General features: G+C 52.6%; 175 protein-coding genes, 1 pseudogene and 1 other annotated feature. Of the genes and pseudogenes, 62 read left to right on the top strand and 114 right to left on the bottom strand.

From position 1 onward, the window contains the following. Both ABE504_RS18400 and ABE504_RS18405 read right to left on the bottom strand, forming a co-directional pair. A partial coding sequence (locus ABE504_RS18400) for a DEAD/DEAH box helicase (protein ID WP_430091384.1) occupies positions 1–1,357 on the bottom strand: 1,357 nt, incomplete at its 3' end. An 80-nt stretch (positions 1,358–1,437) separates the two neighbouring features. After that, positions 1,438–2,013 (bottom strand): RNA polymerase sigma factor, encoded by a 576-nt coding sequence (locus ABE504_RS18405; RefSeq protein ID WP_430091386.1) that lies wholly within the window; start codon positions 2,011–2,013, stop codon positions 1,438–1,440. Positions 2,014–2,258: 245 nt separating this feature from the next. Between ABE504_RS18405 and ABE504_RS18410 the strand changes: the two genes are divergently transcribed. Beyond that, on the top strand, positions 2,259–2,516 hold the full coding sequence (locus ABE504_RS18410) for a DUF2573 family protein (protein ID WP_430091387.1): 258 nt from the start codon (positions 2,259–2,261) through the stop codon (positions 2,514–2,516). A gap of 67 nt (positions 2,517–2,583) precedes the next feature. Here ABE504_RS18410 and ABE504_RS18415 read toward each other — a convergent pair whose 3' ends face one another. Then, entirely contained in the window at positions 2,584–3,360 is a 777-nt protein-coding gene (locus tag ABE504_RS18415; RefSeq protein ID WP_430091389.1) for an SDR family NAD(P)-dependent oxidoreductase, read from the bottom strand. A 78-nt stretch (positions 3,361–3,438) separates the two neighbouring features. After that, positions 3,439–3,897, bottom strand: a complete 459-nt coding sequence (locus tag ABE504_RS18420) for a chemotaxis protein CheX (protein ID WP_126144853.1) — start codon at positions 3,895–3,897, stop codon at positions 3,439–3,441. A 283-nt stretch (positions 3,898–4,180) separates the two neighbouring features. Here ABE504_RS18420 and ABE504_RS18425 point away from each other — a divergent pair, with 283 nt between their 5' ends. Continuing rightward, positions 4,181–5,860 (top strand): PAS domain-containing sensor histidine kinase, encoded by a 1,680-nt coding sequence (locus tag ABE504_RS18425; protein WP_430091391.1) that lies wholly within the window; start codon positions 4,181–4,183, stop codon positions 5,858–5,860. A gap of 22 nt (positions 5,861–5,882) precedes the next feature. Further along, entirely contained in the window at positions 5,883–6,674 is a 792-nt protein-coding gene (locus ABE504_RS18430; protein WP_430091393.1) for a TIGR01457 family HAD-type hydrolase, read from the top strand. Between the two features lie 277 nt (positions 6,675–6,951). Here ABE504_RS18430 and ABE504_RS18435 read toward each other — a convergent pair whose 3' ends face one another. Both ABE504_RS18435 and ABE504_RS18440 read right to left on the bottom strand, forming a co-directional pair. After that, positions 6,952–7,533 carry a PadR family transcriptional regulator gene (locus ABE504_RS18435; RefSeq protein ID WP_430091395.1) on the bottom strand — a complete coding sequence of 194 codons (582 nt, stop codon included), beginning with the start codon at positions 7,531–7,533 and terminating at the stop codon, positions 6,952–6,954. A 12-nt stretch (positions 7,534–7,545) separates the two neighbouring features. Next, positions 7,546–9,072, bottom strand: coding sequence for an MDR family MFS transporter (locus ABE504_RS18440; protein ID WP_430091396.1), 1,527 nt, complete (start codon positions 9,070–9,072; stop codon positions 7,546–7,548). Positions 9,073–9,333: 261 nt separating this feature from the next. On the opposite strand from ABE504_RS18440, the gene ABE504_RS18445 reads away from it, so the two are divergent. Together ABE504_RS18445 and ABE504_RS18450 are read left to right on the top strand one after the other, a co-directional pair. Further along, positions 9,334–10,236 carry a LysR family transcriptional regulator gene (locus ABE504_RS18445; protein WP_126141392.1) on the top strand — a complete coding sequence of 301 codons (903 nt, stop codon included), beginning with the start codon at positions 9,334–9,336 and terminating at the stop codon, positions 10,234–10,236. 65 nt (positions 10,237–10,301) lie between these two features. Continuing rightward, on the top strand, positions 10,302–11,108 hold the full coding sequence (locus ABE504_RS18450) for a histidinol-phosphatase (RefSeq protein ID WP_430091398.1): 807 nt from the start codon (positions 10,302–10,304) through the stop codon (positions 11,106–11,108). Between the two features lie 70 nt (positions 11,109–11,178). Here the strand turns inward: ABE504_RS18450 and ABE504_RS18455 are convergent, their stop codons facing one another. Next, complete coding sequence (locus ABE504_RS18455; RefSeq protein ID WP_430091400.1) at positions 11,179–13,494, bottom strand: putative bifunctional diguanylate cyclase/phosphodiesterase; 2,316 nt, start codon at positions 13,492–13,494, stop codon at positions 11,179–11,181. Between the two features lie 164 nt (positions 13,495–13,658). On the opposite strand from ABE504_RS18455, the gene ABE504_RS18460 reads away from it, so the two are divergent. The 4 genes from ABE504_RS18460 (at position 13,659) to ABE504_RS18475 (ending at position 18,008) form a co-directional block, all read left to right on the top strand. Next, positions 13,659–14,861 carry a ParB/RepB/Spo0J family partition protein gene (locus ABE504_RS18460; protein ID WP_430091401.1) on the top strand — a complete coding sequence of 401 codons (1,203 nt, stop codon included), beginning with the start codon at positions 13,659–13,661 and terminating at the stop codon, positions 14,859–14,861. Between the two features lie 504 nt (positions 14,862–15,365). Continuing rightward, positions 15,366–16,043 carry a GntR family transcriptional regulator gene (locus ABE504_RS18465; RefSeq protein WP_430091403.1) on the top strand — a complete coding sequence of 226 codons (678 nt, stop codon included), beginning with the start codon at positions 15,366–15,368 and terminating at the stop codon, positions 16,041–16,043. A gap of 19 nt (positions 16,044–16,062) precedes the next feature. Then, the gene (uxuA, locus tag ABE504_RS18470; protein WP_430091405.1) at positions 16,063–17,157 is read left to right on the top strand and encodes a mannonate dehydratase; all 1,095 of its coding nucleotides are present in this window, start codon (positions 16,063–16,065) and stop codon (positions 17,155–17,157) included. Further along, positions 17,154–18,008 carry an SDR family oxidoreductase gene (locus ABE504_RS18475; RefSeq protein WP_430091407.1) on the top strand — a complete coding sequence of 285 codons (855 nt, stop codon included), beginning with the start codon at positions 17,154–17,156 and terminating at the stop codon, positions 18,006–18,008. The genes uxuA and ABE504_RS18475 overlap by 4 nt, the downstream gene beginning before the upstream one ends. Positions 18,009–18,107: 99 nt before the next feature. Here the strand turns inward: ABE504_RS18475 and ABE504_RS18480 are convergent, their stop codons facing one another. The 6 genes and pseudogenes from ABE504_RS18480 to ABE504_RS18505 form a co-directional block, all read right to left on the bottom strand. Next, positions 18,108–21,386, bottom strand: coding sequence for a response regulator (locus ABE504_RS18480; RefSeq protein ID WP_430091409.1), 3,279 nt, complete (start codon positions 21,384–21,386; stop codon positions 18,108–18,110). Between the two features lie 40 nt (positions 21,387–21,426). Beyond that, positions 21,427–21,864, bottom strand: coding sequence for a hypothetical protein (locus ABE504_RS18485; RefSeq protein ID WP_430091410.1), 438 nt, complete (start codon positions 21,862–21,864; stop codon positions 21,427–21,429). 209 nt (positions 21,865–22,073) lie between these two features. Further along, positions 22,074–22,343: a YiaA/YiaB family inner membrane protein gene (locus ABE504_RS18490; RefSeq protein WP_430091670.1), complete on the bottom strand. Its 270-nt coding sequence runs from the start codon at positions 22,341–22,343 to the stop codon at positions 22,074–22,076. A 30-nt stretch (positions 22,344–22,373) separates the two neighbouring features. Continuing rightward, a pseudogene (locus tag ABE504_RS18495) lies at positions 22,374–22,556 on the bottom strand (YiaA/YiaB family inner membrane protein); the annotation flags it as partial. 99 nt (positions 22,557–22,655) lie between these two features. Further along, positions 22,656–23,147, bottom strand: coding sequence for a CYTH domain-containing protein (locus tag ABE504_RS18500; RefSeq protein ID WP_430091412.1), 492 nt, complete (start codon positions 23,145–23,147; stop codon positions 22,656–22,658). Positions 23,148–23,181: 34 nt separating this feature from the next. Beyond that, complete coding sequence (locus ABE504_RS18505; protein ID WP_430091414.1) at positions 23,182–24,018, bottom strand: AraC family transcriptional regulator; 837 nt, start codon at positions 24,016–24,018, stop codon at positions 23,182–23,184. A 119-nt stretch (positions 24,019–24,137) separates the two neighbouring features. Here ABE504_RS18505 and ABE504_RS18510 point away from each other — a divergent pair, with 119 nt between their 5' ends. Next, complete coding sequence (locus ABE504_RS18510) at positions 24,138–25,844, top strand: glycoside hydrolase family 2 protein (protein WP_430091416.1); 1,707 nt, start codon at positions 24,138–24,140, stop codon at positions 25,842–25,844. A gap of 329 nt (positions 25,845–26,173) precedes the next feature. On the opposite strand, the gene ABE504_RS18515 is transcribed toward ABE504_RS18510, so the two are convergent. The 3 genes from ABE504_RS18515 to ABE504_RS18525 all read right to left on the bottom strand — a co-directional run bounded on the left by ABE504_RS18515 (position 26,174) and on the right by ABE504_RS18525 (position 28,930). Next, complete coding sequence (locus ABE504_RS18515; protein WP_430091417.1) at positions 26,174–26,641, bottom strand: hypothetical protein; 468 nt, start codon at positions 26,639–26,641, stop codon at positions 26,174–26,176. A 41-nt stretch (positions 26,642–26,682) separates the two neighbouring features. Beyond that, positions 26,683–27,474, bottom strand: a complete 792-nt coding sequence (locus ABE504_RS18520) for a hypothetical protein (RefSeq protein ID WP_430091419.1) — start codon at positions 27,472–27,474, stop codon at positions 26,683–26,685. Positions 27,475–28,120: 646 nt separating this feature from the next. Then, positions 28,121–28,930 carry a response regulator gene (locus ABE504_RS18525; protein WP_430091421.1) on the bottom strand — a complete coding sequence of 270 codons (810 nt, stop codon included), beginning with the start codon at positions 28,928–28,930 and terminating at the stop codon, positions 28,121–28,123. A gap of 749 nt (positions 28,931–29,679) precedes the next feature. Here ABE504_RS18525 and ABE504_RS18530 point away from each other — a divergent pair. Both ABE504_RS18530 and ABE504_RS18535 read left to right on the top strand, forming a co-directional pair. Further along, positions 29,680–30,699, top strand: coding sequence for a helix-turn-helix domain-containing protein (locus ABE504_RS18530; protein WP_430091672.1), 1,020 nt, complete (start codon positions 29,680–29,682; stop codon positions 30,697–30,699). Between the two features lie 139 nt (positions 30,700–30,838). Beyond that, positions 30,839–31,798: an aldo/keto reductase gene (locus ABE504_RS18535; protein WP_430091423.1), complete on the top strand. Its 960-nt coding sequence runs from the start codon at positions 30,839–30,841 to the stop codon at positions 31,796–31,798. 78 nt (positions 31,799–31,876) lie between these two features. Here ABE504_RS18535 and ABE504_RS18540 read toward each other — a convergent pair whose 3' ends face one another. Then, the gene (locus ABE504_RS18540) at positions 31,877–32,437 is read right to left on the bottom strand and encodes a PdaC/SigV domain-containing protein (RefSeq protein ID WP_430091425.1); all 561 of its coding nucleotides are present in this window, start codon (positions 32,435–32,437) and stop codon (positions 31,877–31,879) included. A 251-nt stretch (positions 32,438–32,688) separates the two neighbouring features. Continuing rightward, positions 32,689–33,297: a LysE/ArgO family amino acid transporter gene (locus ABE504_RS18545; protein WP_430091427.1), complete on the bottom strand. Its 609-nt coding sequence runs from the start codon at positions 33,295–33,297 to the stop codon at positions 32,689–32,691. A 164-nt stretch (positions 33,298–33,461) separates the two neighbouring features. On the opposite strand from ABE504_RS18545, the gene ABE504_RS18550 reads away from it, so the two are divergent. Further along, positions 33,462–34,307: an SDR family NAD(P)-dependent oxidoreductase gene (locus tag ABE504_RS18550; RefSeq protein ID WP_430091429.1), complete on the top strand. Its 846-nt coding sequence runs from the start codon at positions 33,462–33,464 to the stop codon at positions 34,305–34,307. A 182-nt stretch (positions 34,308–34,489) separates the two neighbouring features. Here ABE504_RS18550 and ABE504_RS18555 read toward each other — a convergent pair whose 3' ends face one another. The 5 genes from ABE504_RS18555 to ABE504_RS18575 all read right to left on the bottom strand — a co-directional run bounded on the left by ABE504_RS18555 (position 34,490) and on the right by ABE504_RS18575 (position 46,752). Further along, positions 34,490–41,380 (bottom strand): Ig-like domain-containing protein, encoded by a 6,891-nt coding sequence (locus ABE504_RS18555; protein WP_430091431.1) that lies wholly within the window; start codon positions 41,378–41,380, stop codon positions 34,490–34,492. A gap of 113 nt (positions 41,381–41,493) precedes the next feature. Continuing rightward, positions 41,494–43,272, bottom strand: coding sequence for a hypothetical protein (locus ABE504_RS18560; protein WP_430091432.1), 1,779 nt, complete (start codon positions 43,270–43,272; stop codon positions 41,494–41,496). Between the two features lie 19 nt (positions 43,273–43,291). Next, positions 43,292–44,941: an extracellular solute-binding protein gene (locus ABE504_RS18565; RefSeq protein ID WP_430091434.1), complete on the bottom strand. Its 1,650-nt coding sequence runs from the start codon at positions 44,939–44,941 to the stop codon at positions 43,292–43,294. A gap of 67 nt (positions 44,942–45,008) precedes the next feature. Continuing rightward, positions 45,009–45,884 (bottom strand): carbohydrate ABC transporter permease, encoded by an 876-nt coding sequence (locus ABE504_RS18570; protein WP_430091435.1) that lies wholly within the window; start codon positions 45,882–45,884, stop codon positions 45,009–45,011. A gap of 16 nt (positions 45,885–45,900) precedes the next feature. Further along, positions 45,901–46,752, bottom strand: a complete 852-nt coding sequence (locus ABE504_RS18575; protein ID WP_430091674.1) for an ABC transporter permease — start codon at positions 46,750–46,752, stop codon at positions 45,901–45,903. 335 nt (positions 46,753–47,087) lie between these two features. Between ABE504_RS18575 and ABE504_RS18580 the strand changes: the two genes are divergently transcribed. Further along, positions 47,088–48,602 (top strand): methyl-accepting chemotaxis protein, encoded by a 1,515-nt coding sequence (locus tag ABE504_RS18580; protein WP_430091436.1) that lies wholly within the window; start codon positions 47,088–47,090, stop codon positions 48,600–48,602. A gap of 66 nt (positions 48,603–48,668) precedes the next feature. Here ABE504_RS18580 and ABE504_RS18585 read toward each other — a convergent pair whose 3' ends face one another. From ABE504_RS18585 to ABE504_RS18605, 5 genes are all read right to left on the bottom strand, one after another. Next, a complete protein-coding gene (locus ABE504_RS18585; RefSeq protein ID WP_430091437.1) occupies positions 48,669–50,927 on the bottom strand; it encodes an AraC family transcriptional regulator in 2,259 nt (752 codons plus the stop codon). 94 nt (positions 50,928–51,021) lie between these two features. Continuing rightward, positions 51,022–51,879 carry an SGNH/GDSL hydrolase family protein gene (locus tag ABE504_RS18590; RefSeq protein ID WP_430091439.1) on the bottom strand — a complete coding sequence of 286 codons (858 nt, stop codon included), beginning with the start codon at positions 51,877–51,879 and terminating at the stop codon, positions 51,022–51,024. A gap of 249 nt (positions 51,880–52,128) precedes the next feature. Beyond that, the gene (locus tag ABE504_RS18595; protein WP_430091440.1) at positions 52,129–53,193 is read right to left on the bottom strand and encodes a Gfo/Idh/MocA family protein; all 1,065 of its coding nucleotides are present in this window, start codon (positions 53,191–53,193) and stop codon (positions 52,129–52,131) included. A 283-nt stretch (positions 53,194–53,476) separates the two neighbouring features. Continuing rightward, the gene (locus ABE504_RS18600; protein ID WP_430091442.1) at positions 53,477–54,568 is read right to left on the bottom strand and encodes a glycoside hydrolase family 88 protein; all 1,092 of its coding nucleotides are present in this window, start codon (positions 54,566–54,568) and stop codon (positions 53,477–53,479) included. A gap of 31 nt (positions 54,569–54,599) precedes the next feature. Then, entirely contained in the window at positions 54,600–56,993 is a 2,394-nt protein-coding gene (locus tag ABE504_RS18605; RefSeq protein WP_430091444.1) for a glycoside hydrolase family 2 TIM barrel-domain containing protein, read from the bottom strand. Positions 56,994–57,158: 165 nt separating this feature from the next. On the opposite strand from ABE504_RS18605, the gene corA reads away from it, so the two are divergent. From corA to ABE504_RS18620, 3 genes are all read left to right on the top strand, one after another. Then, positions 57,159–58,109, top strand: a complete 951-nt coding sequence (gene corA / locus ABE504_RS18610; RefSeq protein WP_430091446.1) for a magnesium/cobalt transporter CorA — start codon at positions 57,159–57,161, stop codon at positions 58,107–58,109. A 9-nt stretch (positions 58,110–58,118) separates the two neighbouring features. Further along, positions 58,119–59,042: a helix-turn-helix domain-containing protein gene (locus tag ABE504_RS18615; RefSeq protein WP_430091447.1), complete on the top strand. Its 924-nt coding sequence runs from the start codon at positions 58,119–58,121 to the stop codon at positions 59,040–59,042. A gap of 123 nt (positions 59,043–59,165) precedes the next feature. After that, on the top strand, positions 59,166–59,348 hold the full coding sequence (locus tag ABE504_RS18620) for a hypothetical protein (protein WP_430091449.1): 183 nt from the start codon (positions 59,166–59,168) through the stop codon (positions 59,346–59,348). Positions 59,349–59,759: 411 nt separating this feature from the next. On the opposite strand, the gene ABE504_RS18625 is transcribed toward ABE504_RS18620, so the two are convergent. Continuing rightward, complete coding sequence (locus ABE504_RS18625) at positions 59,760–61,445, bottom strand: hypothetical protein (protein WP_430091450.1); 1,686 nt, start codon at positions 61,443–61,445, stop codon at positions 59,760–59,762. Continuing rightward, positions 61,438–62,490: a glycoside hydrolase family 88/105 protein gene (locus ABE504_RS18630; protein WP_430091452.1), complete on the bottom strand. Its 1,053-nt coding sequence runs from the start codon at positions 62,488–62,490 to the stop codon at positions 61,438–61,440. Before ABE504_RS18630 ends, ABE504_RS18625 begins: the two co-directional genes overlap by 8 nt. 196 nt (positions 62,491–62,686) lie before the next feature. Between ABE504_RS18630 and ABE504_RS18635 the strand changes: the two genes are divergently transcribed. Beyond that, a complete protein-coding gene (locus tag ABE504_RS18635; RefSeq protein WP_430091454.1) occupies positions 62,687–63,295 on the top strand; it encodes a hypothetical protein in 609 nt (202 codons plus the stop codon). Between the two features lie 96 nt (positions 63,296–63,391). Here the strand turns inward: ABE504_RS18635 and ABE504_RS18640 are convergent, their stop codons facing one another. Beyond that, a complete protein-coding gene (locus ABE504_RS18640) occupies positions 63,392–64,000 on the bottom strand; it encodes a hypothetical protein (protein ID WP_430091455.1) in 609 nt (202 codons plus the stop codon). Between the two features lie 18 nt (positions 64,001–64,018). Further along, positions 64,019–64,822 (bottom strand): APH(3') family aminoglycoside O-phosphotransferase, encoded by an 804-nt coding sequence (locus ABE504_RS18645; protein ID WP_430091457.1) that lies wholly within the window; start codon positions 64,820–64,822, stop codon positions 64,019–64,021. A 96-nt stretch (positions 64,823–64,918) separates the two neighbouring features. On the opposite strand from ABE504_RS18645, the gene ABE504_RS18650 reads away from it, so the two are divergent. Both ABE504_RS18650 and ABE504_RS18655 read left to right on the top strand, forming a co-directional pair. Further along, the gene (locus tag ABE504_RS18650) at positions 64,919–66,220 is read left to right on the top strand and encodes an erythromycin esterase family protein (protein WP_430091459.1); all 1,302 of its coding nucleotides are present in this window, start codon (positions 64,919–64,921) and stop codon (positions 66,218–66,220) included. Between the two features lie 369 nt (positions 66,221–66,589). After that, positions 66,590–66,769 (top strand): H-type small acid-soluble spore protein, encoded by a 180-nt coding sequence (locus tag ABE504_RS18655; protein WP_430091461.1) that lies wholly within the window; start codon positions 66,590–66,592, stop codon positions 66,767–66,769. A 52-nt stretch (positions 66,770–66,821) separates the two neighbouring features. Here the strand turns inward: ABE504_RS18655 and ABE504_RS18660 are convergent, their stop codons facing one another. After that, positions 66,822–67,559: a glycerophosphodiester phosphodiesterase gene (locus tag ABE504_RS18660; protein WP_430091462.1), complete on the bottom strand. Its 738-nt coding sequence runs from the start codon at positions 67,557–67,559 to the stop codon at positions 66,822–66,824. Positions 67,560–67,772: 213 nt separating this feature from the next. On the opposite strand from ABE504_RS18660, the gene ABE504_RS18665 reads away from it, so the two are divergent. The 3 genes from ABE504_RS18665 to ABE504_RS18675 all read left to right on the top strand — a co-directional run bounded on the left by ABE504_RS18665 (position 67,773) and on the right by ABE504_RS18675 (position 71,014). Next, on the top strand, positions 67,773–68,720 hold the full coding sequence (locus ABE504_RS18665) for a carbohydrate ABC transporter permease (protein WP_430091464.1): 948 nt from the start codon (positions 67,773–67,775) through the stop codon (positions 68,718–68,720). Then, positions 68,717–69,538 (top strand): carbohydrate ABC transporter permease, encoded by an 822-nt coding sequence (locus tag ABE504_RS18670; RefSeq protein WP_430091465.1) that lies wholly within the window; start codon positions 68,717–68,719, stop codon positions 69,536–69,538. The genes ABE504_RS18665 and ABE504_RS18670 overlap by 4 nt, the downstream gene beginning before the upstream one ends. A gap of 87 nt (positions 69,539–69,625) precedes the next feature. After that, entirely contained in the window at positions 69,626–71,014 is a 1,389-nt protein-coding gene (locus ABE504_RS18675) for an ABC transporter substrate-binding protein (RefSeq protein ID WP_430091467.1), read from the top strand. A gap of 122 nt (positions 71,015–71,136) precedes the next feature. On the opposite strand, the gene ABE504_RS18680 is transcribed toward ABE504_RS18675, so the two are convergent. The 7 genes from ABE504_RS18680 to ABE504_RS18710 all read right to left on the bottom strand — a co-directional run bounded on the left by ABE504_RS18680 (position 71,137) and on the right by ABE504_RS18710 (position 78,610). After that, positions 71,137–72,759 (bottom strand): extracellular solute-binding protein, encoded by a 1,623-nt coding sequence (locus tag ABE504_RS18680; RefSeq protein ID WP_430091468.1) that lies wholly within the window; start codon positions 72,757–72,759, stop codon positions 71,137–71,139. Positions 72,760–72,782: 23 nt separating this feature from the next. Beyond that, the gene (locus ABE504_RS18685) at positions 72,783–73,658 is read right to left on the bottom strand and encodes a carbohydrate ABC transporter permease (RefSeq protein WP_430091470.1); all 876 of its coding nucleotides are present in this window, start codon (positions 73,656–73,658) and stop codon (positions 72,783–72,785) included. A 24-nt stretch (positions 73,659–73,682) separates the two neighbouring features. Next, positions 73,683–74,651 carry an ABC transporter permease gene (locus tag ABE504_RS18690; RefSeq protein WP_430091472.1) on the bottom strand — a complete coding sequence of 323 codons (969 nt, stop codon included), beginning with the start codon at positions 74,649–74,651 and terminating at the stop codon, positions 73,683–73,685. A gap of 90 nt (positions 74,652–74,741) precedes the next feature. Then, on the bottom strand, positions 74,742–76,532 hold the full coding sequence (locus ABE504_RS18695; protein ID WP_430091474.1) for a cache domain-containing sensor histidine kinase: 1,791 nt from the start codon (positions 76,530–76,532) through the stop codon (positions 74,742–74,744). Next, entirely contained in the window at positions 76,529–77,623 is a 1,095-nt protein-coding gene (locus ABE504_RS18700; protein WP_430091476.1) for a response regulator transcription factor, read from the bottom strand. Before ABE504_RS18700 ends, ABE504_RS18695 begins: the two co-directional genes overlap by 4 nt. A gap of 178 nt (positions 77,624–77,801) precedes the next feature. Next, positions 77,802–77,996 carry an AraC family ligand binding domain-containing protein gene (locus tag ABE504_RS18705; protein ID WP_430091676.1) on the bottom strand — a complete coding sequence of 65 codons (195 nt, stop codon included), beginning with the start codon at positions 77,994–77,996 and terminating at the stop codon, positions 77,802–77,804. A 53-nt stretch (positions 77,997–78,049) separates the two neighbouring features. Beyond that, positions 78,050–78,610: a zinc-binding dehydrogenase gene (locus ABE504_RS18710; RefSeq protein WP_430091478.1), complete on the bottom strand. Its 561-nt coding sequence runs from the start codon at positions 78,608–78,610 to the stop codon at positions 78,050–78,052. A 417-nt stretch (positions 78,611–79,027) separates the two neighbouring features. Between ABE504_RS18710 and ABE504_RS18715 the strand changes: the two genes are divergently transcribed. Further along, positions 79,028–79,984 carry a cation diffusion facilitator family transporter gene (locus ABE504_RS18715; protein WP_430091480.1) on the top strand — a complete coding sequence of 319 codons (957 nt, stop codon included), beginning with the start codon at positions 79,028–79,030 and terminating at the stop codon, positions 79,982–79,984. 67 nt (positions 79,985–80,051) lie between these two features. On the opposite strand, the gene ABE504_RS18720 is transcribed toward ABE504_RS18715, so the two are convergent. The 5 genes from ABE504_RS18720 to ABE504_RS18740 all read right to left on the bottom strand — a co-directional run bounded on the left by ABE504_RS18720 (position 80,052) and on the right by ABE504_RS18740 (position 85,018). Further along, positions 80,052–80,585 (bottom strand): DinB family protein, encoded by a 534-nt coding sequence (locus ABE504_RS18720; RefSeq protein WP_430091481.1) that lies wholly within the window; start codon positions 80,583–80,585, stop codon positions 80,052–80,054. After that, the gene (locus ABE504_RS18725) at positions 80,554–81,657 is read right to left on the bottom strand and encodes a LacI family DNA-binding transcriptional regulator (protein WP_430091483.1); all 1,104 of its coding nucleotides are present in this window, start codon (positions 81,655–81,657) and stop codon (positions 80,554–80,556) included. Before ABE504_RS18725 ends, ABE504_RS18720 begins: the two co-directional genes overlap by 32 nt. 157 nt (positions 81,658–81,814) lie before the next feature. Then, on the bottom strand, positions 81,815–82,579 hold the full coding sequence (gene sdhB, locus ABE504_RS18730; protein WP_430091484.1) for a succinate dehydrogenase iron-sulfur subunit: 765 nt from the start codon (positions 82,577–82,579) through the stop codon (positions 81,815–81,817). A gap of 2 nt (positions 82,580–82,581) precedes the next feature. Continuing rightward, positions 82,582–84,345 carry a succinate dehydrogenase flavoprotein subunit gene (gene sdhA, locus ABE504_RS18735; protein ID WP_430091486.1) on the bottom strand — a complete coding sequence of 588 codons (1,764 nt, stop codon included), beginning with the start codon at positions 84,343–84,345 and terminating at the stop codon, positions 82,582–82,584. A gap of 16 nt (positions 84,346–84,361) precedes the next feature. Further along, positions 84,362–85,018 (bottom strand): succinate dehydrogenase cytochrome b558 subunit, encoded by a 657-nt coding sequence (locus ABE504_RS18740; RefSeq protein WP_430091678.1) that lies wholly within the window; start codon positions 85,016–85,018, stop codon positions 84,362–84,364. 275 nt (positions 85,019–85,293) lie between these two features. Here ABE504_RS18740 and ABE504_RS18745 point away from each other — a divergent pair, with 275 nt between their 5' ends. Further along, complete coding sequence (locus ABE504_RS18745) at positions 85,294–86,190, top strand: LysR family transcriptional regulator (protein ID WP_430091487.1); 897 nt, start codon at positions 85,294–85,296, stop codon at positions 86,188–86,190. 44 nt (positions 86,191–86,234) lie between these two features. Here ABE504_RS18745 and ABE504_RS18750 read toward each other — a convergent pair whose 3' ends face one another. Further along, entirely contained in the window at positions 86,235–87,587 is a 1,353-nt protein-coding gene (locus ABE504_RS18750) for a TrkH family potassium uptake protein (RefSeq protein ID WP_430091489.1), read from the bottom strand. Between the two features lie 153 nt (positions 87,588–87,740). Here ABE504_RS18750 and ABE504_RS18755 point away from each other — a divergent pair, with 153 nt between their 5' ends. Next, complete coding sequence (locus tag ABE504_RS18755; protein ID WP_430091490.1) at positions 87,741–89,369, top strand: CPBP family intramembrane glutamic endopeptidase; 1,629 nt, start codon at positions 87,741–87,743, stop codon at positions 89,367–89,369. On the opposite strand, the gene uvrC is transcribed toward ABE504_RS18755, so the two are convergent. From uvrC to ABE504_RS18770, 3 genes are all read right to left on the bottom strand, one after another. Further along, positions 89,332–91,260: an excinuclease ABC subunit UvrC gene (gene uvrC / locus ABE504_RS18760; protein WP_430091492.1), complete on the bottom strand. Its 1,929-nt coding sequence runs from the start codon at positions 91,258–91,260 to the stop codon at positions 89,332–89,334. The genes ABE504_RS18755 and uvrC overlap by 38 nt on opposite strands. A 98-nt stretch (positions 91,261–91,358) precedes the next feature. After that, positions 91,359–91,673, bottom strand: coding sequence for a thioredoxin (gene trxA / locus ABE504_RS18765; protein WP_430091493.1), 315 nt, complete (start codon positions 91,671–91,673; stop codon positions 91,359–91,361). Positions 91,674–91,751: 78 nt separating this feature from the next. Continuing rightward, entirely contained in the window at positions 91,752–92,168 is a 417-nt protein-coding gene (locus ABE504_RS18770) for a MerR family transcriptional regulator (RefSeq protein ID WP_430091495.1), read from the bottom strand. A 214-nt stretch (positions 92,169–92,382) separates the two neighbouring features. On the opposite strand from ABE504_RS18770, the gene ABE504_RS18775 reads away from it, so the two are divergent. Continuing rightward, positions 92,383–92,529 carry a YqzM family protein gene (locus ABE504_RS18775; protein ID WP_430091497.1) on the top strand — a complete coding sequence of 49 codons (147 nt, stop codon included), beginning with the start codon at positions 92,383–92,385 and terminating at the stop codon, positions 92,527–92,529. A 74-nt stretch (positions 92,530–92,603) separates the two neighbouring features. Here ABE504_RS18775 and dnaI read toward each other — a convergent pair whose 3' ends face one another. The 4 genes from dnaI to ABE504_RS18795 all read right to left on the bottom strand — a co-directional run bounded on the left by dnaI (position 92,604) and on the right by ABE504_RS18795 (position 96,566). After that, positions 92,604–93,554 carry a primosomal protein DnaI gene (gene dnaI, locus ABE504_RS18780; protein WP_430091499.1) on the bottom strand — a complete coding sequence of 317 codons (951 nt, stop codon included), beginning with the start codon at positions 93,552–93,554 and terminating at the stop codon, positions 92,604–92,606. A gap of 54 nt (positions 93,555–93,608) precedes the next feature. Beyond that, complete coding sequence (locus tag ABE504_RS18785; RefSeq protein ID WP_430091501.1) at positions 93,609–95,105, bottom strand: helicase DnaB; 1,497 nt, start codon at positions 95,103–95,105, stop codon at positions 93,609–93,611. Between the two features lie 212 nt (positions 95,106–95,317). Then, complete coding sequence (locus ABE504_RS18790; protein ID WP_430091502.1) at positions 95,318–96,214, bottom strand: alpha/beta fold hydrolase; 897 nt, start codon at positions 96,212–96,214, stop codon at positions 95,318–95,320. Between the two features lie 67 nt (positions 96,215–96,281). Further along, on the bottom strand, positions 96,282–96,566 hold the full coding sequence (locus ABE504_RS18795) for a YuiB family protein (protein WP_430091504.1): 285 nt from the start codon (positions 96,564–96,566) through the stop codon (positions 96,282–96,284). Between the two features lie 186 nt (positions 96,567–96,752). Between ABE504_RS18795 and hemQ the strand changes: the two genes are divergently transcribed. Then, positions 96,753–97,499, top strand: coding sequence for a hydrogen peroxide-dependent heme synthase (gene hemQ / locus ABE504_RS18800; RefSeq protein WP_430091505.1), 747 nt, complete (start codon positions 96,753–96,755; stop codon positions 97,497–97,499). A 126-nt stretch (positions 97,500–97,625) separates the two neighbouring features. On the opposite strand, the gene ABE504_RS18805 is transcribed toward hemQ, so the two are convergent. From ABE504_RS18805 to ABE504_RS18815, 3 genes are all read right to left on the bottom strand, one after another. After that, positions 97,626–97,907 carry a hypothetical protein gene (locus ABE504_RS18805; RefSeq protein WP_126142033.1) on the bottom strand — a complete coding sequence of 94 codons (282 nt, stop codon included), beginning with the start codon at positions 97,905–97,907 and terminating at the stop codon, positions 97,626–97,628. A 26-nt stretch (positions 97,908–97,933) separates the two neighbouring features. Then, complete coding sequence (locus ABE504_RS18810) at positions 97,934–99,124, bottom strand: NAD(P)/FAD-dependent oxidoreductase (protein WP_430091507.1); 1,191 nt, start codon at positions 99,122–99,124, stop codon at positions 97,934–97,936. 593 nt (positions 99,125–99,717) lie between these two features. Further along, a complete protein-coding gene (locus ABE504_RS18815; RefSeq protein WP_126142035.1) occupies positions 99,718–99,873 on the bottom strand; it encodes a sporulation histidine kinase inhibitor Sda in 156 nt (51 codons plus the stop codon). Positions 99,874–100,219: 346 nt separating this feature from the next. Here ABE504_RS18815 and ABE504_RS18820 point away from each other — a divergent pair, with 346 nt between their 5' ends. Continuing rightward, positions 100,220–100,381, top strand: coding sequence for a mechanosensitive ion channel protein MscL (locus tag ABE504_RS18820; RefSeq protein ID WP_430091509.1), 162 nt, complete (start codon positions 100,220–100,222; stop codon positions 100,379–100,381). A gap of 42 nt (positions 100,382–100,423) precedes the next feature. On the opposite strand, the gene ABE504_RS18825 is transcribed toward ABE504_RS18820, so the two are convergent. Next, positions 100,424–101,104, bottom strand: a complete 681-nt coding sequence (locus ABE504_RS18825) for a glycoside hydrolase family 73 protein (protein ID WP_430091511.1) — start codon at positions 101,102–101,104, stop codon at positions 100,424–100,426. 162 nt (positions 101,105–101,266) lie between these two features. Here ABE504_RS18825 and ABE504_RS18830 point away from each other — a divergent pair, with 162 nt between their 5' ends. Further along, the gene (locus ABE504_RS18830) at positions 101,267–101,914 is read left to right on the top strand and encodes a hypothetical protein (RefSeq protein WP_430091513.1); all 648 of its coding nucleotides are present in this window, start codon (positions 101,267–101,269) and stop codon (positions 101,912–101,914) included. Between the two features lie 13 nt (positions 101,915–101,927). After that, the gene (locus ABE504_RS18835; RefSeq protein WP_430091515.1) at positions 101,928–102,401 is read left to right on the top strand and encodes a type II toxin-antitoxin system HicB family antitoxin; all 474 of its coding nucleotides are present in this window, start codon (positions 101,928–101,930) and stop codon (positions 102,399–102,401) included. 183 nt (positions 102,402–102,584) lie between these two features. On the opposite strand, the gene ABE504_RS18840 is transcribed toward ABE504_RS18835, so the two are convergent. From ABE504_RS18840 to ABE504_RS18860, 5 genes are all read right to left on the bottom strand, one after another. Beyond that, a complete protein-coding gene (locus ABE504_RS18840; RefSeq protein ID WP_430091517.1) occupies positions 102,585–104,000 on the bottom strand; it encodes a hypothetical protein in 1,416 nt (471 codons plus the stop codon). Positions 104,001–104,026: 26 nt separating this feature from the next. After that, positions 104,027–104,308 (bottom strand): hypothetical protein, encoded by a 282-nt coding sequence (locus ABE504_RS18845; protein ID WP_430091519.1) that lies wholly within the window; start codon positions 104,306–104,308, stop codon positions 104,027–104,029. Between the two features lie 85 nt (positions 104,309–104,393). Beyond that, positions 104,394–104,756 carry a HesB/IscA family protein gene (locus tag ABE504_RS18850; RefSeq protein ID WP_430091521.1) on the bottom strand — a complete coding sequence of 121 codons (363 nt, stop codon included), beginning with the start codon at positions 104,754–104,756 and terminating at the stop codon, positions 104,394–104,396. A 113-nt stretch (positions 104,757–104,869) separates the two neighbouring features. Then, a complete protein-coding gene (locus ABE504_RS18855) occupies positions 104,870–105,073 on the bottom strand; it encodes a Spo0E family sporulation regulatory protein-aspartic acid phosphatase (protein WP_430091523.1) in 204 nt (67 codons plus the stop codon). Positions 105,074–105,228: 155 nt separating this feature from the next. Then, on the bottom strand, positions 105,229–106,284 hold the full coding sequence (locus ABE504_RS18860; RefSeq protein WP_430091525.1) for an RNA-guided endonuclease InsQ/TnpB family protein: 1,056 nt from the start codon (positions 106,282–106,284) through the stop codon (positions 105,229–105,231). A 345-nt stretch (positions 106,285–106,629) separates the two neighbouring features. Between ABE504_RS18860 and mqnE the strand changes: the two genes are divergently transcribed. Both mqnE and ABE504_RS18870 read left to right on the top strand, forming a co-directional pair. Then, the gene (gene mqnE / locus ABE504_RS18865; protein ID WP_430091680.1) at positions 106,630–107,721 is read left to right on the top strand and encodes an aminofutalosine synthase MqnE; all 1,092 of its coding nucleotides are present in this window, start codon (positions 106,630–106,632) and stop codon (positions 107,719–107,721) included. A 46-nt stretch (positions 107,722–107,767) separates the two neighbouring features. Next, on the top strand, positions 107,768–108,832 hold the full coding sequence (locus tag ABE504_RS18870) for an NAD(P)/FAD-dependent oxidoreductase (RefSeq protein ID WP_430091527.1): 1,065 nt from the start codon (positions 107,768–107,770) through the stop codon (positions 108,830–108,832). Between the two features lie 26 nt (positions 108,833–108,858). Here the strand turns inward: ABE504_RS18870 and ABE504_RS18875 are convergent, their stop codons facing one another. Further along, the gene (locus ABE504_RS18875) at positions 108,859–109,113 is read right to left on the bottom strand and encodes a YuzB family protein (RefSeq protein WP_430091529.1); all 255 of its coding nucleotides are present in this window, start codon (positions 109,111–109,113) and stop codon (positions 108,859–108,861) included. Positions 109,114–109,202: 89 nt separating this feature from the next. On the opposite strand from ABE504_RS18875, the gene ABE504_RS18880 reads away from it, so the two are divergent. Continuing rightward, entirely contained in the window at positions 109,203–109,457 is a 255-nt protein-coding gene (locus ABE504_RS18880) for a NifU family protein (protein WP_420901681.1), read from the top strand. Between the two features lie 63 nt (positions 109,458–109,520). On the opposite strand, the gene ABE504_RS18885 is transcribed toward ABE504_RS18880, so the two are convergent. The 7 genes from ABE504_RS18885 to ABE504_RS18915 form a co-directional block, all read right to left on the bottom strand. Then, positions 109,521–110,315: an SDR family oxidoreductase gene (locus ABE504_RS18885; RefSeq protein ID WP_430091531.1), complete on the bottom strand. Its 795-nt coding sequence runs from the start codon at positions 110,313–110,315 to the stop codon at positions 109,521–109,523. Positions 110,316–110,322: 7 nt separating this feature from the next. After that, positions 110,323–111,036 (bottom strand): Cthe_2314 family HEPN domain-containing protein, encoded by a 714-nt coding sequence (locus ABE504_RS18890; protein WP_430091533.1) that lies wholly within the window; start codon positions 111,034–111,036, stop codon positions 110,323–110,325. 19 nt (positions 111,037–111,055) lie between these two features. Next, entirely contained in the window at positions 111,056–112,819 is a 1,764-nt protein-coding gene (locus ABE504_RS18895) for a UbiD family decarboxylase (protein ID WP_430091535.1), read from the bottom strand. Positions 112,820–112,891: 72 nt separating this feature from the next. Then, positions 112,892–113,791 carry a COX15/CtaA family protein gene (locus ABE504_RS18900; protein ID WP_430091537.1) on the bottom strand — a complete coding sequence of 300 codons (900 nt, stop codon included), beginning with the start codon at positions 113,789–113,791 and terminating at the stop codon, positions 112,892–112,894. 245 nt (positions 113,792–114,036) lie between these two features. Next, the gene (locus ABE504_RS18905) at positions 114,037–114,378 is read right to left on the bottom strand and encodes a thioredoxin family protein (protein ID WP_430091539.1); all 342 of its coding nucleotides are present in this window, start codon (positions 114,376–114,378) and stop codon (positions 114,037–114,039) included. Positions 114,379–114,502: 124 nt separating this feature from the next. Then, positions 114,503–114,919: a DUF4183 domain-containing protein gene (locus ABE504_RS18910; RefSeq protein ID WP_430091541.1), complete on the bottom strand. Its 417-nt coding sequence runs from the start codon at positions 114,917–114,919 to the stop codon at positions 114,503–114,505. Between the two features lie 17 nt (positions 114,920–114,936). Then, positions 114,937–115,290 (bottom strand): DUF4183 domain-containing protein, encoded by a 354-nt coding sequence (locus tag ABE504_RS18915; protein WP_430091543.1) that lies wholly within the window; start codon positions 115,288–115,290, stop codon positions 114,937–114,939. 211 nt (positions 115,291–115,501) lie between these two features. Here ABE504_RS18915 and ABE504_RS18920 point away from each other — a divergent pair, with 211 nt between their 5' ends. Continuing rightward, positions 115,502–116,833 carry a DUF2515 family protein gene (locus tag ABE504_RS18920; RefSeq protein WP_430091545.1) on the top strand — a complete coding sequence of 444 codons (1,332 nt, stop codon included), beginning with the start codon at positions 115,502–115,504 and terminating at the stop codon, positions 116,831–116,833. 26 nt (positions 116,834–116,859) lie between these two features. Here the strand turns inward: ABE504_RS18920 and ABE504_RS18925 are convergent, their stop codons facing one another. The 9 genes from ABE504_RS18925 to ABE504_RS18965 all read right to left on the bottom strand — a co-directional run bounded on the left by ABE504_RS18925 (position 116,860) and on the right by ABE504_RS18965 (position 127,306). After that, positions 116,860–118,551, bottom strand: a complete 1,692-nt coding sequence (locus ABE504_RS18925; protein WP_430091547.1) for a putative polysaccharide biosynthesis protein — start codon at positions 118,549–118,551, stop codon at positions 116,860–116,862. Between the two features lie 45 nt (positions 118,552–118,596). Beyond that, positions 118,597–119,076: a DUF456 domain-containing protein gene (locus ABE504_RS18930; protein WP_430091549.1), complete on the bottom strand. Its 480-nt coding sequence runs from the start codon at positions 119,074–119,076 to the stop codon at positions 118,597–118,599. 29 nt (positions 119,077–119,105) lie between these two features. Further along, positions 119,106–119,846 (bottom strand): Cof-type HAD-IIB family hydrolase, encoded by a 741-nt coding sequence (locus tag ABE504_RS18935; RefSeq protein ID WP_430091551.1) that lies wholly within the window; start codon positions 119,844–119,846, stop codon positions 119,106–119,108. 38 nt (positions 119,847–119,884) lie between these two features. Beyond that, the gene (gene asnB, locus ABE504_RS18940; protein ID WP_430091553.1) at positions 119,885–121,759 is read right to left on the bottom strand and encodes an asparagine synthase (glutamine-hydrolyzing); all 1,875 of its coding nucleotides are present in this window, start codon (positions 121,757–121,759) and stop codon (positions 119,885–119,887) included. Between the two features lie 885 nt (positions 121,760–122,644). Then, the gene (locus ABE504_RS18945) at positions 122,645–124,708 is read right to left on the bottom strand and encodes a peptidoglycan D,D-transpeptidase FtsI family protein (protein WP_430091555.1); all 2,064 of its coding nucleotides are present in this window, start codon (positions 124,706–124,708) and stop codon (positions 122,645–122,647) included. Positions 124,709–124,726: 18 nt separating this feature from the next. Further along, positions 124,727–125,461: an HAD-IA family hydrolase gene (locus tag ABE504_RS18950; RefSeq protein ID WP_430091557.1), complete on the bottom strand. Its 735-nt coding sequence runs from the start codon at positions 125,459–125,461 to the stop codon at positions 124,727–124,729. A 14-nt stretch (positions 125,462–125,475) separates the two neighbouring features. Continuing rightward, complete coding sequence (locus ABE504_RS18955) at positions 125,476–126,624, bottom strand: transglutaminase domain-containing protein (RefSeq protein ID WP_430091559.1); 1,149 nt, start codon at positions 126,622–126,624, stop codon at positions 125,476–125,478. A 36-nt stretch (positions 126,625–126,660) separates the two neighbouring features. After that, positions 126,661–127,095, bottom strand: coding sequence for a hypothetical protein (locus ABE504_RS18960; RefSeq protein WP_430091561.1), 435 nt, complete (start codon positions 127,093–127,095; stop codon positions 126,661–126,663). 55 nt (positions 127,096–127,150) lie between these two features. After that, positions 127,151–127,306 carry a hypothetical protein gene (locus tag ABE504_RS18965; protein ID WP_430091563.1) on the bottom strand — a complete coding sequence of 52 codons (156 nt, stop codon included), beginning with the start codon at positions 127,304–127,306 and terminating at the stop codon, positions 127,151–127,153. Positions 127,307–127,421: 115 nt separating this feature from the next. On the opposite strand from ABE504_RS18965, the gene ABE504_RS18970 reads away from it, so the two are divergent. Together ABE504_RS18970 and ABE504_RS18975 are read left to right on the top strand one after the other, a co-directional pair. Beyond that, a complete protein-coding gene (locus ABE504_RS18970) occupies positions 127,422–128,597 on the top strand; it encodes an MFS transporter (RefSeq protein ID WP_430091565.1) in 1,176 nt (391 codons plus the stop codon). Positions 128,598–128,793: 196 nt separating this feature from the next. Beyond that, positions 128,794–129,153 carry a toprim domain-containing protein gene (locus ABE504_RS18975; RefSeq protein ID WP_430091567.1) on the top strand — a complete coding sequence of 120 codons (360 nt, stop codon included), beginning with the start codon at positions 128,794–128,796 and terminating at the stop codon, positions 129,151–129,153. Positions 129,154–129,156: 3 nt separating this feature from the next. Here ABE504_RS18975 and ABE504_RS18980 read toward each other — a convergent pair whose 3' ends face one another. Beyond that, positions 129,157–129,789 (bottom strand): SCO family protein, encoded by a 633-nt coding sequence (locus ABE504_RS18980; protein WP_430091569.1) that lies wholly within the window; start codon positions 129,787–129,789, stop codon positions 129,157–129,159. Positions 129,790–129,815: 26 nt separating this feature from the next. Beyond that, entirely contained in the window at positions 129,816–130,778 is a 963-nt protein-coding gene (cyoE, locus tag ABE504_RS18985) for a heme o synthase (RefSeq protein WP_430091571.1), read from the bottom strand. A gap of 484 nt (positions 130,779–131,262) precedes the next feature. Here cyoE and ABE504_RS18990 point away from each other — a divergent pair, with 484 nt between their 5' ends. Then, entirely contained in the window at positions 131,263–131,988 is a 726-nt protein-coding gene (locus ABE504_RS18990; RefSeq protein ID WP_430091573.1) for a response regulator transcription factor, read from the top strand. Positions 131,989–132,128: 140 nt separating this feature from the next. Further along, a complete protein-coding gene (gerQ, locus tag ABE504_RS18995; RefSeq protein ID WP_430091575.1) occupies positions 132,129–132,575 on the top strand; it encodes a spore coat protein GerQ in 447 nt (148 codons plus the stop codon). A 51-nt stretch (positions 132,576–132,626) separates the two neighbouring features. Here the strand turns inward: gerQ and ABE504_RS19000 are convergent, their stop codons facing one another. Continuing rightward, on the bottom strand, positions 132,627–132,914 hold the full coding sequence (locus ABE504_RS19000) for a hypothetical protein (protein WP_430091577.1): 288 nt from the start codon (positions 132,912–132,914) through the stop codon (positions 132,627–132,629). A gap of 120 nt (positions 132,915–133,034) precedes the next feature. Here ABE504_RS19000 and ABE504_RS19005 point away from each other — a divergent pair, with 120 nt between their 5' ends. After that, positions 133,035–134,018 carry a metal-dependent hydrolase gene (locus tag ABE504_RS19005; protein WP_430091579.1) on the top strand — a complete coding sequence of 328 codons (984 nt, stop codon included), beginning with the start codon at positions 133,035–133,037 and terminating at the stop codon, positions 134,016–134,018. A 54-nt stretch (positions 134,019–134,072) separates the two neighbouring features. Here ABE504_RS19005 and ABE504_RS19010 read toward each other — a convergent pair whose 3' ends face one another. Continuing rightward, a complete protein-coding gene (locus ABE504_RS19010; RefSeq protein WP_430091581.1) occupies positions 134,073–135,257 on the bottom strand; it encodes an MFS transporter in 1,185 nt (394 codons plus the stop codon). A 268-nt stretch (positions 135,258–135,525) separates the two neighbouring features. On the opposite strand from ABE504_RS19010, the gene ABE504_RS19015 reads away from it, so the two are divergent. After that, positions 135,526–136,470, top strand: coding sequence for a helix-turn-helix transcriptional regulator (locus tag ABE504_RS19015; RefSeq protein ID WP_430091583.1), 945 nt, complete (start codon positions 135,526–135,528; stop codon positions 136,468–136,470). A gap of 104 nt (positions 136,471–136,574) precedes the next feature. Here ABE504_RS19015 and ABE504_RS19020 read toward each other — a convergent pair whose 3' ends face one another. Further along, the gene (locus ABE504_RS19020) at positions 136,575–136,799 is read right to left on the bottom strand and encodes an alpha/beta-type small acid-soluble spore protein (protein WP_126142076.1); all 225 of its coding nucleotides are present in this window, start codon (positions 136,797–136,799) and stop codon (positions 136,575–136,577) included. A 157-nt stretch (positions 136,800–136,956) separates the two neighbouring features. On the opposite strand from ABE504_RS19020, the gene ABE504_RS19025 reads away from it, so the two are divergent. After that, positions 136,957–137,139, top strand: a complete 183-nt coding sequence (locus ABE504_RS19025) for a DUF5325 family protein (RefSeq protein WP_430091585.1) — start codon at positions 136,957–136,959, stop codon at positions 137,137–137,139. Positions 137,140–137,207: 68 nt separating this feature from the next. On the opposite strand, the gene trpS is transcribed toward ABE504_RS19025, so the two are convergent. After that, entirely contained in the window at positions 137,208–138,194 is a 987-nt protein-coding gene (gene trpS, locus ABE504_RS19030; protein WP_430091586.1) for a tryptophan--tRNA ligase, read from the bottom strand. A 484-nt stretch (positions 138,195–138,678) separates the two neighbouring features. Beyond that, positions 138,679–138,970 (bottom strand) — a binding site (T-box leader). Between the two features lie 166 nt (positions 138,971–139,136). On the opposite strand from trpS, the gene ABE504_RS19035 reads away from it, so the two are divergent. Further along, on the top strand, positions 139,137–140,258 hold the full coding sequence (locus ABE504_RS19035; protein WP_430091588.1) for a permease: 1,122 nt from the start codon (positions 139,137–139,139) through the stop codon (positions 140,256–140,258). Between the two features lie 65 nt (positions 140,259–140,323). Here ABE504_RS19035 and ilvD read toward each other — a convergent pair whose 3' ends face one another. The 6 genes from ilvD to ABE504_RS19065 form a co-directional block, all read right to left on the bottom strand. After that, positions 140,324–142,009, bottom strand: a complete 1,686-nt coding sequence (gene ilvD, locus ABE504_RS19040) for a dihydroxy-acid dehydratase (RefSeq protein ID WP_430091590.1) — start codon at positions 142,007–142,009, stop codon at positions 140,324–140,326. A 126-nt stretch (positions 142,010–142,135) separates the two neighbouring features. Continuing rightward, the gene (locus ABE504_RS19045; protein WP_430091592.1) at positions 142,136–143,122 is read right to left on the bottom strand and encodes an ABC transporter permease; all 987 of its coding nucleotides are present in this window, start codon (positions 143,120–143,122) and stop codon (positions 142,136–142,138) included. A 1-nt stretch (position 143,123) separates the two neighbouring features. Beyond that, positions 143,124–144,635, bottom strand: a complete 1,512-nt coding sequence (locus tag ABE504_RS19050) for a sugar ABC transporter ATP-binding protein (RefSeq protein ID WP_430091594.1) — start codon at positions 144,633–144,635, stop codon at positions 143,124–143,126. A 68-nt stretch (positions 144,636–144,703) separates the two neighbouring features. Then, a complete protein-coding gene (locus ABE504_RS19055) occupies positions 144,704–145,783 on the bottom strand; it encodes a sugar ABC transporter substrate-binding protein (RefSeq protein WP_430091596.1) in 1,080 nt (359 codons plus the stop codon). A gap of 178 nt (positions 145,784–145,961) precedes the next feature. Further along, on the bottom strand, positions 145,962–146,609 hold the full coding sequence (gene rnhA / locus ABE504_RS19060; protein WP_430091598.1) for a ribonuclease H: 648 nt from the start codon (positions 146,607–146,609) through the stop codon (positions 145,962–145,964). Between the two features lies 1 nt (position 146,610). Continuing rightward, positions 146,611–147,108 carry a hypothetical protein gene (locus ABE504_RS19065; RefSeq protein ID WP_430091600.1) on the bottom strand — a complete coding sequence of 166 codons (498 nt, stop codon included), beginning with the start codon at positions 147,106–147,108 and terminating at the stop codon, positions 146,611–146,613. Between the two features lie 153 nt (positions 147,109–147,261). On the opposite strand from ABE504_RS19065, the gene ABE504_RS19070 reads away from it, so the two are divergent. Then, positions 147,262–147,519 (top strand): small, acid-soluble spore protein, alpha/beta type, encoded by a 258-nt coding sequence (locus ABE504_RS19070; protein ID WP_430091602.1) that lies wholly within the window; start codon positions 147,262–147,264, stop codon positions 147,517–147,519. A gap of 78 nt (positions 147,520–147,597) precedes the next feature. On the opposite strand, the gene ABE504_RS19075 is transcribed toward ABE504_RS19070, so the two are convergent. After that, positions 147,598–148,599 carry an ABC transporter substrate-binding protein gene (locus ABE504_RS19075; protein WP_430091603.1) on the bottom strand — a complete coding sequence of 334 codons (1,002 nt, stop codon included), beginning with the start codon at positions 148,597–148,599 and terminating at the stop codon, positions 147,598–147,600. A gap of 174 nt (positions 148,600–148,773) precedes the next feature. Here ABE504_RS19075 and ABE504_RS19080 point away from each other — a divergent pair, with 174 nt between their 5' ends. Genes ABE504_RS19080 through ABE504_RS19090 form a run of 3 tightly spaced genes read left to right on the top strand, consistent with a single transcriptional unit; the run spans position 148,774 to position 151,692 of the window. Beyond that, a complete protein-coding gene (locus tag ABE504_RS19080) occupies positions 148,774–149,799 on the top strand; it encodes a FecCD family ABC transporter permease (protein ID WP_430091605.1) in 1,026 nt (341 codons plus the stop codon). Then, complete coding sequence (locus tag ABE504_RS19085) at positions 149,796–150,848, top strand: FecCD family ABC transporter permease (RefSeq protein WP_430091607.1); 1,053 nt, start codon at positions 149,796–149,798, stop codon at positions 150,846–150,848. Before ABE504_RS19080 ends, ABE504_RS19085 begins: the two co-directional genes overlap by 4 nt. Before the next feature lie 28 nt (positions 150,849–150,876). Then, complete coding sequence (locus ABE504_RS19090) at positions 150,877–151,692, top strand: ABC transporter ATP-binding protein (RefSeq protein ID WP_430091609.1); 816 nt, start codon at positions 150,877–150,879, stop codon at positions 151,690–151,692. Positions 151,693–152,298: 606 nt separating this feature from the next. On the opposite strand, the gene ABE504_RS19095 is transcribed toward ABE504_RS19090, so the two are convergent. Beyond that, entirely contained in the window at positions 152,299–152,661 is a 363-nt protein-coding gene (locus ABE504_RS19095; RefSeq protein ID WP_430091611.1) for an O-methyltransferase, read from the bottom strand. 288 nt (positions 152,662–152,949) lie between these two features. Here ABE504_RS19095 and ABE504_RS19100 point away from each other — a divergent pair, with 288 nt between their 5' ends. After that, positions 152,950–154,209, top strand: a complete 1,260-nt coding sequence (locus ABE504_RS19100; RefSeq protein ID WP_430091613.1) for a methyl-accepting chemotaxis protein — start codon at positions 152,950–152,952, stop codon at positions 154,207–154,209. 375 nt (positions 154,210–154,584) lie between these two features. Here the strand turns inward: ABE504_RS19100 and ABE504_RS19105 are convergent, their stop codons facing one another. After that, positions 154,585–156,387 (bottom strand): M3 family oligoendopeptidase, encoded by a 1,803-nt coding sequence (locus ABE504_RS19105; RefSeq protein WP_430091615.1) that lies wholly within the window; start codon positions 156,385–156,387, stop codon positions 154,585–154,587. 153 nt (positions 156,388–156,540) lie between these two features. Here ABE504_RS19105 and ABE504_RS19110 point away from each other — a divergent pair, with 153 nt between their 5' ends. Genes ABE504_RS19110 through ABE504_RS19120 form a run of 3 tightly spaced genes read left to right on the top strand, consistent with a single transcriptional unit; the run spans position 156,541 to position 158,096 of the window. Further along, positions 156,541–156,702, top strand: a complete 162-nt coding sequence (locus tag ABE504_RS19110) for a YycC family protein (RefSeq protein ID WP_430091617.1) — start codon at positions 156,541–156,543, stop codon at positions 156,700–156,702. 3 nt (positions 156,703–156,705) lie between these two features. Further along, positions 156,706–156,945 (top strand): hypothetical protein, encoded by a 240-nt coding sequence (locus ABE504_RS19115; protein WP_430091618.1) that lies wholly within the window; start codon positions 156,706–156,708, stop codon positions 156,943–156,945. A gap of 38 nt (positions 156,946–156,983) precedes the next feature. After that, positions 156,984–158,096, top strand: coding sequence for a GGDEF domain-containing protein (locus ABE504_RS19120; protein ID WP_430091620.1), 1,113 nt, complete (start codon positions 156,984–156,986; stop codon positions 158,094–158,096). Between the two features lie 64 nt (positions 158,097–158,160). Here the strand turns inward: ABE504_RS19120 and ABE504_RS19125 are convergent, their stop codons facing one another. Together ABE504_RS19125 and ABE504_RS19130 are read right to left on the bottom strand one after the other, a co-directional pair. Then, positions 158,161–158,862, bottom strand: coding sequence for a DUF2225 domain-containing protein (locus ABE504_RS19125; RefSeq protein WP_430091622.1), 702 nt, complete (start codon positions 158,860–158,862; stop codon positions 158,161–158,163). A gap of 45 nt (positions 158,863–158,907) precedes the next feature. Beyond that, complete coding sequence (locus ABE504_RS19130; protein WP_430091624.1) at positions 158,908–159,300, bottom strand: globin; 393 nt, start codon at positions 159,298–159,300, stop codon at positions 158,908–158,910. 328 nt (positions 159,301–159,628) lie between these two features. On the opposite strand from ABE504_RS19130, the gene ylbJ reads away from it, so the two are divergent. The 4 genes from ylbJ (at position 159,629) to ABE504_RS19150 (ending at position 165,143) form a co-directional block, all read left to right on the top strand. Next, a complete protein-coding gene (gene ylbJ / locus ABE504_RS19135) occupies positions 159,629–160,867 on the top strand; it encodes a sporulation integral membrane protein YlbJ (protein WP_430091626.1) in 1,239 nt (412 codons plus the stop codon). A gap of 75 nt (positions 160,868–160,942) precedes the next feature. Then, positions 160,943–163,507 carry an alpha-glucan family phosphorylase gene (gene glgP / locus ABE504_RS19140; protein WP_430091628.1) on the top strand — a complete coding sequence of 855 codons (2,565 nt, stop codon included), beginning with the start codon at positions 160,943–160,945 and terminating at the stop codon, positions 163,505–163,507. Between the two features lie 169 nt (positions 163,508–163,676). Then, complete coding sequence (locus ABE504_RS19145) at positions 163,677–164,330, top strand: PilZ domain-containing protein (protein ID WP_430091630.1); 654 nt, start codon at positions 163,677–163,679, stop codon at positions 164,328–164,330. After that, positions 164,331–165,143: an NAD kinase gene (locus tag ABE504_RS19150; RefSeq protein WP_430091632.1), complete on the top strand. Its 813-nt coding sequence runs from the start codon at positions 164,331–164,333 to the stop codon at positions 165,141–165,143. An 81-nt stretch (positions 165,144–165,224) separates the two neighbouring features. On the opposite strand, the gene ABE504_RS19155 is transcribed toward ABE504_RS19150, so the two are convergent. After that, the gene (locus ABE504_RS19155) at positions 165,225–165,545 is read right to left on the bottom strand and encodes a YutD family protein (RefSeq protein WP_430091682.1); all 321 of its coding nucleotides are present in this window, start codon (positions 165,543–165,545) and stop codon (positions 165,225–165,227) included. A gap of 48 nt (positions 165,546–165,593) precedes the next feature. Next, positions 165,594–166,469 (bottom strand): lipoyl synthase, encoded by an 876-nt coding sequence (gene lipA, locus ABE504_RS19160; protein WP_126142104.1) that lies wholly within the window; start codon positions 166,467–166,469, stop codon positions 165,594–165,596. A gap of 159 nt (positions 166,470–166,628) precedes the next feature. Here lipA and larE point away from each other — a divergent pair, with 159 nt between their 5' ends. The 3 genes from larE to larC (ABE504_RS19175) are packed head-to-tail and all read left to right on the top strand — an operon-like array spanning position 166,629 to position 169,270. After that, positions 166,629–167,477, top strand: a complete 849-nt coding sequence (gene larE, locus ABE504_RS19165; protein ID WP_430091634.1) for an ATP-dependent sacrificial sulfur transferase LarE — start codon at positions 166,629–166,631, stop codon at positions 167,475–167,477. Beyond that, positions 167,474–168,247: a nickel pincer cofactor biosynthesis protein LarB gene (gene larB / locus ABE504_RS19170; protein ID WP_430091635.1), complete on the top strand. Its 774-nt coding sequence runs from the start codon at positions 167,474–167,476 to the stop codon at positions 168,245–168,247. Before larE ends, larB begins: the two co-directional genes overlap by 4 nt. 9 nt (positions 168,248–168,256) lie before the next feature. Then, on the top strand, positions 168,257–169,270 hold the full coding sequence (gene larC, locus ABE504_RS19175; RefSeq protein WP_430091637.1) for a nickel pincer cofactor biosynthesis protein LarC: 1,014 nt from the start codon (positions 168,257–168,259) through the stop codon (positions 169,268–169,270). A gap of 43 nt (positions 169,271–169,313) precedes the next feature. Here larC (ABE504_RS19175) and larC (ABE504_RS19180) read toward each other — a convergent pair whose 3' ends face one another. Beyond that, positions 169,314–169,787: a nickel insertion protein gene (larC, locus tag ABE504_RS19180; RefSeq protein WP_430091638.1), complete on the bottom strand. Its 474-nt coding sequence runs from the start codon at positions 169,785–169,787 to the stop codon at positions 169,314–169,316. A gap of 158 nt (positions 169,788–169,945) precedes the next feature. On the opposite strand from larC (ABE504_RS19180), the gene ABE504_RS19185 reads away from it, so the two are divergent. Continuing rightward, positions 169,946–171,022 carry a M23 family metallopeptidase gene (locus ABE504_RS19185; RefSeq protein ID WP_430091640.1) on the top strand — a complete coding sequence of 359 codons (1,077 nt, stop codon included), beginning with the start codon at positions 169,946–169,948 and terminating at the stop codon, positions 171,020–171,022. Positions 171,023–171,078: 56 nt separating this feature from the next. Here the strand turns inward: ABE504_RS19185 and yunB are convergent, their stop codons facing one another. Further along, positions 171,079–171,885, bottom strand: a complete 807-nt coding sequence (yunB, locus tag ABE504_RS19190) for a sporulation protein YunB (RefSeq protein WP_430091642.1) — start codon at positions 171,883–171,885, stop codon at positions 171,079–171,081. A gap of 560 nt (positions 171,886–172,445) precedes the next feature. Here yunB and ABE504_RS19195 point away from each other — a divergent pair. Next, positions 172,446–173,297: a transposase gene (locus ABE504_RS19195; RefSeq protein ID WP_430091644.1), complete on the top strand. Its 852-nt coding sequence runs from the start codon at positions 172,446–172,448 to the stop codon at positions 173,295–173,297. A 593-nt stretch (positions 173,298–173,890) separates the two neighbouring features. Here the strand turns inward: ABE504_RS19195 and ABE504_RS19200 are convergent. The 4 genes from ABE504_RS19200 to ABE504_RS19215 all read right to left on the bottom strand — a co-directional run bounded on the left by ABE504_RS19200 (position 173,891) and on the right by ABE504_RS19215 (position 177,371). Then, the gene (locus tag ABE504_RS19200; protein WP_430091646.1) at positions 173,891–174,313 is read right to left on the bottom strand and encodes a hypothetical protein; all 423 of its coding nucleotides are present in this window, start codon (positions 174,311–174,313) and stop codon (positions 173,891–173,893) included. A gap of 148 nt (positions 174,314–174,461) precedes the next feature. Beyond that, a complete protein-coding gene (locus tag ABE504_RS19205) occupies positions 174,462–175,031 on the bottom strand; it encodes a 5' nucleotidase, NT5C type (protein WP_430091647.1) in 570 nt (189 codons plus the stop codon). 26 nt (positions 175,032–175,057) lie between these two features. Continuing rightward, positions 175,058–175,702 carry a pentapeptide repeat-containing protein gene (locus ABE504_RS19210; protein ID WP_430091649.1) on the bottom strand — a complete coding sequence of 215 codons (645 nt, stop codon included), beginning with the start codon at positions 175,700–175,702 and terminating at the stop codon, positions 175,058–175,060. Positions 175,703–175,868: 166 nt separating this feature from the next. Next, a complete protein-coding gene (locus tag ABE504_RS19215) occupies positions 175,869–177,371 on the bottom strand; it encodes a DHA2 family efflux MFS transporter permease subunit (protein WP_430091650.1) in 1,503 nt (500 codons plus the stop codon). Positions 177,372–177,576: 205 nt separating this feature from the next. Between ABE504_RS19215 and ABE504_RS19220 the strand changes: the two genes are divergently transcribed. After that, complete coding sequence (locus ABE504_RS19220) at positions 177,577–178,203, top strand: TetR/AcrR family transcriptional regulator (protein ID WP_430091652.1); 627 nt, start codon at positions 177,577–177,579, stop codon at positions 178,201–178,203. 66 nt (positions 178,204–178,269) lie between these two features. On the opposite strand, the gene ABE504_RS19225 is transcribed toward ABE504_RS19220, so the two are convergent. From ABE504_RS19225 to ABE504_RS19270, 10 genes are all read right to left on the bottom strand, one after another. Continuing rightward, complete coding sequence (locus ABE504_RS19225) at positions 178,270–178,926, bottom strand: SGNH/GDSL hydrolase family protein (RefSeq protein ID WP_430091653.1); 657 nt, start codon at positions 178,924–178,926, stop codon at positions 178,270–178,272. Positions 178,927–179,028: 102 nt separating this feature from the next. After that, a complete protein-coding gene (locus tag ABE504_RS19230; RefSeq protein WP_430091654.1) occupies positions 179,029–179,877 on the bottom strand; it encodes a prohibitin family protein in 849 nt (282 codons plus the stop codon). A gap of 91 nt (positions 179,878–179,968) precedes the next feature. After that, on the bottom strand, positions 179,969–181,396 hold the full coding sequence (locus tag ABE504_RS19235) for a glycoside hydrolase (protein WP_430091656.1): 1,428 nt from the start codon (positions 181,394–181,396) through the stop codon (positions 179,969–179,971). A gap of 132 nt (positions 181,397–181,528) precedes the next feature. Beyond that, positions 181,529–182,623 (bottom strand): response regulator transcription factor, encoded by a 1,095-nt coding sequence (locus tag ABE504_RS19240; RefSeq protein WP_430091657.1) that lies wholly within the window; start codon positions 182,621–182,623, stop codon positions 181,529–181,531. Further along, entirely contained in the window at positions 182,620–184,419 is a 1,800-nt protein-coding gene (locus ABE504_RS19245; protein WP_430091659.1) for a sensor histidine kinase, read from the bottom strand. Before ABE504_RS19245 ends, ABE504_RS19240 begins: the two co-directional genes overlap by 4 nt. A gap of 434 nt (positions 184,420–184,853) precedes the next feature. Next, positions 184,854–191,084: a fibronectin type III domain-containing protein gene (locus ABE504_RS19250; protein ID WP_430091661.1), complete on the bottom strand. Its 6,231-nt coding sequence runs from the start codon at positions 191,082–191,084 to the stop codon at positions 184,854–184,856. A gap of 103 nt (positions 191,085–191,187) precedes the next feature. After that, positions 191,188–192,750: an extracellular solute-binding protein gene (locus tag ABE504_RS19255; protein WP_430091662.1), complete on the bottom strand. Its 1,563-nt coding sequence runs from the start codon at positions 192,748–192,750 to the stop codon at positions 191,188–191,190. A 141-nt stretch (positions 192,751–192,891) separates the two neighbouring features. Further along, positions 192,892–193,773, bottom strand: a complete 882-nt coding sequence (locus tag ABE504_RS19260; protein WP_430091663.1) for a carbohydrate ABC transporter permease — start codon at positions 193,771–193,773, stop codon at positions 192,892–192,894. Between the two features lie 19 nt (positions 193,774–193,792). Next, entirely contained in the window at positions 193,793–194,755 is a 963-nt protein-coding gene (locus ABE504_RS19265; RefSeq protein ID WP_430091665.1) for an ABC transporter permease, read from the bottom strand. 775 nt (positions 194,756–195,530) lie between these two features. After that, positions 195,531–196,658: a glycoside hydrolase family 88 protein gene (locus ABE504_RS19270; protein ID WP_430091667.1), complete on the bottom strand. Its 1,128-nt coding sequence runs from the start codon at positions 196,656–196,658 to the stop codon at positions 195,531–195,533. A gap of 222 nt (positions 196,659–196,880) precedes the next feature. Between ABE504_RS19270 and ABE504_RS19275 the strand changes: the two genes are divergently transcribed. Further along, positions 196,881–198,152: a family 16 glycosylhydrolase gene (locus ABE504_RS19275; protein WP_430091669.1), complete on the top strand. Its 1,272-nt coding sequence runs from the start codon at positions 196,881–196,883 to the stop codon at positions 198,150–198,152. Positions 198,153–198,275 lie beyond the last annotated feature (123 nt).

Here is a 198,275-nt window from a genome sequence, read left to right on the forward strand (position 1 = left end):
GCGCTTTGCTGATGGCTTTGCCGCCGGCAGAAGGCGGTTTCGCGGCCGGGCACACCGCCCCGGCCGCTGCACTTTCCCCGCCCCGCGGCTCCGCCGGGGCGGCAGCCCGTGCTGCGCCCGCAGGCGCAGCGCTTACGCGCGCGCGATCCTCGCGCGCCTTCTCCGCGCCGCCAGGGCGCTCCGCTTCGCGGCGGCTGCGCATGGCGGCCGCGCTGCGGTTCTCGGCCGGGTCGACGAGCCGGCCCTCGTACATCGCCTTCGGCGAGATCGTGATCCCGAGCTGCTTCTCGAATTTATCGAGAATGAACAGCTCCTTCGGGGTCACGATGCTGAGGGTCGTCCCCTGGCGGCCCATACGGCCTGTCCGACCGACGCGGTGCAAGTAATACTCCGCATTCGTCGCTGGGTCAAGATGGAAGACGTGCGTGACGCCTTCAATGTCCAGACCGCGCGCCGCAACATCCGTCGCGAGCAGCAGCTGGAATTTCCCTTCGCGGAAATTCCCCATGATTTTCGCACGATCCTGCTTCCCCGCTTCCCCATACAGAGCTTCCACGGAAAGACCCACGTACTTCAGCTTCGCAATAACCTCGGAAATATCGTCCGTCATATTGATGAACACGATCGCCGACACCGGTTTGATCAAGCGGACCAGTCGGCGAAGTGTATCCACTTTATCCCGTTCTTGACACACCACGTAGAAATGCTCCAACGTTTCTGCCGTGCGCTGCGCCGGGTTGATCTTGATAAACATCGGCGTCTTCAGCCAGCGGCCCGCCGCCTGCTCCGTGCTGGGCGGAATCGTCGCCGATACGAACACCATTTGGCTCGTGCGCAGCATGCCTTTCAGCACCGCATCGACATCCTGCATAGACCCTAGCTCAAACACTTGATCGACCTCATCGACAATGCCGATCTTCACATGATGGAGGCTCAGCTTGCGCACTTTCATCAGTTCAAGCAGCCTGCCCGGCGTACCGACCACAATATGCGGATGGAGCCGCAGCTTCTCAATCTGCCGAGCCGCTGAAGCGCCGCCGATCAGCGATTGCGAGCGAATTTCGCTGCCTTCCGTCAGCTTCTCGATCTCCTGCATAATCTGCATCCCCAGCTCTCGCGTAGGTACAATGACGAGCGCCTGCAGCTGCTTAACGGAAGCATCGATCTTCTCCAGCGCTGGAAGCAAATACGCCAGCGTCTTCCCTGTTCCAGTCTGGGACTGAATCATCGCGTCCTTGCCTTCCAGCAGGACGGGAATCGCCTCGGCTTGAATCGGTGTTGCCTCCTTAATGCCGCCAGCCGATAATTTATCTACATAGGTCTGCGATAAACGCAGCTCTTCAAAACTTGTACTCACAAGCCACTACCCCTTTTCATATAACCACGATGCCCTTATTATATGCCAGAGTCGGCACGCAAACAAATGAGCGCCCCGCTCTACTGACAATCAGCCTCTGCGCCCCACTCTTTCAGCAGCTTCTGCTTAATCGCATCACGGGCCCGGAACAGACGCTGACGAACGACGCCTTCCGTCACACCAAGCTCGCTGGCCATTTCCTTGTACGATAAGTTCAAAATCCACTTCATCGCAATAATTTGCCGATAGGCCGGATTCAACTCATTAATATAGGTCACGATCGCTTCGCGCATCGCCTTCATCTCCACCGCATGAGCCAGGGACGACAAATAATCGCCGGCTGGCGCAGCTTCGAACAAATGCAGCGAGCTTTCCGTCTCCAGTTCATTGCGGTTGCGCTGGTGCTTGCGCAAATGGTTGAGCGTAACGTTGCGCGCCAACCGCTTCAGCCAGCTCTCGTACTTCTCGATTTCGTCCAGCATCGGCGCTTTCTGAACCGCACGAAGAAACGACTCCTGGATAATATCTTCCACAGCGCCGTGATCACGCAATATAAAGTTAATCATCGGATATACAAGGACATAGAACTCTTTATATATACGTTCTTGAATGCTTTTTTCAAGCGAGTAAAAGTCGCTGCAAAAAATCTCTTTCAAAGTCCCGATCTTGAACGCCCCCTTGCCACCGGGTCAAACTTTCTTCGCTGTCCCCCCTTATTTTAGGCGAAAGCCGGAGAGTTAACAATCCAAGTAAATAAAAATCAGGGAAATTTTCCCTCAAAATGAAACTTTATTTCCTTCTTCGCCGCGCTTGTTTGGTCTAGCCTTATTTTGACACCTTCACCGTCATCGATTACACTAAAAGAATTGACAACCATTTCCCACTCGAAGGGATGAACGACATGACTCCACAGTTTGAAGAAGATTTTCAGAATTTGGTTTACAAAGCAGCGGAGCTGATCACCGGCGACACCTCCCCGGAAATGCTGGAGAAAATCAAAGCTTGGGCGTTCTATAATCACGTGCACAAAGCGCTGCCGGCGCTCGCTTCTCACTGGAATCAGACTCACCCGGAAGGCAAAGCTGGCATGCGCAGCATTTTCGAAGAGGTCAAGACGCTGAACCAAGCGCTCCAGGCCGCCAAAAAGGGGCAAGAATAATCGTAGGCACGCATGCAAAAAAAGCGGCTCTCTCCGAAAGGAAGGGACCGCTTTTCTCATGGAAAAGCTATTTTTTGTTTAACATTTTCGCCGCAAATCGGTTGAACGTGCGAGGAAACAACTGAAACAATTTCGTGCCGAGGCCAGCGACAAAAGGCAAATCTTTTTCGGGAATGTTATGTTCCACCGCATAGATGAGCGTCTGAACAACCTTGTCAGGCTTCAGCATGAACCAGGAAATATTCTTCACATACTCCCCGCTCGGGTCCGCCTTATCGAAGAACGGCGTCGCGATCGGTCCCGGATTAATCGCCGTCAAGCCAACCCCGCTGCCTACAAGCTCCTGCCGGAGACTGTTCGTAAAGCCGAGCACCGCATGCTTCGTCGCCGAATAGCCCGTGGACTTGGCCGTACCCATTTTGCCCGCCATCGACGCCACGTTCACAATATGGCCTGCGCCCGCCTTCTGCATATGAGGCAGCACCGCTTGCGTACAGCGCACAACCCCCATGTAATTCACGTCCATCATCTCTTCAAAATGCTGCAAAGGCGCGTCCACAAACGACTCAAATATCCCGTAACCGGCGTTATTGACCAAAATATCGATGCGTCCGTATTTGGCGATAATCTGGCCGACGACTTCCCGGACCTGTGCCGCATTCGTCACATCCATCTCATAGATGCCGCACTTGCTCTGAATCCCGGCGGCAATCTCCGTCAGCTTATCCGTTCGCCGTGCGGTCAGGATGGGAATCGCGCCTTTGGCCGCAAAGGCGGACGCCATCACAGCACCGATCCCGCTGGAGGCTCCTGTAATCAGAACAACGGTGTTCTCAACTTTCACCGAACCGACTCCTATCCTGCATGATAGATAAAAAAAAGATTACCTCAACGTTCAGGCAATCCATTCTTTGCTACTATATTACGTAATCAATACTTGAATGTCCAATTCGCCGATACCGTCCATAATGAGTGGAATCGTCAGTGCTTTCTTCGGAATGAAGCCAGCCGCCGTTGCCGACTGTACAATTTTGGGAGGGGTAATATCCACGCGAACGCCCTGGTTGAACAACATCGTGCTTGCATTCCCGCTGATCATGTTGCCAAGCTCTGAGATTGCGCTTTTGCCCATTTCATCCATTTCGGTCACGATAAAACCGCCCATCATCGCAGACACCATTTTCAGCGCTACATCTTCCGCCAAACCGAATACGACATCGCCTTCCATCTGCCCGGTCATACCGATTTGAATCCAGATGTACTTCTCCACAAATTTGACGTCTTTTACGCCGAGTTGACCGGTCGTAGGGCGAATGTTAGCAACTTGCTCGATGACAATCCTAGCCGACTCCAAAAAAGGATTAATGTACTCAGCCTTCATAGCTCCGCTCCGATCTCCTTTGTGAATAGTTAACAACAGATATACGACCTTTTTCAACATTATACCTAAAATCCTAGGCCAAGTATACTGTATTTTTTACAAAAATAGTTCCATCTACTCACATACAGCCCCGATTCCAACGTTCATACTGGAAATAAACGGATAACGGCAGAAAAACGCGAACTCGGGCGAAAATGAGCGAATTATGCAACTTCCTATAAATTGCTGTCTAATCCTGTTATCCCGTCGACAACTATTATCCGATAAGGGGAGCTGAGCGTCAATGTTTCAATTTATCAAAAATCGAATCCGGAATTTGACCTTATATCAGCTTGTTCTCACTTGCCATCAAGGCGCTATTGCGCTCATCGGCGTGGATTTGTTCTGTCTGCAGCCGCTGAACTATTTTCAACATCACAGCTTTGCAAGCCTGGCTATGAACATTTTTTTATTTGCGCTGTTAAGCACAGCTTCTTATATTGGACTTCGCTGGATGAAACGCCGGGAGGAGAACATTACGGAAGCCACCGAGCGCTTCAAATCGCTACATGACCACCATCCCGACGCCATTCTGTCGCTCAGTCTCGATGCTGAAATCTTAGCGACCAACCACGGCTCGGAAGAACTGCTCGGCTGGCAGCAGGCGGCGGAAACGTACACCTCACTCCTCTCCCTCGTGCATTCGCCTGATCTGCTCAAAACGCTGCACCATTTTCAAGTTGCGTCCCAGGGGACGTCTCAGCACTTTGAGGCTGCTTTTCTGCATGACCAAGGCTTTCCCGTCCCGACAAACGTTACCTTCGTGCCAACTATTGTTAACGGCGAGATTGTAGGCGTGTATGCGATTCTCAAGGACTTACGGGAATTCAACGAGCAGAAAAAAGAAATTGACAAATTACATAAGCAAAATCAACTAATTCTCAACTCCGTATCGGAAGGTATTTACGGAATCGACATCACAGGACGCACCATCTTTTGGAATAAAGCGGCGGAGAGCATGACCGGCTGGAAAGTCGATGAGATGCTCGGCAGACGCATCCACAATCTCATTCGCCCTTTGCAGGAAAATGGGATCAGCAGCGCAGAAGAGGGCAGCAAGCTAGTTGCGACGATGCTTCGCCGCGAAGCGTCCGTCATCAAGGAGGATCTTTTCTGGAAAAAAGACGGAACTTCCTTCCCGGTGGAATATATGTCCAGTCCGATGCTCACGGGTAACGGCAAGCTCCTCGGCACCGTCATTACCTTCAAAGATATCACCGAGTTCCAAAAAACACAGGAACTGCTGATTAAATCCGACAAGCTGTCTGCTGTCGGTCAGCTTGCGGCTGGTGTCGCGCACGAGATCCGCAATCCGCTTACGGCGCTGAAAGGCTTTTTAAAGCTGCTAGGATCCCGGTCCGACAAAGAGAAATACTATATCGAGATTATGGATAAAGAGCTTCGCCGCATCGAGTTCATCGTCAACGAATTTCTGCTCGTCTCCAAACCACAGGCCACTCATTTCGTCGAACGTACCGTCGGCGGCATCGTCGAAAGCACAGTCGAGCTGCTGCAGCCGCAGGCGCTGATGAACAATATTGAAATCGTGATGGAGCTGGATCCGACACTCCCCACCGTCTCTTGCGACGAGCACCAGATTAAGCAGGTGTTTATTAATGTGATGAAAAATGCATTGGAGGCGATGGCGCATGGCGGCACCCTTCATATAGAAGCTTGCCATCGCCCGCAGGATAAGCAGTTGACAGTGCGTTTTATCGACCAGGGCTGTGGAATTTCTTCGGAACGCTTGCCGAAACTGGGCGAACCGTTCTATAGTACAAAAGAAAAAGGAACAGGACTCGGGCTCATGGTATGCTATCGCATCATCGAAGCCCACGGCGGGTTCATGGACATTCAAAGCAAGCTGGGCGAAGGCACGACGGTGGAAATTTCCCTCCCGACGACCTCGACGGCCGTTGCTTAACAGGTGAAGGAGCGTTATTCGAATGAAGGGCTTTCTCATTGATTTGGACGGTACGCTGTACCGGGGGCACGAGCGCATCCCCGGTGCTGCGCAATTTATCCAGTGGCTGCAGGACGCGCAGCTCCCGTATTTGCTGGTGACGAACAACTCGTCGCGCACCCCGGAAGCTGTGGCCGAGCACCTGCAAGAGCTCGGTATCGCGGTTCCCGCGGCGGCGGTATACACTTCGGCCCAGGCCGCCGCGCAGTATTTGACGGAGCAGAGCCGAGGCCGCTCCGTGCATATGATCGGCGAAGCCGGCCTCCAGCTTGCGCTGGAGGAGGCCGGTTTCGCCGTGGATGGGACGACGGTCTGCGACTACGTCGTCCAAGGCATTGACCGCAGCTTCAGCTACGCGAAGCTGACCGAGGCCGTACGCCAGCTCGCCGGGGGCGCGGCGTACGTGTTAACCAATCCCGACCGGCTGCTGCCGTCGGATGGGGGCTTGATGCCAGGGGCGGGCACCCTGGCCGCATCGATCACCGCCGCCTCCGGCGTGGAGCCGGTGGTGATCGGGAAGCCCTCGCCGATCATTATGGCGTACGCCATCGAGCGGCTTGGGCTGCCCGCCGCCGATGTCTGGGTGATCGGCGATAACGTGCACACCGACATCCGCGGCGGCGCGGTGGCGGGGTGCCTTACGGCGTTGGTGCTGACTGGCGTCGCAACGCCGGACAACGTCGAAGCGCAGCTGGCGTCTGCGGGCGTGACGCCAGATCGGATTTGCCGTGATTTGTTCGACTTTATCGAACAATTTGAAAGGGAGCTGCGGTAAGGGAGAGAGCGCTGCTCTGCATTTCCTGCGATTAGGCAGGCATTCTCCGCAAAAATAGCATTTTTCGCAATATGCCTGCGATAAAGCCGTTTTTTGAGGCGAATCCGCTCGTAAAGAGGGATTTCGCCCAAAATGCCTGCTAAATCGCAGGCATTTTATCTAATCAGGAGGGGAGCGAGAGAAATTCCTGCAGATTTGATGGTTTCGATGCCCTCGCAGCAAAAAAACACCCCCTGATCTCCGCGAATACATCGCAGAGGACAGAGGGTGTGACATATTATTCGATGCGATCCCAATCCACATCGAGTCCTTGATCGTCCCGCTCTTGCAGGCGGCCTTCTCTGGCGTCCTTCTGGAGTTGTTCGAGCCAGCGGAGTTCGGCCAGGGAACGCTTGTAGCCCCCGACCATCATTTGCAGAATGACGCGAGGCACGATGCCGACGTGCTCGTCGTACAGGCTGCGCATTTTGGTCATGAGCATCTTTTGCTCCAGGATTTTATGCTCAAGGATGTTGGCGATTTTCGATTGATCCCCGTGAACGGTGAACGGCAGCGCTACGTAGAGCGGATGGTAGTGCTTGATCTCTTCATGCAGCTGGTGCATCAGCAGGTCTTGAAATTTTCTGCGCCCCTCTTCGGTAATCTGGTAGATCGTTTTTTCCGGGCGATTCGTTTCCCGTACCACTTCCAGCGCCTCGACAAGCCCCTCTTTATGCAATTGATCCATCGCATAGTAGAGCGAGCCGTCTTGGAGCTTCATGTAGTTGTGCATGCCGCGTTCTTTCATCGTTTGACGAATATCGTAGGTATGCCGATTGGTTTCCATTAGTAATCCAAGTATGACGAGCTTCATCGACATGGAAACAGCCTCCTAGTGTCCTGCAGGCGCGCTCCCTTTCACTGGGGCTTTGCCCGCTTCGATCCTTGCATTCCCCATTAATAATATGAAAACAAGTCCGAGGACTGCAAGTACGATTGTCGTCTGGAACACGGTGGCGATGGAATTCGCAAGAGCTGTCAACAGTTTGTGGAGTACATCCGGGGGAATCTGAGACCGAACTTCCGGCTGCAGCAGCGCACGCGCATCGTGGAACTTCTCAGCCATCGACGGGTCGTTCAGCGCAGCAGTGATGTTGCTTTTCAGCGAGTTAATCTGGATGCTGCCAAAGATCGCAACGCCGATCGCCGAGCCAACAGAACGAAAGAAGCTGACCAGCGACGTGACCGTGCCGCGACGACGGAAGTCCATTTTATGCAGGGCGGACATGGATGTTATCGGGAAGCCGGCACCAATGCCAAGCCCCATCAAAATCATATAGATCGTGATCATACTGCGCTTCGAATCGATCGAGATGCTGCCCAGCAAGGAGGTCGCCACAATGAGAATCACCACAACAACCAGCATAATGTTGCGGAACGAGAACCGTCCCAGGAACCGTCCCCCGATCACACTGGAAGCAACGACCCCTAGCATCATTGGCGTCAAAATCGAACCCGAACTTGTTGCTGAGCCCTCGAACACGCCTTGAATGAAGAGCGGAATATACGTACCGGCCGAAATCAAAACGGCGCCGTAGGCAAAGCTGACACCCATGCTTGCAGTGAACAAGCGATTTTTGAACAGGTCAAGAGGTACGATCGGCTCAGCTGCTTTCCGCTCAATCAGCAGGAAGATCAGCAGAAGCAGGACGAAACCGAGGAAGAGCCCAATAATTTGCCAGGAGTCCCAGGCGTATTCCTTGCCGCCAAGTTCGAGCGCAAACATCAGGGATAGAATCGCCGCGGTGAGCATGATGGTGCCACCCCAATCGATACGTGCCTTGCTGTGTTCCACGGACTCATGATACGTGAAAATAATCAATAGCAGGGAAACTACGCCAAGCGGCAGGTTGATGAAGAAAATCCATTCCCAACGGACATGGTCCGTGAAGTAAGCACCGATAATCGGGCCGAGTACACTCGATAAGCCGAAAACAGCGCCGAACAAGCCTTGCATCTTCCCCCGTTTCTCTGGAGGGAAAATATCGAAAATAATGGCGAATGTAATCGGCATTAACGCGCCGCCGCCGATCCCTTGAATCGCGCGATACACGATAAGCTGCGTCATGGACGTCGCCGTTCCGCAAAGCGCGGATCCGATCATAAAGATAATAATCCCGATCAGGTAAAACATTTTTCTGCCGTACATATCCGACAATTTGCCGAATATCGGCATGGCGGCCACGTTCGCGATCAAATAGGCGGAAAACACCCAAACGAACTGGCTAAAGCCTCCGAGCTTCGCAACGATGGTCGGCATGGCCGTTGACACGATCGTTTGATCGAGGGAAGCCAGCAATAGTCCGAGCAACAATGCGATGACGGTTACTGACGTATTAGACTTGCGCGCGGTAGACATTCGTGAAATCTCCTTATGTTTGTGGTATAATACACAAATTATTATATTCAAATTTGAATATATCGCAAGATAAATTTTGACTGCCTTATTTGCACCAATCGTTCATTCCGTAGCATGTGTTCCCCTCTCCACATTTATCCATGAAGGTTGCCACCGCCAATTCGCTATCATATAATAAAGTTAACAAAAGGATTTTATGTCCTTTACAATTTCGATAAATTTTATTTGTAATCTCACTTTGACAACGCAGGAGGTATGCCCATGAATATGAACCAGTTGGAGACGCTGCTCACGATTTCCAAGACGATGAGCTTCCGCAAAGCTGGGGAAATTCTTAATTTGACCCAACCTGCCGTGTCCGCCCAGATCAAAAGTCTCGAAGACGAATTCGGTACGATTCTTATTGATCGCAATCAACCGGTTACACTTACGGACAGCGGCAAGCTGTTTCTGGAGCATGCGGAGAGAATTCTCCGAATTGCCGGGGATCTGAAACAGCGCTTGAGCGATTTGCAACAAACACCGCAGGGCCATATTCACATCGGCACGACAACCTCGATTGCGATGCAAATTTTGCCTCGCGTGCTCTCCTATTTTCAAGATCAATTTCCGCTCATCAAAACGACGATTCATTCCATGACGTCCTCGCAGATTATGACTTCGGTCGAAAGCAGCCAAATCGATATTGGCATCGCGTATTTGTTCGAGAAAAATCCTGCGCTGGAGACGTCGGTGCTGTATTACGATAATTTTGAACTGATCGTTTCGACCAAACATCCGCTCAGTCGTTTCACTCATCTGTCGATCGAGAAGCTGCGCAATATTCCGTTCATTATGCTCTCGCCTGAAACAGCGGGCCGACGGTTTGTCGACCAGATTTTTAAAACGTATGACGTAACGCCGCACATTGTGATGGAACTTTCCTCCAGCGAGGAAGTGAAGCGGATGGTTGAGCTGAACCTCGGCGTCGCGATTATTTCCAAGCTGTCGGTGATGGATGAAATTCGGCACGGCTCTTTGAAAATGGTGAAAGTGAATGAACTGGATATTACCCACCCGGTCGGCGTAGTATATAAATCGGGCCGGTACTTGAACTCTGCCATGCAGCAGTTCCTCAGCGATTTGAAAGGCATGCCCGAAACGCAATTTCTGGGCTCGGAATAACGGTTCGCCTGCCCAACCAGTCTCGGGCTCAAGCCATATGTATATACTTAAGGAGGTCTCTCTCGATGAAATTCGATTTACATACGCATCATGACAGATGCGGACACGCGCAAGACCGTATTCGCGATTACATTGAAGCTGCGATTGCCGCCGGGCTGCAGGTGATCGGCATTTCGGACCATTCCCCGTATTTTGGAAGCCCTGAGGATCATGCACAGCCCCTGATTGCCATGGCGAAAAGCGAATTCCCTCGCTATGTCGCAGAGGTATTGGAGCTGAAGAAGGAGTACGCCTCGAAAATTACCGTGCTGCTCGGTGTGGAATCGGACTTTTTCCCCGAACATGTGGACGTATACCGCCAGGAGTATGCCAAGTATCCGTTTGACTATATTATCGGCTCCGTCCACTTGTCTGGCGGTGTCTCGATCTTTAATCGCAACCGTTGGAAGCATCTGAATGACGCCGAGAAAATCGCCCACAAGGAAGAGTATTATCGCTTGATCGCAGAGTCCGCCCGTTCCGGCATGTTCCAAATTCTTGGCCATATCGATGCGATGAAAGGCTTCTACCCGGCTTTCTCTGACATCCCGACGCCGAAGGTCGATGAGACCCTCCAAATTATTGGAGAAGCTGGCGTAGCCATCGAAATCAATACGTCCGGCAAAACGAAAGATGTCGGCGGCTGGTATCCGTCGCATGCGATGCTGGAGCGCGCGCTTCATTACGGCGTAGAGGTGACGTTCGGCTCGGACGCGCACATCCCTAGCCGTGTCGCAGACGACTGGGAAGAAGTTCGACGCACGCTGAAAGACATCGGCTTCAAGCATTGGGTGTATTTTCAAAATAAAGAGAAGCAGGTTGTTCCTCTGTAATAAAAAAACCGCCGCAAGTCCTGGAGTTCGGCTTATGCCTTATTCCTGAACTTACGGCGGTTTTTGCAATTTATTCGGACTCACCCTGCCCGGAAGACTGGAGGAAAATCAGCTTGTCCTGCAGCCCCTCCTGCAGCGCAAGCTCCAACTGCTCGGCCTTCATCGGCCGGAAGAAGTAAAAGCCCTGCACGTGGCTGCACCCGTTCGAGACGAGGAAGCCTGTCTGTTCCTCTGTTTCCACCCCTTCGGCAATGACCTGAAGCTGGAACGCTTGGGCAACGGAGATGATCGCTTTGATCATCGCTCTGTCTTTGATATCCGTCTGAACGCCGCGGACAAACGATTGATCGAGCTTGATTTTGGTCACCGGGAACCGCTTCAGATAGCTGAGGGACGAATAATGCGTTCCGAAATCGTCCACGGAGATCGACACACCCAAGCTTCGCAGCTTGAGCAGTGTGCCGATCTGGGCTTCCTGCATCGCCACATTCTCGGTAATTTCAATTTCCAAATACTTGGCTTCCAACCCTGTTTCATTCAAAATATGAATCAGCTTCTCGACAAAGCGATCATCATTCAATTGCTTGACCGAAATGTTGACGGCTATCGTCAAGGGCTCGCGCATGACGCTGTGCCAAGCCTTCATCTGCCGACAAGCGCCGCGCAGCACCCATTCGCCGATCGCGACGATCAAGCCGAGCTCCTCAGCGAGGGGGATAAATTCCGCAGGCGAAACGTATCCTTTCGTCGTATGATTCCACCTAAGCAGCGCCTCGGCGCCAACGATTTTCCCTAGCAGGCAATCCACTTGCGGTTGATACACCAGCTCCAGCTCGCCCCGCTCCTCCGCCTGCCGCAGATGGTTGCCCATTTCGAGCTTCGCCATCGACTGCTTCGCCATTTCCTGGTCGAAGAAGCTGTAGGAGCTGCCGCTCTCTTTTTTGGCCATGTACATCGCAATGTCTGCATTCTTCAGCAGCGTCTCCCACGCAAAACCGCCATGCGGGTACTGCACGATCCCAATGGAGGCGTTGATAAAAAAGGACCGGTTCCCCAGCAGGCACGGCGGCTTCAGCACGTCGATCAAAGCTTCACAGAACGCCCGAATTTCCTGCTCACCTTCACAGTGTTCAATGAGAATCGCAAATTCATCGCCGCCGAACCTTGCGAACGTATGAAAAGCAAGATTGGCATGCTGCACGCGATGCGCCACTTCTTGCAGCATGCGATCGCCCATGTGGTGGCCGTGAGAGTCGTTGACCATTTTAAAATTATCGAGATCGAAAAAGATGACCGCCAGCATGCTGCCGTTAATTTCGTTGTAGACGATCTGCTCTTTCAGCACCATTTGGAAATAAGCACGGTTGTGAATGCCCGTTAATACATCGTGATAAGCCAGATAAGAGAGCATATGCTCCGACTCCTGCATGCGAATCGCTGATTCCTGCAGTTCCTGCTGACCGGCGAGCAATTCTTCGTTCATCGCGGTCAAATCTTCGTTGGCGGTCTGTAGCTGCTGTGTCCGTTCCTGAACCGCATGGCTCAGCCTGTCTCGCTGCCGGAGTATGTAAAGGATGAAAACGAGCGTAAGCACCATCGTCAGCAGCACCACAAGGCGAATAATCTGAATCTGATCGTTAATGGAGCCGATTGCATCGACCGAAGGCGCGGCGGCCATTTCCCATTTGGCGTCCCGAAGATCGAGCTCCGTTACTAAGGCATCCCGACCGAACAAGTCATTGCTTCCATAAAAGGCGGGCTGCCCCGGATTGCGCAGCGCCAATTGCAGCTCGCTTGATTTCCCTTCATCGAAACCTGCCTCGCTTAGCAGTTGATCCACATTCATCGCTACCGAGACAAATCCCCAAAACACTTGATTCTGATAAAGCGGCTTGCGCGCAACCAGACCGTTCACCCCTTGGCGCAAACTAAAAGGGCCGTCTGTTGTCATTTTTTTCAGCTCTAGCGCCCGTTCCACCTGGGTTTGAACAACGGGACGAGGATCCGTCAGCAGGTTCCAATCCATGATGCTCTCATTGCCTTCCAACGGGTACACATATTTCATGATACCGTGCGGGGCGATAATGAGATTGAGCGCAGACGACTGTCCACCCTGATACAACGCCCGAATGTAGTCGTTTACCTGCCGGTCGGTCACATCTTTCAGGAAATTGGCGCTTACATAAGCGTCCAGACTAACGATCAGATTGAAATTCCGATCGATGACGGATTGCAGCGCAACGGCCTTGGCCGAAAGCTGCACCTCTTCCGTCACCCGTAATTCGTGCAGCAGAGAGGTTCTATACGCATGAAGGACGAACTCCGAGGAAATCAAAACAACGACGAAAATGAGGGAAAGCAGCGCGTATTGCAATTTTTTTAACATCGAGTTCCCCCTTGCTCTACAGCTAGTGTCAAATTTCGACACCTCCTTCTATTATTCCTTTCATTCGGATTCCATGCAACGTTTTTTATTGGAATTTGCGCCGCATTCCCACATTTGGAAGCTTCATATATAATAGAGACATGAGATTAGGAACGAATGGAGACATGACGATGGATATTGAGCACATTCCGATGCATTTGATTGACGAAGATACGGACCAGCCCCGGTACCAGTTCGATGAGGAAGCTCTCGAAGAATTAATGAAAAGCATCGAGGAAATCGGCCTGCTGTCCCCCATCAAGGTTAGAAAGACGCCGGACGGCCGTTATAAAATCATTTATGGCAACCGCCGCTATAAGGCGAGCCGGATGCTGAACAAACCGACGATGCCTTGTATCGTATCGACGGTGACCGATGAAATGGAAATCTACCTGGAGCAGATTGCGGAAAATTTGACCCGCCAAGGCTTCTCGCCGATAGAAGAGGCCGAAGCGTTTCACAAGCTGATGCATGAGTCCAAGTTCAACTCTTCGCTTAAGTTTTTGTCCAGTAAGCTCGGCAAACCCGAGTCTTATATTAAGAATAAGTGCGAACTGCTGAAATTCGGCAACGCCGTGAAAAAGATGATCGTCAGCGGCACCGAAATCCGCAAGGACAAGTTGACGGAAGACCAGCTGCTGCCGCTCAAGGATGTGGCGATCGAGTTCCGCGATGCGCTGGCGCTTACGGCCGCGCGAGACGCGCTGTCGGTGCCCGACGTGAAGAAGATCGCGAAAATGTTCAAAGATAAAGACATTTCCGACAGCATGAAAGGCAAGCTGTTATTCAAATCCGGCCCCGAGCTGATCGAGACGTGGTCAGTGATGCAGAGCAACCGCGCCGAGCGGGCCAAAGCCGCTGCGGAGAAGGCGGAGAAGGCGCTCGCTGCGCAGGAGCGCGCGGAGGCCGCGCAGGCAGAGGCTGCGCGGGCCTCGGAGAGCACGCGCACAGATGCGGCGCGCGTCGAGGCTGTGGCCGCGCCGGCTGAGCGCGCGGCTGCGGTGGTTGCTGCGCCTTCACCTGCGGGTGAAGGCGTGCTGGGGACGGCTGCCCCTGTGGAGGCAGCCGGTGTTGGCGCAGCGGCGGCGCAGCCCGCTGCGGCAGGCGCGAGCGCCGCGGCCGAGCCTGCGGCGGCACTGGTTGGCGCGCTCCAGCAGCTGCTGAGCGCGCTGCCGGCCCCGCCAGCCGGCGAAGCGCAGCTGGCGGGCATGGCCCGAGCCGTGCAAGCCGACGCGGCGTTCGCACGGGACTTGCACGTCCTGGTCCAGCAGCTGGAGCAGCAGCTGGACGCCTGGAAAAAAGTGCAGTCGCTGGCGGCTGCACAATAGGTTTTGACGCAGAAGGCGTCCCCACCGATCCATGATCGGTTATGGGGGCGCCTTTTTTTTGCGTTTGCGCGCCGGTCCGGCCGTGCGCAGGAACAGCATTAAGCCGAAAGGAGCCTCGCTGCTTCCGGAAGTACAGGGCTGCTTGAGCCCTTGGCAGCTGAGGCTGTATGTCCAGCCACGGAGAGCGGTCGCATCTCCACTGTCCCAGCAATGCCTGCAAATCAGCAGGAATTCTCCTCGTCCCCTGCTGGTTCGATGAAATACCTGCGATTAGGCAGGCATAATGGGCGCGTACCCTCTTTTAGGGCGGATTCGGCTCAAAAACCTGCTAGATCGCAGGCATTTTGCGGAAAGTGCCATTTTTGCGGACAATGCCTGCATCTTCGCAGGAATTAGCCTACTCAACCCAAACTCGCGGGTGGAATCAGCAACTTTGCCTACTTCCATACTACCATACAAGTATGGTAGTATAATCGTATCACCACTAATCCAAGGAGTGTGTTCATGAATCAATTCCAAAGACCATCGGTCAGCTCGACGCGAGATGCGGTCTATCAAGCGCTGAAGGCGCAGATCCTGAACCTGGAGCTGCTGCCCGGCACAGCGATTTCCGAGAAGGAAATTTCGCTCACCTTCGGCGTCTCCCGGACGCCGGTGCGCGAGAGCTTCGTGCAGCTGTCGCAGGAAGGGCTGCTCGACATTTACCCGCAGCGCGGGACGATCGTCTCGCTCATTGATCTGGCGCTCGTCGATGAAGCCCGCTTCATCCGCGAGCAGCTCGAGGCGGCGGTGCTCCGCTCAGCCTGCGAGCAGTTCCCAGCGGCGGCGCTGCAAGCGCTGCGGACGAATCTCGCGATGCAGCAAGCCTGCATGGAGCAGCATGACTACAAGCAAATGTTCGAGCTGGACGAGGCGTTTCATCGCACGATTTTCGAAGGCTGCCGCAAAATGAACACGTGGGCGGTTATCCAGCAGGTGAACGTGCATCTGAACCGGCTCCGCATGCTGCGGCTGGCCACGGATCATCACTGGGAAGCACTGCACGAGCAGCATCAGCAGATGCTCCATGCCATTGATACGCAGCAGCCGGATGCCGCAGATCGCCTCCTTCGCGAGCACCTGCAGGTCGGCGTCGCCGATCAGGCTATGTTAAAAGAGAAATTTCCAACCTATTTCAAATAAGCGAGGCGAACTTACAACGATGAAAATGGTATTCCGTTGGTTTGGCGAAGGCAATGATACCGTTACGCTGAAGCAGATCAGGCAAATTCCCGGCGTGGAAGGCATCGTCTGGGCCTTGCACGATGTGCCAGTCGGCGAGGAGTGGCCAATGGACCGCATTCTGCAAGTGAAGGAAGAGGCGGACCGCGCCGGCCTGCATATCAAGGTCGTGGAGAGCGTGAACATCCATGAGGATATTAAGCTGGGGCTGCCGAGCCGAGATCGGTACATCGCGAATTATAAAAAGACGATCGAAAAGCTCGCCAAAGTCGGCGTCAAGGTCATTTGCTACAACTTCATGCCCGTCTTCGACTGGGTGAGGACCGATCTGCACAAGGAACTGGGGGACGGCTCTACGGCCCTTTTTTATGAAAAAGACAAAATCACCGGACTCGACCTGCAGGAGCACGTGCAGCGCATTAATGCGGACCCCAGCTTCTCGATGCCCGGTTGGGAGCCGGAGCGTCTGGCGCGCTTGACGGAGCTGTTTGAGGCGTACGAAGGCGTGACCGAAGAACATTTGTGGGCAAATGTGAAATATTTCCTGGACGAAATTATTCCTGTCGCCGCCGCCAACGATATTCGGATGGCGATTCATCCGGACGATCCTCCGTGGTCGGTGTTTGGCCTCCCCCGCCTCATGACGGGTCAAGCGAATATTCGCCGTTTCCTCGCGCTGCACGACAGCCCCTATAACGGACTTACGCTCTGCAGCGGCTCACTCGGCGCGAATCCGGCGAACGACATCGTCGCGATGGTGCATGAGTTTGCGGATCGCATTCCTTTTGCCCATCTGCGGAATGTGCAGGTGTACGAGAATGGCGATTTTATTGAGACGTCGCACCGGACGCAAGACGGGACTGTCAATATGGCGGGCATTGTCGAGGCGCTGTCGCAGCATCAGTTTGAAGGCTTTTGCCGTCCCGACCATGGACGCCATATTTGGGATGAGCATTGCCGTCCGGGCTACGGCCTCTATGACCGCGCGCTCGGCATCATGTACTTATGGGGACTTTGGGATATGCATCAAAAACAGCAGGCAGCAGCCACGAAAGGAGCGGACGCAAGCTTATGAGTCCATTGACTAATTTTCCTTCTTTACGCGAAAAAGTTGTCGTCATCACCGGAGGCGCAGGCGTACTCTGCCGTGTGATGGCACTGGAGCTGGCGAGACAAGGCGCGCATATTGCGATTCTAAACCGCACGTTAGAGAAAGGGCTTGCCGTTGCAGCCGAGATTGAAGCGGCTGGGGGCAGAGCAATCGCGGTCTCCTGCGATGTAACGGATGCGGAGAGCGTAACGAAGGCAGCGGCGGAAGTGGCCGAGCGGCTCGGCACGTGCGACATTCTCATTAACGGAGCCGGCGGCAATCATCCGAGCGCGAATACGACGAATGAGACGTTCAAGCTGGAGGATTTGGCGAATCCCGACGTGCAGACGTTCTACGATCTCAGCATCAGCGGCTTCCGCCAGGTGCTGGATCTGAACTTCGTCGGCACGCTCATTCCGACGCAGGTGTTCACCCGATCGATGCACGGCAGAGCCGGCGCGACGGTCATTAACATCTCGTCGATGAGCGCGCCGTCGCCGATGACGAAGGTGCCCGCGTACAGCGCTGCCAAAGCAGCCATCGAGAACTTCACGCAGTGGCTGGCTGTGCACCTGGCGGAAAGCGGCATTCGCGTCAATGCAATTGCCCCGGGCTTTTTCGTGACGGAGCAGAACGCCAAGCTGCTGAAAAAGGAAGACGGTTCGCTGACCGAGCGCTCACACAAAATCATTTCCCACACGCCGATGCGCCGCTTCGGCAATCCGGAGGATCTGCTCGGCACGCTGCTGTGGCTGGCGGACAGCGACATGTCCGGTTTTGTGACCGGGACAACCGTGCCGGTGGACGGCGGGTTTTTGGCTTACTCCGGCGTGTAAGCGGTCTGTACTACCCAAAAAAGCAGCATTCCTGGACATAATCGTCCTTGAATGCTGCTTTTTTGTTTGCTTTGTGGCAGAAGGCCGAGACGCCTCCGCCTACTCTGCAACCGCCGCAGGCTCGTCCGGAATGTGCACCGTAATGCGCACAATTTCCTCGGCAACCTGCGCCAGCCCTTCCAGCAGATTCTCGCCTTGCAGAACCTGCTTCTCAAGCTCCAGCACCGCCTCGCGGAGCCGCCCGGCGGAAATGCTGCCGGCCACGCCGATGAGCGTGTGCACGGCGCGTTTGACCGCAGCCTCGTCTCCCCGATGATGCTGAATGAGGAGCTGTTCGGCGAAGTCGGCGTAGTTCTTTTTGAACATGCCCAGCATCGTTGTCAGAATGCTCACCTTGCCTTCGACGCGGGCAAGCGCCTCCTGCCAATCAATGGCGGCAATGCTCTTGTAGTAACTGTCCGGTTCCAGCCCCCGCTCTGCTGCCGCGCCCAATGCGTGTGCTTGCCCGCTCCACCTGTTTACGACACTGTACAGCTGTTTCACGTCGAGCGGCTTGGAGATGACATCGTTCATCCCGATCTGCAAATAATATTCATGATCTTCCTTGGCCGCATTGGCCGTCAGTCCGATAATCGGCAGCCCGGCAAATTGCGCTGTCTGGCGCAAATATTTCGTCGCTTCCACGCCGTCCATCATCGGCATATGAATATCCATCAGAACGAGGGCGAAATCGCCATGCTCCAAAAGCTCAATCGCCGCCCGGCCGTTGTCCGCGATCACCACGCGGTAGCCGCGCTCTTCCAGCAGTTCTTTGGCAACCTGCTGATTGATCTCATTGTCTTCGACCAACAGAAGAGAGACGGTTTGGTTGTCCTCGAATATCGGGGCAGGCAGCTTGCCGCTGTTCTCCATCGGTTCGGCATCCTTCGGATGAAATAAAGACGCGAGCGTCTGATGCAGCTCCAGCCGGGAAACCGGCTTGACGAGAATCGCGTCCGGCCACTCGGCTTTCGGCAGCCCCAGGAGCTCCTCCTTGCCCATCGACGAAGTCAAACAAATCACTTTACTGGCTGTACGGTCAAGCCCTTGTAGAAATGATTGCCATGTCTCCACGCCGTACATATCGTCGCATTCCATATCAAGGAGCAGGCAATCGTAACATTTCCGTCCTTCTTCCGCTTCCGCAAGCTTCTGAGATAAAGCCGACCACGAAGAAACGGCCGTAACTACCATCTCGAACGATTCCATCGCGTCCTGCAAGGCGCCGCTCATCAAAGGATGGTCCTCAACAAGCAGTACGCGATACAGCTCCGTATGCTCGCCAAGCGTCCAATCCTCCCAATCGTGCGGCACCACAGCCTGAAACTGCAGCGTAAACGAGAAACGGCTGCCCTGCCCGATGAAGCTTTCCGCTTGCAAATCGCCGCCCATCAGACTGATCAAATGTTTGCTGATCGTAAGCCCGAGGCCCGTCCCCCCATATTCCCGGCTTGTGGACCCCGCCGCTTGAGAGAACGGTTCGAAAATAACACTGAGTCTATCTGCCGAAATCCCGATCCCCGAGTCGACCACGCTAAAGGTCAACTGAATGTCTCCGGAGAAGGAGACAGCCGGCTCGGTCAACTCAACTTTCAGCATCACGTAGCCTGTGCGCGTAAATTTGATGGCATTGCTGCACAAGTTGAGCAGCACCTGCTTTAGCCGCAGCGGATCGCCGAGAAGCTGTCTTGGCATCCCCGCCGCCGTGCTGAAAATCAGCTCGATCGGACGGCTCTCCGTGAGCACGCTGCATACGCGGGAAAGCTCTTTGAGCATCTCGTCCAGATCAAAGGCGATCCGCTCGACCTCGATTTTGCCTGCTTCAACTTTGGAGAAATCGAGCACATCGTTAATAATCCCGAGCAGTGTCTGCGAGGAATAGGTGATGTTGTTCAAGTAATCTTTCTGGTGAACGGAAAGCGGTGTTTTGCCGAGCAATTGCGTAAGTCCGATAATCCCGTTGAGTGGCGTGCGGATTTCATGGCTCATTTTCGCGATAAACTGGCTCTTGGCCTGATTCGCTTGATCGGCGGCCATCCGCATGCGCACCTCGGTAAGGTCATGCACCGTGCCTACAATGCCTTTGATGCGCCCGTCCGCATGATGATACGCCGACAGCGTGATATGATAGTTGCGCGTAACGCCATCCTTGAAAAGAACGCTCAGTTCAAATGGCACATTGTGATCGCTCTGCAGCGCTTCATTGAAGTTCTTTTCCCATACCATTCGCTCATCAGGCTGCAGCAGCGCCGATAGGGGCTTTCCAATCAGCCGTTCCATACTGGTGTATTTCATAAAGGGTGCCGAAACGTTAACGGATGCAATTATACCTTCCGTCGTGAAGCTCATGATGCCCTCATGCGAATTTTCCACCAGTAGGCGATAGCGCTCTTCGCTCTCCTTAATCAGCAACTCCGTCGCTTTCCGATCCGTAATGTCCGTTGTGGAACCGATGATGACCTCCACCTTGCCGCCGTTATTCACCGGCTGCAGCGTCGTCAATAGCGTGTGTCCGCGAAAATTCGTTTCATAAACGACCGCTTCTCCCCGGATCGCTTTTTCATATTTTTCCTTTATAAAAGAAGCAGTCTCCGGGGTAAAGTGTGGAAGATGTTCCACCTTTTTGTGCAAATAATCAATCGGCTGGAGACCGAGCTGCGCCAATAATTGCCCGTCAATCATCGTGTACACCGGATCGCCGTCAATGCACTCCAGCTTGAACGTGAGGCCGGGCTGCATGCGAAGCACCTCAACCAGCTCCTGCTGGGCATAAACGACCTGACGCTTGAGCTGCTCGGCACGTAAAAAATACCGAATCAGCCCGGCTGCGAACAAGCCTCCCGCCGCATGCAGCAGCAGCATGGGCAGCACAAGCTCTTGAAATGGGATATGAAAAATAACGGCCATATCGATAAACAGCACGACGATCGGGCACAGCGTCAGCAGCACCCATTTTTTCCAGTACGACTTTACAACCGTGTCAATGATCATACATCCAATAAAAATCAGCAAACCGAGAATCGCAACCCGCAGCAGGGAAGAGGGGTCCATGACGAAACGACCGACGATCATCGTCATTGTGGCGATGAGTCCGGCCGGGGCACCTCCCATGAACGTGGCCATAATAACGGCAATAGCCTTCAAATCCAGAATGTGTCCGAACGAAACCAAGACCCCAAGATACGCCAGCAGAATGCCGAACAACCCATGCACCAACCCAAGGCCGATCTGCTGCTTCCATTTAGCCGAAGCTTGCACACGCGCCGAATAGAAAACTTGCATGGACACAAAAATAAATACCGCAAGAATTGAAAAATTGTTAACCAAATCCTTAACCATCAACTACCCCCTGACGGATGCCATCATGTCTCCTCCTTTATTATAAATGCCGCATATCGTACGGTCTACCTAGTTCCACATCCTCTTTCTCAATTGCCGAGAAAACAAGATCAATAATCTCAGCCCGTGCCTGATTGACGAAGCCCAGCGACGTAATCTGCAGGTTCTCAATCGAAACAGAAGACGTAATCAGTATTTTATCCATCAGCATATATAACGAAACCTCATAAGATGACCTTATGTTCTTAATCAAATCGCAGAGATTCGTTCTCTTGTACCAATCCGGCAATTCAATCGCATACATCAAATGCAGCGCCCCTCGCTTCCCGCCGGACATCTGAAAGTTCTCCTTAATACCGCTGTGAGCATGCGAAAACCAACGATACCCAAAGTTGTAAAAGAGCTCTTCTTCCCATACCGGCTCAGATTGCGCGCTGAGTTCGAGAAACTGTTCGCGATAGAAATGAATAAGACTCATGGATAACCTCACTCTTCCTTCAAAGTTCGTTCATGTTGCTTTCATTGTGCGTGGAAAATGTTGTAAAACTTCCTTAGGGAGTTTTAGATTTACATGATTTTTCTTCATAATTTGCTAACGTTTTTAACAATTAAAGGCGAAATGTTAGGAAGTGCCGCGGCGCGACAAAAAAGAAAACCCGCCTGCTAGGCGGGTGCGGAAACGGCGGATCAGCCGTTATAGTGGGAATTATTCGAAGGATTCAAGTTCTCCAGAATCTCTTTGTCTTCGGCGTTGTCCCGCGTCACCTTCTGCACGCCGATCGAACTGTAGGCGATCAGCAGCATGACGGCGATGTAGTACCCTTTTTCATTCAGCTCAAAATCCGCATTGAACAGGCCGATGAAAAACATCGCAAACCCGATCACCAAGCCCGCGAACGCCATGCCCGTAAAAGCGATCGTGTTCCGCATCCGGTGCTTTGGATTGTCGAGACGCATTTCTTTATCCTCGTTGTTGTCCCTCACAACCTTTTGCGTCACGATGCATGTGATAATAATAAGGAACATGCACAGCAAATAATAACCTTTGACGTTGAGCTCCCAGTCCGCATTGTAGACCCCGATGCAGTACAGGAATATGCCTGCGGCAAGGGCAAAATAAGAAGCAGCGGTAAAAGCCGGCGTATTGCGTTTTTGGTATTTCGGATACATGAGCGGTTCCCCCTAGAAATTGGAATCTTTTACATGTATCTTAACGTACCCCACCCCTGCTGAAAAGGCTTATTTTTCCGTAGTACCTTGTCTGTCGGCTCAGCGCTCCTGCAGCTTGATCCACATCGTTTTGTTGCGGAATTCTTCCTCGGCCCCAAGCTCGCGGCCAAACCAGGCCGGCGGTGTGAAAGCCTCCGCGGCTGACAGGTCCGGGAATTCCACTTCGACGACCATCAGATCGATTTGCTTATACTCGTCAATTTCGTACGTATGGCCGTCCGCTTCCAGCGTCGTCCGGATTTTTTCCAGCGGGATCAGTCCTGAGCGTTCCAGGAGTTGGGCATAGATCGACTCGGTGATGCTGTATTCCACTTCCTCGCGCATCATGCCGTGACCGGATTTGAAGGTGTGCGTAAAATGCTTTTCTCCTGTCGGATCCACCAGCTTGCGCACGCGGATCTCCTGATCTTCGGAGAACGCCAGGTATGTCTGGTAAATGTATTGTTTGGATACCAGCTTCAGTGTGTGATTGGCCAGTTCCGCCTCCGGAAAAGCCGGCAGCAAGTATTTTCTTTCAATTTCCGCTCCCATTGGATCGTGTGGGCTCCCTTCGTGTGAACAATTGTCATTCCGCCATTGTACCATGTTTGTTACGGGCGCGGTAGCGAGCTGGGGACACGCCGTTCCAGCTTCGAAACATTTTCCCAAAATGAAATTCGTCGGCGAAGCCGCACGCCTCCGCGATCGCTTTCATCGGCTCATCGGTCAGCAGGAGCAGCGTCCGGGCGTGCTCGTTCCGCACTTTATTGAGGTAGGCCTTGGGGGACAGACCCAGGTTATGGATGAACAGCTTGCGCAGCTGTGACACCGAGATATGAAGGGATTTGGCGAGCTCCTCCAGCTTGAGCGGCAGGTGGTAGCTCGTCTCGATCCGCTGCTTGGCCGTGTAGTAGGCGCGTACGTAGGGATCAAGCTGCGCTTCGTCCGTCTCCTGCAGCGTGCGGATCAACTGCGTTAATCTATGCAGGAATTCCGCCTGCTTCTCCTGCGGGTTGTGGCTTCGCAGCGCCCAGATGCGGCCGAACTGTTCTTCGAACCAGACCGCCTGCTCCGGTGGAAACCGTTTATGGAATGGCAGCGGCAGCTCACCGACTGTCTGAGGCATATGCCACGCATGATGGTCGAACGGGACGTCCAGACAATCGAACAGCAGCATCCGAATGCACAGCGGCTTCTCGGTTGACGATGCCATTGTCAGCGTAAAGCCAGGCTTCAAGTAAATCAGGTCGCCAGCCTGTACGGAGAATGGCGCCTCTTCGTCTTCGTTATGGACGAATTCACCCTCCCCGCTCTGAATCCAGTAAAAGGAGTGCACATCCGTCGTATTGCGAATGTCTTTCCAGCCCGGCACTGGGGGCTTTTCGTAGGATAGCCGGTGATGGTAAATCCGGTAATGATTCATCGTTCTTTTGCACCTTCTTGCAAAGCGATTTTGACAAATTTAGAAATGGTTTCGCCATACAATCTCTCTCTTCTCTTATGATACGCTTATCGAAACAGACATGAAAGGGGATTTTTCTCGTGGCACGTACTTTTCAGCAGCATCTTCAGCGGAAGACCCGTTCTCTGGACGGCGTTTGGGACTTTATAACCGATCCCGATAAACGGGGCGAAACCGAGGGCTGGGCTTCCCGCTTTCCTAACGGTGGGAGAAAAATCGTTGTACCCTCCTGCTGGAACAACGAATTAGGCTTATACGATTATATCGGTGCCGCTTGGTACCGCACGACGTTCAGCCTTGCTGAGGCAGGGAATATCCGGTTGATGTTCGAAGGCGTTCTGCATCATGCCGATGTGTATGTCGACGGCACGCATGCTGGGTATCATTTCGGCGGTTTTACCGGGTTCGATTTTGTTTTGCCGCAGGTAGCTGCGGGACAGCACGAACTGGTCGTTCGCGTCGACAGCACCGTCGATTGGCAGACACTGCCGACCGATGTGGCCGACTGGCACTCATATGGCGGCATTATGCGTCCGGTTCAGCTGCAGGTGCTGCCGGATGTGTATATCGATCAGTTCCGGATTCATTATGGGCTGGAAGGCAACGCGGCAGATGTGACTTTGCAAGTGGAGCTGAAATCGCTGTGCAGCGAGGCTTCCAGCGTGGATGTGCGTGTGGCGGCTGAGGGGCTTGCGCTCTCGGCAGAAGGTGTGAGCGTCGCGGCAGGCGGCTCATCTAAGGTCGAGTTGAAAGGTCGGTTGGAAGGCCTTCGGCGCTGGGACGTTGGTGCGCCAGAATTGTATACCTTTACCGCCGTAGCCGGTGAAGACGATTATATCGACCGGACAGGCTTCCGGACGATCGAAGTGCAAGGCTGCGACGTGCTGCTGAACGGCCGCAAGCTGTACCTGCAAGGCGTAAACCGGCATGAGGAGCATCCGGATTGGGGGTTTGCCTTCCCGCCGAAGCTCATGCTCAAGGACATCGACATTCTCAAGGATCTCGGCTGCAACATCGTCCGTGGCTCCCACTATCCGCAGAGCCAGTTCTGGATCGACCTGCTCGACGAGCACGGCCTGCTGCTCTGGAGCGAGATCCCGATGTGGGGCTGCTTCATGAGCCTCGAGACACTGGCCAGCCCGCTGTTCATCGAGCGGGGCGTGCACATGCTGAAGGAGATGATCACCCGGGATTATCATCACCCGTCCATCATTTTCTGGGGCGCGCACAACGAGATCGACACCCGCTCGCAAGAGGCGGTCGAACTGACCAAAGCGTTCGTCGGCACGATCCGCGAGCTGGATGCGACGCGGCCTGTGACCTACGCGACGATGCATCCGGTCGAGGACATCGTGCTCTCGTATTTTGACGTAATCGGCATCAACAAGTATTACGGCTGGTACGAGGGGAACGTCAGCGGGTTTAAGGGGATGCTGGAGAAGTTCTTCGAGCAAGCTGAGCAACAGGGCGCAGGCGGCAAGCCCGTCATCATGAGCGAGTTCGGCGCCGCGGGCATCTTCGGTGACGCGGGCTGGGAGCCGCGCCTGTTCAGCGAAGACTACCAGGCCGAAGTCGTCACCGAGGCGCTGCGCATCTTCCGCGACGATCCGCGGATCTGCGGCACGCTGATCTGGCACTTTGCGGACATCCGCGTCGACGTGCGCAGCGACCGCGGTTACTTCCGCGATCGGGCGCGGAGCTTTAACAACAAAGGCTTGCTGAACGAGTATCGCAAGCCGAAGCTCGCCTACCGCTTGGTGCGCGAGATTTACCGCGGCGAGCGGTAGTGAATGAACCCCCAGGTCGGATGGCCTGGGGGTTTTTGGTAGTGTAATCATCAATCGACAGGTGCATTGTCTTTATTCATTTTCGCGAGAATTTTTTGCAAGGTGGCGTTAATATTCATCAAAGCCATGAAAACAAATCCTAACATAATAAAAGTAATTATTTCTCGAGTGAAAATAGATACCCCAGCCAAGATAACTGCATAAAGTATGTACAACCCATTATTAAGAAACTTCAATTCAAACACGCCCCTCAACTCTAGTCAAAAAAACAGCCGATCTTTTGGGCCAGCTGCCGCGGTGCACATTTTTCACTAACGTTCCTCTTTCGTTTAATTATCGTTTTCTTTCCGGTTCCGTTTTAATACTATTAGTAACGTAATAATTACAAACAACACCACAGAAACGATGGCAGTAACATTGAGGATTTTACTCATTTTTTTCAACTCAGCTATTTCTTCAAGGTCATAACTAGCGAGTGATAATTCTTTGGTTCCTCCGCACCAGGTATCTGTCGCTAATTCTCCTTGTACATACTTATATAAATAATTCTTCTTTGTTGTTTTGTAAGCATACACAAGATACTCTTTTGTGTTTAGAAATTCACTGCCAGCGGTAGTTACAATTGTTAAATTGTCTCTACCATTACCTTTCAATACTGATTGAACTTCAAATGTTACCCTGCTTTTGGGATTTAAGGTTCCTACATCCTCATACGTTGTCTCTTTGACTTTGCCGATAAAAACTGAATCGTTCTTTTTATATAGTTCTCTTGGGTCATCACTTTCAGAACATGACATTGCGTAAGTTTTATTCGGTGTGATCCGCCATTGAAACGCAATTACTTTGACTGCAAATATGGAGGCTCCTCACCACTTCCTCCTTTGGCTCCCATGCTTCCGCGGCTGACCTCATAGATCATCTGATATTGACCGTTATCTTCATCTTTTTGCCAACGTTCCGTAAACACCACATTATAAGTCTCCTTCCGGTCCGTTTCCTCTATTTTTGTTTCCCGCTCAACGTCGTAGCCGCCAATTTTTAACTTAATTTGGCCCTCTTCCTTAGGAAACCGGTCAATAGTAGTGCCGTTGCCGGTAGTGGCAAATTGTACAGCTTCTTTTGCCGTGAACGGCGGCATTGGTGGTGATGTCACATGGATCGCACCTGCGATGAGAATAAGCAGGAGAACAGGGGCAGTGAAGGAGATCAATCGGGTCTTTATCTTAAGGCTTAGGATGGTACGAACGATGATTCGATCGCAACTGAAGAAAAGGATCGCCGCAACTCCACCCATGATGCTGAAAAATGAAGATTGAAGTACGAAGCCATAGCAAAACCCAAATGCGACATGAAGCAAACCAGATACTAACACCTCACCCGGGCCTTTCACTTTTAACTTCGCCGCTGCCACTTCAAGGAGAGAAGAAACTAGACTTCCATAGAGAAAGATGGTGGGAGCTGCGTATAACGCAATGATGAAAACCCAAGACATATAGTTTCCAGCCGCATTCCAGTTGCCTCCTCCTAACGCTATGTTAGGAAAGGACACCCAAAGGATAATTACCCAGGAAGTAAAATATGAGACTACCAGTTTGCGAACAAGCATCTGCCGTAAGTCCGACTGCGTCAAAAGATCACCCCTCCATGAATAGCTGCTAAAATAATTGTTGGACAGCCGCAGGACCACTCTAGTAGGCTGCGTGAAGTATCGTTTCCCTTCGTTGAATGCACTTTTTGATTGATTAGTCAATCTGATCAACTGTAATTACCTCGATAGCATTGCAATAGAAACTTAAAACTTCACTTTCGATGTCCCGAATCCAAAAATTCATTGCACACCAACCATCATCTTTAATATCTACAATATCAAAAATATCAAGTTGTATTATTCTTCCACTGGCATTAATACTTAGACTTTCAATCTTACAACCCATAGTAAGCAGTCAGTCAAGCTTTGAAATTTATTAAGCTTTAATTCACAGATTAACTTAATAATTTCGAGCAATATTTCGAATAATCAGTTCAGGTGAATTTGAAGTAGAGTACCGATCGAAATGGGAATGTCCAGCAAACGACGATGCCAAATGTGCGCATGAATGTGTCATCAATTCAAAACCTAATCTTGAGGTGTTGAATAATACTAGGTCTTTATCAGCATCAATTCTTAACTGTTTTTCATATTTCCAGCTTTCCCAGTTACCCCATAACCCCTCATCCTCGTTATTTCCAGTATTGACCTCTATGAACCAAACTGTTTGGGTAGCCTGTGCAAGCCTTTAAGCCATTTCAAGAGCAATTTTCGCTTCAGGGTAAAGTGTTAAAAAAACTGCCTCTCTTACTTCATCAATGTCAACTGGTTTTGTAAAGTGACTAGCAGCCCCAAGATCCAAACACTTTTGAATTTCGTCAATTTCTCCATAAGCGGTCATCATAATTACATGAATACGTGGATTTATGCTTTTAATTTTTTCTAAGGCTTTAATGCCATCCATTCTTGGCATCTTAATATCCATGAGAACAAGATCAGGTTCGAATTCTTTAACAAGTTGAATCGCCTCCACTCCATCCTTTGCCATGTATGGTATGTATTGGTCATTTGTAAATACTTCAAAAAACAAAACTCTATATCCATTGTTATCATCAACAACAAGTATCTTCTTCTGATCCAGAATAATTTTTTTCTTATACTCTTCTCTAATTTGTTCTTGCTTTACCATCTTCATCTTTTGTTTTTCCTGTTCTATTTCCCACTTTCGATTCTGCACTTGAATCCGTATCTGCTCTTGTTGAGCTCTCTGATCACGTTCAAGTTTTTTCTGATGTTTATGTCGTATTTGCTGAGTTTCAACAACTTTCCAGAATGAAATTATCAGAACTCTTTTTAAGATGAAAAACAAAATGATTACTGCGATTCCAATTATTCCTGTTAGAACAAGGTCTTGAGTCTTTATAAAGGTATAAATCAAGCCAATAGTACCTATGACTCCGAAGATACCTATCTCTTGATTACTTCTAAAGTCTTTCCTCGCCCGTTCTCGCGTAATTTCATCTTCATATACTTGGTTTTCTCTCTCTAGCTTTGACAAATAAATTCCTCCAAACTAAATTGCTAAAAATCGTATATTTCTACATAAAGCAAATGTTTCCTCGAATTGGATTTGTCAGTCCATTGACTCTATCAAAATCCTCTGGCATCCGTTGAATAATGCAAAATTTTGAAAACATTTGTTCAAGGCTGTTCGCAATTGCATAGTTGGCTTTATGTCGTTCTGATACCAGATTCAAAATACGGCCAGTCCTCGACAGGGATAATAGCCAAGTTCTTGTCGGGATAATCGACTATTCTTCTATCTTGATACAGCAACTCGGTGAGCATGTTCTTGGTAAAACCTGTTTTCCGGCAAATTGATATTCATCCAATAGCCCGTGCTTCAATAATGCTCCGGTGAAGGATATCTCACTGCTTCGACCGCTAGCCCTTCGTACACACCTTTAGAAATAACTAGCATCTGGTTGCAGTTCTAGCCACCATACTTTCAAAAAAGAGCACTCCTCTTCCATAAGCAATATATTATTATAACATTACCATATATTAGGTAACACGTGTATATTGTTAACGCTTAGTCGTTCTACCACGCTATACTGCCCGTTACTTCAACGGACAAAGGCAGCCCATCGTGTGCGGCTGCCTTCAATTATGAGTTCGAAGGGAGCTTTTTAGTGCGACTAAGATTAAATAGAGTATGTAGGAGCTAAATGAACAAGTCGTTTGAGCTTTTCAGCAAAGTATTCTCGCCGGTTTCCAGTTATACTAAAAGTATAACTGTTGAAACGTGTGTTGAGAAACATAGGGGATGTTCCCTTTGAACATCAGGCAATCCGGTATAACCGAAAGGACGATAATGAAATGGAAAATAGAGCAATCGCAGGAACAAATAAGGCGAGGACGTCCATGACTTTGAGATCAAGCAAAATGGTCAAGGTGCCTCATGAACTGATAAAATCTCCGAATAAAAAAGGGAGCTTAAAGCTGGATGGGATGTCCGTTATCGAATTCTGTTTTTACACGCAAGGCATAAAAGGAACCTTTTTTTTGCAGGATCATCTTCTGCTAATCGTCAAGTCGGGTGTCTATTCAGTTCGCTTCGGTGATCAAGAATATACGATGCGGAGCAATGAAATGATGTTTATTCATAAATCAATTGGAGTCCAGTATGAGAAAGCGGGTGAACCCGATTCCGATTACATCCTCGACTATATGATGTTTTTCCTGAACGAGAAGGTAGTAAATGAATTCCTCAAATTCGCCGGTTTAAAACCAATTTACCTCATGAATGATGTAGTTCCGATAACAGTCTTTCCGATCAATGACCGCATTGGAAGCTATATTGAGTCGTTAAAACCCTATGTTGAGAACCCTGACGAAGTCAAAGAAGGACTCGTTCGTGTGAAACTGATGGAATTGCTGTTTCACATAGCAGATACGAATGAGCGTTTTTTGCATCAAATGATGCAACCCATAAGCAAGGACAGAGACAGCATCGCAAGGATCATGGAGGAGAACTTCTTGAATCCCGTTTCCCTTAACGACCTGGCCTATTTGTCCGGCAGAAGCCTGGCTACGTTCAAAAGGGATTTTCGAGCCATATACAGCACCACCCCGCTCAAATGGGTTCGGAATCGGAGGCTGGATAAAGCCAAGGAACTGTTAGCGGAAACGGCGTTATCTGTTACGGATGTCTGTTTTTCGACCGGATTCGAAAATATCGCTCATTTTTCCAAAGTATTTAAGGAAAGATTCGGACTCCCACCATCGGAGTTTAGACAGCAGCTGAAGTTGAAGGAGGAAGCCTAAGGGGGGTAATAATACAAAATGAGCTAAATAAACAAATGAAATGAGCTTGTAGGCAAAGAAATTCATTCGTCTCCTTGATATTCTTATCTCATGCGGTAAACGCAGCAGTATTAAAATAAGAGTGAAGGAGAGATTCCGAATGAAACAAATGAAAAAGATAAAATTGCAAAATGAAATGATTCCATCGATCGTTCTTGGTACCTGGTCATGGGGGACCGGACAAGGCGGTGGGGATGCTATTTTCGGGAATAATCTTACCTCAGAAGACTTAAAACCGGTATTTGATTCAGCGATGAAAGCCGGACTCAATTTATGGGACACTGCGACTGTGTACGGAATGGGAGCCTCCGAAAGCATTCTGGGCGAATTTACAAAAGGCCGCGACGATGTGCTGCTCTCAACGAAATTCAATCCGCGAGTTGGCGGACCTGTTGAAGACAGCTTGAACAGGAGCCTGAACCGGCTCGGCGCAGACCATATCGATATCTATTGGATCCATAATCCTCTTGATGTAAAAAGATGGACTCCAGAGCTAATCCCGTTGATGAAAAGCGGAAAAGTAAAATTTGCAGGCGTCTCCAACCACAATCTGGAGGAAATCAAACTAGCACAAAGTATTCTGGCTGAAGAAGGGCTGAAGATCTCTGCTGTACAAAATCATTACAGCTTACTGTACCGTTCGTCCGAAGAAGCTGGAATTATCGATTACTGCAATGAAAACAACCTTGTGTTTTTCTCCTATATGGTGTTGGAACAAGGCGCATTAACTGACAAATACAGTGCGAAAAATCCCCTCCCAACTGGCACCAGAAGAGGAGAGGCGTTTAATGAAGACGTGCTTGCGAAACTGGAAGACTTGATCCATGTTATGAAGGAAATCGGCAATAAGCACAATGCGACTTCTGCACAAGTTGCAATCGCTTGGGCCATTGTGAAAGGAACCGTTCCGATCATCGGCGTTACAAGAACTTCCCAAATTGCTGATGCTGTAAAAGCCGCTGAAATCACGCTGACAGCACAGGAAATCCATGATCTTGAAGCAGCGGCGAAAGAGACAGGAATAGTAATCAAAGGTGAATGGGAAAAGCAGATGCATTAAATAGTCATATATTTAGATTCGCCTGCCGGCCTGCTTGCTGAAAGCGCAATGACCTCTGTTTTCGGTGCCTATAAACGCTTATTGACCCGATAGTTCTACTAATGCATAATCTCCAACCGCATGAGGAACAACCACACTTACAACTAAAGAGTTTGGTGTTAGATAGAAAGTGTTATAGGCCCATTGTTCCTTTAGTCCCTTGATTAGAGTTTGATCGTCTATATTTTGGATTGCGATAATTAGATCATTTTTGTCCATCCCGTCTTTGATCGCTGCGTTTGTAACTGCTGTCGATTGCTTAATATTTTCTGCGAGCATTGTGTCTATAGTTGTGAAATCAGTAAGCTTTAATTTAGTCATATTCTTTAGATCAATCGTTATAGAATAGATTTCATTATTGGGATGAGCAGCAACCTCAATATAGGAATATCCTGTGTAAACGACGCTTAGCAAGTCAGGTGTACTCATTGTAACTTGATACTTCAAATCTAGCGTAAGTACATTTTTGTCTGTGTCATTTTGGTAAAACTTTAATGGCTCTTCAACCTGACTTCTCAAAACATCATTTTTAATCAAATCATTAATAGTCTTTTCCTTTGAATAATCCCCCAACCCATGGACTTGAGGGTATTGAATCATAATATCGTCTTGAGAATAAGTTTCAGTTGTGAAAGTATATGTTTGTTTTTGAACTGCCGGAACTGTTTGTTCAACTTGCTCATTTACAGAAGTACCATTTGTTCTTTTGATTGCGCCTGCTTTGACAGCTTGTCTGACAGAGAACTATTATTTGAGGTACATCCTGTAAATGTAAAAGCTATTATTAACGAACATATTGCAATCTGAAATTTCCTCATACTGCTCCTTTATCTTTCCACTATCGTCTTCCTTTAGATTAATTGTGTAATCAGATATACAGCTGTTCCCCACATAATAATGGAAGAAACTTTATTTAGAAACATGATAAACCTGCCAGATTTATCTAATCTTCCCACTTGTCTTCCCACTAAGGCAAGAGAAAAAAACCAAATCCATGACACCAATATACAAGCAAGTGCAAATGCTATCTTTTCCATCCCGGAATAGGAAATGGAGCTTGTTCCAATTACACCGATCGTATCGAGGATTGCATGAGGATTTAATAGTGAAACAGATGCGGCGAAGGTTATTTGCCTTTTAGGCGATAGTGCTGCGTCTTGAGTCGTGCTGCGACTCGCTTTACTTTTCCACGTTACGAACCCCATATAAGCTAGAAATAGTATTCCCACCAAGAATAATATCGCCTTAATAGTCGGAATGGCCAATATGATTACGGATACCCCTAATATGGCTAATGAGATGAGTGCCGTATCACAAAGCGATGCTGTAATGATGACCGGTAAAGCCCTAATAAATCTGGGTTGCGTAACACCTTGATTAAAAACAAATACATTTTGTACACCTAACGGCAAAATGAGACCAAATGATAACAAAATTCCTTGCATGATTGCTTGAAACATCTAATGATTTTCTCCATTCTCTAAGCTGACTTGTATCGAGCAATTGTTTGCAATCATTATAGGGCACGATTGTTCGTATATTCAAGTCTTTCTAAGCAGTACACATTTTCAGAACATATGTTCCGTGATATAATATATAGCAATAAATACCTGCGAAGGAGTAGATGAACTTGAAGAGTCTCGATGGGAAGATCGCTCTCATTACTGGAGGAAGTCGAGGCGCGGGACGAGGTATCGCCATTGAACTAGGCAAAGCGGGAGCCGTGGTTTATGTAACCGGAAGAAGTGTAAAAGGTACCACGACGCACGGTTTCCCAGGCAGCATTGATGAAACAGTCGAAGAGATTGTTCGTCATGGCGGAGAGGCTTACGCCTGCCGTTGCGATCATACCCGCGATGAGGATACCGAGGCGCTGATTGAGAGAATTCGACGGGAACAAGGACGGCTTCATCTCCTTGTGAACAACGTCTGGGGCCTGCATGATGTGGAAACCAATTTACAACCACAACCTTTTTGGGAGTATCCGCTCCATATGTGGGATGCCACGTTTTCGAGCGGCATACGCGCACAAATTGCAACTAATCATTTTGCGATCCCGCTCATGTTGGAAACGGATTCCGGATTAATCGTACATACTACGTTCCACGATCAGGATAAGTATCTCGGAACCTTCTACTACGATCTTGCCAAAAATGCGATTAACCGCTCCGTGTTCGCTCTAGCCCATGACTTCAATAACACGAAAATGACAGCGGTAGCTGTCTCTCCTGGTTGGATGCGCACAGAATTGGTGTTACGGAATTTCAACACAGATGAAGATCATTGGCAGGAGGTCGAAGCTCTACAACTTAGAGAGTCGCCGTTCTACATTGGGCGAGCGATGTCTGCCTTGGCAGGCGATAGTAACGTGCATCAGAAAAACGGACGGGTGCTGCATGTTGGCGATCTTGCCCAGGAGTACGGATTCACCGATATCGATGGACGAGTGATTCCTCGTTTCGTGATCTAGTTGGTGGGATATGAAAAGGTGTCAATAAAAAAAGTGACCCAGCCAACGGGGCCGGGTCCAAAGTTTATATTAAAAAAGGGGGTCTTGCTTATTATAATACCTCCTGCATGTTAGAGGACTGTAACAGAAATATTCCAATTGTGTTACAAAATGCTTCTCCCTGTTACAGGGCACAGGAGGAGCTAGTTCATGAAGCCTGCCTGCTGCAGCAGGCGCTTCACGGCCACCGCCGCCTGCGCGCGCGTCGTCGGCGCTTGCGGTGCAAAGCGGCCGCCGGGCTCGCCGCTCAGCAGCCCAAGCGCCGTGGCATCGCCCACGGCGGCCTGCGCCCACGCGGCGATGCCCGCCGCGTCCGCGAACGCGGGCTCCGCTGCCGCGCCGGAGCCTGCACCGGCAGCGCCTGCGGCAGCTGCCGCGCGCACAAGCATCACCGCCATCTGCTGCCGCGTGATGGCGTCCCCGGGCGCGAAGCGGCCATCCCCCAGGCCGTCGATGAGACCGGCCTGGGCGGCGGCGCCGACCGCGCCCGCGAACCAATCCGATGCGCGGACATCGCCGAACGGCGATCCGACCGCATCGTCAAGTCCGAGCGCGCGCACGAGCAGCGCCGCGAACTCCGCGCGTGTCACGGGCGCGTCCGGCGCGAAGCTGTGTGCATCGCGGCCATCGACTAGCAGCTTGGCGGCCATAAGCGCGACATCCTGCTGCGCCCAGTGCCCCGCCATGTCGGCAAAGTCGTGACCGGACTGCGCCTGCACGACGGCATAGGTGCTGTTGCCCTTGCGTTTGAGTATGGCAACCGCTGTGCCGTTCTCGGTTGCAATAATCATCGGCACGAAGGACAATCGGCCGTTCTCATCCATGCGCACCGCAGTCGCCTGATCAGCGTGCAATCCGGACTGCACCTGCAGACGTCTTTCCACATAGCTGCCGAACTGCTTCACTTCCACCGTGCGACCGCCGCCCTCCACGGCTACGGCAAAATCAACAACGGCCGAAACCGCAGTCACGCCCGCTCGGGTCAGTGCTTGTTGAGCCGTACCGCCTTCAGCTGGCTGCATTGTAATGCGCAGATTAACCTCTTCCGGTCGACTACCCAGTGACTTCGCAAGGCTGCTAACATCCAGCGCCTGCAGCGGCAGGGTATAGGTCATCCCGTCGCCTTCGACCCGCAGCTCCACATCTCGCGCGCCATCTTCAGCAAGGGGGCCCATCGGCAGCACAACCGATACTGCTCCGCCTGCTGCATTAGCAGGAATGGCGATGACTTGATGACCATCCTTCAACTGCGCAACGGCACTCTCCAAAACTGTCGCCGCAACTGTCACCTGCTTCCCGTGCGTACCGCCAGACAGCACCCAATCCCGAACTTCCAGCCCGCCGTCCGCAATCCGAACGCCATCCGCGATAGACTCCGCTGACGGCTGCGGTGCAGGTACTGTGGCAGCCGCAGATGTGCCAGCAGGCGGGCTTTCACCGCTGCTCGGCGATGTCGCGCCTTCCTGAGGCATGGGGATAGTCACCGAAAGGCCCGAAGCAGTGACACCCCCGGTTCCATCCAGCCCTGCGATCCGGAACACATACGTCGTACCCGCCAGTAAGCCGGTCACCGTATAGTCGTACACATCCCCGGTCACGCTGTAGCTGCTCAGTCCCGCTGCATACACCTGCGTGTACACGCTCTGCGTCACACTGCGCTGATACACGGCAAAGCCGGTCATCCCGGCAGGTACCCCGCCCGGCAAGCCCCACTGCAGCTGTGCGCGCCCGCTATCCAGCGGAGCGCCGCTCGCCCAAGCGGATGCGGGCCATGTCAAGGCCGACTCCCCGCTCACCAGCAATTCAAGGCTCTGCGAAGCGCCACCATACGTCGCAGTAATCTGAGTTGTCCCAGCCTCCACCGCATAGACGCTCCCTGTGACCACATCCACACCAGCAACTTCCGGATGCGAACTCACAAATGTTACCCCTGTAACAGGTGTAAACACTTCACCAGCGTCATTCATCGCCCGCACTATCACTTGCCCGCTTTCTCCCGCCTGCAGCGCAGATGGGCCATCCATCAGTAAACCGACAACGCGCTGCTCCGCTTCATCCGAAGAACGAAACGTAAAGCTTCCGTTCCTGGAGACGATGCCGAAATAACCCGGCTTCGCAATCGCCTCCGGCGTGGTGTCCAAGTAGTTGATGATCTCGACGCCATCGACCAGCATTTTGATCCGAACGCCACCCGATTCCTTGAAAGTCCCAAGCTGCACATGATGCTCCGTGTTGAACGGCAGCATCGTATTCGGAATCGCCGGTCCCGCCAGAGCCGTATAGCCTGCAATCGTCCCGTAAATGACGGTACGCTGCGCTTTGTTGTAGCGCTGCAGTTCGATGCCCGCGTCAGAAATAACGACCAGATAATTGTCCTCATCACCGTGGCTGTAGCTCAATGTGCTGCTTTGCTTCCCGAAAAGCAAGGCATACCAGCTTGTTGTGGCATTGATTTTCAACTGAAAGTCCATGAGTTCGTTCATGAATTGCCGTCCTTGATACACGGCGTGCCCGCTGTTCGGTGTCGTAATTGTAATGCTGTCCTGCCCCGTCTGCACATTGTTCACCGCTGTCGGCGCAATGTACCAGCCGTTCACATTCGTAATTTCATCCCGGAAAGGGTACAGCTCCTCCGATCCATCGGCCCATACCTTAACATGGTAGTCCCCTTCCCGCTCTTGGCCCAGGAATTCGCCCTTCATCACTAGAATGGCCGATCCTGTCTGATGCGCGGTCAGCAGCCCTTCGGCCGACACCTCAGCAACATCCGGCGTCAGCGATGTGAACGTCACATGCTCCAGCTCCGTCCGGTTGCCAAACGACGTGTTGCCGTACGCGTGAAGCTGCTGCGAGGTGCCAGCCTGCGCAAACAACAGATTGCCTGTCGTATCGTCGAGACGAATATCCGTCAAGCTGTCGCCGACAAACACATCGGCTTCCAACTGCCGCAGTACCGTACCGTTTACGATGCTGATGCGCACCTTCGTGTTCCCCGTCGCAATCCCGGTCACCAATCCCGTGCCGTCAACAACGGCGACAGTAGGATCGAGGGATTCATAATAGAGCTTCGAGCTTGCTGTTCCGAGCAGCTGATCCTTGCCGTTTTTGGCTGTAACCGCAACCTGCCCTGAGCCGCCCACAGCCAGATTGACGCGATCTGTTGACCATCGCGAAACAATGCCCTCTCCCAACGCTGCAAAAAACGGCATGATCCCGGCATTGGCGATGATCGTCTGCGCGCCTGCCGGCCATTGGGCATCCGGTACCACGGTCGTACCGACGAATGTATTGTTCACGCCCGCGTTCACATAGTAACCATCCGTCGTATAGTTTCCGACAAAATCCAAATCGTGAATCAAGTTCGTCCATGCCATTGCCCAACGCTTGGAGCCGTGCCATGGCGGAGATTCATTCAGATCGATCACATTGTTCTCATATCGCCAGTAAGCAGAGGATTGATCCGCATAGAGCACGGCGCTGTCGTCCATCTGGTTGCGGATGTAGTTGCCGGATACGAGATTTTTATGTTCCGGACTCGCGCCGGTCGTACCCAAGCTGTAGATCGCCCCGCCGTCGCGCACGCCTTTGCCCATCAGATCGTAAATCATATTGTCCTCGATCCTGACGTTGTCCGTAACGGGGTCGAAATTTTTATCCCAACCGTAGCCGATATGCGTGCCGCTGTACGGAATGTTGTAAATCTCGTTGTGCGAAATGTCCATATCGAGCGGAAACCCGGCCGAAATTGCCGAAGCCGATTTGAAATCCACACCAATATCGTAGATCAGATTGTTCAGAATGTCGTCGTTTTTCATGATCATGCGCGGGTCCGCCGGGTTGTAGTACTGCCGATCGCTGGAAATCGGCTGCCCCACGGAAATCGCGCCGCCCGAAATATCGTAGAAACGGTTTCCTTCCATTAAACTGTTCTGCACACCATTTTGCATAATCAGCCCCGTAATGCCAAGCTTGGCAAAATCGTTGCCGATAAAATTGACCGTATTCGCCAGCTCCACCTCAATCGTGGCATCCGGCAGTTCATCCGGCGTGCCCGAATAGCGAAGATAGTTGTTCTGGGCATCGGAATGCCCCAGGTTCGTACTTGGACGCATCCAGGTCGTGTACATAAACTTGATGCCTTGGAACTGAAGATTGCGAACCGGCAGATCCGCCGATTGTCCTTTAATCTCCATCAGCTGTTCGAGGACAGGGGCCGTCACTTCCGCTGTATTCAAATCCTCCCAAGACCTCGGCTTGTAATACAAGTAACCGTCCCCGTTATTCAAATACCACTCGCCCGCTTCATCCAGCAGTTCATAGGCATTCTCGTAATAAACCGGAACCGTCGCCGAAGAGAGACCGCGCACTGAGACGGCCGTCCAGCCCGGATTCTGCATCACAATGTTTGCCTTCCCGCCTACGACATCAACGGATTGTACCTTCACCCGGGAGTTCGACCATAAATCCTGGAACACCATCTCCAGATCGCCCACCCGGCTATACCCGGCTAGGAACGTGTCGTCTGACGTGTAGCCTGTCGCAATTTTCGTCGCATTCGTAAGTCCTCCGGCACTTCTCGCCCGAACGGCGCGCACCCCGTCCACATAGAGCTGTCTCGTTGCAAAATCCGTCCCGACCTGCGCCCGGTAAATACCTTTGGCGCTGTCATACATCGTCCAGCCCGTAATCCGCTGACCGCCGCTCACCACCACTTCCTCGCCCGGATAGCTCTGATAGCTGACAAAATATCCGTTGCTCCCGGAATCCAGCTCGTTAAAGCTCAGCTTATCGCTCAGCGTATACGTCCCTCCGCGCAGAATCACATGAATGTCGCCAGTCATGCTGCCATTCAAGTCCCGAACCGCCGACTGCGCTCGGCCGATTGTGCGGAATGGCGCCGCAAGCGTGCCCGGATTGCCGTCATCGCCGCTCGGCGAGACGTAGAGCGACTGCTGCACCGTACGAGTCACCACCGTGACCGTCGCTTCGCCGCTGATCGTGCCGGCTGCGTTAGCTGCAATCACCTTCGTCGTTCCTGCTCCCACTGCGGTCAACTCACCGTACCGATCAACCGTGGCGACACTTGCGTCGAGTGTGCTCCATATCAGCTTCTTTTCCGTCGTATTCGTAGGCAGCACCACGGCACTCGCATAAGTGCGAGAGCCCACTGGCATGACCGCCGCCGGACCTGTTACCGTAATCCCGGTCATCGGGACTTCGATGACATTCACCGTGACCGTAGCGGCGGGAATCGGCTCATAAGGCTGCGCCGTGATCGTAGCTGTGCCGGCTTGAAGCCCTTTGACGACGCCTCTCTCATCGACCGAAGCGATCTCCGGATGATCGGATGTCCATGTCGCGCTCTGCACAGTCGCATTTACCGGGTCAAACGTCAACGGCAGGGATACACTGTCATCCTTGACCACGTCATAAGACATTTGCGGGAAAGAAGCGCTTGCGGCCGCTTGGTACGAAAAGATATTGAAATCATCAAAAAACGCCGTCCCTATGCTGTCCTTATACACCCCCAGGTAAAATGATATTGGAGCGCCACCGATTTCAATCGGCTCGCGGGACAGCTTAGGCACCCCGTTCACGTAAAAATCGAATAATCCGCTATCGGCATCCAGCATAATCTTGACGTCATACCATTCACCGCTCACAAACGGTTGAATGTTCGTCCACGCGGTGCCGCCCTGCTTCATATACGTGAATTGACCGCCATTCAAGGCAAATTTCAAGGCCGTGCTGCCGGTAATGCCGCTTTTCAGCGATGGCAGGTAAAAGACGGCTTCCGTCTGCTCAGCGCGGACTTTGTACGTCATCGTAATTTTGGAGGTCGCACCCATGATCGTTTTCTCAATGTTGTAGGAAGCCGTCGACTTCCCGTTCTTATCCAACCGAAGCAGCTTGCCCTCATAACCGGACAGTTCCGCCACTGTTGCGCTTAAAATATAAGGATTCGGCGCAGGGTCTACGGCAGCGGATGGCGCTGGCACTTTCCAGTCGGCCGGCTTTGCCCCGGTTGATTCACCGTCGAACGACACCGACAGGATGTCGCCAACCGCTGCGCCAGTGGACGAAGCGCTGACCTCCACGGTCGCCGTAACGGCTGCGAGTCCATCCCCCGGCTGCGCCGTAATTGTCGCCGAACCGGCGGAAATGCCCGTCACAACGCCGGTGCCGGTTACCGTCGCAACCCCCGGGTTGCTCGATGTCCAAGCGACAGTCTGGTCGGTCGCATCCGTCGGCGCCAGCGTGAATGGCAATGCCTGACTTTCACCGACTTCCAGCGCATAGCTGCTCTGTGAGAATGACGCGGATGTGACCGGGACATAATTGACGACTTTAAAATCGTCAAAATAGGCGATCCCGACGCTATCCTTGTACAAGCCTAGGGAAAAAGACGTCAACTCGCCCCCATCCGTCATCGACTCGTTCGTTAGCAGCTTCTCTCCATTCACATACAGCGTGAACGTATCGCTATCCGCATCGAGGACAAGCTTGATGTTGTACCACGTTCCGCTCGCATAGGGCTGAATCGTCGTCCATGTGGAAGCGCCTTTTTTCATATACTGAAAATTACCGCCGTTCAGCGCGAGCTTGGCTAACGTTGTCGTGCCGCTTTTCGGCCAAGGCAAATACACCGCTGCGTTCGTCTGCTCGGCGCGCACCTTGTACGTCAACACGGATTTCGCGCCCGAAGCGGCAAAAGCTCGCTCCAGCAGCAAATTGCCAGTGGATTTGCCGTTCTTCTCGAACTTGAGCGTTTGCGAATCGTAGCCAGCCAGCGTCTCGACAGTCGCCTTCGCAACGTACGGCGTCGGCGCGCTGGCATCCGCAGCGGGCGGATTGCCCGTCCAGCTTGCAGGCTTCTGCCCGAGCGTCGAACTATCGAAATTTTCGCTGAACACCTCGCTGCCTTCCGCCAATACCAAGCTTCCACCCACCGGAAGCGAGAGCATGAGCAGCGCCACCACCAACAGGAAAGCGCATACATTTTTTCTTGTCAATACGGTCTTTTGGGCAAACATGAACCTCCCACCTTTTCATCTAAAATGTGAAACTGTTTGTAACCATAAGATGCGGAAGCCCCCATTCGCAATATTCAACTTTCCCGTATATCGCGAATGGGGGCGTTCCCGCTTTATTGGTAAGGATCCACCTGCAAATGAACGGCTTTCCGCCCTCCGATCTTCATTGTGATGTCCCGAATATAGGTACTTGGCGTGCGTGGCGATTCTCCGTCAGCGAATGACCGATCTTCGATCCGCACCTGTTCCAGGTAGGCGTCAATGTCCTCAGCCGGAACAGCCTCAAGCGAGATTACCGCCCAGCCCGCCTCTAAACGCGGCTGCTGCACCGTTCCCGCTTCGCCCCGCCACAGTACCTGGCGCAGCTTGATCCGATCCGGCTCTGCCTCACGCTCGATTGTTACAGCTATCGGCCCCCTTGCCGCTTCGCCAGCGCGAATCCCGCTGAGCGCCGTCACCGCAACGGCCGTATGCGGGTACCGCAGCACGTACCATGTGCGGCCTTCCGCTGCCGTCACAATCTCCGCAAGCTCGCCCGTAAACCGATGAATGACCCATTCATCGGCCAGCTCGGCGGCATGGTGGTTCACCGCATCCATGCTGCGCACGGTCAGCAGGCAGTGCTCATGCTGCGCCGATCGCGTCTCAACGCCCGGGAAGTACGTCTCGCGAAACAGCGCCGGCTTCAAGTAGGACACTCGGTACGTTTCACCCGGATGCGTCCGCACTTCGTCACCGAGGTCGACGTACCAGCGCAGGTAGCTCACTTGCTCACCGGCCACGCTGAAGCTGACCGGGAACGACTGCCAGCCGAGCCCCCAATCCTGCCATTGATAGCTGCCTTTGATCACCGGGAAGCGGTTCAGGCTGCCCAGTCTCGTCGTGCGGCCGATCCAGCTGTAAGCGGCGCTCTCGTCAAATACCCGATCCACGCGAACGCGAGGAACGGCAGGCTTCGCCTGCAACGCCTCCGGCAGCCGATCCTTGAACATCAGCAGCATAAGCAGATGGTTCATCGTCAGCATCTCCACAGGCACATCCTCGAGCTTCGCCACACCGGCAACCGCCCAGGCGAGGTCAAAGCGGACGGTCTCGCCCGCAAAGTTGTAGCTGCGGATCGTGGGCACCATTTCTTGGCCGTCGTGAAATCGGAGAAAGTTCAAAATCTCTTCGATGCGCGCCTGCATTCGTGCCTCCAGTCCATGGCCGTGAGCGGCAAAGACCTTGCTCGCAACTTGCAGCGCATTGAGAATGACCGCCAAATACACGAGGGAAATGTTCTCGCCCCAGCCCCAGCCTCTGCGCGCGGTGTAGTCTTCCCATTTTTCAAAGAAAGCAATGCCTTCCGCTAGATACGTCTCATCGTGCAGCAGATGTGAAATCGCGAGCAGCATCGCGCCGTCGCTGATGATTTTATTTGGGTAATACAGAATCGGCTCCCTGCACTCGTGACTGAACCAGGCGCCGGCATGGCGCAGCATCTGCGAGATCACTTCCCAGTGACTGGCCGGAATCACCTCCGGATAGGTGAAAGCGAGAATAACGAGCGGACGCAAAATGAAAAATGCCGCATTCGTATCATTCACCTGCCGCTCTTCCCGATACCAGCGAAAGCCGCCGTAAGAAGGCGAGGCTGTATCTGTGATTTGGAGCTTCGCAAGCTCCCGCAAAATCTCAAGCCCCGTTCTTTCATCAAGCTGCCCAAGCATAGTGCCGAATGTGTAATAGTGCGCCGTATGCCGGCCTTCGTGGCAGTAGCCAAGATGGGCAATTTCGCGCGTATGGCCGGGTCTGTCGAAGCGAACCATCGCGTCTTCCAGAAGAATCCCTCTCGTTTCCTGTTGAAAAACAGCCTCCATTACCGCGTGAATATCCGTTACTCTGGTGTGCATGGTATCTCTCCTCTGCACTTTATTTGATTTCGTAAATGTCTTTCATGAGAATCGCCGTTTTCTTATTTGCCTGATACCACTCTTCGTAGAAAGCATCGACTTTCGGACCGCCGGCTTTGTCCCAAGCCGCTTTCGCTTCCTGGATGAACTGCTCCACCGTGTAGCTGCTGCCGCTTACAATGGCTTTCGTAGCAAGATCCAGAATCGTTTTATTCGCATTGGCATTGATTTGCGTAAGATCCTGCGGGAGCAACGGCAAGAAATCCTTATGCGTAATGCCCGGCATCGGACGGCTCGGATCGACATACGCCTTGCGTCCTTCTTGCACCGCTTTGATCATATCTTTCTCAATGGCCGTCGGGTTTGCTTTGTTCTCAAGACCCGTGCAGCTATCTTTCGCTAGCGATGCCAGCATGTTCAGATCGGCGATGTAGCTGACTTCTTTCTTCGTTTTCTCCGCATCAATCGGCTCCGGACAGCCGTTGGCGCCCTTCTTGTAGTGCTCTCCTTCCAGACCGTTGTTCACGGTATTCTTGAAGGCGTCGCTCGCCATGAAATCGATTTCCTTTACAATCGCTTCCGGGTCTTTCGCAGCCGCATTGATGGCGCCTGTTACGGCGATCGGGTTGTTCAGCAGCGGGCTGAAAGAGCCGAACTCGGTTTTCGGCAGAGCGATCGGAATAATTTCCGCGTCAGGCACGTTTTTCTTGAGCGTTTCGTAGTTTTTGGTCGGGAGCGAGCTTCCATAGATGCCCACTTTGCCCGCCATCCAATCTTGGGCGGATTTGGCGCCATTTTTATCGGTGACGAAGTCTTTATCGGTCAGGCCCGCATCGTAAATTTTCTTCTGATACGCAATCGCCGCTTGCAAACGATCCCAGTCATGAATGACGTGATCGTCCTTGAGATCCCAAGGCAGCTGGTCGGTACCGAACAGGGTGAAGCCGTTGCCGAACATGTGGTTCAAAACAATGCCGGTAATAAAGCTCAGCCCGATTCCCTGCGTATCCTTCTTCCCGTTGCCGTCCGGGTCGTTCTCCGCAAACGCCTTCGCGACATTGAACAGTTCATCCGCCGTCGTTGGCACTTGGAGATTCAGCTTTTTCAACCAGTCGGCACGAATGAACAGGTAGTGGTTCGGATCGTTGTTGTACGGTCTGCCGAGCAAATACATTTTGCCGTCCGGCATAGTGGTTGCTTTTTTCAGCGCCGGATATTTCTCCAGCCTTGCCTTGTATTCCGTGCTGTATTTCGAGATGATGTCGTCAAGCGGCATAAGCTGCTTCTGATTGTATAGCTGGCCGAGATACGATTTGTCGAACTCGAAGATCATATCTGGCGCCGAGCCCGATGCGAACAAAACATTGTATTTTTGCAGGGATTCAAAACGCGGGATCGGCACAAATTTCACATCGTTCGGCCCCTTCTCGTTCACCCATTTCGTCCAGCGGTTGTTAACAATGGTGCCTTCTTCAGCGGGAATATTGCCTCGATCATACAAGGATGCGGTAATGTTTCCGCGTTTGGCCGGTGCCGCCGACGTGCTTGCCTTTGGCGAATTCGCCGTTGATGTGTCATCCTTCGATCCGCACCCGATTGCCACCACGGCAAGTGCCGCTGCGACCGCTACCGTTGCTGTTGCGCGTCCAGTCCATCGTTTTTGTCTCATTGTCCTATTGACCCTCCCGAGGTTAGTTTCGCTGCTTACATTGTAATATGGCATGTTCCTTGCGTCATTACCCTTTAATCGCGCCGATCATCACCCCTTTCACGAAATATTTTTGGATAAACGGATACACAATCAGCATCGGTAGTGTCATGACGATAACGCCCGCTGCTTTCATACCCTCCGGGGTAACGTGAACGATTTCTTCCGGCCCCAGGTTATTCATATCCGTGACGAGCGATTGGCTGCGAATCATCTGCTGGATCAGCACCGTGAGATTGAATTTCTCCGGACTGTTCAAATAGATCATCACATTGAAAAAAGCGTTCCAATACTGCACGCCGTAGAACAGCGCAATGGTGGCGATCATCGGCAGCGACAGCGGCAAAATGACGCGCAGCAGCAGCTTCCACTCCCCGCACCCGTCCATGCGGGCCGCTTCCTCCAGCTCATCCGGAATATTCTCAAAAAAGGACCGCATAATGAGCATATTGAACGTGCTCACTAACGCCGGAAGCCAGAGGGCACCATAGGAATCGATCAGGCCAAGCTGCTTGATGACCAGATACGTCGGTATCAGCCCGCCTTGAAACAGCATCGTAAATACAATCGCCAGCGTCAGAAATTTACGCCCGTAGAATACTTTGCGCGACAATGGATACGCCGCCAGCACCGTGAACAACATGCTTAACGCAGTCCCGACGACGGTTATCGTTACATTATTGAAGAAAGCCTGCACGACAGGCGTCCCTTCAAACAGAAGACCGTAGGAGTCCGTGGTCCATTCCACCGGCCACAGATAGACGAAGCCTGACAGCACCGCATCCTTGCCGCTGAGGGACAACGAAGCGAGATGCAGCAGAGGCAGGAAGCACAGCAGCCCGGCGCAAGCAAGAATCATATAATTGATGCCGTAGAACACTTTTTCGCCTGTAGATTGTTTCAATGGAGTCCCTCCTTTCTTACCACAACTGGCGGTTGAACCGCTTCGCGATCGCATTGGTGATGACGACGAGGGTCAGACCAACCAACGACTCGAACAACCCAAGCGCCGTCGTCAAGCTGAACTGGCCGCCCTGCAAGCCCGTTTGATAGATGAATGTCGAGATAACGTCCGATACGCTGGATACGATCGAATTTTGCAGCACATATACTTGATCGAAGCCGACCTCCATCACATGTCCCATTGCCAGAATCAGCATCAGTATAATCGTCGGGGAAATGCCGGGAATCGTAATGTGCCACGTCTGTTTCCATTTGTTTGCGCCATCCATACTCGCCGCCTCGTACAGACTCGGATCAATCGTCGTGAGCGCTGCCAAATAGATGATCGCGCTGAACCCCGCTTCCTTCCACACCCCTGAGCCGAGGAAAATCGTGATCCACGACCACTCGTGAAATAGAAAGGCGTAAGGCTCGCCGAGCAGCTTCGCCACGAAGGTATTAATGATCCCGCCCTGGGAGAACAGGGTGATCACGATGCCGCCGACAATGACCCACGAGAAAAAGTGGGGCAGATAGACAAGCGTCTGCACGAGACGCTTGAACCACATTTTGCGTGCTTCATTAAGCAGAATAGCCAGGACGATCGGAAACGGAAAGCCAACAAAAACAGTCAGAATACTAAGCACCAACGTATTGCGAATAATCTGCACGGACTGCGCTTGCGTGAACAAGTTCTCGAAGTTCTGAAGCCCGACCCAGGGACTGCCCCAGATGCCTTCGTAGAAATTGTAGTTTTTAAAAGCAATCACAAGTCCCACCATCGGCGTGTATTTGAAAATGATGTAGAAAGCCGCCACGGGGAGAAACATCGTCCATAACGGAATGTTTTGCCGTAGTCTTCGGCTGAACCTGCGGGGCGCCGCCTTCGCATTCGCTTCGCTTGCCGCCCGCGCCTGTCCTTGCTGCTTAGCTGCTTCTAGATGTGGATTGGTGTCCAGCATGTTGCTCCTCCTCTTGCGCTTTGCCTTGGTGACCTCACGATACCGCCGAGTGCCGCTATGGGGCAATATCCAATATTCTCGTATATGTGGAGGATGCCATAATAACCGCTTGGATTCATTTTTAAAGGAATTCCTCGAGGCTATGAAGAAACTTGTTACAATTAAGAAGACAGATACTTCTGCATACAAATTGGGGGATGAAGATGAGTATTACAGCTATGTTCAACAACCATGAAAAAACGAAAGCTAGACAGTTGTCCATTCGAGATCAAGATGTCATTCGGCGAAACTTTGTTGTCTTTCTCGCCATTACTGCAACCGCTTTACTCATCTATATGAGTGTGTTTGCTTTAGGCACAGGCGGAATGGATTTCAGTCTAAAATTTACGCTCATTTTCGAAACGCTCATTTGGTTAACTTTCGCTTATCTGCACTTTACCAGAAAGTTTATCCATTACTTATGCTATTTCGCGGTTATCACCAGCGGGATCTCTACCACCGTTCAACTCATCAACAAGTCGGATGCGATGAACATTTTTTCCATCTATTACATGATGATTATGGCGCTGATTTTTATGAAAATGCTGCCGTGGCTCATCTCTGCCGCATGGGGACTTTGCCTGGTGCTTTATCAATTCATCGGGCAAAAAGATGCTTTGCACATCGATCCGACAACAGTCCCTACGTATCTCATTTATTTTTTCCTTTTTAGCCTTCTTATGTTTGCCGTTTTGAAAGTCTCCGGTTATATGAATAAAAGCATGGAAGAAGCGCGCACGCAGGCAGAAAAATTCCTTGCCCTTCAGCAGGAGCAGCGCGATATCGCCACCAAACAGATCACCTTGGTCACAGATCATCTGCACTCAATAACCAAATCAGGTGAGGAAGACAATGCTTCCTTCGACGAAATGAACAGCGCTTTTCAGGATATTTCAACAGGAGCCGGCGACCAAGTCGACTCGACGCTGGCCATTAATGATTCTGTCAATCATATGAATGATTTAATTAAAGAAATGTCCGATTCGATTCAAACTCTGTTAGGAAAAACAAGCGAAGCCGCTTTGCTGTCCAATGAAGGACGCGGCCACATGGAGCAGCTTTCCGATACGTTCTCCGCGTTTACCCAAGATATCGAAGCGGTTTCGCAGGACACAGCCTCTCTGATTGAGCGTTTAAATGAAACAAGCCAATTCAGCGATACTATTCAGGATATCGCCAATCAGACCAACCTGCTTTCTCTCAATGCCAGCATTGAGGCGGCGAGAGCGGGTGAGCATGGCAAAGGCTTTGCCGTTGTTGCCAACGAAATTCGCAAGCTGGCGGATATGACGGCCAAGTCAGCGATTCGCATCTCCGAACAATTGCAAGAGTTCACGGCATTATCTAACCAGACTCGCGCCAGAATGGATCAAGTTTCACTGCGCATGCAGCAAAGCAATGAAATCACCGGTAATACTAAGCAAGCCTTCGTGTCAATTACGGATTCCGTTGTCATGCTTAAGGACCTTTCCACAAGCTATGGCGCTCTTATGGACCGTATCAGCTCCTCGTCCGTAACCATCAGTGACTCGACGAACAACCTGGCTGCCATCTCCGAGGAAGCTTCCGCAACCTTGCAAGAACTGTCGGCTACCTTGCAATCGCTGCTAGTCAACAATCGTAAGAACCTGGAGCGCATTAAGGAAGCAGAACAAAATTTGCGTGTGGTTACAGGGTAATACCGCCTATAAAAAAGAAGGCTATCCACCATAACGGGGGATAGCCTTCTTTCGCATCTTATACAATTATTTCCTCACATCCATCGCCTTCCGATAATCCCCCGGCGTCGTCCCAACAATTTTCTTAAACACCCGGATGAACGACATCGGGTACAGATAGCCGACCTTCTCTGCGATTTCCTGCACCGGTTCGGCTGTCTCCTCGAGAAGCTGCTTGGCGTGATCCATACGGATGCGCGCGAGGTAGTCCACGAACTTTTCCCCGATTTCTTCCTTGAAAATGCGGCTGAGTGTCTTCACATTCACCGCGAATTCATCGCTCACCTGCGCGAGCGAAATGTCCGGGTTCGCATAATGCTCCGCTACGTACGCCTTCACACTCGACGCCAGTGTGTATTGCTCGCGGTTCATGCGGAGCCCCTGCAATTCCCCCTGCGCCTCGTGCAGCAGCGGGATTGCCTTGGCCTGCGCGTCCCCGACCCACTCGAAGTCGTCGGGAATCGCCTGCACATGCGTCGCTCCCGCCGAGCGCCAATGCTCCTGGAATTCCAGCGGCAGCTCGGCGATTTCCTGCTCAATGTCTGCTTTCAGCCGTTCCATGAGCGCAGCCAAATCGCGCTGGGCATAGATGCCGGAGCTCATGGTGCTGAACGCCTGCAACAGCAGCCCTTCCCACTCCGGATTGCCGATGCGGAACAACTGGGCAGCTTCCGACATGCTTTTGAGCAGTGCCGGCATGCCGGCGCCTGCTGCGACGGTATCCCACTGGGCATCGTAAATGTACACGAGATCCGGGCCGAGCGAGACTTTGCGCTCCAGCGCGGTGACCGCCTGCTTGAAGGCGTTCGGCAGCGCCTCGGCATCCTGCACAATTTCGGCGATCCCAATGGTCACCGTGAATTTCAGATACTCGTCCACCCAGCCTTTGGCACGGTCGGCCATCATCTTGATTTTCAGCTGGAGCTGCTTCTCGCGAGCGCCGCCTTCCTGCCGGTACATAAGTCCTAACCGATGCGGAGCGACCCATTCCGTCCACAGCCGTTCACCCTCGGCGTCGGCAATCTCCTGAATGGCGCTGCGCAGCGTAAATTTGAACAGCGACTGGTCGCGGGTCGAATAAGCCGCAGCGAACGCAGCATAATAGTCGATTTCGATGATGACGACGCCGAGTCGGTCAAACGCCTCCGGCATACCGATCTTCTCAAGCTCGTTGCGAAGGGCAGGCATCGCGAGCACGACAGTGCCTTCTTGCAGCTCCTTGAACAACTGTATCCGCCGATGCAGAATGCCCTCGGCATGCAGCTTGTCGTAATGATTCGTATGTTCGATGAGGTTCTCGAGCGACTTGTCGATGAAGGCGAACTCATCTTCGCCTGCGTCTCTTTTAGCCAAAGAGTTACGGTGCTCCGAGAACGAGGAAATCCGGTTCAGCACCTGATCGAGCGGACGATAATGCCAGTGAGAAATGTACGTCATCGCGACCATGCCGCCGACGATCGTCACGAAGCCGAGGATGACCCACAGGTACGAGAACTTGGAGACGTAAGCGAACAAGCCCATCTGGTTCATGCCGATATGCAGCGTCCAGTTCGTGTAAGCGGATTTCAACTGCGTGTCGTCATCGGCCGCCTTGTCTGCCTGGCCGCACTGCCGACCGAGACCTTCAAAGCTATTCCCGCTGCCATCGGCCATGCATAGGGAGGATACGCCCTCGATTTTCATATCGCGCAGCAGATCGTAAAGCGAATCCGCCCGCACGTTCAGGACGATGAGACCTTGCTCGCCGGAGTAGTAGGGTACTTTTTTGACTAAAGAAATGACCCGCTTGGACTGATCGTCATCGCTGAACAGTGAAAAAATGCGCAAATCGCTCCACATGAACGGTGTTCGGGCCTGCATCGCTTCTGCAATGAATGCCTTATCCCCGAAGGTTGCTAAATCAGAGGAGAAGTGCTGCATCACGATTTTGGCATCGGATTCCCGGTACAGATAGACGGACTCGACCATCGGCACGGTGGCTAGAAAATCCTGCAGTTCCTCCGTCAGCTCGTAATAGCTGTATACAGGCTGATCGCCGGGCGCATCAAAATATGCGGTGACCTTGTTGTTCAGCAGCAGGTTCTTGGAGGCGACAGTGTCGATATTTTTGAGCGTCGAATCCACAATTTGCATCACTTGGCCGGCAAACACCTCGTTGGCCTTGATCGTCTGGTTGCGAATCAGATCGCTAAGCGTCATAAAAAACAGCAGCATCAGGCAGAAAATGACCGCAAAAAAAATGGGAATGTAGGACATGATCAAGCGGTACAGCCATTTTTTGGGCATGGTCATCTCTCCTGTGCGTCAAGTAATCAGTAAGTACCTCTTATTCTAATCGATTCCGCCCTGTCTGGACATCTACAACTTTCTCGTTAATCGCTTACAGATCAGGGTAGCCCGCTAAAACGGTGCGCATATGGCTCGCGAGATTGTGCGCCATGCGCATATGACCATACTCGCCGGGGTGAACGAGATCGACCGATAAGCCCGAAAAATCGTCCAGCACCTGCTCGCCCTCGATCAGATGCAGATGCGGGTGGTTCCGCCTGCTGACATGCTCGCGCAGGATCTCGTTAAATTGACGATCCTTGTCCGTGATGTCCGACTCATAGTAGGTCGCAAAGTTCGGGTAGATCGTGATGAGGAAGATCGGCTTTGCCGGGTGTTTGCGTACAAGTTGGTCGAGCAGGTAACCTGTCGCTTCACGGAACTGCTCCAGCGTGAAACGGTCGCGCATGTTCACGCCAAGCTCTAGCAGGGCGACCTGCCAATCGTTTCGGGCGGCGAGAAAATCCGCGACCTCGCGCTCGCACAGGCAGGAGCCGCTGAGCCCGCAGTTATATACGTCCAGCCCCAGATGGCGGGCGGCTTGCTGAATGTACGTCATCGGTTGATTGTACATGCCGTGCGTGATCGACGAGCCGTACGCAAGCCACTTCGTACGCGGCTGCTCATGCGTCTGCGGCGGCCGCAGCGGGCGGCCGAACGTCTGCACGCCGCCCCACTCGACCGTGTAGCGACCGAAGATGACACGCCACACCTCCGGCGCAAAGCCGGAGGCAAGCAGCGGCTCCCGCTGCACCGCTGCGAGCCGCTTCGGCGCCTCGAGCTGCAGCGTGCGGGCGATGCCGGCTTGCAGCCGGTGCTGCGAGTGGAACAAGCCGCCGCAGAACACGAATACATCCCCGTCCGTTTCGGGGATGCGAACCGCGACGCGCAGCGTCTGCGCGTCCGTCACGAAGCGTGCCTCGCAGCCGCTCGCTTCCTCCGCGACCCAGCGGCCGCGATCCGACAGCGCGTGACGCACCGCCGCCGGGAAGCGGTACAGCTTGAGCGCGCCGCCCGTGGCCTCCTCGATTTCTGCAACATGATGGAAATATACGCCATCTCGAATCATGGTAATGCCTCCTTTGAAATAAAATCTGTCACACGCACGCCACCGCCCCTGCGAACGAAACAGGAGCTGCCGCAGCAGCCCCTCCTTCGGTTACAGCTTCACTTCCGCACCCGTGCGGGCCGACTCGTAGATCGCCGACAAAATCTGAATCATATGCACGCCGTCCTGCGGCACGAGAATAGGCTTGTCCCTGCCTTGTACGCAGTCGATAAAATGCTTGATATGCTCAGCATGTCCATGATGATCCTTAGCCAGCTTTGGCGTGATGTCGCACAGCGTGCCCTCAATTTCGGTGAACAGCTTCGTTTCGCCGCCTTTGAAGCTGAAGCCTGCCTTTGTTCCCCGAAGCTCAACGAAATTGACTTCCTCCTCAACATTCGACGCCCAACTGAACTCAATGTGCAGTGTCGCGCCGTTATCAAAGCGGATAAAACCGGACGCAAGATCTTCGACATTGAACGTCCCGTCAGCCGACGCTTCGCCGAATTGGCTGTGCGCCGAATCGGAAATCGACGTCTCCGCGAACTTCGTATACGTCGCCCCGACGACCGCGACCGGTCGCGGATTGCCCATCAGCCACACCGCCACATCGATAAAATGAACCCCCAAGTCGATCAATGGCCCACCGCCCGACAATTCCTTCGTCGTGAACCAGCCGCCCTTGCCCGGAATGCCCCTGCGCCGCACCCAGCCGCAGCGGCCTGTATAGATGTCGCCGGCATGCCCGGCGGCAGCATATTTCTTCAGAAATTGAATCGCCGGGCGAAAGCGATTGTTCCGCATCGTCATCAGCAGCTTGCCGGACTGCTCTGCTGCGTTCGCCATGCGGCTCGCCTCTTCCGGCGAGATTGCGTCCGGCTTCTCGCAGAAGACGTGGATCCCCGCTTCCAGTGCGGCCACGGCAATGTCGCTGTGATATTTATTGGACGTGCAAATGTCAATAAAATCCAGGTCAGGATGTTTCGCGAGCATCTCCTTATAATCCGTGTATAAATGCGGAATGCCCCACTGCGCGCCTTGAGTCCGCAATCGTTCCTCATTCACATCGCAAGCTGCAACAATCTCAATTTCCGGATGCTCAGCCAACACAGGCGCATGCGCCACACGAAAAATATTGCCGGTTCCGGCAATGCCAATTCTCAGTTTTTTACTCATCTTCATCGCTCCCATTCTGCAGGTAGTTACCGACAGCCAGTCCACCAGCCTGCCGGTTCAACGACCCCACCATACAAGGGTGAGCAGGGCGGGGGCAATATCCATTATTCTCGTATACGGATGTCAACGCGCATCTCATTCATGATAACCAGCTTCGCCTTGCTTGCATGGACGTGAGCGTTTACCGATGGCTTAGAGCCGCTTCAAGGCAAAAAAGGCCCGACACCGCAACCGGTGTCGAGCCTCCTCAACCTTCGCCGCCCTGTGACGGGCGAAAGAACCCCTAAAAAATCCGCTGCGCCCAGCCCTTCAGCTTGGCCAGCGCTTCTACATAATAATAGTCGCCATAGATCAGGCCGACGTCGACGTTTTGCCCGGCCGGCTTGTGGCCCGTGCCTTCGCGTAAAATCGACTCACGCGCGCCCTCGAAATCCGCGTAGCCCTGCGTCAGCGCATCCAGGATGCGGGTCGCTTGACCGCGGTACAGCTCCGCCTCGTCGGCCGGCACGGCCGCCGCCAGCTCCAGCAGCCCGGACGCGGCGCACGAGCCCGCGGATGTGTCCTTCAGCGTGTCGCCGTCCGCTGTGCGGAAATCCCACACCGGCACCGGATCGACCGTCGTGTTCGCCATAAAGTAATGCGCGACGCGCTTCGCGCCTTCGAGATACCGCGCCTCGCCGGTGTAGCGGTACACAGCGGCAAGGCCGTGCAGCGCCCATGCCTGTCCGCGGCTCCAGGACGACGTCGGCGAAAAGCCCTGGCCCCCGAGCGACTCGATGAACTCGCCGGTCGCCGGGTCAAACGACACGATGTGCCGCACCGAGCCGTCCGGCCGCACGAAATGCGCCAGCACCGTATCCGCGTGCGACATCGCGACTTGCTTGAAGCGCGGATCGGCAATCTCTTCGGCCGCCCAGAACAGCAGCGGGATGTTCATCGTGCAGTCGACGATCGCCCAGCCGGTTTTGTCCTGATTCCAGGCGCGGATGAACTGTCCCGCCTGATTGAACCGGCCCGCGAGGAAGTTCGCGGCGAACAAGCCGCGTCGGCGTCCGTCGGGATCGCCGGTCATTTTATACTTAGCCACGGCCGTCGGCAGAAATTGAAAGCCCACATCGTGGTGAAAATTGTTGTCGCGGAGGAAGCAAGCTTCGATCTTCGCGTCCCACTCCCAAGCGGCTTGCTTGTATTTCTCTTCTTTCGTCACATCGTACATAATCCACAGCAGCCCTGGCCAGAAACCGGACGTCCACCAATCGAGACGCATGTCGTCGTAGACGCCGCCTTTTTCCACGTGGGGGGATTTATCTCCGATTTGCGCGATCATGCTGTCCACTTTCGCTTGCAGGGTCGGCCATAACGCATTTACATTCATGTTCGTTCTCCCTTTCCCGTCAAAGATTTGTTTATCCTTTTATTTCCACAAAGGCCGTGTCCAATCCTTCCGCATAGACGGAAGCGACAGATTTGCCGCCGCGCGGATCGACGTAAATGCATGCCCGACCGTTCGCCAGCTCGATATTGCGCGAGCCGCGCACCGTGCCTAGGTTGTCCAGCAGCCGGCCGACACCAGCCAGCCCGAAATGCACGCGCACCGCCGAGTCGGCACAAAAGACGCCATGCTTGTCATACGCCTTCGCCTCCAGGCGGACACGTCCGTCTGCCTCCGGCTGCGCCGTCAAACGCAGTTCAGCCGGCGCTTCCCAGGCTTCCGTCTGATAATGGAATGTCGTTTCATGCTGTGCAACAACAACCCCCTGCTCATCCCGTGCCAAGGCAACCAGATGATTCACGCCTGGCTGCAATCTCACGCTCCAGCGCAGCCCAGCGCTCGGATAATCCTGCACGCGGCGCTCCCGTGTACCGGCGCTCACACCGTTCACCACCAGCTCGACCGAAGTGCAGTTCGCGTACACGCGAATGAGCTGCTCATCGCCGGCGCGGCCTGCCCGCACCTCCATGCCACCGCCGTGAATACGCACCATTGGCGTCTTCGACCAGTACGATTGAAAGACGTAGTAGGCTTCTTTTTTCGTGAAATCGCGCTCGACAACGCCCTTCATATTCAGATAAGGAATCGGCGAATCCGGCCGCACCGGCGTGGAAAAATCTTTGAACGACCACTGCGCCGTCCCCGTCAACCAAGGCATGTTCTCCTGCGCACGGAGATACCAGTCGATCATGTCGCAAAAATACGTCTCCGACCAATCCCCCAGCATCGACACACGCGGATCGCCGCCGGTCAGCAAGTAGTCGCCGTCGCGCTCGTCCGCGCCTTGCCCCTGCTGAATTTCCTCGAAGCCGGTGTACGGCTTGCTCACATGTCGCCCGGCCACATTGTCCGCGCCCCACTCCACATGCAGAAAGCGCTCTGTGCCTTCAAAGCCGACCCGCGTATACGCCTCGTATTCCGGATACACCCCGCGGTACCAGCCAGCCCAAATGGAAGGCGAGTATACGTCGATAATGTCTTTGCAAAACTCGCAGCGGCGAATCGCCGTCAGACGCGTGTCATCCAATTTATGCGACAGCTCGTGCAGCTCCCGCATGAAGTCGCGAATCTCATTTTCATCCCAATGGCTGAAATCCGCTTCCCAATCATTCTCATTGCCCATGCCCCATAAAATGATAGAAGGATGATTCCGATGCTGCTCGATCATCGCGGTCAGCATATCCTTACACTGCTGACGATACCCCTCGCCGCCCAAACCGCCGCGGCACCATGGGATTTCTTCCCATACGAGCAGCCCAAGCTCGTCGCACTGCTCCAGCGCAATCCGCGACTGCTGATAGTGACCGAGGCGAATAAAATTCGCGCCCATGTCCTTGATCAGCTGCATTTCTTCCTTGATCATCGCTTCCGTCATGGCAGCGCCGACGCCCGCATGATCCTCATGACGATGCGTGCCGCGCAGCAGCAGGCGCTCGCCGTTCAGATAGAACGGCCCTTTTTGCTCAAACTCAAACCATCTGAACCCGAACCGCTCTGTCCGCACCGTCTCGCTTTCGCCGTCGCCAAGCGTCAGCTCGCATGTATACAAGTTCGGTGTATCCGGGCTCCAGAGCTGCGGCTGCGCCACTTGAAACTCCGCCACCACTTGACTTCCATCCCAGGCCGCCCGCTCTAACTCAGTTGCATAGACCTGCCGCCCAGCACCGTCGCGCACCTGCAACCGCATGCGCACCTGTTTGTCATCCGCTACGCTAGGCCGATACAGCTTCACATGCACCGCAGCTTCCGCCCGCTCCGCCGTCGCCGTCGACACCACATGCAGCGTCTCGACCGACACCTTTGGCACGTACACCAGATTCACATAGCGGTACAGGCCTCCGTATAAATTAAAATCACTCACATCCGACGGAATCGTCTCCAGGTTCCGCGTGTTGTCGCATTTTAACGCAACCGGAATTTTGCCATTATAATAAGAAGGAAAATTCCCCTGCTGCACGCGGTCGGTAATATCGATCGTAAACTCATCATACCCGCCAACGTGGCTGCCGATGAGATCCTCATAGACATACACATCCGTCCGCTGACCCGCGCCCTCAAAATGCAGCAGCGTTCTTCCTCCCGGATACGGATTTTCGATCTCGAGCAGCGTTCGGTACCAGCCCTGCCCTTGATAATAAGGCGCATCCGGGTCCATCGCGTCGAGGCCATTGAAGCAGTGCGGAAGCTCCACCTCCGACCAGGCCAAGTTGTAATGATTGTTTAATTTATCTTTACGCCATGCCTCCCAAGGGCCGCCCAAGGAGCTTTGTACATATTCCCAATTACGTGTAAGCCGTGATGTAATCATCGCGATCCTCCTAGCCATTTGCGGTTATCCCTATTATTATAAATAGAGTACCGCAGCGTCACTAGGCAAAAACGAAGATCGAGTTGTCATTTTCTAAGATTTTTCGCGTTTATGGTAAAATAAAGGGAATACCTGCGCCGAAACCCGCCGTCAAGGAGTTTTTATATGATACGTACACTCGCTGTCTCATCCGACAATCAATTACTGCACGACGTTCCCCTAGCGGAGTTGGATGGTCCGCAGATCCAGTGGTACTGGGTCGATTTTGACAGTCCCTCGGACGAAGAGGCGCTGCTCCTGCGGGATCATTTTCATTTTCATCCGCTGGCGATTGAGGATTGCTTTCATTTATTGCAGCGACCGAAAATGGATCATTACGGGGACATGCATTTTTTTGTCATGCACGCGATTGATCCCAGGACACTGGAAGCCGAAGAGGTCGACGTCTTTCTCAGCAACCGTTTCATCGTAACGTTCCATAAGATCAGTTCTCGGGAAATCGAAGATGCCTGGAGCCGCATTTCCCAGCAGGAGGCGCTGCGGAAGGAAGGGCCGATCTATGCCCTGTATCTGATTTTGGACAACCACGTCGATCAATATTTCCCATGCGTCTATCAGCTGGAAGACCAGCTTGATGAGATTGAAAGTATTATGGAAGCCGAATCCGTCGACACTCTCATGCGCGATATGTTCGAAATCCGTTCCAAGCTGCTCAAGCTTCGCCGCACCATCGTCCCGATGCGCGACTTGCTGTACAGGGTCATCTCGACCGATCGCATCGAGCAGCTTAAAGAGCATTTGCTCTTTTTTACCGATATTCACGACCACCTGCTGAAGCTCTCCGAGATGATCGATTCCAACCGCGAGATCACGGCGGACATTCGGGACAGCTATATTTCCCTCAACGCCAACCGGATGAACACCATTATGAAAACATTGACGGTCATCACGACGATTTTCATGCCGCTGACATTTATCGCCGGGCTGTACGGGATGAACTTTGTGAATATGCCGGAGCTGGGTTGGCATTGGGGCTATTACACCGTGCTGTTGATCATGCTTGGCATCGGGATCTGGATGTTCGCCTGGTTTTGGCGGAAGGGCTGGTTTAGGTAACCAATGACATTGTATGAAAAAAGAGAGACTCTCCCTGCCCCGTCTTACGCCATTGACGACTATACGAACGAGTTTCTAATCGAATATCCCGTTCATTGTGAATATCGGATCCAGCCTTTGCAGCAGCCTACGCTCCACGCGCATAACGGCTACGAGATCTATCTCGTGTTGGAAGGCTCCGGCTCGTATGTCGTCGGGGATCGGCTGCTGCCGCTTCATGCGGGCTCGCTGACCATCATCCATCCGAACGTGCTGCACCGCCCGTATCACGGGAACAGCCCTGAGTTTCACCGGTATGTCTTGGCGCTGGACGAGTCCTACCTGGAGCGGATGGAAAGCCTCTGCTCGGCATCAAGCCTGTCCATTTCGCGCCTGCTGACTGCAGAGCATCCCGATGCCAGCCATTACTTCCTCACGCCGCAGCAACTGCTGGCGATACAGGGCATTTTGGCCGAGCTGACGGAGAATTTGGCGGCTCGCAGCCCGCTCTACGAACTGGCAGTCGTGAAGAACGTCAGCGCGCTCATGCTGGAGCTGCTGCGCTTGCAAACGGAAGCCGCCGCACACGACGTGCAGCGCGACGCACCGCAGCTGATCGGCGATGTGCTCGCCTATCTCATCGGGCATTACCAGGAGAACATCCAAACCCGCGAGCTCGTCCAGCGCTTCCCGGTATCCCGCTCACAGCTGTTCACACTGTTCAAAGAAACGACCGGCATGACGATCGGCCAGTTTCTGACGGAGTACCGCCTCAGCCAAGCCAAGCGGCTGCTGATCGCAAGCACGCTGACTGTGACTGAAGTTGCGGCAGCCACCGGGTACGGCGATATTTCGCACTTTTTTCACGTGTTCAAAAAAGAAATCGGCCTCACGCCGAAGCAGTACCGCGATGCGGCGCATCGCCGGGCCGGCTTGCGGCGGGATGCGGAGTAGCGGGTGAGGCGCGCGTGTTTCGTCAAGGCTCCGGGTTGGTCGAGACGGCGAGCGATGGAGGGCAAGGGGAGTAGGGGTGAGGGCTGCATCTAGTGGAAAATTGTGGGTGATGGCGGCACTAAGATGAGGCTTGAGATATCTGTGAAGTCATTCTTCGCCCAGCACGATCTTCCGACTTTGTACAAGCTGCAAATAAGTCCTACGCAATCCGATCCGCACGGCGACATACCTGACATGGCCATCGCCATCCTAAGCAAAGTGGCCAAAAGCCTGCAAAAAGGCAGGAATCCGCTCACCTTTGTTTAGGAACAAGGCAAAAGCCTGCGAAAAAGCAGTTTTTTCTTCACTTTTGGCTGAAATCGGGCCCCTTGTGAGAAAATACCTGCGCATTCGCAGGCTTTTCTTAATTTCTAAAGAATAGCTGAGAAATGCCTGCCATTCTGCAGCTTTCTTCCGGCTTCGCAGCATTTAAGTCAAGTCTGCCGCTCTTGCTTACTTACTACTCTTATTACTCTACCTACTTTACCTACTCTTACCTACTCTTACTTACTCTGCCTACCTCTACCTTCTTTACCTATCCTACCTTCTCTGCCTGCCCTTATTACTCTGCCTACTCCTGCCCCACCAGCTCCCCCTTCCAAGACTTCCCTCCCACCCCCTTCCGCAAACAGCAAAAGCCTCCAACCTGCCTAAGCAGATTGAAGACTTTCTCATAGCCTACCCCATGTTCCGCAGATGAGCCGCTGGCAGCCGCACCTGATTCTCCCGGTATAGCTCACCGGTCTTGCGCGGTGCCTGCGGCACCGTAATGGACGCCCCACCGTCCTCCGTCTGGATCGACGCTGTCACCCACGTTCCGCTGGTCTGAATGTCGACTGCCGGCAGCGGACGATCCTCGCCGAGCGACAAGGCAAATACCCAGACCGCTTTCTTCAGCGCGTGGAAATCGAAATCCCGCTCCTCGCCCGTTGCGATGACGTAATCGAGGCTGAGCCCATGCTCGCTTTGCCCATGCTCGAGCTGGAGCGCGCCGTAATCCGAGCTGTCCAGCACTGCTTCCACCTGAAGCGCCGTCTCCCCGATCAGAGTCACAAAGCGATTGTCCGTCTGGACCGCCCGCAGCTCCAGCCCCGCTGCATCTCCGCCAAGCTGCAGCCGGATGCGCAAATCTTGAGCCCTGAACCTGCCGTTAATAATGTCCAGATCCTGGTGCCATCCGCCGTTATCCGTCGCAAGGTTAAAGCTGAACAGCACCTGCTTGCGCGACTGCACGCCGGTGAAAATAGCCGAGCAGAAGTCCTTGCCGTCCTTCAGAAATTGCAGCTGGATCGATACGCTTTTCCCGGCGCCGGCATCCACATACGCCAGCAAATTACGGCGCTGATTCCACATGCTTCCCGACGTGTAGCTGCCGAGCGTCAGCCGCTCACTTTGGTACGTCGTCGCGAAGTTTTGATAGCCCGCTTCCTCTGCCATCAGCGTCGGCTCGGAATTATATCGCTCTTCCGTCGAACGGAACAGAACGTGGTACTTTTCAGGGCAACGAATATAGGCCGAATCCGATTTCAGCGCATTTCCCAGGAAATCTTTTTCATTCGGCCGCAGCTGCGTGCTGTATGATCGGCTGTGCGGGCCGCCCCATGCGCCCGTCGCGGGATGGTAATGCTTCGCAATCATATGCCACGCCAAATCCAGCAATTGCTCTGCATCAGCGACGGCGCCGGGCGTGCTCGACTCCGAATAAATACTGTGCAGCTCTTCGATCGCAATCGGTGTGTAGCAAGGGCTATTATATTCCGTGAACGTGCCGATCGCCATCGTGTAATCACGGAACGTCCTAAGCCGCTGCTCCCCATAGGCAAGCAGTTCTTCATTCTCGAGCAGCTCGCCCCCAAGCAGCGTAACGAGCGCCCCCATAATTGCAATGTTCGTGTAGTGCGGGCCGACATTGCGAATCATAATGGCCCGACAAGCGTGGTACACAGCGTCGCGAAGCTTGCCGACGAGCGATGGCGGGAGCAGATCCCCATAATTTTTGACAATCAGCACCAGCTTCTTGCCGTGAAAATCCGCCATGTTCCAATCCGGCCGATCCATCTCATCCAACGATTCCTCATAGAAGTAAGGCCATATACCGTAGGTCGAACGCGAAGGATTCTGATCCTGCTGCGACACGATAACATCTAGGATGTCCGCCGCCTTCCGGGCATAGCTCTCGCCACCGTACTGCAAAAGCTCGTAAGCGAAACTAGTTGATGGATACAACCCATAAACAAACGGATGCTTATCCGGCTTAAGCGCCGTATGATACGTCGCCGTTAGCGGAGTGCGAACGAGCTTGACGTCACCGTCGTAGTTTTTGTCCGTTGCTTGAATCGAGGCCAAAAGTTCTGCATTACGCATGAGATATTTGCTCCTTTTGCAGGTTTTTCGCGAGCAGCATCAGCACCAGGCCTTGCCCGTACAAAGTCGGATACGTTGGAATATTATCCTGATACGCCTGAATCGACGGCATCACCGGTGTTCCGCCGGATACGCCCGTTACGATGCCGTCTTCCGCAATGTAAGGCACAATAGCTTGAAACGCACGCTCCGCACGAATCGCATAGACCTCTTCATCCTCCAGCAGCTGCGTGTCCACCGCTTTCAAAAGGCCGAAGGTAATGCCCGCACTGCCCGATATTTCTCTGTAAAAATCAGACTGGTCCATCACCGTACTCCACAGCCCATCTTGTTGCTGGTAAGCGAGCAGCCCGTTCATCAAGCGGCCGTACCGCTCCTTCAGTTCCTCCGGAATGTCGATAAGCCCGCCAATTTCCTCCACGATCATCGGCACCCCTGCCGCAATCCAGGCATTCGCACGTGTCCAGCGCGCAGCCGACATATGGTCGCCGGATTCACAGTTCCAACCGTGAAACAGCACATCCGTCTGCGGATCTTGCAGCAAGCGAAGGTGAATCAACACCTGCTTCAGCACTTCCTCCGCATAGGCCCTGCTGCCGATAAGCGAAGCGGTTCGCGCCAGGAACAGCACCGCCATGAAAATGGTATCCGCCCACACCTGCTCGGAGAATTCCGCATTTTCCGTCACTGTATGTTCAAATGCTTCCTCGCGGGTACGCGGGGTCTCGTGAAGCAGCCATTCCGCGATACGGACCGCCTCATCTTTATAGTGTGCATCGCCTGTCAGCCTGTACAATGCAGGGAAGGTCGCATAAGGTGCAATCGAGTTGATGACCAATTTATGTTTCGCTTTCGCCTCATTTTGCTTCACCCACGCCTGCAAATACACAATCACTTGCTCATCGCGCGTCGCCTTATAGTATTCCAACAGCGCAATCACGCCAACACCCGGGACCCAATCCCAGTGATGAATGTCCATTCCCCAATTTCCTGTATGGTCTTGTATCATTTGCCGCCATACTTTTTCCGCACTAGCCCCAACCATCGATGCTCACAGCCCTTCTTATTTTGTCGCTTCTTCTCTAAAGGTAGCATCTTCAAGGCAATTTAGGCTTGGGGAACTGTCCCGAAAATATGGGGAATCGTCCAGACTTTCTGCTCGAGCCACCTGTAAAACTTTCCCATCCACATTGCAACTGCTATACTGGAAAAGAAATCATAGACAAGAGGTGGATGCCTGGATGTATTGGTCCGAACTACAACGCGTGCCCCATGAGTATAGTGAGAAGCTGCATCAAATCGACGAAAACCTGATTCGTCTGCTGAGTGAACGCCAGTCCCTTGCACAGGGAAAACGCTGCATGCCGGAACAGGACGTGGTCCAAGCTTGGGCGGCACAGTACGGCATCGACGTCCCGCAAATCAATTGGCTGCTGAGTAGTCTGAATCATTCGCAGCACTCATTCATGCCAAGCGAGCCCGGAGAATTGCTTCAGGTGCTGCCCATTATGAAAAAGACCGTGCTGGCCGGCTACGAATACGCCATTACGCATAGTATGCAGCATGAGAACGGCAGCATGGTGCATCTCGAAATCAAGCAATTGGCGACGGAGGAAGCCGTCGCTCACTTTCGCCCTCAACTCCAGCTCGATATCATTAGCGAAACGCCCTACGCCGTTTTCAGGCACGGAGCAAGCGGGGGCGGCGGGCGGTCCAAGCTGCAATTTCTCGTCACACCGCGGCTGCCGGAGCCGATTGCGCATGTGCATTTTGCACTGATCCCGTTTGCTGCACCGATGGAACTGCCGCCGAAAGAGATTATCCTCGATCAGGAAGTGCGATTTGATTAAAAAGAAAACCTCTATCTCCTTCGATCGGTTCGACCCAGCGAGGAGGCGGAGGTTTTTATTTCGTTCTGGGAGATCGGCGGCCCTGTTTATCGATCGTTATGGATTACGAATTTCCGCGCTCCACGGCATCTCCGGTTCACTCAATCCGCCTGAGTTGGCAGATGGCTTCTGCTTCACCAGGCCGACACGATTGGCATAGTCGTCCAGCATCTCAAACACCGTAAAACGATGAAGCTGCGCGTCAAACGAAGGCTCGTTTCTCTCATCCGCCCGGATTGGCCGGAGCGTGACGAGAGCGCTGCCACCCCCATCGTCATACTGGTTGACGGGGACATCGAACGTCACATTCTCATTGTAGCCGTCCGCCACCGTGATCAGCGTCACCATCCCCATGCTTTTCTTTGCAAAACGAAGGTCTCTGGGAACAGCAAAGTCAGCTTGCCATTCGCCTTGCTGATCCGTTAAGCCCTGTGCGAGAATCGCCCCCTCCGCATCGATCGCAATCACCCGGGCGCCTGCAATCGACGCCCTGGCCTCGTCGCTGTAAGGCTTTTCCGGCGTGCCGTAGCCCTCTTTCACATACCCGACCTTCACTTGCAGCGCAGCCGTTACCTGATCGCCGGTTGGCGTCGCTTCGACGGCCTGCTCGGAGCCGGCAAACAGGATCAGCAGCAGAACGCTCATCATTTTCAATAAAGGCTGCATGTTCCGTAACGTCCTCCCCTAGAAAAATTCATCCATCAGCTGATAAAAGCTGACTTTCGCTTCATCCCGTTTGTCCAACCCGTACGCCTCCACAAACGTCTGCACGTGCGCATCGCCGAAGTTATAGCGGATGCTGCGGATCGCCAAAGCCAAGTCCTGATACCGGTCGGCGATGCCGGCACGCCCCACGTCAATGAAGCCGCTGTACGCTCCTTCGTTCAGCATAATAATATTCGGCATGCAATAGTCGCCGTGGGTGAACACCAGCTCTTCCTCCGCCGGCACGCTGCCGAGCAGCTGCTCCAGAACCTCCTCGGCACGCAGCCCGAGCCGGCTCTCATCAAAATCCTCCTCATCGACGAGGCCTTGCCGAACGCGTAACGTCGCCTCTTCCATTTTTACAGCCAACCGCTGATCGAAAGGGCAATCGTCAATTGGCACCTGATGAATCTGCTTCAACCCGCGAGCAAGCGTCCGCATCAACTCCGGCAGTTGATCCTTCCACACGTCATCCGACGCATTAACACCTGGAAGCTCAGTCACCAATAGAAATTCATGCGCCTCATCCGTGCCATAATAGACAACCTCCGGCACCGGCAGGCGTCCCTTCAGCCAGAGCAGCCTTTCCTTTTCAGTCGCCAGACTTTCTGCCGCTTGCAACGACTGGATTTTCAAAAAATACCGGCCCGCCGCCCCGCAAACCTGATACGTCTGCGAAGCCGATTGGCCGATCGTCTCTCTGCGCCATGCACACCCCGCAAGCAGCGACTCCAAAGGAGCCGGCAGCGGGATAACAAGACCGCCGTGTCCATTCTGTGACATCCTAGACCCTCCGTTCTTTTTACAACCCATTCAGTAAATTATCCCCATTTAATTGTACATACTACAGACGAACTATGACAGCAAGGAGTTGAACGCATGGACAAAAAGCTGGAAGAAGCACTCGTTCAGCACATTGGGCAACAAGCCCTCCCCCTGGACGGCCCGGATGACCTGGACGTCCTCGTACAAGCGATCGGAGATCGCAAATACGTCCTGCTCGGCGAAGCGTCGCACGGGACGTCGGAGTTTTACCAATTGCGCACGGCGCTGACCCGCAAGCTGATCGAGCAAAAAGGCTTTTCGCTGATCGCGGTGGAAGGCGACTGGCCTTCGTGCTTCGAGGTCAACCGCTATGTCAAGCGGCTTCCCCAAGCCAAACCGACCGTTCGCGACGTCTTGGCCGGTTTTGATCGGTGGCCCTCCTGGATGTGGGCGAATGAAGAAGTCGAGGAACTCGTCCACTGGCTCCGGGAGCATAATGAGGGAAAAAGCGGTGCGGAGCAAGTCGGCTTTTATGGACTCGACCTGTACAGCCTATGGGAGTCGCTGGAAGCGATCGAGCGCTACTTGCGCGAAGAGGGAACCCCGGAGCAGCTTGAGCTGGCGCGGCAAGCTTTTGCCTGCTTTGACGCCTACGACCGGGAGGGGCAAAATTACGGCGTTTCCGCAGCTTTCTACGGCGAAAGCTGTCAAGAGAACGTGGTGAAGCTGCTGAAGGCGCTTCACGAAGCGCGAGCGCGGGACGCCGCCGCCAGCGAAGAGGCGTTGAGCGCGGAGCTGAACGCGCTCGCGGCCGTCGGTGCGGAGGACTACTACCGCACCATGGTCCGGCACGACGCGGAGTCGTGGAACATCCGCGACCGCCACATGGTCGAGGTGCTGCGGCGCCTCGCCGACCATCACGGCCCAGACGCGAAGATCATCGTCTGGGAACACAACACGCACATCGGCGATGCGCGTGCAACGGATATGGCGGCCGACGGCATGGTCAACGTCGGCCAGCTCGTGCGCGAAGCGCACGGCGAGGCCGATGTGTTCGCCATCGGCTTCGGCACGTACCGCGGCACCGTCATTGCCGCGAACCGCTGGGGCGCGCCGCTCGCGGCGATGCCCGTGCCCGCTGCCCAGCCGGGCAGCTGGGAGGCGCTCGTGCACCGCGCCGGCGCGCGGGACCAGATCCTCCTGCTGAGCCGGGAGGATGAAATACTCGGGCACGAGGTGCTGGGGCACCGTGCCATCGGGGTCGTGTACCGCCCTAGCTATGAACGGGGGAACTACGTTCCCTCCGTGATGGCGCGGCGGTACGACGCGTTTGTGCATGTGGACGAGAGCCATGCGCTGCGTCCACTGACCATCCAGAGCGCCGCGCCTGAAGCGGAGGCGGCGCCTCAATTCTAAGTTCCTCTAGAGACGTCAGACAACTTCAGTCACATAAGCACTCGGAAGTGTCTTATTTCACCTGAAGTGGCCGATTTTCAGAGAATAAGACATTTATAAGTGCTTATTTTCTTGGAATATGCCTCATCCGAGGCTTTTTCCACACTATAAGCACTCCAAAGTGTCTTATTTCGCGCAAAGCGGTCAGTCTGCGGCAAATAAGACACCTCTAAGTGCTTATTTCCCTGTTCCCGCCAACATCGGACGTCCCGCCCCCACTTTTATCGCGGCTGGTCAATAACGCGTTGTGCACCGCATGAATTCCGACGAAATGGAAAAGGTAACAACAGGACGGAAACATCCGCACATCGGAAAAAGGAGGTTATGTATATGGATACACCCCGTGCAGCCGCGATTGCAGCATCGCCGGTCATGGCCAATGTGACTTGCGACGACGTTCAGGTATATATTCAAAGCGTCGATGAAGAGCAAGGGACATGCCGCATTTTTCCGCTTGATCAACCCGAACAGGAGCAAGTCGTTGCAGCGAGCCAGTTAGTGGAACATTAATCGTCTATCACAGAGAGGAGCCTCCATTCGGAAGCTCCTCTCTTCATTCCGCTTATTGATTCCCCTCCAAAAACGCCCGCAACCGCCCCGGATAATCCGTAATGATACCCGTCACACCATCCATTGTCAGCCGCGCGAAATCCTCTTCACGGTTCACCGTGTACGGGTATGTCGCTAGTCCAGCCGCTGCCGCTCCAGTCACATCCGGCTCAGCTATCGTCTGATAGTACGGATGCAGCGAGTAGACATCAATGTCCGCTTGGCGGGCATACGCCGCATGATCGAACAGATTGGCCGCGTACAGCAAGCCGACCTTCACTTCTGGCTCAGCCAGTTTCAACCGGCGGATGCACTGGTGGTCAAAAGACGAAATCACAACGTCCTCCATCCGGCCGCTCGCGCGCAAATAAGCTAACAGCTCTTGCTCCAGGCGTCCCTCGTACGCATGCTTGACTTCCACATTAATCAGGAAGTTTGGCGGCAGCATTTTAAAGACTTCACGAAGCAGCGGCACCCGCTCCCCACGATAATTGTCCGCGAACCAAGCCCCCGCATCCAGCTGCCGGATATCCTGCCAATTGTGTTCGCAAATCAGCCCCGAGCCGTTCGTTGTCCGGTCCAGCGTGTGATCGTGACAGACGACAATCTCTCCATCCTTCGAGATATGTATATCTAACTCGATGCCCTCCGCGCCTTGCGCTGCAGCAAGTGCAAACGAAGCCAGCGTATTCTCAGGCGCTTCGCCCGCCGCTCCGCGGTGTCCGATAACCAAAGGTTTCCTTTTGTTCACTATCAGCACTCCTTTAGTTGTATTCAGCTACTCTACAAATTATAGAGTCCGTCCCCCGCCTTGCCCAGTGCAAAAAGGGACAACCCGTTTAAAAGTTTCGTAAAAGCCAAAATCGGCTCAACAAAATCATTACATGAATTTAACACAGGTCAAATAAAAGGGCTATATGCTTGTAAACGTCACAAGGTTCATTTTGAAAGATGGAGGTTATCAATGAATACGCTGGACCAAGATTTGCCGCTTGTCCCCGCCGCTGCCATTAGGCGGAACTTGAAAACGAAGTCTGCTCAGCTTTGGAAAGAGACACTGCTTGGCTACTTCTTCTTAGCTCCTTCTTTGGCGCTGTTTATTGTATTTCTCTTTTATCCCCTCCTGCAATCGCTGTATCTCAGCGTGCACGAGACCGATCCGCGCGGCCGAGTGGCCGGCTACGTGGGCTTCGATAACTTTATCGATATTTTTACGTCGGCGAAGTTTTATAAAAGCCTGGAAGTCACCGGGCTGTTTACCCTGCTGACCGTCCCTACCGGCATCGCGCTTGCCCTGCTGCTTGCGGCCCTGACGCACAACCGGCTGCGCGGCATGCGCGTGTTTCAATTCATTTTCTCCTTGCCAGTCGTCCTGTCTGTCAGTACCTCCGCCGTCATCTGGATGATGCTCTATCATCCGAGCGTCGGCATGATCAACTACTTGCTCAGCTTGATCGGTCTGGAGCCTGTCGCCTGGCTGACCGATCCGAAATGGGCGCTGGTCTCGGTGTCCGTCATGACGATCTGGATGAATCTCGGCTTTACGTACATCGTCCTGCTCAGCGGATTGCAGAACATTTCCGACGACATGTACGACAGCGCCAAAATCGACGGCGCCGGCCCTTTCCGCACCTTTGTGCAGATCGTGATGCCGCTTTTATCGCCGACGGTGTTTTTCGTTACGATCGTTTCTATGATCAATGCTTTCCAATCGTTCGGTCAGATTCATATTTTGACGAAAGGCGGCCCCGTCAACGCGACGGATGTGCTCGTGTATTCGATCTATCAGGATGCGTTCATCAATTTCCGCTTCGGAACTGGCAGCGCGCAGGCGCTCGTGCTTTTTACCCTGATCCTGATCCTGACCTTCGTTCAATTCAAAGTATTTGAAAGGAATGTCCATTACCAATGATCACTCGACTGCAAAATGCGCTGGTGTATGTGGTGTTGACAATATTCGCGGCACTCGTTATTTATCCGCTCTTCTATACGTTCTCTGCCTCCTTCATGACACCGGCAGAAGCGTCTGCGTATCCGCCGCACTTTTGGCCAAGCAGCTTCTATCTCGGCAGCTTTCAGTCTGTGTTTAAACTGGTGCCGATTCAGACATTCATGAAGAATAGCCTGCTCGTGTCGGCGATTATCATGGTCGGACAGCTGATTACCTCCAGCATGGCGGCGTACGCTTTTGCCAACATTCGTTTTAAAGGCAAAGCGCTGCTCTTCGCCCTGTTCATGGCGACGATGATGATTCCGTGGGAAGTCACGATGATTCCGAACTACTTGACTATCCGCAAATGGGGCTGGCTCGACAGCCTGCAAGGCTTGACCGTACCGTTTCTGGCCTCGGCATTCGGCACGTTCCTGCTGCGCCAATTTTTCCTGCAGCTGCCCCGCGAGCTGTTCGAAGCGTCGAAAATCGACGGTTGCGGTCATATCCGCTATTTCGTCCGCATCGTCCTGCCGCTTGCGCGCCCGGCTCTGGCCACGCTTGCCGTCTATGCGTTCCTTAATGCTTGGAACATGTACTTATGGCCGCTGCTCACAACGAACAGTGAGAACATGCGGACCGTCCAAATCGGGATTGCGATGCTGCAATTCGAGGAACTCACCGTGTGGAACCTTGTCCTGGCCGGCGTAAGTATCGTGCTGCTGCCTTCGCTTCTGCTTTTAGTTCTAGGCCTCAAACAGCTGGTCCGCGGACTCACCGCAGGCAGTGTCAAAGGCTGATCTGACCGTTGGCGCCTTGTTCCGCGCTTCGTGCCGGAGCAGTTGACCATATAAATTTTATAGAAAACAAGGGAGAGAAACCACGCAATGAAAACGTTGAAAATGAGAAGCTCGGCCATCGCCATGACCGCTCTTGCCCTCTTGCTGACATCCGCATGCGGGAAAGCCGATACAACTGCCACCACGACTTCCGCCTCCACAGCTCCATCTGCCAGCACAGCAGCGGCATCCAACAAGCCGGCCGAGCCTGTGAAAGTGATTTGGTGGCACTCCATGAGCGGTGAGCTCGGCAAAGCGATCGACAAGCTCGTTGCCGACTTCAACGCATCCCATAAAGATGTGCAGGTTGAAGCTGTTTTCCAAGGCACCTATGACGAGAGCTTGAATAAAATGAAAGCTTCCATGGATACGAAAAACGGCCCTTCCCTCATCCAAGTGTATGAGATCGGCAGCCGTTTCATGATCGACTCCAAAGCGATCACCCCGATGCAAACGTTTATCGATGCGGACAAATATGATGTGTCTCAGCTCGAGGAAAATATTCTGAACTACTACAGAGTCGATAACAAGCTGTACTCCATGCCGTTCAATACCTCCAATCCGATTCTCTACTACAACAAGGATATGTTCAAAGCAGCGGGCCTCGATCCGGAGAAACCGCCAACGACGTATGACGAAGTCGCCAAAGCGGCGCAAGCGCTCAGCAAAGACGGTAAATCCGGCGCATCCTTCGCGATTTACGGCTGGTTCATGGAGCAATTCTTCGCGAATCAAGGCGCGGAATACTTGAACAACGGCAACGGCCGCACGTCCCCTGCGACGGAGTCCCAAGTCAACGCTGACGCTGGTGTGAAAACACTCGAGTGGTGGAAGCAAATGGTCGACAACAAATCCGCAGCCAACCTCGGCCGTAAAACGGATGATACGAAAAAAGCGTTCCTTGCCGGCCAAGTGGGGATGACGCTTGACTCCACCGCTTCCCTGCGCGGCATTGTCAGCGGCGCTGACGGTAAATTCCAAGTCGGCACCGCCTACCTGCCGAAGCCTGAAGGTGCCGGAGACGGCGGCGTGGTTGTCGGCGGAGCGAGCTTGTACATCCTGAATAACAAATCCGAAGCGGAGCAAAAAGGCGCTTGGGAATTTATCAAGTACCTGGCAACGCCGGAAGTGCAAGCGTACTGGTCTGTCAACACGGGCTACTTCCCGATCACGAAAAAAGCGTATGATGAGCAAGTGATGAAAGACAACCTTGTGAAATACCCGCAATTCAAAACAGCGATTGACCAACTGCACGCTACAAAAGCGAACAAAGCGACGCAAGGCGCGGTCATGGGCGTATTCCCTGAAGCCCGCCAAATCGTTGAAGGCGCAATTGAAGAAACGTTGGCCGGCAAAAAAGCGCCGAAAGATGCGCTGGACGCCGCAGCGAAAAGCATTTCCGAGAAATTGGCGACGTACAATAAGACGGTGAAATGAGAAAAGGTGTCTCCAACCATGAGAATGGCTTGGAGACACCTTTTTCAGTTCCGACCTTGAGCGGATAACGGCACTTTCATCCATAATGAAGGTAGCAGGAATCTGAATTACAGAGGCACCCTCTACTTCTTATTCAACTTCTCGTAAATCGCTTTCCCTTCCTTCGCGAACCAGTCCTGCGACGCTTTCAGGACTTCCTGCCTGCCAGCGGCATCGGCTTTCTTGAAGTATTCGTCCACAGCGGTAATCGGCAGCGCGCCATTAATGATTTTCGCCACGTATTCATTCCGCAGGTCAATGAGCGCTCTGCCTTTGGCAAGTTCCGCATCCGTCTGCGGGCGATACTGGTTAATGTTGAAGGCCGTCATCTGCGGGCCTGCCTGTACGTAGCTCTTCATCGCCGGCTCATATCCGCCTAAGATCGCATTCGGGAGCCAAATCTCCGGAGAGTTCCACATTCTGTAATACAGTTTATAAATAATTTGGTCATACGCCGGCTTTTTAGGCGTCAATACGTTATTGACCATCTCATAGTGAACACCTTCTTTGCCGTAGTTCACGAAATTCTGCAACTCTTTATCTTTTAAGTAAGCATTCAATAGATCAACGGCTTCGTTTGCATTTTTAGCGTTTTTCGGAATGATGTAGAAGTTGGATACAGGGGCCGGCATGGCGTACCCCTTCTGTCCGTCTGCGCCTTCCACAGTAGGCAGATAGCTAAGCTTGGCATTCGGGTCGGACTTGTTCAGGCTTGCCAAATAGGTTACAGGATCCCAGTATCCCGTATAGGTCGAAGCGGCCTTGCCTGACGTAATCTTCTCCGTCACCTGCTGCGTTTTATTAAACAAATATTCGTTATCGATCAGGCCTTCTTTGTAAAGCTTATTCAGGTAGGTCAGCATATCCTTGAGATAGACGTCCTGCGCGTCCACTAGCTTGCCGTCCTTCACAATAAAGGGCACAGCCAAATTCGTGATGCCGGACATACCGAATGCCGCTGTTATGACATCCAGGCCGTCTAACGGATTGCCATTATTCCCTGCTGCAGCGACGTATGGAATCGTCCCTTTCCCGCTGGGGTCTTTCTCTTTAATGGTTTTGAGAAAGGTGTACAGCTCATCCAGGTTTTTCGGCGCCTTGAGTCCCAGCTTATCCAGCCAATCCTGACGGGCTAAGAAACCGGAACCGAGATCCACATTTTCATATTTGGAATACGGAGGAACCGGAATCGCCATCTTCTTGCCATCCACGGTAACGGCTGTCCACGCATTATCCGTGACGAGTTGACTGACCTCACTGCCGTATTGCTGGATGAGCGAATCGACCGGAAGCAGCGCCCCTTGTGCACTGAACCTTTTAAAAATCGTCAAGTCGTTCGTATAAATGAGGTCATAGACTTCCCCCGAAGCGAACATCAAGTTATAGGTGTCGAGCTGATTGGCCGCGGGAATGACGTTCCATTCAATATTCGTGTACCCGGTTTTCTCTTTAATCGCATTCAGAAATTGATTGTCATTTGCACTAGCCCCCTGCTCAAAACCTTTGACGCCGGCATTGTCGGGTACCGCGATTCGAATCTTGGCCGCCTTATTCAGCTTAGCCGCTTGCGCCGGTGTCTGTGTCTGTGTCTCTGTTGCGCCTTGCGCCGGCTTCTCCGTTTCTTTGCTGCATCCCGCCAGCATCATGCTAGCTGTAATTGCTACGATTAAGCCTGAGGTCATCCCAACTTTTAATCTCTTCTGCATCTTTTTCCCCTCCATATATCGAGCTATTGCTTAACAGCACCTAGCGTCAAGCCGGTAACAAAGTACTTTTGTAAAAATGGATACACAAGCAAAATTGGAATCGCAGATACGAAAATGGCCGCAGCGCGGAACGTCTCAGAGGCAATGTTGGCTAGCTGCTCGGGATTTTCTAAGTTATTTTTGTTGGCAGCGGCAACGACGTTTTGTAAAAATAAGGGCAGCACCTGGACATCCTTTTTCGTTAAATACATCAAAGGCTCCATATAGTTATTCCAGATGCTCACAGCGCTGAAAATCGCAATCGTCGCCAAGAGCGGCTTGGAGATCGGCAGCATGATGCGAAAGAGAACAGTGAGGTTCCCGGCGCCATCGATTCTGGCGGATTCCTCTAAACTGCGGGGCAACGACTCAAAATAATTGCGCACCAGAATGAGATTGAATGCGCTTACCATTCCGGGTATAACGAGCACCCCCAGATGGTTGATTAGCCCGGTTTCTTTAATGACCAGATAGGTCGGAATCATGCCGCCGTTAAATAACATGGTGAACACATACAGAATATTAATGGTCTTGCGTCCCACTAAATCGCCTTTGGCAATCGCATAGCCGACACAGGCCGTGAAGAAGACCTGAACAGCGGTGCCGCAGGCGGCGACCATTACGCTATTGCGAAAGGCTGTGCGAAAATCTGCCCCGGACAACAGCACTTGATACGCTTTGAGTTGAAAGCCCCTTGGCCAAAGACTCACTTGCCCGCTCACCACGTAGGCCTCCTCACTGACGGACTTTGCCAGCAAGGTCAGGAAAGGCAGCAAACACAGTAAGCCAATGGTTAACAGCACGATGTAATTAAACACAGTGAACACTTTTTCTCCGGTTGACAGCCTATGATAAGACAAGTCCTATTCCTCCTCTCTGCGCCTTTACCAGATGCCTCGGTCTGAGTATTTTCGGCTGACTTTGTTCGCGATGATCATCAGGGTAAACCCAATGGTGGATATGAATAATCCGACCGCTGTTGTATAACTGTAACTGCCGTTTTGGATCCCTTCGCGATATACATAAGTACCGATAATATCTCCAACGCTGTACACCAGCGGATTGTAGAGCAGCAGCACCTGCTCCGTATCACTGCCCAGCAGACTGGAGACGCGGAGAATAATAATGAAGACGATCGTGCTTGAAATCCCCGGGAGCGTGATGTGCCATGTCTGCCGCCATTTCCCTGCGCCATCCACACTGGAAGCCGCATACAGATCAGGATCGATGGACGTCAAAGCCGCTAAGTAGATGATGGCGCTCCATCCCGTTTCCTTCCAGGCGGTTGAAGCCACAAGCACACTTCGGAAGTAACTATCGTCTCCCAGGAATGTAATCGGGGAGAACCCGAAAGCTTTGATGACAGTGTTAATGACCCCCGTGCTAGGCGAGAGAATATCGACGAAAATGCCGGCGATCACCACCCAGGACAGAAAATGCGGAAGGTACGTAAGCGTTTGCGTCAATCGTTTGATGAATCCTTTGCGCACCTCGTTCAGCAGCAGCGCCAATATAATCGGGAGCGGAAACTGAAACAAAAATTTGAACAAATTGATGAGAAGCGTATTGCTCAGAACGTTGAAAAACTTGGGATCGGACAACAATGTTCGAAAATGCGCCAACCCCACCCACTTACTGTCCAGGATGCCGTCAAACACCCGGTAGTTCTTAAATGCGATGATGATCCCCAGCATCGGGACATAACTGTAAATCAGAAGCGCCAATAGCGGAATCGAAATCAGCAGATAAATATCCCAATTTCGCACGATTCTGCTCCAAAGGCGATTTTTCTTCTTCGGGATCACCTCTGCATCCAAAGACCTGGCCGTGTAGGGTGTCGTTATCTGTGCCATGCCATCACCTCAGCTCCTTGTTTGTATAGTCTAATTTTACGAAAGGAGCCTTTCACTCACAACTGGACAGAAATAAGATATCTCTGACAATCATACGGACTCTATGCGGTTCTCCGTCACTTTCAAGCGGGCAACAGCCCGACACCCCATCCCTGGTTTACTGTCAAAATAAAGACCGCAATCCTCGCCATAATACACTTGGATACGTTGGTGAACGTTCTTGACTCCGTAGCCTCTGGTCTCCATCTCAAACAACCGCTGCAGTTTGTCTTCGGCGATACCGACACCGTCGTCAACCACCTCAAACAGCAGATAGCTCTCCTCGCGATAGGCGCGAATCCTAATCGTCCCCGTTTTCCCCGGCTTAGGCCGGATCCCGTGCACAACCGCATTTTCGACGAGTGGCTGTAAAATCATCTTAATAATCGGGAATTCTTCAATGCCTTCCTCGATCTCGGTGATGACCTGTATCGCGCCTCGGTAGCGGACGTTGATGATTTCCATGTACTTGCTGACTTCCAGGACCTCTTCGGACACCCGGATATGCTCTTTGCCTTCGTTCAAGCTAAGTCGCAAGAACTTGGCGAGGGCTTCCGTTACCTCAGCAATCTCCTTGGCCTCAATACGCAGTGCGCTCCAATGAATAATATCTAACGTGTTATATAAAAAATGGGGATTAATTTGAGCGTACAGCAGCTTCATTTCCGTTTCTTGCTTGGAGATTTGCGCTTGATACACCTCTTCAATAAGTGCCTTGATCTGCCTGCTCATCTTATTAAAGGAGCGCTGGAGTCTGGCGTATTCGTCGTTTCCGCGAATATTATTTTCCGTTTCGAAGCTCCCCATCTCGGCGCGCTTGATCAATTGGACGAGCTTTTTCAATCGTTTCGTGATGCTTCCTGAAATAAAGAAGGCCGTTATAATCGCAATAACGGAAACCACCCCCGCCAAAGCGAGCATGAAATTCTGAATCCATCGGCTGTTCATCCCCAAATGCTGCTTGGTCATCAGCAGCGCGATTTGCCAATTCAGCCCGCTTACTTTGCTATAAGCGGCATAGTTAGAGCCGTTCCCGGGGCCGAAGCTGACAATGCCTCCATCGTTCGAGGGCAGGGATTGGATATACAAGTCGGCTAGACTCGTGCTATTCGTTGTCAACTGATGGATGCCTATGCGCGAATCCGGCGTCATCACGACTTTTTCTGCGCCGGCTGGAAGCTGAATATCGTTCAGAATGCTCCAAATGAACTTCGCGTCTAGTTCCACCATGATGTAACCGAGAACCGATTGGAATCGGTTAATGTCTTTAATTTCTTTGATAAAGACCACCTCATCCGGCTGGACAAGGCTTAATTGTCGGCCCTCCCCTCCATAGAACCAGGCTTCCTTCTGCTCTCCGGCCAGAAGCGGCTGTAGACCCGCCTCAAGCTGAAGCTGGTCTACACCGAAAAAATTGGGATTAGCTGCAACAAATGCCGGATTCCCTTTCATATAGTAGCTCACCTTGAGTACATTGTTGATACCCACGTAGTTATTGACGTTTCGATTTAAGAGGTTGAAGAAATCAATGACCTCCGTAGAGGTCAGCTGGCGTTCCGATACCGTTCTCAGTATTTGCTGCACATCGTAATTGCTTTGGGCCAAATTCGCAATGTTATAGGCCGATTCAAGGCCGAAGGCAATATTTTTCTCGGCTTGCTTTAACGTTTCCAGATAAGCCTTACCGGTTTGCTCTACCACAGACTTGTGAATGGTGTTGTAGGAGAAATACACGAGAACAACAACAGGAATAATAATTAAAATCAAATAGGAGATGACCAGTTTGGTTCGCAAATTGATATTGTAATAAAGGGCGCTCAGCTTGCCGATCCATCTGCTCATCGCAATCTCTCCCGATATTCCATGGGATTCACACCCACCATTTTTTTGAAAATTTTCGTAAAATAATATGTGTCCTGATAGCCTACCTGATTCGCCACTTCATAAATTTTAATCGCGGGCTCCTGGAGCAGCTGCTGCGCTTTCTCGAGCCTCACATACGTAATGTAATCGTTAATCGTTTGGCCGGTCTCCTTTTTGAACAACGTTTGGAGATGGCCAGGAGACAAGAATACGTCGGCAGCCAGCTGTTGAATCGTCAGGTTCTGATGAAAAGACTTCTGAATGATCCCTTCTACATCCCGAATAATTCTTCGCGATTTGCTGTGACGCGAATCATTCGAGGCCTTCTCCAGGAGGAGCAGCTTTTCCAACACGAAATCTTCCATTTCTTGAGGGCTTCGCAGGTGTCTGAACTGCTGAATCGACGCTTTCACCTCCTGCACAATCTCCGCTTCAATATGGGGTGAGGCACATTTCACCGCTTTAATCAGCATCTCGCTGCACATCGCCGTCAGAAACAGCATGCTGGCCATATTTAATTGCCGGATTACCACGAAAAGCCCTCTCACCTCAGCGGTCAACACGTCCGTTTGGCCAGTGCTGCACATGCTGGCGATTTTCTCAACATTTTCCACAATAACAGGCAGGCCTGTCGAGGAAATACTATCCGAGTAGTAGTGGCTGATCTCGTCCTTCAACTTCTTCTCCGCTCTTTCCTTGTCCAGCTTAGCCACTACTTTACTGACGACCTGCTTCAATTCTTCCCGGTTAAACGGTTTCAAAATATAATCAATGGCCTCCAATTTCATGGAAGCCTTCACGAATTGAATATCTTGATGCGCGCTGATCATAATGACCATCACGTCACACTGTTCCTGCCTTAGCTGCTCAACCAGCTTCATGCCGTCCATCACGGGCATCACTACATCGGTTATGACAATATCCGGCTTAAGCTCGCGTGCAGCTAGCAGTGCCTCAGCTCCATCTTCCGCCTCTCCAATGATTTCGATCCCCAGACTATCCCAATCGATCAGATCGCGCAGCCCTTCCCTCGAAATGTAATCGTCGTCTACCAGCATCATTGTGTACATCGGCAGAACCCCCTCGGCATCTTGGGTTATACTCCTATTCTAAGAAAAAAATGATTGCGCTTACAACCAGACAGAAAGAAGATAACTCTGACAAAAACACGGGAAAATCTCATGGCTTCGGAATGTCGGCATTCATCGCCATAAACAAGCTGGGCATGACGGCTGATTTTCACATTACTCAACTCCGGCTTGTCCCCGCAAGAAGAACACCAACAATTCCAAACAAATCAAAATGAACAATATACTGAATCAGCGGAACCTCGGAAGTGGCGCGTATCAGATGCGTCAAAAAAGGGGGCATCAGTATGACGTCCCCTTCCCTGACTTGATACGTAATGCCGCCCATGAAAAACTCCGTTTCGCCTTGTTCGATGTACTTTTAGACATGATCATAGTCCAACCTTTGTACAGTAAGTATAGCGCACTCTATACCGTACTCCAATCAAATAATACGCCGCTATATCGGTCTTTGTTCTCTTTCAGTCCCTGGTACGCCTCCTTTGCTTGTCCCGGCTCCAACACATGGCTAATCAGCGGAGCGATCTGCAGCCGGTTCATCTTCATCATCTCGAAGACAATCTTCGAATTCCGCACTAAAGAATGCTTTACAAACTCGTTGGGTTCGGTTGGATAGCGCCACTCGTGCGCGCCTTTGAACGTAATACATCCCCGGTTGTACAGATGACAGTAACTCAGAACATCCGTGACATTCCCTTGATACTCGCCTCGAGGGCTTCCCTGGAAAATGATTTCGCCTAATTTGGCGATATATGCCAGACTTTGTACGGCAACTTGAGGCACACCCGTCGCCTCGATATGCGTAGAGACACCGGCGCCGCCCGTAATTTCGACGAGCTGCTCCTTCGCCGCCGCGCCGCTCTGAAGCCCATAAAGGACACCGCATTGCTTGGCAATGTGAAGCCGCTCCTCCGACAAATCAAGGCCAATCACGGTCGCTCCTTGTGCCCCAGCCAGTTGGGCCGCCATATTGCCGATAAGCCCCAGCCCCGTTACGCTGCCCAGCTCTCCTTTATTTCCGTCTTCCTTAAACTATAGACGGTTTGGCCGGAAGGTGTCTTTGACGTGGAGAATGAGTTTTTATCTAAAAGTATGATATTGGCAGCCAGCCTTGTTCTTCCGCAAAACAAAAAAAAGAGACCCAGCCAACGGGGCCGGGTCTAAAAGTTATATTAAAAAGGGGGTCTTGTTTATTATATTACCCTGGGAACATTATGAAACCATAACAGGAATATTTCATTTATGTTACAAAATTTAAAGCGCTTTTATTCGTGAACAATTCATCAACCTTCTGTGCTTTTTTCTAAAAAGCAGTTGCACTGCCTTATACATTGGCATATACTAAATATATCTTAATTAGAATTATTATAAATAAGGAGGTACCCGATGAGCGTCCAATACGATTACCACCATCTGCATCACGTAAAACAACAGACCAAGTCCAAAAAGACTTTATGGGTGACCCTCATTCTGACTTCCTTCTTTACGCTTGTTGAAATTATCGGCGGGGTAATGTCCAACTCGCTTGCCCTGCTTTCGGATTCCGCGCATATGATTTCTGACGTCATCGCGCTTGGCCTCAGCATGATTGCCCTGCATCTGGCGACGCGCGAGCCCAATGCCCGCTTTACGTTCGGCTTTCTGCGATTTGAAATTATCGCCTCGTTTTTGAACGGCCTGGCGCTGTGTATCATCGCGATCGGCATCTTCATCGAAGGCGTGCAGCGGATCATTCATCCGCAGCCCATCCAGCTTGGCATGATGCTCGGCATTGCCTCGATCGGCTTCGTCGTGAACCTGGTGCTGACGCTTGTGCTCCACCACAGTGTCAAAGAGGAAGACAATCTCAACGTGCAGAGCGCGCTTTGGCACTTCTTCGGGGATCTGCTCAGCTCGGTCGGCGTCATCATTTCTTCGATCATCATCTTTTTCACAGGGCTGCTCTGGTTCGATCCCGTCATCTCCATGGTCATCGGGGGCATTATTTTCATCGGCGGGAGCAAAATCATTCGGGAATCGTTCATGATACTGATGGAATCCGTCCCGGACAAATTCAACCTGGATGAGATCCGCTCTGTCATCGCGCGTGTTGAAGGCGTCGAAGACGTCCACGAGATGCATCTGTGGGCCGTCTCTACCGACCACTACTCACTAACCGCCCATGTGTTCATCCGCCAAAATATCCAACCCTTCTGCGTCATTCTGGCGATCAATGAAACGCTGAAAGCTCATTTCGGCATCGAGCATGCGACAATTCAAATCGAGCACGCTGAAATCAATCCACACGGCGAATATGGCAAGGACTTCCTCAGAGGGCGCAAGCAACTCTACCACGGCCACTGAGCGACTAAACAGAAAAGCGGCAGCCTCGGATGGCCGGCTCGCCACGCCAAAATCTGCCGCTTGTGTACTAACCGCTGACAAGAAACTTTTGCAACCGATCCTTCTGCATCAGATGGTGACGATAATGCATCTCGACAAGCCGGAACCATTCTCCAGCGTTAAGCTGGCCGAAACGAGGATGCGCTTCAGTGTGTTCCGGTCCGCTTAACGCAATCCGGGGAGCGATGTCCGTCATCCGCTGCAGGACGGCCTGCATGCCTTGGACAAGCTGCTCCTTGCTCTCCGGTTGCAGAGGTGTAAACCCCGGTGAGGGAGGAACATGAATGCGTACGGGCGGGAATCCTCCTTGTTCGAACGCCTCTCTTCCCGCTTCCGTTTTTTCTCCGGCACCTACCGATACCTCCGTTGCCTGGAGACAAAGTTCCGCTTTCCGCAACTGCGAATTCATAGACGTCTGGATCAGATGCAAGTACATTTGGCCCAGCGACCACTCGTCTTCACTCGGTTTACGAAGCAATTGCTCGAAACTCACACCATCCAGTTCCTCGACATATTGCTTCATCAATAGCTCAAAGCTCAGCAAAACCTCCTGCTCCGTCATCGCCCCGCCCCCCTTTTGTCGATTTCCGCACAACCATCGCCATGGGAATCAGCAGCTCATGGCCCACCGTTTGCGCCAAATACTGCTCCAGCAGCGCCTCGTCAGCCTCGTCCAATTCCTCCCCCAACTGCTTGATGAGAAAAGCAGCGACCAGGCTCGTCTGTAAATCGACCGGCATCTCAAACGACGTCAGCGATGGAAAAGCCGCCTTGGCGAACGGCTCATTGTCCATCCCGATCAGCTGCACCTCATCCGGCACGCGGATGCCCCGTTCGTGACATTCCGCCAGCAGTTCCAGCGCAAGCGCATCATTGAAGGTGTAGATCCCGACCGGTCCAGAGGGCGCTGAACCGCCAACCGATAGGGCCGCCTCCAGCACACCCGCCACGCCTAGCTCGCCCGCATCCAACAGCGCGTGAGCGACCTCCGTCCCATGCTCAGCCACGCCGGCGAGAAAGCCCGCGATCCGCTGCTCATTGGCGCCCATGCCATGACGGCGGCCAGCATATACGACCGTGCGGCAGCCACGCGCAAGCAGATAACCGGCAGCTTCCCTGGAAGCTCCGGCAAAATCCAGATTCACAGCCCACTTGACCACATCACCCGGCCAATTCCAGCCATTGAAAATGACAAGCGGCGTCCCTTCACCGGCAAGCTGCATCGTCGACGGAATGCTCATCGCAAGCCCGTGCGAGACGAGGCCGTCCACGCGCCGCTGCAGCAAATGCTCTAGGTGGCGCTGCTCAATCTCAGGATCCATCCCCGCCGCCGAAAAAACAGACAAATGATAGCCATAGCCATGCACCTTTTGCTCCAGCTTCTCGGCAAATCGGCCGTAATAGCCGCCGAAATGCGGCAAAATCAGGCCGAGCTCATGCGACCGGCGGCGGCTCAAATTCGTCGCCATCACGTTGCGGCGATAGCCCAGACGCGCGATAGCCTCTTCGACTCGGCGAACCGTCTCCGGCGACATCGGCACCTTTCGGCGGTTGATCACATTCGATACGGTTGCAATGGAAACACCGGCCTCCGCAGCAACATCGACAATCGTTGGTGGTTTCTCTCTTTTCATGCCATACCTCAATCCCGTTCATTCCTGCTGTTCATCAGCTACATTTCATTGTAGCGGGGACATGACCTCATCGTCAAATGGCAAAAGAAAAAGCCCGGCCCCCTGCCTAACGCAGGAAACCGGACTTTGGTTGTGTATACAGGCTGTGCGCTTTGAATTACACGCCCAACCATTTTTTGAACAAATGCTTCGTCGTATCGGCATTGAGCGCCGCGATCGACGTTGTGAGCGGAATGCCTTTCGGACAGGAGCGCACGCAGTTCTGCGAGTTACCGCAGCCCTCGATGCCGCCGTCGGACATCAATGCATCCAGACGCTCGTCTTTGTGCATTTCACCCGTTGGGTGCGCATTGAACAAGCGAACTTGAGACAGCGCGGACGGTCCGATGAAGGAGTTCTTATCGTTCACGTTCGGACAAGCCTCAAGACATACACCGCAAGTCATACATTTGGACAGCTCGTAAGCCCATTGACGCTTCGACTCCGCCATACGCGGACCAGGACCGAGATCGTACGTACCGTCGATTGGTACCCACGCTTTGACCTTTTTCAAAGCGTTGAACATGCGGCCGCGGTCGATGACCAAGTCGCGCATAACCGGGAACGTGCTCATCGGCGCGATACGCACTGGCTGTTCCAGCTTGTCGATCAGCGCGGAGCAAGCTTGACGCGGTTTGCCGTTAATGACCATGGAACAGGCGCCGCAGACTTCCTCAAGGCAGTTGGATTCCCAACATACCGGCGTCGTTTTGTCGCCTTTCGCATTCTTCGGATTCCGCTGAACTTCCATGAGCCCGGAAATCACGTTCATATTCGGGCGGTAAGGAACCTCGAACTCTTCCGTGTACGGTTTCGAATCAGGACTCTCTTGACGAGTCACAATAAACTTCACGGTTTTTTGTGCAGATTGTGTCTCAGCCATGATCAAGCGCCTCCTTTTTTCTTATCCGTGGAGTAGTCGCGTTTACGCGGCTTAATCAACGAAACGTCGATGTCTTCGTACGAGATTTTCGGCCCTTCAGGCGTCCAATCCGCAATCGTCGTTTTCATGAAGTTGTCGTCATCACGCTCTGGGAAGTCCGGCTTGTAGTGCGCGCCGCGGCTTTCATTACGCAGCAGGGCGCCAAGCGTCATCGCCTCGGCAAGCTCGAACATGTTCCACAGCTGGCGGGTAAACGCCACGCCTTGGTTGTTCCAGCGCGCAGTATCCGTGATGTTAATATTGTTGTAGCGCTCTTTCAGATCTTTGATTGTGTTAATCGTCGCTTCCAAACGATCGTTGTAACGAACAACAGTCATGTTCGTATTCATCAAATCGCCGAGCTCTTTGTGCAGTTGGTACGCATTCTCTGTACCGCTGTTCATTTTGAGCAGGCTCTCGTAACGATCCAGATGACGTTTCTTCTCGCGATCGAAGATGATCGAAGACGTATCTTCTGCATGTTTGGATAAGCCGCGGATATATTCAACCGCTTTAGGCCCGGCCACCATGCCGTCATAAATCGCAGATACGAGAGAGTTCGCGCCGAGACGGTTGGCACCGTGATGCTGGTACTCACACTCGCCCGCTGCGAACAGCCCTGGAACATTCGTCATCATGTTGTAATCGACCCACATACCGCCCATGGAGTAGTGAACCGCCGGGAAAATACGCATCGGAATTTTGCGCGGATCGTCGCCCATGAATTTCTCGTAGATCTCCATAATGCCGCCGAGCTTGATATCCAGCTCTTTCGGGTCTTTATGGGAAAGATCAAGGTAAACCATGTTCTCGCCGTTGATGCCGAGCTTTTGGTCCACGCACACGGAGAAAATCTCGCGCGTCGCGATGTCCCGAGGAACCAGGTTCCCGTAAGCTGGGTATTTTTCTTCGAGGAAGTACCAAGGTTTGCCGTCTTTGTAGGTCCAAATACGACCGCCTTCACCGCGCGCAGACTCGGACATCAAGCGCAGCTTGTCGTCGCCCGGAATTGCCGTCGGGTGAATTTGAATCATTTCGCCGTTCGCGTATTTCACGCCTTGTTGGTACACCGCGCTCGCAGCCGTACCTGTGTTAATAACGGAGTTCGTCGTTTTCCCGAAAATAATGCCAGGACCGCCTGTCGCCAGGATCACCGCGTCCGCAGGGAACGTTTGAATTTCCATGGAGCGCAAATCTTGCGCAGCGATACCGCGGCATACGCCGGCTTCGTCAATCACCGAACCCAGGAACTCCCAGTGTTCGAATTTCGTTACGAGACCCGCTGTTTCCCAGCGACGGACTTGCTCATCGAGCGCGTACAGCAACTGTTGGCCTGTCGTTGCGCCGGCAAATGCCGTACGGTGGTATTTCGTCCCCCCGAAACGACGGAAGTCAAGCAAGCCCTCCGGCGTACGGTTGAACATGACGCCCATCCGGTCCATCAAGTGAATGATGCCGGGAGCTGCGTCACACAACGCTTTAACCGGCGGTTGGTTCGCCAGGAAGTCTCCGCCATAAACTGTATCGTCAAAGTGCTCCCACGTGGAGTCGCCTTCACCTTTTGTATTCACCGCACCGTTAATGCCGCCTTGCGCACAGACAGAGTGGGAACGCTTCACAGGAACCAAGGAGAACAATTGCACATGAACTCCGGCTTCCGCTGCTTTAATCGTCGACATGAGTCCCGCAAGGCCTCCGCCGACAACGATAATTTTCGAATTAGCCACTTCAGTTCACCCTCCCTTATTTCCCCGTAACCGCTTCTGCCGGTAGCTGGAATTGCGCATCCGTAAATGCCGTCAGCGACATAATAAACATGATGGACATGACGACGAACATCAGCATCGTAACATACGTGGAATAACGTTGAGCGCGAGGCCCGATCGTAATCCCCCAGCTGACGAGGAAAGACCAAAGTCCATTGCAGAAGTGGAACGTTGCGGATAAAATACCGACGAGGTAAACCACGAAGAGCACCGGATTCGTTGCAATATCGTGCATCGTCTGACCCAAGTCCTCATGCGCGACATTACCCAGCGCGACTTGCAGTCTTGTCTCGAACAAGTGCCATGCGACGAACAGGAACGTCAAGACGCCTGTCACACGCTGTAAGAAGAACATTTGGTTACGGAAATAACCGAAGTTCGTTACGTTGTTGCGCGCTTGATACGCTACATACAGGCCGTAAACGGCATGATAAAGAAGCGGCAGCCAGATGCCCACGATTTCTAACACGAGCACGAGCGGCAATCCGTTCAGCCAATTGATTTGATCCACAAAGGCCGCAGGGCCCTTCGTAGCTTCATAGTTAGTGAGCAAGTGCTCAATAAGGAAGAAGCCCACCGGAATGACGCCTAACAGCGAGTGGATCTTTCGAAAGTAATACGAATTACTCATAATGTAACCCATTCCCCCCTCAACAAAATTCAAATAAAAACCGTCTTCCGACAAGTTCTGACAATAAGCCACATATCATTGTACTCTCGCCGCAAACGAGCGTCAACCCATAATCATCCACGGCTATTTGCCGATTCAGTAGATGATTATTCCCATTTGTACAAATAAATATAGCTAAATTGTGACATGTACATCGTACCTCTTTCACGCTTATAATGGAAGTGCTGATTTTTTATATCTACTTATAACATGAATGCATAATTAATGAGGTGACCCTCTTGGAACTGTTAGATGTTTTCGCAGTTGTTGTCGAACAAGTAAGCTTGAACAAGGCATCGCAAATCCTCAATCTTTCACAGCCTGCACTCTCCCGTAAAATCATGAAGCTGGAGGAAGAACTCGGCGTAGAGCTCTTTATTCGCAAAGGCAAGCGACTCGAGCTGACGAAAGCCGGCGAGCTGTGCTACGATCATGCGCTGGAGATTCGTCATCTAGAACGCAAGTTTAAGCAGGCGATTCAGCTTTACAAATCTGCGGGCAGCCACACCTCCATTACGATCGGCGCCTCTCTGACGACGCTGCAATCCACAACGCCGGACCTGATCAACGACTATTTGCAGAACTATCCGTTAACAGAAATTAAGCTGCTCACCGGCAAAACGCACGAAGTCGTCACGATGGTTAAAGACAACAAGGTCGACATCGGCATCGTCGCCTCTCTCATCAACGCGACAAGCCTGCACTGCGAGCCGCTTTTTGACGACCACTTGTGTCTCGTACTGCCTTCCGGCCATTCGCTCGTCCAAAAGTCCGGCATCACCATGAGCGACCTCAATGAACTGCCGATGATCCTGTTCTCAAAAGGAACCTGGTACCGCATCTTGATGGATGAAATGTTCAATCGGTTCACCATTTTCCCAAATGTGCAAATGGAAATCGATTCCTTCGAGGCGATCATGCGGCTCGTCTCCACCTGCAAAACAGCGACGCTCCTGCCCAAATCATATCTCCGCGAGGATCTGATCCGCAACAATGATCTGGTTCTCCGACAGCTGACCGAACTTGAGCAGACGAAGCGCACCACCTCCATCATATACTCCGACCAGGCTGCCGACCACCAGGAATCGATGCGTTTCGTGCAGCAGGCGCTGAATTACTTCACCAAGCCGCATTAAGCGGCAAAAGAGCAAGCCGCCCTTAAGGCGCTTGCTCTCATTCACTACCCAATGGTAATTTTCCCTTCCGGATATCGGTACAGCTCCTTATCCCTCTTTGGCTGCAAGGCATAGGCTAGCGTAATCATGCCCAAACGCCCCACAAACATCGTAAGGCAAATCATGAGCTTTCCGACAATGGAAAGATCCGGGGTAATGCCGGTCGTTAATCCGACTGTCCCGAACGCGGACGTCACTTCAAACAGTATTTTCAAAAACGGAGTGTCCTCGGTTGTGGTCAAAATCATCGTTACGGCAATAACTAAAAATAAAGCCAGCATCGCTAACGTAATAGCTTTCAAAATCCGATCCTGTGCGAGCCGGTAGCGAAAAATAACAATGTCCTCTTTTCCCCGGATCATCGTAATAATAGCACTTAACAAGATAGCAAACGTTGTTGTTTTAATCCCGCCTGCGGTCGATCCCGGCGAAGCCCCGATAAACATCAAAACAATCATGACGAACTGCGTCGCCTGCCGGAGCGCACCGATATCAACGGTATTCGGTCCTGCGGTTCTCGTTGCGGCCGATTGGAAAAAGGCAGAAAGCATTTTCCCTCCAAAATTCAGTGACCCCAACGTGCGCGTATTGGTAAATTCAAAAATGAAAATAACCAAGGTACCCGCTACAAGCAGGATCGCGCTCATCGACAGCACGACTTTCGAATGCAGGGACAACTTCCTTTTGTCGCGGTAGTCGATGAGATCGGAAATCACAATGAAGCCGATGCCCCCGAACGTAATGAGCGCAACAGCCACAACGTTGACTACAACATCGTTAACATATCCTGTGAATGAGACAAATGGTGCATCTACGGTTCCAAAGAGATCAAAACCCGCATTGTTGAACATGGAAATTGCATGCCAGATACCAAAATACAGCGCCTTGGGGAAACCTAAATCAAAGCTCCAGCGTACCGTGAAAAAGAGCGCTCCGACCGCCTCAATCGTCAAGGAGTAGAGGATAACCTTACGGATCAAACGGACGATCCCTTCCATACTGCCTTGATTGAACGCTTCCTGAAGCAGCAGCCGTTCTCTTAGCGTAATCTTCTTCCGAATGGCAAAAGCAAAAATGGTCGCCATCGTCATAAACCCAAGACCGCCGATTTGTATCAGAACGGCAATAACGACCTGGCCAAACACCGTGTACGCGCTGCCTGTATCCACCACGACAAGACCAGTTACGCAAGTTGCGGAGACGGATGTAAAAAAAGCATCCAAATAGCCAATCGACTCCCCTGTAGCCGAAGCCAGAGGCAACGATAAGAGGCAAGAACCGATCAGAATGATCAATCCGAAGCCGATCACTAGAATTTGCGGAGGTGTCAACTGCCACATGCTAAATTTATTCTTCATTCACTCACCCCGGCATATACATAATTGCGGATTCCTGATCCGCAACCAGTGGAACCAGTTTCGGAGCAGAAACTCGGCAAGCCATACAAATATAGGTATTATATAATTGTTTAGATCTCTTTACCAGTCCAAGCTTAAAGAAAGGAAGCCGCCATGCCCTCCATTCGTCTCAATCGTTTTCTTCTTACGCTATCCGTAATAGGCCTTCTCTTGTACAGCGCAATCTCTTTTCTATACGGCCGGGAAACCGAGCCTGAGCTGCCGGACACCCCGGCGATTACCAAAGGGCAGGCCGCAGACAGCGCGCTCGCCTTCCTGAAGGATCGTTACCGCGTCCATCAAGCCGATACTTACGTCGTCTATCAATCGAAGAAAGAGCGCAGCGGCTACTTGCAAAAAGAGGGTCTCATCGTCGCCTACCTGAGCGCCTACAATGAACGCTACCCGATCGACTATTACGAGGTCAGCGCCAAAGAGGACTCGACCGGGCGTAACTTCATCGTCGACATCAATTACATGAACAGCGCCGTCATCGGCTGGCGCGAGCTGTCCGGTTCAACCGGCGAAGCCCCGATGAACGCCGGCAAAGCGGACACGCTCGCCAAAGTGGAGATGCGGCAGCAAGGGCTTGACCCTGCTGACTTCACGCCGGTAGAGCGCGCAGGCACCGAGGATCGAGTGGCTGGGCAGACGACGCGCTATTACGAGAAGCAGTCGCAGCCGCTCGGAGAGGCCAAGCTGCAGCTGCAGTTCGATTTTGACGGGACAGAGCTCATTGGTTACATAGCCGGTTTCTCCCTGCCCGTCTCCTACACGGCCTGGCTGGAAAAGCAAGATGCCTCCGCCAGCCGGATGACGTGGATTTCGCTCGGCTTCTCGCTGATCATGACGCTGGCGGCGATCTTCTACGTCATTCGTTACCGCAAGGCGATGCGTTTCTCGCGCGGACTGCTGCTGACAGCGATCTATTTGCTCATCTACATCGGCAACAACTTCAACATGTATCCGGCGTTTCGATCCGTCAGCGGCGACATGGACCCTAACCTCGCGGCCTGGGCGTCCATCATCATCATGAACATCATCACCGTCCTGATGGGCATCTCCCTCTACCTCGCCCTTGTTGCAGGGGAAGGCCTGTGGCGGCTGAAAGAGCAGCCCAAATGGCCATTTTGGAAAGAAGGAGCATTTGGCCGCGATGTCTTCTACGGCATGGGACGCGGCTACTTGCTCGCCCTGTTCATTCTCGGCATCCAACAGGTACTCTTCTATGCCGGAGAGTTGCGCTTCGATGTATGGTCAGTCAACGATCCGACAGATTCCGTACTCAACATGGTGAAACCGCAGCTATTCCCAACAATGGCCTGGGTGGCGGCGATTTCCGAAGAAGCGACCTATCGCCTCCTGGGCGTCGTCTTATTCAAAAAACTTTTCCGCTCAAACTTCATCGCCGTCCTGCTGCCGAGCGTCATTTGGGCGGCGAGCCATACGCAGTATCCGATCTATCCGGTTTATACACGGCTCATTGAAGTCACCATCATCGGCATTATTCTAGGCTACGTCTTCCTGAAATACGGCTTCATCACCGCACTGTTCGCACATGCCTGCATGGACAGCATTCTCATGGGCTTGTCGCTCTTCTCGCTGGGTGGGACGTTCGATTGGATGATCGGACTGTTGTACATCGCGCTGCCCGGACTGGTCGGCTGGGGACTGGCCTGGCTGCATGCAAAAAGGCGTCCCCCCCTCACTCGTGGGGAGCCGCCTCGCCTTGAAGGGCTTTAAGAATATCGCCCGCTAATTTTTCACCGATACCGAGAGGCTTGAAGTCCGCGACTTCGGCCTCTTTCATTTTGCGCACCGAGCCAAAATGCTTCAGCAGCGCCTTGCGCCTCTTCTCGCCAATGCCCGGGATCGCGTCGAGCTGCGACACGACCATCGACTTCGCGCGCGTTTCGCGATGGAACGTAATCGCGAAGCGATGCACCTCATCCTGAATGCGCTGCAGCAAATAAAACTCCTGGCTGTCCCGCTTCAGGGGCACAATCTCCGCCGGATCGCCCATCATGAGCTGAGCGGTCTTATGCTTGTCGTCCTTGACGAGGCCGCAGACGGGAATATATAGGCCAAGCTCATTCTCCAGCACGTCGACCGCAGCGGAGATTTGGCCCTTGCCGCCGTCGACGACGATCAGGTCCGGCATCGTGAGATTTTCCTTGAGCACCCGCTCGTATCGGCGGCGGATGACCTCGCGCATCGTCTCGTAGTCATCGGGACCGACGACGGTTTTCACCTTGAACTTCCGGTACTCCTTCTTGTCCGGACGTCCATTCACGAATACAACCATGGCGGATACCGGGTTCGTCCCTTGAATATTGGAGTTATCGAACGCTTCAATCCGCTGCACTTTGCCAAGACCGAGCCATTCGCCCAAGTTCTCGACCGCCTTCGACGTCCGGCTCTCATCCCGCTCGAGCAGGAGGAATTTCTCATCCAGCGCGTTGCGGGCGTTGTCCTTCGCCATATCGACCATCTGCTTCTTAAGTCCGCGCTGCGGAATATGGACTTTAACCTTCAGCCAGTCTTCGAGCGCTTCGCGGATCTCCCGTTCTTCTGTCGCTTCGCCGCGCGGCACGCTGGTATCTGCGTCGGCCGGCTGCGCAGGCTCGGCGGTCTGAGCGTCTGCCGCCGCCGCGGGCATCTGCGGCAGGAAAATCTCCTTCGGCAGCGCCGGGTTATCGCTGTACACTTGGGTCACATAGGTGATGAAGTCGTTGTACTCATCACCGTAATACGGAAAGAGCGACACGTGCCGCTCGATGAGCTTGCCCTTGCGCATATACTGGATATGTACGGCCATCCAGCCTTTGTCGACCGCGTAGCCAAACACATCGCGGTCCAGCGCGTCCGACGTCGTGATCTTCTGCTTCTCCATCAGCGCGTCGATGCTCAGGATTTGATCGCGCAGCTCCTTCGCGCGCTCAAAATTCAGTTCCTCGGAAGCTGCCAGCATCTTGACTGTCAGATCCTCTTTAATGGCTTCGTGTCCCCCGTTCAGAAAACGGGTGATCTCCTGCACCATCCGCTCGTTCGTCTCGGCGGATACATCCAGCGCGCAAGGCGCCAAACACTGCCCCATATGATAGTATAGGCATACTTTATCGGGCATGGTCTTGCACTTGCGCAGCGGATACAACCGGTCCAGCAGCTTCTTCGTCTGCTGGGCCGCAAACGCATTCGGATAAGGGCCGAAGTACTTGCCCTTATCTTTAAATACCCGCCGCGTGACTTCCAGACGCGGCTGCGCTTCGTGCGTGATTTTGATATACGGAAATGTCTTATCATCCTTCAAGAGCACGTTGTAGCGCGGATGGTGCTGCTTGATCAAGTTGCACTCCAGAATGAGCGCTTCCACGTTCGAGGAGGTGATAATATATTCAAAGTCGCGGATTTCGCTGACTAATTTCTGCGTCTTGGCGCTGTGGCTCCCTGTAAAATAGGAACGCACGCGGTTCTTCAATACCTTTGCTTTACCAACGTAAATAATCGTGCCCTGATGATTTTTCATCAAATAACAGCCGGGCTTATCAGGCAAAAGCGAAAGCTTATGCTTGATCAGTTCCAGACTTCGCTCGCGGCTCTCCGCATCTTCAACAAACTCGACGCTCTCCGACATTCGAGGCGGCGCCTCCTTTCCCCATAGAAAAAAGCTCTTTTTCAGCATAGCAGAAAAAGAGCTTTTTTTCACGAACAATTGTTTCTAATCCGCGTCGATTATTGGTGGCGGGAAACAACGTTTTTCAGCGCGTCTTTGGATTGGAAGCCCACAACTTTGTCCACCGGTTGACCGTCTTTGAACACGATCAGCGTTGGAATACTCATTACGCCGAAGCGAGCAGCGGATTCCGGATTGTCATCCACGTTCACTTTTGCGATTTTCAAAGCGTCAAGCTCTTTATCAAGCTCTTCAAGAACAGGAGCGATCATTTTGCAAGGTCCGCACCAAGGTGCCCAGAAGTCTACAAGTACTGTACCTTCGCTTTCAACTTCCGCTTTAAAGCTGCTGTCAGAAACATTCACGATTGCCATGATAGTTCCTCCTCCTAAATGTAAATGTAATTTATAGTTGAAAGTATACCACAGACAAGGGAGTTTTCAACCGAACCATTAGTTAGCAGCAGGCTCAGCTATTGGCGTGGCGATGCCAGGAGGCAGACTGACCGGAAGGCCTTGACTTCGCTGCGCTTCAATATACGCAATCCGGTCCTTCAAATTGGCTTGCAGCATTTGCAACATGTCAATTTGCTTCTCGATCTCTTGCAGCTTCTCCGTGTAGAGTGGCAGCAAGTCATCGCACTGCGATTCCTGGTTCTTCATCACACAGTTTAAAAATCCCTCGATTTGCTCTGTCGTAAACCCCAGACTCAAGTAAAATTGGATCGTCTTGACGCGTTCCACGACCATCTGATTGTAGACCCGGTAGCCGTTCTCTTCACGCTGCGTGGCAATGAGTCCCTTGGATTCATAGTAGCGGAGAGAGCGGATGCTGGCACCGGTAAGTTTGGACAACTCACTTATGCGCAAGGGCTTCACCTTCTTTTTTCCTTTTCCTTGATCAAGTAAGGATAACTCTATTGTAAACCATGACACTAATGTCAGAGTCAAGAAGTATTTCGCCTTTTTTCAGCTTCTCCTGTAGTGTTTGCATAATTGTCACTTTTGATTTGCTTTACAACTTTCGGCGAAGTTGGGTATACTAGGCTTACATTAAGAATGTCCAACGTAGGGGGTATTTCACATGAGCGATCCTAAACACCCTGAGCTTCACGTGTATGAAGAGCCGCGCAACGATCTCATGGATGTCGGCATGGGCTTTGGCGTATTCTTTGGAATTTTGTTCGTCATCGCGATCATTGCGACCATCATTGAAGTAGCGAGTAAGTAAGACGTATGGCAAAAAGCCGTACAAACGCCTCGGCGTTTGTACGGCTTTTTTGATGCCCGGCTGACGCCGCGGCCTTATTTCCCCCGCTTGTTCGTACCCGTCACGTGCACGACTTCCACAAACGGACGGATTCGGTCCATAATCCGCTGCCCTTTAAACTCCTCGTCTCCGTCCTTATTCGTGAACGAGAAATGCTTCTCCAGATCGTCCAGCGCATAGTTGGACGTAAAGAATGTCGGCTTGCGGTTCATCCGGTGGTTCACAATGGCGCCAATGACATGGTCTCGCAGCCACGGGTTCAAGTTCTCCGCGCCGATGTCGTCGAACACGAGCAGGTCGGTTTCTTTGAGGAGATCGATCGTCTCCTTCAACTTGGACGGCTCGGAGAACATCCCCTTCAGATCCTCCGCAAAATCCGGCATATACACGATCGCCCCGGTCATGCCAACCTTGGCGAGCTGATGCAGCATATAGCCCATGAGGAACGTTTTGCCCGTACCGAACGTCCCCGTCAAATACAGGCCGCGCGGCTGCAGTCCCTCTTCGATCGTCTTGCCGACATAGTCATTAATCTGCATGACAGCCTTCGCCCGGTCAAGATCGGTTTCCAGAATGTCGCCGAACGAGAAGCTCCGCGAAACAATCCGCGGATCGACATGGAACGTGCGAATCCGGCTGGAGATCGCGTCCTGCTGCTGCTTGGCGAGAAACTTTTTGCAGGCGACCTTCTCCTCGTGAACAAACACGTGGTCTTTGGTCTGCTCCGCGAGCAGTATCGTATAATGCCCCGTCATATCGTTCGGGCAGTTGTCCAGCCCCGGGCAGTTCGAGCACGTCTTGAACTCCGTCACATGCTGGTACAGCTTGTTCATATTGATACGGATCGTATAATCATCGACGAACGGATACTTCTCGCGGAACTTGCCGACCAGCGGGTCGGCCAACACGCCTTGAATTTTCGCCTCTGCCTTGCGCTTCCATTCCGTATCCGGCAGCGACTTCAAAATTTGCGATAAAGATTCCATACCTCCCGCACCTCCCGTTTCCTATCTGCGGCCCTCGGAGCATTCAGACACGCCCTAGCCTTTGCGGTTGAGCCGCTCGTCCAGCTTCTGCGCCATGCGCCGCGCCGCTTCCAACTCCTCCGCGGTCAACCGGGTCGCAGCCGCCGTATCGGCATTCTGCGTCACCATCGGAATCCGCGGCTTCTGCGTCTTCCCTTGCCGGCCGCGCGTCGCCGCGCCGCCGCTGGACTTGGCTTCCTCGACTTTGGAGGCAGCCTTTTGCCTGAAGCTCATTTTCTCGCGGACGTAGTCCACGGCTTGCTCATACGTTTGAATCTGCTTGCCCAGCATATCTGAAGCGACAGCTTCGATCGACGATTTCGCCCAAGAACGGCGGTCGATATGTAAAAAATGAATAAGTACGTTAATGACTTCTTCGCTCAGCTTGTAGTTCAAATCGATTTTCTCGAAAATGTTCAGCACACCGTCCGGGATCGAACCCTGCGTGAAAAACATTTTCAGCACAACCGTATACGGCTCATTCCGCAAAATGTAATTGTATTGATGGTCCGTACATTCGCCCCGCAGCTGCAGCGGCACTTCCAAATAGTAAGCCATTTCCACGGATTTCTCTTCGGACGGCTCCGCCTCCTGCCCCTCCGTTCGGGCTGACGACCGCTCCCGCTCTTCGTCCCGCTTCTTCGTCTGCCGATAGAACAGGTTCGCGTTGTACTGCAGGAGATCCATGTGCAGCTCGCCTTCCTCTGTAAACACGCCGTCTTCATCAAGCAAGCGGCACGTTTCCTGCAAGCTCAAGTTATATTTCTTCGCCACAATGTTGATTGCCGCGAGCTGGTCCGGCTTATGCTTGAGTGCTTCCACGAAGACGCGATTCCCGGAACCCCGCGGAAAACGCATAATAATATCCGCATACTGGAAGCCCTTCGTCGTCACATCCAGCTTGGGCTCGCCCTGCTTGCTGGCCGACGCTTCATAAAGCGCCTGCTCCAACTCGTAGTCCACCACCTGCGTGTTCAAGCGGAACAGCTCATAGAACGGCACCGACAAATTCTCCTCGCTCGCCCCCCGGCATTCCTCCGGCTCCGGCATCAGCAGCTCCTCCCGCAGGGACAGCAGTGTGAACTTCCCGACCTTATCCCGCAGCAGCAGCGTTAAATGCTGATTCCTGAAAAATTCGTTCGGCGACAGCGGCGGAAACAGCGTGTACACGAACACGTAATCCTCTTCCTCCGGCAGGAACTTCCGGGTCGTCTGCAATAAGCCGATCGCCTCCAGCTTCGAGGACATCTCGATCAAATACTTGCGCCCCCGTTCGTTCTGCTCCAAATCGAGCAGCAAGAACAGCCTTCGCTGCTGCTCCAGCGGCGAGAAACCTATCTTTTCCGCGCTGAGCTGCTGATAGAGTACTTGGTAGAACGAAACCGCGAGGCCGCCAATCATCGGCTGGTACATCGTGGCCAGCATTTTATAATCAAGCGAACTCAAAGAAAACTCACGGGAGACGCTAAACCTGTGGTTTTCCGTAAAATGCAGCATATTCGTCATTCTCATTATCGTTCCAGCACCATCCTGCCTCTGCTCAATCGAAAGTCGCGGGTGCACGCATCCGACAAACGCTTCGATTCTCTTCTATTAGTCTACCACAAAAATCGACAAGCTTGGAATGCGCGAGAGGAAGATAATTTTTACCTGCTGCTGAAAATGAAAAAGATTCCATGTCCGGCGCGGTTAGGCCCTTCATGAAATCTTGGTGTACGCTTCATTTATTCATGCGCGTAGAGGGAGGAAAGTTCCGCCGGGGGCGCAGGCTCGCCGTACATGGCCGGGTTCATCTGCTGCGCGATGGCCAAATCCAGCTTTGTACGTGCAGTCTCCTGATCTGCCAGGCTTGGAATCCACAAGCGGATCAGCTCGTTCATTTTGTCCGGGCTTTGCAGCGGAATCGGGTGCTTCGCCCCCTTGAGGTAATAGAGCGAGCTCCTCGGCAGCTTCTCATTCAGCAGCTCCCCGTATTGATAGAAGACCGGGTCTTCCTGTCCGTAGATCAGCAGCATCGGCTGCTGGATGAACGAAAGCCGATCCGTACAGTTATACAGCAGACTCTGTTCAAAATAGGACCGCACGTTCGCCGTCGCATCTTCCGATGCTCTCCGGCTGAGCAGCTGGTACGTCGCAGGCTTGTCACTGTTCCCGTACGTGATCGCGCCGGTGAGCAGCTTCATCCAGCCGCTTGGCTTCGCCAACCGCAGAGCCAGCTGCACCCGCATGCGGTTATAGCGGTCCGTCAGCTGCGACATGCCGCTTACGACGATCCCGCCAAGAAAGCGGCTCGAGTAGGTCAGCAGCGCCTCCAGCACGACGGAGCCTCCCGTGGAGTATCCGCATAGATAAGCCTGCTCGATGCCAAGGGCGTCCAGCAGCTCCGTGATGTCCTGCGCGATCAGTGCATAGGTCAAGGGCTGCGACGTGCAATCGCTCTCGCCATGGCCCCTGACGTCGAACGTGATGACGCGAAAGCGGTCGCTCAATCCCTCTTTTTGATAGCGAAACGTTTCCAACGTCAGCAGCGGGGGCGGGATGAACACAATCGGCTCTCCGTCCGCCGGTCCGGTAATTTCAACATGCAGCTTCGTTCCGTTTACATCTACATATGACAACATCGGGCCCTCCTCAGATCAAGTGATTCCTTGCTCTTAGGCTGACCCGATGTTTGGGCTTTCATCCAACTTAAAACATTTTGAAGCCGCGAATTCGCAGCGCTTTGATCGCCGAGCCGCTCAGCACCGCCCCAACGAGGCCGCCGATCGCCGGAATAATGTCGACAATCGTAAAGCTTGTGCTGTCGGACATAAAAGACGAGGACCCTGTCATACCGTAAATCACCAATCCGATGATTAGGGCAATAAACGCGTAGAGCGGGAACCACGTTGTTTTCATAAGCATATTCAGAATAAAACCGATGCCAAAAAATAACACCATCATCAGGACGGTGGCAATAATCATTTGCAGCACGTCATTCTTCCCCCTTATTGAGTTACAGCTCGTACTTTTTGCTACCTATATTTTAATCGACTGGAAGTTGCCCGTAAAGTGTACACAAATTGAACAATTCCGGTTTCACCTTTTGTTCATTTGCCCTTTCTCCATCAATTGGATACAATGTAGGGGATCATGAACCCTTGAATGGAGGAATAACCGATGAGTGAAGCCGTACAAACACTGGAAGGCTGGTATGCGCTCCATGACTTCCGCCTGATGGACTGGAACGCATGGCATGCCGCAACGCCGCAAGAGCGCAAGCTTGCAGTGGACGAGCTAAATACATTTCTGACCGACTGGCAGCAGTTTGAAAACGATAAACTCGGCAGCACCGCCGTCTATAGCATCGTAGGGCAAAAAGCCGACTTCGTCTTTATGCACCTGCGCGAAACGCTGGAAGACCTCAATGAACTGGAGAACGCGTTCAACAAATCGAGCTTTGCCGCATACACGATCCCTGTGTACTCCTACGTGTCTGTCGTGGAATTGAGCGCTTACCTCGCGAAACCGGGCACAGATCCGATGCAAGATCCCGACATTATCGCCCGCTTGAAGCCGACGCTTCCAAAAGCGAAGCACATCTGCTTCTATCCGATGAACAAGAAGCGCGACGGTGGCGACAACTGGTACATGCTGCCTAGCGAGGACCGCAAGAACATGATGCGCAGCCACGGCATGATCGGCCGTTCCTATGCAGGCAAAGTGAAACAAATCATTACCGGCTCCGTCGGTCTAGACGATTGGGAATGGGGCGTTACGCTCTTCTCCGACGACCCGCTGCAATTCAAGAAGCTTGTCTACGAAATGCGGTTTGACGAAGTCAGCGCACGCTATGGCGAATTCGGCGACTTCTACGTCGGTAACATCCTGTCCCCGGATAAATTCAATTCTTTCATCCAAATTTAGCATAATTAGAGCAGAGGAAGCGATTCCTTTGCTCTTTTTTAGTGTAGACAAGTCCGGCTGGCGATAATCATCCTAAAAAAGCGACCCCCGAGCTATCGCCCAGAAGCCGCTTAACTGAACTCTCGTTTACTCGTCCTCATCGTCGTCGCGCAAGGCCGCGGCTAGTTCCGCTTCCATTTGCGCTTTGCGCGCCAAGTACTCTTCCGTTTCTCTGTCGCGCTGACGACTCTTCTCCTTCAATCTTTCGATCGCCGGAAGAATGAGAATGTCGATTTCCTTTTGCACAACCGCTACGTGATCGTAACGCTTCGCACTTTCCAAAAAATGTCCAACCTCGATCAACGCATTGTAACGTTCCAATTCTTCCCGTGTAAGAAGTCCTCTTACCTGGACACTGCAGTGCCGCATGGCGATCCCTCCATTAACGAGCTAATCTAGAAGCGCCCTTTGCGAATCACGAGCGGAATGCCGCCGATAATGTACAGGTAGCGCATGTCGACGACCTTCTTCATCACCGCTGCAACATTGCCTTTCAGCTTGCGGGAACCGACGATACCGATCGCTTGACCTTTTCCAAGAGAAGCTACCGTACCTTTATTGGAGAATTTAAAAGTTTTCATTTCCGAACCGCGAATGGCTGCGATCAGGTTGTGCGCTACCGCTTCCCCTTGCTGCATCGCGATTTGCGCTGTTGGCGGGAACGGTCTGCCTTCCGCATTCATCACAATGGAGCAGTCGCCAACAACATAAATGTTGTCAAAACCAGGTGCACGCAGATAATCATCCACTTTGATTCTGCCGCGCATCGTCTCAAAGCCCGCTTCATCCAGCATGTGGTTGCCGCGGATACCGCCTGTCCATACAACAGTCGCCGCTTTAATGAACTCGTCGCCGGCAATCAGAACGCCTTCCGGTGTGCATTCCTTGATCGCTGTTCCGATTTTGAACGTAATGCCTTTGTCCGTCAACACTTTCATCGCATACTCAACCAGTTCTGGGTCGAAGCCAGGGAGCGCAGTTGGTGCTGCTTCAATATTATAAATTTTCACGAGCGTCGGATCGACGTCGAATTCTTTGCAAAGCGCCGGAATACGATCCGCCAACTCGCCGATAAACTCGATGCCTGTAAATCCTGCTCCGCCGATAACGAAGGTTAAATAATCTTTGCGGTCCGGTTCGCGCTTGTATTTCGCAAATTGATACTCAATGTGCTCGCGAATGAAACGCACGCTGTTAATACTGCGGATGTTCAGCGCGTTTTCTTTCAGACCCGGAATGCCGAATGTTTCGGATTCTCCGCCAAGTCCGACGACGAGATAATCATAAGAAAGCGTACCGTCTTCGAGAATGACTTTCTTCTCGTGTGGTCTGATTTGTGTAACCGTCGATTTTACGAAATCCACTTTGAATTCATCGATCAGCTTCAGAATGTTCACGCGTGCATTTTCAGGATTGTCCGTCCCTGCCGCAGGCATATGAAGGTGTGTGGTAATGTAATGATAATCGTGCTTATTTACCAAAGTCACATCAGCTTCATTGTAATTCAATTCTTTCTGCAACCGAATTGCAGCGAGGATCCCACCGTAGCCGGCACCCAAAATGACGATTCTTGGTATTCTACTCATGCCTCTCTCACTTCCATATCCGTATTTTTCCCCAAAGTCCTATGGTTTCTCTATCTTGTGAAAAATTACACAAACGCTTTCGAATTAGTATGCTGCTCCTAGTTTGCTCGAATCTACAAGAAATATGATGAAACAGCTTGACATTTGTCACAGCCAGTACAAAACCGATTCTCATGATATGATATAATTTTCATACCTAAATATCAAGTGTAATTTTGCATGAAAAAATCGGGCATTTTAGCCACTTTTCCGCTTTCTTTCACTAGCTGGGAGCATGGATTTTTCATGCTGGGAAATAAAACGGGGCATTCTAAACCTAACCGACAGATTAGGAGGAATGCCCTTTGTCATCTATTTGTCCTATTTGCAATGGCATGCAGGAATTGCATACCGAATGCCCCCGATGTTCCGCTCAGATGAACGACTGCGGCAGGCCCAGCGACTTGCTTGGTCCCTACTCTCCTTATCTGGAGAGCGAGAACGTCTTGGTATCTTCCGAAGAAAGCGCCTCTGCGACGTCAGCTTGTCTTCATCTGATGGATTGCCCCGGCTGCGATTCCAGCTTCACCATTGCAATCGATTTGCTCAGATGATTAATTTAACGGCTCATCATTTTTAATAACGACTTGCAGCTTCAGCTTCCGTCTATGAATTTCCGCGAGCAATAGTTCAACGAAATCGGATTCCAATCTCAAATCAAGCGCCTTGTAATAAGAATCAATCAGGGTTTCATCGCTAATTTGTCTCACTTAAATCACCTATTTCTTAAAATTCTATAATTTAACATTATAGTAGCACGGGTGATTTTTTAGAACAAGCGTTCCGTTATCCACAGCGAAGTGTGTATAATCTGTGGGCATTTTGTTGATATGTCCCGAAAACTCTCATTTTATGAGGGGGGATAATGTGCATAAACTTATGCACAAGCTAACGAGTTTAGTGACCGATAAAAAAAAATGATCACAACATTATTTTTAAGTGCCCAAATGTTAACAGTGCCTTAATGATTTTCACAAATTCGAAAACAATTTTTAATCACCACTTAATAAACATAGGCTAGAATAGAACTATCACATCAGTAAAGGAGAAATGAACATGATAGTCTACGACATTGTTGTTAACGGCGAACTCAAAGAAACGATTCAGCCTCGCAAAAACAGATTGAAAGAAATCTACGATTACATGCTCGAGCAAACACGCCTCATGAAAGCCAAATACGGCGAAAACGTCGTCATTACAGGCCGTATCGTCTACTAATCGGATGCATCACGGCCCATCTCCATTCGTCCTTCAGTCTTTTCAAATGATTCCCTTCCGATGCAAAACCGTTAGCAAACGGTAGAAATCATAGCTTCCATTTTGCGGCGTATCGATTAACCCTGCTTTGACCGCGGCATCCACCGACGTTCTTGCCCAAGACGGAATGGCCGGTAGCGCATCCTGCTCCTCTAACGCTTGAACCCGATTCTGCAAAACTTCGATTTGCTGCTTCAGTTCATCTAGCATTCGCATGACCTCCTCATCGTATTGACTTAATTGACCCCCTTTGATGATCGCATTCAGCTTGCTTGCATAGGCGAGATCTGTCGCATAGCCGCTGTTTTGGAGCGCTGCTGTCTGTTCTGCAGGCGTTACAGCGGAACGTACGGCGGCATAACGAGCAGATTGAAACAGCAAGTCCTGATCCCGAAAACCATCCTCAATGCTGGCATACGCCCGAAAATCCCCTGGCACGTTCACCATTTGGATGCCGTTGAGATATTCCCACGTCGTTTTGGATACACGATCACCGTGCCAGTAAGGGGTAAGTGTGCCGCTGCCCACCTTGTAGCCTGTCAAATTGTTCCACGGATGCAGCACTCCTCCCGTCTCCAGCAGCGCCTGTGCAATGCGAACAGACGGAAAAATCGGCGAGCCTTCCAAGCGAAGCTTAACCGCAATCGGCGTTGCCGTGTCGATAAATTGTTGTCTTGTATTCATACCGGAACCCTCCTCCTCCCTCATCGGAATCTAGTTCGTAGTTACTATTTTATTCATCCTAGTAACGGAAGGCGGCGGCTAATTCCCATTTATATCCTACTTTCTACTTAAACACTTTAGTAGAATAAATCGTAAAGTATAATTTACGAGAGGGTACGGGATATGAACATTTTCAAGCTAGCCAAACAACTGGCACTAGGCTTTACTCTATTAGCTATACTATCCGCATGCTCATCTGCGGGGACGATGCAAGCACCTGTCCAGAATGACAAAGCCGCCGCTCCGCAACCCGCTGCAACGATAGGCACTGCTGCCACGAAAGAAGCAACACCTCTGCCGACTTCGGACCCAACTCCAGCGGCTGTCCATACAACGGTGCCAGTTCAAGCATCTTTGCGTGAAGCAACACCAACACCCGCTCCTACGCCTACACCTGTCACACCGCCTGCTGCCAAGGAAACGCCCGCCGTCTCTCCCCCGTCGCCTACTCCTGCTGCAGCTAAGCCAACGAACCTCCCTGCAAAAGAAGAAGCGGCTGCCGTCCAGATTGTCTCCGTCACCTCACCCGCGGCGCGCAATGCCACCGCAACACTGAAAGCCAAAGTCGCTCCCGGCGCAACTACATCAATCGTCGTTCATTATAAAAGCGGTCCCAGCACCGCTGCTGGTCTTGAGACCAAGGAAGCCGACAGCAACGGCAATGTAAGCTGGTCTTGGAAAGTCGGCGGCAATACATCGCTCGGCAGCTGGCCGATTACGGTAAGATCGGGGAATGCGAGTGCGGAGACGAGTTTTGAGGTTGTGCGTTGAGGAGAAGGGGCAAATGAAGTACATGCGCACTAATCACAGAAGGAGGCTCTACATTAAAATGCCAAAAGATCGGTACATTTTCCCTGCGCTCTTTGATTATGCCGACGACGGAATTACTGTAACATTTCCTGATTTACCTGGCGCCATTACTTGCGGCGATACAGACGATGAGGCCCTACAGATGTCCAAGGAATGTTTAGTGTTGCATCTCTACGGCATGGAACGTGATAACGACACCATCCCTGCGCCAACGCCGGCAAAAGCGTTGCAGCACCAGCTAGAGGATCCAACAAACCAAGTCATTGTACTTATCGAAGTATGGATGACGCCGTTCCGCGATGAAATGGCGAATAAGTCTGTAAAAAAGACGTTAACTATCCCTCAATGGCTGGATGATCTCGCCGCTGAGCACAAAGTAAACTATTCACACATTCTCCAAGACGCTCTCAAATCATACCTTGGTATCAATGAACGCAAACATAGTTAGATAAAGATAGCAAAATACAAAGCAAGATTATATACATGCTTATGTATATATAAAAGCACCTTACCTCGAAGATGTGTTCTCGGGGTGGGGCGTTTTTTAGATAGATCTTCACTTTTACATCGTTTTGTAGATGTAACTTACTTCCCAATTGTTATGCTTTTGCAATTGTTTCCATGTTTTATTCTAATTCTGGTCACTTTTACAATCGTTAATAATATCAAAGACATGACTGTAATCACTTGTATTGATATTCGGAACATTTGAAATTTTATCTTTGTTATTACAAATTATCCGTTTAATTATTGATTTATAATAATAGCCATTTTCTTCGGAGTAATAATTAGACCTTGAAGCCATACTTGATTTTAAGCTATCGAGTGCATAATTTATGTTTCCTATACACACGCTGTCCCATTCTAAATAATTAAAGCAAAGTTCAATATTTTCAGAATCTTTAGACCGAAGCTTACTGAAATTATTATATTGTGAACTTGCGTCTGTCTTAAAGAACCAAGATGATACTTCAAAAATATATTTTTTAAACACATCATTACCGTTAAGTATGCGCAAATTTCTTTCACTTTTTTCAAAATATTCAATTAATCCGATAGTTCTATTATTTATAATTTTGTCAACGTCAACATGTTCTCTATATCTGTCTAAAACCTCAACCAGAGCAACCCAGAACGTTTTTTCTGAACCATAAAAAAAATCTGGGTGTTTTAGCCAATTTGATAACTCGTTCACTATAAATTTCGAATTGAGCGAAATGGACATTTCGAGTAATTGAGGGAAGTAGCTGTAGAAATTAAAGAAATGTTGCGCATCATTTGAAATTATTTTTACAATGCCATCCATTACATTTTCATGACTCGTTTCTAATATATACTTCCAAAATTTAAAATTTTCATCATTGACTAAATCCCCTCTTGCAGTTTTCTTTAGATTTTCAAATAGTGTTTCGAGGAAATTCCCAGGACTTTTCTGACAAATTACATTTACATCATACATTATAGTTTTTACTGACTCTGGTTCAACTATCTCTGGATATCTATAAAATTTATACAGATTTTCTAATTCCCTTAATAAATACTCCTCACCACCAAGAACATAAAACTTCCCTAAATTATCCATCATAAAGTTCCAAAAACATTCAACTGTTGCACTATCAATTGTTGTTTGTCCCTTTGCATGTGTGCATTCATTTCTAATATCTTTCCAATGATTGTAAGCAGTTTTAATCTGTTCCTCATCTTTAAAATGAATAATTGCAATATCTTTTTTTGATTTTGCACATGAAGCTTCTACAATATCATTCACACGATTTTCCCATTTGTCGGGTTTTTCTAGTATCTTAACAATCTCCATTTCCCAAAAAAATGGATTTTCTGGATTCTTGTTAGGGAGTTCCTTTCCATACCTGCAACTCAAAATTCTATCTTTTATGGTAACTTTAAAGGAAAGATATGACATAATGAAAGCAGACTTATAGGCTCCAATTTTAAAACACCGCACAGATTCTTCAAATAACTCATCGGCTGAGTCTGACTCCGCAAAAGGCATCGTTTCCTCAACCCATTTTTCGATTCGAAGTTTCATTGATATTGCCTCCCTACATAATAGTTTCAAATATAAATATACAATTTACACACTTCAACAGTAAACAATTGTCGAAAAATGGTCGATGTTAGTTCATCGACAAATTCGATTTCTGGGTATTTGTCCGTCAGCCAATTAAGGAAATACCCAAAATGCTTTTCATAATCTTTAAGTGTTCGCTCACGCAATCCCTCTGCTCGCTTGACACTCATTACAAAATCGAGTGCTTGTTGAAAGCTTATACGTGGATACCCTTGTTCACTTGTACGATTTCCAACAGGCACTCTTCGCTCTTTCTTTTTAAGCACAAAAAAACCTCCCAAGCAATGTGTCAGCACTAACACACAAACTTAGAAGGTTTACAAACGCCCAAATCCCTTACCAGCCTTACCCTCAATCCTCGCAAGGCTGCGCCAACACCGCATCCTCTTCCTTCGTGCGGAACGACTGCCCGCAACCGCAGGATGCTACGGCATTCGGGTTGTTGATGGTGAAGCCGCCGCCCATGCCTTTATCCTCGAAGTCGATCTCGACGCCGTACAAATACTTCGAGCTATCTTCATCCACAACAACTTTCAGGCCGTGGATGTTGTATTCTTTATCAGATGTCTTCTGGTCATCGTCGAAACCCATGCCATACGAAAAACCGCTGCAACCACCGGCCTTCACGCCTAGACGCAAGAACAGGTTCGGTGATTCCTCAGAGGCCAAAAGCTCTTTTATTTTATCTGCCGCAGACTCACTGATTTTAATCATAAGGAATTCCCTCCTAGATGTTTCCCGCTTTAGGACAAACAAGATGCAATCCTTGCTTACCTATTTCAAGTATACTCCTATTCCCCGAGATGCTCAAGGGCGGTTGCAGTGACTTAGCAGGAAGAGAATGCGGGCTTCGGCCGACGAATCAAATGGTACTGCACAAGCAGCAGGTCCAGGTCGCGGCTGCATTGCTGCACATCCGGGTGAAGCAAGCCGTGAGCGGTGCCTAAGCTGACCATTTGATGGCGAAGCTGTTCGATTCTGTGACAAAGATGGTCTTGCGAATTCAAATCGGAATTCATTAACGGTAGCACGATTTTTTCTCACCTTTGGCTCTATTCTTGAACCTCCACATCCTTGAAAAGGGGGGATTCTTAGCTAGTTAACGAGCGCATACGTTTCCGCTTTGCCCAACTGCTAAGTTTGGGGCTAGTTCAATAGCCCGTCCTAGACCAGAGCATTTAGCTGCCTAGGCTGACAGACTGTTACCATCTGCCACAGGTTGACGCAGAATATTGATGGCACCGACTCGATCTCGGTGTGCTGTATATCCGCATCCGCATTGATAGGTTCGACCTTTTGCTTTGTTTCTTTGACCGCAAGACGGGCAAGTTTGCGACGTATACGCTGGATCGACTTTTTCAACTTTGATTCCAGCAAGCGCCGCCTTGTAGGCAATAAACATTTGCAACTGATAGAAGGACCAACTATGCAGATTCTTTGCGTTTTTACGACTTGTTCTTGTCGTTTTGCGAATGTCGGCAAGCTTCTCCAGTTTAATGACCAAGACTTTCTCTTGAATCGCCATATTCACGATCTGGCGACTAATTTTATGGTTTTGGTCTTTCATGTAGCGGCTTTCTTTGCCACGCTGTTTACGGATCGCAGAGAGCTTCTTTAGCCTTCCAAGCTTGCGGCGATTGACATAGTACTTACGGCGAATGTATTTATTCTTGCGTCCATTGCCTAGAAATTTTGTCTTGCCATTTGTTGTGACACAGACGGCAGGGACTTTCAATCCAAGATCAACGCCCATTGCTATATCACCTGAAACTTGTTCTGGTGGTCTTTCAATGGATATTTGAACGAACCATTTCGTCGATTTCTGCACGACACGCAGAAGCCCATGCTTGCTGTTAGAAAGCATTTCTCGCTCCCGATCTGCAATAAGAGCAGGAACCACAAGACGTTGCACTTTTCCATCGATGACAACGGGGAACGAAATACAATCGTTTCCAATCGTATAATTCTGGTTGTTGACGTAGTACACGCGCTTTTTGAGAACAGGACGCTTCATTTGCTTCTTCGTTTTTTGGTGGATACTTTTGGCGTCCCGAATGAGTTGATTCTTAACAGCAGAAGGCAAATTCGCGTTAACGTTCTTTGACGTTAGCTTTGGAAACGTTCCAGACGCTTCTGCCACGGCAGTTAGTTCATTGACTGCCCGAATGTACTCATGGCCCATCTCTACCAAGACAGATGCGTTGACTGGAAATATGCGTATTTGGATCGTTACTGTCTGCATGGCGTCAACCCCGTTTATTTTGTTCTTCCACACCCATCGTTGGACGGTTTCGGTTAGTTGATCAATGAAACAATTGTTTGGATTGTTCTGCACGATTGTTTCCATGAAAACAGGCGATTTATCCCACACCTGAAGGAATGGGATTTCTCAACTTTTACCGTAATCACATTGTAGTAGTATACAGGAATTTGATAATATTGGGAATAACTTTTACTGGAATTTGCAAAAAAAATACACCGCTCACGGATTGTCATGGGATCTCCATGACTCGGATGTTGCCCCTCCTACAGGAGAGGTTTATAATAGGAGGGATAGATTTACGGGAGGTATGAAACTGTGAGCATAATGACAACTGACGCGGCTAAACGGATGGCAGAAATTGCAGACAAAGTGGAGCGTGGCGAACGGCTTTCGATGGAGGATGGCATTTTTCTGTATGAATCGGACGACCTTTTAACCATCGGTCAATTAGCCAATAAAGTGAACACGCGCTTGAACGGGAACAAGGTTTATTTTGTGCAAAATATGAGCCTCTACTTTACGAATGTGTGCGAGGAGCACTGCGCATTCTGCAGCTTCCGCAAAGACGAAGGCGAAGAAGGAGCTTACACGCTGACGCCAGCTCAAATGCTGGATTACATCGCTGAAAATTTTAATCCGGAAATTCGAGAATTCCATATTAGCCAGGGGCATAATCCGCATTTGCCTTTTGAGTATTATGTGGATTGCATTCGCCAATTGAAGCAAGCCTACCCGGATGTCACGATCAAGGCACACACAGCGGCGGAGATTGAATTTTTCTCCCGCATTTCGGGGCTCAGCTACCGCGATGTGCTCAAAACGCTGATGGATGCAGGACTTTCAACGCTGCCGGGCGGCGGAGCGGAAATTTTGACGGAACGTTATCGTGCCAAAATGAAAGTCGAAAAAGCGTCGTCCGAGGAATGGCTGGACGTTCACCGCAACGCGCATCTCCTCGGCATGAAGACCCATGCAACGATGCTGTACGGCTCTATTGAGACGAAGGAAGAGCGTATTCGCCACATGATGCTGCTCCGCGAGCTGCAAGACGAAACGAACGGCTTCCTTGTGTTTATTCCCAACTCGATTCAACCTTCGAGCAAAAATGCAGGGCTCAAGCGCCGCGTACCGGCGTGGGACGAGCTCAAAACGATTGCCATTTCCCGCTTGATGCTGGACAATTTCCCGCACATCAAAGCTTACTTCATTAACATCGGCACGAAGCTAACCCAATTATCCTTTACCTTCGGGGCATCCGACGCCCACGGTACGATTGTGAAGGAAAAAATTTCGCATGCAGCCGGCGCCCTCTCTCCGGAAGGATTGACCCGCGACGAGCTTGTATGGTTGATTCAAGGGGCAGGACGGACCGCGGTGGAGCGCGACACCTTTTATAATGAAATCAAAGTATATTAGAAATACTAGAGATTAGATATTGTTCAGAAGGGATATTGGTTGGCTTATGAAAAAGTGTGTGATTCTCGGAGGCGGTTATGGCGGGTTAACCATAGCGCTGAATTTGTTGGAAAAGGATATGCCCAGCGATGTTGAACTGGTGATGATCGACCGGATTCCGTTTCAAGGCTTGAAGACGGAATATTACGCTTTGGCGTCCGGCACGATTGCAGAAACGCATATCCGCGTCGCGTACCCTGAAGATCCGCGGCTTACACTGACGTTCGGCGAAGTGACGAGCGTAGATCTGGAAGCGAAGCTGATTCATTTTGAAGGAAAGGATCCGCTTCGCTACGACTGGCTTATTATCGGCCTCGGCTGCGTGGATGCATACCACGGCATTGAAGGCGCTCGTGAGCACTCGCTCAGCATCCAGACGCTGGCGCAGACACGCGCGACCTACCAGCGCATCAACGACATCGCGCCGTACGGCCAGGTGTCCATCATCGGCGGCGGGCTCAGCGGCGTAGAGATGGCGTCCGAACTTCGCGAGAGCCGTCCTGACCTTAACATTCGCTTGATTGACCGCGGGCCGAGCTTGCTGTCTTCTTTTCCTAGCAATCTGCAGCAGTATGTGCGGGAATGGATGGGCGAGCATCATATCGAGCAGCGCACACAGGTGACACTGGTTCGTTTGGATGGCGGAGACTTGTACAACCAAGAGGAGCTCATCCGGACGGATGCGACCATTTGGACCGCAGGTATCCAACCTAGCCCGATCGTGGAAGCCTTGAACGTGATTAAAGACCGTCAAGGCCGCATCGTCCTGAATGACTATCATCAAATTCCGACGCATAATGAAGTGTATGTGGTCGGCGACTGCGCCTCCCTGCCCTTCTCGCCAAGCGCGCAAGCTGCGCAAGCGCAAGGCAAACAGATTACCGAAGTGCTGCAAGCGATCTGGAAAGGCGAGACGCCGCGCCTCGGCTCTATCAAGCTGAGAGGCACACTGGGCTCGCTCGGGAAAAAAGCCGGCTTCGGCATCATGGGCAAGCGTACGCTCATGACCGGCAAAATCGCGCGTATCCTAAAGAGCGGCGTACTGTGGAAATCCAAGCGCCACTTCGGCTAAACCGCAGAAGGTTCAGCAAGCGCCGGTTATTCGCCAAGCACATCATACATGGCTTCCAGCTCTTCGATGCGCTGAATGATTCGGGCAAGCAAGCTGTCGGCGTCCTCAGCAGCAATGATCTCGCCGTTAACCAGGGCATAAGGTTCCATATAACACTGCCCGCAATTGCCGAGACAGCCATATTCCATGACGTCGTAGTCGGGATTTTGCTCGAGCTGCTTCATGATTTTGTCCGTTCCGTTATGCATGTTGCTGGCACAGAATTCAATAATAGGTCTCATCTTAAATTTCCACCTTGCAATGTTTAGATTCATGTTGAAAACCATTTTCATTTAATACGTATTGTAATATAATATAGGGAAGAAAGGAGATGATTCAAGTGTCTGAAAAAACGAAAGAAGCGATTTATGATGAAGTTCTTGAAGTTTTAGATAAACTTCGTCCTTTCCTGCAACGCGATGGCGGCGACGTCGATTTGGTTGATGTAGAAGACGGTATCGTTAAACTCAAACTGATGGGTGCCTGCGGCAGCTGCCCAAGCTCGACAATCACGCTTAAAGCCGGTATCGAGCGCGCGTTGATTGAAGAAGTGGAAGGCATCACCGAAGTTGTACAGGTATTCTAAGACTATACCATAAGAAAGAGCTTGCCACTAGGAGGACCTAGGGTAAGCTCTTTTTGTGTGCAGCTATTCATGCTTACGTTGGTTCAACAGCGGCAGCGACTGAATCGGATCAAGCCCGCCGGAAATCTCCATAATATTGCCCGTTATAAAATCCGAAGCCCGCAGGCAAAGGAATTCGATCACCCGGGCAATGTCCTCGCCTGTACCGGGACGCCCGACCGGCGTCTCGCCGTCGTGCTCCTGGCGCACGTCATCCATCGTGCGCTCTTTGTTCGCGCCGCGAATGTCACCGGGACAGATCATGTTCACGGTGATCCCGTTCGCGGCCTCTTCCTCGGCCAAGGTCTTCGTGAACGAGACCAGGCCGACTTTTGCCGCCGCGTACACGGCGCGGTGTGTCCAGCCTCTGGCTTCCATGGCTTTGCCGAAGCCGAAATGAATGATGCGCCCCCAGCGCCGCTCGCGCATCATGGGCAGGACCAGCCGATCCAGTTCCATGACGCCGAGCAGATTGCCGCGCAGCAAATAGTCGATCTCATCGAGATGGTAATCGGCAAAAAAACGGCGCTCCCGCTGAAACGGGCCGGCATTATTCACAAGAATGTCGATCGGCCCCAGGGCGGCAACAGTCTGATCCACGATGCGGATGACATCCTCACGCTTCGCCACATCCCCCTGCACAGCCACGCTGCGCACGCCCATCGTTTCAAGCTGCCGAACAAGCGCGGCGGCCTCATCTTCGCTTTTCACATAATTAACAGCGACCTGACAGCCCCGAGCGGCAAGCGTTTTGGCCGTCATTTTGCCTAGTCCCTTGGCACTGCCAGTCACTAAAACGGTTTTGCCTGTTAGATTCACGGTCGTCCTACCCCTTTGCCCTGCTCACGCTAAAATAAGAAAACGCTACAGATAAGGTTCGGCACACCATCTCAAATCCCTTCTGGATGTCATCGAGATTGGCCTGCACGTTCTCGATATGGATGCGGCCGCCGAAGAGCGGCTCTTTCTGCATCAAATCGTCGAGCATTTCGGCGTTGATATAATGAATCTCCATATTTCGCAAATTGCGCAGCCGATCCATGGTCGGTTTGTAGTCCATTTTGAGCCCATACAACTGCATCTCCAGCGCACCGTGATGATGCCGGTCATGCATGATCCGCAGCACGGTAAAGTAGGAATAGCGCGACTTGTACGTCTCGGTTTTGAGTTGGAAGAGATCGTTCATAAAGGTGCCGAGCTTGTCCAGAATGGAGAAGACGCGGATAAACGCGTTTTTGAAAAAGTACACAAACCGCTGGTACTCCTCTGTCTCGTGCGCGTTCATGTCCTCGAGAAAGCCTTTGCGAATGGGATCGCCGAATCGCTCGCAGCAGAAGAGGCTCTGCTCCAGCTCGTCGAGCGCATCGATAAAGCCTTTGCTCCAAATGATTTGTCGATGAATCACGGTAATTTCGGCAGCGGAAGCTCCTTCTGTCTGCCTCGACTCCAGATGCGCGAGAAACGTTCGAATCGCATTCAGCGCCTCCAGCAGCACACCGCTGTCCACACGCTTAGGCTCGCCAAATAATTCACGAAGCATGGCCTATCTCACCCTCTCTTTATGAAAAGTATTCTTTCCATCTGCGGTCAACAAGCTCCACGATATCTTCCCGCGGGAACAGCTCGTCCGGATACCCCGGCTTCATGCGGGCATCAATGACAATCGGCACTTCATAAGCGATATGATGACGGTTCACGCTCGACTTCGCGTACATGTCGGTCGCAGGGTTGAACCGGGTGAAGACGGTCCATAGGAACTTCGTCTGATCGTGCACGGTGCCGCTTGCATCGTCGACAAGAATGACGAGCGGCCATTCCGTCAGGCGGCTGCCGGCGTTCGCGAGCAGCCGCGGCGCCAGCTCCGGATCGGCCTCGTAGGCGGCGCCGGAGACGAGCAGACAGCCGCCGCAGTACACGGCGATGTCGCTGATCTCCGGCAGCTCGCCGCCGGTGTAGGCACGCGGGAGCGTGCGCACCGGATCGCCGGTGCCGAGCAGCACGGCTTTGCTGCCGTGATTCAGCTGGCCGCCCGTATAATCCAGCGTATCGTGCGATGTTTTATTGAAAATAAACAAGTCCTGAGCTGGATTGAAGCGCTCGAGCACCGCCTCCAACAGCGGCGTGAAGTTCGCCAGCGTCACCCGTTGGTCGGTGACGATCAGGAATTTCGTCAGGGAGAGCTGACCCTCTCCCAGAATGCGGAACGCCGTGCCGAGCGCCTCACGGCTGTAGCTTTCACGGACGACGGCGGCTGCAAGAGGGTGGAACCCGGTCTCGGCGTACGTCCACAGGTCTTTCACGCCGGGCATCGCCATCGGGAACGCGGGCTCGAGCAGTCTTTGCAGGAACTCGCCGAGGAAGTAATCCTCCTGGCGCGGTTTGCCAACGATCGTAGCCGGATAGATCGCGTCTTTACGGTGCCACACATGATTCACATTGAACACAGGGAAATCATGGGTGAGCGAGTAGTACCCGAAGTGATCGCCGAACGGCCCTTCGGGGCGGCGCAGATGCGGCGGCACAGAGCCGCAGATCGCGAACTCCGCCTCGGCCACGAGGCGGTGCCCCCCATGGGGATTCTCCACCATGGGCAGCTTCTGCCCGAGGATGAGCGAAGCGAGCATCAGCTCGGGCAAGTGCTCGGGCACCGGCGCGATCGCCGAGGCGATCAGCGCAGGCGGCCCGCCCAGGAACACGGTGACGGGCAGCGCCTGGCCCCGCAGTTCGGCTTCATGGTAATGGAAGCCGCCGCCTTTGTGGATTTGCCAGTGCATCCCCGTCGTAAAGTCGTCATACACCTGCATGCGGTACATGCCCAGGTTATGATGCCCGCCATCAGGATGCTCGGTATAGACGAGCGGCAGCGTCACGAACGGGCCGCCGTCCTCCTGCCAGCTCGTCAGGACCGGCAGTCCGGCGAGCGGGTTGTCCTGCTTCAAGCCGCCAAGAATCGGGGCTTGCTGGGGTTGTACTTTTTTCGTGCCCACCTTGAGCAGGTCCATAATCAACGCGCGCTCGCCCCACAGCGCTTGCGGCGTAGGCGGCATCAGCGTGCTCGTCGCGTTAATAACCGCTTTCATAAATTGCTCCGGCTTCGGCCCGAACGCCAGGTTGACACGTCTCGCCGTTCCGAACAAATTCGTCACGACTGGAAACGCGCTCCCTTTCACATTGGTAAATAGCAAAGCTGGCCCCTGTTCATCAATCACGCGGCGATGAATTTCCGCCAACTCCAGATTCGGATCAACCGGTGCCGAGATTTCAACTAATTCATTTTCACTGCGCAGCGTGTCCAAAAACACGCGTAAATTCGTAGGTACCATACCAACAACTATCCTCTCTTTTTCCCTTTATCACAAAAATAGCCTTCGGATCGAAGGCTATTGTCCACATTGCTAGGCTTTGCGGTCGTTCAGCGTGAGCACGCACAGGTAGCACAAGAACCCGAACATGCACGCAACAATCATCGCATGAATCATCCCTGTGAAAAGATACGCCGTTTCATTCCCCATCGACCAGGTCACAACCGCGCCGCTAATGACTTGAAGCGTAACGGTGATGAGCGCCCATTTGCTGCCGAACCACAGCTTGTCGGAGCCTTGATAATGGCGTCTAGCCTGCAAGTAAAGCGCAAGTATGCAGAAGAAGAGCAGCAGCGCTGCGATCCGGTGGGTAAAGACGATGCCCGTCGCTCCCTTAAACTCAGGAATCACTTCGCCGTTGCAGAGCGGCCAGCCTGTGCAGCCACCCGTTGATGTCGTATGTCGCACATAAGCGCCCAAATAGACGACGATATAGCTGTAAATCGTTGTGCTCCAGACTAACGTTTTAAACCCGCTGCTGATGCGCTTCTGCGGCAGAAATTGCCCGAACGGCGTGAACACCAGCGCCAACAGGAGCGAGAAGGCGAAGGCTAACAGGGACAACCCGAAATGCAGCGCCAACACCAGCGAGGATTGCGGCCATATGACAGCCAGCGCCCCCATCGCCGCTTGAATGAGCGTCATCACGACCGTCATCGTAATGTAAAATTTGGCGTCACTTCGTTTGACATACCGGAATACCAGATAAAATGTAGCAATTAATACCAGAGTCACAACCCCGACGACAAGCCGATGGCTGTATTCAATAAAAGATGAAATCGTGTGCGCCGGCACAAATTTGCCGTGACAGAGCGGCCATTCGTCGCCGCAGCCTCTCCCCGCGTCCGCTTTGGTCACCAAAGCGCCCATCGCGAGAATCAGGAACATACCGATGGCTGAAATGTTCGCTAAGCGTTGAATCCATTTTTGCATAGGGCACCTACTTTATGTCAGATCTGCTGTTTGATCCTGTCGAAATCAGATGTTCTGTAGACAATTATAGCCTTAATAAGAGGCAGAATCCATTCGCAATTGTTACAAAGCTCCGAATCAGTCGTGACAAGGAGATGAACGAAATAAAATGGTAGTATCTGCATTCAGCGGGTAATTATGCGAGAAAGAAAAAACACCCCGCCGATGCCGCTAGGACAAAGACGGGATGCTGGATGAATAGAACATTACGCCATCGCCTTCGAAACTTCAACGGCGCGGTCGAGGAATTGCTCAATCTCCTCCCGCGTTTTGCGCAGCTTGCTCACGAAACGAACGACTTCTTTGCCTTCGCGGAAGGCGATGAAGCTCGGAATCCCCAGAATGTTAAGCCGCTCGCACAGATCCGGCACTTCGTCCCGATCCAGTTCGATGAACGTAATTTTGCCTTGATACGCTTCTTCCACCGCCGGCATGAACGGCTCAATGTAGTGGCAGTCTTTGCACCAGGTCGTTTTGAATATGGCAACGGTGAGCTCTGGCCGATTAATCTGCTCTTGAAACACTTGCTCGGAAGCTATTTTTTGCATAGGGCACCTCGTTTGAATGATATGTATTCACGTTATAGCATGCACGTCCGGGCGTGTCAAGCGCGCAGAAAAACACATCTCACAGGGTCTTTCCCAAGACCGCTGCAAGATGTGCTTGACCGTACTACACCGTAATGGTGATCGTCGGTGCGGAGATCGTAGGCTCCGTTGTAATCGTCGAGGTGACCGAGGAAAAGTCCGCAACCTCCAGTACAACCGGTGTTCCGGCAACCGTGTCTGTCGTCGCGAGAACAAGGGAAGCTGTCGTCAAGGTAGAAAGTCCTCCTTCTTGCAAGACACCGTTGACATATACATTGTAGTAGCCGTCTGTCGGCGGGCTGGGAAGATCGGTGATGGCATCGCCGTTATCATCCAGAAAGTCGGCCGCAGGAATTGTTGTATCCGTTGTAATCATTCCTGCAGTAAGCACGGCATTAAACCGGGTGACCACAGGGTCCACCGTCGTCGTCACCGTACCGCCAGTCGCAACTGGCACCGATGAAACCGCAATAACGTAAAGCTTGATCAGTGAAGCTGGCATTATATTCACCCCCCTTCCTAGCGCCGTTTGTAAATCCGAATGCATTGCAAGATAATCGGAACCCCTTTTTCCGGGACATCGTTCGAAAGAAACGTGAGTGAACCTTTTTGCACACGATAGAGCGAGGAAGGTTGAAGCACACCGTTGACAAATAACTGGGTATAGGTAATGGTGGCCGGGCACGGAATCACTTGCTTGCCGTAGCCTTCGGTGCGATCGGATTCGGTATACACGCGTTTGTCGCCATCAGCGGTCGTGTAGAAGAACGAAATCTTCGACAAATAACGGGCGAGGCTTGTTTTACGGGAGCGGCGAATGTTTTTTCTTTTTCTTCTCTTTCGACAAGCTGATATAACTAATGGTTTGTACACGAGTTGAGCTCCTCCCCCGCTGGCCAGTCTTACGAATAGTACATTGTATGCACGCCGCTCTTCCAGAAGCTGGATACACACCCCGGGATTTATCCCCAAATTGTTACGGGCGGACCGGGCGCCATTCCAAATTCACATATACGCTGGTCAAATCGCACACACTACGGCCTGAAGGCCTTATCCCTTGACGCTTGGAGGTCGGTTGAGACGCATGCAGACAGAAGAACAGAAGCCACAAGATTGGCTAGGCAAAATGAGAGGAATACCGTCCGCATTCGTTCAACTGCTAAAGCAGCAGGCTTCCGTCTGGTTCAGCGATGCGAGCGCACAAGGCTCAGCGACGATGCCGGATGCGGATACCATTCCAACGCACATCCCGCTTGCACAGGAAGTCATCCGCCGAGTTGAACGCAGGCTAGCTGAATTGCATGCCCTTCAACAGGCAGCTGTCATGCCGCTCCCTGCCCCTGCTGAGGATCTCGCGATCCTCGCAGACATTCGAGCGGCTGCCGGGGCAGCCAATCGCAACAATGTCACCCGTACGCAGGCGTACTGGGCCTGCTACCGGCAAGCACCGGAGCTGCATTGGGCGCTGCTTGCGCACATGGTGTCCCGCAACGGCGGCTGGTGCATGACGGATTTGCGGGGAGAACTGCTGCCGCTTCTGATGAAGCGCGACGAGACAGAGCATTTCTTCGCCTTTCTGGAGCGTGCGAACGCGTTGATCTTTCAGGATGCCTACCCTCAGCTTCTGCTCTATCTGGAGGGGCGGCGCCGGGGGCGCAGCCTGTTTCACTTGCTTCCCTTTCTCAACATCTCACTGTGGATGACGCCGATCTGGGAGGCGTTCTGGCAGGAGCAGGACAGCGCGTTATTGACCATAGGACTAATCGTAAATGAACAGCATTATATCGAGCAGCGAGTCGTCCAGAACTCTGTTTTCCAGCAAACGGTGATCAACACCTCCTTGTTCAAAACCCAGGGCTGGCTGCAGCTGAATCAAGTCGGCTTCCCTTATGGAGAACATGATGCGGCCAGTACGGCCGTCGCGGCTGACGTTCCGCTTCACGTCGCCGGGCTCATCCTCGAGAAGTTCGCCGACGTTCGCGAACGCATCGCCTTCGGCAAAAGCCTCTACGGGATCCTGTTCGGTATCCCGCATGTCCACGCCGGCATCGTCCGCTTCGCTTCCAGCCGGCCGCACACCGGCTCGCGGGCGGACTATTGGCCGCAGCTCTTTGCCCCGATCCGCAAGGCACCGCCTGCGGTCAAGTATCAAGAGCGGCTGGACGGCCTCGCCTTGAAGGCCGGCGCCAGCCCGTTCTACAGCCCGCCGCTCGGCGCGGTCTGGCCGGACCGCCCCCTGGCCCCTGTGGAGCCAGGGGATTGGTTTCTCGCGTCGGACGCGAAAGAACCTCTCGCCTATTTGCGAGAGGTTCCCATTCCGTCCGACTATGAATTGGCCGCCGACATGCGGCTCGCCCTCAGCAAGCTCGAGCTTGCTGTGCTGGCCGCCCAGGCGGCGAAAAAGCTTTTGCGGTAAGCCTGCCGAGCAGGCTTGCCTTAGTCTTAGCGGCGGCCGAGCAAGTGGCCCGCCTTGCGGATCAGCTTCTGCACCGGCGCCGGGAAGGAGCCGACATCTTCTTTGGTCACAACGCGCGTTACCATCAGCATCACCGGGTACATCGCAACGGCGATGCCACAGACGATCACGCTGTTGATAGCCTCGTTGAGGCGGAACCAAGGTGTGAATGCCAAGTAATTGTGCGTCAGCCATTCGATCGCAACGCCAACGACGGCGATGACAACGACTGTTACCGCCAGGCCGGCGAAACGGCTGCCCAGTATCGTAAACTTGATTTCTTTGCGCAGCGAGCGAATGTTCAGCCACGACATCGCAATGAAGCAAAGTCCCGTAGAGACAATGATCCCATAAATGCCGAATACATTGCCGAGCAGAAAACTTCCTGCCAGCTTGACGGCAATGCCGACAACCACATGCGTCATGAGTGGCTTCATACGTCCCATGCCCATAAGCACGGCACCTGACGTTTGCATCACAATCTGGAACATCGCACCGAGCGTCAGCAGCGCAATCATATGCGGGCCATGGCTGATACCGTACGCCGTATCCTCATGGCCGAACAAGAAGAAGTCCAGCGGTCTGGCCGCAACCGCAATCATCAGAACGGCAGGCAGCCCGGACAAAATCGCTAGCTGAAGCACACGCGATGTCTGCTTCCCGACCTGCTGATAATCTTTGCGCGAGTACGCGGCGGAAATAATCGGCACAACTGATTGGCTCAGCGCGACCGCGAGAATAATCGGCAATCCTGCCAACGGCTGCGCACGACCACCGAGAATCCCCACCAGGCCGTGCGCTTCACTGCGACCGATCGAGCCTTCGAGCAGCGGAATGATGATCGACGTATCAATCGCATAGACGAGCGTTACCGTCACGGAGAAAACGACAATCGGGATGGAAAGTTTGAGCAGACTTCGGTAAATATCCCGATACCTCAGGGATCCGCCTGCAGCTGGTACGTCCGCCTTCGCTGCGCTCATTTGCTCTGCCGTTTCCTTCATGACAGTGGAGGGGGAGCCAAGTGCGTCGCGCCGCTTCTGTTTCATCGCGTAATACAGCATAACCGCCAGCGCGGCAAGACCGCCGATCACACCACCGAACGACGCCCCGGCGACGCCCCAGCCAAGCGAGATGTTCAGTAAGAAGTACGCCAGTGCAATCGACGTTATCAATCTGAAAATTTGTTCCACGACTTGCGAAATACCGTTCGGCATCATATTCTGGCGCCCTTGAAAATAGCCGCGCATAATCGCGATCAACGGAAAAACAAGCATCGCCGGAGCGATCGCCCGCGTCGCTAGCGTGGCGTCAGCCCCACCGTGCGATATGTTCTCCGCATAGATCGGCGCAAAGCCGTACAGCAGCACCGTCATAAGTACGCCGGCGCCAAGCGCGAACATCACCGCGGCACGATAAATGCGTTCTGCCTCGGCCGGGCGACCAAGGGCGTACCGCTCCGCGACCATTTTACTGAGCGCGCTTGGAATCCCTGCCGTCGCGACGACAAGCAAGATTGAATATAAGTTAAACGCGATGGAGTAGCTGCCCATCCCTTCATCATCCAATAAATGCACAAGCGGAATCCGCTGAAAAACACCGAGAAACCGCGCTACAAGCGCGGCTACGGTGAGAATGAGCGTTCCTTTGACCAATGAATCTTTCGTTACCTTCGTCAACGTGTGTTCCTTCTCTCTTGCCTTTTTAGAATCGCCGCTCGCCGTTTAGAAGATCCAAATGAAGAACAGGATGATCATGACGAGCTGAAGCGCAATTTTCACGACACTGCTTGCAAAAAAACCAAGCACAGAGCCTACCCCCGACTTGATGGCCAGCTTCCAGTTCGTCCCGATAATGAGCTCGCCCAGCACAGCGCCGATGAACGGGCCCAGAATAAGGCCGAACGCCGGGATGACAAACGGCCCGATAATCAGCCCAATGGTACTGCCGATAACCGCAGCTCTCGAGCCCCCGAACTTCTTGACGCCGAGGGCACTCACAGCGTAATCCGCGACCATGATGATCACCACGATCAGCGTCTGAATGGTCCAGAACCACCAGCCGAATGGCTCAAAGCTGATCAACCAACCATAGAGGAAAAAAGCCCCATAAATCGCAAGAACACCCGGCAGCACAGGATAGATGGCACCGGCCAAGCCGACGACAAATAAAAGAATGACGAGAACCCAAGCCAAGGTCACCATTTGGGTGCCTCCTTTTGAACGTATCGTGCTTATTTCTTCAACATATACTCGCGGATCACATGGGCGACGCCGCTCTCCTCATTCGTCTTGGTGACGAAATCAGCCATCGCCTTCACCCGATCCTGCGCGTTCCCCATCGCCACACCGAGTCCTGCTTCGCGAATCATCGCCATGTCGTTCTCACTGTCGCCAACAGCGATTACTTCGGACATGGAGATCCCTAGCAGCTTGCACACCGCGGCAATCCCACTGGCTTTGCTGACGCCTTTCGGATTCATTTCGAGATTCGCCGGATGAGAGTTCGTAATTTCCGTATTATCCCAGACCGTGACGATCTCCCGAATGCGCTCCAATTTGGCTTCATTTTCCGTAAAAAAGCCGAATTTCAGCCACTTCTTTTCCCGGAAGATCAGCTCTTCTTTCTCCCGATTGAACACGCCTTCTTCCGAGTAAGCCCACCACCAGCAATCTTGCTCCAGCGCAAGCTGGTGCAGCTGCTCGACAATCGCAATATCCAGATGCGTCCGCTGCAACAGCGTATCCGGCGAGGACCAGACCTCGCTTCCGTTCACCATCACCATTGGCGAGTTCAGTCCTAGTTCCCGAACGAAAGGCAAGGCGCTGATCACGCCGCGCCCCGTTGACATCATCACGATGAAGCCTTCCTCTGTCGCCTGACGAATGGCCGCTTTATTCTCCGCGGAAATTTTCTTGTCCTCGTCCAACAGCGTTCCGTCCATATCCAGTGCAATCAATCGGTACCCGCTCAAGTGATTCCCTCCCGTTGTCATTCGGCTTGATGTGCTTGCTAGTATGCGGTAAGCACTTTCTTCGGCAGCTCTTCCATGAAGGTTTTGTGCCACAAGGCAAAAATATAAATCGTCCACAAACGGCGGGCGTAGTCCCCTTGACCACTCCGGTGCTTATGCAGCATCCGTTCCACCGCCGCTGTATCGATGTAATCCTCGATGCCGCTCGACTTGATCTGCTCCATCACCATATCGCCCATAGCGCCTTTCATCCAGTCGCGCAGCGGCACCGGGAAGCCGAGCTTCGGCCGGTTCAGGATCGGATCCGGAATAATGCCTTCCATCGCCTTACGGAAAATATATTTCGTCGTGCCGTTTGCGATGCGATATTTCGCCGGGATGCGGCGCGCCACTTCAAACAGCTCCTTATCCAGAAACGGCACACGCAGCTCGAGCGAATGTGCCATTGTCATCTTGTCCGCTTTCATCAAAATATCGCCCGGCATCCACAGATTCATATCAATGTACTGCATCCGGGACACCGGATCGAGATGCTTCGTGCGGCTGTAGTAATCGCCGGCGATTTGCACGGGATTTTTGTACGCGCGCAGCATCTCGCTGTCGAGGCGAAGCACTTCGGCTTTCATATCCTCGGTAAAAATCTTCGCGTTGCCGAGGAAGCGTTCTTCCAGCGGCGTCGTGCCCCGCAGCGCGTAGTTGCGGCCTTTGACGCCGCTTGGCAGCATGCGCGCGAAGCGATTTAGCATGCGCTTCAGCGCCGGCGGCAGCCCTTCGATTGCGCGCAGCGACTGCGGCTCACGATAGATGCGATAGCCGCCGAACAGCTCGTCCGCGCCTTCGCCGGACAGCACAACCGTCACGTGCTCGCGCGCCAGCTGCGCCACGTGGTAAAGCGCAATCGCCGAAGGATCGGCAACAGGCTCGTCCTGGTGCCAGATCGCTTTCGGCAGCGTATTGAAAAAATCATTTTGCGTAATGATTTTATCGTAATGCTCCGTGCCAAGCGTCGCTGCCGTCTGAGCAGCGATGATCGTCTCATTGTTAGGCCCTTCAAAACCGACCGAGAACGTGCGAATCGGCTCGATGTTCCGCATATGCGTCGCGATAGCGGTCGAATCGATGCCGCTCGACAGGAAGCAGCCCCGCTCCACGTCGCTGACGAGGTGATGCTTCACGGAATCTTTCAGCTTTTCGCGAATCTCCTCGACATAGTAATCGAACGGCTTGTCTACTGGCTCAAACATCGGATCCCAGTACTTATGTATCGACATATGACCGTCGAATGCGACCTTCACATAATGCGCCGGCGGCAGTTTATGAATGCCGTGGAACATCGTGTTCGGCTCCGGAACATATTGGAACGTCAAATAGTTCAGCAAACTGTCCGTTTGAATCAACCGGTTCATGCCGTCCGCCGCAAGCAAGCTCTTGATTTCAGAACCGAACAGGAACTGGCGGTCATTCACATGATAGTAAAACGGCTTAATCCCAAAATGGTCTCTCGCCCCGAACAACTGCTTCTTCTTCCGATCCCAGATCACAAAGCCGAACATCCCGCGCAAATGTTGGACACATGCTTCTCCGTACTCCTCGTATAAATGGACGATAACTTCCGTGTCGCTGTGGGTGCGGAAAACGTGCCCGCGCTCTTGAAGCATCGTTCTTAAGGTTTTGTAGTTATAAATTTCACCGTTGAAAATAATCCAGACCGACTCATCCTCGTTCGTCAGCGGCTGATGGCCTTCTTGAATATCGATAATCGACAAGCGGCGAAAGCCGAGGCCAATGCGATTCTCCGTCCAGAAGCCCTCATCGTTCGGCCCCCGGTGGACGATCACATCCGTCATTTGTCTTAGATTTGCTTCCGTTGGTTCTCTATCTTCAAAAAACATCATTCCCGCGATTCCACACATAGCCTAAAACTCACTCCTCCGTACCCTCATCAATCTTTCTCTTGGACAACCGATACATTAGTATACCATATTCAGCGGTCGTTCTGGAAATAGAATGAAGGCAGGCTCAGCAAGCGAATTATAGAAAAATGATGGAAATAAGCAGGCGTTTGACCGATGCGGACAACCGTCTCTTTTTCATGGCGCTCGACCACCTTTCCTCTGTGCACAAAAGTTGACTAAATGCAACTTTTTGGGTAAAAGAGGGCTTTCCCTCTTGCTACAGGATATGCACATAAGCAGTTGATGGTGCAGTCCTAAGAGTAAGAAGCACAAACAGAAACAATAAAGATTCCCTTGCCCCCAGCCCGAATCACGTTTCCCCGGCGCTCCTTGTTGGCCAAACCTCCTTTTAAAGACTATCCCTTTCCCTCAGGGTACTTCACTCACACGTGAGAGCGTGACGATGTACTCTTGGAATGGCCACAGATTGCGGATAACCACTCGTCTACAGAAATGACTAAAAGCCAATACCTGCAAATTGTACATTTAATTTTTTCGTTTTGGTTGGATTTCCGCCCAGAACCTGTATTTTGTACATCAAAATTTGCTTGTTTGCCAGAAAAATTGGCTTTTAGCGGCCATACAAGACTTTTTTAATGTAGTTTTTGCAGGATAATCGCGAAAATTGGCTGTTTTGTGTAGATTTGATGTACAATCTGCAGTTGCTAAGTGGTTTGGCCTCCGCTGGATAGCCTTCGGGCAGCAAATCTCATTCTCACCTGAGCTATGGGGATAGTATCCGAAGCGCTGATGCGGACACAGTTACCCGACCAACGGGGATAACTGCCGAAGCGCAGCCTGCCGAAAAGCAAAAGGAGTGGGCCGCAGCCCACTCCTTCTCATTTACCACGGCTTCTTGCCGCCGCCCATTTTGGTCAAAATACCATCGTTGGCGGCATCGTATGCCTCAAAGATTTTGGCGGCGATTGGCGAAGCGCCATAGCGGCCAAAGCCGCCCTCCGGCACGACGACCGCCACGGCCAGCTTCGGATTCTCGGCCGGTGCGAAGGCGATCAGTACCGCATTATCGACCGTACCTCCGGCAACTTGCTGGGTCGATGTCCCTGTTTTTCGCGCCACGTTATACGGCAGTTCCTCGATGCCTTCCGCGCCGCTTTTCATGCCTTTAATAATGGTATTCCAATCGGCAGCGGCGAACTCCTTTGAGACGTCCTCGACGACTTCCGGCTCGATCTTCTTCACGAGTTGACCCTGATAGTCGCGGATTTCGTCCACGAACAAGGGCTTCATCCGCTTGCCGTGGGACGCCAGCGTAGCCGCGTACTGTGCAAGCTGAAGCGTGGTCGTCTTTTCGTTCTGCCCCCATGACGCGTAGACCATAGCAGACTGATAGCTGTCTTTCTTCGCATTGGCAATGAAGTCGTTGGTTCCGGCTATTTCGCCAGGCAAGTCACTTCCTGTTTTGACCCCAATGCCAAACTTCGCCAAATACTCGGCCCATTTGGCTGTCACGTTGGCATTCTCTCGCCCGAACTTATCCCAGAATGGAATGCCGACCATTGCCGACATATACGTATTGGAGGAGTGTTCGATAGCCGTTGTAGCTGTGAGCGTTCCGTAAGCCGCTCGATCCGAGTTCGAAATTGAGCTGTTTCCGTTTTTCCCGAAGGAGAACGTACCTGTATCGTAATACTGCTGCCCTGCCGTAAAAAGTTTCTCTTTCAGCCCGATAAGCACGGACAACGGCTTAATCGTCGAACCCATGAAGACGATCGAAGATGGATGCTTGGCGTTTTCCTTTTCATCCGGATACTTCGCTTTGGCTGTTCGGATCGTACCGTTGTTAATGTACGTGAAAATTTCATTATAGATCGGCGTGGAAATGCCCCCCGTCCACACATTCGCGTCATAGTCGGGATAATTGGCCATGGTGACAACACGTCCTGTATCCACTTCCATCGCAACTGCGAAACCCGACGACGCCTTCATGCCAGGCTTTAAATATGGATTACTGGCATGAGAAGGGTCACGCAGGTATTTAATGTGATCGGCTAACATTTTCTCTGTCGTTTTCTGAATATCCTTGTTAATCGTCAGATACAAGTTATTGCCTTTAACCGGCGCCGTCACCTCCGCCCGGCCGATAATTTTCATCGCGGCATTCACTGGATATTTCTTCACACCGTTCTTCCCGCGCAGCTCATCCTGATACATTCGTTCGATTCCGTCAAAACCAACTGTCTCACTCGCCAGATATTCCTGAGCGTTTGGATCGTCTTTGTACATGTCCTTGGCTGTTTGTGTGGAAAAAACGTTCGTATACCCAATCAATTGCGTCGCAATTGTCGTTGTATTGTCATCGTCCATTGCATAGGTACGAATGCTTTCCTCCGTCACTTCCAACCATTTGAACTCATCACGGTGCTCTAGCAAATAGGCAATCTCTGTGTTAGACAAATCCGCTTTAATACGTCGCGGCACAGAATAATAGCTAGGAGCCTTAGTTGGTTCTTTGTTAATATCGTAACCAAGATCCATGGCTAGCACGATCTCTTCTGGCGAAGGGTTTTTGGCCGTCGCCTTGCCGTATTTCTGAAATACGTCGGTATACAGCTTGCGCGCAAGCCCGATCACTTCGTCTTTATCCTGCTGGTTCGGCTCGATTCGGAAGAAAAGCGATTGCACAGGAATGGTGTAGGCCAAGGGTTGTTTCGTGGAATCGTAAATATTGCCTCGAATCGGCGCAATTTTGTTGAACTGGTTCGTATTCGTATTCTCCGCTTCCTTCAATTCCTTCGCCTGCACGAACTGCAGAATCGCCAGACGCACAATCAGGACGGAAAACAGGAGAAACGTAACAAAGAAAAAAATATTGATCCGAAAGGAAAAGTGCCGTTTCTTCGTGATTTCATGTTTCTTCGGATCATCCATGATGGATGATTTCATGCTTCGTCAGATCCTTTCTTACGTAACTGCTTCGCGAACGGACGGATCGTCGAACAATTCCAGCAGGGAACCAATACCCTCTCCGTGATGATACGGATAGCGCAAGATGCGCACCGCATCAATTCCGACTTGATTCGGGGCCCAAATATCGTTCGTTTCATGATCGCCGATGTACAGCACATCATCTGCCGCGACACCTGCCTTATCCAGCGCCAATTGGAAAATCGCCGGATCCGGCTTCTCCAGCCCCACCTCGGTGGATACGATGACCATTTCAAAGTAGTCCGCAATCCCTTTATCGGCCAGAATCGCAGGCAAGGTTGGGGCAAAATTGCTCACAACGCCAATCCGGAAGCCGCGCTCCTTCAGCTTTTCCAGAAAGGGCTTTACATCGTCGAACAATTCATAGTAAGCCGGCGCCGTGTACATCTCATACAATTCATGGCAGCAGGCCCAGATTTGCTCCTCCGTCCACTCCTCATGGATGCCGAGCTTATGCAGCACGTGCTTGTATAGGTTTACCCAGAAGGCGCGATCCGACTCCGGACTGCACACCGCAAAGTTGTCTTTTTTCTCCACATAATAAAAGAGACGAAACGCCTCCGTGAAAAGTTCATGAATATGCGCTTCGTCCCGATCAATAGCCCGCAGGCCGAGATACTGCTTCAAAATCGTCTGCGCCGCTGGAATCGTCACGAGCGTATCCCCAGCGTCCAGATAAATCATTTTATAAGCTTCCAATGGCTTTCTCATGCCGATCTCCTCATCTATACATCTTGAATATGCGTCCGGTCAAAATTAGGCGGGTTAAACCAGTTCCCCCCGCTGGATACCCAAGTCGAATCGAGCGGCACCCACTTCTGCGATTGGGCGAGATACACTTCGTTCCACGCGTGCGGACCGTATCCGCCTTGCCCGTCGTAGCCAAGTCCTGTCACGACCTTGACGTCAAGACCGACGGCCCTGGCCATTTGCGCATACAGTCTGGAATAATCGATACAGACACCTTTCTTCGTATTGAACGTGTCCTCCGGCGTCTGCTCCTTCCAAATGCGCTGGTTCTCATATAGATCAACTTTGTTCCAATCGTATTGAATACGCGAACCGACCCAACTGTACAATAGCTTCGCCTTTTCTTCGTCCGTTTGGGCGTTCGCCGTAATTTCTTTGGCCGCATCCGCAATATTGCCGGAAATTTTGGCATCCAGCACTTCATACTTGCGCTGTAAAATATTCGAAAATTCCTGCTCCACCGCCCTAGTGAACACTGGGGCCTTCTCGGTGATGAATTCCCCCGTAAATGGAGAAATCACCTCGTTCGCTCCCTTTTGATACATCTGGGACGATTCGATATACGGTGTGACCAGCGAATGCGGGAACAAGGTGACATAAATAAACAAAACCGCAATGAGCATCAGCGCTCTCGCCAGTCCCGCAACGGAACCGATCAGACCGCCGGTCACAGAACTTGCGAACGATTTTCGCCGATAAGGATTAGCCTGACGCACATGCATCCAGCGCCCCAGTCCAGCGTCCACGATCACATTCAGCAATTGCTTGACCAGGAAGTATCCCAGTATGAACAACACGCCAAACCGCAGCAGCGGAAAATCCCGCAGACTTGTCACGACGGTGTAATACGCTTGCTTCAAAGAGCTGATTTCCGCTGCAGGCACCTGCAAATCCCGCGCTTTAAGCCATTCCTGGACATGCGGCGAGAGCCACTGTACACCTTGCCACGCAATCACGATGGACACCAACGCGACTGCCGCTTCCACAAGCATAAAGACGAGATGCTTCGCAGAGCCGGATGCCCCCCGGAATATCCCTTGAATCACCGAGCCCGCAATCGTTAGCACAATCAAGATGGATATAAGATTCATAGAAGTAGACGATAACCAAACATTGTCCATCATTGCGCACTCACCACCTTCTTATCCGTAGACCGGCGACTAAGACTTGGCGTTTGCTTTCGCTTTCTCGATCAGCTCGTTCACCGCTGCGTTGGCGTTCATTTTAAACGTTTTGCCTAGAAACGTCACTTGAACTTCGTCGCTGCCGGACTTTCCTTCGATCTTGAGACTTTTCGTCGTAATTTCAAAAGAGCCGTCCGGATTCGCTTTAAACTTCGCATCCTTCGCTTCCGAGGTGATCGCGCTTACCGCTTTATCCTTGACTTCGTCGCCGACTTGGGTCATGACACTTGCCCCAATATCCTGTATTTTATCCTTATAGCTGGCCCCATAAACGAGCAGAGCCGCCACAATGGCAACGACAATCACCCATTTCACAACCGTTTTCACAATTCCGACTATAATAAAAAGTACAATAATGGCACCGACGATCAAATACCAGCGATCTTGGGCAAATGCTATCCACTGATCCATGCGAATCCTCCTCTTTATCTTCCAAATTCCCTTCCTATCATACTACAGAGACTCGTTAATCTTCATCTCTTTTTTTCCGTAATCGGGCGAGCTCGCGCTGAATATCTTCCGTTCGGTCCATGCTGCCCTTCCCTTTGCGAAACGAGTGCCGCAGCCGGATCAACAAATAAATCGCAACGACGCCAAGCAAAATAATAACAATGGGATCCATAGCTCCTCCTCAACTGCTCATAGGAAATTGTGTCATTTATGGGGAAACGTCATATCCTTCGGACAAGGGGCGTACATCTAAGCATAGACAAGATTATGACCGAGGTGGTGAGACCATGCGAACAGCCATTTGGCTGTACTTATTCATGTTCGTCGCGTTCTTCGATTTGCACGCGCAGTACCCGATTCTATCTCCCTTCGCCTTATCATTGGGAGCGGCCCCTTCTTTCATTGGGCTCATTATGGGGGTATATTCGCTGACCCATTTGCCAGGCAACGTCATGGCCGGTTTTGGCGTGGATAAATACGGGAGCAAAATTTTCATTATTTTCTCCTTGATTGTAGCAGGGATTATCTTGCTATTTCAATCCAGCGTCAAAGATCCTTGGCATCTGCTCTATATCCGCTCCATATCCGGCTTCGTGCTCGCGTTTCTCTCGCCGGCCTGCCTCTCGCTGCTGGCACGCATTGCCAAGGACCGCATCCATCAAAGCAAGCTGATGGCCGGCAACGGGCTCGTGCACACGCTCGCATCTGTCGTTTCCCCGGCAGCAGGCGCCGTACTCGTCGCCAAAATTGGATTTACTACCGCCTTTTCCGTGCTCGGGTGGGTGCTGATCGCTACCGGCGTTCTCGCTATTTTTGGCGTAAGGGAGAAGGAATTGCTTCATAAAGAGCCGCTTTCGCCGGCGCCGATGGACGCGCATGGGCATGGGCATCATGCGTTCGAAGATTTTGGAGAGACCGCCTCGGGCAGCCCGGCGATCCCTTGGCTGTTCTTTATGATCCCGATGGCCTTGTCCTGCTCGCAGGGCATTCTCTTTTTCGAGCTGCCGCTGATGAAATCGGCGCGGGATTCGATCCTGACCTCCGGCGTCTTCTTCACGCTCGTCTCCCTCGGCGCGCTGCTCAGCATCTCATTCTGGTTCCTAAACCGCGTATCGCCGTTCTTGCGCACCGTGTGCGGCAGCTTCGCACTGGCCGTAATCTTTTTTGGGCTGGCGATCAACTGGCCGCTTCCGCTGACAGTCTCGCTTTTCCTGATCGGGATGGCCAAAGGCGTCATCTACCCGGCGCTTGCCGCGCTGCTCGCCAGTATCACCAGCGCCAACCGCTACGGCCGCATGTTCTCGCTGCTTTCGATTTCCTACTCAATCGGCGCTTTCATCGGCCCTATGGTGGCCGGTCAATTGCGCGGACAGATTTCCTCGTACTTTATCGCCTTTTTCGTCCTTATGCTGGCGCTGTCCCTGCTGCCGCTGCGGACGTTCAAAGCGCCGGTGACGACGTAGCGAGGTTCGGTTGTGAAAAGAATACAGACGAGCCTGCCAGCGTGCAGGCTTTTTCTTTTTCCAAGCCCATGTCGAATGGTGGCATTTCCCGGGAAATGTCTGTTCCCCTCCACCTGTTGGAACATTCGCCAAATCAGGGTATACTAACAGCATCCCCTCCAAGCATCCCATTTTCTAGAACAAGGGAGGAATCCTCATGTCAATCGCCATCATTGTCGAAGGAAAAAACGATAAAAGCCGCCTCCGGCACGTCTTGGACAGCGGCATCGATATTTGTTGCACCTTCGGAACACCAAGCTCCCTAACCCTTCATCAGCTTCAGCAAAAAGTCGGTGACCGCGACGTCTACATCTTCACTGACAACGACGCATCGGGCAAAAAAATTCGCGCCCTCCTGCGGGACACGTTTCCTGACGCGGAACATATCTATACCCGAAAAGGGTATGCCGGGGTGGAGGGCACGCCGGAAGACTACCTCATCCAGCAATTAGAAAAAGCAGGACTGGAAGCCCACATCATCTATCCTGATGCCGATTCCTATCCTGCTTATGAATGAAAGTTATTTGCCTTTCGACAGCGTCACGACGTCTTTCACAATGTGGTCGACCGTCAACTCCGGGTTGCTTGCATCGTAATAGTTGCGAAGCTGCCCCTTCGGATCGACGAGCAGAATCGCATTGGAATGCGAGAAGTTGCCGTCTTTCTCTTTAATGACCATAATGCCAAAATCCTCGGCCAGCTTCGCCACCTGCGATTCCTCGCCGCGCAGGAACGTCCAGCCGCCAGGAACCGGTTTGGATTCGAAACGGTTGCCGAACGCCTTAAGTACTTCCGGCGTATCGCGCGTCGGATCTACGGTGATCGAAAGAATCTGGGCTTTCGTGCCGAGCAAATCTTTCTTTTTCAACTCATCCTGTACCTGGGATAATATGTAGCTCGTCGGCAAGCACACATCCGGGCAGAACGAGTAGAAGAAGTAGACGAGCTGTACTTTTCCGTTCATGTCCTGCGACGTGACGGGTTTGCCGTCGAGATCTTTAAGATTGAACGACGGCGCGGCCTTCATGGCGGTAAGCCGTTCATCCGGTTTGCCGCCATTCGAGAGCAATTTATAAGCAAATGAAGCAATCATTGCCACCAGAATAACGCCGATGGCCAGCTTGAACCAGTTTTTTCCCAGAAAAGTCCCCATGTCCTGCCTCTTCCCCCACGCTTAGCTTATAGTTTGACTGTGTCCACGACCATCAATACGGACAAGAGCGTCAAATACAAGAGGGAGAACAAGAACATCCGCTTCGCCCACATCACTTCCGCTTCGCCAGTGGCCTGGAAGCCTTTCACGCTCATGAACACCCACATTAATCCCAAAATCGTTGAAACCACCAAGAAAATGTATCCGACATAGCCAAACGCCGTCAGCATGACCGTAACCGGCACGAGCAGCACAACGTAACGTATCATGCTCATTTTCGTCACATGCGTACCTTTCACAACCGGCAGCAGCGGGAAGCCTGCGTTACGGTACTCCTCCATGCGGCGTATGCCGAGCGCCCAGAAATGCGGCGGCTGCCACAAAAACAGGAACAAGAACAGAAGAATCGCACCGGGATCCACCGTACCGCTAACGGCGCAATAACCGATCACCGGCGGCGTCGCACCGGAGAAAGCGCCGACGAACGTGCTCCACACCGATGTGCGTTTGAACCACGCCGTATACAGCCATACATACAAGAACAAGCCGAGCAATCCGATCAAGCAGGCCAGCGGTGAACTCGCCCCGAAATACAGCACCGCAAGTCCGATCAAGCCAAGCACGATGCCATACCACAGCACCACATTCGGAGAAATGCGGCCGCTCGGCAGCAAACGCTTCTGCGTGCGTTCCATCTTCGCATCCATTTCCCGATCCAGGTAGTTGTTAAGCACGGTGCCGCCCGCCATCACGAGCGCGGTGCCCAGCATCGTCATAATCAAGTGAATCCAGTCTACATCCCACTGTGCTGCGACCCAGTAACCGGCAAAAGCCGTCATCAGGTTCGAGTAAATAATGCCCGGCTTCACCAGCCGATAAAAATCTTTCAATGTTACAGGCTCCGCCGCCTGCCTATGCGCAGCTTCTATAGAATCCGCCCCGGCTGTCTCGCGGCTCGAAAGATTCTCATAAACAGCTTGATTGTCCATCTTGAATAAACCTCCTCTATGTCGAAATTCCGAATGACGTATGAATTGAACATTCCCATCATACCAACCCCTACATCTTTTGACAATGAAGCAATCGCGTTTGTCATCAGATTGTCGATTCTCATACGACGACTTTTTGAACTACCTCTCCCAGTATGCGTGGAAAAGGCTTCTTCCATTCGTTACCATTTCGGAATTCAAAAAAAGAGAAAGAGCCGCCATGCTTGTGCGCAAGCATCTCTTGGTATGATTTTCTGGGACTTGGTACATCCTAACACAAGAAGCTGGCCCGCTTGACCTGCAGCTGCAGACGTCAAGTACCGCCCAGCTTTTTTTCATGAGAGATGGCCTAATCGGCCGACGTCTAATTAAGTAAAACTGGACGGCACAAATTGGATAATGATAACATTGGTAGTGATAGGATCGATTATGGCGAACGGCATATCGAGCACCTGGCCTTTTATCACAAAGGAGAGGAACGTTTATGTCAAAAATATTAATAATTGAAGACGACTTCAGCATCGGCGAAATGATGTCCATATATTTGTATGAAGACGGCTACGAAGTCAAGCGCGCAGAGAACGGCGGAGAAGGCGAACGTTTACTGCAGCAGTTTCAGCCGGATGCGATGATTCTGGATGTGATGCTGCCGGACATTGACGGCATTCAACTCTGCTCCCACATTCGACGGACCTCGAACATCCCGATACTGATGATCTCCGCCAAGAGCGAGGTTTCCGATCGCGTGCGCGGGCTGCAGACCGGCGCGGACGATTATCTCTGCAAGCCGTTTTCCATGCGGGAGCTTTCCGCCCGCGTGCAGGCGCTGCTGCGCAGATCTCACAGCTTCGCATCCGCCGCCTCCGAACTATCGGCCGCTTCAACCGTTCCCGCCCGTGCGCAGATGCAGCCTGACCCGCCAATGAAAATTACGCTGGACATCGAGAAGCGCTGCCTGATCGTTCATGGCAAAGTCGTGGAAACGACCTTTTCCGAGTTTGAAATTATGAAGCTGTTCTGGCAAAATCAAGGCAAGGTGTACAGCCGGGAAGAACTTCTCAACCGCGTCCGCGGCTTTGACAGTTATGTAACCGAACGAGCGATCGACGTACATATCGCCAATCTTCGCAAGAAAATCGAAACCGATCCCAAAGAACCGAAGCATATCAAAACGGTATGGGGCGTCGGGTACAAATTTCTACTGTCTTAAGCTCCCGCGAGGGAGCCTTTTTTTATTCCCAAAATCCGTCACCAATTAGGCATCCGCACAATATGATGATATGGAAATTCCCCAACCACGACGATTACAAAAAGCTTTCGTGCGCAAAGCTCAAGGAGGACATTTTGGAAATGTTAAACAACCCTTACAAAATCGGCAACCAAGCCAACCCGCAACTCGGTTACACGTATCCGTCTTACCCTGTTCCAACGGCAGTTACGAATAAAATGGTGCCCATGACACCAGCCGGCTCGACGCTTTCCCCGACCGGAATCCCGCTGCAAACCGGTGTCAACGTGCCTGCCGCTCCGCTGGAAGAATCCTATATCGAGAACATTCTTCGTCTGAACTTGGGGAAAATGGCGACGATCTACATGACCTACGAGAATAACTCGGAGTGGAATGCCAAAATTTTCAAAGGCAAACTCGAAGCTGCGGGCCGCGACCATATCATCATCTCGGATCCGGTAACCGGCATGCGCTTTCTCTTACTTATGGTGAACCTCGACTACATCACGTTCGACGAGCCTTTGAACTATGCCTACCCGTTTGCCGGCGGCACAGGCCCAGGAAGATAAGAAGACCGACACCAAACCGCGGTTCCACTTGGAACTGCGGTTTATTTGCGTTTAAATGCCGGTAAAATGCCACATATGCAGCTTGGCCAGCCCGCCTCGCACCCATTGCTCCCAGTCCGCTTCCCCTGTTCCGCTTTCCGCAGCCCGCTGCCTCTCTTCCTTCATCCTTCCATACTCTTCGAACGTGACTCCATCCCAAATCTCGACAAAAAGTCCCCGCTGATCTGTCCCTTCCATCACCTGCAAACGCCCTTCCCGCGCTTGCCACCCCCGCATATAGATGAGATATGTCTCCAGGTATTCGGCATTTATGGCATACTCTACAAAAACTTTAGACATTTTTAGATCTCCTTCCGATTTATTTTTCAGGTAAAAATGGTAAACTAAAGGAAGAAAGCAATCGATCTTCATCCTCGACTCAAGACAAAATTCGGACAGCGTAACTAGGAGGATACCCCTTTGGATACTGGCACTCATCTTGTCATCGGCTTAGGCTTAGCAGGACTCTCCCATATCGATCCCGCCGTTTCAGCCGATACAGCGACGGCAACCGCCGTCTTCATCGGCACCGTAGTCGGATCGCAGATTCCCGATGTGGACGGGCTGTTGCGGTTTAAAGGGAACGCCGTCTACATTCGCAACCACCGCGGGCGCTCGCACTCCTTGCCGGCCCTGCCGCTGTGGACACTGCTCATCACGGGCGCGCTGGCGCTCTTCTTCCACGGCATCCCGCTCCTTCATCTTGCGATGTGGGTCGGACTCGCCGTATGCTTCCATGTATTTACCGACTGTTTTAATACTTATGGCACGCAAGCGGTCAGACCGTTTACGGAAAAGTGGATTTCGTGGAACATTATCCACATCTTCGATCCGTTTATTTTCACCAGCCATCTCGCGGCGATCTTCATGTGGTCGTTTAAAATCGCGAGCCCGGCCTTGATCTTCCCGACGCTGTATGCGCTCATCGCCCTCTATTATATATGGCGGACACTGGATCATTTTATTATCGAAAAAGGCTTGTACCGCAAAGATCCGACGTACCAACCAGGCGACAAGTACACCCTTATTGTAACATTCAATCTGTATGTCTGGAACGTGGTCAAGCGCCGCGCGAACGGTACGTACCAATTAGGCGAATTGAAAAATGGCAAGCTCAAGTGGCTGGACACCGTGACCAGCGCAGAGCATCCGGCTGTCGAGGCCTCCAAGCAGCATGAAGACATTCAAGCGCTGCTGTACTTCTCCTCCTTTGCCGCTGCCGAGGTCAAGACGCATCGGTGGGGCTACGAAGTTCGCTGGGCGGATGTTCGCTACCGCCACCGTAAACAGTATCCATTCGTCGGTGTGCTGCTCATGGACCATAATTACGAGGTGCTGGACTCCTACGTCGGCTGGGTGAACGATTCCAAGCTTGGCAAGAAGCTGCGCGTGGATCTCTACTAAAAAAAGATGCAAAGACCGGGAAACCGGTTTTTGCATCTTTTTTTGCGTGAAAGGCTAGCGGGCGGTAGGCGCTGGGACTTCAACCGTCTTTTTGGAAAATACGCCCCCCGCCAGAAACATCCCTAGCGAAAGGACTAAACAGATCGCCGAGAAGATTCCAATGGAGGCGTAACCCCCCAGTTGAACATACAGGGTACCTGCGATCCATGCACCCAGCGTATTGGCCGCATTCATCGTCGAATTGGCCAGACTGGAAATCGTCCCCCGAATCGAAGCGTTAAGCGAGGTCAGTGCTTCCATCGCGATGGGGAACAGAACACCAAGGATCATAAAGATGATAAAATAGGCAGCCGTCACAGAGGTGATGCCCGGCAGATGAGGGCCTCCGATATACAGGCCCGAGAGCAGCAGCATGCCCGACATCAAGGCAGGGATGCGCCCTATTTTTTGCGTGATGGCTGCACTGATCAAACTTCCTGCAAACGTACCTAACCCCAGGAACATCATTACGGTACCAATCTGGCTCACCGGATAAGCGAACTGGTCGGCGATCCACTTGCCGATGAAGGCAAACGAAGTTCCGCTTCCCAGGTGAAGCAAAAGATAAGCGAGAAACCCGCTTCTGGCGCGGCCGCTTGTGATGAGCGGGATGTAGCGACGGAGAATTGAACTTTTGCCGCCGGACTGTGCCGCAGGCTTGATGTCGGGCAGCAGGTACATGACGGCGAAAGCCATTACCATCGCAATACAGCCGATTGTCCAGAACGGCATGGACCAACGGGTGACCGCCAGCCAGCTTCCGATCGGAACACCCAATGCTTGGGAGGCGGCGAGTCCGGAAAAGGCCAACCCCATCGTCTTGCCGATGCGAGCCGGCGGCATGACAGCCGGAATGGAAGCCCACACTTGGGGAGCGGTGAAGGCTGCGGAAATGCCGGCCAAAAAGCGGAACGCGCACATGCTCCAGAAGCTGTCCGCGAAGCCGCACAGCATCGTCGAGATAGCGAAGCCCAACAAACCTCCGATCATGACGGTTTTTCGATTCCAGCCATCGGACAGCGGCCCTGCGATCAATGCAAAGATGGCAGATCCGAGGGTGTAAGCCCCGATCATCCAACCCGCGATGTCCGTGGAAACACCAAATTCCTTCTGCAGCGTAGGCAGCAAGGGAGAGATGAGAAAGGTATCCGTCCCGATAAGGAACATGATACAGAAAAACAGAACAGCAAATTTACGCATATGCGTTCACTCCTTGTTTAGGGTGTGTCTGAAAACCCGCTCAGGGGCATCTTTCACCACCTTTTCGCCCCCTGCTGCGTCACTTTCGCTTGACGTACCCCCGGTACGCCTTCACAAAAGTTCCTTGCATGGAACGAAAATTCGGCAAAATCTGCGGCCTTCGGAGCATTCAGACACGCCCTAGAAATAAGCTTGCTTACAAGGAAGAGTATACGGCATAATAGTGACAATAATTGTCGTGAATGTAAAATCAGCAAGGAGGAACAGCATGCCTAAATCCAAGAGGCTTATGGAGCTTATGATGACGGTGAACCGTAAACGGCGCTTCAAGGTTGGGGAGCTTGCGGATGAGTTCAACGTTTCCACGCGAACGATTCTCCGGGATTTGCAGGAATTAAGCGAGCTGGGTGTGCCGCTCTATTCGGAAGTAGGACCGCACGGAGGTTATCAGGTGCTGAGGGAACGCGTCCTGCCTCCTATCGCGTTTACGGAAGGGGAGGCGGTGGCAATGTTTTTTGCCGTGCATGCGCTTCGTCACTATTCTTCACTGCCTTTCGATGCCGAATCAGCTTCGGCGCTCAGTAAGTTTTATCTACACATGCCAGGCGACATTCGAGATCAAATCGACAACATGAAGGAACGGGTAGACTTCGTCTCGCCGACGCGCCGGGGCGACGCCCCGCACTTGTCCGCCTTGCTTGATGCCGCGGTTCATCAGAAAGTGCTGACGATCACGTACGAGTCCAAGTCGGAAGGAACGACCTCTCGGCAAGTTCAGCCGGTCTCCCTTTATGCGCATAACGGCTTCTGGTACTGCACGGCGTATTGTTTCCTGCGCGAGGGCATCCGAGTTTTTCGCTGCGACCGGATTCGCGATGCAACGCCAAGTTCAGCCGAACCGTTGAAATTGGGCGATGTTCGCCTGAACCGCCGGGAAGTAGCACTCCCAACAGATCCCGTCCGTTTGCAAGCGGAGCTGACCCGTATCGGTACCCAGCGCTGCGAGTCAGAACTGTGGCTGTCTCCCCACCTTCATGTACACGAAGACGGAACTGCTGAGATTGATGTGGAAGTATCCCGAAGTGACATCCCTTTTTATACCGAATTTTTTATTTCGTTGGGAAAAGAAGCAGTGCTGATCGGGCCGGGGGAATTGAAAGCCGCGATTCGGAAACATCTGGCCGAGCTGCTTGAGAAGTATCAAGAGGGTTAACCTGCGGGCAACCGTCGCAGAACATCAAAAGCCCGGAGGCTTTTGGAAGGCCTCCGGGCTTCATTATTACGAGAAAACGGAAATGCTAGATAAAATGGACAACATTAGCTGCGGAAGCCGGATTGTCCTGCGAGTGTTTGCTCAGCGATTTGGACCAAACGGCGGGTAATGTTACCACCGATGGAACCTGCGTCGCGAGTAGCCATATTCCCCATGTAACCATCTTGAGGAATTTGGATGCCCAGTTCTTGAGCTACCTCGTACTTCAGTTGGTCAAGTGCTCCATTTGCTTGCGGTACAACTAGTGTGTTGCTGCTACGTGATGCCATCAGGATCAGACTCCTTTCAGTCAGCTATAATCTTTGATGTATTTGCAAGCTTGCAATGATAGTATGTGGAGGAAACGAATTTATATGCACGGGACCAAAAAAAGTTTAAAATAAAATCATACGCTTATGTCACTATCATGAAAGTAGGTTAACACCCATGAGTAAACCACTCGCCCTGCTGTTTGCCTTTATCGGCACGCTGCTGCTGGCCGCGATTTCCTTGTTCATCGCCTTGCGCATGCCTTGGATGGCTGTCCTGTGCTCCCTCGTGGCACTGGGCTTTATCGGCTACGGCTTTGCGGTCAAAGCGAAAATGCGCAGAAAAAATTCGCGCTCCTAGCATTATAAAAAAAGTCCCCACTTCCAGCAGTTGCCTGCTTAAGAGCGGGGATTTTTTTATGATACGGATTAGGATGGGAGTACGAAGCCCATCCGTTTCTTCACTTCGAGCAGCGTTTCGTTTGCAAGCTCCGAGGCTTCGGCTGCGCCTTTTTTCAAAATATCGAAAATCTCGCCGGATTTACGAATCTCGCGATAGCGCTCTTGAATCGGCTCCAGCACCGCAACCACGACTTCCGCCAAATCTTTCTTGAATGGCCCATAGCCTTGCCCGTCGTACTTCGCTTCAATCTCAGCCACCGACATGTTAGCAAAATGGGAGTAGATCGAGATCAAGTTGCTCACTTCCGGTTTGTTCTGCGGATCGTATTTCACTTCGCGGCCCGAATCGGTTACCGCGCGGCTCAGCTTTTTGCGGATAACCGAAGGCTCGTCAAGCATTGCGATATAGCTGCCAGGGTTCGGCGAGCTTTTGGACATTTTCTTGGACGCATCGTCCAAAGACATGATTCTTGCACCGATTTCCGGCATGTACGGCTCCGGCATGGTGAAGAACTCGCCGAAGCGGTTGTTGAAGCGGTTCGCGAGATCGCGCGTCAGCTCCAAATGCTGCTTCTGGTCGTCGCCAACCGGAATCAGATCGGCATTGTAGAGCAGAATGTCCGCCGCCATGAGCGACGGGTACGTGAACAGTCCGGCTCCGACAGACTCTTTGCCGGCGGATTTATCCTTGAACTGCGTCATGCGCTCCAGTTCGCCCATGTACGTCAGCGTCGTCATAATCCAGCCCAGTTCCGCGTGCGCAGGCACGTGGGATTGCAGGAAAATCGACGCTTTATTCGGATCGAGACCCGCTGCAATGTACAGCGAGGCGATCGATTCCGTCTGCTCCTTGAGAGCAGCCGGATCCTGCGGCACGGTGATCGCGTGCATATCAACCACCATGAAGTAGCAGCGGTGCAGGTGCTGCAAATTGACAAAGTTGCGCAGAGCGCCGATATAGTTGCCAATCGTTAATTGGCCGCTGGATTGCATGCCGGAAAGTACGCGTTTCATGGACAAAACCTCCTAATGGGAATGGCTGTTATCACACAGCCTAGCAAAGATAAACATTCATGACCCTTCGGGTCACACGCAATTATGAAAATTTTGTCGCAGCGTGCATCGTCATTTTCGTAAAAATGACTCCGCCGTCCTTACAGAGACGGGATCGTTTGCTCGTAACGGCCGATTCGAGGATCTACTTGCTGATTGGTGTTTCGGCGAAACTCGCTCGGCGATGGTCACTAAGAGGGGCCAGACCCTGCTAACTACGCGAAATTAGGCTATTTCGGCGAATTAGAAGGGGACAAACCCTCTTAACCCGCCATTCGAGGCAAAACTGGCTGCCCCATAACCTTATTCCCAGCAAATCCCGGTGGATTTTCGCCATCCGGCTCCGCCGTCCTATCAAGGATAGGCGCGTTTACTGATGGCATAGAACCGCTTCGAGAATATGCGTTCTAATGTGCTAAAAAAGAATACAAAAAGGCCTCTCGCCGCAAGGGACGAGAGACCGTGGTACCACCCTAATTTGTTTGGTTCCGCCTTGACTGCATCGATCGCTGCAGGGGTAAAGGAAACAAACCTTCAGACTCTGATAACGGAGAGCAGCCGTTTCGCATACTGGCATTGCAGACTCATTCTTCGGCCTAGGTTCCGAAGGCGGCTGCCACCTTGTTCAGCTTCAAGCTCGAGGATCCATTCGGTTTGCTTGTTTCACCGGTTCGCACCATCCACCGGCTCTCTGAGAAACGGGAGTCAAACGTACTTGTTCCTGTCATTGCCATTGATTTTCTATTATTATACACGTTGAATCGGCGATGTCAACCGGCATAACGTCCTGCTTAAATTTTTGCACGAATTGAAGTCATTGAGAAAAGCTCTCGGTTGTCCTAGACGGCGCAGCTCGTACATAGAATGGTACTATTATCTGCTCGCCAAAGGGGTGTCGACACATTGTCTTCCACGATGTATAGATGGAGCCTGCCGATTACGACGTTCATCTGCGCAGTGCTCCTGTTCCTGATTGTCACGACCAGACAGCTGCCTCCGCTGCCTGCCGTCATTTATCCGCTTAAAGATGTATTTACGGCCTTTATGGATATTTTTCTGGATGCGCTGCCCTTCATGTTCATGGGTGTCCTGCTCTCAACCGTTGTGGAAAACTTCATTCCCGAAGGGTTTATCCAACGGATGACCCCACGCAACCCGATTGGCGGCGTCCTGTTCGCCTGTGTGCTTGGCATCATGTTTCCGCTTTGCGAATGCGGGATGATTCCGTTTGTCCGCAAGCTGATGCGCAAAGGCATGCCGGTGTACATCGCCGTCATCTTCATCCTCGTCGGGCCGATTCTCAATCCGATCGTCTTCGCTTCGACCTGGATGGCGTTCCGCGGCGATCCCTCTATGGCTTACGCCCGGATGGGGCTCACCTTCGGCGTCGCCCTCGTCATCGGCTTGTGGTTGACTCGTTTCTTGAAGAAAGACCCGCTTCGCCACCCGGTCGCGCCAAGCGGAAATTCCGCCGCAGCGATTCACAAGTCCCACGCTCACGAGCACCATAACCATGATCACGCTGCTCATCATCACGATCATCACGACCATGACCATGACGGCCATCACCATCATCATCACAGGCATGAGCATGATCACGCTCATCACCACGACCACGGCGGCCGCGTCATGACGATGCTCAGCCATGGCACCTCCGAGATGATCGAAATGAGCAAATATTTGATGCTCGGCGCCCTGCTTACGGCCATCATCCAGACCTTCGTCGCCCAGGACAGCCTCACCGAGATCGGTCAAGGCGCACTGCTTTCGCACGTCTTCATGATGGGCTTCGCGTATCTGCTGTCCCTGTGCTCGACGACCGATGCCTTCGTCGCTTTCTCGTTCGCCAAAACATTCTCGCCAAGCTCCTTGCTTGCCTTTCTGGTGTTCGGCCCGATGATTGATGTCAAAAGCACGCTGATGCTGCTCTCGATCTTCAAATCGCGCTTCGTCCTCTCGCTTTCGATCGTCGTAGCCGTGACGGTGCTGACCGGCTCACTGCTGTTCATGCAGTTCTTAAAATGAAAAAAGCCCCGCCTCCGAGCAGCAGTTGACTGCCACCCGAGAGCGGGGCTTGCTTATGTGTGCGATTAGATTTTCAAAATCGCACCGGCGCTTGCGTTCGTTACCATTTTGGTGTAACGCGCCAGATAACCGGATTGGATTTTCGGTTGGAATTCTGTCCAAGTCTCGCGACGTTTCGCAAACTCTTCGTCGCTGATTTGCAGCTCGATTTTGCGGCCGTCCATATCAACGTCGATGATGTCGCCGTCATGTACGAATGCCAGAGGACCACCCTCTGCAGCTTCCGGTGAGATGTGACCAATGGAGATACCACGGGATGCACCAGAGAAACGACCATCTGTGATCAAGGCAACTTTCGCGCCCAGACCCATACCGACGATTTGTGAAGTTGGTGCCAGCATTTCCGGCATACCAGGACCGCCTTTTGGTCCTTCATAACGGATAACGACGACGTGACCTTCTTTCACTTTGCCGTTGGCAATGCCGGACAGCGCCTCTTCTTGGGAGTCGAAGCAGATCGCAGGGCCGACGTGACGGCCGCCTACGGACTTGTCAACCGCGCCAACTTTGACGATGGAACCTTCCGGTGCCAGGTTACCGAACAGGACAGCCAAGCCGCCGCGCTCGCTGTGCGGGTTGGACAGCGGATGGATAACATCCGTGTTCAGAATTTCGCAGCCAGCTACGTTCTCGCGGATCGTTTTCGCGGATACGGAGAGACGGTCGCCGTCGAAAGCACCTGGTTTTTTGAGCAGCTCGTTGATGATCGCGCTCACGCCACCGGCGTTGTGCACGTCTTCGATATGATAATCGGAAGCAGGTGCGATTTTCGCCAAGTGAGGCACACGCTCTGCCACTTCATTGATACGAGCAATCGGATACTCGATGCCCGCTTCAGCCGCAATAGCCAATGTGTGAAGAACGGTGTTGGTGGAACCGCCCATCGCCATATCCAAAGCAAACGCATTGTCGATCGCTTCGATCGTCACGATGTCACGAGGTTTAATGTCTTTTTGAATCAATTCCATCAATTGCTTCGCGCAATCTTTTACGAATTGCTTACGCTCTTCAGCAACGGCAAGAATCGTACCGTTACCTGGCATTGCCAGGCCAAGACCTTCAGCCAAGCAGTTCATGGAATTCGCCGTGAACATACCGGAACAGGAGCCGCAAGTCGGACAGCCGTATTGCTCAAGCTCTGTCAAGCTGGCTTCGTCGATTTTACCGGATTGGTAGGCACCAACGCCTTCGAATACGGAGGACAGGGAGATGGAACGGCCGTTTTTGTCTTTCCCGGCTTTCATCGGTCCGCCGCTGACGAGCATCGTCGGGATGTTGACGCGAAGTGCGCCCATAATCATCCCAGGCGTAATTTTGTCACAGTTCGGGATACAGATCATGCCATCGAACCAGTGCGCGTTGACAACCGTTTCCAGGGAGTCCGCAATGATTTCACGGCTTGGCAGAGAGTAGCGCATGCCGATGTGGCCCATCGCGATGCCGTCGTCGACACCGATGGTGTTAAACTCGAACGGTACGCCGCCCGCTTCGCGGATCGCTTCTTTGACGATTTTACCGAATTCCTGCAAATGCACGTGACCCGGAATAATGTCTATATACGAGTTGCAGACCGCGATAAACGGCTTGCCGAAATCTTCCTCTTTTACCCCTGCTGCACGCAATAAGCTGCGGTGCGGCGCGCGGTCGAAGCCTTTTTTAATCATGTCACTGCGCTGCTTACGATCTGCCATTGCTAGTTCCTCCTATTGTTCATGTCAGGTATATAAAAATAATGAATCTATCATACCACACTTCTCGCAAAAATTCTTCCTTTAGTATGATAACGCGTCAACGTAACATGGAAATTCCGCAAAAACCTAGGATTTCCGCCGGTTTAAGTGGACGAACGTAATGGCCAGCGCCAGGACGAGCACGCCGCCTTTGACAATGTCGAAGCCGAAATACGGCACGTTCAGCATGGTAAGTCCGTTAAGCAGCACCCCGATCAGCACGGCTCCGAAGAAAGTGCCAATGACGTTCGGTTTCCCTGCGCCAAGCACTGAATACCCGACGAATACGGAAGCGACGGCTTCCATCAGCAACGGAGCCCCGGCGTCAATCTGCCCGGAGCCGACGCGGGACGCATATAGAATACCCCCGAATGCCGCGAAAATACCGGATAACACATAAGCCGCCAAGCGGATTTTGTTCACAGAAATACCGGATAACCGCGCCGCCTCGCGATTGCCCCCTGTGATATACAGCTGGCGTCCCCAGCGCGTATAGGTCAGGAAAATATGAACAGCGGCAACAGCGACGATCATGAGCACCACCGGAACCGGCACGCCAAGCAGTTTGCCCTGTCCGATCCACAAAAATTCCGGCGTGAACTTCCCTTTGGCGACCGTACCGTCTTGAAATCTCATATTGTTATAGATGGAAAAGCCTTTCGTATACGTCTTCTGCACGCCGCCAATGATGTACATGACCGCCAGCGTCGCCAGCAAATCTGGTATGCGCACCTTGACGATCAGAAAAGCGTTCAACAGCCCGATGATCGCCCCGATTGCCAGCGGCACCAGAATGACCAGAATAAGCGGCTGCTGGTACCATACCATCATCGCTGCGGACGCAACCGTCGCGAGCGATACGGTCGAGCCGACGGACAAGTCAAACCCGTCCACAATCTGAGACAGCGTCACACCGATCGCCACGAACATGACAATCGAAATCGACCGCAAAATGTCCGTAATATTGTCATACGTCATAAAGTTCTCATTAATAAAAGAAAACACGATTAATACGATTGCAATGATGAACAATGCCCCGTACTTAAACGAAAAATCCAACGTTTTTTCCTTCACGTTATTCAGCCTCCCCCGCGCTCGCATACGTAAGAATGAGATCCTGGGTCGCTTCCGCGCGGGAAAGCTCCTTCACGACAGAACCATAGCTCATCACGACAATACGATCGGCAATTCCTATAATTTCATTGAGTTCACACGATAAATAAATGATGCCTTTGCCTTCCGATGCCAATTGCCCAATCAAGCGGAAAATATCGCTTTTCGCGCCGACATCGACCCCTTTGGTCGGCTCATCGAACATGTACACCTCGGCGTCCGTCGGCAGCCATTTGCCGACCGCCACCTTCTGCTGGTTGCCGCCGCTGAGGTGCTTGACCTGCCGATTCGGATCGTTCGGCGAGACGCCGAGCGATCCGATCATCGCGAGCGCATGGCGCTGCTCCTCGCCCCGCTTCACAAAGCCGAGCGAGCTCAGCTTGCGCAGAATAGTGAGCGACAGATTGCGCTTCACGGTCTCTTCCACGAGGACGCCCTGCTTGCGGCGCTCCTCGGGCACGAGCGCGATGCCGGCGCGCACGGCATCCTCCGGCTGGCGGAGCGTGAGCTTTCGCCCGCCCAGCCGCACCTCGCCGCCGTCCGCGGCGTCGGCGCCAAAGATCAGCCGGCTTAACTCCGTTTTGCCGGCGCCGACAAGACCGACCACGCCGAGGATTTCCCCTCGGCGGAGGTCAAAGCTGACGCCGCGCACCTTGGTGCCGCGGCGCAGGTCCTTTACCTCGAGGAGGACGTCGCCGATGGGGACATCGGCTTTCGGGAACTCCTCGGTGAAGGTTTTGCCGAGCATCGCCTCGATCACGGAGGCGATGTCCATCTGCGCGGCCGCCTCCGTCAGGACGCGGCGGCCGTCGCGCATCACCGTGATCCGGTCGGCGACGCGGAACACTTCCTGCAAGCGGTGGGAGATGAAGACGATCCCCACCCCTTCCTGCTTGAGGCTGTCCATGATGCGGAACAGCCGCTCCGATTCTTCCAGGCTGAGCGGCGCCGTCGGCTCGTCGAAGATGATGATCTTCGCCTTGTGCGCGATCGCTCTGGCGATGAGCACGAGCTGCTTCTGCGAGATGCTCAGCTCATCGAGCTTGCTGCGCACCGGGAACGTCGCGCCGAGCTGCGCGAGAATCGCTTCCGCCTGGCGGTGCAGCTTGCGCCAGCTGACCCAGCCGCTGCCCTGCACGAGCTTGTCGATCATGACATTTTCCGTGACGCTAAGCTCAGGCACGAGCGCGGTATCCACTTCCTGATACACGCAGTAAACGCCATGGTCCATCGCATCCTTCGGCGTGCGAATGCCAAGCGTTTGCCCTTCGATTTCCAACGTTCCGGCATCATGTGTGTAGGCGCCGGATAAAATTTTCATCAACGTGCTTTTCCCCGCACCGTTCGCGCCCAGCAAGGCATGAATTTCCCCCCGCCCCAGCGTAAAATCTACATCTTGCAGCGCTTTCACACCAGGAAAGGATTTCGTAATTCCCTTCATTTCCAGCAATGCGCCGCTACCTGCCTCCGGCATCTTTTTCCACCCCGCTCATCAATCTGAAAGTCCCACCGCTCAGGAAGCGATGGGACCCTCGGTTAGCTTTATTTTTTTTCTGCCGCTTTCAGCCAGTCGGTGTAGCCTTGTTGGCTTCCGCCCCAACCTTTGACGTACTCGCTCAGCTGCGCCGTGTTCACTTGCTTATCTTTCGGCAATTGATCTCTGGAGACGTAGACCGGATCCAGAACGACTTTATCCGGCGTTTGGTCGCCGTGCAGCTTTTGATACAAGTAACGCACTTGAACGCGCCCGATGTCTTTCGGATCTACCGCAGAGGAAGCAACCCATGGGCTCTTCGGATCTTGCAGCATTTGCAGATCTTCATCGCTCAGGTCGATGCCGTACACTTTAATTTCCGTACGTCCCGCCTGCTGAATGGCACGGGATGCACCTTTCGCGAATTCATCCCAAGCTGTCCATACCGCTGTGATGTCGCCTTTGTTCGGATACTTTTTCAAGATCGCTTCCATTTGCGTTTGGGAATCCAAAGCCGGATCCTGCGCCGTACCGAAAGCAGCAATTTCTTTAATATCCGGATATTTCTTCTGGAACGCTTGGTACGCTTCTTGTCTGCGCTCCATCGGAGCAAAGCCGGCAACCCAAATTTTCACGATGTTGCCTTTGCCCCCAGCATCCTTCGCCAGCTGCTCCAGCGTCGCCTCCGCCATCTTCTGATCGCCTTGCTCCAGCGAGGTTACGCCAGGAACGGTAAGGATCGAATCAAAGCTGACGACAGGAATCTTTTTATCCAAGGCTTTCTTCACGCCGGCTTCCAGCGCTTCCGCTGTACCATGGTCAATGAGAATGCCATCAAACTTCTGATTGACTGCTGCATCCAGGTTGGACGCCATTTTCGCCAGATCCGTGTCCGCAACGAAAACCGTAACTTTGCCGCCCAGCTTCTCCACTTGCTCTTTCACACCCTCCACATATTGCGAGGAAAATGTACCTGTATTGAACTGCATCACAAGTGCAATTTTTTTGCCAGCGAGATCACTGGCTGCACCCGCGCTTGCACTTGCTGCCGGCGTTGCTCCGCTGGTGCTCTCTTTGCTGCCACAACCCGCCAACACGCCTCCGGCTAACACAAGGCTGAGTGCGACGCTAAACAATTTTCTTTTCATGATTTACCCTCCCATAGCTTCCTATCTCTATTTCCTACTATACTAATCGGAATTATATTCCAAGTCAAGTAGTAGGAATTATTTCTAGTAATAGTAGCATCTGAGAGAGAGTGCGTCAATATGTTTTACGATATTTTTCGATCATTTCCGACAATAATTAACCAAGTGTTCATAACTGCTACTTGCGGCCGAAATCCGCCTTGATTTCGCCCCATTTTTTCGTATCCCACTTCACGATCTTATTCGTATAGGTGTTTGTCTGCAGCCATTTCAGCGCGCGATCGACAAGCATCCAAATCTCTTCCGTCGACTTGTCGCGAACGAGATTCGTCGACACTTCTTTCTTCCGAATCCAACTCAGCGCGGTCACGGAATCCGTATAAATCGTTTTGTTGCTCCCCTGCTTCTTTAAATAAGCAAGTCCATGAACGATCGCAAGAAACTCGCCTAAATTGTTCGTGCCTTTGGAAATCGGGCCTTGATAAAAAATGATCTCGCCTGTCTTCGTATCCACGCCTTTATATTCCACGATGCCCGGATTGCCGGAGCAGCCGACATCGACCGAAATGCTGTTGTAATCGACTTCCGGTGCGGTTTCCGGCGTTGCCGATTTCTTCCCGGCGTTGCCGCCGCTTGTCCCTTTTCCCGAGAAATTCAGCGATTTCTGCCAGCCTTTTTCGTAAGCCATCTTCGCCTCGCTCTCGGACTCGTACGATTTGTACTTGGCCTGAGGGTACCCGTTCGTTTGCGCCTGGCAGTCCGGCCATGACCGGTAAATCCCCGGCTTGTGCCCGACCCAGACGACATAAAATTTTGACGCCGCCATGCTATTCTCCCTGTAATTTGTGACGTAATTGCGTGAGCAGGTCCTGAACAACCTTCACCGTTTCCTTATAATAAGGACGATAATCGAGATTCGCAACAAAGGCCAGATAAGTCTCCGCAATCTCTCCGATCTGCCGGGCATACGCTGCCCAAGGGACGATGTGCGTCTCCAGCTCCCGGTACCCGCCGCTTGAGCGCTCTTCCACCAGCTGCAGTTCGATCTCCTCCGAAGACTTGTGCGTCACGACAAAAGAAAACCCTCTGCATTCCGGATCGCCGCAGCCGCAGACGAAAAACGGCATCCGCTCCCACGCGTCCGCAGGCGCAAACCGGTCCGGCAGCGTATCGTGCAGTGTACTGTATAGCAAAGCCGGCAGTCCCACATCGACGCAAAGCGGCTCTTCAACGAGCACGCTGCCGTCTGCCGACATGTGCACATCCGCTTGAATAATTTGCAAATCTTTATCCAGGGACCAGCCCTGAACCGTTAGTGTAAACATGCTTCCCACCTCCGCCCTCCATGCCATTTTCTCATTATAGCAAAGACAAGTCCCTTTTTTCTTGCAAAAATAAATTTTATAAAAATTTCCATTTCCAACACGAGTATTTTTTGTAAAACGGCTCATACTACTATCGACTGGAGGTGATTACACATGGTTACAGGACAATCCCGCAACAACAGCTCCAACACCCTTGTCGTTCCTCAAGCGTCTTCCGCATTGGACCAATTGAAGTATGAAGTTGCTCAAGAACTGGGCATCCAAATTCCTCAAGACGGGTACTACGGCTACATGACGTCTTACGATACAGGATCTATCGGGGGCAACATCACTCGTCGTCTCGTGCAAATTGCTGAACAACAACTTGCAGGCTCTGCTGGTGTTAGCGCTAACGCAAAATTCAGCAGATAAGATCCCCTATACTTAACCATAAAAGGGGCTTTCCATCGCAGATCGGTGGAAAGCCCCTTTTCATTGCGCGCGGCCGGACTACGGCTTCACGTTGTAGATTTTGTACAAATCGTCGAGCATCAGGTTCGCCGCTTTAACCCCGCCAGCTGTATTCCAAGTCGCATCGTTAACTTTTACCAGCTTGTTGTCTTTCACAACCTTCAGGTTTTTCCATAGCGGATCGTTCATCCACTCTTGCTCTTGCTTCGTCCCCTTGCCATCTCCGGTCTCATACGTAAAGTAGAACACTTTATCCGCTGCATCCAGCTCAGTCAAGCGCTCTTTGGTAATGTCCTCGAACGATTTCTCATCGCTCTTCGCATCCGAACGCGCAAAGCCGATTTGCTTGAAAATTACGCCGGAGAACATATCTCCAAAGTAAAATCTCGTTTTACCACCCATAAAGCGGACGACCGCCACTTTCTCTTTCAGCTTGTCAGGACCGATCTTCGTGCGGAAATCGTCAATGCGTTTATCGAACGCTGCGATAACTTTCTCGCCTTCCGCTTTCTTGTTCAGCGTATCCGCGTAGAGGCTGAAGTTCGTTTTCCATTCCCCGCGCAGCGTTTCCGAGAACACAGTTGGCGCAATCGCTTTTAATTGCTCGTAGACTTTTTCTTGACGCATCTTGTTCCCGATAATCAGATCGGGCTTCAAGGAAGCGATGACTTCCAAATTCGGCTGAGACTCCGTACCTAGCGTCGTCACGCCTTCCATATCCGCGCGGATATGATCGTACCAAGGCTTCCCTATGTAAGACTCGACAGCACCGACCGGCTTCACACCAAGCGCGAGCAGGGCTTCCGTCCCTTCATTCGTTAAAATGACGACACGCTGCGGATTCGCAGGGACTGCCGTTTCGCCCATCGCATGCTTAATCGTGCGCGGAGCATCGGATTTAACCGCCGCACTCGCAGCTGGAGAAGCCGATGCGCCGGACTCCGATGCGGATTTGGTTCCGCAAGCCGAAACAACCAGGCTGAAAATAAACAGGCAGGCGAATAAGGCCCACGCTGATTTGAATTTTGTGTTCGTTACCATGTGAATACGTTCCTCCCAAAGATGCGTTTCTATTGAAAATCATTATCAATCCCAGACCATATACTACTAGACTTCTGACTTTCTGTCAATGATAATGATTCTCATGATCGTTGACTTCACGGATGGAACTCCTTACAATAAACTGAGCAGAAAAAGAAGGGTGCGCTATTACCTATGAATACCACGATTCAACAAGAACGACGCCATAACTTCTATAAAAGTATCGGACTGCTCGCCGCATTTATCGTGCTCCTGCTTTTCATGATCGGCTCGGTTCGCTTCGGCCTCCACGCTTACTCATGGCAGCAGGTCATTGCTTCCTTTCATCCGACCGATCCGCCCACGAACGAGGCGTTAATCATTCAGTCCGTCCGCATTCCGCGCGCGCTCATTGCCGCCTTGGTCGGCGCGAGCCTGGCGATGGCCGGGGCGCTCATGCAGGCCATCACCCGCAACCCGCTCGCTTCTCCGAGCGTGTTCGGCATCAACTCGGGCGCCGCCTTTGCGATCGTGCTGGCCGTCGGCTTTTTCAATGTGACCAGCATTACACAGTTTACGTGGATCGCGTTTACCGGAGCCGCCGTCTCCTCCGCACTCGTCTACGGGCTTGGTTCCTTGGGACGCGACGGCTTGACGCCGATGAAAATTACGCTGGCCGGCTCCGCCATGACCGCCTTCTTTGCTTCGCTGACGCAAGGGATTTTGCTCAGCAACGGCAAAGCGTTTGAGCAGGTCCTGTTCTGGCTCGTCGGCTCTATTGAAGGCCGCACGATGGACATGCTGCAGTCGGTCTATCCGTATATGCTGATCGCCGGTGTCGGCGCGCTGCTGCTCGCCCCGCACATCAACGTGCTGGCGATGGGCGACGACGTCGCCAAAGGGCTCGGCCAGTCTACCGTCTATATCAAATTTCTCGCTGCGCTCGTCATTATCGTGCTCGCCGGCGGCTCCGTAGCCGTGGCCGGTCCGATCGTCTTCGTCGGTCTCATTATTCCTCATATCGTCAGATTTCTCGTCGGCATCGATTACAAATGGGTGCTGCCTTACTGCGCTGTTCTCGGCGCGATTCTGCTCGTCGGGGCGGATATCGGCGCCCGTTTCATTATTATGCCGAAGGAAGTGCACGTCGGCGTCATGACGGCCATTCTCGGCGTACCGTTCTTCACCTATATCGCCCGCAAAGGAGGCCTGCTCAAATGAGTCCATCCCCGCGAGATTTTACCGTCCGAAATCGGGCGTTTTCCTTTGCCATCAGTAAAAAAGCGATCGTTGTCACGCTCGTCTTGCTGCTGCTCGTGCTTGCTTTCGTCGTGATCTCCACAGGAGTCGGGAGCATCTATATTAAGCCGGGCGACGTTGTCCGCGCCATTTTCGGTTACGATGTGGGGCCAGGCACGATGATCGTGCGCTCGCTGCGCCTGCCGCGCATTGTGATGGCCGTCTTGATCGGCGCATCGCTAGGCATTGCCGGTTCCATCCTGCAAGGCATCGTACGCAACCCGCTGACGTCGCCGGACACGATCGGCACCACAGGCGGCGCAACGCTCGGCGCAGTTTCCTTTTTCTTCTTTTTCTCGGATAAAGTCAGCATCCACTTCCTGCCAATCGCCGCCATTATCGGCGCCTTTGCCGCCACGCTGTTCGTCTACCTGCTTTCGTGGCGGGGCGGCGGCATCACACCGCTGCGGCTCGTGCTGATCGGCACCGGATTCACAGCGGCGATGAGCGCAATAACCTATCTCATGCTGCTCTCCGGCCCGATTATTCTCGCAAATCAATCACTGACGTTTATGACGGGCAGCATTTACGGCGTCTCGTGGACGAAAGCTGTGTATCCGCTCCTGCCCTGGTTTGTCGTGCTCGTTCCGGTCATTTTCGTGTATGCCCGGCACATTACCGTGCAGTCACTGGGCGAAGATATCGCCAACAGCGTCGGAAGCCGTGTGCAGCGCCAGCGCTTCTTCCTGATTATACTAAGCGTCGCCCTGTCGGGGGCGGCGGTAGCTTTCGGCGGCGCGATCAATTTCATCGGCCTGATGGCGCCGCATATTTCCCGCAAGCTCGTCGGACCAAGCTTCGGTTCGCTGCTTCCCGTTTCTGCGCTGACAGGTTCTCTGCTGCTGCTGCTTGCGGACTTGGCAGGCCGCTTTCTGTTCCGGCCGCACGATATTCCTGCTGGTGTTTTTACCGCTGCGATCGGCGCGCCGGTCTTCATTTTCTTGCTGTACCGGAACCGCAACCGCGGATAACTTTATTTTGAGAGGGGAGCTCTCACGAATGACAACAACGAATCACGCGCTGGAAGCGGCATCGCTTCAGCTGACCTACGGTGACAATACGATTTTCAAATGCTTGAATGTGCAAATCCCGAAAGGCAAAATCACGGTCTTCATTGGCAGCAACGGCTGCGGCAAGTCCACCCTGCTGCGCTCCTTGGCGCGGCTGATGAAGCCGACTTCCGGCGCCATCCTGCTGGACGGCGAAGAAATTGCCAAGCTGTCCACCAAGGAGGTGGCGCGCCGCATGGCGATCCTGCCGCAGGGGCCGTCCGCGCCGGAGGGCTTGACCGTCCGCCAGCTCGTCAAGCAAGGCCGCTACCCGTACCAAAGCTGGCTGCAGCAATGGTCAGCTGAGGATGAGCAGCATGTCATCCGCGCGCTCGAGCTGACGAACCTGCTCGAATTTGCGGACCGCGCCGTGGACTCGCTGTCCGGCGGCCAGCGCCAGCGTGCGTGGATCGCGATGACGCTGGCGCAGGATACGCCGACCGTGCTGCTAGACGAGCCAACGACGTACCTGGATTTAACGCACCAGATTGAGGTGCTCGATCTGCTGTTCGAGCTGAACCGGAACGAGCAGCGGTCGATCGTCATGGTGCTGCACGACATCAACCTCGCCTGCCGGTATGCGCATCACATCGTCGCCATCAAGGAAGGCACCGTGTTCGCCGAAGGCAGCCCCGAGGACATCGTGAACGAGGAACTGCTCCTTCGCGTGTTTGATATGAAATGCCAGGTCAGCGTCGACCCGCTCTTCGGCACGCCGATGTGCATTCCGTACGGCAAGGGTCGTGTTCTTCTGCCGCAGCGCTGACAGCGCACAGCCCGCTGGCCTTAGCCGCCCCCGCCCAATCCAAGTTGACGCACGCTGACCGTCCCGTGGCCAAAAGCAGTTCCCTCTCTGCAAACCACCCCATATGCAACAAAGGGAACCCGGGCAACATCGTGCAAGTTGAGCGGCTTTGCGTGTCCATGAATGGGTGAACCTCAGATTACTTCACTTGTAGCCACTTCCGTAACTGGAAGACCTCCAGTTCATTTTTCCCTGCAGCCACTCCCGTGCCAGCTGAACCGGAAAAGCTCCAGCTCATTTCAGCAGTTTCGAAGGAATTTCCTCCAAACGGGCAAATGAACTGGAAGAATTGCAGTTTACCCCCCAATTTGGGCAAAAATGCGAAAATGAACGGGAGAAATTCCAGTTCGTTGGAGAAGGGCGGTAGGCGATGGCGGCGAAACTAGAAGCAATTTACCACGCTTATTTCACGGCTATTTCACGGCCGCACCTGTGGCTCGCAGAGCGAGTCTTTCCCGCCTGCCCCCTTCCCCCGAGGACACCCGTACCTAGAAAAAAGGGCGTTCGCCAGCTTTTTAGCTGAGGAACACCCTCTCTATGTATCTTGTATAAAGAAAATAAGTGCTGCTAAATCGTTCTTGCGTATGAAGACATATTGTAGTTGCTCTCAAACAAAATGCTAACCGAGATGATCCCCTTCTTCACGGTAAAATCATAGAAAATTTCGCCATGCGTCCAGCTTCTTTTGCGGCTTAGCGATGCGATCGCCATCTGACGGAACGTCTGAAACTGGAGCTCGGTCAGGCCGTTTGGTGAGCCTAGCAGAACCTCGCCGTCCACGCCTTCAAACGGCAAGTGCTTAACCCCGAATTTGCCAATTTCATTGTTGCGGATATGGACAAAAACCGTCCCCGAGTTCACCTGGCAGAGTTCATCCTTCAACTTGCGGAATACAAAATCAATTTGCTTTGAAAGTGTAATAGGTTCCAACTTAATCTCATTCCTCCTTAAATTGTGATTTATTACCTAAATATGTTAATCTCGTTTGTAGTCCTATTATACTAAGTGAGTTTACAATATTCAACAGTTTATTCCCAATATTTTATATATTCGCTAAATTCTTTATATTCACTTAATATTTCTTCCAATTTTCGTGTAATTCTTGAACGATTATTGTCGAAATCCTGTAGTCGGTTTCTAATTTCAATGGTATACTTTCCATACATAGGGTCATTTTCCCTAAATTTTTAATTACTTTACACAGAGGAGTCGGTCGATTTGGATAAACTTTCGTCCCTATCGTTTAGAAAAAAACTACAGCTTGGTTGTTTCGCACTGCTCGGTATAAACTCGCTTTTTATGTTGATTGTTACTTTCGCCTCAGACTGGAATCGCTTACTTGGCATAATCTTCCTAGTCATTATTATTATCGGCGCCGTGCCTTTCACGCGTTGGTTTGAAAACCAGCTGACCGAACCGATCTCCGACCTTTCCCGTATTGCACTGAACATCTCCAAAGGCGATTTTTCGCAAAAAGTTACGATCACAACGGACGATTCTCTCGGCCAACTCGGACAATCTTTCAATAAAATGATTGATAAACTGCGCGATATTCTGCGCGACACAGGCAGCATCTCCAAGCAGGTTTTCCAGACGAGCCGCGATATTTATACGAAAAATGAAAACTTCCGCTCCGTGCTGGAGCAAGTCAGTGTTTCTGCGCACGAGCTTGCTGCTGGTGCCGGTCAAATCTCGGAGGAAGTTTCCGGTGTCTCCGTTACGTCCAGGGATATTGAAGTGAAAGTCGTGAATTACGCCGGCTCGGCTCAAGAAATGAAAAACCGTTCCGAACAGATGATGACGCTGGTCGAAAAAGGCCGCACCTCCGTCGAAAGTCAAGGTGTCGGCATGAAACGCAACGTGGAAGTCACCCGCCAAGTTTCCGATACGATCGATTTGCTCGCCAAACAAGCTGCCGGCATCACGAACGTAACCCGCTCGATTTCCGAAATCGCGGAGCAAACAAACCTGCTCTCCCTTAATGCTTCCATTGAAGCGGCGAGAGCCGGCGAGCACGGACGCGGCTTCGCGGTTGTTGCGCAGGAAGTGCGTAAGCTCGCGGAAGAGTCTACATCCCTGACGCGCGAAGTATTCGGCTTCGTGAAGAGCATCGAACAGGGCATTCAAGATGCGATTCGCAGCATCCAGATGAATGAGGAAGTCGTGAAAAAGCAAACCCAGCTCATCGAGCAGACGGAAACCGTCTTCGCCGAAATCGTCGGCAGCGTCAGCTTCATTTCGGAAGAGATCAAACGCTTTGCCGATGAAAGCGAGCAAATGCTGCAAAGCTCCAATCTGATCGCCGCCTCGATGGAGAACATCTCCGCAATTACGGAAGAGTCCGCCGCAGGCACACAGGAAGTTTCCGCTTCCATGAACGAACAAATTGCTACGGTGCAAGGCATCGTTAGCCAAGCCGAAGAAATGACACGCGTCGTCACGCAGCTCCAACAGACGATCCAGATCTTTAAGCTGTAGGCAGGCATACATAGACGAATCAGCAAGGCAGAAGCTCCCGCGCGGCGGGAGCTTCTTGTTTGATGTATGGAACTGCTGCCCAACACTGCTCCCCCTCTTTGCATAGGACAGACTTTGCTTTTACACATTATCCCTTAACCTCAGGGACCAACTGGCATCCTACGGCCATCCTCCTGAACACAGTGGATCTGCCTGAGCGTTGGGGATAGTCTTCAAAAGCGCAGCCAGTCTCAACTGTTAAAATGAACGGATTACGCCGTCTTTTCAAGGACAATAGCGTCTGCTGATGACATGGAGCCGCTTAGAGGATATACTTTCTTGCGTAAAAAAACGGTCTCGGCAGCCCTTTTCAGGACTTCCGAGACCGTTCCTCATTTACTTCACTTTGGCCTCCGTGAGCGCCATAAACTGCTTCACATCGAATACCGCCATATCGACCGCGCTTTGCCAGAAATCCGGCTCCGTCAGGTCGACGCCGAGGTGCTTCTGCGCCAGCGCTTCCACCGTCATGCTGCCGGTATCGCGCAGCAGCGCGACGTATTTGTCTTCGAACGCGGCGCCTTCTTGCAGCGCACGCGCGTAGATGCCCGCGCTGAACATGTACCCGAACGTGTATGGGAAATTGTAGAATGGCACGTCCGTCGCGTAGAAGTGCAGCTTCGCCGCCCAGAAATGCGGATGATATGAGCTGAGTGCATCTTTGTACGCCAGCTTCTGCGCCTCAACCATCAGCTCACTCAAACGCTCGCTGCTAACTAATCCTTGACGACGCTCCGCATAGAAGTTCGTCTCAAAAATAAACCGCGCATGAATGTTCATGAAGAATGCGATCGCCCGCTGGATTTTATCCTCCAGCAATACGATCCGCTCGTCGTCCGTGGACGCCTGCTTCACAACGGCATCCGCGACGATCATTTCCGCGAACGTAGACGCCGTCTCCGCGACGTTCATCGCGTACTCTTGGGCCAGCTGCGGCATATCCGTCATCACGTGGCTGTGATAAGCGTGGCCGAGCTCATGCGCCAGCGTAGAGACGTTGTTTAGCGTGCCGCCATACGTCATGAAGATGCGCGACTCGCCCTTGATCGGGAACGAGGTGCAGAAGCCCCCCGGACGCTTGCCGTGGCGATCTTCCGCCTCGATCCACCGGTGCTCGAACGCCTGCTCAGAGAACGCCGCCAGCTTCGGGCTGAACGGCTTGAACTGATCGACGATCAACGAAGCGCCTTCATCGTACGAGATTTTTTTGGACGAGTCGCCCAGCGGCGCATCCACGTCCACCCAAGCAAGCTTGTCGACGCCCATCAGCTTCGCCTTGCGGTTCAAATAATCAACGAAAATGTCCTTGTTGCGGTCAATGACGTCCCACATGACCTTCAGTGTCTTCTCTTCCATCCGGTTGATGGCAAGCGGTTCCTTATGTATGCTGTCCCAGCCGCGGTACTTATAGACTTGCAGCCGGAAGCCCGCTAAGTGATTCAGCGCCTCTGCGCAGTACTCGGCTTTGTCCGCCCAAGCGCTCTCCCACTTCTCAAAAAGCGCCAACCTCTCCTCGCGGTTCTCGGTATGCAGCTTGTTAAACGCCTGCCCCGCCGACAGCGTGACGGACTTTCCGTCTTCTTCGATCGTCATGCCGAATTGACCGACGGTCGAATTATACAAGTCGCCCCACCCGTGATAGCCGTCTACGGCCAAATCATTAATTAACGCTTCCTGCTCCGGCGGCAGCTTTTCCTTCGCCAGCGAGCGGCGCTCCTCCAAAGCAAAGGCCACTCCGGCAAACGGCTCCTTCTGCAGGATAGCTGCCCACACCTCATCCGGAATGCCCGTCAGCACTTGATCAAAATGCGTCAAGGACGACAGGTGCTCCGCAGATAAGCTCTTCACCTGGCCGTTCAGGGCAGGCGCTTTCTTATCTTTTTGATTATCGGCTAACAAACATCCTACGAATGAATCCGCTTCAATGATGTGCTTCAGATTGTGCTGGTAACGCTCCACCAGGCTCGCCAGGGCGGCTGTGTCATCCGCGTTTTGAGGCGGGGCCGTCGTGCGAACCTCCTCCTGAAACGCCGCGATCGAGGCTTGCAGCGCCTTCAAATGCTCCGCAAATGCCGCAGACCCGCTTCCACCTGAAAAAAAAGCGTCAAGATCCCATGTTTGATTAAGAGGCAATTTCAACAGCGATCACCTGTCCTTTCCACTATTTATTAAATCATATCCGCCCGCGAGAAGAAAGCCGCTTCATCTTCCTCATTGCTTATAGGTCAAAAGTATGATTCAATGAGGAAGAGTTCCTCAGAAAAAACTGGAACAGGATAGGTGACTAACACAATGAAACCCTTACAAATTTCCCCTGAGACTGCCGTCAAACTTGCCGAGCAGTTAAACGTGCCCTTAGAACATCTCATGCATATGCCACAACATATTTTATTGCAAAAAATCGCCGAGCTTTCCAAAAACGCCTCTCCAGGCGATGGAACGGAATCCAAATAAGCCGTGATTCCTTTTATCAATACGTGGCCGTATGAGATCATCATGAAAGACATTTACGTGGCGGAGTGCCCGTTCTGCCAAAGCGCGAACGTGCTCCTGCCGCTCAAAATTCACGAGCTGACCTCGATTCATGAAGGCAAAAAAAAGCTGCTCGTCTTCCCATGCTGCCATAATAAACTGACGCTTGTCGATACGGATCGCGACTATTTATTAGCAGACACACCGGTGCGGAGCCGGCCCTAAGACGCAGCTTTTTCATGTGAGGAGAAGAGTTTCCCCCAATGAATACGTACCTTGTTCCTTTGACAAGTGCATGTACCTTGATCACTCTGAACTACGTGGCGGTCAAAATCCGCAGCAAAATGCTCATCGACTCCCATGAGCAGGCACTGGCGCCGATGCTTACTGGGCTCGCCAGCATCGTCATGATGCTGGTTCCTTTTCCGGCGTCGCTCGGCTTCATCGATCTGCGCTCTCTGCCGATCTTTATGGCAGGCATCCGCTACGGATTCGCAAGCGCGCTGCTCTCGACCCTGCTGCCGACCATCGCGACGCTGCTGTTCACGGACGGCAATCCGTGGCTGCTGATCGGCCAAGAGCTCCTGATTCCAGCCGTGCTGGCCGCCTTCTTCCATAACCAGGAATACCGCAGCGGCTTCATGGATATTCCGATCAAGCATGCACTTCAATTATCCATCAGCGGGCTCGTGCTGCGCTGTATAAGCCAGCTGGCGTTCGGCAGCGTGCTCACTTTGCCCTTTCTAGCGAACCAACTGCTCATCACCGGCATCATCTTTGCGACATTTGCCATCATCCTCATTATGATCAATGATGAGAACCGCAACTGGCGCTTGCAGCGGGAACTGGAGCTGCAGGCCAATCAAGACGGCCTCACCAAGCTGCCGAACTTGCGCAGCTTCCTGCCGATTGCAGCGAATCTGCTTCGCAAGCGCAATATCGCGATTCTCATGATCGACCTAGACAATTTCAAACAGTACAACGACTTCTACGGTCATTTGGCCGGTGACCAGCTGCTGAGGGATATCTCCTCCTTGCTGCGGCACCACATTGACGAGCAGGATTACTTGGCCCGCTACGGCGGCGAAGAATTCATTCTCCTCAGCGCGGAGACGAATCCGGCACGGCTTACCGTCTACGCCAAATCCCTCTGCGACAAAGTTGCGGAGACGTTCTCCCAGCACGACCAGAGCGATCAACCCAAGGCCATTCCCATCACCATCTCCATTGGCATGGCGATTTCGCCGAACACCTCGGTCGAGCTCAAGAAAGTCATCTCCGAAGCGGATCAAGCGCTCTATGCCTCCAAGCACGGCGGCAAAAACAGAGCGACCCTCTTCACGATTCGCCCGCTTCAACAAAAAATGAACGCGTAGCCCCTCCGGTCACTTTCCGGTCCAGGGCATTCGCGTTCATTTACGTTAAAGCCGCTAACGGCTGTTATTTGGCCTGCTTCATTTCCTCCGGCAAGTCCAGCCGCATCGCCAGCATGTCCTCTCTTGTTGTTACCCATTGCTCTCGGCTCGCCCGGATCATCCCGGCGTCCATAATTTTGCGATCGTTGATGATACGCGAAAACCATCGGACGGCTTCATTAAATCGTTTCAACCGCCGGTTCAGCTCGCCCATCAAATACATCAGCCGTGCATTGTTGAGATCCATGCCTTCCGTTTCAAAAACGCTGACATACGCTTCCAGCGCAAATGCCAGAAACCGCTCTTCCTGCGCCGTATCGCCATGGATGCGGTACAGCCACGCCAGGTGGTGCAGAAGTCCTGCCACGACCCGCGGCTTCTCGTTCTTAATCTGCGCACAGAGCAGCGCCAGCTTATAGCTGTGCAGCGCTTCTTCCCACGTACGCTCGCCGGAATAATCACGGACCGTCCAGACTTTAGCCACCCGTTCATAAAATGTCTCGCGCTGCGCTTGCGTCCAGCGATCTGAGAAATTCTCGGAGTGCGCGAAACCGCAATACGGACAAACGCGAACGACATAGTAATCCGGATTCGTGTCTTTATAGTGAATGCAGAAGTCGGCATCCGTTTTGACCGCTTTTTTAAAGCTCGGCCGAACCTTCTTCGTCGTGAAAACGTTGCTGCAGAAGGTGCAAGTAACGGAAATGTCGTAGAGAGGAGCTACCATCTGAATACCGCCCTTTCTCCGAAGTAGTGGTGTAGCCCAACAAATTTAGATTTCGTCCGGCGTGTTGATAAAATGATACGCAGGCCCCTGCAAGCGTTCGAGCAGGAACAGTTTCAAATCGTCCGGCATCCCGATCTCGTCCATCGCCTCCGACATACAGCCGAGCCAAGCAGCGGCCCGCTCTCTGGTAATCGGAAATGGCATGTGTCTGGCGCGCATCATCGGATGTCCATATTGATCGGAGTACAGCTGCGGTCCGCCAAAAAACTGCGTTAGAAACAAATATTGTTTATCCATAACAGGACTAATATCTTCGGGAAAAAGCGGCCCAAGCAGCGGATGCGCCTGCACCTTCGGATAGAAAGCTTCGACCAGCCTGCGGATCGTCGCCGCCCCTCCCATCAGATCGTACACCGTATTGCTGTTCGTTTCAGACATGGGAAATCCCTCACAATTGGAATCAGTAATAATTGTCTACATCCTCATCGGCCGTCCGCATCAGCGTTTCTCGAATGACAAACACGAATACACAGACGACAATACCGGCAATGACACTTGTCATTTCAATCACTCCCGTTCGCTTAGGATTATTCGACCATTACTTAGGGCTTCCTGAACGCTAAACGTAGTTCAACAACAAGCCCCTATTAGTACTATATTACCATAAAAACAGACAAGATACATTACAAAAGTAGTGCAAAAAACGGGACGGCATGTCTGTCCACCTCATCTCATAAGCTTAGAAGAGAGGGGGGATCGACCGGATATGCAAAAACGGGAATTCACAGCCGCGCTGCTCATATCTTTTATGATTGTCGGCATTATTGTATGCCTGCTTCTGTTTCCGCACGACGGGTTTCAAGCGGCCGTTCGCGGTGTTGCCATTTGGTGGGACGTGCTCTTCCCGGCCTTATTTCCTTTTTTCGTCATTTCCGAAATCATGCTCGGCTTCGGCATCGTGCATTTTTTCGGGACGCTGCTCGATCCGATGATGCGGCCCGTGTTCCGCATTCCCGGCATCGGCGGATTCGTCATGGCGATGGGCTTCGCGTCCGGGTACCCCGTTGGCGCCAAGCTGACTTCCCAGCTGTGGGATCAAAAGCTGGTGAACCGCGAGGAAGGCGAACGGCTCGTCGCCTTCGTGACCAGCTCCGATCCGATTTTTCTGATCGGGGCTGTGTCCATCGGCTTTTTCCATGACGCGTCGCTCGCCGGCATTCTGGCGGTCGCGCATTACGGCGGTTCGCTGCTGATCGGCCTCGGGATGCGGTTCCACGGCCGCAAATGCCCGGCAACGCCGCAGCCGCCCAGAGCCGGCGGCGGCATCGTAAGGCGCGCCTTTACCGTGATGCATGCCGCCCGGCTCCAAGACAACCGGCCGATCGGCACCCTGCTCAGCGACGCGATTCTCCAATCGCTGCGGCTTATGTTTGTCGTCGGCGGGCTCGTCGTCTTTTTCTCCGTCGTCTTGACGATTCTGACGTCTGCGCAGGTCATGCACCTGTTTTACGTAGGGATCGCCTCCGCCCTGTCGTTCACCGGTCTCCCCAGCGAGCTCTCGCAGGCGGTCATGAACGGGCTGTTCGAAGTGACGCTGGGCGCAAAAGCCGCGGGTACAGCCCCCATGGATTTGGCGCTGTCCAGCAAAGTCGCGATCGGGGCGTTCATTTTATCCTGGGGAGGACTTTCCGTTCATGCGCAAATCGTCAGCCTGCTCAGCCATACGAACATCCGCTATATACCTTTTCTAACCGCCCGTTTCGTACATGCTCTGGCTTCCTCTGCTATTGTTCTCCTCATTTGGGAGCCTATGCAGCGGTTCAGGGAACCGCAGGCTGTTTTTATGCCAGCTTACGACCCAGGAGCCCCGGTGCTAAGCGCACTCAAGCTGATCGGCCCCATGAGCGCAGCCGTCGTTGCCGTCGTCCTCGGAGTCATCATCGCTCTGTTCCTTGCATATTCCTTAGGGATGTTGGTGTATGAAAAGGTTGGAAAACCAAGATAATAGGGGTAATTCAAAAAGTCCACTTCATGAATTACCTCGTGATCAAAAGACGACTAGATGGGAGAGACAATAATTATGGCAGCAGCCTTCCCTCAAGGGGCGAACGACATGCCCGCAGCAATATCCCGCTTGCGCGAGCTCGCGTACAATGTTTGGTGGAGCTGGAACGACGATGCGCTGCAACTATTCGAACATATCGATCCAAAACGCTTTGCCGCATCCGGCTACAATCCGGTACGCCTTCTGAACGAGCTGGAGCCGGGCCAGCTGGCGTCTCTCGGCGAGAACGCTCACTTCCTGGAGAGCTACCAGAAGGTGATCGCGCGATTTGACGACTACCTGCAGGGCGCATCCTGGTACAGCAACAACTATGAAACCTCCAGCAACGCCCGCATCGCCTACTTCTCCGCCGAATTCGGCTTCCATGAATCCCTGCCGATCTATTCCGGCGGTCTCGGCATTCTGGCCGGCGATCATATCAAATCGGCGAGCGATCTGGGCATCCCGTTAATCGGGATCGGCCTCCTCTACAAGAAAGGCTATTTTACGCAAAAAATAGACGCACTCGGCAATCAGCAAAGCGAGATGGCGGCCTACGATTTTGCGCAACTCCCGCTGCAGCCTGTGCTGCTGGGCGATCGCCAGCTCACGGTATCGATTCAGCTTCCGTTCCGCACCATCACCCTGCTCGTGTGGTCCGTGCAGGTCGGCCGTACCCGGGTCTGCCTGCTCGACAGCGACCATGAAGCGAACGCGCCGGAGGACCGGGCCATCACGGCTGGGCTGTACGGCGGCGACCAGGATATGCGCATCGTGCAAGAGATCGTCCTCGGCATCGGGGGGATCAAAGCGCTGCGTGCGCTCGAGGTTTTCCCGAACGTGTACCATATCAACGAGGGACACGCGGCTTTTCTCGCACTGGAACGACTCAAAGAGCTGATACAGCTCGGTCTGCCGTTCCATGTGGCGGTTGAAACCGTCCGCTCGGCGACGGTGTTTACGACACATACCCCGGTGCCGGCGGGGCATGACGCTTTTAACATCAGGATGGTAGAACATTATCTCGGTCCCTATTTCAGCGAAGTGCCTGCGCACAAGCAGGCGATTATCGCACTCGGCCAGGATCAGAAGACGGGCCTGTTCAATATGACCCACCTAGCGATGAATACCGCTGGGCTCCGCAACGGCGTCAGCAAGCTGCACGGTCAGGTATCACGCGAAATGTTCAAAGAATTCCACGGCCACACGGATGCGAACGAAGTCCCGATCGGTTCGATCACGAACGGCGTGCACCTCGATTCCTGGACGGCGCCAGCCTGGAAAGAGCTGTTTGATCGGTTCCTCCCCGGAACGTGGCGCGAGGAGCAGGCGAACACCCATCAATGGGCGCAGGTTGAGGTCATCCCGGACGAATCGATCTGGAAAGTGCACATGCAGTTGAAAGAGCGATTGATCAACTACGCGCGCAAAAACCTCGCCGCCCAGCGCACCCGCAACGGCGAGTCCCAGGAGCGCATTGACGAGGTGCGGAGCTACCTCAATCCAAGGGCGCTGACCATCGGCTTTGCGCGGCGTTTTGCGACCTATAAGCGGGCGAACATGATTTTCAACGACCTCTATCGGTTGAAAAAAATGGTCAATGACCCGGATCGCCCGATCCAGCTCATTTTCGCCGGCAAGGCGCACCCCGCCGATTACCCGGGGCAGGATCTCATTCGCGACATTTACCGCATCTCGCAAATGAAAGAATTTCTCGGTAAAATCGTCATCCTCGAGAACTACGATATTCACATGGCCCGTTATCTCGTGCAAGGTGTCGATGTGTGGCTCAATAACCCGCGCAGACCGCTCGAAGCGAGCGGCACGAGCGGCCAGAAGGCAGCGATGAACGGCGTCCTTAACTTCAGCGTGCTCGACGGCTGGTGGGAGGAAGGCTACAACGGCACCAACGGCTGGGCGATCGGCCAGGCGGGGAATGCAGATTGGGCCCAGCAGGAAAGGGAAAACACCCGCTCCCTCTACCATCTGCTCGAAAATGAAATCATTCCCCTGTACTACAATCAGGGGGCGCTCCCGCATCAATGGATCGGCCGGATGAAGCGTTCCATCCAGTCGCTCGCTCCGGTGTACAACACGCACCGGATGGTGCAGGATTACACCGTGCAGTCATACCTGCCGACCGCTGAGCGCGCGACGCTGTTCGTTGCGAACGGCTACGACGTGGCGACCAAAGTCGCCGACTACAAGCAGTTTATCCGCAACAACTGGCATCAAGTCCGCATTTTGGCGATTGAGGACAAATTGCCGCCATCCTCCGATGCGGAGATCAGCCCATACGATGCCGCCCCTTCGACCAAGAAGGTCCGGGCGCACATCCATTTCGGCCCGATCTGGCCACAGGATACGGCTGTTGAAATTATTTATTACGAGGAAATTGACGAATCCTGGCGCCAAAAAACGGTGCATATGGAACCCGTCGGCGAGTTGATCGGGCAGTCGCAGTACTTCGAAGCGATCGTTCCCGGGCATCTGTTCCACGGCCCGCACTTCTCGATTCGCGTGCGGCCGATCTCGGCCAATTTTGCTCATTCGTTTGAGCTGTCCTTAGTGACCAGCACGCTGGCCTGGCAGCAGGGCTAATCTCAAAATTTGAAAAAAAGCAGCTGCGCCAAGCAAAAAGCCCCGTTAGGGGCTTTTCTTATTAGCATGAATCCCTTATGATGAATAGAGAATTTAGGTGATTTCATCATGAGTGTGCATGCAAATCTAACGACTTGGTGATGCTATGGATTGGAAGAAGGCACTAGAATTGGCAGAATTTAAGCCGAACTCCGAGTGTCACTTGATCATTGTCGGTGAATCGAAAGACGGTCAGCCTTTCTGCTTTGAGGACAATTTTCTTATCGACAATATTTGCGATCATTCGATTTCCGTTTGTTTGGAGCAGTTTATTTTGCTGCCTTTCGACAAGCTGGAACATGTTTCCTTTGTTGAAATTTCGGTTAAACATCGCGCCGTGCTATACTATGCTTATGTCGACCTGCTGCAGCTTGAGCTCCGCAAGACCGTCTGCACACTCACACTCTCCATTCCGGAAGAAGTGTACATGCACCAGAACCGTGAGCATCCGCGCGCCAAACTGTCCGTACGTACGCCGATTACGCTGCGTGTCGCCGGCATTCGCGGCTTGTCCGCGCAGAAAGGCGTCGCTTTTACAGGCCAACTGCTCGACATCAGCGCCGGAGGGCTTTCTTTTGTTACCACCAACCGGGTGTTTCCTCCGCTCTATCTCGAATGCAGCTTCATGCTGCCGACGCTTGCCCTGCCCATCACCGCATACAGCGAAGTCGTCAGGGTGACGAACTTTAGCAGCGATTCGTACCGTGTGGCGGCGGCTTTTCGACTCACCCCGGAATCCATTCTTCAAGAAATCGATACGTACTGCACTTTAGGAGGAACCTAGTTGAAATATAACGTCATTGAACGAGGCGACGATATTTCCAAGGAGCTGACCGAACGGTTTAAAGCTCTCGCCGCTGCGCACGGAGTTATCCAGGACGAGCAGTCTCCGGACATTGTCCTGTCCATCGGCGGGGACGGCACGATGCTGCAAGCTTTTCACCAATATGCGAGCCAGTTGGATCATATCTCATTCGTCGGTATTCATACCGGACATCTCGGTTTTTTTGCCGATTGGAAGCCTGCGGAGCTCGATCATCTCGCTTCCCTGATGTTCAGCGTCACCACGCCGGAAGATTTGCCGATCGTCCAGTATCCCGTCGTGGAAATTGAAATTACGACCGAAACCGGCGTGGAAACCCACCTGGCTTTGAACGAGTTCACGCTCCGCGGCATCGAGGTTTCGCTTGTCGCTCAGCTGCATATTAACGACGACTTGTTTGAAATGTTCCGCGGCGACGGCATCTGCATTTCTTCGCCGGCCGGCAGCACCGCCTATAACAAAAGCTTGGGCGGCGCCATGGTCCACCCTTCGCTCGAAGCCATCCAGATTGCCGAGATTGCTTCCATTAACAATCGGGTGTTCCGGACGCTCGGCTCCCCGATGATTTTGCCGAAGCATCACCATTGCGACATTTACCCAAAAGCGCATCAGAATATGCTGCTTTCGCTCGATCACAAATATATGCAGCGCAGCGACGTCGTCTCCATCCGCTGCCGGGTTGCCGGCGACGTGAAGGTAAAATTCGCCCGCTTTCGGCCGTTCCCGTTCTGGTTGCGCGTGCGCGAAGCGTTCGTCGGGCAGTCCAGCCAATAACCACGCACTGCAAACAAAAAACACCTCACGCAACCTGAACCATCTGGCGTGCATGAGGTGTTTTTGTGTTGCGGCGGCAGGTTACACCGACGGCGAAGAGACTGTTTCAGCCGGCGTTTGCTGCTTCGGATTCGGCACGCGTTCGATAATAAAATACGCGCAGCCGAAATTGCAATATTCGTTCAGGTAATCCTGCAACGCGGCAATGGAGGACTCCTTGGTCGCTTTCGGATGAGCTTCTTTGAAGAAGCCTCTCAGTCTCAACTGGTTGTAGCCCCAGTCGCCCACGATATAATCGTAACGCTCCAGCACTTCGCTGTAGCGATCTTTGAATACTTCGTAGTTCCAGCCGTTTTTATGATCGGTTACGAGCTCATAGGTTCGATTGGCAATATGAATCATCGTCGTCAAAAGCGCTCCTTTCCAAGGGGCATCCCGTAGGCAGGATGCTTATACCGTTGATGCGGCTTTCACTTGTTCATGCGCATGATAAGAGCTGCGAACCAGCGGACCGGACTCCACATGCTTGAATCCGCGCTTCATGCCCTCTTCCTTCAGTTCAGCGAACTGTTCGGGCGTATAGTACTTCGTTACCGCAAGATGCGTCGTGGACGGCTGCAAATACTGGCCGATCGTCATGATGTCGCAATCGACGGCACGCAAATCATCCATCGTCTGGAGTAATTCGTTCCATTCTTCGCCGACGCCGATCATGATGCTGGACTTCGTCGGAATGCTCGGCGCAATGCGCTTGGAGCGCTGCAGCAGCTCGAGCGAGCGGCGGTATTTCGCCTTGGACCGGACGCGGTCGGACATCCGCTCGACCGTCTCCATGTTGTGATTCAAAATATCCGGCTTCGCCTCTAGGACAGTCGCAAGCGACTCCTCCCGGCCCAGAAAGTCCGGAATCAGCACTTCCACCGAGCACAGCGGCAGCTTGCGGCGGATCGCTTTAATCGTCTCGGCAAAAATCATCGCCCCGCCGTCCGCCAGATCATCGCGGGCAACGGAAGTGACGACGCAGTGGCGCAGCCCCATTTGCAGAGCGGCCTCCGCTACGCGTTCAGGCTCCTGCAGATCGAGCTCAGTCGGCAGCCCCGTTTTCACGGCACAGAAACGGCAGGCGCGCGTGCAAATGTCGCCGAGAATCATGAACGTCGCCGTGCGGTTCGCCCAGCACTCATGAATATTCGGGCACTTCGCTTCCTCGCACACCGTATGCAGCGTTTTGGAACGCATCATGGATTTGATTTCTTTAAAATTCTCATCGGTTCTGAGATTGATTTTCAACCAGTCTGGTTTTCTCTCTATCGGCTTGGTAGGCACGTTAAATCCCCGCCTTTATATATGGGTTTCTCAATAGTGCTATTATAACATGAATGAATGACAAAACAATCCACTTTGCCGGGCAGTTATGATACACTTAATAAGATGGACCAGAAACAGCTCAACTTAGAGGATACGGCTGTATGGGAGGATAGAAACATGAGCATACAAGAAACAACACGCGAGAAAGACCGCAAGCTTGGCGAAATACTTAGAGGCATGGGCCGCGTCCTGGTCGCTTTTTCCGGGGGCGTGGACAGTACATTCGTGCTTAAGCGCGCGCAGCAGGAGCTGGGAGACCAAGTGCTGGCTGTGACAGCCGCTTCCGAAACATTTCCCTCGAGGGAGTTTGATGCGGCCGTACAATTGGCGGAGCAATTCGGCGTCCGTTTGCATAGAACCGAAGTCAAGGAATTGGAGAACGCCAACTTCGTTGCCAACAACCCTGACCGCTGCTACCACTGCAAGACAGGGCTTTACTCCCACTTGCAAAACATTGCGAAAGAATTGGGCTATCCTTATATATTGGACGGCTCCAACGTGGATGACCTCGGCGACTATCGACCGGGCCTCCAAGCCAAGAACGAACAAGGCGTCCGCAGCACGCTGCAGGAAGCCGGCCTGACGAAGGATGAAATCCGCGCGCTTTCCAAAGAGCTCGGGCTCAGCACGTGGAACAAGCCGTCTTTTGCCTGCCTGTCTTCACGGATTCCTTACGGTACCATCATTGAAAAATGGAAAATCGACCAGCTGGACGAAGGCGAGTTTTTCCTGGCGCAGCTTGGTTTGTACCAGGTCCGCGTGCGTCACCACGATAAAATCGCCCGCATCGAAGTCATGCCGGACGAGATCATGAAAGTCGTCGAGCACCGCGAAGCCATCTATGAGAAATTCAGCAAGCTCGGCTTTACTTATGTCACGCTCGACCTGCAAGGCTACCGTACCGGCAGCTTGAATGAAGTGCTCTCCAAAGAAACTAAAGATAAGGTGAAAGAAGCCTCCCTATGATGGATTTAGACAAAATACTAAAGCTCGTTCAAACGGGCGATTTGGATGTTGAAGAAGCCAAAAAGCAAATTATCAAGGACGGCAGTGCAGGCCCTGCCAACCTTGACCTCGGCTTCGCGCAGCTCGACGTCGAGCGCGAGAAGCGGACAGGCTTCCCCGAGGTCATCTTCGGGGAAGGCAAGACCGCCGAGCAGATCGAGACGATCTTCCGGCGGCTGATGGAACATACCGACCGCGTGCTGGCCACGCGGGTCGATCCCGTGAAAGCCGCTCAAATCGTCGCAAACGTGGCAGGGATCACGTACCACGAAACGGCGCGGGCGCTCACCTGGTTCAAGCGCCCGATGCTCAAAGTGCACGACGGCTACATCGCCGTCGTCTGCGCAGGCACCTCCGACCTCCCCGTGGCGGAGGAGGCGGCCCTTACCGCGGAATGCCTGGGCAGCCACGTCGAACGCATTTTCGACGTGGGTGTAGCCGGCATTCATCGCTTGTTCCGCCGGCTGGAGCTCATTCGCGGTGCGAACGCGATTGTCGTCGTAGCCGGCATGGAAGGCGCGCTCGCCTCCGTCGTCGGCGGGCTGGTCGCGAAGCCGATCGTCGCGGTGCCGACGAGCATCGGCTACGGCGCCCACCTCGGCGGCGTAGCTCCACTGCTGTCCATGCTGAACAGCTGCTCGCCGGGCATCTCCGTCGTTAACATCGACAACGGCTTCGGCGCTGGCTATTACGCAGGACTCATCAACAAAAATATGTCGAAACGAGCGTGATCAACCACCATGCGCATTCTATACTTGGACTGCTTCTCGGGCATCAGCGGCGATATGACGCTTGGCGCATTAGTCGATGCGGGAGCAGACCGCGGTTACATTGAAGAAGAGTTGTCCAAAATCAAACTCGAACCCTACTCGCTTGATTGGAAGCGCGTGATCAAGCGCGGCATCTCGGCGACGAAGCTCGACGTCGTGCTCGATCCAGAGCATCCGCCGAAGCATCACCGTCACTATTCCGAAATCGTGAAAGTCATCCGCGAAGCGAAATTTTCGGATCGCGCAACCGCGCTCAGCTTGGCCATTTTCGAAAAAATCGCCATCGCGGAAGCCAAAATTCACGGCACCTCCATCGAGAAAGTGCATTTCCACGAAGTCGGAGCCATCGATTCCATCGTCGATATTGTCGGCGTAGCACTGGCCATCGACTCTTTGAATATCGAGCGCATTTATGCTTCGCCAGTACCGCTCGGTTCCGGCACGATCCATATCGATCACGGCATTTACCCGGTGCCGGCGCCGGCTACGCTCGAAATGATGGTTGGCGTGCCGATCGCTTCCACACCGTACACGATGGAAATGACAACGCCGACAGGCGCCGGCATTATCGCAGGCATCGTCGACGAGTTTTCCAAAAGCTTCCCGCCGATGGTCGTAGACAGCATCGGCTATGGCGCAGGCACACGCGACCTGCCGAAGCAGCCTAACGTGCTGCGCGTCGTTGTCGGGCAGATGGACCCGTATATCGGCAAATGGCAGCTCACGCATGAGCATTTGGCCCATGACCACCATCATGAGCACACGCATGATGATCATCATCACCATCACGGTCATGATCACCACCATCATCACGAGCATGCGCATGATCATCACGACCATGATCACGAGCACGGGGATGGCCATGAACATCATCATGACGATCACGATCATGAACATAGTCTCCACCATGCGCATGACCACGACCATCATGAGCATAAGCATGAGCACACTCACACGCATCATCATCACGATCATAGCCACTAAACATAAAAAACGCGCCTCCGCACCAAAGCGGAAAGCGCGTTTTCTATTTATGCCGCTGCAGAAACTGAAGCCTGACTTCCTCATACACTTGCTTTAGCGGAACGCCATATTGCTTGGCCACCTGCTCGCATTCCTTGAACTCGGGAGCGAACTGGACCAGCTTCCCGGCATGGTACCCCACCTTCACCGTAAGCGTCCCCCATTTCGTCTCCACATGCTCGAACTCTCGTGCTAAGCGATGGCAAGAAGCATGCAGATAGCGGAGCCCTAGCGTTGTCGACTCGCTAAAAATAACTTCTTCCACAGCCGATAATCGTTCCTCTTCTATGAGCACATTCAGCATGATGCCTGGCCGGCCCTTTTTCATAATAATCGGTACGACGTAGACATCATTCGCCCCCGCGTCAAACAGCTTATCCATTAGAAACGAAACCCACTCCGGATTCATATCATCCAGATTGGCTTGAACCAGCAGCATATGATCATCCACATGCTCATCCCTATGATTAAAGCTCACCTTAGCCACCTCTTATCCGCATCATAGCAAATATTGGGGAACAACGAAAGATCAATGCGTTTGTTCGACGAATTTGCGTCAAAAACGTCTCGTCGGACAAACTCCAAGGATAAGCTTCAGCGGATACGCACATCCTAATAACTAACAAGACAGGAAGGATGATCGTGATGCATAGTACCTCACGCTGGACAAAAGTTCTCACTCTAAGCCTCCTGCTATCTGCAGTCGCGCCGCCGGCGTTCGCTGATCGAGTTGCATCACAGGTTGCTGCTCCATCCCCATCTGCTTCAAGCACGCAAACAGGTGCCAACAACAAAACAAAAGATTCAAAAGCCGTCGCAGCCGAGCGGAAAGAACTATTCGATAAAATAAGTTTAGTAACAGGAATCCCGTGGTCATTCCTCGCAGCCGTGGATCAGTACGAGAAAACGATGAACACCGTGAAAAAAAGAACTGTCCAGCTCACCTTGGTCAACATTTATTTTAGCGAAGCCACTTGGAGCGGCATGCTAAATCCGAACCAACTGGATACCAATCCGCGCAGCATCGCTTTCTTTCACGGCTACGGACGCGATGGCTCGGGCGATCTGATCGCCGATAAGTCCAACGACATCGACGTACTCGCGGCTATGTCAGAAATTTTAAGCAAGAACGGCGTCAACCAAGATAACCTGCAAACGAACATAGCGAACTACTATCATAATCCGCGAAGCGTATTACGAATCAATCAATTTGCAGCCATCTACGAAAAACTAGGCACATTGGACGTGAATGAGCATGCATTCCCTTTGCCTGTCACCTCGGACTATTCCTACCGAAGCACCTGGGGAGACAGCCGCGGGTGGGGCGGTCACCGCATTCACGAAGGGACAGATCTTTTTGCCGGCTACGGCGTTCCTGTCCGAAGCACTTGCTACGGCATCGTGGAGGAAAAGGGCTGGAACCCTTACGGAGGGTGGCGTATCGGTATTCGCGACCTCAACAACATTTATCACTACTACGCGCATCTTTCCGGATATCAAAAAGGCATTAAACCCGGCGACATTGTAAAACCCGGCCAAACCCTTGGGTGGGTAGGCAGCTCCGGCTATGGCAAGCCTGGCACTTCAGGCAAATTCCCGCCTCATCTGCATTTTGGTCTATACCGGGATAACGGCAGCAAAGAATGGAGCTTCGATCCCTACCCGTCACTCCGAAGGTGGGAACGCGAAGATCAGCAGCGAAGAAAAAAATAAAACAAAGCAGGACCTCCTTCCCCAGAAGCTAGTGGAGAAGCAAGGTCCTTTTTCATTTATTTTTGGCCTGTTCCCGTTCCAGGCGTTGCCGAATTTGTCGGGCCCGCAGTCCCCCCGGTGCTTCCGTTTGTTGAGCCGGTCCCCGGCACACTCGGCAGTGAAATGACCGGAGGACTCGCGTCCTTGTTGCTGCCAACCGGATTCCCTTTATTATCGTAATAGTACGTCGGCACATCCCCTACTACGAGAGAATAGGAAATCGGAATTTCCGTCTCCACAATCTCCGTTTCCGAATCGAAAGGAATAATGACCGACACCTCAGCAATAATATGTACATACACCTCAAACATCACCATATTAATCCCTACATTTTGCGTGCGCGTATTCAGATCCACCTTGACACTCCCTACAGGAAGCAGCCGAACAGGAATATCCGGGCCAAAAGAGGCCAAAATCGCACTATTCATCGCCTGCCCGATCGGAACGTGTTCCGAAATGCTCTGCAAATTCGCAAGCTCCCCTTGCACCGTATTAATCGCTTCCGAAGTAATGCGCATATGCTCATTATAATTCAACATAAAGCCAGTGATTTTCCCGTTTTTGTCCATCTTCCAATCAATCAACTGCTCGGCCTTTGCCCCGTCGGCTACATGATTGGCAATAGCGCTATTAATTGACTGCGTGGCAATTTGCTTAATTCGAACCTTTGCCAAACTCATGAGCGGCGGTCTTAAATTTTTCTCGATATAAATAAAAAACTGAATACAAAACAACACAACAATCAACAAACTGATCCAAATAATCTTCTTGCGGTTTGTCTTCCCTGTGGGCCTGCTTCGCCATCTTCGTCTTTGCAGCAGCATCCTGTCTGTCCCTCCCCCTAAGCCCGAGTCGACATTCCTCATGCCAGCGCATGCCGATTTCGTTAGTACTACCTTATGCGGACAGGATTCAAGGCTATGCCTTCATGCGTGCATTTGTCACAACTTTCAGCCTGACAGGCCCCTAGTGTTCGACCAATGATCCACCCCAACTTCGCTCCTTTTCAAGGCTATCCCTTTCTCTCAGTAACCTTCCTTGCCCCTAGCCTTCAACGCAATGCCCTCTCTCCGACTACGCTCCTCTTAATGCTATCCCTTTCTCTCATTAAAAGCCTCACTTCCTCTAACCTTCAACCAATGGCCTCTCTCCGACTACGCTCCTCTTAATGCTATCCCTTTCTCTCAGTAAAAGCCTCACTTGCCTCTACCCTTCAACCAATGCCTTCTCTCCGACTACGCTCCTCTTAATGCTATCCCTTTCTCTCAGTAATTTTTTACTAAAATCACATCTTAGTTACCAGTTTTCATTTGAAATAAGATCATATGTTCGTTATAATTAGGTTAAAGAAAAATATTCCATTATGATAAAAGGGAGTGTCTCTATGCGGTTATCCAACCTGACTTTGGAACAATTCAACAGTCAATTTGCGACAGAAGAAGCATGTGTAACTTTCATATATCAATCGAAATGGCCTCACGGCTTTAGCTGCCCTCGCTGTCAGTTTCGGCATGCATATGTGATCAATTCTCGGCGGGTTCCACTTTATGAGTGCAGCCGCTGCCAACACCAAACCTCGCTAATTACCGGAACTATCATGGAGAACAGCAGGACTTCACTTCAAAAATGGTTGCTAGCGATTTATTTAACTGCTAGAGCACATATCGGCACAACCGCCGTCGAACTTGCCAAACGTATTCAGGTTACCTACAAAACTGCTTGGCTCATGCTTCATAAAATCCGCACATCCATCCACCTCGCAGATCAGAAGGAGCCATTAAAAGGTACCGTTCAAATAAACGCTGGCATTTACGGCAAATCATCAAAATCAAGCTCGTACAAGCAGCCTTCCGAGCATCTTGTTTTAGTCGGTTCGACACTGAACTCAAACCATGAGTGGGAACATATAAAAATAAAGCATATAGCTGCGCCTCGATCTCGATACAAAGAAATTACTCGTACTGATTTACTATCGTTCCAGGAAAAACATCTGGACGCTAGTGTAACATCATGCCAAGCCGTGACCGGCTTCTATACGCCCCGCAAGCAACGCCCGCTCCTTCAGTTCGTTGCACAAGCCAGCAACTGGCTGAAAACAACTTTCCATGGCATCGGGCCGCGTCACCTGCAAAAATATTTGGACGAATTCACCTACAAACTTAACCTATCTCTATCTCAAAAGGATATTGCTACCTTCGACCACTTGCTTCAAATTTGCGTAAGGCAATGTGCCTAACATTCGCCGTGTCAGTGAGCAATCACCATTCCTTATTTATCTTCCAAAAGTCATTATATGTTCCCTAAAACCTCCCCCTGTCTGCCCGCCACTCCACACACCATAGCCCAAAAATCATTGAAATACCGTGATCAAGCGTTATTGAAGGTTTTTTGTCTGCAAGTGTACGAGCGTTTTTATCACGCTTCACAAGGCTACTTGGCTCTCCGATTCGTTACAGCAAGTGTACATAACTTGTCAAGCAGAAGCACAAACCCTAGTTCAGTTCTCCTAAGCAATGGGGATAGTCAGCAAAAAGTCGATAGGGGAACTTAACAAATTCCGTGCTCATCTTTCCTGAGTTACAGGGATAGTTAGCAAAGAGACGCCAGGAGAACAAAACAATTTCCGTGTTCACCTTTCCTGAGTTACGGGGATAGTTAGCAAAAGAAACATTAGGAGAACATAATGGCTTCCGTGTTCATCTTACCTGAGCAACGGGGATAGTGTACAAAAGAGACTCAAAAGGAGTATATAGGTAGACCACCCCCTGCTCAAGAGATAGGAGCAGAGAGGGCGGCGTTGGACCCAGGAATGGGGAGATAATTTGGGGACTAGTACCGGTCCATAATCAGCTGTGTTTTTAAGGAATCTTGCGTTAGGAACCAGCCTTTGTTTTGCAGGAATGTAATTAATTCATCGTGTTTGGTGGATGCTGTTGATTGGCTGGTTGTTTTAGAAGAAGCTTCTACGACGTATTCGGTGCCCGTGCCGGCTGCATTCTTGATTGGCCATACTTCGATATAGAGTTTGATGCCGCTCCAGGTGCCGGTGGAACTTTTGGCTAGCACTGGGCCATAAATGCGCGATGAGGACAGTTTGGTCGTTCCCCAATTGTTGGATACCCCGTCGTCGAATTTATCCGGGGCGATATTGATGAGCAGGCTGCAAAAGCTGCGAACGGCATTATACGTAAAATAGGTGTAGCGTTTATACGGATTTTGAGAGATGGCCCGGCACTCCAATTTCCCGCGCAATTGCTGCCGGATGGCACAATCTTTTCGCAGCCCCTTTAAGCTGCTCGTTCATGCACCAAGGCAGAGACCAACCAATTAGTTCTTGAGCTGGAGGCCGAAAGGGTACACGATCTTTGGTCTCTGCCCGGAAACCGCTTTAAGCTGTAAACTACGTGTTAAGACCGGCCAGCTCGGGCAGCTCCTGCCACGATGCAATTCTCGGCAGGTTCAAGTGCTGATTGTAGGAGCGGTCTTTTACACAAACCTTCGTCGGCAAATGCAGCAGCGTCTCCAGCACCTTCGGTTTATCGTCAAAATAATAATCCAGTCCTAGATCCGCAATAATATGTACTTTCTCCGAATCGCTCATGCCGCAGTAAAAATGTCCTTCCGCGACCGGAAAACCGTTCTCGATCATCCATTCCCTCGTCCGCTCGGAATGCTCCTGATCTCTGGCCGTTATATAATAAACCTCATGCCCTTGCGCCACCAGTTGCTGCAACACCTCACGGGCATGGGGGAACGGCGAGCAGCCGGAGAAGTATATCTCATCCCGCAGGCTGTGCCACAGCTTCCCGCCCTCTTCCTTCGTAAGTCCAAACGCCTGATGAATTTCCATCGTATCCAAAGCTTCGAAAATGTCGAGGCCAACGTTCATCTGCAGCTTATCATTATAAATATGAAAAGCGTGCTTCCTTAAATCGATGAGCGTGTCATCAATGTCGAATCCAAATTTCAAGATGTGATCTTCCTTTCATCGTGCTGTTAATCTTTGAGCTGCAGTCCGATCAAATTCGCAAAAACCGCCGCTTGCTCCCTCGAAATGATGCAGCCGCGCAAGTTCTCCACATTTACGCCCAATCGGGCAAATGAGTTCGTGCTCAGATCGATGCCTTCCAGCTTGACGCCGCTCAGCTGTGCCTGATCCAGCTTGCAGTCTTCCAGCGCAATTTTTTGGACGGCCGCTTCGTAGAAATCGGCCCCGATCAGCGAGCATTGCTGGAATAGCACTTGCTTCAAATTCGCCATCCGCAGCGTGAGATAATCGCCCAGGCAATTGTAAAAGGCGGTATTACGGATCGTCGCGTCCGATAAATTCATCCCCATAATTTTGCAATCTCGGAACTCTGTCCGATGAATCGTCGCCGTGCCGAAGTCCACATTGGACAAGTCGCACTTTTCAAAAATGACATCGGTCAGCTCGATTTCTTTCATTGAAATGCGCGAAAAGGTGACATTGCGGAAAATAATTTTATCGAATGCCACTTTGTACGCCCGCTGGTTGTCGATGTCACATTGGCTGATGATGCCGGTATGGAAGCTGTCCTCCGGTTCCATTCTCTCTTCCTTCAGAACGAGCGGCGGCATGTCCGCCGGCAGCTTGGGCTGCTCTATTTTCAGTATGCTCATCGGATACTCCTTTGCAGTCATGAATGTATTCATATTTTACCAATCGCTTGTCAAAAAAGATACCGAAAATGGGACGACTTTGTGTCAAATCCGGTTCAAAAAAGAGCGCAAAAAGACGCCTTCCTCCCGTTGTAGCACGGGCCGGAAAGCGTCTGTGTAAAGCGGATTAATGACCGACGATGATCGGCATTTCAATGGAAGCCGCTTCGCCTTCGACCTTCTTAGGCTTCTGCAGCAAGAGCCCCAGCACGCCGCCAACGATGGCGATGCCCAGCAAAATCAAGAACGTGTGACCGAAAGCGGAGGCGTACAAGCCGACATCCGGCTTTTGCGCTTTGGCTTCGATCATGAGATCCTTCATTTTCGTCGTGAAAATGGTCATCAAGATCGCGATCGCGAACGACATCATGACCTGCTGCGCAGCGTTGGTTAAGGAAGTTACGCGGCCGACCAAGTTCTGAGGCGCTGATTGAATCAAGTGATTGTTCAGCGGCATCATGAACAGCCCCATACCCGCGCCGAGCAGTGCGAGCGGCAGCATCACCGTGCCGACGCCGGACTCGCCGGAAATGTTCGAGAGCAGCAGCGCGGAGATCGTCGTCAGCACCATGCCGGCGATGACGAGCGGACGCGCGCCGAAGCGGTCCGACAGCTTGCCGCCGATCGGCATAAACAGACCGGATGCCAGCGCCTGCGGCAGCATGATGAGCCCTGTTTTGAGCGGGCTGTAGCCATGCGCCTGCTGGAGGAACAGAGGCACCAGGAACATTGTGCCGAACATTGCGATCTGCGAGATCCACTGCACGATAATGCCTTTCGTGAAGTTGCCGGAACGGAACACGCGAAGTTCAAGAAGTGGATTGTCGCGTCTCAGTTCAACGATGACGAATAGAATGAGGGCAACGAGACCAATGCCGGAACCGATGAGCGTGTCCGCATCCGTCCACGTCGATTTGCCGGTCACCGGATCGATGCCGCCGTTCGATACGCCGTAAACCAGCGCGGCGAAAGCGATCGGCCCGAGCAGCATGCCGAGCAGGTCGAGCGAAGCGACATTTTGACGCTGAATGTTCGGCAGGGTACGAATGCCAAGCAAGATGCCGATAACACCGATCGGCAGGTTAATCAAGAAAATCCACTGCCAGGAGTGGTACTCCACCATCCAGCCGGCAATGACAGGACCAAGCGCGGGACCGAGCAAAATCGGAATCCCCATCATGCCCATCACCGCGCCGACTTTATCCGGCGGAGATAAGCGATAGATGAATGCCATCGCAATCGGCACAACCACACCGCCGCCAAGGCCTTGAATGACGCGGAACGTAATGAGCATTTCCACGGAGTTCGCCAGCGCGCACAGTCCGGAACCGATCGTAAACAGCGCTACGGAAATCAGAAAAATTTTCTTCGCGCCGAAACGATCCGACAGCCAGCCTGCCAGCGGGATGACCGCGGCCTGTGCCAACGCGTAGCCGATAACCGTCCACTGCACGAGCGACAAATTCAGCAGGTGGAATTCTTCTTGCAGCTTCGGAAGCGCGACGTTAACCGCCGTACCGTCCAAAATAACCATGAAAATGCCCACAACAATGGCGACCAGCGGCGCCAAGATGCTGCGCATGGAAAACGCCGCTTCCTTCGCGGAAGCGTTTGGTGCTTGTGAAGACATGGGATCCCTCCATCCTTTTCTACGTATCTCTCTTGTCTATCGTTGACCATACGGTACGCGCACGGTACAATAGCAGTATTCATAAACTGCCGCAGCAGTTTGCGGTAAACGGACAATTGTCCGTTTACACTTTTTGATGCTAACGGACTTTGCTCCCTTTGTCAATACGAACACTCTAAATTTAACAATTCCGAGGTGGAACCGCATGTCCATTCGTCATGAACGCAAGGACGCCATGGAAAATCGCCAGCTCATTCTGCAAACCGCCAATCAGCTGTTTCAAGAGCACGGCGTGCAATCCGTCAGCATGCATCAAATTGCCAAAACGGCGGGCGTCGGACAAGCGACGCTGTACCGCAGATATGCGCACAAAGGCGATTTATGCTTCGATATTTTGCAGCAATACGGGAATCAGTTAGTTGAGCGGATTGCCCTGTATCTGGACAACCGCCGGCAGGAGCCGCCGCTTGAGCAGCTGAACGGCATCCTGGAAATCTGGATCGACGCCATTGAGGAAAAAGCCGATCTCATCGTCGCGATGGCTTCGAAAATGGCGCTGGATTGCGAGGACGGCCGCGGCAACTTCTTCCTGTCGCCCATGTACCGCATGTTCCGCGACCGCATGTCCGAGCTGATCCTGGAATGCATCGGCCCGAAAGCGGCGCAGCAGAAGCGCCCGGAGCCGGATTTGGCGGCGCACACGCTCATCTGCTCGATCTCCCCGGCTGGCTATTTTCATATCAAGAACGAGAAAAACTACTCGAAGGCACACATGAAAGAGCATTATCGGCAGCTGTGCGAGCTGTTGTTCCGAGCAGACGGCGCAGTGTGAGCAAGATGCGCAAAAAGACCTCCCGTTGACCATAGGGTCAGCGAGAGGTCTTTGTCATTGTTCCGCTTACTTGATCACCAGCGGGCTATTTTGCACGGCATCCAGCCATGCGTTCGCGATGAGCTGATGACCGGCTGCCGTCGGGTGCACGCCGTCGCGCGCCCAGAATGCGGCTTCCGCACGTGTGCAAGCCTCATCAAAACACTGCTGCAGCGGCACGAACACTGCACCGTATTCCTCGGCAAGACCGCGCGCGATTTGCGCGTACTTGCCGACTTGTGCCTTCCAGCCGTCCCAGTTGTTCGCCGGCACGCCGACGTTCAGCACAAACGGCTCGCACAGAATGAGCCCTGTTTGCGGCAAATACTCTTTCGTAATCCCAAGCAGATGGCGATACGAGCTTTCAAAACGATCCGCCGCGCCGGTCGGCAGTTTATCCATAATGCGCCAAGCATCGTTGACGCCGATCAGAATGCTCAGACGCTTCGGCTGCAAATAGATCGCGTCCTCGTTCCAGCGCGCATATAAATCCGATACCCGGTTGCCGCTTATGCCGCGGTTTTGAATTTGAAGCTTTTGCTCTGCGAGCTCATAGCTGAGCTTCGAACCAATCAGGTTTGGATAGCCTCTGCCCAGATTCACCTGGTCCTCGCGCACGCGGCCGGTATCAGTGATAGAATCTCCTTGAAACAGCAAATCAAGCGGTGTTTGCTCCGTACTCAATCGAACTCCCCCATTCGTTTCCATGAACTAACTCTCTTATTTTACCATAGGGAGTAAGCTAGATTAAGTCAGAATTTACGCCATCGCGAGCATACCACGGATTTACTTCGAGGACAGATTGCTCACGTCGATAAAAGGCGTCGCCCCGCCGGTAACGGACGGGAGCTTACCGTCCCATTTTTGAATCGCCTGCTGCTGCACTTCGATTTGTTTCAGGGCTATCAGATCCGGCGTCACTTCCTGTTTCTTCAATTTGAGCGATTCCGCTTCGGCCTGCGCCTGCGCAACCGTCTGCTGCGCTTCGATCTGAATACGCTTCAGATCGTTCTCCGCCTTGAGGGCCTGCTGCTGCGCGACCTGCTTCGCTTCAATCGACTGGTTGAACGCGTCCGAGAACTTGAAATTGACAATGTTGATGTCATTGACGATCAAATCGTACTTCGCCATGCGCTTCGTCAGCAGGTCATGAATCTCGTTCGCGACGACGTCGCGCTTGGCAATCAAGTCCTCGGCTGCGTACTTGGCCGTCACTTCCTTGACGATCTCCTGAATAGCCGGCGCCACGATGACCGTATCGAACCCGCCGCCGATGTTGTTCATCAAATTATAGGCGGATTCCTTGTTGACGGAATAGTTGAGCGCCACATGTGTTGAAACCGGCTGCAGGTCTTTGGAAGAAGCCGAGGTATCCGCTTCCGCTTTGGTCACCTGTACGTTGACCTGAATAATTTTCTGCACGAACGGGATTTTAAAATGAATGCCAGGCGTAAGCGTATTATCACTGAGTTTGCCGAGCGTTTTGTACAGGCCGACGTGGCCGAACTGCACGGTAGCTACACTGTTGATCGCCGCGATGAGCACCAAGAGCCCGATCAGACTCCAAGTGATGATGCGGCCGACGGGATTTTTCGCTTTCGGAGCAGGACTGTTCGGTACTACGCCAATATCCATATGCATACCTCCAACGTTAGAATGAACTGATACCTATCTGTACGTCGGAGAGCAATTCCAAGTTTCATTCCGGCCTGGGGCCGGAAGCCGCTTAATACTCCGTATAGCTCGTCACTGATTTCCCGGGCAATGTTACCGTAATCGCGCCACCGGAAACGGCGATGTCGGACAGCTTCGCCAGGTTCTCCGTCGCGCTCGTCCGTCTGCCTGACACGTTCGCAAACGTGAGTCCGCTGATCGTCATCGTGATGGAAGACGAGCTGTTGTTAATCAGCACGACGGCTGCGCGACCTGTGGCATTTTTGCCGGCAATGGAGACGATATTGCTGTCGCTGGACGACGCCAGGATGCGCGTATCGTCCGGCCGCAAGTAGCGGCTGAACTGCCCCATGACATACAGGCGCTTGTTCACGGAAAACGTATTGTTGCCCAGCAAATTGATCAGCCCCTCGCCGGTTGTCGAGGAAGCCGGATTGACGGCCCACCAGTACAACCAGCCTTTTTCGCCGCGCTTGAGGTCCGAAGCGATCATATTGCCCCATTTTAACCCGTCGGTGATGGAAGGATCATTCGGGTTCTGGAAGTCGCTGACCTCGGTGCTCATAAGCGGCTTGCCATAGGTGCTGACGTCGGTGTAGGTGCTGTAATCGTGGACGCTCAGAAAATCCAGCTTATCCCGCGTCGCCGTGCTGAGATTAATAATGTAATTGTTCGAAGCGGAGCGGTTCGAGCCTTCCGGCCCGCCAACCAGCACGCCCTGGTTCAGGCTGTGAATGCTGTCGGCCACCTTCGCCGCCACAGTGTTCATCTCGCTGATCGTGTACTGTGCCGACGCGTAAGGGGTCGACAGATCGGGCTCGTTTTGCACACTGAGCCATTTGATGTTGAAGCCGAGCGTGTTGCGGTAGTAGTTCACATAGGTCTTCAAGTAATTGGCATACTTGTCGTAATGCGTGGACTTGAGATGACCGCCGTTGTTCGGCGAGCCGTTATCCTTCATCCAGCCCGGTGGACTCCAGGGCACGGCATAGAACTGGTTCGTGCCGCGGTTTTTCGCTTCCTGCGCAAACCAGCGCTGATGAAGGTCCGTGTTCCAGTCCAGCACGCCGTCGGAGGGCATGAATGTCGTCTGGACGCTGTCCTGCGCCGACGTATACGGATTGACCTCGAGCCGTACGATGGACAGGCCCGCGTTGGAGTTGTCCGTGCGGAACAAGGTGTCGAGAATTTGCCCTTGCACGGTCGCGTTGTACCCTGTTTTCAGCTCGTTGACAGGATGATTTGCCGCCGCGCCGAAGCCCCAAATCGTTTGATACGTGGTGTCTTTGTACACCGTTACTGTGCTTGCCGCATACGCCGGCGTCGCAAAACCGGATACAAGCATCGCCGTTAAACCTAATACGCCATAAACCTTCTTTCGTGTTGAAACAAAGATAAACGCCTCCGCCGTCCTTTTGTGGACGGTACGTTTACTGATGGCATAGAGCCACTTCGAGGAGATGCTTTCTGATATGCTCATGAATCCAAACACCTCTTTTCACAATTTTGGCCTCATCGACCTCCCTCTACGTTAATCTGCAATCGCTTACAAAACACTGAGGCAAAACGCTTTTATACTGCAGAAATGCGGCATTTTGCCTGAAACTTCCCGTTATTCGCTGCCAAAACGTTCCTTATACTCCATCGGATTGATCCCGTGGTACTGCTTGAAGATACGCGAGAAGTGAATACTGTTCTCGTAGCCGACCTTGAGCGCGATTTCGTAGCTGCGCAGCGACGAGGTCAGCAGCAGCTCCCGCGCCTTGCGCATGCGCACGTTGACGCAATACGTCCAGATCGTCATGCCGGCCTGCTCTTTAAACATTTTGGCGAGATAGGAGCGGCTCATCGCCACATGATCGGCGAGATCCTGAAGCCCCCAGTTCTCCGCGTAATGGTTCTCGATGTACCGCTTGACCTGGTCGACGGCGCTCTCTTTCTGAAGGTTTTTCGCCTTGCGGGCGCGGTCCATCAGGAGATTCGCCGCTTCTTCCAGCCTTTTCACGGCGCACAGCCGAAAATAATGCCGCACCTCCGACCGCTGCAAGATCGCGCTGTCGTCGCCAAAGCCGAGATCGTCGGCTTCCTTCAGTTCGACGTCGATGCCCTGCTTTTTCAGCTCGGCTACCAGCATCGCCGTCCAGGCCAGCGCCAGCTCGTCCAGAATCTCATAGCGGCCGTCGACCCACGCTTCGAACATCGCTAGCGTATCGACGATAAGCAGCGGCTGCCCGTGCAGGTAGACGCTCAGAATCATCTCGAGCCACTGCTCGAGCAGTAGCTTGTTCATAGGCAGCTTGCGCAGCAGCAGCTGGTTGGCGTCGTTCCGGCGCTGCCGGCTCACTTTCTCACTCGCCTTCTGCACGGCCTCCGTCAGCAGGCCCGGATCAATCGGCTTAAGGACGTAGTCGACGGCGCCGAGCAGAATGCTCTTTTTGGCATATTGAAAATCGTCATAGCTGGAAATCACAATGCACGTCATCCACGGGTACAGACGGTTGATCTCCTCAATCAGTTGCAACCCGTCCACGAGTGGCATACGCACATCCGTCACACATACATCGGCAAAATGGTCCTTCAGCCAGTCCAGCGCCTTTTGCCCGTTCGCATGCGTCGCCGACACCGCGACATCCGCCATGTCGGACAGTTGAATCGCCAGGCTTTCCCGGATGAGCTCCTCGTCGTCTACAATCATCAGTCTGTTCATGCTGTGACCTCCCCTTTCATAAGCGGCAGCGTAATCTCCACCACCGCGCCTCCATCCACCGCTGAATTGTCAAAATGCAAAATCGCCTCTTGATGATAGAACATGCGCATCCGATAGATTAAATTCGATAGGCCCACCTGTTTAAAATGATCGTGGCTCGCCTGCTGATCCGCCTGCTCCCCGCTCAGCCGCTGCAGCGTCTCCTCTGTAAAGCCGGCGCCGTTGTCCCTGACGGACAGCGTCAGCTTGCCCTCCTCCGTCAGCCAGCCGGAGATGCGGATATGCACGGATTCGCCAGTCGTCTCCCGGCCGTGCTTGATGCAGTTCTCGACGAGCGGCTGTAAAAGCGCTTTTGTACAAATCGCCGTGAGCAGCCCCGGCGGCATGTCCACCTCATAGGTCACCTCGTCCTTGTAACGGACCTTCATGATTTTCAAATAATTCTCGAGATGCTGAAGCTCTTCCCCCACGGTGACCTGCACATGCTTGTAATCCGACGTATAGCGAAGCATATTCGCGAGATTCACAGCCACGTGCCCGATATGCGGTTGCCTCGCGATCACAGCCATGGAATTGATCGTTTCCAGCGTATTATAGAGAAAATGCGAGTTAATCTGCGATTGCAAGGCGGAGATAACCGCCCGGTGCTGGAGTACTCGCGTCTCGGCATGATCGTGGATCGACTGGGCGAGATGCCCGAGCAAATTGTTGAACGAATTGCCGAGATCGGCCACCTCGTCGGTGCCGCTAACCTGTGCCCTGACGCCAAAGTCGTTGGTCAGCTGCATCGTTTTCATCAGCTTCCGGAGGCTTGAGATCCGTCTGGTGATGGAAGACGCCGCAAAGTAGGTCAAAATGACCGAGATAATGAGCGCCCCGATAGCCACAATAATCGTGACGTTGCGCGTGTAGTAGATGCTTTTGCCGATCTCCTCATACGGTAGAATGGCGATGATTTTCCAACCGGTGATGGGAATCGTCTGAAAAATAATGAGCTCCTTGCCCGATTTGTCAAAAAACGAGCCTTCCTTCTTACCTTTGACGGTGTCCACGATCCGGTCGTCCATATGCCCCATGACTTCCTTCGCATCGGAATGGTGAATGATCGTGCCCTTCTCGTCCATCACGACGGCAGCGCCGGAACTCGTAATGGAGATCTGATCCATGACGCGCTGCGATGGCGTGAGCGAAATGTCGATTTTGAGGTATCCGCCATTATCCACCTGCTTAAACAGCGTCAGCACAGGGATTTTCATCTTTTGATTGGCGGAATCCAGGTAGTTCTCGGAGATGCCGGTGATGAATTTGATTTTTTCAAAGTTGCCGGAGGTGACGAAATAGGGTTCGTTCTTGATGCTATACGTTAGCGGAAGCGTGTAGGCGGCGTTGGTAAAATGCTGCTCAAACCCGCGCGGGTTGTACAGCGACACCGACAGGATTTCCGGGTATTGCAGGAACATGCGGTTGAGATAGTTCTCTTTCATCCGTTCGTAGTTGCGAATCGAATCCGACGTCAGCTGCGGCGAGGTTGCGCGCATCCATTCGCGGACTTCCAACGAGTTGCTGAACATGAGATAGGCAAGCTCGTACCCGGAATAGTAGCGGTCCAGGTTCATATTCGCCTGCTTCAAAATTTGCACGCTCAAGTGATCGATGTCTTTGCGCACGTAAGACGTTGTCTGCTTATAGCTAAGAAGCCCGATCAACGCCACGGTAAAAATAAGAATGGTGACGATGATCGAAATCAGCTTCCATTTGAGAGATCGGCGCATGTTTTTCATCATGTAGGTCAGCAAGGTGTCCGCCTCCTGAGGGCATGTATCGTACCTTCAATCATAGAAGGAAGAGGGCTGGCGCGCAATGAGGGAATTGTTTGAAATACTGCAGGGATCGTATTTTTTGGGGGATAGATGTGGGGGAGCAGTATTTGCGCAATCGGTTACAGCATGCCGGGACATATGTCTAGGAGGCCCCTGCTAAGCAGATGTATTTCCTACATCAAATTCAGGAAAAGAAGGGGATTTTGCGAAGAATCCTGTATTTCATACAGTTAAAGTCCCCGATTGGTACCCCATTTTCTAGAAAAAGGGCGGTGACGACGAAAATTTGCTGTAGCTTTTACATGATTTTTAGCATTTTGGCACTTATCTGCAAAATTACTTGTAGTTTTTGCAGTTAGTGAGGAAAAAGCCGCCCGCATCTAACATGCGGACGGCTTCGGGAAAAATCACTATGGCTGATATACGTGCTGGAACATCCGATAAAGCATGACAGCGGCTTCCGCCCGTGTGGAATTGCTGAGCGGATGCAGCAGGTTCGCATCACCTTCGATGAAGCCTTGGCTGGCCATGGCTGTGATCGCGTCTTGGGCATATGGAGCGATTTCGCTCGCGTCCGTGAACGGCAGCGCCTTGCCTCCGCCGGATGGCAGCTTCGCGCCCGTTTGCGCGAGCGCTCTCGCGATCATCGTGAACATCTCCTGGCGGGAGATGAGCGCTTGCGGAGCAAACTGCGTAGCCGTTTGCCCGTTGACGACGCCGAGCTGATGCGCGATTGCGACAGCTTGCGCGTAGTACGCGTCTTTGTTGACATCGGCAAAGTCGTCAGTACTTTGAACGCTGGCTTTCAGGCCGAACGTTTCCACGAGCAGCTTCGTAAAGTCAGCGCGAGTTACCGCTGCTGAAGGGTTGAAGGCACTCTCGCTCACGCCTTGGATGATGCCTTTGGCCGCGAGCGCTTCGATTGCTTGCTGCGCCCATGGCGTACGGCTTACATCTTCGAAAGCCGGTTTCACGTAGGATACCGCGTATGTCGAGAAGTGTGGCGTCGAGAAAACCATTTCTCCTTTGGCGGCGTCATAGCGGCCTGTCGGCATGAGCTGAGCGTTGCCGCTTCCGTCAACGTACCATACATTCAGCAGCTCGCTATGGCTGCGCTGCTCCGCCGTCGGCTGATACGGAATCCGCACTTCAACGACGGATTTTCCGTTGAAGGTGAGCGGCTGTTGATCCCCAGCCGTAATACTCAATTCTATGGCAGCACTGGTCGCGCCCGGCACTTGCGAAACCTCGCTGCGATCTGCGGCGGCAATGCTCACTGTCAGCGCAGACGATTTCTCTGCCGCTGTGTTTCCGGCAAACAGGCTGCTTGGCAGCAGCAAGGTGCCGAATGCCGTTTTCACTTGCAAGCTGCGTCCCCCTGCTTGCTCAGTCAGATAGCTGGTTGGCAGCTGCAGCTCGTAAGCTTTCGCGCCCTCCGCTTTGGCAAGGTCGACAACCACGCGCCCGGCTGGCGCTGACTTAAAGGCAGCTTCAAGCGCTGCTTTATCGATGCTGGCCACCGCTTTACCACCGCTTACCGCATTGGCAGGTACGTTAATGATATTGCTGCCTGGTGGCGGCGTTGTAGGGCTCGGCACGGATGGTGCCGGAGTATTGTCCGTCGACGCTGTACGAATCGTGAGTGTCAGCCCATTGGTCGACCAGTTGCCCGCCTCATCCACGGCTTCGACTTTGAACGTATACACGCTGTCTTCGGCTAAGCCGGTCACTTGCCAGGAAGTTTGGGCCGTCGTAGCAATCGGATTGCCGTTCATCAGCAAGCGGTATTCCTTCACGCCCATACGGTCGATCGCTTCGCTCCAGCCAACAGTTATGATGGTTTGGCCGACCGACTGAGCGGTCAATTGACTTCCTGCCGGCCACCCTGGCGCCGTCGTATCCGTTGGCACCGGAATGAGGGCATCGCTGGTCGACGGTCCGAAGACTGTCGCATTGCCGATCCTATCCTGCGCTTCTACCTTATACACGCTATCGGATGCGGCATCTTGCAGCGTGTAGGTTGTGAGGCCGCCATCGACCTGTGCAACCTGCACGCCATTGCGGTAAATCAAGTACTGTTTGATGGCGACGTTGTCAGTCGCTGCATCCCAAGCGAGCGTCACTTGGCCGCCGGCGCGGGATGCTGTTACGCCCGAGCCTGTCGGCCATTGCGGCGTAATGGTATCCACTTGCAGCGTTGTGACTTCCGCTTGCAGCGGATCGGATGCGTTCCCGGCCTGATCCAGGGCGCGAACAGTGAACGTATACGGGTGCGCAGCTTGCAGCCCGTTGATCCAATAGGATCGGATGTCTTGCGATACCTCGATTACGGTTACCCCGTCCTGCTCAATGCGATAAGCGGTTACTTCGGTATCGTCAGTAGCCGCAGGCCAATTCAATTGCATGCCGGAGGCGCTGATGAGCGAAGCGCTCAACCCGCTTCCCGCACCCCAACTCGGCTTTGCCGTATCGGCGGCAGCTGTTGCGGTGGTCAGTGTCTGGGAGCTCGCCGTATTGCCTTCCGCGTCGCGAGCATCAACATGGAACGTGTAGGTGGTGCCGGGCGTCAAGCCTGTAACCGCATACTGGTACGTTGTCCCCGATACCGTGCCGAGCAGCGTACTGCCCTGATACACGTCGTAACCTGCGACACCGTAATTGTCAGCCGCAATCGGCCAGTGCAGCGTCAGCCCGTAGCGTCCCGCTTCCGTAATTGTAACTGCCGAGCCTGACGGCCATGTTGGATTTACCAGGTCGGCGGCAGGTGTTGCCACCGTTGTGGATGGCCCTGTCGTCGATTCCGAAGCAGCGTCCATCGCTTCCACTTTAAAAGTGTAATTCGTAGCAGGCGTTAATCCGCTCACTTGGTAGCTGTACACATCTGCAGCAACCGTCGCAATCGGTACACCGTTCTGGTACACCTTGTAGCGGTTGACGCCTATTGCGTCCTGCGCGCTGGTCCAGCTTAGCGTCAGCGCATGCGGAGCCAACTGCGATACGGAAAGATTTGCTCCAGGCCAAGCCGGTGCGCTCGTATCGACCGGAAGCTCTTCCGTGCCGACCGAGAGGTACGGACGGTAAGCAACGTTGGCGCCTGTCGCTTCTTTCGAGTACATATCGACATTCTGATCCAGCCACGCATCGTCTTGGAGCTTGAAGGAAATCGTCTTATCGCCGCTTACCTCAAGCGCCGTCTGAGCGGTTACATCGAATTTCTTCCAATACAAGGCATTGCGGACAATCGTACTTCCGATCATGGCGCCGTCTGTCGGCTTGTTCAACCAGTTGATCGCAGACTCTGTCCAATTGTCTCCGGTCGCGTACAGATTCATCGGGATATCCATATTCGGCGTCTGAACCGCGGATACGTACAAGTTCAGTGAAGCGTCATACACATTGCCCGTCACCGAGGTCAGCGGGAATTTCAAATACGCCCGCCGGTTATTCCCGGTGTTCTTGTTGGCATCGGTGCCCGACGCCCCTGCAGCATTCTTGTATCTGAGATAGTCCAAATTGTTCGTCGTGCCCGGTCCGCCGACCGAAGCAGGCGCCTGAATAAACGAATCGTCACTCGGGTAGTAGATCGTTTGCTTGCGAACGACGCCATCAAACGTCCTTGCGGAAACGGAAGGCCCATTTGCCGACCAGTTGCCCGCCGCATCTCCGGCCTGCACGCGGAACGTGTACGATGTTCCCGCTGTAAGGTTCGTCACGGCATAGCTCGTCACACTGCCGTCCACCGTCGCGATCACATTGTTATTCGCGTAAACTTTATAGTTCGTCACGCCAATGTTGTCTGTGGCAGGTGTCCAATTCAGCGTTACCGCGCGATCTGAAAGCCCGCTGTAGGTTAAGCTCCGGTCCATCGGCCACGTAGGCGCGGTCGTATCCGGCCCCGCTGCAGTCGTCACGCTAAGCGTTGGCCCCGTCACGGACCAGTTGCCCGCCGCATCGCCAGCTTCAACGCGGAACGCATACGCCGTATGCGGCGTCAAGCCCGCCACCCCGAAGCTGCGCGTCGAAGCTGGCAGCGTCACGATTTCCCGGCCGTCCTGATAGACGCGGTACGCCGTCACGCCGTAGCTGTCCTGCGCCGCCGGCCAGCTCAGCCCCACACTCGTCTGCGTCACATCCGAGGCGGTCACAGCCGCTGTGCCGTCCCACACCGGCGCTGCCGTATCCGCTGCGCCCAGCGTGCGGAACGTCACAATCGGACCGCCGACGGACAAGTTCCCGTCGCCGTCCTTGGATTCAACCCGAACCGTGTACAGCTTGTTCGGTGTAAGGTCCGTGAGCGTATACTGGGTATCGCTCGTATCGCTCCAGAGCTGCCCGTTCACATACAAGCGGTAGCCGTCCGCACCGTCGTTATCTACGCCAGCCGGCCAACTCAGCTTCGCTCCGGTCTGACCCAGGTCCGCTACGTCCAGCAAGGAACCTTTCGTCCAGCCTGGCAGTTCTGTGTCTGCGCCAGAAACCGCCGTCGCCTCAATCGGCTGGCTCAGGACTGACGTATTGCCTTGCGCATCCAACGCTTGCACGGTAAACGAATAAAGATGGCCCGGCGTTAGACCGGTCACATCCAGACGCGTTACGTTAGCATCCAGTTCCTTCACCAGCGTGCCGTCTTGATACACTTTGTAGCCGGCCACCTCTTGGTTGTCGTGCGCCGCAGGCCACGTCAAGCTGACGGACGTCGGCGACACGTTCGACGCCTGGAACACGCTGCCGTAAGGCCAGACCGGCGCCGTAATTTCCGCCGTCTGCGTTGGTGCTGTGAGCGGCACAAAGCTTGGTGCGGTCGTGCCGCCGGATGGCGAGCCCCAGACGACCGTTACCTTGTTGTCTTTTCCTTTTAACAGGGAAGCTTTCACCGTCTGACTCGTACCGCCAATGCTAACGGTAATATCGTAATCCCCATAGAAACCGCGCGTTTGATATACGCCGTTCGCAGTGGTCTGACCTGTAACATCCGTCCACCAAGTATGATAAATAAGGTCACGCCACGCCTCGCCGGACGGCTTCAGCGTCCAGTTCTGGCGGAAGAGCGGAGCATTGTTTTGCCAATGCGAACCATCCCAGAAGCCCCACATCGTGAACGACTGCACGTTCGGATGACTGAACGCTGCAAGCATAATGTCGTGGGTGAACTTACCCTGTATATCCTCTTTCGGCGAATTCACGTCAAATTCAGTAATCGCAATTTCCGGCGCGTACTGCGTGAAGTGCGTAAGCTGATTGTAAAAAGCCATCGGACTCACCGGCGTCGAGCCAAAATGCGCCTGAATCCCGACACCGTCAATCGGCGCCCCGTTATCCTTCATCGATTGCAGGATGTTTGAGAACGTCCCGATGACTGGCGCGTCAACGCCGAGAATTTGCGTTTCGTTGACGTATAGCTTAGCCGTCGGATCGGCTTCCTTCGCCGTTTTAAACCAGTTCGCCATAACGGCTCCGGGATTGTCGTACGTGCTGCGGATCATGCTGTTGAGCACGGGCTCGTTCAGCACATCCCAGTTATAGAGACGGCCACGGAAAAAACCGGCCAACTCATGAAAATGATCCTGAATCCGTTTCTCAAGCTGCGTCTTGTCACTCATCAGCCCCGGAACGTCGGCCGGCAGCCGAGGGGTGTTATCCCAGATTAAAGCATGACCCCGAATGTCAAAACCGTTCGAGGCCAGCCAATTGTAGGTGTTCACCGTCTTAGCCTTGTTGCTTTCCCAGAACGGCCATTTCATATCATTTTCCATAACGGCCGAGTTAAAATTCTCTTTCAGCTTCGTCCGGTATATTTCCGAATCGGCATCCGTGCCGAACAGCTTGTCCGAATTTACCGCTGTGCCCCATTTAAAATCGTGCTTCGTCATCGCCACATGCACGTCGGCATTCGGGATCGGCTGACCGCTGGCATCCTTCACTTCGACCGTCAGATCGCCTTTACGGATCTGCTCGATGCGGGCATTCGCTTCCGCGCGCCATGGCGCATCGTCCTCCATCCCGTCATACACAACGGGGGTGCTGGGAAGATCCCCAAATGCAACCGCTTTCTTATAATTGACGACTTTCAAATCGGCAATCTCGATCACCTGCGGCTTGTAGCCCAGGCGGAACGTAATTTGCGGCGTATTCTCTTCCATGAGCAAAGCCGCTTTGATCGGTACGAGAAACTTTTTCCACGTATTCGGAATCGTAATCGTTTCGTTGATCGACTTATAAAACGTTACCGTTTTTTCCATGACCAAGGAAGCCGTTCCCTCAGCCGTTTCTACGGTGGAACTGAGCGTTCTGGCATAGAATGTGGCCAGCATCACGTCATCCTTTTCAATGCGTGACGCAATCGGGAATACGTATTGCAGCAAATAGGTGGAGGCGGGCTGCACGTTCGTTGCAAAACGCAGTGCCTCGGCAAACGGCTGCCCGTCAACGGATACTTTGGCAGCGGTTCCATAAGCAGGCGCTTCAGGATTCAGCGCCGCATTCGGCTGATCAATGCCCGAAAGCACGACCTCACTGCCAGCTGCCCCCGCAAGCTCCTCTTCCGTCAACGCCTGTGCCCCCACCGATACGGGGACCAAGGGGACGATCAACAGCAGACCGATTAACAGCAAGGTGAGTATTTTATGCAGGTGATTGTTCACGATCTTCATCCTTTCCCATGTAGGGCTCAACAGACATAAAGCGGTGACCCACCCGAGCAAAAATCTTTGCTGCAGGTGGGCTGGCCGTTATGAGGGAAGCCTCTTATTTCTTGCGATTGGCGTTGTACCAGTCGGTAAGCTCTTTGATCGCTTTATCTCCGCCTTGCTTTTTCCAGCTCGCCACGTACTCATCGAAATAGTCCAGTGGCTTCTCGCCGAGAATAATTTTCGCTGCCGCTTCCTGGAAGGAGCCTTTGTAGCCGAGATCCGCATTCTTCGTCAGCGTTTCTGACGGCGGCATGCCTGCAGTCGGGTTTGTAATGCCTTCTTTGCGGGACGTTGCAATCGTATCGAGCAGTTTGTTGTACGCTTCGTCGTTGTTGATCAGCACCTTCTGCGCTGCTTCGTTAAAGCCGTGCATTTGGAACACAGCGGAGCGCCATTTCACGTCGGCATCTTTGTCGGCGTTGTACTTAATCGTGCTGCCTTCTTTGGTGTAGGATTCACCTTCAATGCCCAACTCCGTGAACATTTGGCCTTCGTCCGATACGAGCCAGTCGAACATTTTGACGATCGCTTCCGGATTTTTCGTGTCTTTGCTGACGACGAATGTTTTCAGCACCGGCTTCTCGACACGGCCGACTTGACCGTCGTAGCCTTCGCCTTTTGGCGTCGGAATTGCGACAACGTTCGGTTTCTTGTCAGGAAGCAGCTTGCTGAGTTCCTTCTGCCACGGATCCCAGATGCCGAAAACGACGTGATCCCAGGAGCCGACGAGGTCGGACTTGATTTTTTGATCCCAGATCGCCCGGGTATTCGTCAGGAATTCCGCATCGATCAGCTTCTCGGCGTACATCGTTTTGAGGGTGCCGAGCGCTTTTTTCATATTCGGGCTGACATAGCCTGGCATCACTTCATTGTTATAGAGGGTATTGGAGTCAAGGTTCACCCCGTACATCCCGAAAATATTGTCCGCCCACTCGAATTTCTCACGTGAAGAGAATGGAATCTCGTCCTTCTTGCCATTGCCGTTCGGGTCTTTATCGCGGAACGCCCGCAGCATGTCGAGGAATTCAGCGGTCGTTTTCGGCGTCTGAATGCCGAGCTTATCCATCCAGTCCTTGCGCACATAGATCACGCGCTCAGAAGGCGCATTGCCTTGCGCAGGCTGCGGGATGGCCAGGATTTTGCCGTTCAGGGTCACAGCGTCCCAAGCGGATTGCGGAATGTTTTTCTTCAGATTCGGCCCGTATTTATCGATATATGGCTTCAAATCCATCGCCAAACCGTTGATAACGAGATCGGAGGTCTCAATGCCCCACACCATGTGCACGTTGGGAATGTCGCCGGAAGCGAATTTCAGCTTGAGTTGATCCATGTAGTTCTCATGCGGCAGGAACGTGATGTCGAGGTCAGTGTTCGTTTTTTGCGCGAGATATTTGACGGTTGCCAGGTCCATCGATTTGCCGCCCGGAATTTGTTGGGCGTTGTTGGAGACGAACATCGAAATTTTCGCCGGTGCTGCCGGTGTCGCGCTTTGGCTGGCTTCCGGCGCGGAGGCCGACGGTGTCGAGGATGTGCTTTTATCGGAACCGCAGGCAGCCAAGGCACCGGTGAGACAAACGACGCAGGATAATGTAACCGCTTTCTTTAATAGAACTTTCATCGAGATGACCCTCCCTATTTATGTTCATTATAAAATACAGGCTTTCCACTTAACATCGGCACATCGCTGGTAAAATCTGCATCACCTCCGGCGTAGACTCTGTGGCATCGTCTGGATGCGGGCGGCCGAGGCCGCCGCTTCCTATTCCTTCACCGAACCGAGCAAAGCGCCTTTAATAAAATGCTTTTGCAGGAACGGATAGATGATGATAACGGGCACGGTTGCAATGACGATCGTCGCCATTTGAAGACCTTGCGGCGTAATCGCCGTCGAGAGCTCTGTTACCGACTGGCCGCCGGCGGAGTCCATATCGAACTGCGAGATCAGCTTGTACAGGTACAGCTGCAGAGGCTGAAGCTCGCGATTCGTAATGTACAGCAGCGGGCCGAGGTAGTTGTTCCAATGCCCGACGGCATAGAACAGGATCAGCGTCACGTTGATCGGCATGGACAGCGGAGCGACGATTTTCCACAAAATGCGGTACTCCGACATCCCGTCCACCCGGGCGGCTTCGAACAGCTCCTCCGGAATGGAGCGCATAAACGTGATGCAGAGCATCATATTAAAAGCGCTGAGCGCACTCGGAATAATGAGCGACCAGATCGTGTTCATCATACCGAGGCTTTTGATCAGTAAGTACATCGGCACCATCGGCGCCTGGAAAATCATTGTAAAAATAATGGCCAGCAGGATGACTTTGCGTCCGCCGAGCCATGACTTCGACAGCGGATACGAGGTGAGCAGCGTCAGCACCATGTTGAGTGCCGTGCCGATGACGACAATCTGGATCGTGACCCAGAACGCTCGCCAGAAGACGGCGTTTTTCAGCACGAATTCATAGTTGAGCCAGTTAAAACCGACCGGCCACAGCATCACTTTGGCATGCACGATCGCTTCGTTGGAGCTGAGCGAGCCCGCGATGACGTTCATGAGCGGCAGCGCGACCGCTGCACAGAAGAGCAGCAGAATCACGACGTTGGCTGTATCGAAAGCGACTTCGCCGGATGAGCGTTTGATTTTCATAGCTGAGAAGTCCCTCCTTTTAATAGAGCCCTTCGCCGGTGGTCAGCTTGCTGACGCGGTTCGCGATGACGAGCAGGATGAAGCCGATGACGGATTTGAACAATCCGATGGCCGTTGTGATGCTGTACTGTCCTTGCAAAATCCCCGCCCGATACGTGTAGGTATCGAGAACGTCCCCGGTTTCATACGTCGCCGGATTTAGGAACTGATAGATTTGTTCAAAACCGGAGTCCATGATATGCCCGATTTTGAGCATAAGCAGAATCATAATCGCCGGCAGAAGGCCCGGCACCGAAATGTGCAAGAACTGCTTCCAGCGGTTCGCACCGTCCATTTTGGCCGCTTCGTACAGGGCAGGGTTGATGCCCGCCAGCGCAGCGATGAAGATGATGGCGTTCCAGCCCATCTCCTTCCAGATGCCCGACGTGATGATGATCGTGCGGAAGTATTCCGGCTTTTGCAGGAACGAGATTTTCTCTCCGCCCAGCATCGCGATCAGGTGGTTCACGAAGCCTTGTGCTGGTGACAGCATCATGTACGTCAGACCGAACACAATCGTCCACGAGAGAAAATGCGGCAAGTAGAGCACCGTCTGGGTCACGCGCTTGAACGCCATCGACCTTACTTCGTTCAGCAAGCACGCCAGAATGATCGGCAGCGGAAACGCGAAAATGATCTGATACAGCGAAATGAACAGCGTGTTGCGGAGAAGCCGTGCGAACTTATCGTAGCTGAACATCTGCTCGAACCACTGAAAGCCGACCCAGTCGCTTCCTGTAAAGCCTTTGAAAATGTTGTAATCCTGAAACGCGATCACACTGCCGGCAAGCGGCACGTAACGAAACACGAGAAAATAGATCAGCCCCGGAATGAGCATCAGATAAAAGGCCCGATGCTTCAGTATGTACTTCCAAGCGCTTATTTTCTTCGGCTTCGCAGCGGCCAATTGCACCGCCTTGTCCTGTCCTAGAATGGTTTCCATGTCTCTCACCTCCTGTTGTTTGATCTAGTGTCTTCATTATAGAATCCGCTAGGATCTCCAACAATGTGGCGGTTTGTCGATTTACTGTAGTAAAAGTCTTTTTGTGTGAAAATGATGAAAGTGGATGGATAAGGGCGGGGCTAGCCGTTAATTCGGAAAATGTGTTTGAGCAGGGATTAACTAGATAAGATAGACGAAAGAACGACGATGCCGACTGGCTCAACATGCAAAAGACAATTATGGCCGTTAAACCCGCTAAATCAGCGATTCTTACTCACTATAGGTCGGCAATGACCGTTAAAACTTTAAATCGGCTATCTTGACGGGGTTTCACAAGACTAACGGACGTTTTTGTCTGATAGATCGCGCACTAGCCCAAAAGAGTGTTGCTAATGGACATTTGCGTCCATAAGGGTTACGCCAAATTCTACTAACCTGACAGCATCGTCCTCCGCCCCTCGCTCGACTGGAATTTCTCCTGCTCATTTTGCGCAAAGGGGAAGTTTTGCCATGGTGAGCTGGAAAACCTCCAGTTTAATTAATGAGTTTGGCCCTCCAGCGTGTACATGGGTGCGAATAAGATGGAGAAATTCCAGTTCACACAGCTATTTTCGCGGAAAAATGGATATTGAACTGGAACAATTCCAAGTCAGCGAAGTTACCGCAGTTTCGAGGAGGGCTGGGCTCATCCAAGTGCCAAACATACTCAAAAAGAGCCGCCCACAAGCAGCCTAAACGGCTTGCTTGCGGACAGCTCTTTTTGCGAAATCACGGCTTACCAGAACAGCTCGCCGTGGCCTAACAATCGGGACAAGCCCTCGACGAAGTAGTAGTCGCCGTAGATCAGCGGCACGTCGATGTTCTTGCCTTCCGGGAAGTGACTTGTGCCGTGCAGGACAAGCCCTTCCTCGGCGTCGGAATCCCATGCGCCGTAGTTCGTGTACAGCGAGTGCAGGATGCGCTCGCCCGCATCGCGGTACAGCGCGGCTTCCGCAGGGCTCACCTGCTCGCTGATCAGCAGCAGGCCGCATGCCGCGCATGCGCCGGCGGAGGAGTCGCGGTATGCCGGTACACCTTCCGGCAGGCGGAAATCCCAGTGCGGCACCTGATCTTCCGGCAGGTTCGCCAGGAAGAAGTGCGCGGCACGCTTCGCCGCCTGCAAATATTTCTCATCGCCTGTATGCTTGTAGCTCAGGCTCATGCCGTAGATCGCCCACGCCGTGCCGCGCGACCAAGCGGATTCCGGCGCGTAGCCTTGCCCGCCGTTCACCGACACCTGCTCGCCGGTGTGCGGGTCGAAGATCACGATGTGGTTCACCGAACCGTCGGGACGGATGAAGTGCTGCGCCGCCATGTCCGCGTGACGCGTGGCGATATGCGCGTAGCGCGGATCGCCTGTCGTCTCCGACGCCCAGTGGAGCAAGGGCAAATTCATCATGCAGTCGATAATCGCCCAGCCTGCATTGTCCTCGCCTTCGCGCCACGGGTTCCAGGCGCGGATGTACCCGCCCTGCACGTTGAACCGTGCAGCAAGCAGATTCGCCGCAAGCAAAGCGCGGCGCTTCGAATCTTCCGAACCGAGCAGCTTATACTGCGCGACGCTCGTGAGCGTCCACATAAAGCCGATATCATGATCGAGCTTGTAGTAGTCGGTCACGACCTGATCGAGCTGCTGCTCGCAGGACTCGGCAATTGCCTTCAATCCTTCGTCCTTCGTCTCGCGGTACAACAGCCACAGCAGCCCCGGCCAGAAACCGGCGGTCCACCAGTAGGCAGGCTCCAGCTTGTATACGCCCTCTACACTCGCATGCGGGAAATTCGCTCCAATGCGCTTGCTCGTTTTATTCACTTTTGCCACAGTTTGTGACCAGGCTTCCTGCGCCCAGCCTTGCTGAATCGTCATCATCGTATGCTCCTTAACAGGTGTTATTTAAACGTTTAACCTATTATAACATCTGGGGTTGATGAAACCCAGTGCGAAATAGAATCTAACCTTCGCCGTATGCGTAATTCGTTGAAAAGTAAAAGAAAAATGTTCGATTCTCTACTACAAGGGAACATCTTCCAGAGCTTAATATAGAAATGTAAGCGGTTTTACAATAATAAAAAGGAGATGAATTAACGTATGAAAAGACTCATCATGTTTGGTTTGGCGCTCACTTTAGCAGCTTGCGCAATCACGATTCCAACGGCACGACCGGCATATGCCGCAGACACACCAGCAAACCCTATTGCTAAATCGGGGTGGGTATTGACCAAGAACGATGAATTCAACGGAACGACACTGGACACAAGCTTATGGGTCCCAAGGTACTTAGGCTTCCGAACATCGACGGATCGCGGGAACGCCGATTACTATTTTAAAGATGGCAGCATTGTACTTCGTGTTACCAATAGTATGCCGACGTATTACAGCAGCGGAGACCAAATGAAGGTGTCCAGCCTGCAAACGGCACAAGGAGATTTCCACCAAGGCAGCTACACCAAAAATCATAACGAACCTTATGCCTCCAAATTTTCACAGCAGTACGGCTATTTTGAAATTCGGGCAAAAGGCCAAGCGGATCGTTCCGGGCACTCGGCCTTTTGGTTCAATACCGATGATCCAAGTATTTACCAACAAGCTACGCGAAATACGACACAGCAATTGGAAATTGATGCCTTTGAGAATTTCAGACGCAACCAATATCGATTTAATCTATACAATCCGATGAATGCAGGCATCGGCAATACGGGCGGCGGATCTTATTCTTTCGATTTTTCTGCAGACTACCACATCTATGCGATGGAATGGTCACCGGATTATGTCAAGTACTACGTAGATAATCAGCTCGTCAAACAAGTAAGCGCCACCAACATTGTAAATAAACCGATGTTTGTTTATCTGTCCCTATACGTCAATACGTGGGGCGGAGATTCTTCTCCGACGTATCCAGCGGAATTTACAATCGACTATTTCAGAGCCTATCAAAAAGCAGCCGAAGTCAACATCAAGCAGGAAGCCGAAAATTTACCTCTTACGCTCTCGTCCGGTGTGACCAAGGAAACCTGGGCTGACGGCGCCAGCGGCGGCAGTTGGGTAAAGGTGCTGTCCGACTCCACTGGCGACTATGCTGAGTTTACGGCAAACGTCCCTTCCTCGGGCAACTATCAAGTCATTACAGGGTATCGAACCGGAAATACGAGAGGCATTTCTCAGCTTTCGATCAACGGTACGAACCATGGATCGCCGATCGACATGTACAAATCGACAGCGGCTTATCAAGAGGCCACCACAACCGTGAATTTTGGCAGCGCGGGCAGCAAGAAATTCAGGTATACGATTACCGGAAAGAACGCAAGCAGCTCGAATTATCAGATCGGCATTGACTATATCAAACTGGTTAAGGTCAATTAAAATATAAAGAAGACTGTCCCCATTAACTGGGGGCAGTCTCTATTTTTTAGTTCTTCCCTTCTTGATTTTTCACCGCAGTCTTTAATTTAAAGAGAAATATTCTTTCGCGTTATTGTACGAAAT

The sequence above is a fragment of the Paenibacillus oryzisoli genome, assembly GCF_050467285.1.
Classification (GTDB): domain Bacteria; phylum Bacillota; class Bacilli; order Paenibacillales; family NBRC-103111; genus Paenibacillus_E; species Paenibacillus_E oryzisoli_A.

Excerpts from the sequence above, each read along its gene's own strand:
- ABE504_RS18410 (WP_430091387.1), top strand. The coding sequence starts at position 2,259 with ATGACTCCACAGTTTGAAGAAGATTTTCAGAATTTGGTTTACAAAGCA.
- ABE504_RS18420 (WP_126144853.1), bottom strand. The coding sequence starts at position 3,897 with ATGAAGGCTGAGTACATTAATCCTTTTTTGGAGTCGGCTAGGATTGTC.
- ABE504_RS18425 (WP_430091391.1), top strand. The coding sequence starts at position 4,181 with ATGTTTCAATTTATCAAAAATCGAATCCGGAATTTGACCTTATATCAG.
- ABE504_RS18430 (WP_430091393.1), top strand. The coding sequence starts at position 5,883 with ATGAAGGGCTTTCTCATTGATTTGGACGGTACGCTGTACCGGGGGCAC.
- ABE504_RS18435 (WP_430091395.1), bottom strand. The coding sequence starts at position 7,533 with ATGTCGATGAAGCTCGTCATACTTGGATTACTAATGGAAACCAATCGG.
- ABE504_RS18440 (WP_430091396.1), bottom strand. The coding sequence starts at position 9,072 with ATGTCTACCGCGCGCAAGTCTAATACGTCAGTAACCGTCATCGCATTG.
- ABE504_RS18445 (WP_126141392.1), top strand. The coding sequence starts at position 9,334 with ATGAATATGAACCAGTTGGAGACGCTGCTCACGATTTCCAAGACGATG.
- ABE504_RS18450 (WP_430091398.1), top strand. The coding sequence starts at position 10,302 with ATGAAATTCGATTTACATACGCATCATGACAGATGCGGACACGCGCAA.
- ABE504_RS18455 (WP_430091400.1), bottom strand. The coding sequence starts at position 13,494 with ATGTTAAAAAAATTGCAATACGCGCTGCTTTCCCTCATTTTCGTCGTT.
- ABE504_RS18460 (WP_430091401.1), top strand. The coding sequence starts at position 13,659 with ATGACGATGGATATTGAGCACATTCCGATGCATTTGATTGACGAAGAT.
- ABE504_RS18465 (WP_430091403.1), top strand. The coding sequence starts at position 15,366 with ATGAATCAATTCCAAAGACCATCGGTCAGCTCGACGCGAGATGCGGTC.
- uxuA (WP_430091405.1), top strand. The coding sequence starts at position 16,063 with ATGAAAATGGTATTCCGTTGGTTTGGCGAAGGCAATGATACCGTTACG.
- ABE504_RS18475 (WP_430091407.1), top strand. The coding sequence starts at position 17,154 with ATGAGTCCATTGACTAATTTTCCTTCTTTACGCGAAAAAGTTGTCGTC.
- ABE504_RS18480 (WP_430091409.1), bottom strand. The coding sequence starts at position 21,386 with ATGGTTAAGGATTTGGTTAACAATTTTTCAATTCTTGCGGTATTTATT.
- ABE504_RS18485 (WP_430091410.1), bottom strand. The coding sequence starts at position 21,864 with ATGAGTCTTATTCATTTCTATCGCGAACAGTTTCTCGAACTCAGCGCG.
- ABE504_RS18490 (WP_430091670.1), bottom strand. The coding sequence starts at position 22,343 with ATGCGTCTCGACAATCCAAAGCACCGGATGCGGAACACGATCGCTTTT.
- ABE504_RS18500 (WP_430091412.1), bottom strand. The coding sequence starts at position 23,147 with ATGGGAGCGGAAATTGAAAGAAAATACTTGCTGCCGGCTTTTCCGGAG.
- ABE504_RS18505 (WP_430091414.1), bottom strand. The coding sequence starts at position 24,018 with ATGAATCATTACCGGATTTACCATCACCGGCTATCCTACGAAAAGCCC.
- ABE504_RS18515 (WP_430091417.1), bottom strand. The coding sequence starts at position 26,641 with ATGTCATGTTCTGAAAGTGATGACCCAAGAGAACTATATAAAAAGAAC.
- ABE504_RS18535 (WP_430091423.1), top strand. The coding sequence starts at position 30,839 with ATGAAACAAATGAAAAAGATAAAATTGCAAAATGAAATGATTCCATCG.
- ABE504_RS18540 (WP_430091425.1), bottom strand. The coding sequence starts at position 32,437 with ATGATTCAATACCCTCAAGTCCATGGGTTGGGGGATTATTCAAAGGAA.
- ABE504_RS18545 (WP_430091427.1), bottom strand. The coding sequence starts at position 33,297 with ATGTTTCAAGCAATCATGCAAGGAATTTTGTTATCATTTGGTCTCATT.
- ABE504_RS18550 (WP_430091429.1), top strand. The coding sequence starts at position 33,462 with ATGAACTTGAAGAGTCTCGATGGGAAGATCGCTCTCATTACTGGAGGA.
- ABE504_RS18555 (WP_430091431.1), bottom strand. The coding sequence starts at position 41,380 with ATGTTTGCCCAAAAGACCGTATTGACAAGAAAAAATGTATGCGCTTTC.
- ABE504_RS18560 (WP_430091432.1), bottom strand. The coding sequence starts at position 43,272 with ATGCACACCAGAGTAACGGATATTCACGCGGTAATGGAGGCTGTTTTT.
- ABE504_RS18565 (WP_430091434.1), bottom strand. The coding sequence starts at position 44,941 with ATGAGACAAAAACGATGGACTGGACGCGCAACAGCAACGGTAGCGGTC.
- ABE504_RS18575 (WP_430091674.1), bottom strand. The coding sequence starts at position 46,752 with ATGTTTCTCCCCGTGGCGGCTTTCTACATCATTTTCAAATACACGCCG.
- ABE504_RS18580 (WP_430091436.1), top strand. The coding sequence starts at position 47,088 with ATGAGTATTACAGCTATGTTCAACAACCATGAAAAAACGAAAGCTAGA.
- ABE504_RS18585 (WP_430091437.1), bottom strand. The coding sequence starts at position 50,927 with ATGCCCAAAAAATGGCTGTACCGCTTGATCATGTCCTACATTCCCATT.
- ABE504_RS18595 (WP_430091440.1), bottom strand. The coding sequence starts at position 53,193 with ATGAGTAAAAAACTGAGAATTGGCATTGCCGGAACCGGCAATATTTTT.
- ABE504_RS18600 (WP_430091442.1), bottom strand. The coding sequence starts at position 54,568 with ATGAATGTAAATGCGTTATGGCCGACCCTGCAAGCGAAAGTGGACAGC.
- ABE504_RS18605 (WP_430091444.1), bottom strand. The coding sequence starts at position 56,993 with ATGATTACATCACGGCTTACACGTAATTGGGAATATGTACAAAGCTCC.
- corA (WP_430091446.1), top strand. The coding sequence starts at position 57,159 with ATGATACGTACACTCGCTGTCTCATCCGACAATCAATTACTGCACGAC.
- ABE504_RS18620 (WP_430091449.1), top strand. The coding sequence starts at position 59,166 with ATGAGGCTTGAGATATCTGTGAAGTCATTCTTCGCCCAGCACGATCTT.
- ABE504_RS18625 (WP_430091450.1), bottom strand. The coding sequence starts at position 61,445 with ATGCGTAATGCAGAACTTTTGGCCTCGATTCAAGCAACGGACAAAAAC.
- ABE504_RS18630 (WP_430091452.1), bottom strand. The coding sequence starts at position 62,490 with ATGGTTGGGGCTAGTGCGGAAAAAGTATGGCGGCAAATGATACAAGAC.
- ABE504_RS18635 (WP_430091454.1), top strand. The coding sequence starts at position 62,687 with ATGTATTGGTCCGAACTACAACGCGTGCCCCATGAGTATAGTGAGAAG.
- ABE504_RS18640 (WP_430091455.1), bottom strand. The coding sequence starts at position 64,000 with ATGCAGCCTTTATTGAAAATGATGAGCGTTCTGCTGCTGATCCTGTTT.
- ABE504_RS18645 (WP_430091457.1), bottom strand. The coding sequence starts at position 64,822 with ATGTCACAGAATGGACACGGCGGTCTTGTTATCCCGCTGCCGGCTCCT.
- ABE504_RS18650 (WP_430091459.1), top strand. The coding sequence starts at position 64,919 with ATGGACAAAAAGCTGGAAGAAGCACTCGTTCAGCACATTGGGCAACAA.
- ABE504_RS18655 (WP_430091461.1), top strand. The coding sequence starts at position 66,590 with ATGGATACACCCCGTGCAGCCGCGATTGCAGCATCGCCGGTCATGGCC.
- ABE504_RS18665 (WP_430091464.1), top strand. The coding sequence starts at position 67,773 with ATGAATACGCTGGACCAAGATTTGCCGCTTGTCCCCGCCGCTGCCATT.
- ABE504_RS18670 (WP_430091465.1), top strand. The coding sequence starts at position 68,717 with ATGATCACTCGACTGCAAAATGCGCTGGTGTATGTGGTGTTGACAATA.
- ABE504_RS18675 (WP_430091467.1), top strand. The coding sequence starts at position 69,626 with ATGAAAACGTTGAAAATGAGAAGCTCGGCCATCGCCATGACCGCTCTT.
- ABE504_RS18680 (WP_430091468.1), bottom strand. The coding sequence starts at position 72,759 with ATGCAGAAGAGATTAAAAGTTGGGATGACCTCAGGCTTAATCGTAGCA.
- ABE504_RS18690 (WP_430091472.1), bottom strand. The coding sequence starts at position 74,651 with ATGGCACAGATAACGACACCCTACACGGCCAGGTCTTTGGATGCAGAG.
- ABE504_RS18695 (WP_430091474.1), bottom strand. The coding sequence starts at position 76,532 with ATGAGCAGATGGATCGGCAAGCTGAGCGCCCTTTATTACAATATCAAT.
- ABE504_RS18700 (WP_430091476.1), bottom strand. The coding sequence starts at position 77,623 with ATGTACACAATGATGCTGGTAGACGACGATTACATTTCGAGGGAAGGG.
- ABE504_RS18710 (WP_430091478.1), bottom strand. The coding sequence starts at position 78,610 with ATGGCGGCCCAACTGGCTGGGGCACAAGGAGCGACCGTGATTGGCCTT.
- ABE504_RS18715 (WP_430091480.1), top strand. The coding sequence starts at position 79,028 with ATGAGCGTCCAATACGATTACCACCATCTGCATCACGTAAAACAACAG.
- ABE504_RS18720 (WP_430091481.1), bottom strand. The coding sequence starts at position 80,585 with ATGACGGAGCAGGAGGTTTTGCTGAGCTTTGAGCTATTGATGAAGCAA.
- ABE504_RS18725 (WP_430091483.1), bottom strand. The coding sequence starts at position 81,657 with ATGAAAAGAGAGAAACCACCAACGATTGTCGATGTTGCTGCGGAGGCC.
- sdhB (WP_430091484.1), bottom strand. The coding sequence starts at position 82,579 with ATGGCTGAGACACAATCTGCACAAAAAACCGTGAAGTTTATTGTGACT.
- ABE504_RS18750 (WP_430091489.1), bottom strand. The coding sequence starts at position 87,587 with ATGAAGAATAAATTTAGCATGTGGCAGTTGACACCTCCGCAAATTCTA.
- ABE504_RS18755 (WP_430091490.1), top strand. The coding sequence starts at position 87,741 with ATGCCCTCCATTCGTCTCAATCGTTTTCTTCTTACGCTATCCGTAATA.
- uvrC (WP_430091492.1), bottom strand. The coding sequence starts at position 91,260 with ATGTCGGAGAGCGTCGAGTTTGTTGAAGATGCGGAGAGCCGCGAGCGA.
- trxA (WP_430091493.1), bottom strand. The coding sequence starts at position 91,673 with ATGGCAATCGTGAATGTTTCTGACAGCAGCTTTAAAGCGGAAGTTGAA.
- ABE504_RS18775 (WP_430091497.1), top strand. The coding sequence starts at position 92,383 with ATGAGCGATCCTAAACACCCTGAGCTTCACGTGTATGAAGAGCCGCGC.
- dnaI (WP_430091499.1), bottom strand. The coding sequence starts at position 93,554 with ATGGAATCTTTATCGCAAATTTTGAAGTCGCTGCCGGATACGGAATGG.
- ABE504_RS18785 (WP_430091501.1), bottom strand. The coding sequence starts at position 95,105 with ATGAGAATGACGAATATGCTGCATTTTACGGAAAACCACAGGTTTAGC.
- ABE504_RS18790 (WP_430091502.1), bottom strand. The coding sequence starts at position 96,214 with ATGTTGTCATATGTAGATGTAAACGGAACGAAGCTGCATGTTGAAATT.
- hemQ (WP_430091505.1), top strand. The coding sequence starts at position 96,753 with ATGAGTGAAGCCGTACAAACACTGGAAGGCTGGTATGCGCTCCATGAC.
- ABE504_RS18805 (WP_126142033.1), bottom strand. The coding sequence starts at position 97,907 with ATGCGGCACTGCAGTGTCCAGGTAAGAGGACTTCTTACACGGGAAGAA.
- ABE504_RS18810 (WP_430091507.1), bottom strand. The coding sequence starts at position 99,124 with ATGAGTAGAATACCAAGAATCGTCATTTTGGGTGCCGGCTACGGTGGG.
- ABE504_RS18820 (WP_430091509.1), top strand. The coding sequence starts at position 100,220 with ATGATAGTCTACGACATTGTTGTTAACGGCGAACTCAAAGAAACGATT.
- ABE504_RS18825 (WP_430091511.1), bottom strand. The coding sequence starts at position 101,104 with ATGAATACAAGACAACAATTTATCGACACGGCAACGCCGATTGCGGTT.
- ABE504_RS18830 (WP_430091513.1), top strand. The coding sequence starts at position 101,267 with ATGAACATTTTCAAGCTAGCCAAACAACTGGCACTAGGCTTTACTCTA.
- ABE504_RS18835 (WP_430091515.1), top strand. The coding sequence starts at position 101,928 with ATGAAGTACATGCGCACTAATCACAGAAGGAGGCTCTACATTAAAATG.
- ABE504_RS18840 (WP_430091517.1), bottom strand. The coding sequence starts at position 104,000 with ATGAAACTTCGAATCGAAAAATGGGTTGAGGAAACGATGCCTTTTGCG.
- ABE504_RS18850 (WP_430091521.1), bottom strand. The coding sequence starts at position 104,756 with ATGATTAAAATCAGTGAGTCTGCGGCAGATAAAATAAAAGAGCTTTTG.
- ABE504_RS18860 (WP_430091525.1), bottom strand. The coding sequence starts at position 106,284 with ATGCAGACAGTAACGATCCAAATACGCATATTTCCAGTCAACGCATCT.
- mqnE (WP_430091680.1), top strand. The coding sequence starts at position 106,630 with ATGACAACTGACGCGGCTAAACGGATGGCAGAAATTGCAGACAAAGTG.
- ABE504_RS18870 (WP_430091527.1), top strand. The coding sequence starts at position 107,768 with ATGAAAAAGTGTGTGATTCTCGGAGGCGGTTATGGCGGGTTAACCATA.
- ABE504_RS18875 (WP_430091529.1), bottom strand. The coding sequence starts at position 109,113 with ATGAGACCTATTATTGAATTCTGTGCCAGCAACATGCATAACGGAACG.
- ABE504_RS18880 (WP_420901681.1), top strand. The coding sequence starts at position 109,203 with ATGATTCAAGTGTCTGAAAAAACGAAAGAAGCGATTTATGATGAAGTT.
- ABE504_RS18890 (WP_430091533.1), bottom strand. The coding sequence starts at position 111,036 with ATGCTTCGTGAATTATTTGGCGAGCCTAAGCGTGTGGACAGCGGTGTG.
- ABE504_RS18895 (WP_430091535.1), bottom strand. The coding sequence starts at position 112,819 with ATGGTACCTACGAATTTACGCGTGTTTTTGGACACGCTGCGCAGTGAA.
- ABE504_RS18900 (WP_430091537.1), bottom strand. The coding sequence starts at position 113,791 with ATGCAAAAATGGATTCAACGCTTAGCGAACATTTCAGCCATCGGTATG.
- ABE504_RS18905 (WP_430091539.1), bottom strand. The coding sequence starts at position 114,378 with ATGCAAAAAATAGCTTCCGAGCAAGTGTTTCAAGAGCAGATTAATCGG.
- ABE504_RS18910 (WP_430091541.1), bottom strand. The coding sequence starts at position 114,919 with ATGCCAGCTTCACTGATCAAGCTTTACGTTATTGCGGTTTCATCGGTG.
- ABE504_RS18920 (WP_430091545.1), top strand. The coding sequence starts at position 115,502 with ATGCAGACAGAAGAACAGAAGCCACAAGATTGGCTAGGCAAAATGAGA.
- ABE504_RS18930 (WP_430091549.1), bottom strand. The coding sequence starts at position 119,076 with ATGGTGACCTTGGCTTGGGTTCTCGTCATTCTTTTATTTGTCGTCGGC.
- asnB (WP_430091553.1), bottom strand. The coding sequence starts at position 121,759 with ATGTGTGGAATCGCGGGAATGATGTTTTTTGAAGATAGAGAACCAACG.
- ABE504_RS18945 (WP_430091555.1), bottom strand. The coding sequence starts at position 124,708 with ATGAAATCATCCATCATGGATGATCCGAAGAAACATGAAATCACGAAG.
- ABE504_RS18950 (WP_430091557.1), bottom strand. The coding sequence starts at position 125,461 with ATGAGAAAGCCATTGGAAGCTTATAAAATGATTTATCTGGACGCTGGG.
- ABE504_RS18955 (WP_430091559.1), bottom strand. The coding sequence starts at position 126,624 with ATGATGGACAATGTTTGGTTATCGTCTACTTCTATGAATCTTATATCC.
- ABE504_RS18960 (WP_430091561.1), bottom strand. The coding sequence starts at position 127,095 with ATGGATCAGTGGATAGCATTTGCCCAAGATCGCTGGTATTTGATCGTC.
- ABE504_RS18965 (WP_430091563.1), bottom strand. The coding sequence starts at position 127,306 with ATGGATCCCATTGTTATTATTTTGCTTGGCGTCGTTGCGATTTATTTG.
- ABE504_RS18970 (WP_430091565.1), top strand. The coding sequence starts at position 127,422 with ATGCGAACAGCCATTTGGCTGTACTTATTCATGTTCGTCGCGTTCTTC.
- ABE504_RS18975 (WP_430091567.1), top strand. The coding sequence starts at position 128,794 with ATGTCAATCGCCATCATTGTCGAAGGAAAAAACGATAAAAGCCGCCTC.
- ABE504_RS18980 (WP_430091569.1), bottom strand. The coding sequence starts at position 129,789 with ATGGGGACTTTTCTGGGAAAAAACTGGTTCAAGCTGGCCATCGGCGTT.
- cyoE (WP_430091571.1), bottom strand. The coding sequence starts at position 130,778 with ATGGACAATCAAGCTGTTTATGAGAATCTTTCGAGCCGCGAGACAGCC.
- ABE504_RS18990 (WP_430091573.1), top strand. The coding sequence starts at position 131,263 with ATGTCAAAAATATTAATAATTGAAGACGACTTCAGCATCGGCGAAATG.
- gerQ (WP_430091575.1), top strand. The coding sequence starts at position 132,129 with ATGTTAAACAACCCTTACAAAATCGGCAACCAAGCCAACCCGCAACTC.
- ABE504_RS19000 (WP_430091577.1), bottom strand. The coding sequence starts at position 132,914 with ATGTCTAAAGTTTTTGTAGAGTATGCCATAAATGCCGAATACCTGGAG.
- ABE504_RS19010 (WP_430091581.1), bottom strand. The coding sequence starts at position 135,257 with ATGCGTAAATTTGCTGTTCTGTTTTTCTGTATCATGTTCCTTATCGGG.
- ABE504_RS19015 (WP_430091583.1), top strand. The coding sequence starts at position 135,526 with ATGCCTAAATCCAAGAGGCTTATGGAGCTTATGATGACGGTGAACCGT.
- ABE504_RS19020 (WP_126142076.1), bottom strand. The coding sequence starts at position 136,799 with ATGGCATCACGTAGCAGCAACACACTAGTTGTACCGCAAGCAAATGGA.
- ABE504_RS19025 (WP_430091585.1), top strand. The coding sequence starts at position 136,957 with ATGAGTAAACCACTCGCCCTGCTGTTTGCCTTTATCGGCACGCTGCTG.
- trpS (WP_430091586.1), bottom strand. The coding sequence starts at position 138,194 with ATGAAACGCGTACTTTCCGGCATGCAATCCAGCGGCCAATTAACGATT.
- ilvD (WP_430091590.1), bottom strand. The coding sequence starts at position 142,009 with ATGGCAGATCGTAAGCAGCGCAGTGACATGATTAAAAAAGGCTTCGAC.
- ABE504_RS19050 (WP_430091594.1), bottom strand. The coding sequence starts at position 144,635 with ATGCCGGAGGCAGGTAGCGGCGCATTGCTGGAAATGAAGGGAATTACG.
- ABE504_RS19055 (WP_430091596.1), bottom strand. The coding sequence starts at position 145,783 with ATGAAAAGAAAATTGTTTAGCGTCGCACTCAGCCTTGTGTTAGCCGGA.
- rnhA (WP_430091598.1), bottom strand. The coding sequence starts at position 146,609 with ATGGCGGCGTCAAAATTTTATGTCGTCTGGGTCGGGCACAAGCCGGGG.
- ABE504_RS19065 (WP_430091600.1), bottom strand. The coding sequence starts at position 147,108 with ATGTTTACACTAACGGTTCAGGGCTGGTCCCTGGATAAAGATTTGCAA.
- ABE504_RS19070 (WP_430091602.1), top strand. The coding sequence starts at position 147,262 with ATGGTTACAGGACAATCCCGCAACAACAGCTCCAACACCCTTGTCGTT.
- ABE504_RS19075 (WP_430091603.1), bottom strand. The coding sequence starts at position 148,599 with ATGGTAACGAACACAAAATTCAAATCAGCGTGGGCCTTATTCGCCTGC.
- ABE504_RS19080 (WP_430091605.1), top strand. The coding sequence starts at position 148,774 with ATGAATACCACGATTCAACAAGAACGACGCCATAACTTCTATAAAAGT.
- ABE504_RS19085 (WP_430091607.1), top strand. The coding sequence starts at position 149,796 with ATGAGTCCATCCCCGCGAGATTTTACCGTCCGAAATCGGGCGTTTTCC.
- ABE504_RS19090 (WP_430091609.1), top strand. The coding sequence starts at position 150,877 with ATGACAACAACGAATCACGCGCTGGAAGCGGCATCGCTTCAGCTGACC.
- ABE504_RS19110 (WP_430091617.1), top strand. The coding sequence starts at position 156,541 with ATGAAACCCTTACAAATTTCCCCTGAGACTGCCGTCAAACTTGCCGAG.
- ABE504_RS19120 (WP_430091620.1), top strand. The coding sequence starts at position 156,984 with ATGAATACGTACCTTGTTCCTTTGACAAGTGCATGTACCTTGATCACT.
- ABE504_RS19125 (WP_430091622.1), bottom strand. The coding sequence starts at position 158,862 with ATGGTAGCTCCTCTCTACGACATTTCCGTTACTTGCACCTTCTGCAGC.
- ABE504_RS19130 (WP_430091624.1), bottom strand. The coding sequence starts at position 159,300 with ATGTCTGAAACGAACAGCAATACGGTGTACGATCTGATGGGAGGGGCG.
- ylbJ (WP_430091626.1), top strand. The coding sequence starts at position 159,629 with ATGCAAAAACGGGAATTCACAGCCGCGCTGCTCATATCTTTTATGATT.
- glgP (WP_430091628.1), top strand. The coding sequence starts at position 160,943 with ATGGCAGCAGCCTTCCCTCAAGGGGCGAACGACATGCCCGCAGCAATA.
- ABE504_RS19155 (WP_430091682.1), bottom strand. The coding sequence starts at position 165,545 with ATGATTCATATTGCCAATCGAACCTATGAGCTCGTAACCGATCATAAA.
- larE (WP_430091634.1), top strand. The coding sequence starts at position 166,629 with ATGAGCATACAAGAAACAACACGCGAGAAAGACCGCAAGCTTGGCGAA.
- larB (WP_430091635.1), top strand. The coding sequence starts at position 167,474 with ATGATGGATTTAGACAAAATACTAAAGCTCGTTCAAACGGGCGATTTG.
- larC (WP_430091637.1), top strand. The coding sequence starts at position 168,257 with ATGCGCATTCTATACTTGGACTGCTTCTCGGGCATCAGCGGCGATATG.
- ABE504_RS19185 (WP_430091640.1), top strand. The coding sequence starts at position 169,946 with ATGATCGTGATGCATAGTACCTCACGCTGGACAAAAGTTCTCACTCTA.
- yunB (WP_430091642.1), bottom strand. The coding sequence starts at position 171,885 with ATGCTGCTGCAAAGACGAAGATGGCGAAGCAGGCCCACAGGGAAGACA.
- ABE504_RS19195 (WP_430091644.1), top strand. The coding sequence starts at position 172,446 with ATGCGGTTATCCAACCTGACTTTGGAACAATTCAACAGTCAATTTGCG.
- ABE504_RS19210 (WP_430091649.1), bottom strand. The coding sequence starts at position 175,702 with ATGAGCATACTGAAAATAGAGCAGCCCAAGCTGCCGGCGGACATGCCG.
- ABE504_RS19215 (WP_430091650.1), bottom strand. The coding sequence starts at position 177,371 with ATGTCTTCACAAGCACCAAACGCTTCCGCGAAGGAAGCGGCGTTTTCC.
- ABE504_RS19220 (WP_430091652.1), top strand. The coding sequence starts at position 177,577 with ATGTCCATTCGTCATGAACGCAAGGACGCCATGGAAAATCGCCAGCTC.
- ABE504_RS19230 (WP_430091654.1), bottom strand. The coding sequence starts at position 179,877 with ATGGATATTGGCGTAGTACCGAACAGTCCTGCTCCGAAAGCGAAAAAT.
- ABE504_RS19235 (WP_430091656.1), bottom strand. The coding sequence starts at position 181,396 with ATGAGCATATCAGAAAGCATCTCCTCGAAGTGGCTCTATGCCATCAGT.
- ABE504_RS19240 (WP_430091657.1), bottom strand. The coding sequence starts at position 182,623 with ATGAACAGACTGATGATTGTAGACGACGAGGAGCTCATCCGGGAAAGC.
- ABE504_RS19255 (WP_430091662.1), bottom strand. The coding sequence starts at position 192,750 with ATGAAAGTTCTATTAAAGAAAGCGGTTACATTATCCTGCGTCGTTTGT.
- ABE504_RS19260 (WP_430091663.1), bottom strand. The coding sequence starts at position 193,773 with ATGAAAATCAAACGCTCATCCGGCGAAGTCGCTTTCGATACAGCCAAC.
- ABE504_RS19265 (WP_430091665.1), bottom strand. The coding sequence starts at position 194,755 with ATGGAAACCATTCTAGGACAGGACAAGGCGGTGCAATTGGCCGCTGCG.
- ABE504_RS19270 (WP_430091667.1), bottom strand. The coding sequence starts at position 196,658 with ATGACGATTCAGCAAGGCTGGGCGCAGGAAGCCTGGTCACAAACTGTG.
- ABE504_RS19275 (WP_430091669.1), top strand. The coding sequence starts at position 196,881 with ATGAAAAGACTCATCATGTTTGGTTTGGCGCTCACTTTAGCAGCTTGC.